Origin of the sequence: Hyphomonas atlantica corrig. (assembly GCF_000682715.1) — a bacterium.
GTDB lineage: Bacteria > Pseudomonadota > Alphaproteobacteria > Caulobacterales > Hyphomonadaceae > Hyphomonas > Hyphomonas atlantica.
This window is the reverse complement of record NZ_AWFH01000045.1, coordinates 56,717-249,506: the sequence shown is the minus strand read 5'-3', so window position 1 is coordinate 249,506 and position 192,790 is coordinate 56,717. Positions and strand designations below refer to the sequence as shown.

The following is a 192,790-nucleotide window of genomic DNA, read 5'->3' as shown; positions in this document are numbered from 1 at the left end:
AGACGCTCCGGAAAAGCCTGATGGCGTTTGAGCTTGCGTCCTGAACACTTCGCCTCTTGGAAACCCGGCCTCTTGCGCGTACATGCGCGCGCATGACTGACGAGACTCCAAAGCCAAAACGCTTCTATGAAACCGCCAAGGCCGTGCAGATGCCGGGCGGCTGGACCGTGGAACTCGATGGCCGCTCCATCAAGACGCCCGCCCGCGCGGCGCTGAGCCTGCCGACGGAGAAACTGGCCAAGGCCATCGCGGCCGAGTGGAACGCGCAAGATGAGCATATCGACCTTGCCGCCATGCATCTGACGCGCCTTGCCAATGTCGCGATCGACCGCGTGCCGGAGACCCGCTACGAGATGGCCGATGAACTGGCGCGCTATTGCGAGACGGACCTTGTCTGCCACATCGCGGAGGATTCCGAGGAATTGGCCGAGCTGGAAGAGGCCCATTGGGCGCCGCTGCGGACCTGGGCTGGCCAGGCGCTGGACGTGATCCTTGTGCCGGTCGAGGGGATCATCGCCTCGCCCCAGCCCGATGCCTCGCTGGAGGCGGCGCGGACCTATGCGCTTGGCCTGGATGATTTTGCCCTGACAGGCCTGCTCTATGGCTGCGGCCTGTTCGGCTCGGCCGTGCTGGCAATGGCCGTGGTCGAGGGCGAACTGACCGCGACGGACGCCTTTGAGGTCGCCCGGATCGATGAGGCGTGGCAGGCCCAGCAATGGGGCGAAGATGATGAGGCCAAGGCCGTCACCGCGCTGCGCCGGGTGGAGGCCAGGGCGCTGGAAACCTGGCTCGTCGGCCTCGGCTGACCTCCAGCGCGCCAACCCGCAACTTTCCCCCGCATGGCCGGTCGATCCCGCAACAGATTGCCCCTGACGCAGCGGAAGCTGACGCGACGCGCGGCAAGATACCGCCGGATTTGCCCTTGCCAATGAAAGTGGTGCGACTATCAAACAAACCAACGAAATTTGTGACAGTCTTTTGGCAAGGAGTCCGCGCGCATGCAGGATGTAATCGAAGCGCTAGAGCAGAAACGCGAACAGGCCCGCATGGGTGGTGGAGCCGCCCGGATTGAGCGGCAGCACGCCAAGGGCAAGCTGAGCGCCCGCGAGCGGATCGAGGTTCTGCTGGACGAAGGCAGCTTCGAGGAATGGGACATGTTCGTTGAGCATCAATGCTCTGATTTCGGCATGGACGAGCAGAAGATCCCCGGCGACGGCGTCGTCACCGGACAGGGCACCATCAATGGCCGCCTCGTCTATGTTTTCTCCAAGGATTTCACCGTGTTCGGTGGTTCCCTGTCGAAGACGCACGCTGCCAAGATCGTGAAGGTTCAGAAGGCTGCCGCCATGAATGGCGCGCCCGTGGTCGGCATCTTCGATGCGGGCGGCGCGCGCATCCAGGAAGGCGTCGATTCGCTGGCTGGCTATGCCGACATCTTCATGGAGAACGTACTCTCCTCCGGTGTCATCCCTCAGATCTCCGTCATCATGGGCCCCTGCGCCGGGGGCGATGTGTATTCGCCGGCGCTGACAGACTTCATCTTCATGGTGAAGGACACGTCCTACATGTACGTCACCGGGCCGGACGTGGTGAAAACCGTGACCAATGAAGAGGTCACCCACGAATCCCTCGGCGGGGCCTCCGTTCATGCGGCGAAGTCCGGCGTGGTGGATGGCGCGTTCGAGAATGACATCGAGGCGCTGGTCCAGATGCGCCGCCTGATCGATTTCCTGCCGGGCTCGAACCGTGAAGACCCGCCCGTCCGCACCGTCTATGATTCCGCGGACCGGGTTGAGGAAAGCCTCGACTCATTGATCCCGCCAAACCCGAACTCGCCTTACGACATGCGCGAACTGATCGAGAAAGTGGCTGATGAAGGCGACTTCTTCGAGATCAGCCCGAAATTCGGCGCCAACATCCTGTGCGGCTTTGGCCGCATCGAAGGCTCCACCGTGGGCTTCGTCGCCAACCAGCCGATGACGCTGGCCGGGGTTCTGGACATTGACGCCTCCCGCAAGGCGTCGCGCTTTGTCCGCTTCTGCGACTGTTTCAACATTCCGGTCGTCACCTTTGTGGACGTTCCGGGCTTCATGCCGGGCACGAAGCAGGAATATGGCGGCCTGATCAAGCATGGCGCGAAACTGCTGTTCGCCTATGCCGAGGCGACCGTGCCGAAGGTGACCGTCATCACCCGCAAGGCATATGGCGGCGCATATGACGTGATGAGCTCCAAGCATCTGCGCGGCGATGTGAACTATGCCTGGCCAACGGCAGAGATCGCCGTGATGGGCGCGAAGGGCGCGGTCGAGATCATCTTCCGCAAGGATATTGGCGACGAAGAGAAGATTGCCGAGCACACAAAGATGTATGAGGACAATTTCGCAAACCCCTACGTCGCCGCGCGCAAGGGCTATATCGACGACATCATCATGCCGCACTCAACCCGCCGCCGCGTCGCCAAAGCCCTCCGTAGCCTGCAGAACAAGCAGCTCGAAAACCCGTGGAAAAAGCACGACAATATTCCGCTTTAGGGGTAACGATTGTTCGGTGGGGTGGGGAAGTGACACCCACCATACAAAACCTATAATCCTGTCATCCCGGAATTTGCATAGCAAATATCCGGGAGCCATTATTTTGTTCTGTTTGCACACATTAGATTCGCGAAGGTCTATTCCGTGCGAGCGCACCTCATGGGCCGCGAATGCCGATTTGCTTTTGAATCGTGGCGTAAAGTTCATGTGGATCAACGACGACAGGAAACCCTTCTTTCGTCGTCTTTGAGTGGCGTTGTCCCACGTAGAAAACAAAAGGTATGTTAACGGCAAGATCACGAACTTGTTCGGGCAGAGCGGCTCCATCCTCTCCGTTTTCGCGTCCAATGTCTGAGATTACGAGATGGAAAAACGTAGTTCTCAAGCACTCAACCGCTTCAGCGTTGCTCCGAGCGAGTTGGAATGAGAAGCCTATTGCGGATAAGGCTTCCATCTCGTGCCGGTTGTTCTCAGGGTGATCATCAACCCAAAGAACTTTCCAGCGGCCTGACAGCGTCTCTAGCGTTTTTAAAATTTTTCCTCGAGAAGGCGGAATCTCACCACGCTGTTTGTAAGCATTTCGAGTTTCTCTCGCGGCAAATTGGAAATTTATTCCGCCCACTTCTATAGCGCTCAGTCTACGGCCGGTTATTTTCGCCACCAACAGAAGTAATAGAATAGTGAGAGTCGAGGTAAAAACGGCACTCAGCGCCGCATCACGAAACCCGAGCGCAATGAAGTCCCAAGAATCCCTAGCGAATGACAAGAAAGTCTGCACAGTTGAAATGATACCTTAGGGTGAGTTTGGCTGCTTTTTTAAGTGGATAGCGTGAGTGCTCAACATTGCCAAGATCGGAGCACTAGCTGATTGCGTGAATTGTCGTTGTTCCAACTTGCCCTACAAGCCTCCCAATCCTGTCATCCCGGAATTTGCGCAGCAAATATCCGGGACCCGGATTGCATAGCCCGCGCACATGCTTCGACTTCGCTCAGCATGAGCGCTCACAGATGGCGACATGAGACGACACTGGGCGACACATGGTGACACGGGGCGACGAAGGGCGACCTGATCCTGACGGGAGCCCGTTCTCGTGACGGCCGGGATCGGGGCAGGGCGCTTATCCCCCCTCAAACCCGCCCCATCCTGCCGCGATCATTGCGCGGGAAATAAACTTATCCAACCCCTCCGCCGCCTGACATATACTGGCAGGCGATGGAGTGTTCGCTTTTCTCCCCTGTGAAGACCTTGCCGTGGTATCTGTGGCCCGTCTGGCCACTGATCTTTTGGCGCATTCAGCGCTTGCAGGCATGGTTCCGGCGTGAAGCCCCGCCGGGGGCGCAGATGCTGTGGGGCATTGCGGGTTGGGGCGAAGTGGTTGTCCTGGCCCTGTCAGATGATTTCACCGGGCGGCGGCGCACGCCCTTGCCGGGGGCAGAGCCATCGCCCGCCCTGTGCGCCGCGCTGGATGGCGAAGATGATCACAGACGTCATGTGCCGCTGGTCGGGTTGAGCACCGCACCGCGCGGGCTCGATTTCGGGCCGTGCGGCGCGGCGCATGACCATTTTGCCGACAGGCTCGGCGTGCCTCTGCCCCTGCCGGACACCTGACGCGGCGGCCATTTCCTGACAATCCGGATTCCAAGCTCAAGCGCCTTCACGGGCGTCGCCTGTGCAACTGGCAGTGCGCGGGCCACTTATGGGTGTATTTGTTGAAACTCCCGCTATACTGGCGCGAAAAGACACTGGACACATATCTATGGAAGCGGCGGCCCACCCGAACCAGGCTCTCCGGCTGGAGACTCTTCGGAAATACGACATCCTGGACACAGAGCGCGAGCCGGAATTCGACGAAGTTGTCGAGCTGGCCTCGCGAATTTGCAATGTGCCGATTTCGGTGGTGAATCTGATCGATAAGGAGCGCCAATGGTTCAAGGCGGAAGTCGGCATCGGCGCCCGCGAAACGCCGCTCGCCACCTCGATCTGCTCTCACGTCATCCTGAGTGAGGATTACGTCGAGATCCACGACACCCAACTGGACCCGCGCACGGCCGACAATGAACTCTGCACCCCGGCAGACGGGTTGAGGTTCTATGCGGGCGCGTTGCTCAAAGCGCCAAACGGCCTGCCCATCGGAACGCTCTGCGTGCTCGACAACAAGCCGAACGCGCTGGACGATTTTCAGAAAAGCACGTTGCTCACGCTCGCCCGGCAGGTGATGCGGGAACTGGATCTGCGCCTCGCCTTGAAGAACCAGAAAATCCTGCGCAATGAAATGGACCATCGGGTCAAGAATTCGCTCCAGTCGGTCGCCTCGCTGGTGCGCGTCTACAAGAGCCGCGCTAGGCCGGGCGTGGACATGACCGAAGCCTTCGATGCGATCGGGCGGCGAATTGAGGCGACAGCTGCGCTTCACGAATTGCTGCATGACTCGCCGCTGGAGAATGCGGTGAGCCTCGATGCCTTCCTGGGCCATATCGCCCAATTGCTGGAGGATTCCGCGCCGCCGGGGGTTCGCGTGCATTGCGAGGCAGGGGCCGTCGATATTCCCACCTCCACGGCCAGCGCCATCGCCGTAATCGTGAGTGAGTTCGTCGCCAATTCCATCAAGCACGCCTTCAGCGACGGCCAGCCGGGCGAAATTTGGATCAAGGGCTCTGGACAGGTTGAAGGCGGGCTAGAAATCCTCTGCGAAGACAATGGCGGCGCCGCCAAGCGGCCGGAACCCGCGCCAGGATCAGTCTCCGGTCTCGGCAAGCGCATCATGGCGGCCTCAGCGGCGCAAATCGGCGCGCATCTGGAAAACGGGCCGACGGAAACCGGTTACCGGATGAGGGTGTCCCTGCCAGCCTAAGGCCGGGTTTCCTGAATATTTTCGCAGTTCCCATCCCTCCGAACTGCGTTTTGTGCCAGCGGCAATCGCTTGCCGTTCAGGGTGACGGGTTTGAACTGTAGTATTTACTACAGATGGCGCTGCATCGGGCTCGCGAGCGGTTGAGTGCCCCTTAGGGGGTAGGCGCCCGCGGCGCTGACTTGTTCCCGCATTTCTGGTGAGGTTGTGTCCTGTAGTAATTATTGCAGGTTTGAGGAATTTTGTGACTCACGCTGCTTGGCACGGGCAACCCGCCCGCTGCTGACACGTATTATTGTTCTTAACCCTTGATTATGCATTTCTGAAGAACAGGTGATCAGGGTTACGAGGCCTGCAATGTGTTGGCCAGCAAAGATGGCCAATTAAAGGGGATACGGGCAGGATGCTCTCTGACTTGATTTCTTCAGAACTACCCTATCTGCGGCGCTATGCGCGCGGATTGATGGGGGAGCAGACGAACGGCGACGAAGCCGTCGAAGACATGATCGAGTCGCTCATATTCCGAATCTCCGTTGCCCCGGATCTGAAGTTCAACAAGGCCGACCTGTTTGCCGAACTCGACAAGTCGATCAGCAAGCGCGTCAGCAAGCTGTCCGCAGACAGTGGCATCGGCAAGATCCTGAGCACGATGACGACCATTCAGCGCCGCGCATTGCTGCTGACTGTCGTCGAGGGATTTTCCGTTCAGGAAGCGGCTCGGATACTCACCGTGAACGATACCGATGTCGAGGAAATGCTGAGACAGGCGGAAACCACGATCGCCAACGAAGTCAGCACGTCCGTTCTCATCATCGAAGACGAATCCCTGATTTCCTATCAATTGTCCCAGATCGTGACCGAAGCGGGCCACTCAGTTGTGGGGATTGCAACCACCCACAAGGAAGCCGTCGACCTCGCCGCTGAGACAGAGTTCGGGTTGATCCTGTCAGACATTCGCTTGGCTGACGGATCCATTGGAATTGATGCTGTAAGAGACATCCTCGGCGCGATGGAAAACCCGGTCCCAGTAATCTTCATAACCGCCTATCCGGAAATGTTGTTGCAGGGGCAGGACGAGGAACCGTCCTACCTGATCCCGAAACCCTTTGAACCTGTGCATGTTCGGACAGTCGTCGATCAGGCGATTCTCTCGGCCTATCTGGGCCAGCCAACAGCCTGACCCACACGAATCGTGCAGGTCAGGCCACGCCTGTTGGTTAGAACGCGACGCGAATTCCGACGCGAATGTTTCGGCCCGGTGCCGGCACCGAATCCTTCAGGACCGATGTGGAATAGCGGACTTCCTCATCCGTCAGATTCCGGCCTTCCACGAAGAATTGCGTGCCTTCCTTGCCAAAGCCAAGCTCTGACAGATTCACAGCACCGCGCAGGCCGGTCATGATATATCCGTCTGTTGGCAGAATTCTGGTGCCCGGATCATCCTGATCGGCAGCGGCGGTGACGTTGACCCCGGCGGACCAGAGGCCCCAATCGCCATCAAGCGCCGCGTGGAATGTCATCGGCGGCAGGTAAGGCACATTGCCCCCGTCATCCAGTTCGCCATCGACCAGGTCGAGGCTGGCAGAGGTGACCCAGTTTGCGCCCAGCAATCCCTCGGGGAAGCGGGCTTCGGCTTCGATCTCTGCGCCTGTGAAGCTCGCGCCCTGTTGCTGGAACAGGAAGACCGGAAGTTCATCCAGTTCATCCACTTCAACGCCATCCTCCAGAACCACGCCGGGTGTCAGGTAGATAAAGCCGTCAAAGTCAGCATGGAAGATGTTCCCGCTGATGCTGAAACGGTCATTCTCCCAGCGGAGCGAGGCTTCGATATTCGTGCCTTTCTCCTTGCTCAGTGAAGCGTTGCCAACCTCATACTGACTGGTCGCGAGGTGCGGACCATCTGCGAACAGCTCGCTTTCGTTTGGCGCACGCTCGGTATAGCTGACCAGGCCGCCGATCCACCAGCCGGACTCCAGATGCTTGTGCGCGCCCGCTGATGCGCTGAACAGGTCGAAGCTGCGCTCGCCCTGAATGTCATTGTCGAGCTCGGTATTGTCGAAGCGGAGACCACCTTCCAGTACGGAATGATCTGCAAATTGCAGGGTTTCAAACAGGAAGGCCCCAAAGGTCTTGGTGGATGTTGGTGTCAGGAAGGCTTCGTCGCCGTCTGCGCTGAAATCCTTGTCCAGGAATTGAACGCCAGCCGCGCCGACAAATTCGCCGAATGCATGACCAAGCTCAAGGCGGCCCTCAGTTCCCTCAGTGGTAAACACGGTGCCCGGCTCACCTGCGCCTTCGAACTCGATATGCTCATAGTCCGCATAGGACAGGTTGCCGGCAATGTGCGTAAGCGGACCGGCATTCAGCTTGGCGCCACCGCGAATGTCATAACGGGTCTGCTCCAGATCAATGAACGGGGATTCTTCCTCGTGCTCGTGATCTTCGTCGTCATGATCTTCATCGTCGTGATCATCCTCGTCATTATGATCATCGTGCTCTTCTTCTTCATGATGATGCTCGTGGCCTGGCAACCCGTAGCTGGACGTCTGCTGGCGGATGGCAAAGCCCAGGAACGCGTCATCACCAACCCAAGAGAAGCCGGCTGAATAGGTTTCGGACTGGAGGAAGGAATTCTCCATCGTGTCACGAATTTCTTCATCCTCGTGCTCGTCGTGATCATGGTCCTCGTCGTCATGATCTTCATCGTCATGATCATCGTGCTCGTCTTCTTCCATTGCTCTCAGCAGAGATGACTCTGCAAAGCCCGGAATGTCATAATCGCCAAAATCGCGTGCGGATGCTGACAGTGTCAGAACGAATGGGCCGGTCGCGAAGCGCGCCTTGCCGCGCAGCTCCGAGCCTTCATTTGCACTGTTGGTGGCGGCAAAGCCGTCAAAGGAGACCGGTTCATCGGGCAGGCTTTCAACGATCAGGCCATCGATCACATTGACCACACCGCCGATCGCCTGACCGCCATAGGCCAGAGCAGCTGGTCCGCGAACGATCTCGATCTTTTCGGCGTCGATGCCGTCGGTGGCGACCTGGTGGTCCGGCGACGCGGCGGAGGCATCAATGGTGCCGATCCCATTTGCGAGAACGAGAACGCGTTCCGCGCCAAGCCCCCTCAGGACCGGGCGGCTGGCCCCCTGACCGAAGAAGGTGGTCGAGACACCCGCTTCCGTGGACAGCGTATCACCGAGCGTGCCGGAGAGTTTTTGAACCAGTTCACCGCGGTCGATGGCGGTGACATTGCCGACCATTTCATCTGATGTGCGCTGTGGGCCAACGCCGGTGACGATAATGGTATCGAGGGTTTCAGGCGCTTCTTCCTGGGCGAAGGCAAAGGGACTTGCGCTTAACAGGAGCGACGTCGCGATGACGCGACGAGAGACGGGGAATTTCATGATTGGAGGGTCCTTCAGACAATAGACGTGCCGCCCGAAGGCGGGAACAAATGGTTTCTATTGCTGAAGGGATGGAGGACTTCGCGGAGGCGGCGCGCGCCCCGGCGGACGGGTCCAGTTCGCGGCAGAAATACAGGGCTCAGTCGCGCCGGGCGCAGGCGGCAAGACGAATGGCTCGCTTGGCGCCGCGGGCAACAGGATCTGATCTGTGGCAATCACACTGAGTTCGCATGCTGCGCCGTAATGGTCATGCGGTTCATCTCCATGCTCCGCCGCATGGCTGAGTGCGTGCGCCTGCACGAAAACGAACAGCGCTGCCAGAAGGGCCAGATAGAGGGTCCGATGGCGATGAAAGCTCATGGTTACGCTGTTACATTTTCGAAATGAACGCCGCAAGCATGAAGCTGTGCCAATTACATTACGATACGCATTAACCGCGCCGGTTTTCACGCTTCAGTAACCAAGGCAGCCCATCTTCGCGAAAGTTAATGAAACGCGGTGTGTTGTTAAGAGGATGTAGCATGTCAAAGAAAGCTGTGCGCTGGGGCGCAGACGTTGGATGCCAGACAAAGGTGAAGCCGCTGGAGATTCGCAACGACCTTTCTGATCATGGTCTGAAGGGCAAGCGCGCCCAGGGATATCTCGGGTTGAGTCGCCAGATCACCAAGGTGACCGCAAAGAAGGACGGGCGTGATGGCCTGCCCATGTCTGAGGCTGCGACCCCTGATGAGTGGAGCGAATGCGAACAGCAGATTGCTGAACGCGCAGAAGACGTTCGCCGGGGCCTCGGCACATGGCTGACCACGACGGCTGCGTCTGTCCGCAACTATATTGCTGACTACACGCCCATCGACATTTATCCCGACCAATTGCGTGAGGCGATCAAGACGGAAGAAAACGAATATCGCCACTACGAACTGGATGATGTGAACGAGGCGAAGGAAACTCATTCGGCCGCGATCATCGAGCTCCAGCAGTTCAAGCTGCGCCACGGTGATCGAATCGGCGACCGGACGCCGGACATCAAGAAGAATGTCGAGCAGGCCGTCGCGATCTTGATTTTCATCATGATCCTTGAAGGCGGTTTCAACGCGCTGTTGTTCAAGGACGCTCAGGCAAATGGCCTGATGGGCGGCCTGATGATCGCGTTCGGTGTGTCTGCTGTGAACGTCGTGTTTGGCGTGATCGCGGGCTTCTTCGGCTTGCGTTATCTCAATCACCCGGCGCTGCCAGCGAAGATCATGGGCGGTGCCATTGCGATGATCTTCATTCTCGCCGGCATTTTCCTGAACTTCTTCGTTGCCCATTTCAGGGACGCCGTGGAACTTGGCCTGCTCGCCGCCACCGAAGCCGGAACGCTGGGCTCATTCTCGATGTTCTCTATCGCGCCGGGCGAAGTCATCTCGTCAATGTTCCCCAACATCTTCGCGCTGGAGAGCTTCCTGGCCCTTGGCCTGCTTTTCATGGGGCTCGCCGTGTTCGGCCTGGCCATATATGAGGGCTATGATCGTATCTCCGATCGTTATCCGGGGTATGGCCGCGTCTGGCGGAAAGAACGCCGCGCCTATGAGCGTCGTCAGGAGGTCCGCAATGGCGTTCGCGATGACCTGTCTGACTATTTCTCGAATTGCCGTCTCTGGTTCGAGACTCAGCAATCGCGTCACGTTGCGGCGAAACGCGAGATCGAAAAAGCGATGAATTTGCTGGAAACGCGCCGTGATTACGCATCCGCCATCGCGGCCCGCGCAGCTGATCAGGAGCGCAGCCTGAAAGTGGCATACCGTCAGGCTCACCGCCGCGCCCGCAATGCCAATCGGGACCGGCTGGGCGATCAGGCGCCTTGCCCGGAATACTTTAGCGAAATCGTCACACCGCAACTGCCGCCCTTCGATTATTCAAAGGAACGCGAGCAGGCCAACAAGGCGATTGCGGCGATCGACAATAACATCAAGGCCCTGAACCAGACCAGGGAATGGCTTGAACAGCACATCCAGCAAGTCCAGAAGGGCTTGTCTTCCATCGAGAAGAAAGTTGCTGACGAAATCAGCAAGGTCCGCGACGCCAAAGGGGCAACACATGTCCCCGTTGATCAGGCTCGCCGCGCCTAGGAGGAGTAGACAGGGATGCCACGTCGCAGAAGTGACCGAGGCCCATGGTTCTGGCGCGGAATGATCGCGCTGATGCTTGGGGTTGTCTTTGCATTGTTCGCCCTGGTGGCGTTCAACCAGCCGCCCACGCTGATGGCGGAGACCAGTTGCCGGGTTGACCGGAATGATCCGGCCCACACGATCATCCTGATCGATCAATCGGACCCCTTCAATCCAAATGATCTGGATTGGGTTTATGAATTCGTCGACGCCGAGGCGCGTGCCTTGCCGAAATATGGCCGGCTCACCGTCATGATCCCGAATGCGGTCAGCCCCTACGATCCCAAAGTGGTGCATTATGCCTGCTCGCCGGGGAGCGCGTCCGAGGCAAATCCGATCTTCCAGAATCCGAAAATGGTAGAGCAGACTTGGCAGGGGCAGTTCTATGCGCCTCTGCTGGAGAGCGTGGAAGCGGCCCTCATGGACACGCGTCAGCCCAGCTCACCTCTGATCGAAGCTGTTTATTCTGTTGCAGATCGCGCTGACTTTCAGCCAGGCGAACGCGGCCGCAGAGTGGTTCTGGTGTCAGACCTGATGCAGCACTCTGACGGGTTCAGCTTCTACCGGGCCGGGGCAGATTACGAAGCGTATCTGGATAGCGAACTGGCCGAACTGAAACCGAGACTGGATGAGGCTGAGGTCGTCGCGCGGATCGTTCCCCGCCAGATTTATGACCTGCCCGTCGCGGACGTGAAAGCCTTCTGGCGGGCCTATTTCGATGAGGCGGGCGCCGAGTACGGTTCGGTAAATTAGCGGGAATAGACGGTTGGATCTTCGCTGAGTGGTCCTGAAATTGCATGGTAGAGTTCAAAATCATGCAGAAATTGGACTCAACCGATGGTCTCGCTCAAGAATGTTTCTTTCGCCTCATTGGCTTCAGCGCTGTTATTGGCAGGGTGCGCAACCGCGCCACAGGATGATGGTGCAAGCGCAGCTGCCGCGCAAATTTCGGCTCGCCAGCAGGAATATCTCAACGCATTCAATGCGCCGCGTAATCCTGTGCGAGCCACCCAGACCGGCATTCGGCCTGGCTACACTTTTGTCGGTATTGCTGAAACGGATATTGCCGAACCGCTGAACTGGCGAATTCTCGCGCCCAACGGGGCCGTTGCCGCCGAAGGCATGACAATTCCTCAAGGCTTCCATGAGGGCTCCAATGCCAACATTCAGCTGGTCATCACAGATGCTCTGAGGACCCCGGCGACCCAGCTGGTTCTCGACGTCGAAGGTGTCGGCAAGAGCCACCCTTTCGATGTCTCTGAGAACGTCTTCAACAAGCTGAAATACGATACGCTCCGTTATTTCTATCACAATCGCGTCGCTGTTCCGATTGAAGCGGAATATGCGGGCGGCCAGCAATGGGCGCGCCCTGCCGGCCATGAACGAGAATTGCTGACCTGCTTTTCCGGCACGGACAAATATGACGTCAAATGGCCGGGATGTGACTACAAGCTGGATGTCAGTGGCGGATGGTATGATGCCGGCGACCACAGCAAATATGTCGTGAATGGTGGTGTCAGCGTGTGGGCGCTGCTGAACGCCTATGAGCGCGGCACGAAAGGGTTTGAAGACGGCGCAGCCAATCTTCCGGAATCCGGGAACGGCCTGAATGACCTGCTGGATGAGGCACGGGTCAACATCGACTATATGCTGAGCATGCAGGCAAAGCCGGGTATGGAAGCCCCCATTCTTCGGGGAAACATGTCCGGCCAATGGGAAACCGCTGAGCCCGAACTCACCGATGTGTCGGGCATGGTGCATCACAAGTCCGGCGATACGAGCTGGCCGGACTTTCCCGTCATGCCACATGAGAGCAATCGTGCGCGTGCGCTGGCGCCTCCATCAACGGCGGCGACCCTTCATGTTGCCGCGGTGGGCGCGCAGTGCGCCCGTGTTTTCCAGGGAATCGATGATGCCTATGCGAACAAATGTCTGTCCGCAGCAAAGCGCGCCTACAAGGCAGCTCAACGCCTGCCGGATGTTTACGCGTACGACAACATTCCCGGAAGCGGACCGTACGGGTCCACGGATGTGCGGGAAGAGTTCTATTGGGCAGCTGCTGAACTGTACGCCACAACAGGCGCGGCCAAGTATGCAGACGATCTGAAGCGATACCAGTCGGAGCTGGATCAGTGGCCGATCAGTGAGTATCAGCAACCTTCCTGGAGCGCGACATCAGGCTATGGAATTCTCACCCTGTCCCGGTTTGCACCGGACGAGGATATTCGGGCCGAAGCTCAGGCTGCGCTATTGAACACCACAAACGGATATGTCCAGCAGACCAGGTTTGAAGGCTATCAGATCCCGATGAGCCGCGGTGTCTGGCCGTGGGGCTCGATGGGCTTGCTGGGCAATCGCGGCGTCATGCTTGGCACCGCGTATGATTTGACTGGAGACACGCGGTATCGTGATGGCGCTCTGGACCTGCTGGACTACGTTCTCGGTCGGAATCCCCGCGACCTCTCATACGTTGCCGGTCATGGCGAAAACGCCTTCAAGGCGCCGCATCACCGCCATTGGGCCGGAGCTCAGTATGAAGGTTATCCGCTACCGCCACCCGGCGCTGTCGCGGGCGGTCCGAACAATACCGATCCTGCCGGACCTGTTGCGCGCGTGATCTTCGATCAGTGCCACGCCCAGACCTGCTACGCCGATCATGTCGATGCGTACTCCCTGAACGAAGTTGCCATCAACTGGCAGGCAGTGACCTTCTGGCTTGCGGCCTGGGCCGATGACATCGACCGCGCCGAATAAGGCCTAGTCTTCAAACGTGCCAATCACGGGCACATGGTCGGATGGCTTCTCAAGTTCCCGGGCCTTGCGATAGATCTCCACCGACTGGAGCCTGTCGCAAGCCTGTGGAGAGCAGAGCAGGTGGTCGATTCGGATCCCGTGATCCTTCTTGAAGGCGCCGCCCTGATAGTCCCAAAACGTGTATTGATGCGCCCGGTTGTCGGTTAACTCAAACGCGTCGGCGAGGCCGAGATATTTCAGTTTCCGGAATTCGGCCCGCGTCTGGGGCAGGGCGAGCGCGTCATCCTGCCAGACGGTTTCATCCCAGCAGTCTTCCGGCGTAGGAATGCAATTGTAGTCGCCGCACAGGACAAAGGCTTCGTCCTGTTTCAGCAGGGCGCGCGCATGCTGTTCAAGCGCGTCCATCCATTCCATCTTGTAGTCGTATTTCTGGCCGGGCGCCGGATTGCCGTTTGGCAGATAGAGCCCGCCAACCCGGATCGGGCGGTCGGCGAGGATCAGCGCCTCGATATAGCGCGCCTGTTCGTCCTCGATGGTCGGCAGACCCTTGGTGACGTCCTCGATCTCGTGCTTCGAGAGCAGGGCAACGCCATTATAGCTCTTCTGGCCGAGCACTTCACAGTTCCAGCCCCGCTCCTCCAGCTCCATATACGGAAACGCATTCGTCTCGCATTTGATTTCCTGAAGGCAGACGACATCACAATTGATGGCGTCCAGCACTTCCAACACTGTGGGAAGGCGGGCCTTGATCGAGTTGACATTCCATGTGGCGATACGCATGGCTGTTCTTTAGCAGCTCCGGGCCATTGTTCCAGCGTGGGCTGCTGTATATATGTCGGGAAATCTTCGAGGAGAGACGCATGTCGCCAAGCTGGATTCAATTGCTGATCGTTGTGGTCGTCGCGCTTCTCCTGTTCGGTGGTCGGGGCCGGATTTCGTCCATCATGGGTGATATGGCCAAGGGCATTGGCGCTTTCCGCAAGGGCCTGAAGGACGAAGAAGAGACCAAATCCGTCGAGAAGGACGAGATGGTCGACGTCACCCCAAAAAAGGACGAGACGAAGGCCTCGTCATAAGCTGCCGACTGGAGGGCGCTTAATATGCTGCCCGGAATCGGGTTTTCCGAGCTTTTGCTGTTGGGCCTTGCGGCGCTGATCATTGTCGGCCCGAAGGACCTGCCGATGATGATGCGCCGAATCGGCCAGTTCGTCGGCAAGGGCCGCGCAATGGCGCGGGAATTCCAGGCCGCGTTCGAAGACATTGCCCGCCAGAGTGAGCTGGACGAACTCCGCAAGGAGATCGAAGACCTCAAGCGCGAGAACACGATGAAAGAGGCGCAGGACGATCTTGCCGCGTTCGAGGCGGATGTGAATTCCGCCGTTATGGAAAAGACCTCCGCGCCAGAGCCTGAAGCTGGGAGCGACGCGCCTGACACCGCACCGAAAACCGGGGGGGATGCCACGTGAACACCGTCCCGCCGAAAGACGAACAGCCTGAGATCCTTGATGATGAAGTCGAAGCAAGCCGCGCGCCCCTGCTGGAGCATCTGACAGAGCTGCGCTCGCGCCTGATCAAGTCTCTTGTGGCGCTGATGGTCGGCACAATTGCCTGCTTCTTCTTTGCGCAGGAAATCTTCGAGCTGCTGCTCGCGCCCTTCGCGCTGATGGCGGAATCGATCCGCGGGTCGAAGCTGGAATTTGTCTACACCGCGCCGATGGAATTCTTCTTCGCCAAGCTGAAGCTGGCCTTGTTCGGCGGCATCTTTCTGGCGTTTCCATTCATGGCCTGGCAGCTCTACAAATTCGTGGCGCCGGGGCTCTACAAGAATGAGCGGGGGGCGTTCTGGCCTTATCTCGTCTTCGCGCCTGTCTTGTTCGTAGCGGGGGCCACTTTCGTCTATTTCCTGATGTTGCCCATGCTGGCGCGTTTCACGGTCGGGATGGAGATTCCAGACAGCGACATCGCCAACATCACCATGTTGCCGAAAGTCGCGGATTATCTGTCTCTCGTCATGGCGCTGATGCTGGCCTTCGGCATTTCGTTCCAGTTGCCGGTTGTTCTGACCCTTCTGGGCAAGATTGGCGTTGTGTCGTCTGACGCCCTCTCCAAGGGACGGAAATATGCGATTGTCGCCATCCTGGCATTTTCAGCCTTCTTCACCCCGCCAGACATGATCTCGCAGGTCTTGCTGACCATTCCGGTCTATTGCCTGTATGAGATTTCGATCTGGTGCGTGAAGATGATCGAGAAGAAGCAGGCCGAGGCAGACGCCGACGCCGCCTAATCAGGCAGGCTGCTAAGCATATCCCACGGTTGCAGGCTGGCGCGGTGCGGATTAGAGCATTGCCCGACTGACCAGACAGGACGACAGCCATGTTCGATATCCGCGCCATCCGAGACAATCCCGACGCGTTCCGCGCCGCCTGGAACCGGAAGAAGCCGGGCCTTGGCGACTCCGTGGACGAGATCCTGGCGCATGACGGCGCTGTGCGTACGGCGGTGACCGACAAGCAGGAAGCCGAAAAGGCTCGTAACGAAACCTCCAAACTGATCGGCAAGGCGAAGGCCTCGGGTGATGAGGCAGAGTTTGAACGCCTGCGCAAGGTCGTGGCCGACGCCAAGGACACGATTGAAGCGGCAGGCGAACAGGAAGAGGCCGCCCGCAAACTGCTCGACGATCTGCTCTATGGCTTGCCGAACATCCCGCTGGACGAAGTGCCGGAAGGGCAGGACGAAGACGGCAATGTGGAGCAAGCCCGCTGGGGCGAGCCGAAATCCTTTGCCTTCGATGTGAAAGACCATGCCGATCTCGGCGAAGCGCTCGGCATGATGGATTTCGAGACCGCTGCCAAGATGAGCGGCGCGCGCTTTGTGTTGCTGAAGGGCAAGCTTGCGCGCTTCGAACGCGCCCTCGCCGCCTTCATGCTGGACGTGCAGACCGAAGAGCATGGGTACACGGAATGCTCGCCGCCGCTGCTGGTGAAAGATCAAGCCTTGGTTGGGACGGGGCAGCTTCCGAAGTTTGAAGAAGACCTATTCAAGACTGAAAATCCCAACATTCGAGAAGAGTTTGTCGAAGGCATGAAGTCTTCGATGATTGCATTCATGAATGCATTCCAAGGCAATGCAAACACTCCGCTCGAAAAGCATCTTGTTGAACAGCTTGATGAGGCAGGGTACGAACAAGCTACGAGGTTGGAGCGCGCTGGCGAGATTGCCAAGGCTCTCCAAAGAGAGGATCTAAGTTTGAAACCAGAGTGGGTTGACCGCGACACTTCTCACTACCTCATCCCCACCGCCGAAGTTCCGCTAACCAACATTGTCCGCGAGACCATCCTCGAACCCGGAGAGCTGCCCAAACGCTTCACCGCGCACACGCCTTGCTTCCGTTCGGAAGCGGGCAGTGCAGGACGCGACACGAAGGGCATGATCCGGCTGCACCAGTTCAACAAGGTCGAGATGGTCTCTGTCGTCGCGAACCAGGATGAGGGGCTGAAGGAACTGGAGCGCATGACGGAATGCGCCGAGGCAATCCTGAAAAAGCTCGACCTGCCGTTCCGCCGGATGCTGCTCTGCGCGGGCGATATGGGGGCAGGGGCGCGCAAGACCTATGACCTCGAAGTCTGGTTGCCGAGTCAGGACACCTATCGCGAGATCAGTTCGTGCTCGTACTGTGGTGACTATCAGGCCCGCCGCATGAATGCCCGCTATCGCCCGGAAGCGGGCGCGAAGCCTGAATTCGTCCACACGCTGAACGGCTCCGGCCTCGCCGTCGGTCGCACACTCGTGGCGATCCTCGAAAACTATCAGAATGAAGACGGCTCCATTACCGTCCCGGAAGCCCTGCGCGGATACATGGGCGGCCTTGAGGTGATTTCGGCCTAAGCCCCCTCCTACCCGCTGGCGCGGCCCACCTCCCCCGCAAGCGGGGGAGGATGAAACGGTACGCGCGGCATGATATCCTCCCCCGTTCACGGGGGAGGTGCCCGACAGGGCGGAGGGGGAAATGCGGGACAACGAAAAGCTCACCATCAAGCAGGCGCGCCGGTTACGCCGGACTATGACCCGGGCAGAAGTTATTCTGTGGCAGCACCTACGTCGGCGTCAGCTGGCAGGGTATCGGTTTCGGCGTCAGGTTCCGGTCGGGCCGTTCATCGCGGATTTCGCATGCGTTGATGCAAGGCTGCTGGTGGAAGTGGATGGAGACACCCATTCTGAAGACCACCAAATCGCTCATGATATGCGGCGAACTGCCTTCCTGCAGGCGAAGGGGTGGCATGTTCACCGGGTCTGGAATAACGACGTGTATGACAATCTTGAAGGCGTGTTGGACGGTGTGCTTCTTCAGTTGCGGAATCAAAACGTAACCGAAGAATGAGTGCCCCCTCCGCCCTTCGGGCACCTCCCCCGCAAGCGGGGGGAGGATTGAACGCGGAGCAAGGCAAGTATGAGAATCCTCCTGACCAATGATGATGGCATCAACGCGCCGGGGCTGGCCGTGCTGGAAGATATTGCGCGGGAGATTTCCGATGATGTCTGGATCGCCGCGCCGGAGGAGGAACAATCCGGCAAGGGCCGCGCGATCTCGCTGACCCATCCTGTGCGCACGCGCGAGGTGGGCGAGAAGGCCTGGGCTGTGGCAGGCACACCGTCAGACTGCGTGTTGCTGGCAACTCAGAATCTGATGCCGGAGAAGCCAGACCTCGTGCTGTCCGGCGTCAATCGCGGTCAGAACATCGCAGAAGACACCAGCTTTTCCGGCACCATCGCGGCCGCCCTGTTCGGTATGCAATTGGGCATTCCATCCATTGCGCTCAGCCAGTCGCAGAGCTTTCGTGAGCGCGGCTCCCTGCCTTGGGATACGGCCCGCGCCTGGGGCAGCCGGGCGATCAAACCGCTGATAGACATGCGCTGGCCGGATGATGTCGTGATGAATGTGAACTTCCCGGATGTGGAGCCCGATGATGTGAAGGGCATCCAGATCACCCGTCAGGGTTTCCGCGACGAATCCATCATTCATACAGATCGCCGCGAAGATTTGCGCGGCAATGATTATTACTGGATCGGCTACAAGGGAAAGCTATCCAAGCCGGATGAGGGCACCGATTTGCGGGCGATCTATGATGGCTATGTCTCGATCTCACCGCTTCATGTGGACTTGACGCACGACGCGTTCCTCCAGACGCTGTGGGAGTCATGGAAGAACTGACCGTCGACCCGTTCCGCGCCGCCCGCCTCGTCCTGCGTCTCCGCCAGGAAGGGGTAACGGATGACGCGGTCCTCGGCGCGATGGAGACGATTGACCGCGGCGCCTTCGTTGATGATCCGGAGCTGAAACAGCTCGCCTTTGCCGATTGCGCGCTGCCCATACCGTGCGGCCAGACCATTCCGAGACCGGCGGCCATCGGCCAGCTGCTACAGGCGCTCGCGCTGGGGCGTCAGAAAGAGGCGCGCGTCCTGCTGATCGGTGTCGGCTCTGGCTATATCGCCGCTTTGGCCGGGTATCTCGCAGCGGATGTGTTCGGCGTGGAGCGTTACAATCGCCTGACAGATCATGCCCGCCAGCGGATTGTGAAGCTCGGGCTCGACAATCTGGCCGTGCGGCATGGGGACGGACTGGAAGGCTGGGCCGAGCGCGGGCCGTATGATCGCATCCTGTTCACCTCCGTGATCCAGCATGTGCCGCAGACCCTGTTCGACCAGTTGAATCCGGAGGGATTCGTGGTCGCGCCGATGGTAAAGGATGGCCGCCAGCAGATCGCGAGAATTACGCCAGATGGCACGGAAAAGTGGTCTGGCCTTGCCCACGACCTGCCCATGCTTGTGGAGGGGCGTTCCCGCGCCCTTTGATGTCGGTTGTTTCATCTGCAGGGCTTGTTTGCCAATGCAACTGCCCACAGCTATAGGAGCAACACATTTTCAGGGGTCTACGGGAGAACACCACATGCTGACCAGACTTGCCACGCTGACTGCAGTTGCCGCTGCTGCAACCCTGCCAGCTTTCGCTCAGGCCGCTCCAAGCGCCGCAGGCCCCAGCATCATGAGCCAGGTTCTGCTGTTCCTGCCTCTGATCCTGATCTTCTACTTCCTGCTGATCCGCCCACAGCAACAGCGCGCGAAAAAGCACAAGGCGCTGATCGAGGGCATCAAGAAAGGCGATACAATCGTCACTTCAGGTGGCCTCGTCGGCAAGGTGACCAAGCCGGGCGATGATGAAATCACCGTTGAGCTGGCCGATGGCGTGCGCGTGCAGATCATCAAGCAGATGGTGATTGATGTGCGCGGCAAGAATCAGCCGGTTGCCGCCAACGACTAAGCGCTTGCAGGGCCGAAAGTCGGCCCGCTGCATGACAAGGATTCCCGCATGCTTCAGTTTCCACCGTGGAAAGTCGCTCTCGTTCTCCTGACACTGGCATGGGGCGTCGTGATGGCCCTGCCAAACGTTGCCAATATGGACAACGCGCCGGGCTTCATGCCGAAGAAGGGCGTCAATCTCGGCCTCGACCTTCAGGGCGGTGTCTATCTGATGATGGAGATCAACCCGGATGAGGTGATTGCGAACCGGCTGGAAGTGTTTGCAGGCGATGTGCGCAGCGCGCTCAGCAATGTTGCGCCGTCCGAGCGTATTGGACACCTGCCGGAGATCAGCGGTCGCCAGCTGGAAATCAAACTGACGCGCCCGGACGCCGAAGGTAATTTCCCGATGGATGAAGCCCTGAGCCGCATCCGCAAACTGAACAGCAATGTCGAAGGTGCCATCGGCGGCGCCAAGACATATGAAATCGAAGCATTGGGGACGGACCGCATTCTCGTGACCGTGCCTGCAGCGTCCGAAGAGGCGCTGATGAAGGACGCGCTTGGCAAGACGATGACAATCGTCCGCCGCCGGGTCGATCCGGATGGCGTTTCGGAAATCGCAATCACTCCACAGGGCAATGACCGGATCATCCTGGAAGCGCCGGGCGAACCTGACCCGCAGCGCCTGAAAGACCTGCTCAGCCGCGACGGAAAGATGACCTTCAATCTGGTCGACAACAGCCCGTCGGCCATTACGTCGGCTCAAGCCGGGGTGCCTCGGGCGGGGTATCGGCTGCTGGAAGGCCCGACCACCGGGCCACTGCTGGTGCGCAACATTCCCGAAGTCACCGGCGCAGACATTGCCAATGCTGCCCAGGGTTTTGATGAGGGCAATCGACCTCAGATTAATTTCCGCCTCAACAGCAATGGCGCGCGGAAATTCTACGACACGACCCGCAACAATTCCGGCAAGTTGTTTGCCATTGTCCTGGACGATGTGATCATGTCGGCCCCTCGCATCAATGAGCCAATTCCAGGCGGCAATGTTCGCATCACCGGCGACTTCACGCAGGAAGAAGCGCAAGATCTGGCGGCCATCATCGAAGCGGGTGAAATGCCGGCCAAGGTACAGTTCCTCGATCAGCGCACGGTCAGCGCCACGCTGGGCCATGACTCGATCCGTGCAGGTACACGCGCCTCCATGATCGGCCTCGCGCTTGTCGCGATCTTCATGATTATCGCCTACGGTCTGATGGGCGGTTTCGCCGTTGGGTCCCTGGCGGCAAACATCGTTCTGATCCTTGGGGCGCTCTCTGGGCTTGGCGCGACGCTGACCCTGCCGGGTATCGCAGGCATCATCCTGACCATCGGTATGGCGGTCGACGCCAACGTGCTGGTGTTTGAACGTATCCGCGAAGAACAACGCAATGGGCGTTCGCCCCTGACAGCCGTTCAGGCCGGCTATGAGCGCGCCTTTTCGACCATTCTCGATGCGAACGTCACAACCCTGATCGCGGCCATCATACTTTACCTTCTCGGTTCGGGACCGGTGAAAGGCTTCGCCGTCACCCTGGCCATCGGTATCGTGACCTCGGTGTTCACGGCCTTCGTCGTCACTCGCTGGTTCACGGTGATGTGGCTGAAGACGTTCCGTCCCAAGAAGCTCGCGGTTTAGGCCCGGAGGAGACACGACATGCTACTCAAACTCTGGCCTCAGCAGACGAATGTAAGCTTCATGAGCGCGCGCCTGATCGGCGCGGTGATCTCATCCTTGTTGATTGCGTCATCTGTCTTCTTCCTCGCGACGCGCGGTCTCAATTTCGGTGTCGACTTTGCTGGCGGCACGGTGATGGAGCTGGAGCAGACCGACACCATCACCGTCGAAGCGGTGCGGTCGGCCATGCCGCTCAACGCAGATGTGAACAGCGCCGTCGGCACAGATGCGCGCAGCATCGTGGTTGTGAAATATGGTGAAGCTGACGCGTCTGTGCTCGGAGACGAATTTCAGGCGCTCCCGCCAGCAGAGCAGGCCGAACGTGCCACCGGCGCGACCAATGAACTGGTCACCAGCACGCTGAAGGATGCGCTGGGCATTACCGATGAGCAGATCCTGCGGAATGACTCGGTCGGCCCGAAAGTGTCTCAAGAGCTGTTCCGCGACGGGATCACGGCGCTGGTCGCCGCCCTTGTCCTGATGCTGATCTATATCTGGTTCCGCTTCGAATGGCAGTTTTCTGTCGGTGCCGTCGCGGCGCTGGCGCACGATGTGATCATCACGCTTGGTGTGTTTGCTTTCCTGCAGATGGAGTTCAACCTGACGACCATCGCCGCGCTTCTGACAATCATCGGTTATTCGATGAACGACACGGTGGTTGTGTTTGACCGGGTCCGCGAGGAGAAGCGCAAATACAAGAAGATGCCGGACAAGGAGGTCATCAACCTCGCCCTGAACGGCACGCTGTCGCGTACCTTGCTGACCTCCGGCACCACACTCCTGGCGCTGTTGGCCATCTTCTTCCTTGGCGGGCCAGTCCTGCGCGGCATGAGCTTCGCACTGATCTGGGGCGTCCTGATCGGGACGTATTCGTCCATCTTCATCGCCTCGACCATCGTTCTGGCCTTGGGCATGGATCTGACGAAGAAGCCGGTTGAGGACGTTCCGGGCTTCCAGGGGTAGAGACTACTCTCCGAGGACGATGACCTTGTCCATCAGCGCCTGAATGGCATCCTGCGGCGTGTCGCTGTGAACCAGTGCCGCGCGGAAGGATGCCGGCGTGAACTTGCCGTCGATGATGTGTTCCATCAGTTCGAAGAAGGGTGACCAGAATCCGTCTTCGTCCAGGAAGGCCATTGGCTTTGCGTGCAGGCCGAGACGGGCCCAGGACAAGATCTCCACAGCCTCTTCCAGCGTTCCGATGCCGCCCGGCAACACGATGAAAGCGTCGGACTCGTCAAACATCATCTGCTTGCGCGTGTGCATGTCGTCGACGATGCGGTGCTCGACTTCCTCATAGATGCGCTCCTTGCTGAGCAGGAAGCGCGGCATGATCCCGAGCACATCGCCGGCCGATTCGTGCGCGGCGCGGGCGCACGCGCCCATCAGGCCCACACCGCCGCCGCCATAAACCATGCGGATGTCCCGCTTTGCCAGTTCCCGGCCGAGTTCCTCCGCCAGTTTGATATAGCTGGGCTGAACATCATCGGATGCTCCGCAGTACACGCAGATGGACTTGATGTTCGTCATGCATAGGGCCTTTCAATCGGTGCGTCTCGTGGATCATGGATGTCCCACTGAAACCACGGTTCAGCGTATTAGCGACAATTTCAGAACGTTTCGCGACATAGCGCAACACAGGAGGGTTTGCTCGCCTGCCTTTTTGTTCCCATATGCGGCGAATGACGAATCCCCATACCGCCGCCGACCCCGACAAGATTGAAAGTGCCGATGGCGGGATTGGAGTTTCCATCCTGCGCATCCTGAAGCTGCTCGCCCGGCCGGAATTGTCGAAATGGCGTCCGATCATGGTGATTGCGATTTTGGTGACGCTGGCGGCCTCAGTGCTGGAAGTGGTTTCGCCGCTCTTGTTGGGGCACGCCATCAACAAGGCCGTCCCGGAGGGCGGAGAGGCCGCGGCCTTTGGCGCAGCTGCCGTGTGGCTGGCAATTGGCATCGGAGTGCGGTTTCTGGCGGCTGCTCTGCCCCAAGCGCGAGACTGGCTGTTCTCGCCGGTCAGTCAGGATGCCCAGCGTGTTGCCAGCGTGGATGCGTTCGGACATGCGCAATCCCTGTCGCTCAACTTTCACCAGACCCGTCGCACCGGCGCGCTCAATCGTGTGATCGAGCGCGGCGCAAGCGCGATTGACTATCTAATCCGCTTTCTTGCTTTCAACATCGGCCCGACTTTTGTGAGGCTGATCCTCGCGTCCATCGCACTTGGCGTTGCGTATGATTACAGGCTCTCGCTGATCGCGGTTTTCACGATCATCATCTACGTCATCGCCACAGTGATCATCACTGAATGGCGTGTCCGCCAGCGTCGGCGCATGAATGAGGCCGATACGCATTTCCGCGCGACATCTGTCGACATTCTGACCAATTTCGAAACGGTGAAGTCCTTTGCGGCGGAGCGGCGCGAAACTGGTCGCTTCAATGACGCGATGCGCACCTATAATCTGCGCTATGTCGACGCCGTGCGGTCCATGTATCTGCTGAACGCGACGCAGGCGCTGATCATGAATGGCGGCTTGCTGGCTGTGCTCGTCTTGTCTGCCTGGAACGTCATTCAGGGCACCATGCTGGTCGGCGATCTTACCGCTGTCATGCTGATGCTTCTGTCGCTCTATGCGCCGCTCAACATTCTCGGTTGGGCATGGCGAGAGATCAAACAGGGCGCCGTCGATCTCGAAAAACTCTATGGCCTCCTTGCGATGAAAACAGAGGTGGCAGATGCGCCCGACGCAATGCCTCTGTCCAAACCGGAGGGACACGTCGAATTCCGGGATGTGGCATTCCACCATGAGGGACGCGCGGTGGGCGTGCAGGGGGTTAGCTTTGATCTCTTGCCGGGACGAAAGATCGCCTTTGTCGGGACATCGGGCGCAGGCAAATCGACATTGCTGAAGCTTCTGTTCCGCTTCTACGATGTTGATGACGGGCGGGTTCTGGTCGACGGACAGGATGTGCGGTCGCTAACACAGGAATCGCTGCGCAAGGCGTTGGGGCTGGTCCCACAGGATGTGGTGCTTTTTAACGATACGGTCCGCGCGAACATCGCCTATGCGCGCCCCGATGCGTCAGACGAGGATCTTCGGGACGCGGCACGGCGGGCACAGCTTCTCGACTTCATCGAATCCTTGCCGGAAGGCTGGAATACCCGTGTCGGCGAGCGGGGACTGAAGCTGTCAGGCGGCGAGAAGCAGCGTGTAGGTATCGCGCGGGTGATCTTGGCGGATCCCTCAATTCTGGTGCTGGATGAAGCAACCTCGGCGCTCGACAGCGCGACGGAAGCCGCCGTGCAGGATGCGCTTGATGAGGCCGCAGAGGGGCGCACCACACTGATGGTGGCTCACAGATTGTCGACCGTGAAATCCGCAGATGAGATCCTGGTTCTTGATGCCGGACGGGTCATCGAGCGCGGGACACATGCAGACCTGCTGTCAAAAGGCGGCAAATATGCTGATATGTGGGAACGGCAGGCCAAGAGCGCGGAAATCGCGCTGACGACAGGATAGAGAAGGCAAGCGAGCATGAGCGAAGACCTCGAGCGCAAGACCACACCCTGGTTCACAGGCGGGTTTGATTGGGAAGGCGTTGCCGCGGCTCTGGCACTGTTGCTGGTAGCGCTCTTGCTTGGATGGCTATGGGATCCGCTCTTCTGGGTCGGATTTGCCGCGATGATCTCAGCGCTTCTGGCCGCGCGCTGGTCCAATCGGACGGCGCCCGACCTCGCAGACGGTATTATCGCGCCGTGTGATGGCATCGTCGTCTCCGTGACGCGAACAGATGCCCCGGGAGAATTGCGCATGTCGGGGGCAGAAACGACCCGCATCCGGATATCCTCATCGCCTGCATCGACCAACCGGCTCTACGCGCCTATCGCGGGAAGTCTGGAAAGCCTGATTACGGAAGAGGGTGAAAATTCGACACCCATTGCCATGCGCCCCGATGCCGATGGTCTGGCGGTATCATACCTCATGTTCGAGAGCCGCACTCAGCAAGTTGGCGTGCGTATCGCGACGGGCGGACTGGGGCCCCGGCAGGAAATCGAAGTTGAAACCGGCGACATTCTGCGTCTTGGCCGCGTGTTCGGCAAACGGCGACTGGGCGGTTGGTGCGATATCTATGTTCCTGCCAGTGTCGGGCAATTGATATGGCCGGGGCAGACCCTCATCGGCGGCGAAACCGTGCTGGGGCGTTTGAGATCGGACACTGACGAAGAAGATTTTGATGTCTCGGGCGAAGCCGGTGAATTGCCGCTTGGTGCGATTGAGGATGATACATTCGACGAGGATGATTATCCGGAGCCCGATGAGGCGGATACGCCGGACGATCCGGCTGTTTTGCTGGCGCGATTGAAGGAAGCGACTAAAAACAAGCCGGAAGACTAGTCTTCCTGGGTCGGCGCGTTGCGGTTCATCCAGGCGAAGATCGGCTTGAACGGGATGATCCAGCCAATTCCGGCAAACACGTAAAACAGCAGTTCGGCCCATTTCGGCCAGGCTGAGACCATCGGTCCAACCGTGCCGACCATGATGATCCAGCAGACCATGAAGCCGAGCAGGATCAGGCTCGCGACAATTTTTCGGGTCTGATAGCTCATCAATTGCTCTTTCTGCTGCACATGCGACTTTCCCGCCCCTTGCACGGGCGTCTGCTTGGATCATGTATCGCGCATGAGCGAAACGTCAAAAACCAGTTCTTCTGCCGCTTGGATCCGCCGCTGGCTCGTGCTGGTCGGGCTGATGGTCTACGCAATGATTCTGATCGGCGGCGCGACGCGCCTGACGGACTCCGGCCTGTCCATTACGGAATGGAACCCGGTCAGCGGCGCTTTGCCCCCAATGTCTCCTGAAGCCTGGGAGATGGAGTTTGCGAAATATCGCGAAACGACCGAGTACCAATTGGTCAACAAGGGCATGTCCATGGCCGAGTTCCAGAAGATATTCTGGTGGGAATGGGGCCATCGCTTCTTCGGGCGCATGATTGGGTTGGTGGCGGTGGGCGGCTTTGTCGTCTTTGCGGTGCGAGGCTGGCTTACAAAGCGCCTGACCTGGCACCTGGTCGCGCTGATCGGGCTTGGCGGACTTCAGGGGGCCATTGGCTGGTGGATGGTGGCGAGTGGCATCGGTGAGACTACCCGCGTTGATGTCGCGCCCTATCGTCTGATGACGCATTTCATGTTGGCCCTGTTGATTATTGCCTACGTGTCCTGGCTATGGCTGGACCTTGGCGGAAAGGCGCGTTCAGTCGCATCGCAATCAATAAAGCTCGTCTCGTTGGCGCTTCTGGTCGCTATATTCCTGCAAATGGCGGCGGGCGCGCTGGTTGCTGGTCTGGATGCTGGGCGCTCGTATAATGATTGGCCGCTAATGGCAGGAGAACTGGTGCCTTCGCACTATCTCGAGAATGGGCTTGGCATTCGCAGCCTGTTTGAAGGCCGCGCCGCAACCCAGTTCAACCACCGTTTGTTGGCATACCTGATCTGGGCTGGCGCGCTGGCAAGCGCATGGGCGTATCGGAAGACTGAGTTTCGCACTGGTTTCGTTTGGCTCGCCGGCCTTGTCAGCCTGCAGGCCGTTTGGGGCATCGTCACCCTTGTCCATGCCGCCCCGATGAACCTGGCATTGGTCCATCAGGGGCTTGGCGTCATCGTCACACTTGCAGCTGTGCGACTGGTCTGGCGGTCTACTGGTCGTCTTCCAGTGTCAGCAGGCTAGGGTCAACGAACACGGCCTGATGTTGATTTGGGCCGGTTTCGCCCGCCAGCACAATCACTCCGCCAGGGTATCCACCTGTCATCATCGTGCCCATCGCGGCCATAGCGTCCGGCGCGTCCGGTGCGGTCACTGTGATTCCGTCCCGAACCGATATTTCAGTGTTGGTCATGCCGAAATCAGTCGACACCTGCAGTCCTGCACCGTCTTCGATTGACAGGAGTGCATCGAAATCACCGCGAGCGAGCGATGCGGCGCTTGTCGCCCGAGGCGAAGCGACCAGCGTGTCGCTCGTATAGGCGCAAGACGTGATTCCGAAATCGGTGAAGGTCGATTCGCCTGCATCCCAGCTGAACTCACCATTTTCTTCGCGGACGACGCCGGTTTGGAGAATGCGGTCGTTCGTGGAGGTCCAATAGGCGAGACGCATGATTCCGTCTGTGCTGATCGGGCCGGAGCATACGCCCTCAATGAAGCTGGTATCCGGTACGGGCAGGTCGACCTGAGCAGGGGCCAGAAGGCCTTCGCCGTAGAGGTATGCCTTGAGTTGTCCTTCGCGGGTGATTCCCGGGAAAATCGTAACCGTGCTGCCGCCCAGTGTGGCACTTTGACCGCTGGCGATGTCTGTCAGCCTGAAATTGGCCGGTTCGCCGAGAATTTCGCCGTTCATATTGAACAATTGAAGCCCGCCACGCTCATAGGCGATAGCGAGAAGGCCGCCGAGGCCACCAGACAGGGCTACGGCGCTGACTTTCCCTTCCAATGGGCGCGTTGCCCAAACGGCCGGGAGTTCCACTCCCGTAGCAATTTGGGGGCTTTCAACCTGTTCCTCCGGGGCTTCAGCTTCCTTTGAGCAACCAACTGCTGTAAAAAGCAGGGCTAGGCCAAGCCCTGCGTTGACAACCGGGGAAGTGGCGCTTAAACGCCAGCGCTTGAATTGCATTCCATGAACTCCGAAAGCGAGAGGCTCTTAGTAGAGCGATGAAAACCTATAACGCACCAGCCAACGTAGAGCACAACTGGGTCGTGATCGACGCGACCGATGTCGTCGTCGGACGCCTTGCTTCATATGTTGCCAAGCGCCTTCGCGGCAAGCACCGCGCTGACTTTACACCTCATATTGATACGGGCGATCACGTCGTCATCATCAACGCTGACAAGGTGAAATTCACCGGTCGCAAGATGACGGACAAGACCTACTACCGTCACACCGGTTATCCGGGCGGTATCAAGTCCACGACGCCTGAGAAAATTCTCAACGGCCGTTTCCCTGAGCGCGCGATCGAACTCGCCGTGAAGCGCATGATGCCGAAAGAAAGCCCGCTGGCGCGCAAGCAGTTCTCGAAACTGCACGTATATGGCGGCGCGGAGCACCCACACGAGGCCCAGAAGCCCGACGCTGTCGACTTCAAAGCCATGAACCGCAAGAACACCAAGGCGGCCTGATCAACATGACTGACACTGCAAACTCCCTCCAGGAACTTGGCGCCATGTCCGGCGCAACGGAAGCTGAAGCTCCGGCAGCCCCGGTTGAGCCGAAGATCGACGCTCAAGGCCGCGCTTACGGCACCGGTCGCCGGAAAGAGGCTGTCGCACGCGTATGGATCAAGCCGGGCACCGGCAAGGTCACGATCAATGGTCGCGATCAGGAGCAATACTTTGCGCGCCCTGTGCTGCGCATGGTGATTGCCCAGCCGCTGGTTGAAGCTGGCCGCGAAGGTGAGTTTGACGTGATCGCGACTGTGAAGGGTTCCGGCCTTTCCGGTCAGGCTGGCGCAGTGCGTCACGGCCTGTCGCGCGCTCTGGTCAACTATGAGCCCGGCCTTCGCAAGGTTCTGAAACCGTTCGGCTTCATGACCCGCGACCCGCGCGTTGTCGAACGCAAGAAGTACGGCCGCGCGAAAGCTCGCCGCAGCTTCCAGTTCTCGAAGCGCTAGACCGCACACCGAATACATATATTCAGGCGGGCGCTTCGGAGACGGAGCGCCCGTTTTATTTTGTCCAGAATTGGGGATGAACCCGCCATGCTGCCTAAAGTATTCATTGATGGCGAAGCCGGAACAACGGGACTCCAGATTGCCGAGCGCCTTCGCGCGCGAAGCGATATCGAGCTCGTTTCCATCGACCCCGCAAAACGCAAGGACAATGACGAGCGCGCGCGTCTGATGAATGGGTCCGATACCGTGATCCTGTGCTTGCCGGATGACGCGGCGCGGCTTGCGGTATCGCTGGTAACCAATCCCAACACAGTGATCATTGACGCTTCGACAGCGCACCGTGTCGCGAGTGGCTGGACCTATGGCTTTGCCGAGATGGACAAAGGCCAGCGCGCTGCCATTCAGGCATCTCGTCGGATCTCCAATCCGGGCTGCTATCCAACCGGCGTGATCGCTCTGGTAAGGCCCTTGGTATCGGCGGGGCTGCTTCCGTCATCCTGGCCAGTCGTGGTTTCTGCTGTGTCCGGCTATTCGGGTGGCGGCAAGGCGATGATTACCGAATTCGAGGATGCCCAGTCTGAGGATTATACCGAAGACAATCACCGGATCTATGCATTGGGTCAGGCACACAAGCATCCGCCGGAGATGAAGAAGTTCTCAAAGCTGGCAAACAAGCCCGTCTTCATGCCGTCCGTTGGCCGCTATGCGCAGGGCATGATTGTCGAGATCGGTCTGCCGCTCTGGGCGTTGCCGGGCAAACCCACCCGCGCCCAGGTCCACAGTGCGCTGACAGCCGCTTATGCTGGCGAGCGTTTTGTCAATGTTCCCGCAATTGCAGACTGCGACGCGCTGAAGGGGGTCGAGCCAGAGGCTTGCAATGGCACAAACCGGATCGATCTTTTCGTATTCGGTTCAGATGAAGAAGCGCGGCTCGTTGCCCGGTTCGACAATCTCGGTAAAGGCGCTTCCGGCGCGGCTGTTCAAAACCTCAACATCGCTTTGGGACTGGATGAGGACGCCGGCCTCTCGGCCTGAGCCAACTAACCCAGCTTGATGTCTTCGAGGCGCACTCTGGCATATGTGCCAGGCGCGCTGCCAAGGCCCATGTCCTTTGGCTGCTTCGCCACCACTTTGCGGCCTGACTTCGGTCGAAGCCAATTCCACCAGGTCGGCCACCAGGAACCGGCATGCTCCTCCGCACCGTCGAGCCATTCCGCTCCGGTATCGGGGAGGGCGGAATCGTTCGTCCAGTGGCAGTACTTGCCGGAGTCCGGATGGTTCACCACGCCAGCGATATGGCCGGAGGCAGCCAGAATAAACTGTGTCTTGCCGCCGAACACTTTGGCCGTGCGATACACGCTTTCCATCGGGCAGATGTGATCGTCGCGGCTGGCCTGAACCATGATCGGGATCTCTACCTGTTTGAGGTCGACCGTCTCGCCCAGAACCTTGAATTTGCCGCGCGCCAGCTTGTTTTTGGCGTAGCAATCCTTGAGGTACTTTCGGTGCACCTTGCCAGGAATGTTTGTCTGGTCTGCGTTCCAGTAGAGCAGGTCAAACGGGCGCGGTTCCTTGCCGAGCATGTATTGGTCAATGACGTATCGCCAGACCAGATCGATTGGGCGCAGCCAGTTGAAGGTCTCATACATCATGGAGCCTGGCATGATGCCATTATGCTCTTCTATGATTGAGTCGATGTAGCCGCGGCCATTGTCGTCCGTGAATACCTTGAGGTCTCCCGCAAGGCTGAAGTCGGACTGGGAGGCAAAGAACGTCGCTGACTTGATCCGGTCGTCGCCTGTTTTCGCCATATGGCCAAGGGCGGAGGACAGGAGCGTGCCGCCGATGCAATAGCCGACCGTGTTCAATCCTTTTTGTCCGGTTGCCTGAAGCGTGGCTTCGACCGCAGCGTAGATGCCGTTCTTGACGTAGTCATTCCAGGTGTAGTCGCGCGTGACGTCGTCGGCAGAGCGCCATGAGACGACAAAAACCGACAATCCCTTGTCGAGAAGCCACCGGATCATCGAGTTCTCTTCGCGCAGGTCGAGAATATAGAATTTGTTGATCCAGGGCGGGAAGATCAGCAGCGGACGCGCATAAGTCTGTTCCCCTGTTGGCTTGTACTGGATCAACTCGATCAGATCATTCCGAAAGACGACTTCGCCGGGTGCGGTGGCAATATTGTCGCCAAGCTTGAAGGGGGTTTCGTCGGTCTGGGTGATGTAGAGCTTGCCATTGCCCTTCTTGACGTCTTCGCGCGCCATACGAATGCCGGCGAGGATGCTGTCACCGCCACTTTCAATGAAGCGCCGGAGAGCTTGTGGGTTGCTGCCGAGGTGATTGGTCGGGGCAAGACTGTCAGCGAGTTGCTGGCTGAAGAATTTGGCGCGGAGATGAATATTGTCCGGTATCTCGTCCTTCACGTGATCCGCGAGGCCCATCAGCCATTTGGCATTCAGGTCGTAAGCCTTTCGGATAAACTTGAAACCGGGATTGCGTTCCCATTCAGGGTCCGAGAAGCGCTTGTCGCGTGCCGGCTTGCTTGACCCGGTCATGCCTTCCAGCGCCATTTCCTGCCAAAGCTCCATCCAGCCTTGCATGAGCTGCATGTTGGCTGTCATGAGAGCGGCGGGGTTGCGGGCAAATCCCTGGCCGACAGCCCGGAAAGCCTCGCCCACGCCCATCGGGTCACCGTTGGAAACGGTGCCGAGCGGACCTGAGCCTGAAAGAACATCTAGCAGCAGCGCATGAGACTCGGTATTCGCCAGCGCCAGCGTGGTCAGCAGGGTTTGCATCTGCGCGGGATCTTGCTGGCTCAGAATCTCTGTGAGCAGGGGCTGACTGTCTTTATTGTCCTTGCGGTCGACCATTCGTCCCAATATCGCCTTGTTTAGCCACCTGTAAGTATTCTACTGAATGATTGTGATTTAATGAGTTTAACCATGAAAAACACGGCGATTCCCCTGATAGGCGTGTGCTGTCTGCTTTTGGCAGGGTGCACGGGCTCGTTCGCGAAGGTGCGGACGGCCATCGATCAGGCACCGGAATGGTATGATGCCCGCCGTGTTGAAATTCGTGGTGAAGGCTACCCGAAAATCATTGATGTCCCGGTTATTGCCGAAAATCAGGCGCCGGGACTAACTCTTGAAGCATCAAAAGCCCGCGGCGCAGAATTGCGAGCGGTCTTTGCGGAAAATGCGCGAGCGGTTGAGCCCGCGAATACCGCTGCCGAGATCGAGGACCTTCGGGAAACCGTCCGGCGCGGATTTGCGGGCGCTCAGGCCAACTCTGAATTCCTGACGGATGAAGAGATCGAGGCCATCCGATCCGCTTTCGATGTTCCACGAGTTACGAGGGGCCTCCGGGCCGCCAAGAGATGAATACAGACTTCCACAAGATCCGCAGACTTCCGCCTTACGTCTTTGAACAGGTAAACCGCACCAAGGCGTCGCTTCGCGCGCAGGGCGCGGATATCATTGATCTCGGCATGGGCAATCCAGACATGCCGACGCCTGAGCATATCGTCGACAAATTGTGCGAGACAGCGCGCCGTCCGGACGTAAATGGCTATTCCGCCTCGCGCGGGATCAAGGGCCTGCGACGCGCTGTTACAAACTACTATCAGCGCCGCTTCGACGTTTCGCTTGATATGGATCGCGAAGTGATCGTCACGCTCGGCTCCAAGGAGGGCTTTGCAAACCTCGCTCAGGCGATTTCTGCGCCGGGTGATGTGATCCTGTCGCCGGATCCGTCCTATCCGTTGCATTCGTTCGGCTTTATCATTGCGGGGGCATCCATCCGCAGTGTACCGGCGCATACGCCGGAACAATATCTGTCCAATCTCAGCAAGGCTGTGAAGTATTGTGTGCCGCCTCCGACGGCGATGGTGTTGTGTTTCCCGTCGAACCCGACCGCTGAAGTTTGTGATCTGGACTTCTACAAGGAGGCGGTAAAGTTCGCGCGAAAGCATGACCTGATCGTCTTGTCCGATCTTGCCTATAACGAGATCTACTTCGATGAACCCACGCCCTCGATCCTGCAGGTCGACGGTGCAAAGGACATCGCCGTAGAGTTCACGACCATGTCGAAGACCTATTCAATGGCCGGTTGGCGGATCGGTTTCGTGGCGGGCAATGAAAAGCTTGTCGGTGCTCTTGCGCGGGTAAAGTCCTATCTCGATTACGGCGCATATACGCCCATTCAGGTTGCCGCGGCTGCCGCTCTGGATGGTCCGCAGGATTGTGTCGATGAGTTTCGCCAGATCTATCGCGCACGTCGTGACGTTCTGGTCGAAAGCTTCACGCGGGCCGGTTGGCCGATACCTTCACCCAAAGCGTCAATGTTTGCCTGGGCGCCCATACCCGAACAGTTACGCGATATGGGCAGTCTGGAGTTCTCGCTCCAACTCATTAATGAGGCACATGTGGCCGTGGCGCCAGGTGCCGGATTTGGTGAGCAGGGGGATGGACATGTCCGCATTGCACTGGTGGAAAACGAACAACGTATTCGCCAGGCAGCGCGCAACATTCGCAAGTTCCTGCAAGCGCGCGGCATCAAGGATATCCAGCCTGCCGCGGCAGAGTAGCGCGCACCCTCGACGCATTCGCCCAAACCCGCTATGCGCTGCCCCTGACGTAACTCTGAAAGAGGAAGGGGCACTTACGTGGCGCCATTGAGGATAGGTATCGCAGGGCTCGGTCATGTCGGCTGTGGTCTCATTGAACTGGTTGAGCGGCAGGAGCGTCTGCGCATTCCAGGTCAGATTGAGATTACAGGCGTCAGTGCGCGCAGCCAGTCGCGCAACCGTCCAGTCGACACCAGCAAGTATCGCTGGTTCGATGACGCCGCCACGCTCGCGGAAGATCCGGAAGTCGACGTGTTTGTCGAACTGATTGGTGGATCTGACGGCCCCGCGAAATTCGCGGTTGAAGAGGCTTTGAAGGCTGGCAAGCCTGTCGTTACGGCCAACAAGGCGCTGATCGCCAAGCATGGCATGGCGCTCGCCAAGCTGGCCGAAGAGAAGCAGGTTGACCTGTTGTTCGAGGCAGCGGTGGCAGGTGGCATTCCAGTGGTGCGCGTGCTGCGCGATAGCCTGGCAGGCGTCGAAATCAAGCGCGTGGCAGGCATTCTGAACGGCACCTGTAATTTCCTGACGACGGAAATGCTGGCGACCGGACGCGCCTATGACGAAGTGCTGGCCGAAGCGCAAAAGCTCGGCTACGCCGAGGCTGATCCGACCCTTGACGTGTCCGGCATGGACGCAGCCCACAAGGCCGCCATTCTTTCCGCGATCGCGTTCTCCGCCGATCTCGATTTCTCGAAAGTCGAAGTGTCTGGCGTGGACAATGTGGAGCTGCTGGATCTGCGCCTTGCAGACCGGCTGGGCCTGCGCATCAAGCTGATCGCAGAGGGCGTGCTGACCGACGAAGGAGTTGTGTGCCGTGTTGAGCCAATGGCGCTGCCTGTCGCGCATCCATTGGCAAGAGTTGATGGATCGCTGAATACGGTGCGTATCGAAGGTGACCCTGTTGGCGCTGTGACGCTTACGGGGCCGGGGGCTGGTGCGGGACCAACAGCAAGCGCCGTAATGGGTGATGTCGCCAAACTGTTCCGCCCTGCTATCCGTCCCGCTTTTGGACGAGCCGAGCATCACGTTGCCCGGCCTTTTGCAAGCGGCAGCAAAAACGAAGTTGCGCCCTTCTTCCTGCGAGTGAGGCTGGCTGACAAGCCGGGAGCCCTGGCAGCGCTGTCCGAGTCGCTGGCAGCGGAAGGCGTGTCTGTGGACAAACTGCTGCAGGACTCAGCGGATGAGAGTGGTGCCAGCCCGATTGCGATCGTCACACATCGGTGCGAGCGTTCAAATATGGACGCGGCATTGGCGCGACTGGAAAAATTTGCAATTGCTGTCGATCCGCCGCGCCTGATCAGGGTCGAGTCGGCAAGCTAATTGCTTTAATCAGGCGTAGAGCCCTTATGTTTTGCGCGTTCGGAGAATTGAGAATTCATGAAAAATAGCGTTCTGACGCCCAGCCTCGCAGATTCCATGGTCCGTGTGACGGAATGTGCCGCAATTGCTGCCGCCAAGCTGGTCGGCCGCGGAGATGAGAAAAAAGCCGACGCCGCCGCCGTCGATGCAATGCGCACCGCGTTCAATGAAGTGGATTTTCAAGGCCGCGTCGTGATTGGCGAAGGCGAGAGGGACGAAGCGCCAATGCTATACATTGGTGAAGAAGTCGGCACCGGCAAAGGCGCCGAGATCGACATTGCGCTCGACCCACTGGAAGGCACGACACTGACCGCCAAGGCCATGTCGAATGCACTTGCGGTTCTGGCCATAGCGCCACGCGGCGGCCTGCTTTACGCGCCAGACACCTATATGGACAAGATCGCAGTTGGGCCGGGATATCCTGAAGGTATCATCAGCCTGGATGCCACGCCTGCAGAGAATATTCAGGCTCTGGCCAAGCATAAGGGCGTGGACGTCACCGAGATGACGGCTTGCGTCCTGGATCGCCCGCGCCATGAAGGCATTATTGAAAGCCTTCGCTCAGTTGGTGCCCGTGTTGCGTTGATCACCGATGGCGACGTTGCTGGCGTGATCGCGACGACGAATTCGCACACGGGTATCGATCTCTATGTCGGTCAGGGCGGCGCGCCGGAAGGCGTACTTGCTGCAGCGGCGCTCAAGTGTGTTGGCGGTCAGATGTACGGTCGTCTCGTGTTCCGCAACGATGATGAGCGCAAGCGCGCCGAGCGGACAGGCATCAAAGATTTCGACCGGACCTATTCCCTCAATGAGCTCGCCTCTGGTGACACAGTATTCTGTGCGACAGGCGTTACGGATGGATCCATGCTGACAGGTGTGAAGTCTGCCGGTGGCCGCGTCCACACCCATACGCTCGTCATGACGTCCACCGACGGCATGGTGCGCTATGTGCGTTCGGATCATCGCGCCTGATCCCTGCATTTCCAGGCCGGGCTGAGATGCGTTAGAATCTCCGGGAAGCGATTCCCGGAGACATCATGGCCGATCCTGCCCTGAAGCAAGACAATATGCTGTTCGACGTTCAGAGTTCGGCCACGCGCCGTTTCTGGACGTTGGCTTCCGTTGATGAAGCGCTCGTGCGCCGTTTGCAGCCGAGCGTCGGTGGATCTGATCTTCTGGCACGTCTTCTCGCTGCGCGCGATGTCACGCCCGAAGACGCTGCGGGTTATCTTTCTCCTACGCTACGCGACACATTTCCCAATCCGTCCAGCTTCGCCGACATGGACAAGGCCGCAGGGATCGTCCTCGACGCCATCCTTGAGAAGAAACGCGTTACGGTCTTCGCAGACTATGATGTTGATGGCGGCACCAGTTCAGCGATCCTGACTCGTTATTTCCGCGCTTGGGGCGAGGAGCTTGGCCTCTATGTCCCAGACCGGCTGGAAGAGGGCTATGGTCCATCGCCAGAGGCTTTCAGGCATCTCAAGGATAAAGGCGCTGAACTTGTGATCACGGTGGACTGCGGTGCAGCCGCCGTCAGCGCGCTTGAAGAGGCAGAGCAGATCGGCCTGCCGATTGTCGTCATTGATCACCATTTGATGGCGGGTCATCACCCGCCTGCGGCGGCGCTGGTCAATCCCAACCGTCCAGACTGTACGTCAGAGTGCGGACATTTGGCGGCAGCGGGTGTTGTGTTTGTGTTCGTTGCTGCACTTAACCGGCTTGCGCGCGAGAGAGGCGTTGCGCCGCCTGAGGGGCTGCCGGACATCATGGCGTTTCTGGACCTCGCTGCACTGGGTACGCTTTGCGATATGTCCCCATTGCGGGGAGTTAATCGCGCGTTCGTGCGGCAAGGTCTCAACATTCTCTCCCGAGCGCAGAATGAAGGTCTGCGCGCGTTGGCTGAGGTGTCCGGGATCAGCAAGGTCGACAGCGTCTATCATGCAACCTTTATGCTAGGGCCCCGCCTGAATGCTGGTGGGCGAGTGGGGGATCCCTGGCTCGCGGCAAAACTTCTGGCCACGGATGATCGTGCGGAGGCGATAGCGCTGGCCGAGCGGTTGCATGCGCTGAACGACGAACGCAAGGCCGTCGAGGCGGCTATTCTGGACCAGGCAACGGCGCAGGCGGAGCAGGCCCTGGAGAAAAATCCGGACCGTGGAATTCTGATCGCCAGCGGGGAGGGCTGGCATCCGGGCGTGATCGGCATCGTGGCCGGCCGGTTGAAAGAGCGCTTTCATTTGCCGAGTATTGTCATTGGCTGGGGGCAGGGGCTCGGGCCTGTTGCGAAAGGATCTGGCCGGTCCGTTACCGGGGTGAACATTGGAGACGCCATTTCGGCTGCGGCCCGCGAGGGTGTGATCCTTTCTGGCGGAGGGCACGCCATGGCAGGCGGACTGAGCCTTGAGCCGGACCAGATCTCGGCTTTCGATGACTGGATGGTGTCTCACATGGCTCAGTTTACAGCGGAGCGCGCCGCCGCTTTGGAGCTGCCCGTGGATGCGGTGCTCTCCCCGGGCGCGGCCTCGCCAGATCTGGTGGACCAGATTGCAGGTATCGGTCCGTTTGGCGTGGGCTCACCAGAGCCCGTGTTCGCACTTCAGTCTGTACATGTGACGGGAGTCCGCCAGGTTGGGGCCAATCATCTGAAGTTCACCGCAGAGGACGCCAGCGGGCGTCTGGATTGCATTGCCTGGCGCAGCGCAGACCAGCCTCTGGGCGAAGTTATCCGGCCAAATGCACGGCTACATCTGGTCGGTAAATTGAAGGCGGATGAGTGGAATGGTCGTCGCCGGGTGCAGCTTGATGTCAGCGATGCAGCGGAAGTATGATTTATCTGCAGAAACCCGTCCCAAAGCGCTTTACGAGTCAGAATTGAGCAGCTATATCGCCTGTCTTCGAGCCGATGCGGTCCCTTCGTCTATCGGTTAGGACGCCAGGTTTTCAACCTGGAAAGAGGGGTTCGATTCCCCTAGGGACTGCCACCTTCTCTCCACATTGACGGGCTATGCCTTTTGCAGGACTGCTTAATGCCGTGCGCAGGTGTGAAGATCGCGTGACAAGTGTGTTAACACATTTTAGGTTGCGTGAGTGGGGAATATGGGTTGATGACGAATTTTGCCGCCAAACAAGAATCAGAAGATTCGCCGATGGAACAGGTCGTGCGAGTCATCGGTCGTGTCAAATGGTTCGATAGCGCCAAGGGCTATGGATTCATCGTGGCGGAGTCGACGTCCGATGCTGGCCTGACGGGTGATGTCATGCTGCATGTCACGTGCCTGCGGGGGTATGGCGAGAGCTTTGCCGACGAAGGCGCGCGCATCGTTTGTGATGCTGTGAAGGGCGAGCGTGGCTGGCAAACCGCAAACATTATCGAAATGGAACGCCCACGCGCGTCAGTTGCCAAGGAGCAGGGACTGGAGCGTGCGTATGAGTCAGTCACATTGAAATGGTTCAATCGCACGCGCGGATACGGGTTTGTCCAGCGCGACGGCGACGATACCGATATCTTTGTGCACGCCGTGGTCCTGCGGAAAGCGGGATACGAGGACGTCGAGCCTGGAACAATACTGGAAGTCTGCATCGACACCGGTTCCAAGGGCGAGCATGTCAGCCATATTAAACGCGCGTAAGCAGCAGCCAACAGCGCTTGCCGCGTCGCTGGCAGCCGTCTAAACACAGCGCATGCTACGTTTCTTTGCTTCTGCGATCGCATCGCTCATTCTCTTCCTGCCGGCGGCGTTCGCCCAGCTGGAGACCGGCCCGCTTTCCATCCAGTCGGGTGACGAGGTTCACACCTTCACGGTCGAATTGGCCAACGATCCTGAAGAGATCACGACAGGCCTGATGGACCGCACCGAACTTGCGGCGGACGCAGGCATGCTGTTCGATTTTGGTCAGCCCCGCGAAGCAAACATGTGGATGAAGAATACGCTTATCTCACTCGACATGCTGTTCCTTGATACGGATGGGGAAGTGTTGGCGATCGCGCGCGACACCGTGCCGGGCTCGCTCCGCCGCATCAATCCGGGAGTCCCGGTGAAGGGCGTATTGGAGCTTGCGGGTGGGCGGGCTGCTGAACTCGGTATCGAGCCGGGTGACGTGGTCCAGCATGAAATCTTCGGAAATCTGAGTGAGTGAAACGGCTGAGCCGCTGAGACCTCCGCCGCCGGGATTTGCGCCTACGCCCTCCCGCGGGAAATTCACCCTGCATAACGGTCCCACCTTCCGCGCTTCTGCGGAGGATGATTTGCGCACAGGCATGTGGGTGCTCGACCGTCACTGCAATGGCATGGGCTTTCTACATGGCGGGATGACGTGTTCATTTTCGGACAGCGCGCTGGCATGGGCCGTGTGGAGTGTAACAGGGAAAATGTCCGTCACGCTGAAGCTCACCATGGAGTTCATGGACATTGTCCGCGAAGGAACCTGGCTGGAGGCACACCCCGAGGTGACGCTGGTCGATGGTGATATGGTTCATGTGACGGCGCAACTGATCAAGGCGGATGGTGGGATAGCTGCCCGTGCCGACGCGATCTTCAGGACGCTCCGCCGCAAATCCTGAACGTCATTGTGTCGCTGCGTCAGACCGGCGCGCGTCAGCTCGACAGCTTGGAGATTTCGACGAAGTAATTTAGAGAACGCTCATATACCAGACGGAGCAGGTTCATGGAATTTGACGCACTCTTGTTATCGCGACTTCAGTTCGCATTTGTCGTCGCGTTTCACATTCTCTTTCCAGCCTTCACGATCGGGCTCGCTGCGTTCCTTGCTGTTTGTGAGGGCCTTTGGCTTAAAACGGGTAAGGAAGTCTTCAAGCGGCTTTACCTGCACTGGGTAAAGATCTTCGCCCTGGCCTTTGCCATGGGTGTCGTGTCCGGCGTGGTGATGAGTTACCAGTTCGGAACGAATTGGAGCCTGTTTTCGGAGATCACCGGCAGTGTCATGGGGCCTATGCTGGCCTATGAAGTGCTGACAGCGTTCTTTCTGGAGGCAACATTTCTCGGCGTCATGTTGTTCGGTTGGCAGAAGGTCGGTCGAAAGTTGCATTTTGTCGCCACGCTTGCCGTTGCGATTGGTACGACGATTTCGGCCTTCTGGATTCTGGCAGCCAATAGCTGGATGCAGACGCCTGCAGGGTTTGCGATTGATCCGGAGACCGGCAATTTTTACGCGACCAGCTGGATTGAGGCGATCTTCAATCCAAGCCTGCCCAGCCGCTTCGCTCACATGTTGCTTGCCGCCTATACGACCACTGCGGCAGTAATCCTCGCGGCGGGTGCCTGGCAGGTCATCAAGGGTCGTATCACCGAGCCGACCAAATGGCAGATCCGCATGGCCTCGGGGACGCTGGCTGTACTATTGCCCATTCAGATCATGGTGGGCCACTGGTCTGGCGAGGTCGCGCATAAGCATCAGCCCGCGAAGATTGCCGTCGTTGAAGGCTGGTGCGAGACGAAGGAAGTACAGGGCACTGTGCTTATTGCCTGGCCGGACGATTCCGAATGCGGGCATGCGGGTATCACTGTGCCGGGCACTAGCCCTTTCCTTTTCCCAGGTCTCGAAGAGGGCGAAGAATTGCACGGTATGGATCATTTCCCGGAGTCGGAGCGTCCTCCGCTCTGGCTGGTGTTCTACGCATTCCGCATCATGGTCGCGGCCGGACTTGGCATGCTGGCGATGGGCCTGTGGGGGAGCTTCCTCTGGTGGCGCAAGAAGATCGACCAGCCTGGCTTGTTTCATATTGCAGCGGTTCCGGCAGGGGCGCTCGGGTTTATCGCTGTGGTGACAGGATGGATCACGGCTGAGGTGGGGCGCCAGCCTTACACTGTCTACGGTCACTTGCGGACGGTTGATAGTTTGTCGCCAGTTTCCGCCGGGCAGGTGGCAACGTCGCTGCTCGTATTCATGATTGTCTATGCGATCATCTTCACGGCTGGCGTCGTCTACATGGCGCGCATTGCCACGCGAGGCTTCGACGATACCCCGCCCGATCCCGCGCGCCGGGAGCGTCGCCCGCCTGGATCGCCGATGGGCGCGGTCGACGACAAGGCAGAAACATCCGACGATATCGTTGCGGCGGAATAGGAGGCAGACATGGCTATAGACCTTCCCCTTATCTGGGCCCTGATCCTTGCGGTAGGTGTCATGATGTACGTGCTGCTGGATGGATTTGACCTTGGCGTCGGCATGTTCACGGCGGTCGCGGAGTCTGAAGAAGAACGCAATATGATGACGGCGACGGTTGAGCCTGTCTGGGACGGCAATGAAACCTGGCTGATCATTGGAGGTGGCGGTCTCTTCGCGGCCTTCCCGACTGCGTATGCCATCATCATGCCTGCTTTTTATTTGCCGGTATTGATCATGCTTGCGGCCTTGATCTTCCGCGGAGTCGCCTTTGAGTTTCGGCACAAGGCGGTTCGGCGACCTACGCGACTGTTCTGGAATGGAGCTTTCTATGGCGGCTCGTTCACCGCTGCGTTCTCTCAAGGCATCATGCTGGGCGGAATGGTTCAGGGCATTCAGGTCGAAGGTGGCGCGTTCGCTGGCGGTGCATTCGACTGGCTGACTCCGTTTTCCCTGCTCACGGGCATATCGGTTGTGATCGGCTATATGCTGCTGGGGGCCTGCTGGCTCGTGCTCAAAACTGAAGGCGCGCTGCAGGCCAAAGCCCGCAAATGGGGGCGGATGGCGCTCGCCGGTGTGGCGATCTGTTTTCTCGCGGTGAGTTTTGCAACATTGTCCGTAGACCCGTCGATCGGAGACCGCTGGGGCTTTTCCATGACGGAAATCAACCCGGCGCGCTTCTTGCCGCTGGCTCCGGTGCCACTGGCAGGAATGGCTTTGGTGCTGTGGTTGTGGCGGGACCTGTCCATGAAGCAGAACAAGGTGGGCGGTGCGCCGGATTGGCGGCCGTTCTTGCTGGCTGCGGGCATTTTCCTGAGCGGCTATATCGGGTTGGGCGTCAGCCTCTATCCGTTTATTGTGCCTTACGAGGTGTCGATCTGGGAGGCAGCGGCCCGCAACAATGCGCTGATGCTCATGCTTGTTGGCGCTTTGGTAATGTTACCCATAATTTTGGCGTACACGGCATATGTTTACAGCCTTTTTTGGGGCAAGGTGAAACCAGGGGACGGGTATCATGCGCATTGAGCCTGTTCGTCCGGAAGAAAACGGAGAGGAGCCGCCTCTTGCGAAGCGGCTCCTCTGGTTCGTAGGTATCGCCTTTGTGTCCATGCTCGTCGTGGCGGTCGTGGCCTACACGCTGAGAGGTTTTCTGCTCATTGGCTGACGCCAAGCTGGGCGAGGGCATACGCCTTGATGGATTTATAGTCTGCCTTGCCGTTTGGTGCGCGTCCCAGATCATCCTTGAACAGAATAGACTTTGGCGCCTTGTAACGCGCGATGCGACTTTGCACGAATTCACGCAACTCATCCTCGCTGACGTCCGCGTCTGTAGCGACGACGGCCGTGACGGCGTTGCCCCATTTGTCGTCGGGTATGCCCACGACGAGTGCGTCTTTCACCGCTTTGTGCTCTTTCAGGGCCTCCTCGACCTCTTCGGGATACACTTTCTCGCCTGCGGTGTTGATGCAATTCGACCCCCGACCGAGCAGTGTGATCGTGCCATCTGCCTCCACGGTGCACCAGTCACCCGGAATGGCGTAGCGCACGCCATTGATCGTCTTGAACGTCCTGGCGGTCTTTTCTTCGTCCTTGTAATAGCCGAGCGGCACGGCACCACCGCGCGCGATAATGCCGGCTTCTCCGCTGCCGGGGACGACTTCTCGATCATCTTCGGAGAACACTTTGCAGTTCGGGCCAATTTCGAATTTCGATGTTTGCGTGCCGCCTTCGGCTGTAGTCGTAGAGGATCCGAACCCAACAGCTTCCGATGAGCCGAAACTGTCCATCATTGCGGCCTGAGGCATGTGCTTGAGCAGGCCCTGCTTGACTTCAGCGCTCCACATCACGCCCGATGAAACAATGGTCTGTACGGAGCTGACATCCCAACGCTGCGGATTTTCATCGAGAGCTTTCAGCATTGGCTTGCCAAACGCGTCGCCCACGATGGCCATGCTGGTGACGCCATGTTCGTCGACCGTGTCCCAGAGGTTCTCGGGGGCAAAGCTGGTATTCTGTTCCAGTGTAATGATGGCACCGCCAGCCAGGAACGCTCCCATCGCGGTAAAGAGGCCCGTCCCATGCATCAGAGGACAGGCGGGAACCTGGCGGGCGGTGCGCCCCATCAATTCGACCGCCATCTTGAATTCGTCCAGTGTCGACGGGTAGGGGAGTCCCGCCTTTTCCGCGCCTTCCCTGGCGGCTTGCCTCCAAACCGATTGTGACCACATCACGCCTTTGGGCATGCCGGTCGTGCCGCCGGTATAAAGGAAGAAGAGGTCGTCAGCAGACCTCTCAATGTCGAGCGGCGAGGGATCGCCCTCCGTAGCGAGACGTTCGTAATCCTCAGCCCAATCCGGGATGTCCCCGTCGCCGATCTGAACCCAGACTTTCACCTTCGGAAGACGCCCGCGGACGAGCTCGACTTGGTCAAGAAACTGAGCGTCGTAGAAAACGACGGCAGAGTCTGAATTGTCGAAAATGTAGAAAAGTTCGTCAGCGAGGTAGCGGTAGTTGACGTTTACATGGGTAAAGCGCGCCTTGAAGCTCGCGGCGAGGGCTTCGGTGTATTCTGGCTGGTTGCGCAGATAGAAGCCAGCCTTGTCCCCGGTTTCCACACCTATTGCACGTAGATTGCGCGCCAGTCGATTGGAGCGCGCCGTGAATTCCGGCCAGTAGATACGGCGGCTTCCATGCGCCAGGGCCAGGTCTTCCGGGCCGAGGAGATCCCCAACCACGTCAAGCATGTCTCCGAAATTCAGTTCCTCTGCAGCCGTCACGGCGTTTTCTCCCAGTTTGTTTTTTTGCAAGTCTAGGAGGTTGCCGCGGGGGCAGAGAAGTTAAATCGGCGTGCGTTCAAGATCTCGGGTTCAAAAAAAGAGGCAGCACCGAAGTGCTGCCTCTCGCAATTTGGCTGGGACAGTTGGGCTTAGAAGCCCATGCCACCCATTCCGCCCATGCCGCCGCCCATGTCGGGCATGCCGCCGCCAGCGGATTCTTTCTTCGGTGCTTCTGCGATCGAGGCTTCGGTGGTGATCAGCAGGCCAGCGACAGATGCTGCGTTCTGCAGGGCAGAGCGAACAACTTTCACCGGATCGATCACACCCATGCCGACCAGGTCGCCATATTCTTCGGTCTGGGCGTTGAAGCCGAAGCCTTTGCCCTTGCCGCGGCGGATCTGATCAACAACGACCGAACCTTCGACACCGGCGTTCTCGGCGATCTGGCGAACCGGAGCTTCCAGAGCCTTGCGAACGATGTCGATACCGGCTTGCTCGTCATCATTGGCGCCTTTGACGTCAATGTTGCCAGCAGCGGACAGGAGTGCCGTGCCGCCGCCTGGGACGATGCCTTCTTCAACAGCAGCGCGTGTTGCGTTCAGCGCGTCGTCGACGCGGTCCTTACGCTCTTTCACTTCTACTTCGGTTGCACCGCCAACCTTGATGACAGCAACGCCGCCAGCCAGTTTCGCCAGACGCTCCTGGAGCTTCTCACGATCGTAGTCGGACGAGGTGTCTTCGATCTGCTTGCGGATCTGGGAAACGCGAGCTTCAAGGTCTTTCTTCGCGCCAGCGCCATCAACGATGGTCGTGTCGTCCTTGGAGATCGAAACGCGCTTTGCGGTGCCGAGCATGTCCATGGAGACGTTCTCGAGCTTGATGCCCAGGTCTTCGGAGATGACCTGACCGCCGGTGAGAACTGCGATGTCTTGCAGCATGGCTTTGCGGCGATCGCCGAAGCCAGGTGCTTTGACTGCTGCGATTTTCAGGCCGCCACGCAGCTTGTTGACCACCAGGGTTGCCAATGCTTCGCCATCGACGTCTTCGGCGATGATGAGCAGCGGCTTCTGGCTCTGAACAACGCTTTCCAGGATCGGCAGCATTGGCTGCAGAGAGGACAGTTTGCTCTCGTGAAGCAGGATGAACGGATCTTCGAGTTCCGCGATCATCTTGTCAGGGTTCGTGATGAAGTACGGGGACAGGTAGCCGCGGTCGAACTGCATGCCTTCAACGACATCCAGTTCGGTTTCCAACGACTTGGCTTCTTCAACTGTGATGACGCCTTCATTGCCGACTTTCGCCATGGCTTCAGCGATCATGCCACCGACTTCGGTGTCGCCGTTCGCGGAGATCGTGCCAACTTGGGCGATCTCGTCGTTGGACTTCACTTTCTTGGAGTGGTGAGCCAGGTCGCTGAGGACTTCCGTCACGGCCTTGTCGATACCGCGCTTCAGATCCATTGGGTTCATGCCGGCGGCAACGCGCTTCATACCTTCGCGAACGATGGCCTGAGCAAGAACGGTTGCAGTCGTTGTACCGTCACCAGCAACGTCGTTTGCCTTGGAAGCGACTTCGCGCAGCATTTGCGCGCCCATGTTCTCCAGCTTGTCTTCAAGCTCGATCTCTTTTGCCACGGTGACGCCGTCCTTCGTGGTGCGCGGAGCGCCGAAGGATTTTTCGATAACGACGTTACGGCCTTTCGGGCCGAGCGTTACCTTCACAGCATTGGCAAGCGTATCTACGCCTTTCAGCATGCGCTCGCGTGCTTCTGCGCCGAAAACTACGTGTTTGGCTGACATTGTTGATTACCTCTTTGAGAATTCTGTCTGATGAAATGCGACGGGCGCGAGCTTAGCTCTCCAGCACACCCATGATGTCGCTTTCTTTCATGATGAGCAGCTCTTCGCCGTCGACGGTCACTTCCGTGCCGGACCATTTGCCGAAGAGAACGCGATCGCCGACTTTGACGTCGAGTGCAACGCGCTCGTTGTCGTCGCCAATGGCACCGTTGCCGACAGCAACGATTTCGCCTTCCTGCGGCTTTTCCTTGGCGGTGTCAGGAATGATGATCCCGCCTTTGGTTTTCTCTTCTTCCTTGACGCGGCGCACGACGACACGGTCGTGCAGGGGACGAAGTTTCATTGGATTTAGCCCTCTTGTCTCTTTGACGAGTTCAATTGAATTTAGCTCGCGAGCAGGAACATTCAGGGAGGTTTAGCACTCACCCCTACTGACTGCTAACGATGGTGGGCAGTTAAGAGGGCGCTGGGGCAGCGTCAAGTTCGTCATTGCGAAATTTTTGTAAGGATCGCACGCTTCGTGCAAAGCGGCTTATGAGATTGGTAAGATAGCTTCTTTCCAAAATATGAATGGCAATGCCAGAAAATATCTCGGCAGATTGACGGTAAAATATAACTCCTGTGCGACAACATCCCCATAACCGGGAGACAGGATGTGCAGGGTAAACTAGAGGATCTGGTCGAATCGCTGACCTTTTTCGCCTTTGTGGCGATCACGGCGCTTTGCCTCTGTTTCACGTTTTCCGTGATTGTTTATTCGATGGGCTTTCCGACCGATCCTCATAAATTTATCGTGGCAAATCTGTTCATTGCGGCCTGCGTGGCGGTCCCAACTGCAGCAATTGCAGCACAACACGAATACAAGATGCGCATCTACCAGCGAACCCTCGAAGACATGGCGTCTACAGACGCTCTCACCGGTTTGCTGAACCGAAAATTCTTCAAACAGTTCGCTTGCGAGGAAATGGCCCGTATGGGGCGGACAGAAATGACCGCAGCCGTTGCGTTGTTTGACATTGATTACTTCAAGGCGGTCAACGATCGGCACGGGCACGCCGCTGGGGACAGGGTTCTCCGCGAGATTGCCGCGGTGGCATATTCCGAACTGCGCGGTCCTTTCGACAAGCTTGGACGCTGGGGAGGTGAGGAATTCGTCATCCTGCTAAGTAATGTCGACGCTGAGCAGGCTCATAGCGTTTGTGAGCGTCTTCGGTCCTCGATTGAAAACCATGTGATGATCGTTGATGGGCAGCCGGTTAGTGTGACGGCCAGTTTCGGCCTGACCATTCTGCCGCCAAATTCGGACTTTGACGAAATGCTCGAACTGGCCGATTCAGCCTTGTATAAATCCAAGGCCAATGGGCGAAATTGCGTGACAGCCTCGCGAGAGTTGACGCTGGCCGCCTGATGGCATCCCGGACGGGACCGGGGTCGATCAGATTAGGGGGAGCGGCATGTCGGGGTTCAATCCACAAAAGCTGAGTGATGCTTTGGTAGGCGCACCGTCTTTGGAGGTGTTGTCTGCAAAGCGGCCTGAGTTCGCCCATGTGCCGAAAGTCTGGTCAGATGTCTTGAGGCCGGAGCTCGCGCGCCGCGAGTCTGATCGCAAGGAAGCCATTCGAACTGCGATCACGCGGTCGTGTATCGGCGCGGGATTGCCGATTTTTGTCGCCATTCTTCTCGCCATTTCTTCCCTGATGTCATTCAACATGATGTTTCCGGGCATCATGTTTGTGATCATCCTGTTCGCGGCGGTCGTGTCCGGTCCCGCCTGGATCAGGGTTTTCACGATGAAGTCCCAGACCAAGCAATTGGTTCTCGCTGCCGCATGTGAACCGTTTGGCTTCTCTTACGATACTTTGCATCCAGATCTTTCAGGCGTTGAAGACTTTCGGTCTCTGATGCAGCGCGCGACGGAGCTGAGTGCGGCCTATTCCGCCGGTTCGGGAAAGACTGTCCCAACGCCATTCGGCATGATCTCCACGGGGTCCGGCAATGGCATCGAGGCGCCCACCCCAGCCTACGAAGTTCTCAAGGCAGCAAAACTGCTACCTAGCCATTCGCGGCGCAAGTTCGAGGATATGATTTCAGGGGAAAGGGCCGGCGCGAAGTTCGTGCTGGTTGAGGCTCGCCTCGAAACCGGCGGGAAAAACAGCACGACCGTTTTTCAGGGCATTCTGGCTCATGTGGAGTATCCGGAGCGTTTTCTGGGGCGGACTGTGATGGCACGGTCCGGTTGGTGGAAGCGCGGTCGCGATGCGGGTGACCTGAAGCGTGTGGATCTGATTTCCAGGGAATTGGAAGACGCATTCACCGTCTATTCCACAGACCAGGTTGAGGCGCGGGCACTCTTGTCACCTGATCGCATGGAGCGCCTGATTGCCCTGGAGCGGCACTTCTCAGGCGGAAAGCTGCGCGGCGTTTTCGAGGATGGGCATATGACGCTCGCGCTTGAAGCGGACGATCAGTTTGAAGCGGGTTCAATCTTCCAGACGTTGGTGGATCCGCGCCGGTATGCATCTGCATTGGTCGAGTTGGGTCTGGTATGTGATCTGATAGATGGCTTCCTGACCCGGGACTGGGTTCGCGGGCGGCTTTAAGCCCATCACCGCGTATCGAACTTGTCGGTCTTGCGGTCCCCGAAGATCATGCGCTGTTCGAGCCGTCGTCTCAGCGCAGCGTAGTACGCTTCAAGAAAGGCGATGTCTGTTTCGCCGGGCTGAGCGCGCCAGCCGATCTTCGCGCGGATACGCAGCGCGACTTGTGCTTTGACGTCCTGCGTCGACTGGCGAAGCACATCCTCCAGAACATGTAGTTCGTGGATACCGTACGCATCCGCCTGTTGCGGTGTGAAGGCAAACCGATCCTGAGTTGTCGTAGCAGCGGACGATGAGATGTCGCCCATCAATTTTGTTTTTGGCGAGCGAATGACCCACGTTCCCGCGATCAGGTCACCCACTCTCATCTTGTCTTTGTTGAAGATGGGAAACAGGAGGAAAATGCCGGACCAGACAAGTCCCAGCAACGCCATCCAGCCGCTAACACGGTCACCCCCCATCATCAGGAACTGAAATGGCAAGCCGACCTCGATTTCGCGGATGAAGTTTCTTGCGAGGACTGAGTTGGCGGTCAGTCGTCCTCCGCTTCGAGACGTTACTCGAATACCCAGCGCGCGTTTGCCCGGCGTCGCGGCTTTCGCGCCGAGTTCGAAGAAGATGTAGTAAAAGTTGCGTACGAAGAAATAGAAGACGAGCCATACCGCCCAGGCCACATTTGCACTGCCGGAATCCATGGCCATCATCGCGAAGCTCAGCCCCAGGGCAGTGGCAATAACGATCGCCCACTGAATTGCGACGTCAATCATGAACGCGCCGGCGCGTTCGGAAGCGGTTGCCAGCTTCAGATGTATCGCTGCGCCTTCAGGTGTGACGAGCCGTCGTTCCAGCTTTGACCGACGAATTTGCTCCTGCAGTCTGGCGCGCCGCAATCGAGCGGCATTCACGTCTGCCGCGCTGACCTTGCCATGTGTGTGGGGGACCGTGGAGTTCATGCAGTTTCCACCTTTCGCGGCAGGTAGAAATACGAGAACCACAGGCCAAGTATGCTGAACGCAACAATGTAACGGATCACGTCACTGTTGATCAATTGGCGACCAAACCCTTCAAGCAAGGCAGCAATGATCAGCATGATGACGCAGCCCATCGCCATCGTCGCGGCCTTCTGTCCTGCCCGCCGGGCGGAGTTCAGGCGAGTGAGTTGTCCGGGAAACGCGACAGCGCCGCCAATCACAAATCCGGCTGCGCCCGCAAGGACGATGGCAAACAGTTCTGTTGTGCCGTGGATCATCAGCCAGCCGGTAAATTCATAGCCAAGGCCCTTCTGCCAGAAGACAGCATGCAGCGATCCCATCATCACGCCATTGTAGACAAGGAGCCATGCTGTCGGGATGCCGAACGCGAATCCCAAGGCGAAGGCGAACAGGGCAATCTGGGCATTGTTGTTGAAGAGGTAGCTGGAGAAAGATGTCAGTTGACCATCATTGATCTCTCCTTCCTCCGTATAAATAGTTGATCGCAGATATTCGACGGTCGCGTCCGGATTTCGGCCGTCGAAGAAGCTTTGGCCGTGAAAGGTCCAAAACCATTCCATGTCTTGCATACAGAGAAAGAATGCCAGCGCCCAACCTCCAAACAGGAACAGGGCAGCCAGAAGTGTAGGGCCAACAGCGGAGGCCACGCAGCTTGGCCAGTCCCGCCTTAGAAAATCCATCATGCGTTCGCCGATGGAAGTGCGGGCGCCGTATACAAAGAAGTAGGCCCGTGTGCAGAGGCTTTCGAGATAGGCCGTCACATTCTGATCCAGGGATATGGATCGCGCGACAGACAGCGAAGAGACCGCCTGACGATACAGCCGTGGCAGCGCGGTCATTTCGTCATCCGTCAGCGCCTTTACGCCGGAATTCTCTGCGCGTGTTAGAATCAGGTCGAGCTTGCGCCAGTCCGCTTCACGTTCTTCGCGGAACCGATACGATTTGAGAAGGTCACTCATAGCATGTCCCTCTGCTTGATCTGCAGGTAGCGCGAGATGAGCTCCGGTCCAAAGGCTTCGGGCTTGCTCTCTATGACCTGAACACCCATTCGCTGAAGTCGAAGCAGCACCGTATCCCGTTCGGCCATCAGTGTGTCGGCGATCACTGCGCGGGTCACATCATTGATCGTGTTGGGAGGTGCATCCACCATATCGGACAGGGCTTGATCTTCGAATGTCGCAAAGACAACGAGGTGCCGGTCGGTCAGGCGCCGGATGTTTTCCAGCATGAGTTCGGCGGAGATGGTGTCGACAAAATCCGAGAAGATGATGATCAGGCTGCGCCGTTCGAGTTTGCTGGCGAGGGAAGAGAGCGCGAGGGTGAAGTTGGCTTCCTCGGTCGAGTAGTCCAGTTGAGCGGTCAGGTCCTGGGCTTTGGTAAAACTCCGCTGGCCTGTCATGAAACCACTCATAAGTCCGGGCTTGGCATCAAATCCGTACACCATCGTCCGGTCGCCATTTCGCAATGAAACGAATGAGAGCAGCAAACCGGCATTTATGGCGCGATCAATCTTTGGAACCCCGCCGAGCGGTTCGCTCATCAGGCGCCCGGTATCAAAGGCGAAGACAATGTTGTGATTTCGTTCCGTCCTGAACTCCTTGGCCAGAAGATGCCTGTGTCGCGCGGAATGCTTCCAGTCTATCGCTCGGCGGTCCATGCCGGTGGTAAATTCGCGAAGGGCGTCAAACTCACTCCCGTCGCCGCGTTCAAACTGTGTCTTGATCCCAAATTCAGCGTCCCGCGAATAAATCCGGATGGCTTCATCCTTTACCCAGCGGATGTTGGGCGTAATGGGGATATCCCGTTCAAGGGGATGAACATGCCGTTTCTGGATCAGGCCTAGTGGGCCTGTCCATCGGCTCCAGAGTTTGACGAGCTGTGCCATTCCTCGCCGCGTCGGTGTCAAGGGCAGGGAGTATGCGCGGGTTCGCCCCTGCCATCCGCGTAACCCGGCAGGCGGAATGGTCTGGAGAAACTCGTTTACCTCCAGCAGGACTTCGATCCGCCTTGGCAGTGCGCCACTCTCGAACGTCAGCGAAAGATCGGCAGGGTCACTCCCGCCAACATAAAGGAGCGGTGGCGACTCGATCTCGACCCGGAATGCACGCAAGGAAGCTGACATGACGGCGTCGATCAGCATCAGGCCGGAGATAGCGCCGATCCATCCAGCGCAGACGATCCACCATTCCGGGCGCAACAGGGCAATTGCCACCAAAAGGGGCGCGCCGAGCAACATCAGAAAGATGGCGCGGGGAGTTGGTGAAATCACCGTGGAGCTGCCGTCTGCTCGATAATGGCTGACAAGGTCTCATCGGTCGTCTTGCCCTCGATTTCGGCGGCCGGTGACAACAATACGCGGTGGCGCAAGGCTGGCAGTGCCAAGAGCTTCACATCGTCTGGAATAACGAAATCCCGACCGTCCAGCGCAGCCCTGGCGCGCGCTGCTGTGGCGAGCGCGGCTGCCGCGCGTGGCGAAGCCCCGGTTTCCAGGGCGGGTGACGTGCGGGTCGCGCGTATGATGTCGACAATGTAGGAAATGATATCATCCTGAAGGCGCGCTTCTGAAACGGAACTGACGGCTTCGGTGAGCTCCTCAGCAGAGACAACAGCTTCAATGCCGAACGCGGCAGGTGTCTTCATGCCCGTACGAGTGCCGTGCTGGCCGACGATTGCGATCTCTTCCTCGCGGCTCGGATAGTCCAGCGTGTGCTTGAACAGGAATCGGTCAAGCTGGGCTTCGGGCAGGGGGTAAGTGCCCTGCTGCTCGATCGGGTTCTGGGTGGCGATCACCGTGAAACGGTCATTGAGTCTGTAGCTGTCGCCATCAATTGTGACCTTTCGCTCTTGCATCGCTTCCAGGAGGGCAGCCTGGGTCTTGGGCGGTGTTCTGTTAATCTCGTCAGCAAGCAGAAGGTCGGTAAAAATCGGCCCTTTTGTGAGGGCGAATTCATTTGTCTGGAAGTTGAACAAATTCGTGCCCAGAACATCGCCTGGCATCAGGTCTGGAGTGAACTGTATCCGCCCGAAGCCCAGTGATATTGAGCGCGCGAAGCATTGGGCAAGCAAGGTTTTCGCGGTTCCCGGAGGGCCTTCGAGCAGGACGTGACCCGACGAGAAGATTGCCGTCAGGAGAATATCCACCGTTGTGTCCTGGCCGACGACGGCCTTGCGCACTTCACCGCGAATGCGATCTGCCAGCGCCTTGATGTCATTTACGTTCATTCATGGATCTCCCGATAATTCCCTGGCGCCAGCGAAAGAGTTCGCGGGTCTTGTTCATGAGGTCGTCGCGATTGTCAGCGGGGCCGTTCAACCCGGCGGCAAAATCCGTAAAGCGTTTGCCGGAAATTTCATCCTCTCCGAGGCGGTCCAGCAAGGCCGCGAGTTGGTCGCCGGTCAGAGACTTGGGCGCTCCGATATCGCGTTGGACGCGCCGCCTGATCAGATCCAGATAGCGCGGCGCGAGTCGTGTCTCGCGGCGGGCCATGGTAATCAGACCGGCCGAATTGTCGGCGAGTGCCTGCTTCCCGAGCGCAATCGCGCGTGCTTCCTGGACCGGTGGGCCGAACCGGACAAGCGCAGCCCAGCCAAGCAGGAGGGCGGCCATCAGCGCCGTCAACGTCGCGCCAATGAATGGGATGTCGAACATCATTTGCAGCAAGTTCTCAGATCGAACAAAGCCGTGAAGCGTTGCGTCGAATATGATCGGTTCATCCGCGTCGTATCGCATGAAATCCACCATCTTTACGGCGAACTCCGCGTTGTCGAACTCAGACAGTCCGAACGTGTTTATCAGGTCCGGGTCCGAGAGCACGTAGATGCCAGCATCGGGAGCGTAGGCCAGCAGCATGTGTTCGTCTGCTGTGACAATGGGGTCCAGGGCTTCGCTGTCCAGCACCTGCATTTTGACGTCTGGCTTGGGAGACAGTGTTCCGAATGCGCCGTCCACAGTAGCGGGCACTTCGATACGGCCTATTGTGGCGTCGAGGTTCAGGTCGTCCAGCAGGTCGTTCAGAACGCGTGCGTTCTTGAAACGCGTATCATGCTGTTTCGTTCGGTCCAGCGCATCCGGAATGCCATCCCATTTCGGCAATACGAGCAGCGTCGTGCGTGATGAGTCGAAATCTTCGAGCGCGTCGTTTCCGCCCCAGAGTGGTAGGGTCAGGATCAACAGTCCCCAGTCGCTTTCTTCAAGCGTTCGCTCAAGCCGTGATATTTCTACGGGGTAGCCTTGCGCTTCGAGGAGGCGAACAAAGCCCTGATATCCGAGGGCTGATGTTGAGTAGGGATGAGACCCTGCCACATCCTTGTCGCGCAGTTCAGGCGCCCACCCGGCCAGCACCATGATGGCTCCAAATGAGAAGAGCGCGACCGCGACGAGAATGCCGACGACTTTCGCGCTGAACGGCGAGTCAGATTGCGGACGAGGGCTCATGCCCACTCTCCACCGAAGGCAAAATCCTCATAAGACGCGCGGGCCGATTGCCATCCCGTTTCGTCTACATCACGGCCACCAAAGAAGCTGCGTTCGACAATCGCGATAATTGGGCCGAGCGCTGAGCGGGCCCTGTCTGGCAGATAACCGAGTCTGCCAATCTCTCGCGCTGTCATGGAGCGGGGAACGCCCATCTCGACGCGCGACTGAATGTCTTCAATGGAGCGAAACAGCAGAAGATGAACCGCTTCGGCAAAACGACCTTCACGTGCGAGAGCGTCGGCTTCCTCAAGCAACGACCGGGCCGTGGCTTGGTCGGGGCGGAAGTCCGGCACAATATCGTCCTCGTCCCCCTCTGACTTGTCTTTCTTCCCGCCAAACCGAATGCGCATGGCTTCGCCGAAGAGAAAATACAGAACGCCTGCCACCACCAGCACGATGCAGGCGTAAAAAACGAACTTGAGCAGGGGCCCCAGGTGGCCGAGAAGCTTTACAAGGCTGGAAAGCCAGCCGGGTGGTTCCGATGGCTCGAACTCAATCGGGTCGGCCTCTGGCCGTTCCAATTGCAGATCGGACATGGCGATGAGCTCGGCATGGGCGGCTTCGAGCGCATTCAGGTCTGTTTCCAGGCCAACTCCGCCATCCCACTCTTCATTTATTTCGGGTCCAGCAGGAACATTATCCAGATCGTAGTCCGACTGGGCCCAAATCGGGGCGGACAGGATTGCGGCCATCAGCAACGCAATGCTCAGGCGTCCGGTCCGGCCCACAAACAGTCTCCCCTCATGGCGGTGGTCGTCTCCAGCGCCTTGACTCTCCCTGACTATTTCAGAGGTTTCCAGCGGCATCAACGGCCTATTGCGAAGTGAACTCATCCACCCGATATAGCCCGCCCAAGGCAGAGATGAGGCAGAACATGGACAAGGCGGCAAGATACCGGGAGCTGAAGGCGGAAATCGAGAGCGTCGTCTCTGGCGAGACGTCCATTACTGCGCGGTACGCAACGGCGTCCTGTATTCTGTCGCAGGCTTTCGCCCCGCGTTTCTTCTGGACGGGGTTCTACGTCGTAGACCCGTTGAAGGATGCTGAACTGGTTGTCGGCCCCTATCAGGGCACGCTGGGGTGCCTGCGTATCCCGTTCGGTAAAGGTGTTTGCGGGCATGTCGCCTCGAGTCGCGAGCCCGTTATCGTGCCAGACGTACATGCATTTCCAGGTCACATCGCGTGCGACTCGGCCAGCAACTCCGAGATTGTGGTTCCGGTGTTTGATGCGAATGGAGAGCTCGCGGCGGTGTTGGATGTGGATTCGACTGAACTGGACGCCTTCGATCAGGTGGATCAGGAGGGCCTAGTCGCTATTTGCGATACGCTCCTCACCGCCTAGGCCTGCTGCTGTTGAAAGCAGCGCGGTGTTTTCGATCAGCTCAAGCGGCGTCTTCGACTGCTTGATCGCATCGATCCTGTGATTCAGATTGCTTTCAAAGATGTCCAGCTTTCGGGCGCGTAGTCTGCTGATGCGCTTGATCTCGTGATCGAGTTCCAGCCAGATATCATCATCAGGTGTATAAGCGGGCCACTCAGGTAGCCCGTCTCCATTCGGATTGCCGGTCTTGGCAAAATTCGTCCAGTAAGACGTCATTCTTTCCGTCAGGATGTCGTCATCGCCAGACAATGGCAGGAAGCCACTATGACTGTTGAAGACAAACGGAATTTCGGCCGCGTGGTGCGCGCCGAGCGTCTGTGACTTGCCCGGAGGCGTGCGGCTGAAATGGTAGAGCCAGGTCGGCTGGTCCGCCGCAACGTTTGCCTTTGCAAGAAATCGCGTGTGGACGCCAAACCAGTCGTCACCGAGCATTTTCTCTGCGCCCCGGTCCCACGATTCAAGACTGGTCATGCCATACAGGGCCTGCAAGGCCTTGGCCGAGTTTACGCCGAAGACGCCTTCCAGCATTGCTTCTCGTTGAGCCATTGAGCCGGAAATCGTGTCGCTAAGGGCAGTGGGTGATTTGCGATCAGGGTAGAAGATCGTGCCTTCATCGGCATTGTACCCGGCCAGAAGGGGAACGCGCTTTGCGCCGCCATCGCGAATGGCTTCACCTATGGGCAGCGGCAAGATTTGTCCGTCCACGGTTGGCAGGAAGTATTTGGTGAGATCTTGCCGTACAAGCACGCGATCAATGATTGCGCCAGAGGGTATTGCGCGCAAACCATCCGCTGTTGCAGTGTCGTTCGCAAGGGTCGACAGGAATTCGACGCCGACCTCCTCAGAGCTTTGAATGTTGGGAAGGGCTGAGTGGTCCAGGTGCAGAGCGTTATAGCTGCTGACGCCACTTTGTAGAATGGCCTTGTCATACAGATTGTCAGCCAGCGGAGTAGACATGAGTTCGCTGACTGACTGAGCGCCTGCGCTTTCGCCGAATATCGTCACATTGTTCGGGTCGCCGCCGAAACGACTGATGTTTGACTGTACCCAACGAAGGGCTGCAACCTGATCGAGCAGGCCATAATTGCCAGATGTTCCAGACTCCTCGGAAAGGGCAGGGTGAGCCATGTATCCAAACGGGCCGAGGCGGTAATTGAACGTGACGAGTACAACGCCTTTTTCGACAAGCCCATTTGCCTGATAAAATGCAGATGATCCCGCCCCGGTCTGGTGTGAACCACCGTGAATCCAAACCATAACCGGCAGCTTTTTGATGCCGTGTCGATTTGCGGTGCGCACATTCAGGAAGAGGCAGTCTTCTGCTTGAAGCGGTTCTGGCTGAGCGGCGATAAGACGTTTAGCGAGTGTGCGCTTCCACCAGGGAAGGCCATTGCCATCGATGATCCGTTCTACGACCTGATCCATATGCCCGCGAGGCTGCAGGCATTCCGGTCCGAAGTCGCGTGCATCACGCGTGATTGCGCCCCATTGCGGCGGAGCTGTCGGCGCCGACCACCGACGTGCGCTGGCGTAGGGGATGCCTTTAAAGACTTCCACTTCCGGATTGTCAGGATCAACACCACCCCGAATTTCGCCTTGGTCTATACGAAGCGCTTCGGTCAATGCCATAGGCGGTTCGGGCTGGTTAATGCGTAACCACCCCCAGACGCCCAAACCAAGCAAGGCAAAAAACAGAACTATACTCAAACGCTTCATCAAACGAGACCCCTGCCCGTTAGAGGCAAACGCTATACCACTTCGTCCGCGAAGTCACTTTTATACGACTATTCGGACCCCAATTCTCGTAAAGCATTTTCCGTTGCGTTTACAAGGTCTTCAGTGGGTTCAATGCCGCAGGCCAAACGAATGAATCCATCTGTGACCTTATCGCCCCACCTGATACGGCATTCAGCAGAGGTGTGAGCACCCCCAAAACTGGTCGCGGGCACGGCTAACTCGTTGTTATTGATAAATTTTTCTGCGAACTGTCGATCCTGCAGCGTGAAGCTGACGATTGGTCCGTACTCGCGCATTTGACGAGACGCGACGGCATGGCTCGCGTCATGGGGGAGGCCTGGATAGCGTGTAGACTGAACAAGGGGGTGCGAATTCAGCATTTTAGCCACCGCAAGCGCATTCTGGTTTGCCCGAGAAACGCGCAATTCCAGCGTCTCAAGCCCGCGATGAAGCAGATACGCATCAAACGGACTGACAATCGCGCCTGCCAATCTTCGATAGGTTCGAACCTTGTTCATCAAGGAAGTGTCCCGGCTTGCGACATGTCCGCAGAGCACATCAGAGTGCCCGGCCATGGCTTTCGTATCAGCCATCAACACAATGTCGGCCCCAAGATCGAGTGGCTGCTGGCAGAGCGGGGTGGCTGTCGTGTTATCCGCAACGAGGATCGCGCCAGCAGATTTCGCCCGGTCCGCAATCGCAGCAATGTCACAAACATCCAGTCCCGGATTCGACGGCGTTTCGATCATCACCAGCCGACATTCCGTCAAGTCAGCGTCCGCCATGTCTACCGTCGCGCAGGCTTCGACGATTACACCACGTGGTTCGAAATGCTCGCTTAATAAAGCGCGGACATTGTAATAGCCATCCGCGTGGACAAGCACCTTGTCGCCCGGGCGAAGCAGGGTGTGGAACACGGCTGAAATCGCGGCCATGCCTGACGGAAAGAGAACCGTTTCAGCATTCTCGAGAATGCCGATTTCCGCTTCGACCGTTTCTATCGTGGGGTTGCCATTGCGGCCGTAGAAATGACTTCCATCCGGGTCACCCGGCAGCATGAAGGTCGTGCTGGCCATGATGGGCAAAGATATCGGCTCGCCTTTCGACAGGCCTCGCGCCCGATGGTGTAGCAGATCAGATATGGCGGACAGCTTCTTCGTCACTTACGGACTCCTCGATTGATTGACCGTGGGAGTTTGAGGCGATCCTGGCAGAATGGAAACCACCAAAAGGAGGCGGTTTGCGCTGGCGAGCAGTTTAATGTCTAGCTGCCCGCCATCAGGATGCGGCTGCCGGGGCCGATCATGGACGATAGCGCATCTTGGTCGTCAGCGCTCAGGTCACTCCAATCCGAGCGCAGCGATTGCAGACATTTAGCCTGATACTTGAAGACGCCTTGCTCGTACGGCCGGCCCTCTATCTCAAGTGAGAAAGTGTCCAAGCCGCGCTCAAGCGCGTCCGCGTTTGCCTTCAGAAAAGGCAAATATGTATCGCCGGCAATGCGCAGAAGGTTCTCCACAATGGGCGCAATGCCTTCCGCCCAGTCGCCATCGATTCCGCTGGCATCATCGGCATGGTCCAGCCATCGATAAAGATAGGGTGTTTCCTTGCGCAGCCACAGCATCGGAGTGGGATCAACACTCATGACTTTCAATTGGCCGTAGAAGCCGAGATCGGCGAGCGAGATGCGATCTCCAAACAGGAAGCGGGTCGGGCTCGTGGCCAGAGTTTCCAACTCGCTGCAAATCCGTTTCCAGCTTGCTTCGATCAAGGGGCCGGTCTGGGGCGTACAGCCCACAAGGGCCATCCGGCTAATCTGCCGTTCACGGATGGTACTTGCGGCTGCCTCAACCGAGTCTTGGCCCGCATTCGGCAATGAGTCGAACATCAGCCAATTCGCGCACCATTCGGCATCGTCTTCATAAGCCCAGCGATAATGAAACATTGCTTTCATGAACCATTCGTCCGCCATGTCTTCCAAAAGCAGGCATGCGAAGCGCGCAACCGGGGAGGGCGGCAGCAAATCACGCCCCTCTCCTTCAAGCGACAAGAGGAAGGGCGTGGAATCATTCGTCCATTGGCCATCCGGTTTCCGGATCACGGGAATTACCGGCGCGCGCACATTCGGCATAACGGATTGCCGGTCTTCGGCCGTCATCCCAGTCCACGTATGGACCAAACGTTTTGCGCGCATCGCCGCCCGCACTTTCATGGAATACGGAGACCCAAGCGCACCATAAACATCGTAACGGCTCATAGCTTGTCTCCACTCAGCCAGATCGGGCGGGTGACGAGCAACTCCTGACACAAGAGACCAGCGTCCCTATGGCGAGACATGGATTTGTATTCAGCGTGGTTCAGTGTCGCGATGAAGGCCTGTCGATTGGGAAAATGATTGACCAGAACGCCATCCCAGTCTCCCTGACCGATGAAATAGCGTTCCGTGGTCGCCAGAAGTGTCGTCGAGCCGCCGACTTCAGCGGCAGCTTTGGTGAACGCTTCGGAATAGCGGATGTAGGCTGTCTGACCGTCAATTTCCTCACCAAATTCTGGATCTTCCGGTTTGTACTCAGCCTTAATTCTAAACTTCAGCAGGTTTACCTGGGCGACGGGGCCATCGTGCGGGTCATCCCGAAAGGCACGAAATTGGTCGGCAGTTGGTTGAAAGGCAGGCATGGCATCTCCTCACGGTCGTTTTTCCGGATGCTTGCCGAAATACCGCTCGGTGTAAAATAGTGCCGCCGCGTGATGAGCGTGCTGCGCATCAAATTTCTCATACGAAAGAAACTCCTGATAGGGCATCTCCAGAACTTCGATCTCTTCGTTCGGGTCAAGAGATTGAACATCTGTCTTTCGGCACCCGCTCGCGAGAAAGAAGTGGAGGCGGTTGTTTTGGACCGCAGGGTTCGGATGGCACGTCCCGACAGGAACGAAATCCCGCGCCGAATATCCCGTTTCTTCCCCCAATTCCCGCTGCGCAGCGATTTTTGGATCAGTTTCACCGGCATCCATAACGCCTCCGGGAAGACCGAGCAGCACGACCTCGCCCGCATGACGATACTCCCGGATCAGCACGATATTGCCGGAATCCGTGATGGGGATGATTGTCGCCCAGTCTGTGAACTCAAGCACGTGGTACTGGTCAATGATGTGACCATCGTCCCTTTGACAAACATCGGTTCGGACAGAGAGAAATCGGTCTTTGAAGGTCTGTCGGCTCTCGAGAATGGACCAGGGCTTGATCATGTGTTCGTCGCTCCAACGTGATTTTGGGCCAGCTTACATGCTTGCGTCGATCCGTTGATCCTGCAATTGCAGCAACAGAAGACAGATGATGTTTTGCGGCAAGGTATAAAACCTCTGATTGTGGGCATCTGGCGAAGTTGACCTCCAAAAGTGTGTTTGTTTCAAGCCATTGAGGTTGCTGCGAGAAGGCGCCGCCAAGTCCCGGAGTGATCCCACGTACACCCGAGTGCATGAGGCAGAACATTGCCGCGAAATTGGCGTTCTGCATCTGGAATTGTGCCACTTACCTCTAAACGTGCATGCAGAGGAATGAGATTCCAAAAAAATCAAATATTCCAATTGGGTTACACGCGAAGCGCCCATTCAACTTTCTGAGCTCGCAACTGACAAAATCACTTTTCAGCGAGCCGATATTGCATATCGTGTGGGGCATGGCGGACGGGGATGTTTTGTTCGAACAAGCTTTGGCTTTGCTACTTGATGGCGAAGGGGGCGAAAGCTTGATGAAGTCAGCCGCGTTGATGCGTCGCGCTGCAGACTCAGGCCATGCTGCTGCTGCAAACAATTTTGGCGCGATGCTGCACCACGGTCGGGGTGTGCATCAGGATTTCGCCGCCGCTCGCGCGTATTACGCACAAGCTGCCGAGGCGGGACTTGCGCCTGCAATGTTCAATCTCGGCTTCATGAAGCTTCGTGCCCTCGGGGGTGAGCGCAACGAGGTTGAGGCCCGCGCGTTGTTTGAGAAGGCTGCGCATCTCGGTGAAGTGAATGCCATTACGTTCCTGGGCGTCATGATGATGACCGGCGAGGGTGGTCCCAAGCAATTTGCGGAGGCACAAGCCTGGTGGGACAAGGGCGCGGAGTTGGGTGACAATCGTTGTGCGTTCAACCTCGGTATGGCGCATGCGGGTGGACATGGAAAGGAACAGCCAGACTTTGTTGAAGCCTGGCGCTGGTTCAGCCGCGCCCACGATATGGGCAATCACAGTGCGGGGCCCGAACTCGAGCGGCTGGCAAGCGTTCTGACAGAAGATGAGCGTAGGCAGATCGAGGGTTAGGGTCTCTTAGGGCTCAGGAACCAGATAACCGGGATCGGTTGTGCTTGCCCGCTTGATTTTCGCGCGTTCCCGCGTAACTGAGGCGACGTATTTCCCCCATTCTTCAGGAGACGCATTTCATGGCCGGTCCCCAATATGTTTATCACATGCAAGGTCTGTCCAAGACCTATCCCGGTGGCAAGAAGGTGTTCGAGAACATTCACCTCAGCTTCCTTCCGGATGCGAAGATCGGTGTCGTCGGTGTCAACGGTGCCGGTAAGTCGACTCTCCTGCGCATCATGGCCGGCCAAGATAAGGAATTTAATGGCGAAGCCTGGTCGGCTGACGGCGTTAAAGTCGGCTATCTGCCTCAGGAGCCAAAGCTGGACGAATCGAAGTCGGTCTTTGAGAACATCGCCGCGTCATGTCCTGAAAAGCAGATGTTGGACAAGTTCAACGAGATCTCCGGCAAGCTCGGAGAGGACTATTCCGACGAGTTGATGGAAGAAATGACCGCGCTTCAGGAGAAGATCGACGCGGCAGACGCCTGGGATATCGATTCAAAGATCCAGATGGCAATGGAAGCCCTGCGCTGCCCGCCTGACGATGCAGACGTTTCGAAGCTTTCTGGTGGTGAAGTCCGCCGCGTTGCGATTTGTGCGCTGTTGCTCTCCAAGCCTGACATGATTTTGATGGACGAACCGACCAACCATCTCGACGCAGAGACGGTGGCCTGGCTTCAGAACTACCTCATCAATTTCAAGGGCTGTGTGATCCTCGTTACCCACGACCGCTACTTCCTTGATGATATCACGACCTGGATTCTCGAACTCGATCGTGGACGCGGCATTCCGTACCAAGGCAACTACTCTGATTGGTTGGAACAGAAAGCCAAGCGGATGGAGCAAGAGGCGCGCGAAGAGCGTGGCAAGCAGCGCTCGCTGGCCAAGGAACTCGAATGGGTTCGCTCCAGTCCGAAAGCGCGGCAAGCCAAGTCGAAGGCTCGTATCCAATCCTACGAACAGAAGGCAGCGGAGGCTGAGAAGGAGAAGGTCTCAACCGCTCAGATCCGCATTCCCCCTGGTCCAAGGCTCGGCAATGTGGTGCTCGAGGCTGAAAACCTTCGGAAGGGCTTTGGCGACAATTTGCTGATCGAAGATCTCGACTTCAAACTGCCGCCCGGCGGTATCGTGGGCGTCATCGGCCCGAACGGTGCAGGTAAATCGACCCTGTTCAAGATGATTCTGGGGCAGGAAGAGCCGGATGCTGGTTCACTTCGCGTCGGCGACACGGTCAAGTTTGGCTACGTCGACCAGAGCCGGAACAAACTCGATGATAGCAAGAATGTCTGGGAAGAGATTTCGGGCGGCACAGATGTCATCGACCTCGGCGGCATCGAAGTGAACTCTCGCGCCTATGTCGGCGCGTTCAACTTCAAAGGCTCTGACCAGCAGAAGAAAGTTGGCCTGTTGTCAGGCGGTGAGCGTAACCGCGTGCATCTGGCCAAGATGTTGAAGCAGAGCTCCAACGTGCTGCTGCTCGACGAGCCGACCAACGATCTGGACGTCGAAACGCTTCAGGCGCTGGAAGAGGGGCTCGATGCCTTTCCTGGATGCGCCGTGATTATCTCTCACGATCGTTGGTTCCTGGACCGAATGGCGACGCACATTCTGGCGTTCGAGGGTGACTCGCATGTCGAATGGTTTGAGGGCGACTTCTCATCCTATCTTGAGGACAAGAAACGACGCCTTGGCGAAGATGCCGTCAATCCGAAGCGCCTGAAATTCAAGAAATTTGCCCGCTGACCAATTTAGTACAAATTTACTCGCACAAACTTTCGTTCGATGCACGAATTGTTTGTTCGCGTTTCAACTGATAGGTTATTGCGATGCCCAATAATTGGAAAATGCGGAATTTAACCATTGTTTTTAAGGGTTTGTGGTTGATTCTTTGAATCTCATCGATCATGTTTCGTTCCGTCGTCAGCATTGCGGTTTGTCGGCAGACAGTTTGCTGCTTCGGAGAGGGAATTGATGGCGATGGGCACTTGCGAGATGAGGCCGCTGGAAAGCGACATAGCGCCCGATGCGATTGTAATTGGGGCAATGCGCGCCGGTACAACTTCCCTGTACCACCTGTTTCGTCAGTCGGGGCAGGCGTCCGTTCCGGAGTCCAAAGAAACAGACTTCTTTCTTACGCCGGTCAACATGGAGGTCGGAGCGAGTTGGTATTCGCGTCAGTTCGGAAAGAGTAATCTTCCGAAGATCGACTTTTGTCCGAATTATACGAAGCGAGACGTGTTTCCGGATACGTGGCGCCTGATCAAAAAGCACGCGGGCAATGCGAAGTTGGTTTTCGTTGCGCGTGATCCGGTGAAGCGGGTTGTTTCGCAATACAAACACTCCATTTTATTCGGAGAGGACTTGCCATCACCTTCGGAATGGCTGGACACAAAGAACGCGGCCCACGCCATCAACGTCAGTCGCTATGCTTACCAGATGCAGCCGTTTTTCGATCATTGGGATCGAGACGATATTCTTATCGTTGATTTTGCAGACATGTTGAAAGAGCCGAAATCTCTGGTTCGAGTAGGACAGCATGTTGGAATTTCTGATCCCGAAGCGCTCCAAACCGTCGAACTCCCTTCAAAGAACTCGGCGGCAGATCTGAATGCGTTGCCAAACTGGTGGCACAGAATGAGGTCAACTCGGCTAGGGCACATGGTGCGTCAGCACGCGCCCCGTAGCCTGGTTGAAAACGCTCGTAACGCAATACGCTCTAAATCTCAGAAAAATGTCCTGCCGGATTTCGATGCAAGCGTGATTAAAAGCCTTCAAGATCAACTGTCTCCAGACGCGGAAGCCTTTCGGAAGGCCACGAACATGCGTTTCGAGCACTGGTGCGTTTAATCAGGCATAAAGCTAGCCGCGAGTGCTCGCTTCCAGGTTCCGCTTCATACTCTCGATCTTTTCAATCAGCGCATCGGCGGATCCGTTCGAGCGGTCGAGCAGGGCGAGGAATTGTGCCCGTTGTTCAATGGCCAGCCAAATCAGATTTCCGTCCAGGTTCAGTGCCACATCAACGACTTGATATTTTCCGTCTCGCGTCAGCACACGCCAGCGGACATCCATGTCCTTGCCGTCCTGCCGTTTGATGACCGTGTTGACGATGGAGTCAGTTTCCGACCGATCAACAGAATCCTTCACGACCACCGCTTCGCCGCGATAGGCGTCGAGTTCGTTTTCGTAGACAGCGAGTGCGTATTCGCGAAACACTTTGCGGTAGCGAGCTAGCTCATCGTCGTTAAAGCGACGGGCATACTTGCCGATGGCGAAATTGGACACGGCGACCATGTCCGTGAACTCGTCCATATAGGCGTTGAATTTTTCAGTGCGCTCTTCTGCGTTCAAGGATGGGTCATTCAGGGATGCCAGCACTTCGCTGGCGTTTTCCTGAACGTAGGCTTCCGTCTTGGCGTCTGCGAATGCGTTGGAGGAAAACATCAGCATCGCGGTGGCCGCCAATGCCAAATGTCTGATTTCGCGTTTCACTTTCTTGCTCCTGTTTGTGGTCGTGCCACTCGCTTATTATTCAAATTCGTCAAAATCAGGGAGATCGTCGTACGCTTCTTCCTCATTTATGCGACCGTTACGGATTTCAGCCTGACGCTGAGATGAATAAATCCGGCGCAGGGCCACATAAGGTTCCGGTTGAGCGTTTAATTGTTCGATCTGATCGTCCAGGGCGACGCGGGCGTTTAGGCCGCCGAGCACACTCCTGCCAATTGCGATGTGATCGTCCAGGTCGGGATTGTCTGCGAATTCGGTCCAGTTCAGTGGGTCCAGCGCCCGGTCTATGCCGCCGCCAAACAAATCACGCGGCGTTGTCGGGCCCATCAATGGCAGCACGAGATATGGACCGCTTTCGACGCCCCAAACCGCCAAGGTTTGTCCGAAGTCCTCACTGTGCTTTTCGATGCCATTGTACCCGGCGACATCCCAAAGACCGGCCACGCCGATCGTGGAATTGATCAGGAAACGCCCAAGTGTATCGCCTGCGCGGTCGCCTTCGCCTTGCAGCACATCGTTGATGAATATGACGGGGGACTTCAAATTGTGCAGGAAGTCGCCAACGCGATCTCGCGCAAATTCGGGTGTTACTGTTTCGTACGCGCCAGCGGCAGGGCCCAGCGCATATTTGTCGACTTCACTGTTGAAGGCGAACATCTGACGGTTGAAACCCTCATAGGGGTCGCTGACTGTGCCAGTCTCGACGCTCTGGGTGGACGCGCAGGCTCCCAGGCCCATGGCAAGTATGGCGGCGAAGACTCGCTGTGTCATGTATCGATAACCCCGTGTTTCGAACTCGGTAAATGGTGGCAAACCCTGTGGGCTTCAACACTCGGTGGCACACAAGCATGCATAGGTGATATTTCTGTAAAGCCGGGTTGCTAAAACATATAAATCGATGTTTATGTCGTTAAATGATTTTGGCAAGTTCTCCCATGATCGATTGCTTGCGCGCGGCGGGTGAGCCAACCCGGCTGCGCGTGCTGTCGCTGTTGCGTCAGAGGGATCTGTCGGTGGGCGAACTCGTGCAGGTCTTGGAGCAATCCCAACCGAGATTGTCACATCATCTCAAGGCATTGACCGCGGCAGGGCTCGTTGAGCGTTTGCCGGAAGGGTCCTTTGTTTTTTATCGTGCGGCCACGAGAGGTGCGGGAAAAACATTTCTGGACGCGTTGTTTGCTCAACTCGATCATGAGGAAGCGGATTTTGTCCGTGACCGCCAGCATCTCGAAGAGGTCAGCGCCACGCGCGCAGATACGGCGGAAGCGTATTTCTCAAGTATCGCTGAAAACTGGGACAGGTTGCGCTCACTACATTATCCGAACGACCTTATTGAGTCGGCGCTTCTGGAGCTGGCTGGCCAGGGGCCCTTCGGGCGCGTGCTGGACTTTGGAACCGGTACCGGAAGAATGCTCAGCCTCTTCGCGCCGCGCGCCGAGAGCGCCGAAGGCATTGATCTCAGCCATCACATGCTGACGGTCGCGCGCGCCAACCTCGAGCGTTTGGGTATTGATGGCGCGCGAGTGCGTCAGGGCAATGTCACCGCCGTGCCGTTTGAATCGAACAGCGCTGATCTCGTGATCATCCATCAAGTGCTGCACTATATGGACACACCCAATCGTGCGATATCGGAAGCGGCCCGTGTTCTGCGGCCTGGCGGCCAATTGCTTGTGGTAGATTTTGCGCCTCACGATCTTGAGTTTTTGCGCGCTGAGCATGGCCACCACCGGCTCGGGTTGTCGCACGATGCCATGCAGGCATGGACCAGCGATGTCGGATTGAATGTGTCCGAACCAAAATCTTTTGCGCCACCGGCTGATGCAGCAGATGGACTGACCGTAAACATATGGAAGGCGGTCAAATCCGCCACGTCCACGGAGTAAACCAAATGAGTCCGCTTTCTTCACTTCAATCCAGCGACGCACCATCCGTCTCATTTGAGTTTTTCCCACCGAAAACTGAAGCCATGGCTGCGCGGCTATGGGAAACGGTTGAGCGGTTGGAGCCCATGGCGCCGAACTTCGTGTCTGTGACCTATGGTGCGGGCGGTTCTACGCGGGAGCGGACCCATGACACCGTTCGGCGGATCGCGCAGGACACCCATTTGCGCCCTGCTGGGCATTTGACTTGCGTTGGTGCGACGAAAGAAGAAGTCCTGTCCGTCGCCGAAGACTACTGGCAGGCTGGCGTGAAGCACATCGTGGCGCTGCGCGGCGACCCGCCTGCGGGCATGGGCGAGAAGTTTGAACAGCATCCGGGAGGGTTTCGCGACTCGATTGATCTGATCGAGGGCATCCGCGAACATCGGCCAGACCTTGGGCGCTGCTTTGAAATATCCGTCTCGTGCTATCCTGAGCTTCATCCCGAAAGCCGCGGTTGGGATGCCGAGATAGCCTTTCTCAAGGCCAAACAGGATGCGGGGGCGGATCGCGCGATAACGCAATTTTTCTTTGAGCCCGAAATCTATCTGAACTTCCTTGAAAAGGCCCGCGCGGGAGGCGTCACCATGCCAATCGTGCCGGGAATCATGCTGCAGCCAAACTTCAAAGGGCTGAAGCGCATTTCCGGCCTGTGCGGGTCATCGCTGCCAGGCTGGCTGCATGAGCTTTACGATGGCCTTGACGAGGATACGGAAACCCGGGAGCTCGTCACCGCGAACGTAGCGGCGGACCTCTGCCGGAAACTCTCGGATGAAGGCGTTCGCGATTTCCACTTCTACACATTGAACCGCGCAGGCCTCGCACTGTCCACGTGCCGCTTGCTTGGCCTGAAACCCAATTCTGCTGAGGCGGCCTGACCGATGAACAGACAAGATCGTATTGACGCCCTGAAAGCGGCCGCGAAAGAACGTATCCTGATCCTGGATGGGGCATGGGGCGCGATGATTCAGCGGCGCGGCCTGGAGGAGTCCGACTATCGCGGAGATCGCTTCCCTGAAGACAAGTATCCCGGGCAGATGAAGGGAAACAATGACATCCTCTGCCTGACCCGTCCTGACATCGTGACGGATCTTCACAACGCCTACTATGGCGCAGGCGCGGACATTTCTGAGACCAACACATTCAGCTCAACCGTGATTGCGCAGGACGACTACAAGCTGGACGAGCAGTCGGTCTGGGACATCAACATGGAAGGCGCGAAGCTTGGCCGGGCTGCGGCGGATGCCTGGACTGCGAAGACCCCTGACAAACCTCGTTTCCTCGCCGGGTCCATCGGACCGCTCAACAAGATGTTGTCCATGTCATCAGATGTGAACGATCCCGGCGCGCGTTCCGTGACGTTTGACGAAGTTTATAATGCCTATCGCCAGCAGATCCGTGCCCTGAACGAAGGTGGTGTCGATTTGTACCTGATTGAGACGATCACGGACACGCTGAACTGCAAGGCGGCGATCAAGGCGATCATGGACCTCGAAGATGAAGGCATGGACAAGTTGCCGATCTGGATTTCGGGAACGATTACCGACCGTTCAGGCCGCACACTGTCTGGCCAAACAGTTGAAGCATTCTGGAACTCGGTTCGTCATGCGAAGCCGTTCGCCATAGGGTTCAATTGTGCACTCGGCGCCGATCTGATGCGTCCGCACATCGCCGCGCTGTCCCGTGTCGCGGACACGCTGGTGGCGGCCTATCCGAACGCTGGCCTGCCGAATGAAATGGGCGAATATGACGAACAGCCCGAGCAGACGTCCGGCGCTGTGGGTGGATGGGCGAAGGATGGACTTGTGAACATTCTCGGCGGGTGCTGTGGCACGACGCCGGACCACATCGCGGCAATTGCCGAGGCGGTGGACGGTGTAAAGCCGCGCGACCCAGTTCCCGGCAAGCACACCATGCGTCTGTCTGGTCTCGAACCGTTTGAGGTGGGCGCGTGATGCAGGCGGAAGTCAGGGCTGGCGACCTTTTTGTGTTCTACGGCCTCTTGAAGCAGGGCGCCGCAGGACAGCCGGCGGACCTTCCGCTCGCGACGGCGGGCGCCTTTGGTGCGCCATGCAGATTCCGTGGTCGGATGGTTGATCTGGGTGGCTTTCCTGGCGTGGTGGACGGAGACACGCTATGCTATGGCGTCCGCTGGCAGATCAGCGATCCAGCGATCATGCCTGCGATGGATGCGTTCGAGGATGTCACCGACGACCCGGAGACAAGCCTCTATCTGCGCACACAGATTCCCTTGCTCGACAACGCAGCAAAAGAGACTGGCGAAATGGCCTGGATCTACTGGTACAATAAATCTATCGAGGGCTTCCCGCCCGTAGCCGATGGCAACTGGCCGCTTGATGCCGGGAAAACAAGAAAATGACCAACTCAGCTTCACAAAATTTCGTAAACGTTGGTGAGCGCACGAACGTCACCGGTTCCGCGCGCTTCCGCAAGATGGTCACGGAAGGCCGCTATGCCGACGCCGTTGAGGTTGCGCGCCAGCAGGTCGAGAATGGCGCGCAGGTCATCGACGTGAACATGGACGAAGGCATGCTTGATGGCGCCGAGGCTATGCGGACCTTCCTGAACCTGATTGCGGCCGAGCCGGACATCGCACGGGTGCCGTTGATGATCGACTCCTCCAAATGGGAGGTCATCGAGGCTGGTCTGAAATGCGTTCAGGGCAAGGCCATCGTGAACTCCATTTCCATGAAGGAAGGTGAGGAGATTTTCCGGAAGCAGGCGCGCGCGTGCCTTGCGTATGGCGCTGCGGTTGTTGTCATGGCATTCGACGAGGTCGGGCAGGCCGATACAAAAGACCGCAAGGTCGAGATCTGCCAGCGTGCCTTCCGTATTCTGACTGAGGATGTCGGCTTCCCTGCCGAAGACATCATCTTTGACCCCAATGTTTTTGCTGTGGCGACGGGCATCGAAGAGCACAACAATTACGCCGTAGACTTCATTGAGGCTGCGCGCGTGATCCGAGAGACCTGCCCCGGCTGCCACATTTCGGGTGGACTCTCGAACGTGTCCTTCAGCTTCCGGGGAAATGAGCCTGTGCGCCGGGCCATGCACTCTGTATTCCTGTATCACGCCATTCCAGCCGGCATGGATATGGGGATCGTCAATGCAGGCCAGCTCGATATCTATGACGATATCGAACCAGAATTGCGTGAACGCGTAGAGGACGTGATCCTGAACCGGCGCGACGATGCGACTGAGCGCCTGATCGAGATTGCCGAAGGCTTCAAGGGCCAGAAGGGCAAGACCGCAGAGAAGGATTTGTCCTGGCGGGAAGCTCCGGTCGCCAAACGTCTTGAGTACGCTCTGGTCCACGGCATAACGGAATTCATTGATGCCGATACGGAAGAGGCGCGTCTGGCATCAGAGCGCCCGCTGCATGTTATCGAAGGGCCACTTATGGACGGCATGAATGTCGTCGGAGACCTGTTCGGATCTGGCAAGATGTTCCTGCCGCAAGTGGTGAAATCCGCGCGTGTGATGAAACAGGCGGTGGCGTGGCTTGAGCCGTTCATGGAAGAGGAAAAGCAGCGTCTTGGCACGGTCGACGTTTCCAATGGCAAGGTTCTGATGGCCACGGTGAAAGGGGACGTACACGATATCGGCAAGAACATCGTCGGCGTTGTGCTGGCGTGTAATGGCTATGAAATTCTTGACCTAGGCGTCATGGTGCCTGCTGAAACCATTCTGGATACGGCCATAAAGGAAAATGTTGATGTGATCGGCCTGTCTGGTCTCATCACGCCAAGCCTTGATGAAATGGTCTATGTGGCAGCCGAAATGGAACGTCGCGGCATGGTGCAGCCCCTCCTGATTGGCGGCGCGACCACCAGCCCGGCGCATACGGCCGTAAAGATTGATCCGGTCATCCGCTGTGCGCCCGTGGTTCATGTTTCTGACGCCAGCCGCGCTGTCGGCGTTGTCAGCACACTGCTCAGCGAAGACGACAAGCCCGGCTTTGTGACTCAGACCAAGGCCCGCTACGAACGCATGCGCGAAGCGAGATCCGGCGGCCCGCCCAAGCCGCGCCTGCCGATCGAACAGGCAAGAGAGGCGCGCCTGAAACTGGACTGGGACAGCTACACGCCCCCTGCGCCAAGTTTCGAGGGTGTCAGGACTTTCGAAGACATCGATCTGGCAACGCTTGCCCGGTACATTGACTGGACGCCGTATTTCTCCGCGTGGGATCTTGCCGGACAGTTCCCGCAAATTCTCGAAGACAAGATTGTGGGCGAAGCGGCGACAAGCTTGTGGAATGATACACAAGGCATGATGCAGCAGCTGGTCGGTGAGGCGTGGCTCAAGCCGAAGGCGGTTGTCGGCTTCTGGAAGGCCAATTCAGTTGGCGACGACATTCACCTTCAATCGGGCGAGGTGTTTCATACGTTGCGGCAGCAAATGGTGAAAGACAATACGCGTCCGAACTTTGCGATGTCAGACTTTGTTGCGCCAGAGGGCGATGACTGGATTGGTGGCTTCTGTGTAACTGCCGGTCCGCAGGCGGAGGAAATTGCCAAGGAATTCATAGAGAAGCGGGACGACTATTCCTCCATCATGGTCAAGGCGTTGGCTGACCGGTTTGCTGAGGCGATGGCGGAATACATGCACGAGCGTGTTCGCAAGGAGCTTTGGGGATATGCGCCTGATGAAGACCTCGGCAACGCTGAGCTGATCAAGGAGAAGTATCGGGGGATTCGTCCCGCGCCGGGCTATCCGAGCCAGCCGGAACACTCCGAGAAGGAAACCCTGTTCAAATTGCTGGAAGCCGAAGACCGTATCGGTGTTGAGCTCACCTCAAGCTTCGCAATGACTCCTGCGGCCAGCGTGTCCGGCCTGTATTTCGCACATCCGGAAAGCGTGTACTTCGCCGTCGGCCGTATCGAGAAAGATCAGGTTGAGGATTACGCCCAGCGCAAGGGGTGGGATACCCGCAAGGCCGAGCGGTGGTTGGCGCCGATCCTGAATTATGATCCGTTTGCTGTGGACTAGTCGACCAGATAGGGGTTCGGTTCGACCAGGGCAAAGCCAGGCGTTTCTTCGGCAAAGTGGCGGAGCCAGTAATTGTGACCTGATCCGTAGATGACCAGGATCCGGTCACCGGGCTGTGAGATTTCTGCGATGTTGGCAAAGATTTCTGCGTTGCGGGCATACCAGCCATAATTGAGCGCGGCGCCGGCATTGTCCTCGGCGTCGGTCATGTTGAGCAGGCCATAGTAAAATCCGGAATGCATCTCATCGATAAGGCCCGGCTCATTCTGCCAGGCAAGCATTTCCGCAATCGGAGTCGTTGCCTGGTCACGCATCATGGCTTCTGCCTGAGCCTTGATGGTCTCGATTTTTGAGGTGATCTCGTTCTGGCGATTGGTCCGTTCGGCAAACGCTTCAACCCGGTCAAAAGGGAAGTAGGAAATCTCTCCCTCTTGCGTATCCACAGCATAGACGCGGTCCAGGCCAGCCGCATGCGCCACGCGATAGCCGATTTGGACGCTCTCATTACGTTGGCGGGTCAGGTCATCAGGCGTGAAGTCAGGAAACCCTGGGTCAAGCGCATCATCTGTCCGGCGGATACTTTCGATCGCAATCGCTGTGGGATGAAACTCCAGCAAGCGGTCAGCCAGTGTTTCTAGTTCAGCCTGCCGCTTTGGCAGAAGCACATCGTCCGCCTCGGTGTTGACCAGATCAAGACCGGGGTTTCCGAAATGATAAGTGCCGAGCACCATTATCTGAACCGGGTTGTTTCTTGGCTCTGGGGCATCTTCTGCGACGGCGTTTGGAAGCGCAATCGCGATAAGGGCTGACAGGGCAATGATGGCTGATTTCATGAAAACTCCTCTTTTGAAGTCAGATGCACCGACTCGATCTATTGGATGCAACCAGTCGCATATTTTTTCCGAGCAGGCTTCGCGCAACGCTGACTGGCCAGTTCCGGCGGACTCGTATAGTAGCTGCGTCAACCTTGTCATCGGGAGGGCGGAATGACTGGTAAGACTCTGATTGGTGAGAATGCAAAGATCGTGGCGACCCTTGGGCCGGGCAGTCGCTCGCCCAAGGAAGTGCTGGCTTTGGCGTATGCCGGCGTTGACGTGTTTCGCCTGAACTTCAGTCATGGCGAACACAGCGCGCACAAGGCGGCGCTGGACGCGGTTCGCGCGGCAGAGAAAGAAACCGGGCGACCTTTGGCGACACTCGGCGACTTGCAGGGACCAAAAGTGAGAGTCGGTTCGCTGCCCGGCGGCGAACTGCGCCTGCGATACCAGAAAGAATACGCCGTTGTTGCTGCAGAAACGACAGATGCCGACGACACAATCCCTGTGCCTCACGCCGAGATCGTCGAAATACTGGAAGAGGGCGACGTTATCCTTGTGGATGATGGTAAGCTCATGTTCACCGTCACGCAGGCTGGCGATGCGCCCAGGGTTCGCGCGGAAGTGCCTGGAAAACTGACAGACAAGAAAGGCTTTACGGTGCGCGGCAAGGCGCTGCCTGTGCGCGCCCTGACGGAGAAAGACAGGGCTGATCTCGATTTCGCAATGGAAATCGGCGTGGATTTGGTCGCATTGTCATTTGTCCAAACTGTTGAAGACATTGAAGAAGTCAAAGCGATCATCAAGGGTCGCGCGCCCTTGGTTGCAAAGCTGGAGAAGCCTGCCGCGATCGATAATCTTGAGCCGATTGTCGCCGCGGCTGATGCCGTCATGGTCGCCCGGGGAGATCTGGGCGTCGAATACGCGCCCGAAGATGTCCCGGTGATCCAGCGCCGCATCGTTCGCTGCGCGCGTGGCTTGGGTCGGCCTGTCATCGTGGCAACGCAGATGCTGGAATCCATGATCGAGAACGCCGCGCCCACACGCGCAGAGGCGTCTGATGTCGCCACGGCGATCTATCAGGGCGCGGATGCGGTGATGCTGTCAGGGGAAACAGCGGTTGGGCGACACCCGGCGACAACTGTCGCCATCATGTCGCGGATCATTCGTGCAACCGAGAGCGCCGAAGACTATCGTCGTTCCCTGGAGCAATTCTCTGGGGACCAACCCGCACAAACGGCGATTGATGTTGTGGCAGAGACATCACAGGGCATGGCAGAGGCCGAAGGTGCAACTGCGCTGGCCCTGAGAACGGGAGCCTTCGACCGTCTGGCCCGGTTCGCGCGTGTGCGTGGCAAGGCACCGATCCTGTATGGTTCATTGGACGATCAGAGGCTTCGCACTGCTTGCCTGCTATGGGGCGTTCACCCGCAAAGGCTGAATGCAGGCGCTGTTTACTGGTATCGGGATCTGATGGACGCAGCAGGCCTTGAGGGGCGCGTAGCCTATGCCCGTTGGGCTGGCGATGAGGAACGATTCGCCTGGGAGATCGGCGTTGGCAAAGGCCGCAACGGTGCGCTGATTACCGGCGTATGATCAGCTGGCTTTGCTTGAATTCATACGAGTAAAGTTCGCCAAGAAAGGTCATGCCCAGCAGCGACTGTTCCAGCCCGTCTTTCAGGATCATTGCACCCACCTGTTCAATCTCAACCTGTCCGATGCGAATGCTGTCCAGCGTTACAGCGGCGCCGTGCGTAATGCCGCCAGCGGTCCGGATTTCCCAGCGATAGTCGAGGGTTTCAGGATTAAGGCCCAGGCGCTGGGCATCCCGATACGTGAGGGCCACCGTGCTGGCGCCGGTATCCACCATGAATTTGACCGCGGTGCCGTGGACTTCTGCGCGCGTCCAGTAGTGTCCATCATCTTCGCGATCGATGATTGCGGCATTGGCGAAGCGAACCGACGTTCGCTTTTCGGTGGGGGCAGGCGCGGCCTCCGGTGTCATCGTTGCAAGCTCAGTGCGATGCTGCTCCATTTTTGGGGCAATGATAAAACTGACGATGGCCGAAAGCGCCACAGCGATGCCGAAACCGGCCAGTATGGTTTTCTGTGGTGACATCGTGCCGGCTCCTAACGCTTGCCGAGGGACTCGAGGCGGGAGATCCGCGCAGGCAGATCCGCAAGCACCTGCTCACGTCCTTCTTCCCCCATTTTTACCCATCCCCCAATTTCCTTGAGCGTTCGCGCGCACCCGAGACAGAGTCCTGTAGAGGCGTCTACAGCACAAACTTTGATACAGGGCGATTTGATGGCTTGAGCGGTCATGGATATAGGGTAATCAGCGATCGAGTGTGTGCAAGACAATCCCATGAATTCAGTAACAAAACCTTGTCGCCGATTGGGTTCGTTTTCTGTTATAAGAACAAGCAGTTTGAATATTAAGACGGAGCGTTTCCCTTGAGTGAGTCGACCCAGGAAATTTCACCTCTGGAAGACGCCCGTTCCCTGATCCGGAACGCGCCCGAACCCGATGCGGCACCCGCGCAGAAAGTGCGGGACGCACTTCTCGGCATGGGACGTGAGGGGGACTTTGGCCGCCTCGGCGAGGCGGCGGCCTGGCTGGCAAAATGGCAGGGCAGGTTTCCTCCCCGGATCGAAAAGCCTTTCCTGGCTGTTTTTGCCAGTTCTCACGGCCTGGCATCAGAGGGCGTTTCCCTGTCCAGTCCAGACGACACGCGCGCACACGTCGATGCTCTGCGGGAAGGCAAGGCGCCCTTGTCGGCCATCGCGACCCAATCTGGTGCGAATATTCGCGTTTATGACCTCGCAATTGACAAGCCTACGCAAAGCATTGCCGAGAGCCCGGCCATGTCGGAGCGAGAGTGCGCTGCGACGATCGCCTACGGGTTCGAAACCGCGGAAGACAAGCCGGACCTGCTGGCGCTAGCGGTTTCTGGCGCGGGTGTGGGCACCGCTGCTGCCGCTGTGGCTTGCGCCCTGTATGGCGGCGCGCCGGACTATTGGGTCCGTCCAAGCAATCAGACGACCGCTGAACTGGTGGAGCGGCGCGTAGATGTTGTCGCCCGCGCGCTCGCATTGCATCGCGGGCATTTATCCGATCCGTTGCAGGCTTTGCGGCATGTGGGGGGGCGTGAACTGGCGGCGTGCGTCGGCGCGATCATCGCCGCGCGCCATCAGGGTATCCCGGTGGTGCTGGATGGATTCGCCACCACAATTGCGGCGGCGGTTGTGCACGCGATTGAGCCGAAGGCGATCAGTCACTGTATCGCGTCTCACGTCACGAGGCGGCCTGCCCACGAGGCAGCGATGGAGCGACTTGGCTTGCAGCCCTTGCTTCAGCTTGAGTTCCAGACTGGTGGTGGTCTCGGGTCGGCCACGGCGATTGGTCTTCTTAAAACAGCGTGTGCCCCCTTCATCGCTGAGCCCGAGGGAGCAAGTGCGACCTGACGCGACGAGAACCTGACGTTTACGCTCACGTCACCTTGCCTTTGTTCCAAAATGGCGGAAATAGAGGGGGCAAGAATGATGCGCAGTCAGCGCACAGTGAGGAGCCGTCATGAATCTCGATTTTACGCCGGAAGAAATTGCCTTCCGTAATGAAGTCCGCGAATTCATTCGCGATAATTATCCAAAGGAACTGGATGGAATTGGAACGCGTGAAGATCTCACGCGCGAGGAATTCCTAGCCTGGCACAAGGTGCTCGGCAAAAAAGGCTGGTCTGCGCCGGCTTGGCCAGAAAAGTATGGCGGCACAGGTTGGACATCGACCCAGCGCTACATCTGGTCAGAAGAAAATGCGCGCGTTGATGCGCTGATGCCGCTACCATTCGGTGTCTCGATGGTTGGGCCGGTGATCTACACATTCGGAAACGAAGAGCAGAAAGAGCGCCACCTGCCGGGTATCCTGTCCGGCGATGTCTGGTGGTGTCAGGGCTATTCCGAGCCGGGCGCTGGTTCCGACCTCGCCAGCCTGAAGACCACGGCCGTCCGCGATGGCGATCATTACGTGATCAATGGCCAGAAAACCTGGACCACTCTGGCGCAGCATGCCGATTGGGGCTTCTTCCTGTGCCGCACTGACCCTGACGCGAAAAAGCCGCAGGAAGGCATCAGCTTCATTCTCGTCGATATGAATACGCCGGGCATTGAAGTGAAACCAATCAAGCTGATCGACGGCACCCACGAGGTGAATGAGACCTGGCTGACGGATGTCCGCGTGCCAGTCGAAAATCTTGTTGGCAAGGAAAACGAAGGTTGGACCTACGCTAAATTCCTGCTCGCACATGAACGGTCCGGTATTGCCGGTGTCGCCCGCTCGAAGCGCGGCGTTGAGCGTCTGCGCAACATTGCTTCCGAAGAAACGGTTGACGGCACACCACTGATTGAAACCCAGGATTTTGCTCGCAAGATCAGCCAGCTGGAAATCGATCTGACCGCGCTTGAGTTCACAGAGCTGCGCACGCTGGCATCAGAAGCTGCAGGCAAGGGGCCGGGACCTGAAAGCTCGATCCTGAAAGTTAAAGGGACCGAGATTCAACAGCGTCTGACTGAGCTTACGCTTGAAGCGGTTGGCTATTATGGCGCGCCTTATGGGTACGGCATGGAAGCGACTGGCAACGAAGGTTTTGGCGTTGGTCCAGACCACGCCAACTTCGCAGCTGAGTCATATTTCAATATGCGCAAGACATCGATCTATGGTGGATCGAATGAAATTCAGCGCAACATTATTTCGAAGATGATCCTCGGCCTGTAAGGCGTACGAGGCAGGGAGGATACAAGATGGACTTCAATTTCACCGAAGAGCAAACCATGATCCGCGACAGCCTTTCCAGGCTGATCCGGGAACAATACGACTTCGAAACCCGTCGCAAGGTCGTTCAGTCCGAGTCTGGCTGGCGTCCGGAAATGTGGGCGCAGTTCGCTGAGCTCGGCTTGCTGATGGCTCCTTTCAGCGAAGAAGATGGCGGCCTTGGCGGCGGCCCGATCGATGCGATGGTTGTCATGGAAGAGTTCGGCAAAGGGCTCGTCGTCGAGCCATACGTGCCAAGCGTTGTTTGTGGCGGCGGTTTCCTGAAGCGCGGCAGTGACGCACAAAAGGAGGAATATCTCTCCGGCGTGATGTCTGGCGAGAACATCTTTGCCTTCGCATATGCAGAGCCGCGTGGTCGCTACAACCTGGCAGATCTTGAAACAACCGCGAAGAAAGACGGTGCCGGCTTTGTCCTAAACGGGCACAAGGCTGTCGTTGTCGGTGCGCCTTGGGCCACCCACTTCATCGTAACGGCGCGTACGTCCGGCGACCGTCGTGACAGCAACGGCGTTACAGTATTCGTGGTTGCGAAGGACGCCCAAGGCATCAGCACACGCGACTATCCGACCGTGGATGGCCGCCGGGCATCCGAAGTTTACTTCGAAAATGTCGCCGTTGGTGCGGAAGCCGTGATCGGCGAAGTCGACAACGGACTGCCACTGATTGAGACGGTGACCGATGAGGCCATTGCGGCAATCTGTGCAGAAGCGTGTGGCGCCATGAAGGTGGCTCACGCCATGACAGTGGATTATTCCCGTCAGCGTAAGCAGTTTGGTGTGGCCATCGGCAAGTTCCAAGTGCTGCAGCATCGCATGGTCGACATGTTCATGGAACACGAGCAGTCAATCTCCATGACTTACATGGCGACTTTGAAGCTCGATGAGGACGAGGTGACTCGCAAGAAAGCCGCGTCAGCTGCGAAAGTGCGCATCGGCCAAGCGGGTCGCTTTGTCGGCCAAGAAGCTGTGCAAATTCATGGCGGTATGGGCATGACGGACGAGTTGGCAGTTGGGCACTACTTCAAGCGCCTCACCATGATTGATGCCGAATTCGGTAATGTTGATCACCATTTGAAGCGCTACACCGCCCTTTCTGAAATGGATCTACCTGCAGCAGCGGAGTAAGGCAGATAGCGAACACGGCTTCGGCTAACCTTCAGACGAAGCTGTGCAATAATTAACTTCTGCCATAACGATTGTTACAACTTAGCCCGGGGTGCCGTTTCTTGCGCTCCGGGCTTTCTGCATTCTGCATAAAATACTGCAGAACACAGGTGTAGGAGAGGCCGAACGCAGTCGCCGTCCACGATCGGCCTCCCTGTAATCGATCGAATTTGTTCTAGTTTAATTACCTGATCCTCACCGTACTTCGCTAAGGATGGCTCACCAAAGGCAATAAAAGTGGTATGGGTCTTGCTTCATTGTTTTGGTAAACATTCCGGTAGGATGAACCGGAGATCGAGTTCCAGGGAAGAGGTGGAAATGTTGGAAATCAAGCGTGCGGGCCTTGCAGGTGTCGCAACAGGAGCGTTGGTGTTGGCCGCTACGGGTGTCGCACATGCGCAGTCTGGCGACTATTATAGCCGCGATAAGTATGAATCGGTCACCGACCGTAACCAGCCGGAGTTTGACCCGGAGCCCATCCGGCTTGGAGCCTTTACTGTAAACTCCAATGCCCATGCTGGACTCGGATACACGAGCAACGCGCTTGGCACGAGCACAGATGAGGAGTCTGATACGATTGCTGAAGTAGGCGCAAACCTCTCTGCGCGTACAAATTGGAGCGTACACGAGGTTGGTGTGGACGTCTCAGCGGTCCATCAGGAGTATCAAGACTACGGCGATCAATCGTTCACTAATCTGAATGGTCGTCTTCGTGGTCGCATCGATGTGACGCGGGAGTTTTCCTTCGGGGGCGCAGCCTTCTACCAGAAATCAACGGATCGGTATTCTGATCCTTCGAACACGTCCGGATTGGGCGAGCCGATTGAATTCACGCGGACTGGCTTTGATGTGAATGCGAACTACTCGAACGACCGGATCCGTTGGGCCAATGTGCTTACGATTGCGGAAGTCGATTATGATGATGCATCCACGATCACAGGTGTGCCGATTGACCAGGATTTCCGTGATCGCACCGACAACCGGTTCTATTCCCGGCTTAGCTACGCGCTTACGCCGAACCTTGCCATCTTTGGACAGGGCGTTCTGGATCAGCGCGAGTATGATAACAACGTCATTGTTGATGGTGTCGCGCGTTCACGCGACTCCGATACATATACGCTGTCCGGTGGTGTCGACTTCGAGCTGAACTCTCTGGTCCGCGGAGACATCGCGATCGGTTTTCTCTCGCAAGAGATGGACGACGCTTTCTTTGAGGACAATGACGGTCTTGCTGTCGACGCCAATGTCGAGTGGTTCCCGACCCGCCTGACGACAGTGTCGTTCAATGGCGGTCGCCGAACGGTTGATAGTGGTGTTGTGAATACCGCCAGTTCGGTCCAGACCAATTTCGGCGTTCGTGTTGATCATGAGTTGTATCGGAACATCATTCTTTCCGGATACGGAAACATCGAGAACTACGAATATGATGAAGTCGACCGTGATGAAGACGTTACTGATTTTGGCGTGATTGGCACGTACAAGATGAATAAACGTGTGCATCTGAATGCATTCGCGCGACACGTGGAGCGTGAGCGCGATGGTTCCGCGGTTGTCGGCAATCAGGATTATAGTGCAGATTTGCTCGGCATTTCTGTCCGCGTGTTCCCTTAATCCAAAATGGAGCGGCCTGAACCTTGGGCCGCTCCAAATTCAGCGTCAACTCCAACTTTCGGTATAGTATCTTGACCAAGACTTTCAGCTTTGAGCTTCCGACCCAGGTACCCGCAGAAGCGGATTCCGATGGCAACACCATGCCTACGGACCTCAAGTCCCTATTGGCTGCGGTCTATCGCCGATTCTGGCTGATTGCGCTGAGCTTTCTGGCGGTATTTTCGCTGGTCGCCTACATGACATTCAATCAGGTGCCGCTCTACAAGGCGAGCTCAATCGTTCAGCTTGATACGGAGCAGCAGAACGTCATTGATCTTGGAAGCGTGCTTAGTGGGTTGGCTGTAAGTACGGCAGTGATCGATACCGAAGTCATGATCATGAAGTCCAAATCTTTGCTCACCAAGGTGGCGGTGAAGCAAAAGCTGGTCGAAGATCCAGAGTTCAATTGGACGCTCAGAGAACCGGAAACGAGTGTGCTCGGTAGTCTGTCGGATAGCTTTCTTGGCTTTCTGGGGGTCGACACGACAGAAGAAGATCCGTTTGAAGGGATGAGTGTCGATGAGCGGGAAAATGCACTTCTCGAAAGTGCTGTAGCCAAACTCATGGGTAGCGTAGGCGTATCTCGAGTAGGTACGACTTACCTGATCAATGTGGAGGTTACGAGCGAGTCGCCTGAAACAGCCGCACGACTGGCAAATGCCATCGCAGATCAATACCGTGTCCAACAGCTTGAAACCAAACTAGATGCCACGCGGCGCGCTACCGAGTGGTTGTCTGACCGGGTATTCGCACTTCGGGAAGAGGTTGAAGAAAAAGAAAATCGAGTTGCTAAATTTATCGCTGACAACGACATGGAAACGGCGATGGGCAACACGCTCACTGAGCAGAATATCGCCTATTTAACCACGCAGAAAACCCAGGCCGAAGTTGAGCTGAATCGTGTTCGGTCTCGATATGACAGCATGCGTCGCCAAATTGATGGGGGTGCAGGTGTGGATGGTATTTCCGAAGTTCTGGAATCTCCACTGATCACCAGCCTCAAACAACAACTCTCTACTGTGCGTGGTCGCGTTGGAGACCTTGAGACTCGTCTCGGTCCGCAGCACCCAGAATTGATTGGTGCGCGTGCAGAACAAGCCGATATCGAACGCCAGATCGAGAATGAAATGAACCGCATTGCGACGAATCTGGAAAACGAAGTTCGGGTTCGCCGGGATCAGGTCGGACGTCTCCAGTCGCAGATCAATAATTCAAACGCGAAGTTGCGCGGCAACAGCCTGGCCATGGTGCGCCTGCGTGAGTTGGAGCGCGATGCGGAGACCAGCCGCGTCCTGTATGAGGAGTTCATTTCACGCTCCAAGGAAACGCGAGAGCAGGATGGCCTGGTTCAACCTGATGCGGTGATCCTGTCGCAAGCTTCGGTTCCAAAACACCCAAGTTCGCCTCGCACGAAATTGAACCTGTTGATTGGTGCAATTCTTGGCGGAATGCTGGGCGCAGGACTGGCACTTCTGGCTGAGCTGCTGGATATGAAAATTTCCTCCACCGAGGACATCGAGAAAAAGCTGCGCCAGAATGCGATCGGATCGGTGCCACTCATTCGTACCACCAACGCGCTCGGCTTTACGCAAACCAACCCGGCTGAGTATCTAATAGAGAACCCGCTATCTGCCTTTGCCGAGAGTGTGAGGTATTTGCGTGCAGCCATCGCGTTCTCTGACCTTGATAGCGAAACAAAAACGGTAGCGATTACGTCTTCGCTGCCGGATGAAGGTAAAACCAGTTTGACGCTCGCGCTTGGTCGGATGTCAGCAATGTCCGGGGCTCGCACACTGGTTATTGATGGCGACTTCCGTCGCCGTCAGTTGACCGAAGCCGCCGGTCTCAAGCCCGAAGTCGGATTTATTGAGTATCTATTCGGAGCTGGTCAGCTGTCTGATGCAATTGCAAAAGATCCGAAGAGCATGCTCGACATCCTACCCCTGTCGTTGACTGGGCACACGCCGCATGATGTGTTCGGTACGCGAGCGTTCGACGACTTGTTGGTTCGTCTGCGGTCAATGTACGATCTTATTCTGATTGACACAGGCCCGCTATTGTTGATGGCAGAGGCTCGTGTTGTGGCCGGGAAAACCGATAAAACGATCTTGGTTGTCCGTTGGAGGCATACGACACGTGCCGCGGCACGTCAGTCTCTCGCATTGTTGAAATCGTTCCAAGCAGACCTGCTCGGCGTAACTTTGAACATGGTCAATCTGAATCGTCGTCGTCATTACAGTGATCCGGGTGCTAGCTACGATGCATACCGGAAGTACTATCAGATGGAGAGCAAACCTTCTCTCTTCTCCTTTATGCGCGGCGGTTCCAAGAAGTCGAAGAGTGGGAAAATTCAGCCCACGGCCATTCAAACGCCTCCGAGTCTTGCCGACCATAAAACCGGCGCTGCCGAAAAGGTCGACGCGAACTGAGGTGCGGTGTGGGGGCTTTGGCCTCTGGCGAGAATTGGATTTTGTAATGACCAGGATTGCCTTCTTCGGACACGACGCGGCCGATGCGGCCGTGCGTCGCCGGGTCAAATCCTTTGTCGGAGACGGTCTGGAAGTTACGGGTTTCATGATGCGCCGCCGAGATAGCGACCCCGAATGGGAGAATGTCGATCTTGGCAAAACTCGCGATGGCGCTTTTCTTCAACGGATTGCACAGGTGTTCAAAGGGGCGAGAAAGGCTGCTGCCCACAGGGAAAAGCTCGCGGATGCTGACCTGATCTACGCTCGTAATCTGGACATGTTGGCTTGTGCATTTCTAGCGAAGCGCTACGCAAAATTGGACACACCGGTCATTTATGAGAGCCTTGATGTGCACCGATTGCTGGTTCGCAAAGACATTGTCGGACGGACAGTGCGATTTTTGGAAAGATCTTTGCTGAAACGTAGCCGAGCGCTGGTGGTTAGTTCTCCCGGTTTTATCAAGAACCATTTTGAGCGGTACTATGCTGGTCAGTACAAGGCTTACCTTGTTGAAAACCGGCTCAGCGCGGATGCTGACTTTGGACCTCGTCCGTGCGGTGACGTATGTTCAGAAAGCGCAGCATCAAAAAAAATCACCCTTGGTTGGGTCGGCAATTTGAGATGCCAACGATCATTCAATCTTCTATGCGCATTGGCCGATGCTTTCCCTCACGCAGTAGAGGTTCATCTCCACGGGCTGCCGGCCCGAACAGAAATTCCAGTGTTTGAACCTGAAATTGATGCGCGCCAGAACGTGCGATATTTCGGCAGCTATCAATCGCCTGAAGACTTGTCGGGAATTTATGCCTCGCTGGACGTCGTCTGGGCAGGTGATTTCATGGAAGCGGGATACAACTCGGTCTGGTTGCTACCAAACCGCATATATGAAGGCGGCTACTACGCAACGCCCTCCATCGCGCCTGCGGGCACTGAGACTGCGGCGTGGCTGCAACGGCATGGCTGCGGTTTTGTGGTCGAGGAACCACTGGAGACGGAGTTACCCAAACTGATCGAAAAACTCGTTTCTGATCGAAGTGAGATAACCCGATATGTGAATGTCTTGAATGCGTTACCCGAGGACATTTTTATTCAGCCAGCTGGCTTCATGCGTGATGTCGTAAGGACGAGCCTTGGGGGGGAGAGCGCGACATGAACATCGTAAGTCGTATTCCTGCTGATGACCGCGATGCGCTTGTCTTGGCTACTGTATATGAAGAGCCGCGCAAGATTCCTTTTTGGGAGCAAGCGCTTCTTTCTATATGGTTCCTAAATGCGTTCGTTCCGCTGCCAATGGAGACGCCCCTAAGATATTTGATCGTCTTGTGGTTTGTCGCACAGCTGTTCCTTTACAAGGATGAAATTATCCCGGTCATGCTCAAGGCGTGGCCACTTTTTCCGATTCAGCTGTTCGGTCTGATGTCAGTGGCATGGTCTCCCTTTACAGGAGATGCCTTGCGCACGGCTTTGCTGTTCCTGCTCACGCCAATTGTAGCCTTAATCACGATCGCGCGGTTTGATATCTCGACTATCTTGCGCTGCATGTTTTTCGCTGGAGTTGCCGCACTTGTTGTCTGTGCGCCTTATTACGACACCATGCATGCAGGCGGCCCGTATCCTCAGAAAAACTATTTCGCACAGCAAATGCTCCTTGTGGCTTTGCTCAGCCTAACGACGTTGTTGAACGACAAATCTTGGCCTTGGACGCGCATGCTCGCAGCTGTCGCGTTTCCCGTCGCACTTCTGTTCATGTTGCGGGCGCCGTCGGCCACTGCCTTGGTGTTCGCCGCGATAGGTATTGCTGGCCTTATGGGTGTTAAGTTTCTTTGGGTCTCGATCAGCCGTATTCGCCACCTTCGGTCGCTTCTGGTTTTGACGGCTTTTTCAGCCATTTTGTTGGGTGCGATGTTCGTGCTCAACCAGACGCATCAATCCTACCTGCAGGACTTCCTCGCTGCGCTGGGCAAGGATTCTACATTCACAGGCCGAACCGCTATCTGGGCCGCGGGTGAAGTTGCCGCAGCTGAACATCCCTGGATCGGGCATGGCCATTCGGGCTTCTGGCACATCTCAAACGGTGCAGCGCAGTCTATCAACGAGACAGACTTCAAGCCCTACGGAACCCAACTGACGTTCCACAACGCGTATCTCGAGGTTCGCGTGCATCTGGGGTTTATCGGATTGGCTCTCTACCTGTTGATGTGGGCGTGGTGCGGCTACAGGCTTCTGCTACAGTTTTTCCAGCAAACTTCTCTTGAGATGTCGGCTTGGCTTGTTTTCGGAGGCATCGTGTTCGTTTCGACGTTCACAGAATCTACTGCTTGGTCCAGCTTCAATACGGCCTTGAATCTTTTGTATATCGGCGCAGCTGCTACACTATCTCCCGTACGCAGGAAGCGCGTAGGAGAAATGCCGGTATTTATCACGGGAAACAGAAGCGCCGCTTAGTGGACTGGCGGGTAGGTGAGAGAACTAGAGGATTGCTGCAACGCCAGCAATGATACCTGTCCAAAGCGCTGAGCTGAGGCTAACGATCACCAGGATGCGCAGCCAAACTGGCCATTTGTTCACACCATGCGTGTCCGTTTTCGGCTGATCCCGATAAGTCCCGATAACGCTGGTTTGAGTCGCCAAATTCATCATGGAGCGTGTCCTAGCAAGAGACGGGTTCACCTCATTCATGAACGTATATAGACCGGTCATTCCTTAAAGCGCCTTTAAGACGCGATTCTCAATTCACCTGTCATGGTAAGCCATCTTGCGGATGAATCCGGCGAGAATTGGATTATTCTGTGATGCTGCGGGCTGGCAGCAGCTTTCTGAGGACTTGCTTCATGATTGTGCCCAGAAGATTCAGGGACGCATCTACTGAAAAGCTAAATGCAGACAGCGTCAATGAAATGTCGCGTTGTCGGACACCGTCCATCCACGCCCAGATTGCGGCTTCGCGCTGCGAGTAAGCGGCATGAGCCTTCAGTGCTGATTTCGCATCTGGCGAGATCCCCGGCCTTTTCGACATGCGTGCTGAAATTGCGGCAAGCCTGCGATGGTCACGCCCAGCTTGCGAGTGAGATGCTGATCCTGCTCGTTGGACGAGATAGTAGCCGCAAGGGTCAATCAACCAGGCTTTGGTACCGTCCAGGAGAAGGCGTGTGTAAAGTTCAAAGTCTTCGCCAAATCGTAGTTCGTTAAGATAAGGCGAGTCGCCATCTTTCATGGCTAACCGATTGAAGAGAGGTTTGATAAAACCGAGTTCGGATCGAGGCGTTTCGACTTCAAATGATCGCTCTACAAAGAACTCGGCTGTAAGCGGAATCGGACCGTCGGGCTTTTCTGGCCAAAGGTTGCGTTCTATCGATTGTGGGGACGCTTCCTGCGAAATGAGAAGATTGTCTGCCACCCAATCAAGATTGTTTTCGATTGCAGTGGCCAGAAGTTTCGACAGGCGGTCTGGCAAAACAATGTCATCGCTGTCCTGCGGCGTGAACCAGCCAGCATCTGTTTGAGACAATGCGAGATTTCGCGCAGCGGATGGGCCCTGATTAATTGATTGCTTCAACACTCTCAGGTTGGGGTGAACATCTTCCAGACTTTTCGCAATCTCATAACCAGAATCCGTCGAACAGTCATCGACGACAATGACCTCGAGAGAGATGCCACTGGGGCACTCTTGCTTAAGCGCACTGAGAATTGCGCGTTCGATATGTGGTTCGTCATTGTACAGTGGAATGACAATGGCGACTTTGGAGGGATCAAGATTTTGCCGCATCTGAAACCTCAGGGGCAAAGTTGGACGACTCGTCATTGTCTGGCGAATTCATCATTGTCTGTAGGGCGCGCTCCTTCTTCCCGGCGAAGAGTAGGACCAGTGCCCTGATACGACGAAGGGTGGTGCGAGGTGAAACGATTAGCAACACCAGCGGATAAGTCAGCGCGCCCAGCACAACCAAAAGTAATAATTTTGCTATGTCATCCACGTGCTCGGGAATTCGAGCCGACGTAAGAATGACAGCGCCCGCCATGATGATCGATGCGAGCAAGGCGGATGCCCCAGCGAAAACTTGCTGTTTGATGGAAAATCCAACCACACGCTGAACGGCGAGCGCACCGAGTACCCAGCCAATCATCTTCTGTGCCCAGATTAGCCACATGATCGCTTCAAGACCATATGGCGCAACATATGGGAGGGCAATCATCGTTGCCAGACAGATCAGCGCGATCTTCAATACCAGATCCGGGCGACCGACGCCTTTTAGCACGCCCGCGTCGAATGTAGATGTCGGGCGGCGAATCCCGATCAGCAACGAGATCTGAATTGCGCCAATTGCGCCGATCCACTGCTCTCCAAAGACGATTGGTACAGCGACGGGCGCGATAGCAACTGCACCGAGAAATGCGGGGTAGGCGACAAAAGTTGCAACCGTTATTGCACCGCGCAACAGCTTGTGGAGCAATTCGCGGTTGGCTTGGGATTTCGATGCAAAGGGCAGGGCAATCGCGCCGAAAGGAGAGATCAGGGCGGTCCCGGCTTGCTCTTGAACGCGCATTGCAAGATTGAACATTCCGAGTGCTGCAGGACCGAGAAACATGCCAATAACAGCCTGGGGAATGCTTTTCTCAAGCACGGTGATAAGGCGAAGGCTTACGGAGGCGAAGTTGAAAGCCGCAAGATCCTTCAAGTTAGAGATGGAGAAGGAGAGAGAAGGCATCCACCGGTCGAACCACCAAAAAGCCAGCATTCGAACGATTCGACGCGACAACTCCATAATAAGCAGCGCCCAAGCGTTCTGGAGCAGTATCGCGAGTACAATGCCCACAATCGCTGCTACGAGGGTGCCCACCACGTCGACGAGGGCAATTTGCTTGAATGCGAGACGTCGCTGGAGATGGCCGGCCGGGACTGCAGTGAAAGCTCCCACAAAGAGACCTGCGGACATAACCCACAGGAATGGGGTCAAGCCCTCCTGTCCGAAAAATGCCTCGATCATCGGAGCGGAAACCGCGATGATCACAAAGAACAGCGCTGCGAAAAAGAACGACAAGCCAAAGACGGAGTTTGAGTGCCCCCTAGTCAACTCTTGCCGTTGAATAAGCGATTCATTCAGGCTGTTGCAGGCGATCGCTTCGGGAATGGCCAACGTCACCAGCACAAACCCGTATATGCCAAAGTCGGTAGGAGCCAATAGGCGCGCCAATACGACCAGCGACAGCATGCTGCCAACCAGTCCGGCCCAGCTCCCCACGGCGCTCCACGCGGCGGCCTTTCCTGCTGAGCTCATCAGTCCTTTGGACATGCATGGGTACCTTTCGGGAGGAGGGGCGAAACGTGGATTCTACAAACTGGTATCGAATGCGCCATGAACATTAGCAGATTGTCGTGACGGGACGGCCTGAGCGCGCAAATTGTGCCATATCAGGATTGCTGGAAGTCAGCTCTTGCCCATCAACTGCTCAGGTGCCCATGGGGCATCGCCTTTCTCCCAAAGGCCTTCAAGGTAGTTCCTGTCTCTGAGCGTATCCATCGGCTGCCAGAAGCCGAAGTGACGGTAGGCGTTGAGCTTGTTGTCAGAGACCAGGCGTTCGAGTGGGTCTCGTTCCCAAATTGTGTCCGGACCATCAATATAGTCGAAAACCTCGGGCTCGCAGACGAAAAAGCCGCCATTGATGACGTTTCCATCTTCTGCGGCCTTCTCGCGGAACGACCGAACCGCACCGGTCTGGGAATCCAGGCTGAGGCCACCGAAACGACCGGGCTGAACCACCGCTGTCAGCGTCGCGTAGGCATTCGATGCTTTGTGCTTTTCGATGAGATTCGTGATGTTCACATTCGAAACGCCGTCACCATAGGTCACGCAGAACGGTTCGTCGCCGATGTAGCGCCGCGCTGCCTTGATGCGGCCGCCTGTCATCGTATTCAGGCCTGTGTCGACCACCGTAACATTCCAGTCTTCAGCTTCGGTTTCATGAAACTCTACCTGGCCGGACCGCAAGTTCATTGTGAAGTCTGAGCGGGTGTTGCGATAGTTCAGAAAGTAATTTCTAATATAATCAGACTTGTAGCCTGCGCAGATGACGAAATCCTTGAGGCCGTGGGCGGCGTACTGGCGCATAATATGCCACAAGATCGGGTTTCCGCCGATTTCAACCATCGGCTTTGGCCGAATGCTGGTTTCTTCACTGATGCGTGTGCCGAAGCCGCCTGCGAGCAATACAACTTTCATGGATGTCGTCCCGATCCGCTAATGTTCATTTGCGCATATCTTAGCAAGAAACAAGCCAGCCCATCAGGCAAGCTGATGGTTGCCTATCGCGCTCGTCTCAGAGCCAGCATGAAGCGAGAATACAAGAATGCGCGGGTTATCTTTCCCTTAAACAGCGCCTCTCGAATCCGCCATCTAAGCCCGTTCGAAAGCGATCTACAGATCTCAGGTCCAAGGGGTGCCGATGCGAATATCTGTTTGTATTCAGCGATTGGAAACGAGCCATCGAAGATCTCTTCGCAGCCGTATTTCGATGAAAATGCGCGTGAAAGAGTGAGCGTCTCGGCATCGCTCAAAGGGGCGTCCCCTAGTGATGCTGCATCGGAGAAGTCCTGGATTGCTAGGTCCCAAAGCTTCTTGCGGCCCATGATTACGCCTCTTTGAAGCAGTGCGCGGCGTTTGTCGGTTGGAGATTGGATCTGTTCGCCAGACGGCAGGAACTCGCTTAAATCCATATCGTCTCTCAGCGCGCGAAAAATCTTCTGGTCGTATTCCATCCATTTCTTGTCGCGTTCTGTCGCAGAGAAGCTGTTTTCCTTCGTGCCACGGAGTCCATCGTGTTGACGCTGGAAGAAAATAACGTCTTGCGTTCCAACTCCTGAGGCAACACGAGCCAGTCGGATCAGGAAATCGTAGTCTTGAGAGCGAACGAGATTTTCGTTCAAGGGTCCAGATTGGTCGACGAGCGCACGCTTAAAGATCATGCCCGGCTGGTGAACGAAGAAATCCTCCATTGTGCGGACCAGAAACTCCTCAGACGCGCATTCAGTCCAGTAACCTGTGTCCCATTCCTGGCGGTTTCCGGCATTGTCGATCGAAAAACGGACGTGGCGGCCATGGGCAAAGCCGGCTTCTGGATTGTGTTGCAATAAATTTGTGAGGGTCTGCAGAGCGTCCGGATGCATCAGGTCGTCATCATCAACGATCCAGACAAGCGGATGCTGGCACTCTGAAAGTGCCAGATTGATCGAATGGGCTTTTCCTTGATTGCTTTGCTTGGTTATCAGTCGCAATTTGTCGCCATACGTCGCTAGCATCTCAACTGTGTCGTCAGGCGAGCAGTCATCAACCACAATGATTTCGGCAGGCTGTAGGGATTGCGCGAGCACAGACTCCAGGGTTTCCTGAAGCAGGGTACACCGGTTGTAGGTTGGAAGTATTACAGAAACGCCATCCGACATACGGATCCTCACTCAGTGCTTTGGGGCGGGACGCCCGAATCGGTGAGCGCGCGCTTACACAATTCTTCGAGTTGATCATTGAGCTTGGTCGAATTGAATTTTTCTTCAATCACTTCGCGCGCATTTCGAGTGAGAGTGACAGCCAATTCCGGGTTCCTGGCCAAGGTCAGAATGTGATCCGCTATCTGATCACAGTTCTTTTCCTGTGCCAGAAGGCCCGATACACCATTTTCAATGAGTTCCGGGATGCCACTATGATAGGTGGAGATGACGCCAACGCCACTGGCCATGGCCTCCATCAGCGAAAGCGGAATCCCTTCCATATCTCCGTCTTCAGAGACCACACTTGGCAGGACCAGCGCGTCAGACCGGGCTAGCGCGTGTGCAACTTCCTTGTGTGGCAAAGCGCCTGAGAAGCTCACCAATTCTGAAATGCCAAGGTCGCGAACAAGTGCTTTGAGAGATGCTTCGAGCGGACCGGAGCCTATGAGTTCAAACCGCATTGTCAGATCGGGCGCTTGGCTCACGGCTTTTGCAAACCCACGAATTGCGTACTCCAACCCCTTCTTTTCAACAAAACGACATACGGTGACAAGTTTGAATGGATCGGTATTGGATCGAGTTTTCGGTGCATATTTGAAGTTCTCGGTCTTCACGCCCATTCGGTGAACGAAAATGTCTTCTTCGCGTGCACCGAATTGCTGAAGTCGTTCAGACCAGAAGTCACTGACCGGCAATAGCATCTGTCTCTGATCAAACAGGTCTGAATACAGATTGCCTCCATTGGCAAGCAAGCTTCTCGACATATCGTCGCCGTGGAAGATCGTGAGAATTTTTGGTGCCGGAGACAGCGAGTTGGCGCTTTCCAGTACTTGAGCGCCAAACCAGCCAAAGTTGCAGATAATAACATCATTGGCTGTGCAGAACTTGCGCTCGCGCGAGGCGGTAAGCGCTCTGCGGAGACGGTAAGGCAGTCGATCTTGTAGTCCGGACAAGAGAGGATTGTCTGAGCGAACATAGGAGAGGTCGTGCAATCCTTCAGGCGATACAGCCTTTTCCTGTGGCTTGGCCCGGTCGTTTGCCAGAATGGAAACTTGATGTCCGCGGGCGATCATTCCTTCAATCTGGTCCAGAATGAAGGTCTCCGACAGCTTTGGAAACGTGCCAACGCGAAAGCCGATTTTCATCGGTTCATTAATCGGGTGAAGAGGTCCAGAATTCATCGTCCGTTCTCTAGCGCTCAGGATGGCCAGCCGGACCAGTATTTCCGGACACCAACCTTGATCATCAGCCAATCAAACCACGCGTCGGCATAGGTGGCAAAAGTTGTTGGGCCGCGCTGCTTCTCCAGCGCGGCGAAATGACGTTCGGTTGCCTCGGCGCCGTACTCTTTCTTCCAACGCAGGGCACGCCGGAAATAGTGTCTGCAATACCGACGTGTAACGCGTTTGAACTCCCGTTCCGTAAGAACATCCGGTCCGTGTTCATACAAAGAGTTTAGCCAGTCTACAAAATGCGTATTCTTTTTGACAATCGTCGCGGCGGTTTGTGAGCCATCATGAATGCGGACCCATCCGAGGCGTTCGTGCACCATGCCAAATTTTCCGCGTTTCAGGATAGCCAGCACGGATTCGAAGTCAGCACCCGTAAAGCGATCATCATAAATCGGATCGCGCCAGTCCATGACATCCCGGCGCATCAACATATGAACAGCGAAAAAGCCGATCTGATTCAAGAAGAAGCGTCGCACGACTTCCTTGCCGTCCATAACAGTCTGGTCTTCCGGCCAGACAAATGGGACCGGCTCATCATTCTTGGATACGTTCGTTCCGACCAGCAGGATATCATCATCAGTCTCGGCGACTTCCACCATTTTTCGCGTGCAGTTCGAAGACATTGTGTCATCCGCACAAAGAAGCCTTACATATTTTGCGTCTGCTGGAGCATGGCTCATCGCCGTATTCCAGTTGGAGTACAGTGGGAGCAATTGCGTGTTCTTGTGAACAATCACAGGAAAATTTTTAGGCTCAAAGGCTTCCAAAATGTCAGCTGTGCCATCGGTGCTACAATTATCCAGCACGATATGGACCAGGTTTGGATAGTCCTGGGCCTGCACATTTTCGAGTGTTTCCAAAAGGAAATCCGCACCGTTGTAGACTGGGGTGATGATAGCAACTTTTGGAAGTGTCGTGTCGGGTTTGAGAGTGGTCATTCGTCGGAAACCGGATGTTAGAAATTATCTTTGGAAAGGACTTTGAAGAAGAGTGAAGGCGATCAATCCCGAGCGCTGCGTGTACTTAATTTTGATGCGAACAGAGGCGCGTCCCGAAGTAATTTTTTGAGACGCCGATAAACGGGCATTTCAAAGTATTTTTGGGTGAGGTGGGCCAGAACCAGTACGACCGGTACAATCAGAAGAATTTTTACGGCCAATGGCGTGTCTTCCGGTAGGATCAGGTAGGCGATCTTCTGTATTGGACGGTGTATGAGATACAGGGAAAATGAAATGGTGCCCAGATGATGGATCTTCATCGCGAGCTTTGCGCTTGATCCGACCTCGAACGCGCCGATCAGCACGACTGCGAGGAATAGCGGCAGCATGATAAAATCTATCCACAGATGGATGTATGGCAGCCAAAGACAGATCGCGAACAGTCCAAGTAGTATTGGCGTTGCCATCCCAAATGCACGCTGAAGCGCTGGGTTGGGGGCCGCGTCCAGATGCGTGTACAGCTTGTAGATCAGGATGCCCGCCATGAATGAGGCCATCCCACGGACCATTCCTGCGCTGACGGCCGGCGCCAATGTCTGAATGTGTCCGTCCAGATGCCCGAGCGTTATGAACAGCGTCACATAACACGCGATTGAAACTACGATCATCAGGCCGTTGACGATTGATGATTTGATCGAGCCCAGGATTCTGGTCCCGAATGCCAAGGCGAGTGCGACCAGAATATTTACCCAGAATTCGACAGAGATCGACCAGGATGGAGAATTGAACCAGAATTTGTCAGGTCCCAACCCAACATGATGGATCATCAATCCGTGTAGCGCCAATGTGGATTTGTCGATGTATTCGTTCGTTGCGATATATATCAGAACAGAGACGATCAGAGTGACCAGGTGCAATGGGTACAGACGCGCAAATCTGGCTTGTGCAAATGAAACGAGCGAGAATTCTGGGTTGCGAAAGTATGCGTGCATCAACACAAAGCCAGACAAAATGAGAAAGAAGTCTACAGCCAGATAGGTGTTGAGAGATCCATTTATCTCAGGAAAATGCAGGATCATGATCGCGAAGGCGGCATAGCCGCGCAAGCTGTCGAGCAGAACGAACCGCTTGGACGCTACTTTGCTTTGAGTAGGTGTTTCTATTGACACGAGACGTCCCCATCCAGTCTCGGAATACCGCTTCTGTCACATGACAGTGAGCTACATACAACGATTATTCCAAGTGATTCAGCATACGATTTCTGTTCTACCTCGCCCACCTCATGGGCGACTGGCGCCGATTTTTCCGCCAGCCCGCCCTGAGGCGTTCGCTAAAGATCGGACGATGACCAGTACAAGTCGTCTGTCAGCAGTCCATCGGCCTTGTACTTCATCAACATTTTCAGGCGCGTATACGGATTTGCCTGGAAGATTTCTGGTGTCATATTGATGGCTTTGAACACCTTGTGAAGCTGCGCGGCGCCTTTTTCTGCGGTCCATTCACATTTGAAGTCCGGCATCAATTTCTGAATCTTGTCGAAATTCACCCGGTAGGACCGGTTGTCGGCAGACGGCTCTCCGACCGACAGTGTGCAATCCGGGAACTCGTCTGCAACGATTTTGGCAATGTCGATGACCCGATAGTTCTGATCGGTGGAACCTACATTCATACGCTGTCCGGCGATCTTGTCCTGATCCGCATTCAGTGCGCAGTAAATCGCCTGACACATGTCCAGAGCGTGGACGAGAGGCCGCCACGGTTTGCCGTCTGACAACAGCTTGATTTCTTTCGTGGTCCAGGCAAGGCCACACAGATCGTTGAGCACGATATCGAAGCGCTGGCGCGGGCTGGCACCATAGGCGGTTGCGTTGCGCATGAAGCAGGTCGTGAAGTTTGCATCGTTCATTGGCGTGAGGTCGTTCTCAACGCGAACCTTGCATTCGGCATAGGCCGTTTGCGGATTGACTTCGCTCGTCTCGTCCAGAACGCCGTCATCCTTGCCGACGCCATAAACGGAGCAGGAGGACATATATACGAAGCGCTTCACTCCAGCCTTGCGGGCTTCATTCGCCAAACGAACCGAGCCTTGGTGGTTGATCTGGAAGGTCAGTTCCGGATTTTGCTGGCCAAGCGGATCGTTCGAAAGTTCTGCAAGGTGTGCGACGGCATCGAAGCCTTGCAGATCCTCAGCCGTAATGTCGCGAATGTCTTTGGTGACAATCTGTGGGCGCGGCCCGCTCATGGGGTAGAGCCAGCCTTCGCGATAGTATCCGGTATCAAGACCGACGGCATCAATACCGCGCTCAAGCAGATAAGGCCCCAACAGAGCCCCGATATATCCATCAGCCCCAGTGAAAAGTACGCGCATGAGAGTGTCCCCTTGGATTGCATGGTGTCTCAAAGTGACGGCGACTGTGCTGTTTTAGTTCAATGCGCAGATCATGCCGATTTCGAGACAGGATTGTCTGCCAAGTAGCAAGAACCGGGCCGTGACAGAACCAAAATTCGAATTAGCGTGTCCGATATTTTTGTTCTAATTACCGCTCATGGATACAGGGTACGAAATAGAGTGCGTCGTCATTGGTGCAGGCGTTGTCGGGCTGGCGTGTGCCAGGGCGCTGGCTAAAGGTGGGCGTGATGTCTTGGTCATCGAGCGCGGTGCCGATATCGGCATGGAAACCAGTTCGCGGAACTCTGAAGTCATCCATGCGGGCATTTACTATCCGAAAGGTTCACTGAAAGCTGAATGCTGTGTGTCCGGTCGTGAAAAACTCTATGAATATCTGCAGTCGCGGTCACTCCCGTATCGCCAATGCGGGAAACTGATCGTTGCGACAAACGACATTCAGGCTGAGGAATTAGAGCGCATTGCATCGCACGCTTGGGACAACGGCGTGGATGATTTGACGATCATCGATGCTGCAGAGGCCCAGCTATTGGAGCCAGCGCTTCATGCTACCCGCGCTTTGCTGTCGCCCTCCACCGGAATACTGGACAGTCATTCCTACATGGTCAGTCTCCAGGGAGAAGCTGAAGATCATGGAGGTGTGATCGCATTCAAGACGGAAGTTGTTTCGGGCGAAGTCTTGCCAGATGGAAGGACCCGATTGGTCTGTTCAGGCGATGAAGCTGCGACGATTACGGCCAACATGGTTGTGAACGCTGCAGGTCTGACTGCTCCAGCTTTGGCTGGACGTATTGAGGGTGTGCCATCTGAGCACGTGCCCGAATTCTACTACGCCAAGGGCAATTATTTCTCACTGAGTGGCTCTACACCGTTCAGCAAATTGATTTATCCCGTGCCGGAGCCAGGCGGGTTGGGTGTGCATCTGACGCTCGATATGGGCGGGCAGGCGCGTTTTGGCCCGGATGTCCAATGGGTTGAAACACTCGACTATGAAGTTGATCCCGCACGCGGCAACTCATTCTACGAGGCGATCCGGCGCTATTGGCCGGGGCTGCCAGATGACTCGCTTGTTGCCGGATACTCCGGCATTCGCCCGAAAATATCCGGACCGGGGCAGCCGAATGCAGATTTCCGGATTGCCGGTCCTGAGGATCATGGGGTGCCCGGTCAGGTCCATCTGTTTGGCATAGAAAGCCCTGGACTCACGTCCAGCCTGGCGATTGCTGACCGGGTTGCGTCACTTCTGAACTAGGCTTCAGCGCCGTAATTCATGACCATGTTTGCGGCGCGTTCACCTGAGATGAAGCTTTCATCTGTCCAGATATACGCCCAATCGCCATACCGGCCGCAATAGGCGACACCAACTTCCTTCAGATAGTCATGTACCAGTTTGAGGCATTTGGGGCGGTCGTGGTCGAAGATGACATTGCCCCACGGGGCGTAGAGGGTCGAAGTGTGGATGATTTCTTCCCGGTCCTGAATGTAGCCGATCTTCATCAGGCTCTGGATGGTCGGTTCGATCCAGTCTTCCAGCGTACCGGTCATCGGCTTCCATTTATCTGAAAAATAGATCTCTGCCTGAATTGCGCCGCAGCCTTCCGGGGCGACGTGCGGGGAAAACATGTGAGGGAAGGACAAGCGCGAGAACGGAATGTCTGCGTCGTAGAAATAGGTCCAGTGACAATCCGAAACGTTCGCCCGATTTACCCCGATATTGATTAGTACGACCTGACTGCATGACAGGAGCGCAGCGGCCTCCTGAACATCCTTGGGGGCATCCTTGATGAGTGGGATCAGCGCCGGCAGCGGGATCGAGGAGATCAGTTTCTCATAGGATGCTTGTCCCCCATGAGAGAAGGTAAGCATCTTTTCCCTTGTGTCGATTTCGGTCACGCGATGATCGAGGTGAACCTCAGACTTCTTTGCGAACATGTCGAGGTAGGAGACGAAGCCGCCATTTGTCGGATAGCGGAAGTCCGGAATGTAGTGGACGTCCTGAGTATCCTTGTCGAGCGCGCCGTGGAGGACCTCTTCGAGATCCGGTTGGTACAGGCGCGGTCCAAGCCAATCCGTGGTCAGGTTCTTGGCTTCTGTCGTGTGGTACTTCTTGGTGTACTCGCCCGGGAACGTGTCGCCGAAGGTTGGGCCGAAGGCCGCGTGAAGCCAATCCTGATAATTGCGGATTTCGCCATACTCATTGTTTTGCGCGTGGACAAAATCCTTGATGCAATCAACGATCAATTGTCTCGGAAGACCCGCCAAATTCACCTGAGCCGGATGCTTGATCCAATGGCCTTGCCAGTAATTGTTTACGCGGGACGGGAAGGCTTGGAAGTCCTGCTCCACGCTTTCAGCAAAGAGTGTCTTGATCCGCTCATTCTTTGTAAAAGAGATATGCGGCCCTTCGTCGAAAATGAAGCCGTCCTTATAGTCGAAGCTGGCGGTATGCCCGCCAATGTGATCTCGCGCTTCGTAGATGACAGGCTTGACCCCTTGTGAGTGCAGTTGATGAGCTGCACCGAAGCCTGCGCACCCCGCGCCGAGAATGCGCACACCGCTTTCGGTCAGATTGCCGTCATTCATAGAAGTCTCCGTAAGTTCGCCATGTCCCACGCTTGCACGGCTTGTTTGGTCACGATCGCCCGTAAACCATAGAAGTTTCGATACGATGAAATGACAGCGAAAAGATTGTTAATCTCGGAATGTGATTTGCAACTTCTATAGGCTAATCCAATTTCCGGACATCACTTCAGGGGACTGACATGAAATTTGTCGAAACGCCGCTCAGCGGTGCGTTCATCGTTGAGCAGGAGCCATTCTCGGATGCGCGCGGCTATTTTGCGCGAGCTTACTGCAAGGACGAACTTGCCACGGTTGGTGCGAACTATGAATTCGTCCAAGCGAATATGTCCGGCAACGTTTCGGCCGGGACGTTGCGCGGATTGCATTATCAGAACGAAACAGCGCCGGAGGCAAAATTCTTTCGCTGTATCAATGGCGCCGTTTTCGACGTCATCGTCGATATGCGGCCAGATTCGCCGACGCGATACCAATGGTTCGGCGTCGAACTGACAGCTGAAAACCGGAAGGCGCTGATTGTTCCGCCTCTATTCGCGCACGCATACCTGTCACTGACGGACGGTGCTGAAGTGTTTTACCAGACCTCGCATGCCTACGCGCCGGGAACGGAGCGCGGTGTTCGCTGGGACGATCCGGGTATTGGAATCAAATGGCCTGCCCCGGTTACCGATATCTCCGATAAGGACCGCAACTGGCCCGATCTCGACATCTGACAAGCAGCTGCACACGCGGAAAATCAATCAATGACACAGACCATTATTGTTACAGGCGGTACCGGCTTCATCGGGTTCCATGCCGTCACGGAACTGGTTGCCCGCGGGCACAAGGTTATCGTTCCAACAAGCCGCCCGATTTCCGAGAGCGTCTCTGGAGCGCATTATGTCGCTTGCGATTTGACAGATCCAGCGGCTCGGCAAAAACTGATCTCCGAGGCTGGGGCCGATACGCTGCTCCATATCGCATGGCGTGCTGCGGTCAGCGGGCTTTGGGGAGCGCCAGAAAATACTGACTGGCTTCAGGCAAGCCTCGCCTTGGGACGGGACTTTCTTGATGCTGGTGGCAAACGCATCGCTTTGTGTGGGTCCTGTGGCGAATATGACTGGACGTCCGGAATTTGCATCGAAGATGTCACGCCATTGCGCCCGAACACGATTTACGGAACCGCGAAAGTGTCAGTTCTGCACGGCCTCTCAGCCATGTGTCAGGTGGCCGGGGCCTCATTCGTGGCAGGTCGCCCATTCTTCATTTATGGCCCTCGTGAGCACGAAAGCCGCCTGACGGCTTATGTGATCAACTCATTGCTGGCGGGAGACGAAGCGGCGTGTTCTCACGGCATGCAGCTGCGCGACTACAGTCATGTGGCGGACGTCGGCCGCGGCATGGCAGCGCTTGCCGCCAGTGATCTGACCGGCGAGTACAATATCGGAACTGGCCAGGCGGTCCGCGTCAAAGACGTCATTCTTGAAATCGCCAGCGCTGTTGGCCGGAATGATCTGGTCAAGCTTGGAGCGAGGGAAGCGCCTGCGTTCGAGCCACCTCTTATTGTCGCTGATATGTCAAAGACACGCGCATCTGGTCTCGATTGGGCGCCGCGCTTTTCGCTTGAGACCGGGGTAGCGGATACGATCGACTGGTTTCGGGCACAACTTTAACGTCAACTGACACCTGAACATTGGGCAAGGAAAAGCCGGACGAGATCGTTCATCTCGTCCGGCTTTTTAATGCGCCTTGGAATGCCGAGCTTTTATTCTCGACCTTTGGAATCAGCGTGCGCCGCGGGAGTTGAAGACCGCTGGAACCGTCAGAAAAAGGATCTTGAGATCAGACAGGAAGGAATGCTCACGAACATATTCGACATCCATCTCTACGCGGGTCTCATACGTCGTATCGCTGCGACCGCGAACCTGCCAAAGACCTGTCAGACCAGGACGGACGGCGCAATAGTCTTTGAAGTTGTCGCCATACTTCGAAACTTCGCTTTCAACGATTGGGCGTGGACCTACGAGGGACATGTCCCCACGAATGACATTGATAAGCTGGGGCAGTTCATCGATTGAGCTTTTCCGAAGGAAGTGGCCAAAAGGTGTGATGCGGGGATCGTGTGTGAGTTTCTGTGTGTCTGCCCATTCGCGGCGAGCTTCCGGGTCAGCGGCGAGTAATTCCTGCAGGCGGATATCCGCGTCAGCGACCATGGAGCGTAGCTTATAGCATTTGAATGGCACACCGTCTTTTCCGAGACGGGACTGGCGGAACAGGGCCGGTGCGCCATCCTGCAAGCGCACAATAATCGCGACTGCAAGAATAAGAGGAGCAGTGAACAACAGGATGGCGGAAGCGACGACGACATCAAATGCGCGTTTCGCCGATAGCTCAGTTCCCGGACGAACGGGCCGGCTCCTGAGGGTCGTATATGTCGAAATCTCCACTTCGCGCGACTCTTTCGAAAGTCTCAATCCCATTTTCGTCCCCTACAATCTACACACAATGTGCCGGGTTACCTGCCACACCCAACGCATTTGCTAACGAGTAGTTAACTCGGAAGATTGATTGGATGTTTATTTCTTTCAGGGAGGTTTGCAATGTTTGTACCGCCAATTTTGAAAATAATTAGCGGATGGACGCAAATTTCGCGTGTCAGGGGAAAGTAAAGGGTAAGTATTCGGCAAAACACTACGAAATTTGGGCGTTCTGGGGGTATTTCTTGCTCGTTTGAAAATGAGTGACCGATTCTAGGACAGTCGCGTGCCAAGCTGGGAATCGGGAAACAAAAAAAGCGACGCCCAGAAAGCGCCGCCTTTGCAATTTTTGAATGGTTAAGTCGCGCTAGAAAATGCGCTCACCGATCCGGATCGTGTCGCCGGGTTTAACCGCTGTATTGGTGTCGAGCGTGTAGCTTTGTTCTTCTGCGCCATCTACGCTTTTGATGAACACAACCTTCTTGTTGGCCCGATAGGTAAATCCACCCGCAGCCGCCACGGCATTCAGAACGGTGAGGCCGGATGTGTAGGGATATTCGCCGGGTGAGCCTACTTCGCCGAGAATGTAGAAAGGACGATAGTTGATCACTTCCGCACTTACGCGTGGGTTCAGGATGTAATCACCATCAAGCGTTTCGACGATACGAGCTTCGAGTTCTGGTGTGGTGAGGCCGAGCGCGTCGAGCTGGCCGATCAGTGGCAATGAAATTGCGCCGGAGCCGTCAACATCGAACTCGCCGGACAGGTCCGGGTGGCCGAACACAGTTACACGAAGGCGGTCGCCATTACCCAGGACGTACGCCGGAGCAGTGCGCTGGTCGGTCGCAACATCGGTCGCGTCTGAGCGCTGTGTGACGGTGCCGGACTGGCAGGCAGAAACGAGCAGGAATGTACCTGCCGCAAGCGCCAACAAAATAGCACGAAATATGGTCATGTCCCCAAATTCTCCCTGATTGGACGGCACCCGCCGCCAAGCTATGATTAGTCTTTAACTCGGACTTGTTTCCAGAAAGCTGACATCAGTGCCAAAAAGTCTGGCAGCCGATAAGCGTCCACTAATGAAGGCTCCGGTATCGAGGCCGATTCTACGATTATCGCGGAAGACGTCATCTGCTGGCGTGTGGCCGTGCACGATGACGTGCTCGAATTCTGCTGCATCATCCAGGAATTCATCTCTGATCCACAGCATGTCCCGGTCAGATTGCTGATCCAGAGGAACATCAGGACGCACACCTGCATGTACGAAGAGATAGTCGCCCGCGATGTGATGGGTCTTGAGGGATGCGTAGAATTCAAGGTGCTCTTTCGGCAGCCGATCGCGAAATCCGGTCCAGACCTGGTCCCAGGCTTTCTTCGCCGCTTGCATCGCTTCGTGTGACGTCAGGCTGGAGCGCGTGTTCGGTGGTTGAAAGCCATAAGAGTAAAGTGTTTCCCCGCCGCCATATCGGACCCATTGTTTTCCGAAACTGGCATCATGGTAGAAACGCAGAAGCGCCTCCTCATGGTTTCCCATCAGGAAGACTGTTTCAAAACTATCAAGGCGGTCGCTGATTAGGAAATCGATGACACTGCGGGACTGCAGCCCCCGATCAATGTAGTCCCCGAGAAAGACGATCGTGCACTTGGTGCCTTCAGGCAGCGTTTGCCGATCTTGCTTGATTTGATCGATGAGGCGTTCCAACAGATCGTGCCGACCGTGAATGTCGCCAATAGCATACAGGCATTCGCCGTCCGGCGCTGCAGATACGCGAGTCAGCGCCTGAGCAGGAGCTGGTTCGGCCTCTGCCTCGGTTGGCGTCGAGAACGCTTCGAACCGTTGCCGCATCCGCGCGCGCAAAGACGTGGTCGAGCGGGTCAGTTGCCCGAGGCGCTCGATAAACGACTTTTGAATTTGCTGCGTCAGCTTTGCCATGGATGCTCAATGATTAATGAATTGTTTATAGTGGTTTTTGGGTGGAAACCAAAGGCGAGGCGGTGCCGGAACGCTTTGGAAGTATGGTTTCGCGCAAGAAACCGGCGGCCCAACTCATATGAATGGCGAACGACACAACGCCCGCGTAAAGCCCGCAGATTGATCTCTTGCTTATCGCGATGACCAGCGAAGCTGCGCCAAGAACCAAAAGGTACATGATTGGCAGAAGAAGAGTCCACCAAATGAACGGTGCGGCTATCAGGCTCATCAGATTTGCAAGCAACGCCACAATTGGCAGCGCTTGTCGTAATTTCAGCACTTCCTGGTGTTTGCGAATGGTGCGGGCGCGCCCTTTGCCATAATTGAAGTATTGCCTGGCCAAGGCGGTGGCGCTGCTGCGAGGTACATACTGAATGCGGATGTCTGCATTGAGAAAAATGCGTCCTCCTTGTTGCGCGACGCGCGCATCGTATTCGGCATCTTCATTGTGAGAAAACGTATCGTCGTATCCGCCAACTTTCTTGAAGACCCTCAAATCGAAGCCAGCGTGATGACCATGATCGACATAACCGGACTTCCGCCCCGCCTTGTGAGCAGATCCGCCTGATCCAAGTATTGTGTTTGAGACCCATGCATTGGCCTTCTCGAAGCAGGATTGGCCAATGGCGTCCATCGGTACGACGACAGATGCGGCTTGGGTGGACTTCAATGAATCGACGACATCCAGAATGAAATTTGGCGGATAGATCGAATGTGCATCGCAACGCACCATATAATCGGTGTGGTCTGAGCCAAATGCCTCGACGGCCAGATTGATTGCTGCAGCCTGTAGCCGTTTGGGGTTTTTCAGGACGATCAAATTTGTGAACTCGCCTTTGAGACCCTCGACAATCTCAACAGTACGGTCGTGACTTCCACCGTCCGCGATGACGAGTGGAATTTCCTGTAGCGCTTTGTCGCCCACCAATAGGGAGCGAATGCACGCCTCGATGTGAGCTTCCTCGTTCAAGGTCGGAATCACGGCCATTGCGTTCGACTGCGATGCATATGTCGACTTCGGCATAGTGTTTCTTTCCATAACATCGGAAGGCATTGAGGGTCCTGAACGTCTGCTTCTGTTTAGGAACAGCAAAATTCATTCCAAAAGCTAAGGCCCATGTCGAGAGGCTGGCAAAACAACGCTTCAACCGACCAAAACCTGATCGCTCCCTCCCTTACGTTAGCCTTGCCGTCGGCGCCGAACATCCTAAGGATAGACGCATATATCAGGAGGAAATCGACATGATTGGTGTGGTTGTGAACCTGTCCATTCAAGAGGGCAAGGAAGCGGAATTTGAACAGGTCGCAAGGGACCTGATGGCGAAGGTCAAGGCCAGCGAGCCGGGCTGTCTCACATACCAGCTCTATAAATCCAAAGACGGCTCCTACGTTTTCCTCGAAGAGTATGCCAGCCAGGACGATCTGGATGCGCATGGCAAGACCGAGCATTACACCGCAGCTGCGCCAAAGCTGGGCGCATGCCTCGCTGGCGCGCCACAAATTACCTACCTCACAAGCGTGGATTGATCCGAGACAATTATGGACCTCTCATTTACCAAGGAAGACCTTGAGTTCCAAAAAGAAGTCAGGGATTGGATTGCCGAGGCGTATACGCCTGAGCTGCGTGCGAAAATGGCCATGTCGAAGAACGGGTATCTCGACAAGGACGGCCAGGTGGAGTGGCAAAAGCGCCTTTATGAAAAGGGCTGGGTCGCGCCCAACTGGCCGGAAAAATATGGTGGCCCCGGTCTGTCACCATCCGAGCGCTACATCCTGAACATGGAGCTTTCCGCTGCCGGTACTCCCACGGTCAGTCCGATGGGGATATCGATGGTCGCGCCAGTTCTGATGGAATTCGGTTCAGACGAGCAAAAAGAAAAGTACCTTCCGCCGATCCTCCGGTCTGATGTCTGGTGGTGCCAAGGGTATTCAGAGCCGGGCGCTGGATCTGATCTCGCTTCACTACAGATGAGCGCGGTGCGCGACGGTGACGACTACGTTCTCAACGGTTCGAAGATCTGGACCACGCACGCGCAGTGGGCCGACATGATCTTCTGTCTGGTCAGAACTTCCAAAGAGGGTAAGCCTCAGGAGGGGATCAGCTTTATCGTGTTTCCGATGACTCTGCCGGGTATCACTGTTTCCGCACTTCCTACGCTGGATGGACCACTGGAAGGGCAGCAGGAGATCAACCAGGTCTTCTTCGAGAATGTCCGTGTGCCAGTGGCTGAAGCGCTTGTAGGCGAAGAGAACAAGGGCTGGACCTACGCGAAATACTTGCTCCAGTTCGAGCGTGGCAATGCGTATGCCCCGGGTCTTCGGAACATGCTGAGAAAGGCGCGAAAGATAGCCAGTCTGGAGCAATCTGAAGGTGAGGCGCTTATCCGTGATCGGGATTTCTCTCGCAAGCTGGCGAACATGGAAATCAAGATCGACAGTCTGGATGCAACTGAGCAGAGGATTTTTTCGGCCTTGTCGGCGGGGCAGGCAGTTGGCCCTGAGAGCTCCATGCTCAAATGCGAAGGGTCGGATACCCAGCAGGCGATCACGGAATTGATCCTGGAAGCGACCGGCGCCTATGCTGCACCATTTGTTCAGGACAGTTTCGCTGTCGCGCGGGATGGCGCAAATGCTGACCTGCCAATGCCGCAATATGCCGTGCCTGTTGCGCCGAGTTACTTCAACTATCGCAAGACGTCGATCTACGCTGGTTCAAATGAGATCCAGCGCAACATCATGGCCAAGATGGTGCTCGGCCTTTGACCTTTACGGCAGCGCCCACGCCAGTCGTACGCAAGCCGGGCTTCCTGACCAGGATTGCTTATGGCGTGGGCGGTGCCGCGAGCGGGGTCAAGAATAACGGCTTCGAATATTTTCTGCTGCTCTACTATAGTCAGGTCCTGGGCATCTCTGCGTCGCTTGTTGCTGGCGCGTTGTTCCTGGCTCTTGTCGTTGACGCTGTGTCGGATCCGATTGTCGGGTATTGGTCGGATAATGTCCGCACACGCTTCGGGCGTCGGCACCCCTTCATGTACGCAGCCATGTTGCCCCTTGGCGTTGCATATTTCCTGACCTGGAATCCTCCGGAGGGACTGGATAGCCAAGGATTGTTTGTCTGGTTGGTTGCGATCACGATCACCGTGCGGCTGTGCTTTACGTTTTACGAAGTGCCAAGCCTCGCACTCGCCGCAGAACTCACGCAGGATTACGACGCCCGAACCAGCCTCATGTCATTCAGGTATTTCTTTGCCTGGATCGGCGGCTTGGCCATTCAGGTTGCCTTGCTGACTTTGCTATTGCGGCCAACCGAAACGGTGAAGATGGGATTCTTCAATCTGGATGGATGGCACACCTATGGGTTCTGGGCAGCGGTCACGATCGTCGGTGCCATTTTTATCTGCAGTGTCGGCACCCATCGTTATATCCCACACCTCAAGGCAGCGCCGCCTGCTCGCAACCTCACCATCGGCAAAGTGTTCAGTGAGATATTCGAGACCGTTTCGAATCCGTCATTCCGGGCGCTATTTCTGGCGACACTTTTCGGTCTGTTCGCGAGTGGAATATCAGCGGCATTGAATCAGTACATCAATGGCTTCTTCTGGGGCTTTGACACCGATCAGATTGCAGGGCTAACCATGGGCGTATTCCTGTCGGCTGGCATGGCGCTGGTGCTGGCACCGCTCATCGGGAAATCGCTGGGCAAGAAGCGCGGGGCGATCATCATCGGCTTGTTCGCCTTTACAATTGCGCCAGCCCCCGTTCTGGCGCGGCTGTTCGGGCTCATGCCTGCCAACGGGACTGACGCGCTGTATTATATCGTGCTCGTGATCACTGTGGTCGATGTGGCGTTGATCATTGTGACGCAAATGCTGATGGCGGCGATGGTTGCGGACATTGTTGAAGAAAGCGAACTTGCCACAGGGCGCCGTTCCGAAGGCATCTTCTTTGCGGGTATCAGCTTCATTCGGAAGCTTTCGCAGGGGGCGGGAATTTTGACGGCTGCCGTCGTATTGTCGGTGGCAGAGCTACGGCCGGGCATGCAGCCGGGTGAGGTGGCGGATGCTTCGCTGGACCGTCTCGGATGGGGGTATGCTGTGTCGCTGCTCGTAATCTGGATGCTCATGATTTTCTGTCTGAGCTTTTATCGTATCAGCAGGGAAAGCCATGCAGCCAATCTGGCTGCACTCGCAGCCAGGGATGAGCCGGGCACAACTCCCTGAAAAAACTCACTGATTTGTCATGAAGTGAGGAATTGCCACCTGCTTCACGCCGCAATAGAGCCATAGTCATGATGCATACACTCCGCATGACGAAACACGTTTCGAAGTTCCTGGTCGTTGCCGGGCTTTCGGTTCTGGCCCTTCTTGTCCTGGCTTTGTTGCCACTGTTCGCAAGCGCGCAGCGACTGCCGCAGTCACAAACCGAAATTGATCTCAGCTTTGCGCCGCTTGTCAGGGAAGCGTCGCCGGCTGTCGTCAACGTGTTCACCGAACGTATGGTGTCCAATCGCGTATCGCCAATGGAGCAAATGTTCTTTGGCAATGCCATTCCCAAGCAGCGTCGCCAGAATTCGCTTGGGTCCGGTGTGATTGTCGGATCAGACGGTGTGATTGTAACGAACAATCATGTGATCGAAGGTGCGGATACGTACCGTGTCGTGCTGAGTGATCGCAGGGAGTATCCGGCTGAATTGGTGCTCGCGGACGAGCGGACTGACCTTGCTGTGCTGAAGATCGACACTGAGGGCGCGGTGTTGCCGGTATTGCCATATGCAGACACGCGTGCGGCGCAAGTCGGCGATCTTGTGCTGGCCATTGGAAACCCGTTCGGCGTTGGCCAGACTGTCACCAGCGGCATTATCTCTGCGACGGCGCGAACAGATGTCGGAATCTCTGACTATGCCTTTTTCCTGCAGACCGATGCGGCGGTGAATCCAGGGAATTCAGGCGGCGCTCTGGTCAATACCAAGGGCGAACTCGTTGGCGTGAATACGGCGATCTTTTCTCGCTCCGGCGGTTCGAACGGGATCGGGTTTGCCATTCCGGCAGAGATGGTGAAGCGCGTGGTTGACGCGGCCATGAATGAAGGCACGTTTGTACGCCCTTGGCTCGGTCTCGCCGCGCAATCCGTCAGCTATGACATTGCAAAAGCTCAAGGTCTCGATCGGCCGGTCGGCGTGATGGTTACCGAGGTCTATGATGATGGTCCCGCTGATGAAGCCGGACTGCGCCGCGGCGATCTGATCACCGCCATCGATGGACGTGAAGTCTTCGATGAGAAGGGTCTGAAATTCCTGGCGGCCGTGCGGAGCCCCGGTGAGGAAGCGTCGCTGACAGTGCTTCGCGGCGGCAAGACCCAGAACATGGGTGTGACCGTGGCCCCGCCACCCGGTGCCAGCGAGGCTGACGTTGTATTGCTGGAAGGACGGACCGCATTCTCAGGTGCGCGCGTGGTTGAGCTCTCTCCTCGTTTGGCTGAGGAAAACGGGCTGGATCCTTTCCAGAAAGGATCAGGCATCTATGTCTATTCAGTCATGCGCCGCTCTATTGCGCGGAATTTCTTCCGCCCCGGAGACATTGTGCGCTCGGTGAACGGCGTTCAAACGAAGACGGTTGATGAGCTCAAATCGGCGCTCAACGAGGGAGCCAGTAGCTGGGATATTGAGATAGAGCGCAACGGCCGGGTCGTGCGCGGCACAGTCCGGCTTTAGGCGGGATGTCTCACTCGGCCGCGACTTTTGATGCAGTCTGGTCTGAAAACATATCCAGCATCAACCCATAGGCGTGCTCCAGTGGCAGTTTGTCGACATGTCGCTTTGCTGATCCGTCGACGCTTTGCACCCAAAACGCTCCATCGCGGCAATGCTTAGAATTGTTCACTTGGCCTACCAGCATGAACAGCTCCTCAAATGAGGTGCTTTCTCCATTTTTGGCGTTTGTCACTTCAAACCCGGGTCCGGTCTTCGATATCAGACCACACCAGAACATGATCCGATTTGCAGTGCGGCGCCATTCCATGATGGTCTTTCCGTTCGACTGAAGCGCGGCGAGCGTTGCTTCTGCTTCGATGGCGGCTGCTTCAGACTGGAATGTGGCCCAAGCCTGATGTGTCATGACCGGTTCGAAACTAACAGGTTGCGGTCCACCAGCCCATTGAAACAGGTCTTTGAAGCTGTGAGGGCGATACACGAATTTGCCGCCAATATGTTCATATTGGGTATTGGCTTGCTGGCTTAGAGCTGTCGCCAAAACGATCCGACCGGTTGGGCCAACCAGATCAAAGGCCTTGCCAACGATCCGGTCCATGTGACGATACGAATCCTCGATTGCCGAACCGTAGTTCCGCACGTCTTCTTCAGAAGGTTTCACCTGGTAGGAGTCCGGATCCATCTGACGCCAGTATCGGTGCTGAAGAAACGCTGTCGAATTGGCGAAAAACGTCGCGAACTGTGGACGGCGCTTTTTCCACGTCTTTGCGAATACGTCCCACATCATCCAATCGAGGACGAGCGCGCGCCCCCATTTGCGATCGCCAGATGCGGTCTTCTCGCCGGCGATCTGGCTCATGGCCGTTGTAACCGTATTCAATGAAAGCCCATGACCAAGCATGAACTTCATAAAATTCATGGCGTCAGCGGAAGTTGGCTTGGCATTTGGGTTGGTATGCTCGGCAACATGAAAGCTGATGAATTTGTGAAAGGCCTCATAAGAGGCGTCGCTTGGCGTGACATTGGCAGACCACGGGTCCGGCACCAGGAAGACGCGGTCTTTGCGCTTTGCGTCTGCGTTCATTGAACCGAAGACCACGCTCTCCACACCGGATTCCGCCAGAGTGTCCCAGACACGAGCTGGCTTGATGAGATGTCCTTCGTCCAACTCGGCGGCGCCGTGAACGCTCTCGGGCTGACCAGTGTGAAACGTGGGCCACTGTACCCAAGGTTCCAGCGTTGGGTCATCCGTGTGAGTTACGAAAACTTCTGAACTGTCGCGAAGCTTCTTGAAATTCGGAAGTTGATCCGCGGCGATCATGCGCTCCAGAATTGGTGGGCACAACTCGTTCAATTCAAGAACGAGTACCGACCCGGTCTTCAAATCAGCCTTCATAACAAACACGGTCCCCTTAAACGCCAACGCTTTCTGCGATCGCATTTTTTATGCATGAATTGGGCCAAGTGTCGATTACATCGCTTCGAAATTCAACCAGACTGGTGGAACGCGTCAGGCAGTCGCCTTTGGATGCAAAATCACAGGCAGTTTTTCGTAACCAAGCACGAAATTGGACAATACCCTTGTCGGTTCTCCCGTGACTTCCACGCGGTCAAAGCGGCGCAGGATTTCCTCCCAGAGAATACGCAGTTGCATTTCTGCGACGCGATTTCCCATGCATCGGTGAATCCCGAACCCGAATGAAAGGTGGCGCCGGGCATTTGCGCGATCAATCCGGAATGTATCGGCGTCGTCGATTACCTCTTCGTCCCGGTTGCCGGAAACGTACCACATGACCACTTTGTCGCCTTTGCGGATTTTCTGGCCGCCGAGTTCGGTATCTTCTGTCGCCACGCGTCGCATATGTGCAAGCGGCGTTTGATAGCGAATGATTTCTGAGACCATATTCGGGATCAGCGAGGGATCGGCGCGTAGCTTATCGTATTCTTCGGGAAACTTGTTCAGGAAGTAGACGCCCCCTGAAATCGAGTTTCGCGTCGTGTCGTTCCCACCCACGATCAGCAGCATGAGATTGCCGAGCAGTTCGATTGGATTGTCGACCATGTGCTTGGTGTCGTCGCTGTGAGCGAGCAGGGAGATGAAATCAAACTTTCGGGGCTCTGCCGCCCTTTGGCGCCACAGCTGAGTGAAATAGGCGACGCATTCATTCAGATGCTTCATCCGCCATTCCATATCTGTGCCGACGATGCCAACAGCGTCGCTCGTTGTCGCAACGTCTGACCAGAAGGGCAGCTTGTGACGATCTTCGAACGGAAAGTCGAACAGTGTCGCCAGCATTTGTGTTGTCAGTTCGATGGAAACCTTGTCGACCCAGTTGAATTCTTCACCGACTGGCAGGCTGTCCAGAATTGTGCTGACGCGCTGTCGGATAAGGTCCTCGAGTTCTGACAATTGGGTCGGCGCGACCGCAGGCTGCGCCACCTTCCGCTGAATGTCATGGAGCGGAGGGTCCATGGCGATAAACATCGGTGGCTGGAAATTGTCGCTGGGATCGCCAATCACGATGCTCGGCTCAGACGAGAATGTCTTGTGATTGGAGTCGACGGCGATGATGTCGTGATACTTGGTCACCGACCAATATGCGCCTACGGAGCTTTCCGGGCAGTAGTGTACGGGCGCTTCCTGTCGCAAACGCCGGAAATACTCGCCTTGCATGTCGTTCTGAAATATCTCCGCCTTGGACACGTCAAATGTCTCAAGCGGCAGTGTCCAGGGGTCTGGAATTGCGCTCGCAGCCCCATACTCGGTATCGGCCATGTGTTCCTCCCGTTTTTTTCTTTTCAAAGTACGCCTGAAACGGGCAGGAGGCCAGCGCTCAGGTAGCGCCAATTGTTGTGCGGTGCAGCAGGCGGGCATGACCAGGATAGCCGCCGGTCGCCATGTGAAGCAGGCAGCGATTGTCCCACATGACCAGCATGTTCTCTCGCCATTTGTGTCGATACTGGAACTCCTGCCGGGTTTGCCAGCGGTAGAGCTCTGTCAGGAGAGCCCAGCCTTCGTCGTCCGTCATGTCTTCGAAACCCGTAATGTAACCGGCGGCGCCAAAAAGCGTCTCCCGGCCGGTTTCGGGATGTGTACGAATGACATCATGAGTTTGTGTCGCCTCCGCATCGGAAGAGGCGATTATGGTCATGCTCCTGCCGTTTTCCTTGTCCGCTTCACCATACATGCCGCCCGGCGCGTAGGCATTGCGGGCGGAGTGGACGGCTTTTCGTCCTTCCAGCCGACTGCGTAACTCTGACGGCATGTGTTCCAGAGCCAGATACTGGTTTGAGAACAAGGTGTCGCCACCCGATGGGGGGATGGTGATTCCGAACAGGCACGTTCCGCTTGGGGGTGATTCCTGAAAGCTCCAATCCGTGTGCCAGCTCTCAGCGAAGATCGGAGCTGTCTCGTCCGCGGCGCGCTGAACCGCGATAATGTGTTCGTGTCCGTCGATGGGTGCGATAAACGGGTCATCTCCGAAGGGGCCAAAATAGAGCGTGAAGCGTTCAAGATCTTCGTCGCTCATTTCCTGGTCCGGGAACACGAGAACCAGGTGGTCCAGCCACGCCGACCGGATTTCATCTACGGTCTCTTTGGCGAGTGGTTGGGTCAGGTCAACGCCGCGAACAACAGCGCCGCACGCTTCCCCCGTTGGTGCAATCTTCAATGTCATTATATGTCTCCTCCACCTTCCACCTTATCACGGCATTCAAACCCGCCTAGAACGAGCTCATGACCGACCTTTTCTCTGCATCCGGCCTCTCGGAAGGCGCGCCGCAACCATTGGCGGACCGCTTGCGCCCAAAGTCTCTTTCGGAGGTCGTTGGACAGGACCATTTGTTGGGGGCGGACGGCCCACTACGGCGTATGCTCGACGCCGGGCGTTTATCCTCCATTGTTTTCTGGGGCCCGCCCGGGGTCGGGAAGACTACTATCGCCCGTCTGTTGGCGAGCGAGACGGATCTCGAATTCGAGGCCATAAGCGCGATTTTTTCCGGCGTGAAGGATTTGCGCGCAGCGTTCGAGCGTGCTGAGGCCCGCCGTTCGACCGGCAAGGGAACCTTGCTGTTCGTTGATGAGATCCACCGGTTCAACAAAGCGCAGCAGGATGGGTTCCTGCCCTTTGTCGAAGGGGGGACCGTGACGCTGGTTGGGGCAACAACCGAGAATCCAAGCTTTGAAATCAATGGCGCTTTGCTGTCGCGGTGCCAGGTCATGGTGTTGAAGCGATTGGACGAGACCGGGCTTGGTCAACTCATTCAGCGTGCTGAAACCCTGGAGGGGAGGGCGCTGCCGGTAGCACCTGCCGCACGCGCGGTTCTGATGGAAATGGCGGACGGCGACGGGCGCTATCTGCTTAACCTGGTCGAGCAGGTCTATACGTTCGCCGGCAAAGGCGATGTCCTCTCAGTTGAGGCGATGTCTACTGCGCTTCAGAAACGTGCGCCTGCCTACGACAAATCCGGCGACGGGCATTACAATTTGATCTCGGCGCTTCACAAATCCGTTCGCGGATCAGATCCGGATGCGGCGATGTACTGGTTCGCGCGTATGCTGGAAGGCGGAGAAGATCCTCGCTTCATCGCGCGCCGACTTGTCGTGATGGCGAGCGAGGATATTGGTCTCGCGGATCCGACGGCGATGATGGTAGCTGGCGAGGCAGCCAGAGCCTTCGAGCGGTTGGGAGATCCGGAAGGGCTTATTCCGTTGGCGCATTGCGTTGTTCATCTGGCGACTGCCCCGAAATCGAACGCTGCCTATATGTCCCTGCACAAGGCTCGGGCAGCCGCGAGAGAGACTGGCAGCTTGATGCCGCCCAAAACCATTCTGAATGCACCAACCAGCATGATGAAAGATCAGGGCTATGGGGACGGCTACATATACGATCATGATACGGAGGAGGGCGTGTCTGGTCAGAACTATTTTCCGAAAGAAATGGGGCGCCCCGTGTTTTATGAACCGACCGGACGTGGGCGAGAACGCGCAGTGCTTGAGCGCATGAACTATGTTGCCGAAATTCGTAAACGCTATCGGGGTGACTCATGAGAAATCGCCCGTTGCCGTCTCTGAGGGAGGCGGATCGTGCTTATGTGAGCAGTATTTTGCTCCATGAAGACAGCCAAGTGATCGTTTTCGACAAGCCGTCGGGATTGGCTGTGCAGGGCGGCGGGGGTGTTGAGCAGTCGCTGGACGACCTGCTCGTGGCTTTTGCCAAGTCAAATGGGAAGAGGCCGCGGCTGGTTCATCGTCTTGATCGGGGGACGTCAGGCGTTATCATCGTCGCACGGACAAAGCCTGCTGCAGCGTTTTTGTCTAAGGAATTCTCTTCACGCCGTGCACGGAAGACGTATGTTGCTGTCGTTGAGGGAAAAATCCCTGATGGCGACGAGGGCGTGTTCGACCAGCCACTTGTGAAAGTCGAAGAGGGTGGTCGCCCGCGCATGTTGATCGCCAAGCCGGACCGCAAGGGGAAACTGTCCGCCGCAACCGCTTGGCGAGTTGTATCTCGTACTGGCAATCACGCCGTGTTGGAGCTCTCACCGGAAACTGGGCGCATGCATCAAATACGGGCTCACCTGATGGGGGCGGGCTGTCCAATTCTCGGAGATCACCTTTACGGCACTGGCCAGCGATCAGCGGATCGACTCATGTTGCACGCGCAGTCACTTGAGATCACGCATCCTGATGGAGAGAGGCGGACATTTAGTGCCCCGGTTCCCAGTGAGTTTGAGCGGGTCGCGACAAGGCTCGGTTTAGCCCTTGAGTACGGCACATAAAAAAAGCCCTCCATTTCGGGAGGGCTTTTGTCAGGAATGAGTGATTGCCTATCTCTCTCTGAAGCGTGGCATCACGATCTGGGCCTGTCCGGAATTGACGGCTTCCATCGTTGCCATTTGCTCGATCAGTGCTTGGACATTCTTATCGTCGGTCAGGCGGTTGAGCATGATGGCGGCCTCGGCGCCTTCGGCGGACACGCCGAACAGAGCTTCAAGAGCTTCCAATCCGGTCGGACGGTGCGGGTAGTAGACCAGACGTGGAGTCACATCCGCTTCGATATCGGCCAGTTCCTTTGCCTTTTCGACAGCGTCCATGAAGGTCCCGAGTTCATCGACCAGACCTACTTCCAGAGCGTCGGCACCTGTCCAGACGCGGCCACGAGCCACTTCATGCACTTCGTCATACGTCATGCCGCGACCATCTGCGACGATATTCAGGAACCGGTCATAGCCGCGCTTGAGCATGTCCTTTACGGCGGCTTCCTGCGTATCGGTGAACGTTGACGTGCCATAAGCACCCGCAAACTCGCCGCCGACAGTGACCCGGTCGAAAGTGATGCCGAGTTTGTTCAGGCCACCTTCAATGGCGAACTTGCCACCAAAGATTCCAATTGAGCCAGTCAGTGTTGCACGGTTTGCAAGAATATAGTCAGCGCCGGCAGAGACGTAATATCCTCCGGATGCCGCGAGCGACCCCATCGAAACGATTACCGGCTTTCCGTCTGCCTGTACCGTTTCAATTGCATTCCAGATCTGGTCCGCCGCAATCGGGGATCCGCCAGGGCTGTCGACGCGGAAAATAATGGCTTTCACTTTGTCGTTCGCCCCAGCGTCCAGAATGGCGCGCGCGATGTTGTCCGACGCGAAGCCAGGCGGAGACGCGAATGGAGAGTCTGATTCAGAGCCTCCCGTGACGACTGCGCCTTCACCGCCAACAACCGCGATTTGCGGGGCGCGCAATCCGGGGGCAGGGGCCTGATAGGATACGAGGTCGACCAATTGCGCCCCCTTGCCACCCTGTTCCAAGGCAGCTTCGGACGCTTCTTCAGGGTATCCGGTCTTATCGAGCAATTTCAGTTCAACGGCTTTCTCCGCTGGGATCATGCCCCCTTCGAGCGTTGCTTTCAGGGATGACACGGACAAGCCACGGTCCTCAGCGATGTCGCCAAGACCTGTTTCCCAGAGCGATTCAGCCAGTGCCCTCATCGCTTCCCGGTGCGGCTCTGTGTAGGAGGTTTCGTTGTAGGAGTTTGGCGCGTTCTTGTATTCATAGAACGGATACACTTCAGGTGTGACGTCAATTTTTTCGAACAGACCTTTGAAGAATTCCGTTTCGAACGTCAGTCCGGGAACAACCAGGTCTGCGCCGGGCTGCATCCAGATTTCATCCGCCGCCGAGATGGACCAGTAGGCAGAGGGGCCGCCAACGCCCAGCGTACCTTGTGAATGCGCGATGACGAATTTGCCTGAATCGCGGAAGCTGTGGATGGCTTGGCGAAGTTCTTCAGCTCTTGAGCTGCCCGTGCCAATGAATGCGCCGCGGATAAACAGGCCTTTGACAGACTCATCATCTTCTGCCGCCTTGAGGCGTGTAAGGAGGTCGATGAAGCCGGGCGAACCAGACAATGCGGCGAAGCCACCGGATGGAGCTTGGTCTGACAGCTCCATGTTGAGGTCCATGGAAAGGACCACAGCATCAGGGCGCTCAGGTTTTGAGCTTGATGCTCCAATTATGAGCATCATGAAAAATGAGAAGATCAGAAAAATAAAAATGAACATGGCGGCAAGGGCGCCTGCCATGGAAAGGAAAAACGTCTTCATCTAGTTGGGGTCTCCATCGGCACGGTCTGGGAGTCTATGGTTTTCTGTAAAACGATATTGCCGATTATCGATAAAAAGTAAAGGTGGGCATAGCATCCGTATTAAAATTAGGGCGGATCGACGCATTACCTGCACAAATCCACTGCAAAGGATGAGATCGGGTGTTGCCAGCCACCGCAAGAGTGGCTATTTCGGCGCCTTCGTTGGGGTGTCGCCAAGTGGTAAGGCACCGGTTTTTGGTATCGGCATTCCCAGGTTCGAATCCTGGCACCCCAGCCACTTCTTCGCAGTTGCCACACAAGTGGTATGATAGCGAACGACAAATATTTTGAGATACTGTATCACGCCGGTTGCGTTCGGGCGTGTGCCCGATATTTTCCTAACTGAATCGTAAACCCGCTTGTTGATCCCCGAATTCAGGGTTGTTAGCCTTGGAGATCAAAAGTAAGGGCGTTGCGTACCCGGCGTCTGAGTGGCAAAGGGTATAGATAGAGAGCGGCCCACGCTCCAAAGCTCAGGGGAGAGGTCGGGCGTCTCTGCGCCTTTCGGCTTCCGACAATACCTACCAGGCCAATTGTGTGTGTGGTCATGGCATTGAAACCGGGACGTCCTCATGAGCAGGGCGCCTGACTGTCGAATTTTTACGCGCAATTCCTGCGCGACCGTTTGGAGAGTGAGAGGCAAACCTCATGAAGAAACTTCTGTCACCAGCTCGCGGCGTTCTTGCCGCTGCGCTGATTGCAGGCCTGGCCGTCCCGGCGCAGGCCCAGCTGCGCGATGCGCTCAATACCGGTGAGCAAGCCACCCGGCGTGCCGAACAGGTTCAAGAGCAAATCAACCAGCTTGACGATGAGCGCACGGATATGGTGCGGGAGTACCGCACATTGCTGCAGCGTCGCGACGCCGCTGAGCTTTATGCCAAGCAGCAGGCTCTGGTTGTTGAGAGCCAGGAGCAGGAGATTGAATCCCTGACCGAGCAGCTCGGCTCAATCGATGATATCACGGCTCAAACAGTTCCAATGCTACTGAGCATGATCGAAGACCTGAAGGCCTTCGTTGCTGCAGACCTTCCGTTCAAAATGGAAGAGCGTCAGGTTCGCCTCGACGGTCTGGATGCTGTCATGGAAACGCCGAACGTTACGCCAGCTGAACAGTATCGCCTCATCATGGACGCCTATCAGGCTGAAATGGAATACGGCCGCACGATCAGCACCTGGCAGGAAGAGATCAACATCGATGGCAACCCGGTGACCGTCGACATGTTCCTCTACGGCCGTGTTGCGCTCGTTTATGCGACGCCGAATGGCAAGACAGCTCGCTACAACCGCGCCACGGGTGAGTGGGAAGCACTGAAAGGCAGCTACGCTGCAGATATCGACAAGGCGATCCGTGTTGCTCAGGCGAAAGCCCAGCAAGACGTGCTGTTCGCTCCGGTTCAGAAGTTCTCCGTCCAGTAGTCGGCAGGCACCAGGGATTAAAGAGGTAATACAATGTTGAAGTTCAATTCCTCGCTGAAGGCTCTCGGTGCAGCTACGCTGCTCGGCCTCGGCTCTATCGCGGTGTCCGCTCCGGCCTCCGCACAATCACTTCAGGATGTTCTCGCCAAAGTGCGTCAGGACTCCAACCAGATGTCCGCTGAAGACCAGCAGCGTCTGCGTGAATTCCAGGCAGATACCGCTGCCCAGGAACAGAAAATGTCTGAAGCTCGCGGCGCACTTGCTGCAGCTGAAGGTCGTGGCCGTGCGCTGAGCGCACAGTTCGACGCAAACGAAGCGACTCTTGCGGATCTGGAATCTCAGGTTTCCGAGCAAGCCGGTGACTTCCAGGAGCTGCTGGGTCAGTTCCGTACGGCCGCTGGTGAAACCATGCCGGAAATCTCCAACTCCTTCGCGAACTTTGATTACCAGGGCCGCGTCGAGGGCATTGCCGAAATCGCTGAAGCGCGTACGCTTCCGAACCGCGCTCAGCTCGAGCGTCTTCCAAAAGCGATGCTTCAGGAAATGATTGCTCAGTCCGAAGTGAAGTCTTTCACCACAACTGTTGATGGTATCGGTCCTGATTCCTCAAACGCTGAAGCAGAAGTGATGCGCGTTGGCGTGTTCACTGCCGCGACGGTTGACGGCACGAAGTTTGTTGAGGTCCGCAAGAAGGACGACGGCGAAACCTTCCTGCAGGCTTTTGAAAAGCAGCCTTCCGGCGCCTTTGCATCTTCCATGCGCAGCCTGATCAATGCTGGTCCGGACCAAGTTGTCCGCGCCCCGGTCGACCCATCCAAGGGTAACCTGTTCGGCATTCTGGGTGACCTTCCAGAGCTTGGCGACCGTGTGAAGCAAGGTGGTCCGGTTGGTGCCGTGATCATGTTCCTGCTGGCTGTTGGCCTGCTGCTTGGTCTCTACAAGATCTTCACCCTGTTCACGATGGGTAGCGCAATGCGCAAGACGGCGAAAACCCGTCAGGCTGGTGACGGCAACCCGCTGGCTCGCGTGTTCGAAGCTTACGAGCAGAACAAGCAGAACGATATCGAGACGCTGGAACTCAAGCTGGACGAACAGATCCTTCGCGAGAGCCCGCGCATTGAGCGCTTCAACGACATCATCAAGGTTCTTGCTGCTGTTGCACCGCTGCTCGGTCTGCTCGGTACCGTTATCGGTATGATCATCACCTTTACGTCGATCACCATCTACGGTGCTGGTGATCCGAAGCTGATGGCTGGCGGTATCTCCGTTGCGCTTATGACCACCGTGTTCGGTCTGGTCGCAGCTATCCCGCTTCTTCTGGTTCATGCAGTCGTGTCCGCAATGGCGCGCGGCAACCAGCAGATGCTTGACGAACAGGCTGCTGGCCTGGTCGCCGAGAAAGCGGAATCCACGCGCGGGGCGGTGGCGTAAGCCACCTCCCTCGTTCACCCGAGGAGTAACCCGATATGGGTTTTGCAGACTTACAGGCTTTCCTCGATCGTGGCGGACCAGTGTTGCTGGTTATTATGCTCGCAACATTCTTTATGTGGGGCCTGATTTTGGAACGCGTGTTCTATTTCAGGTTCGCACATAAGCAGGTCGCTGCCGATGCGATTGCGGAGTGGCGTTCGCGCTCCGACCGGAAATCCACACTCGCGCACTGGGTAAAAGACAAGCTGGTCTCTGAAGTCCGCATGAAAGCGGAACAGAATGTCCAGCTGACCAAGGCCATGGTGGCGCTCGCGCCGCTGCTTGGTCTGCTTGGCACCGTGACCGGCATGGTTGCAGTGTTTGACATCATGGCGATCACCAGCGGTGCGGATGCCAAGGCCATGTCGGCCGGTGTGTCCCGCGCTACGATCCCGACGATGGCAGGCATGGTCGCTTCGCTCTCAGGCATTCTGTTCACCTCCGGCATGGACCGCCGGGTTAACCGCTCGGTCCAGCAGGTCGAAGATGCGATGGAGATTAGCTGATGCGAGGACGTACCCACAGAGCCCCTGAAGAGGCAAATGTTGACCTTACGCCCATGCTGGACGTTGTCTTCATCCTGCTCATCTTCTTCATCGTGACATCGACCTTCGCCCAGGAAGAGACGATTGGCCTCGAGCCGCCGCCGCCGCCTGCACCGCAGGATCAGCAGCAGCAGCAAGTTCCGGCCATTCTGATCTATGTTGATGAGTCCAACCTGATCACGGTCAATGGCCGTGTCACCGATGTCGGAGCCGTCCGCGCAAACATTGAGCGTGTGCGTGCCGAGAACCCGGAAAGCCAGGTTGTGATTCAGGCGCATCCTAAATCGAAGAACGGTGTCATCGTCCTTATTCGGGACGCCGCCTATAGTGCTGGCTACACGACAGGGGTGAACCTTGTCTTGTCCCAGGCAGAATAGAGGAGCAGCACATGGCACGTAGAAAACGCCAGAGCATGGCCGGTGGCGGTGGTGCGGAAGACGACGTCAACCTCACCCCAATGCTGGATGTGGTCTTCATCCTGCTCATCTTCTTCATCGTGACGGCACAGTTCATCAAAGAGCCGGGCGTGGATATCGTCCGTCCTGACGTGGATAACAAAGCGACTGCCAAGCCGCTTGCCATTCTGGTCGCGATTGATGCGGAAAGCCGTGTCTTTATCGACAAGAAGGAAGTGGCAGCAGACGAGGTCGCCTTTACCATCAAACAGATGCGTGAAGACAATCCTCGTGGTAAGATCGTCGTTCAGGCCGATGTTGCTTCCGAAGCTGAAGTGCTGGTCGATCTGATGGAAACCATCAACAAGCTTGATGGTGCCACCGTGATCGACGTGTCGGCGAAGAGAGAATAGGAGACAGCCACATGCTAAATAATCCCCTTCTTCGCCTGGTGATTGCGCTCGGGATCGCGGTTCCGATCGTCTACGCTCTCTTCATGCTGATGAACTACCTGATCAGCGTCAAAGAAGTGAGGCTTGACGAGAGCGAGCAGCGTGTTCTGTCGGCGATTACGCCACAACAGCAGGACTCCGACGTTCGCGTTCGTCAGCGGTCAAAGCCGAAGCGCATCGACTCTGCGCAGAAGCCACCACCGCCGCCGAAAGTCTCGGCAACGAAGTCCCAGATCGATTTGCCAACCCCACGTATTGAGGGTGCCGCACCGACCGATCTGAACCTTGGCCGCATGGACTCACTGGCGATCGATCCGGTTGCGATTTCTGACCGCGACGCACAGCCAATTCGTCCACCGACCCCGTCTTATCCGCAGCGTGCTGCTGAACGGGGCACGGAAGGAAGCTGTGAAGTTCGCTTCGACGTGGACACCCGTGGACGCCCGTACAACATTACCGCAACCTGCACAGACAATGTGTTCAAGCGGGAAGCCGAGCGGGCTGTCAGCAAGGTGGAGTTTGCTCCGAAGATTATCCGGGGTCAGGCAGCTGAGCGTAAAAACGTGGTTTACCCACTGGAGTTCAAGCTGGCTGACTAAGTCCGGCAGACACATCGCGAATTTGAAGAAGGGCGCTCCATGGGGCGCCCTTTTTTGGTTAAAGCTCCCATAAAGGCGCGGGGTTGCCGCTACGTAAAGGTTATGACATAATATTACAATAAGAAAACGATAATTGGAGGAAGTCTGATGAGTTATACCCTTGCCGGCGCAGTCGACACTGCAGCTCCAACCCTTTCCATCGGGCGGCGTTCTATTCTGTCGTCTGGTTGGAGGCGATCGCTCGCGGCGCTCGCGCCAGCCGCGATGATCACGGCAGGTCTCTTCTATATTATGGACGGTCTCATCAGCGTCGAAGACGTCACACTTGACCCTTCGCCACAGCGAATTCTCGAATCCATCGTATATAGCCACCACGACCCTCATACGGCGATTTTCGTTCGGCCAAGGCCTGAAATGATTGACGTGCAAACGCCGCCTCCACCACCGCAGAGGTCGCCAATTGACACAGATGTGGGGCTGCCGCCGATAACGCATGTTGGAGGGGTGCCGTCCAGGACGCCGACTGCTGATGTCAGCACTTTGATGACAGATGCGAGCCCGATCATTGATCGTATCGCGACGCCTGTCAGGCGACCTCTTCCTGTTTATCCGAGAGCGATGGCATCTCGCGGTCAGGAGGGGGGAGTGCCTGGTCCGGTTTAGTCTCACCGCGCGAGGCGTGCCCTTCAATGTGGTCGCGGACTGCTCGCACCGCGGGTTCGAATCAGAGGCGCGCCGTTCTGTCGAAAAGGCAGAGTTTTTGCCGGGAATTTTGAAGGGTCAGCCCGCTGAATCGCACGGATTTTCATACCCGCTTCAATTTCGCCTTAGTGAGGAGTGATAATCATTAAAACCCTGTAGTACATCGTTGACGCGCCGTGTCGCTTGCACCCATATTCGGCACGAACCGTAATAGATTTACACTTGGATTACGCACGCGCATAAAAAGCCTCACAAAGCGCGCGGAAGTCCTTGATCCGGCCGGGCAATTCCGGTTGATAGAGCTGAACCCGCGGTCCCTGCGGACAGGAGAGGAATTATGGGATTTAAAGCAACCCTGAAAGGTGCCGTTCTGGCCGGCATGATGGCAGCCTTTGGCGCTGGTGCTGCAATGGCGCAAGCCGCTTGTGAAGAGACGCAGTTCTCCTCGAAGACGGGCGAGATCTACTTGAAGGCCGAACAGTCTGCCATGACAGACAAGGACTTCAATGCTGCGTCGCAATTCATGAACCAGCTGAAGTCTCAGGAACTGAATTGCTACGAAGAAGGTGCGGTTCTCAAACTGTCCGCTTATATCAATATTGAACGTGGCGACCGTCAGGGCGCTATTCGCGACCTGCAGTCCGCACTCGATAAGGGCTACATTCCAGCCAAGGACGCAGCGCAGACTTATTACAATATCGCACAGATCTATCTTCAGGGTGAGAACGTCGAGAAGGCGCTTGAATTCATGAAGAAGTGGCAGCAGGCCGGTGGCCAGCCGGATCGCCAACAAAAGTGGCAGCTGGCAGTTCTCTATCAGCGCGTTGACGATTTCCAGACAGCCATCAAATGGGCTGAAGAGGTCAAGCGCGACGACGGGAGCAACTACAAGCAGGAAGTTTATGACCTGCTGATCTATCTCTACAACTCGGTCGACGACAAAGCGAAGCTCGCTTCCATTCTGGAAGAAGTGCTGGTTCGCAACCCAACTGAGCGGAAGTATTGGGATGCGATCGCAGGTAACTACTTCGCTGCGAATGAAGAACGCAGAGCCTTTGAAGTTCAGAAGGCAATGTATCTCGCCGGGCTTCTGACCAAGGAAGACGAATTGATGCGGGTTGTGAACTTCTACAACCGCTTCAACGCGCCTTACCATGCTGCTCAGATTCTCGAGAAAGAGATGAATGCTGGTCGCATCAGCAAGTCACTCAAGAATCTGGAATTGCTGGCCAACCTCTATCAGGTCGCTCGTGAGCACGAGAAAGCCATTCCTGTGATCAAGCAAGCTGCTGCTGCTGGCGGCGGCGGTGCCATGCTCGAGCGTCTTGGCCGCTCTTATGCTGACCTGCAGATGTGGGAAGAGACAGAAGAAGCGCTGACTGATGCACTGAACGCTGGCGGCGTGAAAGATCGCGGCACGGCTTATGTGATGATCGGTCAATCGCGCTACGAGCGCAATGATCGCGCTGGCGCGCGTGAGGCATTCCGTCAGGCCAACAATCGCGGTGGACGCGGCTGGCTGCAGTTCATGGACTCTGAAGAGGCCACGGCTGACGCATTGGTCTGCTTCGAGGTTCAGTCAGCTTATCTCAACATCGAGAACGAAGCGAAAATCTGTAAGCGTCTTGAAGTTCTTGGTGAAGAGAACGTTCCGGAAAGCTGCAAGACTGTCCCAGAGCGTCTCAAGGCAGCGGAAGAAAAGTTCAACAACACCCCAGAGTGCCGCGCGCAGCGCTCGTAAAGAAATGGGTAGTTGAGATTGAGAGAGCCCCGGCATTTGCCGGGGCTTTTTCGATTCAGGCGTAAGCGCTGAGCACGTCGTCGACCGCTCGCTCAAGATCCTTGAGTGTGGAGACCTGGCTCATGGAAGAGCAGTAGGGGCGGTAGCGCGGAATTTCACTATCCCCCGTGCCCCATGCTGGCTGTGGCTCCGGGTTCAGCCAGATTGTACGCTTTGCGCGGGCAGCAAAGCTCCGGAACAAATCCGTGCGCGGGTTGCCATGATTGGATCGACCGTCGCCGAGAACGATGATCGTCGTGCGCCGGTCAATGAGTTGTTCGTGGCCAGATTTCAGATTGGTCCAGGCTTCGCCATAATCGGTAGACCCCATGCCTGCGACGCGAAGGATTTGGTCCATGGCGTCTTCGAATTTGTTCTTCTCGAGGATGTCATCAACATCGACTAACTTGTTCGAGAACGCGAAGGCGTGCAGGTCCGGCACGACATCCTTCATGGACCAAAGGAGCAAAAGCAGAAACCGGACGTAGCGAGCGACTGATCCGGATACGTCGCAAATCACGACAATCTTTGGTTTCTCCCTTCGCTTCTGGCGCCAGACGACGTTGAAGGGAACACCATCAACTCCGGCATTCGCACGCATTGTGCGTCGTACGTCCAGCTGGCCTCGGTTCTTTTTTCTGCGTCTTCGAGAGTGCTTCACTGCGAGGCGCTTTGCGATACGCGCGACCAGAACTTTCATGCGTGCCATATCACTTAGTTCAATGGCTGAGAGTTTCTTGTTCTCAGCGAACTCATTTCGGAACTGCTCGGTCTCGCCCTTGCCGAAGATGTCATAGCTGCGCTGCACGCGTTCCCGCGCCCGCATTGTCAAGTCTCGTCTTAGGTCGATTAGCCGCTCTGCTTCAGTATCGCCCTCTTCGCTGCGCTGCTGAAACGCCTGCATGAGACGTTCCTGTATTCGTTCGCCGCCCATTTCACGCACCATTTGTTGGGCATAGTAAGCAATCTGAGTAGAGAATCTAATATCGTCCGCATCAACGGCATTCGCCGCGCGCTCCAGTGCAGACGCAATCGCGGCTTCGTCGCCCGACTCCATCAGGTCCACCGGGTCAATCTCCGAAGAAGCATCACTCTGCTCGGAGTTTTGATTGTCTTGGTCTTGAGATGAGGAGTTCAGGCTGCGTGGGGCGAAATACGCATCAAACAATTCGTCAAATGTGACGGCTTCTTCTGGTGATTTGGCCAGCGTGCACCGCAAGGCATCCTTCAGGAAGGCTCGGTCTGAATAGCCCGCCACGGAAACAGCGCGGGTGGCATCAATGGCCTCACCCGTGGAAACGCGAACGTCAGATGCGCGAAGGGCTCGAATGAAGCTGGTGATCTGACGTTCCATGCCTTTTCCAGCCTAGCGCGTAAATTGCCCTGGATACATGGGTTTGCCGCTGGTCGCTTCGCGCACCAGTTTTGGAATATCTGAGGTCACTGCCTCAATGTCGCTTTCATGTTTCAGGAGTACGTTGAGTGTGTCCCGGACAAATGCTTCATCAAGTGCGCTCGCATGCAGCAGAAGCAGCGTTTTGGCCCAATCAACAGTTTCCGCGATAGACGGTTGTTTCTTGATATCTAGTTCGCGTACGGACTGAACAAAGCTGATCAACTGTTCCAGCAGATCCTCAGACACTCCCTCAACCCTGGCCTGCACGATGCGTTGTTCGCGCTTATGATCCGGAAATCCTATGTGCAAGTGAAGGCAGCGGCGTTTCAAGGCATCGCCGAGCTCACGCACATTGTTCGACGTCAGAATAACGATCGGCGGCACGTTCGCCTTGATCGTTCCGATCTCCGGCACCGTGACCTGGTAGTCGGAAAGAACTTCCAGGAGAAACGCTTCAAATTCCTCATCAGACTTGTCGATCTCGTCGACCAGCAAAACGCTGCCAGCTGATTGGCGCATTGCCGTCAGCAAGGGGCGCGCTTCAAGGAACTGTTCCGAGAAGAACAGGTCTTCGAACGACCCAAGCTTTTGGAGGGAAGATTCAAGCGTCTTTTCGTCGCCTACGACTTCGTTCAGTTTTTCCTTCAGCAGCTGAGTATAGAGAAGCTGTTTACCGTACTTCCATTCGTACAGCGCTTTGCCCTCGTCCAGGCCTTCATAACATTGCAGTCGAAGAAGGGGCACATCAAGCCAACGCGAAAGCGAGGCTGCGAGGTCGGTTTTGCCGACACCTGCGGGTCCTTCGATCAGGATGGGCTTTCGCAAACCAAGAGCGAGAAAAACGGCCGTCGAGATCTGTTGCGTGGATATATATCCAACAGATTCAAGGCCGGACGTAATGGCCTCGATTGAGGTCATGGGCTCGTAGCCGGTGAGGGAGGTCTGTGTCATCGGTCCAATGGGTAGGTCTCGGGAGGGAAACTGGCAAGCGGTATCGCTGGGGTAGGGGTAGTCTTACGTAGTTCCCCGAATTGGGGTGATTGTCTGATGTCTGCTACGATCAGGCCAGTTCGTGGGAGAAGAGAGATGAGCGATCAGGATGTGACAATGGTCCGTGAAGCTGTTGGTGTGTTCGACACTGAAGATGCCTTGCAGGCAGCGGTTGACGACCTCTTGTCTCATGGATTTGACCGGGCCGAGATTTCCCTTCTTGCCGCGACAGACAGCGTTGAGCGCGCGCTTGGACATGCCTATCGCAAGGTTTCCGAGATTGAGGATGATTTCCTGGCCCCACGCATTGCCTACGTTGCAGAAGAGGATGTCGGTGCGGCGGAAGGCGCCGTGATCGGAGGACTGATTTATGTTGGGGCGCTTGCTGGATTGGTGCCGGTGGTTGCATCCGGTGGTGCATTGGCGGCCGCATTAGCAGGCATGGCCGTCGGCGGCGGTGGAGGTGCTGCACTAGGCGCCGTTCTCGCGCGGCTAATAGGCAAGGAACATGGTGACTATGTTTCCGACCAGATTGCACATGGTGGGCTAGCCTTATGGGTGCGGACCTGGAATGCGGGTGATGAGCGGCGCGCGGTTCAGATATTGAAAACGCATTCCGGGAAAGATGTGCATCTGCACGGAATTCCTGACCATGCTTACGCGCCAAACCAGCCGATCATGTCCGTCAGCGCGGAAACGTCGAGTTCTGGCGAGATCATTAGCGAAGAAGGAGGGGTATTCTACGCGGCCGGCAAGATGTTCACGGACAGGGAGACGGCTGAAGCCTATCTGGAGCGGCAGAATTTTCTCGACAGGCTCTACCAGGCTGGCCGATCATTGGATGTTGATCTGGATGCCGCCTTGCTCGATCCGGCCGACGCGTTCAAAACAGTTCATCAACTCATGTCCAGCAGGTGTGAAGACAGTTTGAAGCTCGAACTGCTTCGGCGTTGGGAGTATGATATTAAGGCGCTTGAAGTTGCAGATGATGAGGGCATGACGGGCTCGAGTGAGGCGGCGCTCATGCAAGACATCGAGCTGGCCATCCAGCAATTGGAACGTGTGTAGGTTCGTTGTAGTGCCAGTCAAAATTGTCAGGTGACCGAAAGGTTCGACAGGTCAGAAGCGTCAGGGTAGGGATTCGCTCATGCCCATCGCTCGGATTCTCTTTCCCCTGCCTCTGCCGGAACCGTTCGACTATGCGGTGCCCGAGGGACTGGACGTTCAGGAGGGAGCGTACGTCGCTGCACCACTCGGCAAGTATGAGCGACTTGGGGTCGTTCAGGAGATGTTGCCCGACAGCGCAGGTGACGGGCGAAAGCTGAAGTTCGTATCCGAACTCTATCCGACGCCGCCCATGTCCCGTCCGATGCGGGAATTCATTCAATGGGCTGCGCGATATACCGTGTCTCATCCCGGTCACGTCCTTGGCATGGCGCTCCGCTCTCGTGGGGGATTGGTGCCGTCGCCGACTGAGACTGTGTATTCGCTCACAGGGGCCACGCCGGCAAGAGTTACCGAGGCCCGGACCAAGTTGATCGACGCCGCCAGAGAGCTTGGTCCGCAAAGCGCATCCGTGCTGTCAGAAGCGGCGGGCGTCTCGTCAGGAGTGGTGAAAGGATTGGCGGATGCTGGCGTTCTGCGCGCAGAATCAATCGCAACAGATCTGCCATTTGAGTCGCCATTGGCCGATTTGCCCGGCGCGACCTTGACCGATGAACAGGCCGAAGCCGCGCAAGCGCTCAAATCTGCGGTAGCCACCCGGGCCTTCGAGACATTCCTGCTCGACGGGGTGACGGGCTCCGGCAAGACAGAAGTCTATTTCGAGGCCATCGCTGAAGCGCTGAAGACTGATGCCGATGCTCAAATTCTCGTCCTCTTGCCCGAAATCGCGCTGACCCAGGCGATTCTGTCCCGGTTCGAGTCGCGTTTCGGAGCGAAGCCGGCGCCATGGCATTCGGGTCTTTCTGACAAGGAGCGTCGCCGGACATGGCGGGAGGTGGCGCATGGGCGAGCCCGAATCGTCATTGGCGCGCGTTCGGCGCTCTTCCTTCCATATCGGCAGTTGAAGCTGATCATCATCGATGAGGAGCACGACGGCAGCTACAAGCAGGAAGACGGCGTTACATACCATGCGCGCGACATGGCGGTCATGAGGGCGAAGCTGGAAGAGGCCGTTGTTGTGCTGGCCTCCGCGACGCCGGCGCTGGAAACGATGGTGAACGCAGAATCCGGGCGTTATCAGAGGCTGAAACTCTCTGCGCGACCGGGCGCGTCGCGACTGCCGGATGTTGATCTCGTTGATCTTCGCCGCGCGCCGCCGGAGCGCAATCACTGGCTGTCGCCACATCTGATCCATGCAATGCAGGAAACCTTCGCGGCGGGCGAGCAAACGCTTCTGTTTCTGAACCGCCGGGGCTACGCGCCACTTGTGATTTGCAAGAGTTGTGGTGAACGACTGAAGACACCCGGAACTGAAAACTGGCTAACCGAACACCGTTATACTGGGCGGCTCGTCTGCCATGTCACCGGTTACTCGATTCCCAAGCCCAAGACATGTCCGCATTGCGGCGCCGCTGATTCCCTTATGGGTGTCGGGCCCGGTGTAGAGCGTGTGGCTGAAGAAGTGCGCACATTGATGCCCGAGGCGCGGATTGAGATCTTCTCGTCGGACACGGCGCAAGGGGGCGAGGCGACGCGCGGAATTGTGGACAGGATGGAGCAGGGCGAGATCGACGTCCTCATCGGGACGCAAATCGTCGCCAAGGGTCATAATTTCCCGAATCTTACACTCGTCGGCGTTGTCGACGCGGACAGCGGCATGAAGGGCGGAGACCTCCGCGCAGGTGAGCGCACATACCAGCTGCTCAGCCAGGTTGCAGGCCGTGCGGGCCGGGCAGAGCGACCGGGCCGGGCATTGGTGCAAACCTACGCGCCGGACAACCCGGCGATGCTGGCATTGGCGGATAACAACCGAGACGGATTTCTCCAGATCGAACGGGATGTTCGTGCTGAACTCGGTCTTCCGCCGTTTGGGCGACTGGCGGCGATGATTCTGTCTGCACCTTCGGCTCAGATGGTTGATGAAATTGCGCTGCAGATCGTACAGCAGGCGCCTAACGGCGAAGGGATAGAGGTGTTTGGGCCTGCGCCGGCCCCAATTGCTGTGCTGAGAGGCCGTCACCGACGGCGGTTTCTCGTCAAATCACCCAAAAACATTGATCTTTCAGCCTATATGGCCGCCTGGATAGCTCGTTTGAAGTTGCCAAACCCGGTGCGGATGTCGGTGGATATCGATCCATACTCATTCCTGTAGCCCTGTGGTTTTGCAGTGAATGCCATTTCGCCGCATAGATAGCTTCTTTGGCTGTGTTGTCAGGCTGAAAGACTGATGCTAAGCGGCGCACAGTTTTTATGGGCACGTACCGCAAGGTGCGTTGTCCTGCTTTGTTTTTCAGGTCGATTTGACCGACTCAATCACGGACGACAGAACCTTGGCTGCATCTAAAGTGACAAAAGCGAGTGAAGCTGCCCGGCGCTATGCCAGCGCGCTCTTCGATCTTGCTCAGGACAAGGGCGCTCTCGCCGAAGTCCACAAGGATTTTCAGGCGTTTGTAGAACTGCCGAAGGAATCCAAGGATCTGGCCATTCTGCTCGGATCGCCAGCCTTTTCGGCGGATGAGAAAGTGGGTGCCTTGACCGAAGTCATGAAGAAGGCTGGTTTCTCTGGTCTGCTGTCGAATTTCGTAGGCGTCATGGCCCGCAACGGTCGCTCTCAGGATATTCTGGGCGCGCAGATCGCTTTTGACGAATTGTACGCGAAGCAGCGCGGTGTGAAGCGCGCCGTTGTTCGCACCGCAAAGGAAATGACTGGTGCAGAGCGCCAGCGTATCGAATCAATCCTCGCCAAGGCCGTTGGCGGCGAGGTCGAATTGTCCAGCGAGGTTGATGCCTCGCTGATCGGCGGCATTCAGCTGCGCATCGGGTCCCAACTCGTTGACGCCAGCCTGGCCGCCAAACTGGATCGCATGAACACCGCCATGAAGGGAGCATGAGTAGCTCGATGGACATCTCACCAGCAGAAATTTCGGGCATCCTGAAATCGCAGATCGAAAACTTTGGCGTTGAAGCTGAAGTTTCCGATGTCGGTCAGGTTCTGTCAGTTGGCGACGGTATCGCCCGCATCTATGGTCTCGACAGCGTTCAGGCTGGCGAGATGGTCGAATTCGACGGCGGCATCAAAGGCATGGCGCTCAACCTTGAAAACGACAATGTCGGCGTCGTGATCTTCGGTGACGACCGTTCGATCAAGGAAGGCGACACAGTCAAGCGTCTCGACGAGATCGTTGCTGCGCCGGTTGGCAAAGGCCTGCTGGGCCGCGTTGTGAACCCGCTCGGTGAACCGATCGACGGCAAAGGCCCGATCACCGATATTGCTGAGCGTGCCCGTGTGGACGTCAAGGCTCCTGGCATCATTCCGCGGAAATCCGTGCATGAGCCAATGATGACCGGCATCAAGGCTATCGACGGCATGATCCCGGTTGGCCGCGGCCAGCGTGAGCTTGTGATTGGTGACCGTCAGACCGGCAAGACCGCTGTCTGTGTCGACACCATCCTAAACCAGAAGCCGACAAATGACGCGGCAAAGAACGACAGCGAGAAGCTGTTCTGCGTTTACGTCGCGATTGGTCAGAAGCGTTCCACTGTTGCGCAGGTCGTCAAGACGCTCGAAGAGCGCGGCGCACTGGATTACACGATTGTTGTATCCGCAACTGCTTCCGAGCCGGCTCCGATGCAATACCTCGCACCGTTCACCGGTTGCGCGATGGGTGAGTGGTTCCGTGACAACGGCATGCACGCCCTGATCATCTATGATGACCTTTCCAAGCAGGCTGTTGCGTACCGCCAGATGTCGCTGCTGTTGCGCCGTCCTCCGGGCCGCGAAGCTTATCCGGGTGACGTATTCTATCTCCACAGCCGCCTGCTTGAGCGCGCTGCGAAGATGGGTGACGCGGCTGGCAATGGCTCCCTGACGGCCCTGCCGATCATTGAAACGCAGGCCAACGACGTGTCGGCCTACATCCCGACGAATGTGATTTCCATCACAGACGGCCAGATCTTCCTTGAAACCGATTTGTTCTACCAGGGTATTCGCCCGGCTGTGAACGTCGGCCTCTCGGTGTCTCGTGTGGGCTCCGCTGCCCAGACGAAGGCCATGAAGAAGGTTGCCGGTTCCATGAAGGGTGAGCTGGCTCAGTATCGCGAGATGGCTGCATTCGCTAAGTTTGGTTCCGACCTCGACGCCGCGACACAGCGCCTGCTGAACCGTGGTGCCCGTCTGACGGAGCTCCTCAAGCAGCCACAATACTCTCCGCTTCTGATGGAAGAGCAGGTCATCGTGATTTATGCCGGTACGCGCGGCTATCTCGACGGCGTCGATCTGAAGGATGTCACCCGCTACGAGAAGGAGCTTTTGGCTCACGTTCGTGGCGCGAAGGCTGATCTGTTGAAGAAAATCCGTGAGGAGAAAGCCCTCACGGACGACATCGAAGCCGAGATCAAGAAAACACTCGACGATTTCACGGCGAAGTTCGCCTGATTTCGCCCGCAGTTTGAGAACGAAGAACCAGAAGGCCTGACATGCCCAGCTTGAAGGACCTCAAGAACCGGATCGGAAGCGTGAAATCCACGCGGAAGATCACCAAGGCCATGCAGATGGTCGCGGCCGCGAAGCTGAAGCGGGCGCAAGACGCTGCGACGGCTGCGCGTCCATACGCCGAGCGTCTGGCGTCCGTGCTGGCAAACCTGTCGGCATCAGCTGGCGCTGGTGGGCCAAAGCTTCTGACCGGCACCGGTGAAGATAAGATACACCTTGTTGTCGTGCTGACAGCGGAGCGTGGCCTGGCGGGTGGCTTTAACACTTATGTGGTGAAGCTGGCCAAGCAGAAAATCGACGAGCTTCGCGCCGAGGGCAAGGAGGTGAAAATCCTCACCGTCGGCAAGAAGGGACGTGAACAGCTTTCCCGCGAATATGGCGATCTGTTCGTTGGCCATGTCGACCTCTCTGGCGTCAAGGGCGGTGATTTCTCGGAATCCGCGATTGGCCTCGGCAAGAAGCTGACGCTCGAATTCGACCAGGGCGACTTCGACGTGGCTACACTCGTCTATTCGCAGTTCAAGAACGTGTTGAGCCAGGTTCCGACTGCACAGCAACTCATCCCGGCATCAGCTCCGGAAGATTCCGAAACGGTCGATCTTGGAAACGCGCTCTACATTTATGAGCCATCTGAGGAAGCCATTCTGGAAACGCTGCTGCCGCGCTATATCAATACCCAGATATTGTCTGCCATGCTGGAAAGCGCAGCAGGCGAGCAGGCCAGCCGCATGACGGCCATGGACAACGCGACCAACAATGCCGGCGAAATGATTGACTCGCTGTCACTGCAATACAACCGCGCACGCCAGGCCCAGATCACCAAGGAGCTGATCGAGATCATCTCCGGTGCTGAGGCACTCTAAATGGCCAAGACTGAATCTATATACCCGCTCCAAAGGAGACGACCCGCATGAGCACTCCCGCAAACGCAAACGGCCGCGTGTCCCAGGTGATCGGTGCTGTTGTCGACGTCGAATTCGACGGCGACCTGCCCGCTATTCTGAACGCGCTTGAAACAGACAACAACGGCAACCGCCTTCTGCTTGAGGTCGCGCAGCACCTTGGCGAGAGCACGGTTCGTACGATCGCCATGGACTCTACCGAAGGTCTGGTGCGTGGTCAGTCGGTCGCTGATACGGGCGCTCCGATTACGGTTCCGGTTGGTCCGGCAACGCTTGGCCGCATCATGAACGTCATCGGTGAGCCGATTGACGAGCGCGGCCCGGTCGATACCGAAATGCGTCGGCCAATTCACGCCGAAGCCCCTGAATTCGTCGATCAGTCGACCGAATCCGAAGTGCTGGTCACGGGCATCAAGGTTGTCGACCTGCTTTGCCCATACGTGAAAGGCGGCAAGATCGGCCTGTTCGGCGGTGCTGGTGTTGGCAAGACCGTTCTGATCATGGAACTGATCAACAACATCGCGAAGCTGTTCGGTGGTTACTCTGTGTTCGCCGGCGTGGGTGAGCGTACCCGCGAAGGGAACGATCTCTATCACGAGATGATCGAATCCAAGGTTATCGACCTGGAAGGCGAGAGCCGCATTGCCTTGGTCTACGGCCAGATGAACGAGCCTCCGGGCGCACGTGCACGTGTTGCTCTGACCGGTCTGGCCCAGGCTGAGTACTTCCGTGATGAAGAAGGCAAAGACGTTCTGTTCTTCGTCGACAACATCTTCCGCTTCACGCAGGCAGGTGCTGAGGTGTCCGCACTTCTCGGTCGTATTCCTTCAGCTGTGGGTTATCAGCCGACACTGGCAACCGACATGGGTGGCCTGCAGGAGCGTATTACGTCCACAACCAAGGGATCGATCACATCGGTTCAGGCTGTCTACGTTCCAGCTGACGACCTTACCGACCCGGCTCCGGCAACCTCGTTTGCCCACCTTGACGCAACGACGGTTCTAAACCGTTCAATCGCTGAGAAAGGCATCTATCCTGCCGTGGACCCGCTGGACTCTACCAGCCGTATTCTCGACCCGATGATTGTCGGTGATGATCACTACAACGTGGCTCGTGGTGTTCAGGAAATCCTGCAGCGCTACAAGGAACTTCAGGACATCATCGCCATCCTCGGCATGGACGAACTTTCGGAAGAAGACAAACTGGCCGTGGCACGCGCCCGTAAGGTTGAGCGCTTCCTGTCCCAGCCGTTCGACGTTGCTGAGGTCTTCACCGGTTCGCCAGGCGTTCAGGTCAAGCTCGAAGACACGATCAAGGGCTTCCAGGGCCTGATCGCGGGTGAGTACGACCATCTTCCAGAGCAGGCCTTCTACATGGTCGGCAACATGGAAGAGGCGAAAGCCAAAGCCGAGAAAATGCTGGCTGACGCCTAAGCGATTACGGACAAGGAAGTATGGCCAACAAACTCCACTTCTCACTCGTCTCGCCTGCCAGAGAGCTTTTCTCTGGCGAGGTGGACCATGTGATCGCCCCCGGCTCGGAAGGTGAGTTCGGCGTGCTGGCAAACCATGCTCCGTTCATGACGACACTGAAGAACGGTGTCGTTCGTGTTCTGGAAGGCAACGACGTCAAGATGCGCATTTTTGTGCGTGGCGGCTTTGCGGACGTCACGCCTGAAGGCCTGACCATTCTTGCCGAGGAAGCTCGCATGCTGGACAAGCTCAAGGTTGAGGATGTCCAGAAAGAGCTCGAAGAGACCCATCTGAAGATACAGTCGCTCGATAAGGAAGACAGCACTCGGCTGACCTTGCAGGAGCACTATGATTATCTTGAAAGCCTCAAGGCTGCGATGGTCAATTAAGGCGCTCGCCTCTCTATCTCATAAAAAAACGCCGCTCCCTTTGGAGCGGCGTTTTTTATTGATCTATCGTTCAGTGATGCTGCCCACTACAGGCCACACTCGTTTGACAGAAAGTCCTCGATTGCCTTCAGGCTTTGTCGTTGCTGCTCCGGCGTCCAAGGTAAGCTGTGCGGCATGTCCGGAATGTTGACGTATTTCGCCACCGTATGATCTTTGATGGCGTTATAGAAAGCTTTGCCATACTCATCTGGGACCCTGACGTCGCGATCGCCGTGAAAAACCAGGATTGGAATTTCCGCGTTAGCTACATCTTCGATGATGTCTCGCCCTGACAAACCTTCGGCGTAGGCCATTCTTCCGAAACGGCTCTGGTCCACATTGACATTGATTTTTGCGGATTCAGCGTAGCCAGCCCCGGCGATAGAACATTGATAAGGACTGTTCGGTCTAGTCGCTGCTGCCATTGCAGCATAGCCACCATAGGAATAGCCAAACATGGCGATTTTGTCTTCAGCGGCATAACCTTCATTCACCAGCCAAGCGGCACCATCATCCTTGTCATCTTGAACGACGCCGCCAAACTTGCCATCCCCAGCAGTCCAGAGATCTAGTCCCCAGCCTTCGCTGCCTCGATATTGGGGTTGGAGAACGGTGAATCCCCGGGAGGTCAAGAAGGGAACCCAAGCGCTGGCGTCCCAACCTCCATAGTCGCGTGCCCACGGTCCCCCATGAGGTAGGATTATTGCCTTGCCTGGTGCGTCGTTTGGTTTCCACCCCGCGCGAGTGGTTAGGATGGCTGGCAATTTCATACCATCTCGCGCGGTATAATAAACGAGCTTGCTTTGGCCAATGTCTTGGGGGTTGATCCACGGGCGCTCATTGCCGATAGCCGTAAGCTGCGCTTGGTCTTCGAGTATGAAATAGCGGGGCGGCTGATTGGATGCTTCGGTTGCGAAAACAATTCGGTTCAAATCATTTGAGATATGAATGGCTCTCACGTCTTGCCCGGAAAAGGCCTGCTCCAAGCCGAGCATAATTGCACCCACCTCTGGATCAACCCACTCCACTTTTCTGACTTCAGCAGAGTATGCGAATCCCAACACTCGTCCAAATCGGCTAGGAGCGGAAGAAACTATGACCCCGGAGGCATCGAAATCCGGATGCGCAAAAACAGGTTCGTCGCTGAATTTCCGGCTCACGGGATCGTAGGTGTAGATGTTAGCTTTGTCTGAAAATTTGTTCGTTACAATGAAGTAGCGACCGCTTTCTTCGTCCCATGCGTCGACCACCAATTCTTGACGCTTGACCAAGTCAACCGACAATTCCTCATGCAGTTCAAGCGGGGCTCCTTTATGAGCGCGAACATACGTATCCAGCTGAAATGTGTTTCCCTCTTCGTCCAAACCCGAAGCGGACATAACTTCACCGTCGCGGTCATCAATATATCCGGCAGATCTGCTCGACGTGTTCTTGAATACATTAGACGTTTCTCCGGATTGGAGATCGTAGTATGCAATCTCCGTGCTGAATGTACGAGGGTCCAGTCGGGAAATAACCACTCTTTCTGGGTCCAATGGCAATCTGGACACGACGCTGCCTCGTCCTTCCATGCGCATGCAAGTCTCAGTCGACTTGCTAACTCCGCGCATGCTTCTTTCATCGAGAAACGGCTCGTCAAACTCATCGAAATTTTGATCTGTAATGAAGAGCTTTCGAACCCAGGTACGCGTGGACCCCGTCATTTTCCCTTCTGAGCAACCGCGAAGTGATCCCGTGTAAGGTTGGCGCACAACCGTCATTGCATACCCGTCCTTCAGTGCCCTCACGGCAACGAATTCCGAGTCGTCTCCATCTGGAGCCGCGAGAACAGGGGGACGGGTAAGGTCTGTTAAATCCCATGATGCGAGGACGGCACGGTCTTGATCGTCACCTTCAGAGGGGCCGATTAGCGCAAACATTGATTGCCCATCGATAGAAACGGACACGCTCGTCATGGCTGGGATTCTTGCCAAGTCCTCGATAGGAACAGGTTCGCCGTGTGAGACTTGACCAAGTGAGACTGCGGCTAAGGTCAGGCCAGCAGTGAGCCAAGCTTTTCTATTCATTTGAAGTTCCTCAATTCTGGTTTCTGGTGAGGTGACTTCATTAAGGTGAGCGTTGTCAAGATGAGCTCCGCACGGCCTTGTAACTCAGAAAACGATGAAAATTGTTTCTCATCATCGCGGTATTGTCGGGCTATACTGTGCTGATCCGGCAAAAAATTGGCAGAAATGTCACAGATGACAAAATGAACAGCAAAAAATGATCCGGCTTATTGATTTTAATATTACAGGTCTGCAATCCTCTCTGTAGAGGGGCGGTAAATTTAGTTCTTGGACTTCAAAGATATGGAGTCTGATTTGCCGACACTCGAACCTAGGTGAGCTTCGAGAGGATCGAGATAAATGAATAGAACGAAACGGAATGATTTTTTGTTCCGCACAGTCGCGCTAGGAGCGCTGTGTAGTGGACTGGCTTTTGGTGCAGTTGCGCAAGATGCTTCTGACGAAGCGGACGATGCCATCATATCTACCCCGACAGCGGCAGAAGATGACAGCGAAGCGCTGACCCAAGAAACGATTCGCGTAACGGGATCCCGACTGGCGAATGAATTCACGAGCATCGCGCCGCTCGACATCATTTCTGCTGACTCCGGCGCGCTCAAAGGGATCGCTGATGTCGGTACCCTACTGCAGACTGCCACGGTAGCCGCCGGTTCGCCACAGGTGACGGCAGCGACGTCGTCGGCCTTCGTTCAGAATGGCGGCATCGGTACGGAAACCATCTCCCTGCGCGGACTTGGAGCCAACCGGACGCTGGTCCTGCTCAACGGCCGCCGGGCTGGCCCTGCCGGTACGCGCGGTGGCGTGTCGTCATTTGACCTCAATGCGATCCCGCTGTCTGCAGTTCAGAACGTCGAAATCCTGAAGGATGGTGCATCCTCCATCTACGGTTCGGACGCGGTCGCAGGTGTCGTGAACATCATCACCAAGAAAGACGACGTTTCCGAAATCGATTTCTTCTACAGTGCACCTGAAGAGGCTGGCGGTGAGCAACTACGCTTGAGCGGCAGCTATGGCAAGGCGCTGGACCGTGGCAATTTCCTCGTGTCTCTGGATTACTCCAAGCGCGAAGAGCTAGCTCAAGGTGACCGGGATTATTTCTCCTGCGGACAGCCGTACGTCTTCAATCGTGATGGCAGCCGGGCTGATGTCGTCGATCCGCGCACGGGCGACTATGCCTGTCAGGATCTGCCATGGGGACACGTTTGGTTGTACAACTATCTGGACGCTGGCTTGACGGGACGCCCGTGGCAGTCTCGTCCACAGCTTCTGCAGTATGATTATGATGGTTCGCTGGCTGCCAACGGTCTTGCGCCATGGGGCCCGAACGATTTCGGCCTTGACGCACCTGCCGGTTGGTTCCCGGTTGGCTTGGGCGAATTACTTCTGCCGGGCGCCACGTTTGATCCAGTCTATTCGCCAACGGCGCTACTGTCCGAAGGCCTGACGAACAACGACCATCCGTTCCAGGATCAAACTACGATGATCCCGGAAGTCGAGCGGATTACGCTCTACGGAAACGGCGACTTTGAACTTACAGATTCTGCCACGCTTTATGGCGAGTTCCTGCTGAATCGTCGTGAGACCAAAGTGAATGGTTATCGTCAGTTCTGGCAATATGACTACATGTACAATTACCTGGGGACCATCTTCACCAACAATCCCAACCTTGAGGCCAACGGATTTGGTGCGGCGGCTGGGGAGTTCAGCTATATTGGTCTGAGCCCTACTGCCATCACCGATCATTCCGATGACAACATCACAGTAGACTATATGAATGCGGTGATCGGTCTCGAAGGATCAATGAACTCACTGATCCCTGATTGGCACTACAACACATTCTTCCAGTTTTCCCGCTCTGACGGCGACTACACGTCTGACTTGATCTATGATGACGCCATTACGCCGTATCAGTATTTCAGAACTGGAAGCTGTGCAGCCGATGCAGACGGTGTCACGGATGTGCGTGGTGTTCCGTGTATCACTCCTGATTGGTACAACCCAGAATTCCTCGCAGGGAACATTTCTGCTGAAGATCGGGCATTCCTGTTCGGCACAGAAACCGGTAATACGGTCTACGAGCAGGCTCAGTTTGAAGCCTTCATCGATGGTCCAGTCTTCGAGTTGCCAGCAGGCACTGTAAATCTTGGACTTGGTGTCAGCTTTATTGATGAGCGTATCAACGACACGCCAGCCGAAGCCTTCCGGATCGGCAACGCTTGGGGCTCCAGTACTGCTGGAATCACAAAAGGATCCAAAGAAACGACCGCAGTGTTTGGCGAGATCGCCATACCTCTATTGAAGGACAAGCCATTGGCGGAAGCGGTCGACCTGTCCTTGTCGGCTCGCTGGACAGATGTTGACGTTTATGGATCCGACACGACCTACAAGGCCGGTCTGGGCTGGCAAATCACACCATCCATTCGCGCTCGTACAACTTATGGTACGTCCTTCCGCGCGCCTGCACTGTTCGAACTCTACCTCGCTTCGCAAACCAGCTTTGCTCAGCAGCGTACAATAGATCCGTGTATCAACTGGGCAGCAAACCTTGCGAATGGTGACATTTCGCAACGTCTTGCAGACAATTGTAATGCTGGTGGCGTACCGGGTAACCATAATGGTTCTGGCTCCAGTGCGACCGTGTTTGCCAGCGGAAACGCCGGCATTCTTGAGGCTGAAACCTCTGACGCGTTCAATGTGGGTCTGATCTGGGCGCCGGAGTTTGCGGACTTCCGCGTTTCCGTCGATTATTTCGAGATCAATATCGAAGACCAGATCACCCAGCTTGGGGCGAACAATATCCTGCTTGGCTGTTACAATTCTGATAATTTCGCGACAGAGCCGCTGTGTGACCTGTTCGAACGGAATGACAACTTCTTGGTCTCTGAAGTCACGAACAACTTTATCAACGTGGCTGATCAGACCAATTCCGGTCTTGATGTTGCTGCAGAGTACAGCCGTGACTTCTCGTTTGGTTCACTGACGCTGACCACTCAGCACACGTTCCAATTCGAGGACGAGCTGACATTGTTCGAGAACAGCGAACCGATCGACACCAATACCGAAGCTGGCAATCCGGAATGGGTCGGTGAGATCAGCGCGACGCTTGATCGTGGGCCTTGGTCCTACTTCTGGGGTGTGGACTTCATCGGGTCGACGTCGAACGTGGAGAGCTATGGCGGCACGACCGGTACATATTTCGGCACGCCTGTCTTCTTCAAGCTTGAGACTGAAGCGACGACCTATCACAACATGTCGATCAGCCGGGAGTTGCCACATGGCGTGGATGTCCGCGTTGGTGTATCGAACATCTTTGATGAGCATCCGCCAGCAGTCACCACGCTGGGATTGGGTGAATACAACACCGTCGGAACATCGGCCTTCTACTCCCAGTATGATTGGCTTGGCCGTCGGTTCTTCCTAAACGTAAGCAAGGAATTCTAGGCTACGTTAAGCCAATAAACTCGAAAGCGGCGGAGCGTATCCGCCGCTTTTTTTATTTTGTTCCATAGATTAAAGTGTCCGGGTACCAGAAGGAGAAATCGGTTTGCCGCAGATAACGATGCAGAAAGACAATCTGGATGAGCGAAACTTAGAGTTTTCTCATCAGCCGCTCACTGCGCCCGTCTTCTTAAACTCGGTGCCGAAAAGTGGAACGCATTTGATGCGCAACATCATGCGTATGTTTGTAGCCAATGAGCAGCAATACCACGATACTTTCATTCAGATCCCGATTATGCACAATCATGCTCGGGCCTTTGATCCTGCCCAACCATTTCTCAGCTGGGGGCATCTGCTTTTCTCGGACGAGTCCATGTTCGCGACGCGATTGACGCGGCACATTCTCCTAGTCCGCGATCCCTATACTTGGGTGTTGGCGCGAGCGCGGTTCTTTATATCTGAGAATTTTGAAGCCTCGCTGGACCATCTCAAAAGTGAAGCGTTTTCTCCTGAATCGTTGTTGAATATGATGATATTCGGCATTCATGGCAAAGCGCCTCCAATGAATGACATTTATACGTTCAACGCTACAGCATGGTTGGGCACTGGTGTTCATCTGTACCGGTACGAAGACATTGTTGAGAACCTCAGGGACATAGATTCGAAGCGGGCTCGTGACTATTTCGGGGCGCTGCTCGAAACGTGCGGCATTGCGGTTCCTGACGATTGGAAGCAGCGCATCCTGATCGGAAGCGATAAGAAGCAAAGCGGTACTGCTCGTGAAAATCTTGTTGTCAACAACAACCGATTGCCCTCGCAGTTGCCTGAAATGCAAAGAAGGCTCGTCGAAGTTGCCGTACCTGGATTGCGTGAGTTGCTAGGGTACAAATCCTAGATCGGTCATTCAGAGGATTTGTACCTAACTTCCCGCAGGACGCTCTTCTGGAAGGCGGGCGGCTGCGTCCTTCAGGAAGCGGGCCAGCTTTTCAGCGGTCTCAGCGCCCTGAACGGCGACGCGGCGATTGGCGATATAGGTTGGAACACCGCTGATGCCCATTTGCTGGAACAGAGCTTCTTCCTGCCGGACATTGTCTACGTCGGCGTCGGTCGGAAGAAGCTCGGCAACAATGCTCGAATCCAGATCGATCTCCCGGGCGATGTCGACCAGCACATCAGTTTCACCGATGTCGCGGCCGTCGGAGAAATAGGCCTTGAACAAGGCTTCCTTTGCGAGGGCACCTTTCTGCTGGCCTTGCGCCCAGCGAACCAGCCGGTGTGCGTTGAAGCTGTTCGGGCGGCGGGTGATCTTGTCGAAATTGTACGGGATGCCCTCCGCGTGGCCGTAATCGATCAGCGCCTGACGCATGGTATTGGCGCGATCCTTGCCCGCATCAGAGCCGAACTTCTCTTTCATGTGCGCCTTGTAGTCGACGCCAGCAGCCGGGATCGTCGGGTCCAGCTCGAACGGGCGGAATATCAACTCCACATCCAGTTCCGGGACCAGTTTGATTGCTTCATCCATCCTGCGTTTGCCGAGCCAACACCACGGGCAAACCAGGTCCGATACCATTTCGATTACGAGTGTCATGCCCTTTACCTAGGTGCGGTTGCGTCGGGACGCAAATAAACCGTCAGTGAGATTGGGTGAGGTCTGCGCCAATCCTGCGAACTTCCCCGACCAACACGTCCAGGTCCGATTGTGCCGTTCGGTGATTTGTAATGTTCACGCGAATGGCTGTCTTGCCGTCAATCCGTGTGGTGGATGGTGCCGCGATGCCGGACATTTGAAGCTGAATAACGATGTCTTCGTTGAGGGAGTTCAGGTCCACGTCACTCGCTGACGCCGGAACGTAGCGGAAGCAGCAGATCTGCATGGAGACTGGTAGAAGCAGCTCCAGATCGCTTGCCGCTTCAACGAGCTCCCCAAGGTACGCGGCTTGTTCGCAGTTCCGCGAGATCATCCGGCCCAGTTTCTCTTCACCATGCTCCGCGATCTGGGCCCAGACTTTCAAGGCACGAAAGCCGCGTGATAGCTCGGGCCCCAGTTCGACCGGCCAGGTTCCACCAGCGGCGAGGCCATGCTCCGCGGATTTGAGGTAATCTGGCCTGTCGGAAAAGGATTTCAGGTGTGTGTCCCCTGAGCGGATCAGGATGCAGCCAGCATCGTAATTGACATGAAGCCATTTATGGAAGTCGAAGGCGATAGAGTCTGCGCGTTCCAGATCGGCGAGGCGGTGTCGCAATCTGTCGCTCAGCATTCCAAGCGCACCAAAGGCACCATCAATGTGGAACCAGAGCTGCTCTGTCTCAGATATGTCTGACAGAGCCATGAGGTCGTCAATCGTGCCAGCATTTACAGATCCACACGTCCCGGCGATCAGAAACGGTTCAAATCCGCCCTCGCGGTCATTATGGATTTGCTTCTTCAGTAGTTCGATATCGATTTGGTGGTCAGCCGTTACGGGGATCCGCCGCAGGGCGTCTGTGCCGAGGCCGACCATGTCGAATGCGCGGGCAATGCAGGCATGCGCCTCGGTCGAGGTATATCCTACGAGTTTGTGGCCTCCGAGGCCTTCCTGGCGGCTTTTGAAGTCAAGGCGCGCATCGCGGGCTGCCTTGATCGCCACGATCGTCGCCATGGATGTGCCGGACATGACCAGCCCGCTCGCCTCATCAGGAAATGAGAAAAGCCCCTTGCACCATTCGATCACCAGCCGCTCAACTTCGATCGCGGCATGGTTTCGTCCACCGGTATTGGCATTCATTGTCGCTGCGGCGATTTCTGCCACGAGGTTTGACGGTGTGCCTGACCCGTGAACCCAGCCGAAGAAGCGGGGGTGTGTGTTTCCCACACCGTAAGGCAACAGCTTTTGGAGCGTTGTATCGACTTGTTCGGAAGACTGGCCTGTCTGGGACAGATCAAAAAGGGATTTGATCTCGTCTGGAAATGGCGTCCAGACCCGTCCTTCATGCGACCGCTCCATCTGGTCGACCGCAATGTCTATCATGCGATGCAGACGCATGCGGAAATCTTCCCAATCCTCTGGATCGAGGCTTTCTGTATCGGGCACGTTCGGTATGTCGGGATTGGCCATGTTTTACCGATCCAGCCTTTTTTGTGTGGAGACAACGGATTCGGGCGTGGGCGAGCGCATGGGTCGCACCCTGCCTGCGTCATGAACATTCCTGCGATGAGGTTGTTCCAATTCAGCGAATGGCAGGGTGGGCATCGGTGTCGGGGCCGATCACACCCTCATGCCTCAAGGTTCGCAAGGCCTCGCTGGCAAACCATGTCTCGCCGGGGTCGGCCGGGGAGGGACGAGCGCGTTTCACCTCAAACCCGAAAGGCAAGCTCATGGTGGAAGGAGGGCCTTCCGGTACGATTTCATGATCGGCAAAGAGAGATGTTTGCTTCGGTTCCGGAGCCATGGCGGACAGCGCAAATCCAAATGCAACGACTGCGCCTGCCCACACATTCGATTTGAAGACTGGCAGCGCATCGCGTTCGCGGCTCGATTTGATGCGCGCGGATTGCCAAGCGCCATGACCCAGGAAGACCAAGGCCGTTACCGCCCCGATGCGCCCGGCTTCGTTGAGCGCGGCAGCCAGAGCGATCAGGGCCGCAGCCCCCAGATGAAAACAGAAGCTGATCAGCACGGCGCGTTGACCGAACAAGCGTGCCGTGGACCGCACCCCTATCAATGCGTCGTCCTCACGATCCTGAAGGGCGTAGATCGTGTCGTAGGCGATTGTCCACAGGATCAGGCCCGCATACAGGATCAGGACGGGAAGGCTGATTGTGGAAGCGACGGCGGCGCCAACCAGCGCGCCCCAATTGAACGTCATGCCAAGCCAGGCTTGAGGCCACCAAGTCACGCGCTTCATGAAAGGATAGGCGCCCACGAGTGGGATCGACAATAGCGCAACCAGCTTCGCGTCCAGCGGCAGGAAGAGCCAAACTAGCAGGCCGATCAGCAACTGCGCCGCCAGAAATATGTAAGCCTGCTTCAGTGTGACGGCGCCGGACGGCAGCGGCCTTAATGCCGTGCGACTGACGCTTGCGTCGATATCGCGGTCCGTAATGTCGTTCCAGGTGCATCCAGCTCCGCGCATGGCTACCGCGCCGAGCAGGAAAAGTGCGGCCCAAACCAGATCGAACACGTAGACGCCGGTGATCAGCCTCTGAAAAGACAGACCGATGAGGCAGGGTATGTAGAGCAGCCAGATACCAACGGGCCGATCCCAGCGGGCGAGCATGGCATAGGGGCGCCATGCCTCAGGCAGGCTTGCCAGCCAGCCGGGCAGGGCGCTGTCAGCCGGTATCTTGCGCGCGTCGTTCATCGCCGGGGCTTATACCGAATTTCTGCGTTTCCAACAGCCGCGCACACCTATTGGGTGAACTCTGTCGGTAAACGCAGCGTGTGCGGATGCCTGAAAACGCTAGGCGAAATATACGGTTTTACGGTTAACGAAGGCCTTGATCCCATCGGCTGCCAGCTCGCGACCATAGCCGGACTGCTTGATTCCGCCGAACGGCAGGCGCGGATCAGACGCAACCATGGCATTCACGAAGGTTGCTCCGGCTTCTAGCTCGTTGATGGCCTGGTCCATTTCTGACTGGTCTTGAGTGAAGATCACAGAACCGAGGCCGAAGACCGAATCATTTGCGCGGGCAATCGCTTCGTCGAGGCTTTCGATTTTCCACAGGTTTGCCACGGGTCCGAACATTTCCTCGTCTGCCGAAGGGCTTCCTTTTGGCGCACCACTGACGATGCAGGGATCAAACCAGTTACCCTCGTCCGGCAGCGTATTACCCGGTTTGAAGACCGACGCGCCAGCTGCAACCGATTTCTCGACTTGCTCCACGAGTTCGTCGCGAATGGATGCGGTTGCGATCGGTCCGATATTGGTGGTCTCGTCCATAGGGTCGCCAACCTTCAGCGATTTGAAGCGGGCCTCGAAGCCAGCCTTGAATGCGTCGTAGACGTCTGCGTGAACAAAGAATCGTTTGGCAGCGATACAGGACTGACCATTATTCTGGGTGCGAGCTGTCAGTGCGGTGTCTAGGGCTTTCTCAAGATCGGCGGATGGCATCACGATAAAGGCGTCGGATCCGCCGAGTTCCAGAAGGGATGGCTTGATCTGGGAGCCAGCCGTGGCAGCAACAGCGCCGCCAGCCGGCCCAGAACCAGTCAGTGAAACGGCTCTGACGCGCTCATCCTTGATAACGCTCTCGACGTGTTTTGAACCAATCAGCAGAGTCTTGAACGCACCTTCCGGGAAGCCCGCTTCAGTGAAGACTTCTTCGATATTCAGCGCGGACCGGAACACATTTGAGGCGTGCTTCAACAGGCCCGTATTCCCAGCCATCAGGATTGGCGCTGCAAAGCGAAAAACCTGCCAGAAGGGATAATTCCAAGGCATGACGGCAAGCAGCACGCCCAGTGGGAGATGGCGAACATAGGCCTTGCTGCCATTGCTCTCCATGATCTCGTCGGCAAGGTAGCCTTCGGCCTGTTCGGCATAATGGCGGCAGACCCACGCGCATTTATTGACTTCAGCTTTTGCCTGGGTGAGCGGCTTGCCCATTTCAGCGGTCATGTCCGCAGCATAACGATCAGCATTGGCTTCGAGCACATCCGCCGCCTTCATCAGGAGTTTTGCGCGATGCTCGAAGCTGGTCTTGCGCCAGTCGGTAAAGCAGGCTTCCGACTGGTTGATGATCGCTGTCACTTCTGCGGGGGTGTGGGGTGTAAATTCCTCAATGACTGTGCCATTCGCCGGATTTACGGATTTGATTGTTTGGTCAGTCATGTTCACCTCTTGCTGATTTCACTTTTGCTGAAAGGTATATCACCCGAATGAGTTCCATCCCGCGACTGTTCGTACCATCAGCTTTGTCCATGTCTGTACCTGTTCGATTGGACGTTGAGGCCTCAAGATATATCATTAGAGTTATGCGTTTATCGATAGGTGATCGCGTGCGTGTCTTTAATGGGACCGACGGGGAGTGGGTGTGCGAGCTTGCGGAGCCTGACGGCAAGACTGCGATCATTGTGCCGACCGAGCAAATCCGCGCCCAGCAAACAACCGATTGTCCCGAACTCACTTTGATGTTTGCGCCCGTGAAGAAGTCGGAAACGGACTTTATTGTTGAAAAGGCGACAGAGTTGGGGGTTCGACGAATTCGGCCCGTCATAACGCAGTTCACTCAAACCCGAACAGTGCGACTGGACCGGTTCAACAAGATTGCGCTGGAAGCGGCGGAACAGACTGAGCGGCTTGATCTGCCTGAGATTTCGGATCTGGTCTCTCTCGATGCCGCATTGTCCGCCCTGCCTGATGAGACCGTCTTGATCTTCTGTGATGAAGCCGGTGAGGACGATTCAAAGCCTTGGGGCGGAGAACAGGGTCGGGCCCGCGCCGCGCTCGCAGCACTTGGCGATCTCAAGGCTCGTGACGCGGCCATTCTCATCGGCCCGGAAGGCGGCTTCAGTCCGGATGAACGACAATTCCTTCGTTCTCGCGCAGGTACAGTGCCGATCAGTCTGGGACCGCGAATCTTGCGAGCTGAAACGGCCGTCGTTGCCGCACTGAGCCTTTGGCAAGCGGTGTGTGGGGACTGGATCTAGAAAGGCCAGCGTTTCAGCGGCTGAGGGACAGGCCCTTCCCACCGGCGCTGCCAGTCCAGCGATACGCCAATCCGGTGCTCCAGCTTTCCGTCCCAGTGAACTTTCAGGCCAACGGATTTGAGCGTGTCCACAATCTCCTGACCAACTTCAAGGATCACACCATCGGCGGTGTTGCGCGACGCGCCATAGCTCAAATAGAGATGACCGGTTTCGATAGCGCTTTCGGTGTCTTGCTGGTGAAAGAACACATAGCCCCGTGCCGGTCGGCCATACGCTTCGAACTCTTCGATCTCGATCCCGATTTCGGTTGCGCCACATGAGCCGCAACACGTGAAGTTCTGGCGCGCGACAATGTCCTTGTCTTCCAGCATGTCGAAAGCCAGTTCGAGCCTGTCGAAGTCCGTGAGGACTGACCACTCAGCCTGTTCGCTGCGAAGGGCCTCGATTTCCTGAATCACCGCAGACCGGATTTCGGACTGGCGATCACGCTCTGAAATTCTCGAGTCGAATTCTTCTGTCAGGTCGAGCAGGATATCTTCAATTTCGTCGATCGGCTCATAGCCTCCACGCACATGAATTCGCGCCCAGACTTTGAGGTCGTCGCGCTCTGCTGTCGTAAATCGCGTCATTGCTTTCACCTGCAGTAATAAACGAACTTGTGAGAATAACCCGGTTGGCGCTTCAGAGAAACATCCCTATGTGCACACAGATCAAGAGATTGAGGGGAGGCCTCCAAAGTGACCACGCCGACGTCGGATATCGACGAAAACTCCCGCCGTATCTCGGATAAGTCAGAGCTGATCGAATATTTCGAGGCTGGCAACAAGCCTCGTTCGGAATGGCGTGTCGGGACTGAACACGAAAAATTTGGCTTCATTCGCGATGGATTGCGCTCGCTGCCTTATGAGGGTGAAGCGTCGGTGCTGTCGATTTTGGAAGGCTTGCGCGACAAGTTCAGTTGGGAGCCAATTTCCGAAAGTGGAAAGCTGATCGGCCTGAAAAAGGATGGTGCCAGCGTCTCATTAGAGCCGGGCGGCCAGTTTGAACTGTCCGGCGCGCCGCTTCGCACGATGCATGAAACGTGCAATGAAGTTGGCAGCCATTTGCGCGAAGTGCAGGAAATTGCCGATCCGCTGGGGGTGGCCTTCATGGGGCTGGGTGCCAGCCCGATCTGGAGCATGGCGGAGACGCCGATCATGCCCAAGGGTCGCTACAAGATCATGATGGAGTATATGGACAAGGTGGGGCGACTGGGCCGTCAGATGATGTTCAGAACCTGTACTGTCCAATCCAATCTCGATTTCGAATCCGAAGCCGACATGGTGAAGAAGTTTCGCGTGTCGCTGGCGCTGCAGCCGCTGGGCACGGCGCTGTTTGCCAATTCGCCCTTTATTGACGGGCGCCCGAACGGGTTCCTGTCCTATCGCTCGCAAATTTGGACCGATACGGACCCTGACCGGACGGGCATGTTGCCCTTTGTGTTCGAGGATGGCTTTGGTTTTGAGCGCTATGTTGATTACGCGCTGGACGTGCCGATGTACTTCGTGCGTCGCGGCGGGAAATATCTCGACGCCAGCGGCCTGTCGTTCCGAGACTTCCTTGACGGCAAACTGCCAATTCTGCCGGGCGAGAAACCGGCCATGGACGATTTCGCCGACCATCTGTCGACGATTTTTCCGGAAGTCCGACTGAAGCAATTTCTGGAAATGCGTGGCTCCGATGGCGGGCCGTGGAGCCATTTGTGTGCATTCTCCGCGTTCTGGACCGGGTTGCTGTATTGTTCAGACAGTCTCGAAGCGTGCTGGGATCTGGTGAAGGATTGGACAGCGGCTGAGCGGGAGGTGATGCGCCAAGGCGTCCGTACGCTGGGCCTCAAAACACCCGTGCCGGGTGGCCGGTCCATGCAGGATCTTGCCGTCGACGTATTGGATATTGCGCGCGCGGGCCTGAAGCGCCGGGCGAACCTGTCAGTATCTGGTGATGACGAAACGGGCTATTTGTCTGAACTTGACCAAATCGCACGATCCGGGTTCACCCCGGCCGAGCGGCTTCTTGAGAAGTATCATGGTGAGTGGCAGCGCGATCTAAGTCACATTTTTGCTGATCAGGCCTATTAGGGGCAAGAAACGCCCTTTGTCCGGCGTTGGATTTGGCACAAGCTGCCTTGAGACAATTGCGTTTGCGTGATCAAAGTACCGGTTCGTAAGAATTTCCGGGGAGTTGAACGCGTGACGGACATCACTGCGACGGGTGAAGCGGGCAAGCCTCGCGATACCTCATTTTTTGGTCATCCAAAGGGACTGGCCATCCTGTTCTTTACAGAGATGTGGGAGCGCTTTTCCTATTACGGGATGCGCGGCCTGCTGGTGCTTTATCTGACCCAGCATTTCCTGTTCTCTGACGAGAAATCATCCATCATGTACGGCGCCTACACGGCGCTTGTTTACGTCATGACCATTATCGGCGGCACGCTGGCCGACCGGTATCTGGGCCAGCGCAAGGCCGTCACTTTCGGGGCGATCCTGCTCTGCCTCGGCCATTTCGGTATGGCCTTTGAGGGCTCCGGCTCGAAAGAATATGTCGTCTCAAATGGGACCGAGATCGAAATCCTGCATGAAGGTCGCGGTGACAATCGCCAGCTCTTCGTCGACCTGGACGGCGAAACCCGACGCGTCGTGTTCGAGCAAGGCTCAGGTGATCTCCAGATCCTCGAGAGCGCGGACGATGCAGACGAGCCAACTGCGCCCGTCTATCAGGAGTTCGCCAAAGGTGAATACACCACCCGCGTGGAACAGCAGGAGCTCTATACCAACATCCTGTTCCTCTCGCTCGCCTTCATCATTGCTGGTGTTGGTTATCTGAAGGCCAACATCTCGACCATTGTCGGCGCGATCTATGAGTTTGACGACCCTCGCCGGGATTCAGGCTTCAGCTTGTTCTATATGGGCATCAATCTTGGCTCGCTCTTGTCCTCGCTGACCTGCGGTATCATCGGTATCGTATGGGGTTGGAAATACGGGTTTGGCCTGGCAGGCATCGGCATGTTTGCGGGCCTTGCGGTGTTCCTGTGGGGACAGAAATTCCTGGAAGGAAAGGCTGAGCCGCCAAATCCGGAAACGCTGAAGAAATCCTTCCTCGGCCCAATCAATGTTGAAATGGCCTGCTATCTGGCTGGCGCGCTTGTCATCGCTGTGGCCATGTTGTTCGTGATGAACGCGGAAGTCATTCCAGACTGGTTCGTCGGGTCCCTCGGCATCGCCATCTTTATCGGCCTTGTCGGATATGCCTTTGTCAAACTTCAGGGAACAGAGCGCAATCGGATGTTCGCAGCGATCTATTTCGTGCTCGCGCAAATCCCGTTCTGGGCGCTGTTCGAACAGGCTGGCTCGTCGCTGACCCTGTTCACAGACCGTCTGGTCGACAAGGAAATGTTCGGTATGAACGTGCCGACGCCGGTCTTCCAGTTCTTGAATGCGGGCTACATTGTCATATTCGCCCCGATCTTTGCCTGGATGTGGATTGCCCTGTCCAAGCGGAAAATGGAACCATCGACGCCTGTGAAGTTCGCCATCGGCGTCTTCCTGGCAGGGCTTGGCTTCCTATCGCTTGTGGGGGGCATTGGCATGTCCGGCGCGGGCATGACAGCGGTTGGCTTCATCTTCCTGATCTACTGGGTGCACACGATGGGCGAACTGATGGTGTCGCCAGTCGGCCTGTCGGCGGTGACCAAGCTTGCCCCGGCCCGCGTGGTTGGGATGACAATGGGCGCTTGGTTCCTCTATTCCGGACTGTCCAACTATCTGGCAGGCGTGATCGCGCGCACAACCGGTGCGGAAACAATCGGTGGTCAGATCACGGACGTTGCAGCTGCGAAAGCCACCTATGTCAGCGTGTATTCAAATGTTGGCTACGTCGCCATGGGTATCGGCGTCCTGATGCTGATCATCTCACCAATCATCAAGCACTGGATGAAGGGAAGCGATGAGCTGCCGCCGGAATCCTCGATGGTGTCAGACGAGATGTTCTGATCTCTGATCAAATCGAAACTAAGAAAGGCGGCTCCTGGGGGGGCGCTTTTTTGAGTCTGGATGTGTGCGCTCAATAGTCCGGTGGCAGAAACTGGTCGGTTGGCAAACCGCGCTTTATCCAGCCGTCGCCAACGCCTTCCAAACCAACCATGCCCTCAGCGATCTCATAAATTTCGGCGAAGCCTGCAGCCTCGAGGCGCGCTGCTGCTTCGGTGGAGCGATTCCCCGCACGGCAGATCACTGCGATTGGATATTCAAGATCGCCCAAGACCGCGCCGCGGGCCTGAGCAAGAAAATCAACGTCCTGCAAATTCGCTCCGACACTGTCACGCGGCATTCCGGTCATGGCCCATTCGGAGGGGGTACGCACATCCAGCAGGATCAATTCGCCGCGTTGGACCAGTGTGTGCGCAGAGTCGGCAGACAAGGTCTGGATGTCCGCTGATGCAGGTAAGACAGCGCTGACGACAATCGCCGTTGCAGCGATGAGGGGCGATAGAAAACGGACCATGAGAACACTCAACTTGAATAAAGCCGCAACGAGTCGATGACCAATTGCGGCAACAAAGTGTCAAAGTGAGTGGTCCGCCGCAACCCTGGTTCCCCAAGGTGACAGCAAATTTAGCCAGCGCCGCCTACAGTCAGCGCACCAACTTTGAGAGTTGGCTGGCCAACGCCCACCGGCACAGATTGACCGGCCTTGCCGCACACACCTACACCGTCATCCATCGCGAAGTCGTTTCCGATCATGGTCACATCCTGCAGCACGGTAGGGCCGTGGCCGATCAGGGTGGCGTTCTTCACGGGAGCAACGACTTTGCCGTTTTCCACCAGATAGGCCTCGGTGCACTGGAACACGAAATTGCCAGACGTGATGTCGACCTGGCCGCCACCGAAATCAACGGCCCACAGGCCACGCTTGATCGATCCAACGATTTCGTCGGGATCCTTGTCGCCGCCCAGCATGACCGTGTTGGTCATCCGGGGCATTGTGGCCGCTTCATAGCTTTCCCGGCGGCCATTGCCGGTCGGGGCCTGGCCCATCAAGCGTGCGTTCATGCGGTCCTGCATGTAGCCTTTCAAAATGCCGTCTTCGATCAGCACGGTACGCTGCGTCGGCGTGCCTTCGTCGTCGAAGGAGAGCGAGCCGCGGCGACGCTCGATGCTGCCATCGTCTATGACGGTCACGCCTTTCGCGGCGACCTGTTCTCCGATTCGGCCAGCATAAACACTTGTGCCCTTGCGGTTGAAGTCGCCTTCAAGTCCATGCCCGACCGCCTCGTGCAGTAGAACGGCAGGCCAGCCCGGCCCGAGGACGACTTCCATCTGGCCGGCTGGGGTGGGGATGGACTGAAGATTTACCGAAGCCTTCTTCACGGCGCGCTTCACCATCGCTTGCCAGCGATCCGGTTGGATCCAGTCTTCATAGGCAGCGCGCCCGCCTGCGCCAGCACCAGCCGATTCGCGCCGACCATTCTCTTCGAGCGTGACGGAAACGTTCAAGCGTACAAGAGGACGAACCTCCGAAAAGACCGCGCCGTCCGGCCGGACGATATCCACTTCCTTGTGGCTGCCAGCCAGCGATACGGAAACCTGCACCACGCGGGGGTCGAAGGCGCGCGCCCAGGCGTCGATCTCGGCCAGCAGCCCGGTTTTCATGGTGAAATCGGGCGCAGACGTAGGATCAATTGGCTCATACAGGCGACGATTGGTTGGGGTCGGCCCCGTTGCGAGATGGCCTGAATAGCCGCGCTTTGCTTGAGCAGCTGTTTCCGCCGCTCTCTGAATGGCTTCAAGCGAAAGTTCGGATGCATAGCCGGAGCCAGTTGTTTCACCGGCGACAACCCGCAGGCCAAATCCCTGATCGGTGTCGAATGCTGCCGATTTCAAACGTCCATCGTCAAACACAAAGCTCTCCGAGCGCGAGCGTTCTACGAAGAGGTCGCCGTCATCCGCGCCCTTGGCGGCGTTGGACAGGATTTCGGATGCTTTGGTCAGGTCGAAGGGAAGGGAGGTCTGTGTCATCCAGAATAGATGCGCGACACCCTGCCGACCCGCAAGGGCGCAGGCGCAGAAATCAGTTGGTTGTGACTTCGAACCGCGAAAGCTGCCATTGCGCCAGCTCCCAATCCGGCTTCAGTTCCAAGGCGGTCTTGAAGTCGAAATAAGCGCCTTCGATATCCGCCAGCTTTTCCTTTGCCAGCGCGCGATTGTAATAGGCGGCATACAAGTCACTCGAATTGAGTGCGATGGCCTTGTCCAGCGAAGCAAGCGCGCTTGAATAGTCTTCAAGGAAGATAAATGCTGCGCCTTCATTCAGGTAGGTTTCTCCTGTTTCGGGGCGTATCTTCTTGGCTTTCTCGTAGTCGGACAGGGCTTTCTGATAGAGGCCCGCCCGCATGTGCAGTACGCCGCGATTCGTATAGGTTGCAGCGCGATTGCTGGGGGTCATGGCCTCGTGTTCGATGGCGCGTGTGCAGGTTTCTGCACCTTCCCGCGGTGAAACCGTCTCGAATTTTGCGGCTTCATAACAATCCTTGGCAATTCCGCCGCCCAGAACAACGACCTGAGCAAGGGCAGGGCTGGCTCCGAATCCAAGAAGGAGGGCTGCAGCACATATGGCGTTTCTCATCTGGTCGACCTTTCTCTTCAATGTCCGGGCGTGTGGCCAAAAGTACCACAGATGCCGTCTGGCGGCGACAACCTGCGACAATATTGAGCGCGTAAAGTGGTAGGTTGCGGCTAGTACGTATTGTAGATAGAGGAGCAGAGATTCCAATGAGACGAGGATAACTTCGTGCGACACCTTATTGCCGCCATGTGCGCCGCCATTATGGCCGGACCAGCACTGGCTTTCGAACCGACCGACGGTGCGCTGGGCTTCCAGCCGGCCGCGACCCGCATTGCGGAGCGCATTCACACCTTCCATGACTTCGTGCTCGTGATCATTGTGTTGATCACGCTGCTCGTCCTCGGGCTGCTGCTGTGGATCATTGTTCGCCACAATCGCAAGGCCAATCCGGTGCCCAAGAAGTTCAGCCATAACACGCTGATCGAAGTTATCTGGACCGTCGTTCCGGCGCTGATCCTGGTGGCAATTGCCAGCCAGTCCTTCCCGAACCTCTACTATCAGGACGTTGTTCCAAACCTGCAGCAAATTACTGACAAGTCTGAGAAGCTGTTGGCGGATGGAAAAGACAGCCAGCATGAGCGCTTCACGAAGGATTACTTCCCGGAAGCTGCTGAAAAGGGGTTTGTGAACGTCAAGGCGCAGGGCAACCAGTGGAACTGGACCTACACCTATCCAGATCTGGTGGACGATTCAGGCTACCCCCTCGAATTCGTTTCGAACCCGGTGCACGTCGGTGTTTCGACGGATGGTGCCAATTATGCGGATGCAACCGGTCGTTCTGATTATGCGTCCAAGCCGCGTAACCTCGCCGTCGACTATCCCATGGTTGTCCCTCAAAACCGTTACATCCGTTACTACACGGCAGCCGCTGACGTGATCCATTCGTGGACCGTTCCAGCTTTCGGCGTCAAAACCGATGCTGTGCCGGGACGCCTGAATGAGGGTTGGTTCCTGGTGGAGCAGCCGGGCATTTATTACGGCCAGTGTTCTGAGCTGTGTGGCGTCAACCACGCCTACATGCCGATCGAGGTTCGCGTGGTCAGCCAGGAACAGTTTGACGCATGGGCTGAGCAAATGCTCGCCGGAGACTACGAGGCGGCCTATGCTTCTGTAGATGTGTTTGCATCCAACGAGCAGGCGACCCAGTTCGCCGCCCAGCAATAGACAAGAGAGAGTGAATCGCCATGCCAATGGATGAAGTCGCCATCGACCATCATGACGCGCACGATCACAAGCCGGGCTTTTTCACGCGCTGGCTGTTTTCGACGAACCACAAAGACATCGGTACGCTGTACCTGATCTTCGCCCTGATTGCCGGTATTATCGGGTACACGCTTTCCGGCTTGATCCGCTGGGAGCTCGCTGAGCCGGGCGTTAGCGTCCTGACGCAATTTGTCGCCGGTGAAGGCGATGTTGCAATCCAGAACGCCAAGCATTTCTACAATACCGTGATTACCTATCACGGCCTGATCATGATCTTCTTCATGGTCATGCCAGCGCTGATCGGCGGTTTCGGCAACTGGTTTGTGCCGCTCATGATCGGCGCGCCGGACATGGCCTTCCCGCGCATGAACAATATTTCGCTCTGGCTCACCGTCGCAGCGTTTGTTCTGGCTTGTATTTCCATGGTTGTGCCAGGCGGGCCGGGTAATGGCTTCGGCGGTGGTTGGGTTCTCTACCCGCCGCTTTCTTCGACAACCGGGCACGCTGGCCCCGCGATGGACGTTCTCATCCTGTCGCTGCACACAGCTGGTATCGCGTCCATTCTGGGTGCCATCAACTTCATCGTGACCATTCTGAACATGCGCGCTCCAGGCATGACGCTGCACAAGATGCCGCTGTTCGCATGGGGCGTTCTGATCACGGCTGTCCTGTTGCTGCTCTCGCTGCCGGTTCTGGCTGCTGCGCTGACCATGCTGCTGACTGACCGTAACTTCGGCTCGCAATTCTTCGTGCCGGGTGGCGGTGGCGACCCGATCATGTTCCAGCACCTGTTCTGGTTCTTCGGTCACCCTGAAGTGTACATCATGATCCTGCCGGCATTCGGCATCATCAGTCACATCGTGTCGACCTTCTCGAAAAAGCCGATTTTCGGCTACCTTGGAATGGCCTACGCCATGGTCTCCATCGGTGTCATCGGCTTCGTTGTGTGGGCTCACCACATGTACACGGTCGGTATGGATGTTGACCTGAAGGCTTACTTCGTCGCGGCGACGATGGTGATCGCGGTGCCGACCGGCATCAAGATCTTCTCCTGGATCGCGACCATGTGGGGCGGCTCGATTGAATTCAAGGTTCCGATGCTCTGGGCGATTGGTTTCATCTTCCTGTTCACCGTTGGCGGTGTGACGGGTGTCGTTCTGGCGAACGCCGGTATCGACCACGCCCTGCACGACACATACTATGTTGTGGCGCACTTCCACTATGTGCTGTCGCTCGGTGCTGTGTTTGGCCTCTTCGCCGGCTGGTACTACTGGTTCGAGAAGATGTTCGGCATCAAGTACAACGGCTTCATCGGTGGTCTTCATTTCTGGCTGATGTTCATCGGGTCGAACGTCCTGTTCTTCCCTCAGCACTTCCTGGGCCTGCAAGGCATGCCGCGTCGCTACATTGACTACGCAGATGGCTTCGCCACCTGGCATATGTGGTCATCCATCGGCTACGCGATCACGCTGGTTGCCACGACCGTCTTCTTCATTGGTCTGGTCGAAGCTATGATCCGCCGCCGCAAGGGTGCAGCCAATCCGTGGGGCGAAGGTGCGACGACGCTGGAATGGACGCTTCCATCGCCACCACCATTCCACCAGTTCAACGAACTGCCGCACGTTACCAACAAAGGCGGCCACTAACAGGCAAGGGAAGGGCTCGGCCTTCCAGACAGTCTGAAACCGAGGCGGCCCGGCGCGACATGCGCTTGGGCCGTTTCGCTTAAGAGGACCAGATCGAGACAATGACCGACATGAGTGCGACATCAGAGAAACGTTACGCGACAGCGGGCGACTATGTGCAGCTTCTTAAGCCGCGCATCATGATGCTGGTTGTATTCACAGCCATCGCGGGTCTCGTGGCGGCTGTCGGCGTGACTGGTGTCTCGATCAACCCGATCATGGCGGCCATTGCCACGTTGGCCATCGCGCTCGGTTCGGGCGCGGCCGGCGCGATCAATATGTGGTATGACGCAGACATCGACCAGATCATGAGCCGGACTTCCACGCGCCCAATTCCTTCCGGCGCCGTGCCGAAAGAGGAGGCTCTCGCGATGGGCCTCATCATGAGCGGTGTATCTGTCATGCTGATGTGGCTGGCGTCGAATTGGCTCGCTGCCGCGCTACTTGCGTTTTCGATTTTCTATTATGGCGTGATCTATACGATGTGGCTGAAGCGCTCGACGCCGCAGAACATCGTGATCGGTGGCGGCGCAGGGGCGTTCCCGCCGGTGATCGGTTGGGCCGCTGTAACGGGCAACACGCCGGTTGATGCGTGGATTCTTTTCGCCATCATCTTCTTCTGGACCCCACCACATTTCTGGGCGCTTAGCCTCTTGGCGCATGGCGAATATGAGAAGGCAGGCGTGCCCATGCTGCCGGTAACACACGGGGCGAAGGTGACGCGTAACCAGATCCTGTTCTACACAATCCTGCTGGTCCCATTGGCCTTGTTGCCTGTGCTCACTGGTTTGGGCGGCTGGATATATGGCGCGACAGCGTTGGCGCTCGGGCTTGTATTCCTTGGCTATGCTGTTCGCGTCTGGCGGTCGAACGCTGGCGATGCCGAAGCTAGCGGAGCAGATATGAAGCTTGCACGAGGAATGTTCTTTTTCTCCATCCTCTATCTGTTCCTGGTTTTCGCTGCTCTCATTCTTGAGCACGCGGCAGGCCTTCATTTCGTGATTGGAGGCGTCTGAAGATGACAAATGAGCAAGACAAGTATCAGGGCCAGTTTGCAGATGCGCCTGCGGTGAGTCAGGAAGAGCTTCGCGCTCGAAACAGCCGCAATCGCTGGCTCGGCATCGCGCTTGCCGTGTTCGTCATCCTCGTTGGCGTGATTACCTTCATTCGTCTCTCGTCTTCCGACCTGAGCGAGAGCGGCTTCTATTACAATATGGATGACCGTGGCGAACGTGTGCAGGAATTGCCTACCGGCATGACCCCGGAACAGGCTGCGCCGCCGCCAAACTTGACCCCAGCAGATGAAACACCGAGTGAGGAAGACCCTTCATGAGGCTGTCGAACACAAAAGTTGCGTTGATTTCCCTGGGAGTTTTCAGCGGTATGCTGGGACTGGGCTTCGCTGCGGACCCACTCTACGACACCTTTTGCAAGGTCACGGGCTTTGGGGGAACAACCCGCATTGCGACTGCGGCGCCGGAGATGGTTGTCGATCAGACAATTGACGTTCGGTTCGATGCAAATGTTGCTGACGTGCCTCTGCTGTTTCGCCCGCTTCAGACCGAGCAAGAGTTGAAGCTTGGCCAACACGGACTGGCGTTTTACGAAGTCACAAACCCGACCGATCGGGAAGTGCGCGTCATTGCGAGTTACAATGTGACGCCGCATTATGCAGGGCTCTATTTCAACAAGCTGGAGTGTTTCTGCTTCGAGGAGCGGGTTATCGCGCCGGGAGAAACGAAGAAGCTCCCCATTGTCTATTTCGTATCGGCGGACATGCTCGAGGATCGTGTAGCGAAATCGCTGGAGACGATTACGCTCAGCTACACGTTCTTTGACAGTTCAAGCTATTCAGGCGAGGAAAAAGCCGCACAAAAGGGTGCGGCGAATTCAGCCAATGCCGGCTGATACAGTTGCAAATACAAGCCGGAGCGGTCTAAACAGCGCTCTGATTCATGTGATTTTTTAGAGGGGTCAAAAGGGCCATGGCTCACGACGAAGTCAAACACGATTTCCATCTCGTAAACCCGTCACCCTGGCCGCTGCTGGGGTCGATTGCGGTTGTTGTCACTGCCCTGGGCGGCGTGACCTACATGAAAGGCCTGTTTGGCCTCGAAGCAGGTACCTGGTGGCTGCTTGCACTGGGGCTGGCCATGGTCATGTGGGTGATGTTCGGCTGGTGGCGCGAAGTCATCAAGGAAGGCAATGTCGGTGACCACACGCCTGTTGTTCAGATCGGTCTTCGCTATGGCATGATCCTGTTCATCGCGTCAGAAGTCATGTTCTTCGCGGGATGGTTCTGGAGCTTCTTTGAGTTCGCAATTTTCGAAAGCGCACGCGTCGGCGAAACCTGGGATTCCACGAACGCACTCTACGCAGATGGTCTCGCTCGCTTCAACGATTGGCCTCCTGTCGGTGTTGAGACGTTCGATCCTTTCCATTTGCCACTGATCAACACGTTGATCCTTCTGCTGTCCGGTACAACTGTAACCTGGGCTCACCACGCCCTTCAGCATGGCGACCGTGCCGGCGCACGCAACGGCCTGATCCTTACGGTTATCCTCGGCTTCGTGTTCACGCTGTTGCAGGCTTACGAATATAGCCACGCCCAGTTCACATTCGATGGGACGCTGTATGGTTCCGCCTTCTTCATGGCGACCGGCTTCCACGGTGCGCACGTCGTAATCGGTACGATCTTCCTGGCGATCTGCCTGATCCGCCTTCTGATGGGCGGCATGAGCGCTGAGAAGCATCTCGGCTTCGAATTTGCTGCCTGGTACTGGCACTTCGTTGACGTCGTCTGGCTCTTCCTGTTTGCGTTCGTTTACGTGGTGCCACACCTCGTTTACGGCGGGTAGACTGCCGCTGGCATAGACTGAACAATCGACAGGCCCGCCGGCGCACATGCCTGGCGGGCCTTTTTTCAGGTACACTTTGAGGCCTCATGACCTTTCGCCCATTTCCCATTCTCACCTTGTTCACCATCGCGTCGCTGATCATTCTGGTGATGCTGGGGAATTGGCAGTACGGGCGGTTCAGCGAAAAGATGGCACTCGATGAGACCGAGCCGAACTGGCAAACCCTGTCGGGTCGGGTTGTGCCGGGCAGTGAAGCGATGGTCTACGCCTATGCGGATGGCGCGGCTTCATGGCGGCGCGTCGTCGCCGTCGATGCGGGCGACAATGTGGTCTTCACCACGATTGAATTGCTTTACCAGGTAGAGCCCCCAGTTCCGTGTCAGGGGCCAGATTGCGGTGCAAACCTGAACTTCACCGCGCAGGGGATCTACAAGACGCCCGGCAACCGGAATGTCTTTGCCAGCCCGGACAAGCCTGCAGCTGGCGTATTTTACGCCTACAGTATCAAAGATCTCTCGAATATTCTTCCAAGCACGATGGCGGACCGTGTGTCGCCTGAGGCATTTGAGCCGCAAACGCTTCGCTTGGTTGAGAATGGCCGTGCAATGGCTGGTCGCAATCCGTTTGCGCGCCTTCGCATGGATGATGACCTGCCGCCTCAACGGCATTTTGGTTACGCAATTACGTGGTGGGGGCTCGCCTTGGCGCTTCTGGGTGTGTATCTCGCCTTTCACTATCAAAAAGGCCGCTTGCGGTTTCGCGGAAGGGACGCGGAATGAAGTATATTTCCACTCGGGGACAGTCTGAGCCTGTCGATTTTCTTGGCGCTTGCCTCGCAGGACTTGCGCCCGATGGCGGCCTGTATATTCCCGAGGCTTACCCACAGATCGACCCCGCGAAACCGGGCGAACCTTATGCGCACGTGGCCGCCCGTGTGATCTCGGCCTTCGCTGGAGACGCGCTGACATGGGACGAGGTGCTCGGACTTTGCGAGCGGGCCTATTCCAGCTTCGCGCATCAATCCGTGACACCTTTGACCCAATCCGGCCCAGCAAACTGGCTGCTTGAACTTCACCATGGTCCGACCTTGGCGTTCAAGGATGTGGCGATGCAGTTGATTGGTCAGCTCTACGACCTCGTACTCGGCAAGACAGGCCAGCGCATGACGATCATGTGTGCAACGTCAGGCGACACAGGCGGAGCTGCTGCGGCGGCGTTTGCCGGGGCAAAGCATGCCGACCTCGTAATCCTTCACCCGTTTGAACGCGTTTCTCCCATCCAACGCCTTTTCATGACGACAACAGGCGCAGACAATGTGCTCAATCTGGCACTCGAAACTGATTTCGACGAATGCCAGACCATTGTGAAATCGCTCTTTGCAGACCGTGACTTTGCAGATCGGGTAAGCCTGTCCGGCGTGAATTCCATCAACTGGGCCCGTATTGCCGCGCAGACAGTCTACTACGCAACCTCACAAGCTGCGCTGGCGGGGCAGCAAATTCGTTTCATCGTGCCGAGTGGCAATATGGGCGATGCGCTTGCCGGATATGTCGCCGCACGTTGCGGAATGTTGCCGGGCGGTCTGGATATTGTCTGCGCGGTGAATGAGAACGACGCGTTGTTGCGCCTGTTCGAGGCCGGCAAGATGACGAAGGCGCAAACTGTCGAAACTCCAAGCCCGGCCATGGACATCTCCATTCCTTCAAACTTCGAACGCATCCTGTTCGAACTGTCCGGACGCGACAGTGACGCTGTGCGCGGTGTTTACGAACGGTTCAAACAGGCAGGTGAGGCGGATCTTCCTGAAACAGCGAAGGGGCGTATGAGCTGTTCCGGTATTCGCGTTCAAAGTGTCAGCAATGCAGACACTCTGGAAGAAATGAAGCAGTTCGAATCCGAGACAGGTTGGCTGATCTGCCCTCACACAGCGGTTGGAACGCGTGTGGCGCGGCTGTCACCAAAAGCGGATGTCGCGACGGTCGTTCTGGCGACAGCATCACCCGCGAAATTCCCTGAGACCGTGAAGCAGGCAACTGGGCGCGAGGCGGGGCTTCCGGATTTCGCCACCGGCGTTACCGAGAATGAAGAAGTATTCGAACGCGTGGAACCGACGCTGGCCGCGGTGCGCGCCCGAGTCGAGCAGTTGGCCCGCTAAGCAATGGCGATCAGCCGGAAGGAAACCGTTATTGTCTCGGATCGGCTGGTTATCGAGCCGCCGAGGAAGCGGGACTTCAAGGATTGGTCCCATCTGCGCAAGCGTAGTCGGAAGCATTTGCAGCCCTGGGAGCCAAGTTGGCCTGAAGACGCCAACTCCCGTGCCGACTGGTCCAGGCGGCTTCAGGCGTGGAAATCAGGCTGGCAGTCTGGCCGAGCCTACGTATTTCTTATCCGCAGGCTGGAAGACAACGAACTTGTTGGCGGTGTATCCCTCACCAATGTCCGCGGTTGGCCCGCCGATAGTGCCAGTCTGGGATACTGGCTGGGCATCAACTTTCAGGGGCAGGGCCTGATGCAGGAAGGCGTGCGGGCAGTTTGCGACTGGGCGTTCAACAATCTGCACCTTCATCGCATTGAGGCAGGAATACTGGCATCAAACCTGCGTTCCCGGAAAGTCTTGGAATCAAACGGCTTTCGGGAAGAGGGACATGCAGAGAAATACCTTGAGATTGCGGGTGTCAGACGCGATCATGTCCTTTTCGCCCTCGTCAGGCGAGACGTTCAACACTAGGCTGATCGAGATGAGATCTGACCAAGCGACGCAAGCCCAAGGCAGTTGGCACTGGAATGCCGAAACCAGGCAGCTTCTGATTGAAGCGCCGAAGGGAACCGAATTGTCGGTTCTGGCTGGCCAATGGTCGCTCAACGCGATTGAGCAGTTGTTTGAAGGGCTTAGCCGAGGCCGGCTTGCAGAAGCATTCAAGGTTCCCGAAGGGCCGGTGCGATGCAGCCTGCGTTTGTCAGAGGGCGACGATATTCATCTGGTGGGCGCATTTGTCGGTCAAGACGAAGCGCTGGGCATGTTGTTGGCTGATAGCGAATTTTCGGAATTTGATCCCTCAGACCTTCAGCCTGGTCCAGATTTGTACCCCGTATTCCAACCGATCATCTCTCTGGGAAACGGGCACATAGCTGGGTTTGAGGCACTGGCGCGCTGGGATGGTGGCGACGCAAAGAACCCGCCGAACCGGTATGAAGACGAAGCGCTCGCTTCAAACATGCTGATCAGGTCAGCGGAAACGCTGGCCAAGATGCGGGCGCAATCCGGACGATCAGATCTGTTCATGCATGTGAATTTGACCGCGAGGGACCTGTCTCGGAGTGCTCTGCCTGCTTTGGTCGAAGCATTGATGAACGGGTACGACCTGCCGGAGAGATCGTTGAGGATCGAACTGACGGAGCAGGCGGCCTTGCGGGATGAGAGCCATGCGCTTGCAGCAGTGTTGGCGCTGAAAGCTGTCGGTGCAGGTCTGGTGCTCGATGATTTCGGCACCGGGCATTCCTCTTTTGCCTGGCTTGCAGACTTTCCTGCGGACAGTTTGAAGGTCGACCATGGTCTTACCCGCCGTCTGGGGCAATACCGTACAGATACAATACTTGGCACACTCACCCTGCTTGCCGAACGCTTGGGCATGACAACGACGGCTGAGGGGGTTGAAAACAAGGAAGACGCTACCCGCCTGCGGAGTCTCGGCTTCGATTATGCACAAGGATTCGCGTTTGCACGCCCCATGGAAGAGACCGATGCCCTGGCGTTCCTGAAAGGATAATCAGGCCGTTCCGGGATGGATCTGAAGGCGTCCGCTGTCGATCCCGAGTTCGTTTAGCGCGGCGTCCCATTTCCCATCATGGCTCTCACCGAAAACAAGCTCCGCATTAGGCGTACCCACCAGCCAGGCATTTTCGGCGAGTTCGTATTCCAGCTGGCCAGCACCCCAGCCTGAATAGCCGAGCGCAAGCACGGAGCGCCGCGGGCCACGTCGCGTGCCCATCGCGAGTAATATATCTCGCGTCGCCGTCATGCAGAACTCGCCATCAATTTCGAGCGTCGCGCCTTCGCTGATCACATCATCCGTATGCAGCACGAAACCTCGATCGCTGCTCACTGGGCCACCATCCAGCACCAGTTCATCAGGAATGTCGATTTCCAACGGGATGTCGAGCTGCTCCAGAAGTTGAGGCAACGTGAGTCCCGTCATGGGTTTGTTCAGGACGATGCCCATCGCAAACTCAGGTGAGTGGGCACAGACGAGAATAACCGATCGTGAGAAACGCGGATCGCCAATGCCGGGTAGGGCGATCAACAGCTTTCCGGTCAGGTCGGTGTCCATCACGATTTCCTTTCGTCCCCAAGGCTGAGGGAAATGATGCGCTTTGGCAAGGGATGCCACGCTTGTAGCCGCACCTTTGACGTTCTATCTGAGCAGGACAGCATCAAGGAGAACAGCTGATGAGCATTCAAGTCGGAGACAAGCTTCCCGAAGCAACCTTCATGGAAATGACCGCCGATGGGCCGCAACCGCGTACGACCGAGCAAGTTTTCGGCGGGAAGACTGTTGCGCTGTTTGCCGTTCCTGGCGCCTACACGCCGACATGTTCCGCACGTCACCTGCCGGGTTTCGTGGACAAGTCCGGTGACCTGAAGGCGAAAGGCGTGGACGAGATCATTTGTACATCCGTCAATGATGTCTTCGTCATGGGCGCATGGGGCAAGGATGCCGGCGCTGGCGAAACCGTACGCATGCTCGCCGATGGCAATGGTGCATTTGCAAAGGCAATCGGCCTGGAGCTGGATGCAAGCGGTTTTGGAATGGGGCAGCGCTCGCAGCGTTATTCCATGATCGTCAAGGACGGTACCGTATCTGAGCTGAATGTCGAAGACGGCGGAGAATTCAAAGTATCAAGCGCGGATTACATGCTTAATCAGCTTTAATCCCGACAAGCTTTTTTAAGCAAATCGTGAGATGAACGGCGCGTCTGGTGGGGCTGGGCGCGCCGTTTTTCATTAAAGTATTATTGAAAAACGGAAAACCTCTCCCACATTAATTCTGGGTAACAGAAGGAGAGGAATACATGGATCCGTTTTTTGCTGTCGTCATTTTGATCGCGGTTGTCGGTTTGATTGGTCTGACGTCCGCGTTCAAATTCGTGCCGCAGGGCTACAATTATACCGTTGAGCGGTTTGGGCGATACACGCGCACGCTCAATCCAGGCATGTCGATCATCACTCCCTTCTTCGACCGGGTCGGTCGGAAAATGAACATGATGGAGACCGTGTTGGATGTTCCGCAGCAGGAAGTCATCACTAAGGACAACGCGATGGTGTCCTGCGACGCTGTTGTCTTCATCCAGGTAGTGGACGCTGTGGCGGCCGCCTATGAGGTCAACAATCTCCACCACGCCATCACGAACCTCGCCCTGACCAATATCCGGACCGTGGTAGGCTCGATGGACCTCGACGAAGTCCTGTCCAATCGCGACGACATCAACGCCCGCCTATTGACCGTGATCGATGCGGCCACCAATCCATGGGGTGTAAAGGTCACGCGGATCGAGATTGCCGATCTCAGCCCGCCGGCCGACATCACAGAGGCCATGGCGCGCCAGATGAAGGCTGAGCGGTTGAAGCGTGCTGAGATTCTGACAGCTGAGGGCGACAAGCAGTCTGCAATTCTGAAAGCCGAAGGTCAGAAGCAGGCCCAAATTTTGGAAGCTGAAGGCCGCCGTGAAGCTGCGTTCCGCGACGCTGAGGCCCGCGAGCGCGAAGCCGAGGCCGAAGCCAAGGCTACCACATTGGTCAGCGAAGCGATTGCCGCCGGTGACGTGAACGCGATCAACTACTTCCTCGGCCAGGCATATGTCGATGCCTTCTCCAAATTGGCTTCGTCCGAGCAGCAGAAGACGGTCATCATTCCGGCAGAATTCTCGAGCATCATCGGCACCATTGAGGGCATCAAGGGGCTGACCGACAAGAAAGGAAGCTGATCAGATGGAACAGGTTTTTTCTGAACTCACATTCTGGCACTGGTTGGCACTCGGTCTGATCCTGTTTGGCATCGAGATGATGAGCGGTACTTTTGACCTGCTAATGGTCGCCATTGCCGCGTGGTTGACCGCTGGATTTGCCTACTTCGCTCCAGATGCCTGGACGGTCTGGCAGGGTCAGATGATCGTGTTTGGCGTGGCATCGACAGCGCTCGTGGTTTTCGGCCGAACCGTTCTGTCTGGTGTGCGAAAGAGCTCGCCAGAACACCCAACCCTGAATCGGCGCATGCAAGCCCTTGTGGGTGAGCGTGGGCTCGCCGTCGGAGACTTTGTGTCGGGCACCGGTCAGATCAGTGTTGGGGATACAGTGTGGCGCGCAGAAGCCATCGAAGGCGAGACTATCCACGGCGGCGACACGATCATTGTTGATGGCGCCAAGATGACGACTGCGATGGTTCGCAAAGCTGCTCCCTGAAAGTTATCAGATCCAATTGCAAAAGGCCGCCCCGGATAGGAGCGGCCTTTATTGTGTCTGATAATATCGTCAGCGGTATCAGGACGCTGTCGGGGAAATTCCGTATGAGGCAGACGGGCCTTGAGAGGCCAGAGGCTGCTTTGACTCGTTGGAAACGCTCGCTGCCGCCTTTGGGGCAGTGTCTTTCAGCGGATCTTCCGCGTGCTTCACTTGGCCTTCAAATACGGCGTTCGACTGGATCTGAAGCGAAGAATGCACGATGTCGCCTTTGACGTGAGCACCGGTTTCAAGCTCCACCTTGCGGGCGCGGATCGAACCCTTGATGCGTCCTTTGACGCGAACAACTTCGGCCTTCACTTCACCGGTAATGTGGCCACTGGCACCGATGGTGATGTCAGTAGCGGATACGTCTCCGTCCACCGTGCCGTCGATCTGCAGTGCGCCCTCGGACGTTACAGATCCATTGATCTTCATGTCTGCACAGATGATCGATGCGGCGCGAGCGGCTGGCTTGGAGGACGCTCCGCGAATGGCATCCTGAGCAGGAGCAACTTTCGTTTGTTCAATTGGAGTGGGGGTGTCACTGGATTTGTTATTCTTCGTGAACATGGCGGCCTGCTTTCAAAAACTTTACTGGATCATATGCTTTACCGTTGAACAGCACCTCGAAATGGAGGTGATATCCGGTACTTCTTCCGGTTGTGCCCATCTTCCCCACAAGATCGCCCGCTTTAACCGTATCACCCTTGGACACGGAAATCGACCGCAAGTGACCATAACGGGACTTGAAGCCGTATCCATGGTCAATCTCGACAATTCGTCCATACCCCGAACGGGCACCGGCGAAGCTTACAGTGCCCGGACCTGATGCCACGATGGGAGCCCCACCATAAGCGGCGACATCAATACCATTGTGCCAGCGCGGGCGTTTGAAGAAAGGATCTACCCGGATTCCGTACGGACTTGTGTGACGGAAGGGAACGCCGACAGGCGGGCCCAGAGGTAGGCTTTCCACGATTTGTTCGTAGTACTGCATTTCGGCGACACGAGCCTGTGTTTCGGTCAGCCGATTGTAGAAATTGATATCTTGCTGCGACAGGACGCTGCCGTCACCTGCGGTCAGGTTAGCCAGAGAGACGAGCGGGCCGCCCATCTCAGCACTTTCCATGATGCGGTCGCTGCCAATCGTGGTCAGCTGAATGACGCTGCGGGCACGTTCGGCTCGTTCAATGGCTAGGTCTTCCGCCTCATCAAGCATCCGTTCCTGATTATATTTCAGTTTCTTCACGCTGACGCGATTGCCGCTGGCATCAAGCGTCGCCGTCATCCGGAAGCTGTCGCGTGATTGCCGATCGTCAGCTTCTTCGATTGAGGCCTGAACCAAGAGATCAGCGCCGTCGCCCTTGAGGGCCGAGACTTCCAGGTCCTCATCGCCCTTTAGCTGTTCGAACAATTCTTCGAGTGCTTTCTGGCGATCTTCCCACTCAGCCGTCTCGCGCTGGAACGCGTCGGTGCGTTCTTCAAGCAGTGACCGGGAAAGCGCGTCTTTCGCCCGCAAGTCCTGAACCCAGCGCTCATATTTGGCGAGTTCACGATCGTCCGAGTTGCCGGCGATCGACGTTGTCGAGCCGCCTAGAGCAAACGAGCCGGTCAGGAAAATTGTCCAGCCAGCAAGCGCAGTTGCGCCAATTGCAAAAATCGCTTGCTGCCAGGGAGAAATGGAAATGTAGCGAACCGTGCCGCCACTACGATGATATATTTGCCGTTCGGGAAATGCGCGATCAAACGTCGCTTTGAGATTCGCACTCCATTTCGCCATTCACGCCACCCGTCGCTGGAATCACACCGCCTACTGCAACCACACCTACAGTAAGTTCCCAAACCCGTAGATTTATAAATACCGAAAACGCAAAGGGACGAAACCCCCTGCCAGCATAATTCATGATATTATTCGCGTATTAGGGTAAATCTCTCGTTAATCATTGGGGCGAGTGCCTTAAACCTTGTCATGCAAAGGTTTTGTTTACTCTGGAAGCGCCTCCAGAACCTCCTGCGCGTGGCCTTTCACCCGCACTTTTTTCCAAAGTTTAATGATCTTGCCGGTTGGATCTATCAAGAAGGTCTCGCGGGCGACTCCCATATGGGTTTTGCCATACATGTTCTTCTCGACCCAGGTGCCGTAGGATTCGGTCGTCTTGCCGTCCTCATCGCTCGCAAGAATGACTCTCAGGTCCTGCTTGGCCTTGAAGTTCTCGTGCTTGGTCATGGAGTCGCGCGACACGCCGACAATTTTTGCATTACGTGCGCCGAACTCGTCTACCAGTGCAGTGAAGTCCTTCGCTTCTGTGGTGCAGCCGGGTGTGTTGTCCCGCGGATAGAAGTAGAGGACCAGATAGCTGCCCTCAAAGTCTTTCAGGCTGATGTCGCCTTCTGTGGACGGCATCGAAAAATTCGGAGCCTTGTCTCCGGCCTGCAATGGATTCGCCATGTATTCCTCCTATGGTGCGGGCGCCTTCGTGTGCATATATCATTATGGAACGTAATTTTTAGCCGATTTCCGGAGTCTTCGAATTGGTCCGTCAGCCAGCCGCGCTTATCATACTAGAGATACTGGGTGGATTGATTCTGGTCGTCCTGCTTCTGGCAGCGTTGCTGGTGTTTCGTTTATCGAGTGGCCCCATTGAGCTGGAAATGTTCCGAGACGACATCGAACGCGGATTGAGCAATTCGCGCAATGGTCGGCCAGTGACCGTGGATGATGTTTACCTGGAGTGGTCTGCCGAAGACCGACGTGTGCTCGTGACGGGCTATGATATTCGTCTGCTTGACGATCAGGGCAATGTGTCAGCCGAGGCGGATAGCGCGCGCATCGTACTTGCAGGCTCGGCTCTTGTGCTTGGTGACGTTGAAGTACTGGGTCTCGATTTGCGAGACGGCTGGATCGATGTTCGGCAATCCACAGACGGCATTTGGCACATTGCCGGTGATCCGCTTCCGGAAATCCCCGTTGGGCAAATGCCTCAGAATCCGAGCGAGTGGCTCGAACGGATCAACACCGTGCTGCCTATGGTCCTGACAGCTCTTGGTGAAGCCCAGCAGGATTTCAGTCTAGAGCGGCTTTCATTCGACCAATTCGAAATGCGGGTCGTTGGTGCTGATGGCGCGCAAATGTTCAAGCTCGCAGATTCGCGCGGTGCCTTGTTGTCGGAAGAGGACGGACTGTCACTGGCGATTTCTGGCAGCGGTGTTGGGACCGGGCTGCCCGGTGGCATCGCAATTGATGTCGAGACCTCCGAAATGAACGCCCGCATGAATGCATCGGTTGCAGTTGCAGAATGGTCGCTCGCAGATCTGGCAGCCCGCTTCGGAGCTGAAAGTGAAACACTGGCAGGCGTACCAGCCGACATTACGCTCGAATTCGACACATCCTCCCTTAATGGTGTCGAGGAGATCAAATTGCTTGCGACGCTCGAGGGAGGTGAACTCCCCTTCGGTGATGACGGGCTTGAGGTGTCGGATCTCGATCTTGAGGTCGCATACCTTGCAACGGAAGACAAACTGAGGATCGATTGGGTATCGTCAAAATTCGGACCTGTTTCGGGGGAACTCGATATTACGGTGTCAGATGCTCTCAAAAGCGTGGGAGATCGCGCTTTCACTCTGGCCAGTGACAGGCTTGCTCTCGACATCACGCCAACACTTGCTGCGCCAGTGTCGCTGGCTGACCTTAATATGCTGGGTGTCGCCGATTTTACCGGGCGGGCTTTCAAGAATACGAAGCTCAGTTTCAAGACAAATGATACCCGGTTCAATTTTCTATTGGATGTTGCCTTGCTTGCAGATCGCGAGGGCATGGAGCCTCCCTTCGTCGGCACGATCGAGCTTGAAACGGAAGGTAGTGTGGCGAAAGAGTCTGTTCTGGCTTTCTGGCCAGTAACACTTGGTACAGGCGCTCGCTCTTTCACCGACAAGCGCATCACCAACACCGACGTGACGAATCTTGAGGCGCAGCTGACGCTGAAGCGGGACAGCTTCGAACAGGGATATCTGAGAGACGAGGATTTGAATCTCACCTTCGATATCAACTCCGCCAACGTGAAGTTCCTGGACGATCTGCCTGCCGCCGAAAATGCCGTAGGTACGGGACGACTGACCGGGAACAGCTTCCGCGTCATTGTTGATCGTGCTGACTATGGCGGTTGGAACGTCGATGAAGGTCTTGTGGATTTCCCTGCTTTTAATCCGAAGGGGGAGGATTTCAGGGTATTTGCAAGAGGTCACGGCCCGGCAGACCTTGTAATCAAGACTCTCAACGAATCCCGATTGGAACTGGATTTTGAACAATCTCGAGTAAGTGGGAAAGCTGAGGCGACTTTTGAATTGTTCCGTCCGGCACTCGACAATGTTCCGGATGAAGACGTGCGCTACACCGCGATCGGAACCCTGTCAGATGGCGGGCTGAAGGGTGCGGCGCTTGGGCTGGATCTGTCCAAGGCAACGGCCGAGATCAAGGTGGACCAGGAGGGAATGACGATTTCCGGGTTTGGTGACCTGGGGCCGGCACCTGTTCAGTTTACATGGCGAGACGGCTTTACCGATGGCGATGCGCCTTCTGCTTTGTCTGCCACGGCAATTGTGTCCCCGGACGTACTCAATCGATTTGGTCTGCCCGGCCGCGCTTACTTGTCAGGTGAAGTGCCAGCGGAGATACAGGCCACAATCGATGGCGAAGAAGTCTCGGTTGCCAATGTCGCGATGGATTTGACTGAGGCGCGATTGGACTTGTCGGAAATCGGCTGGGTCAAGCGGGCAGGGCAAGACGGTAAAGTCTCAGTCCATTACGAGCGTGAAGGTGATGGCTTTTCATCTGACGTGCTGTTCCGCAGTGATGATGCCTATCTTGATGGTCAATTCACCCTGGGACCGGATTCGCGGTTGGTATCCGCGGATCTACGCCGCGCCTATCTTGCTGATACGGCGGATGTGAACGGACAAATCACACGCGATGAGAATGACAATCTCGAAGTGGCACTTGTAGGTAGCTATCTCGATTTGTCAGGTGCGCTTCCCGGAATCGGCGCGCTGGGAAGTGCGAACGAGTCGAACGGTACGCCTCTCAATGTGACGGCTGATGTGGATACGCTTGCCATGGGCGGCGGGCTGTTTGTGCGGAATGCAGATGTCACTTGGAATTCCACTGTGAACGGAATGCAGAAGCTGTCTGCAACTGGCAACACCGACGATGGCTCTGCATTTGATATTGATCTTGATGGGTCATCGCCGGAAGGAACGAAGATTCGGGTGATCAGCAGCGACGCAGGCTTTATTGCCAGCGCGTTTCTAGATCTCGATTTTCTGGAAAGCGGTCGTCTTGATCTTCAGGGCACATTGGCCCGCGACGGATCACCGTCACAATTTGATATTGTCATCACGGATGGCCGATTGAGAAACGCTCCATTTCTTACGCAGATACTTTCCCTCGCTTCGCTCCGTGGATTGGCAGACACGCTGGGTGGTGATGGCGTGCTGTTCTCCCGGATCGATATTCCGTTGACGGTTGCGGGGGACCGCTATGTCGTAACGGGTGGAAAGGCTCAAGGGCCAGCGCTGGGGTTGACTGTGAACGGGTATCTCAACGCCGACAGCGATATAAGTGTCGATGGTGTATTGGTTCCGAGTTTTGGGATGAACTCAGCGCTCGGAGGAATTCCTATTATCGGTGACCTGGTCGTTGGACGGGATGGTGAGGGCGTGTTCTCGCTGACCTACAGTGTGCGCGGAAGTCTGGAAAAGGCGAATGTATCGGTGAATCCGCTTTCTGCGCTCGCACCAGGCGTTATCCGCCGGATCTTTGAAAACCCGGCGGATACAGAGATCCCTGAAGCTCAGGCGCGTCCAGATGATGAGCCTATTCCGTCAGAGCTGCCACCCATTCCGGAAGAAGAATTCTAGATTGGCTTCACCAGGGCGTGGCGTTTCTTGCCTGCTGACAGTTTGATCGCGCCGTCGATAATATCAGCAGCCGAGATGGATGCGTTTTGATCAGACACAGGGGCATCATTCACCTTCGCCGCACCTTGCTTGATCAAACGGCGGGCTTCGCCATTCGATTCTGTCAGTCCTGCCGCTGCAAACGCCGCGGCCACAAGCATACCTGCTTCTAGCTCAGAGGTCGGAATTTCGACCGTCGGCAAAGCTTCCGCAGATCCGCCTGCGGCAAAGACAGCCGAAGCTGCGGCTTCCGCTTCCTTCGCGGCTGCTTCACCATGCAGCATGCGGGTGGTCTCGTTCGCCAACACAATTTTCGCTGTGTTTATGTCGGCACCTTCAAGCGCTTCAAGTCGGGCGATTTCTTCCAGCGGTAATTCGGTAAACAGGCGCAGGAAGCGGCCAACATCGGCGTCCTCCGTGTTCCGCCAGAATTGCCAGTACTCGTATGGGCTCTTGCGGTCGGCATTCAGCCAGACAGCTCCATCTGCCGTCTTTCCCATCTTGCCACCAGAAGACGTAGTGATCAGGTGCGCCGTCAGGCCATAGGCTTCGCCACCAACCGATTTGTGAATCAGGTCGACACCGCCAACAATATTGCCCCATTGATCAGAGCCGCCGATCTGCATGCGGCAGTTCTGACGCCGGAACAGTTCGAGGAAATCATAGGACTGCATCAGCAGGTAGTTGAACTCAAGAAAGGTATAAGGCTGCTCGGCCGCGAGGCGGCGGGCAACCGTATCCTGTTTCACCATTGTGTTGATTGTGAAGTAGGTTCCGACATTGCGCAGCATTTCGATGTAGCCCAGCTTGCCGAGCCAATCATCATTGTTGACCATAATGGCATCGGTCGGGCCATCGCCGAACGTAAGGAATGGCAAGAAGGCTTTCTTGATGCCTTCCATGTTTTCCGCAATTTGCGCGTCCGTCAGCAACGGTCGAGATTTTTCCTTATCGGTCGGATCGCCGACTTTCGTCGTGCCCCCGCCAATCAAGACGATCGGCTTGCCGCCTGCTTTCTGCAGGTGTCGCAGCATCATGATCTGCATCAGATGGCCTACGTGCAGGCTGTCAGCTGTCGCGTCGTAGCCGATATAGGCTGTCGGAATGCCGGTCTGGCAATAGGTATCCATTTCGGCTGGATGTGTGACCTGCTTGATGAAACCTCTGTCTGACAGGGTTTTCAGGAATTCCGACTTGTAATCGCTCATCTTCTCGTGTCTCCGTGAAGCGCCCGCGCGTAACATGGAAAGCTGAACTCTTGAACTCCATCAGTGAAAATTCTGAGCCTAAATGGGTGGCTGGCTTCATGTCCGGCACGTCGCTGGATGCTGTGGATGCGGCGTTGATCCTGACGGATGGCGAGCAAGTTTTCGATTTTGGCGCAACGGCTGAGCGGAAATACACAAACGAAGAGCGCGCCATTTTGCAGGGCGCAACAGACGCCGCACGCGCATGGAATTGGACGGGTGAGGAGCCCAATGTCGCGTTTGACGCGGCTCGCCGGGTCATCACAAGCACTCACCAGGCAGCCTGGGGGCAACTTTTGTCGGCGTGGAAAGGTCCGCAACCTGTGCTGGCGGGGGTGCATGGTCAGACGGTGTTGCACCGCGCCCCAAACGCCGACGTCGAGGGCGCGACGCTACAACTGATAGACGCACCATCAATGCGAGCCGTCCTTGGCGTTCCGCTCGCTTTTGACTTCCGCTCGGACGACGTCGCGGCGGGCGGACAAGGCGCTCCTTTGGCACCCGCCTATCACGTCGCACTGCTTGATCGCCTTGGCGATGAGGCGGCCTGCGTCCTTAATTTGGGGGGCGTCGCAAACATCACCGCGCGTATGAGCGATGGTGCCTTAGTCGCCTTCGACACAGGCCCCGCAAATGGGCCGATTGATGAGTGGGTGGAAGGACATGCACGCGGCACTCATGATGTCGGCGGTCGCCTCGCGGCGGCCGGACGGGCGCATGAGGGGCTGCTCGTGCAATTGCTTGATCATGACTGGTTTGATCAGGCGCCGCCAAAATCTCTCGACCGTTATGATTTCAACGCGAGCATGGTGCGCGGGTTGTCAGTAGAGGATGGCGCGGCGACGCTGACGGCATTTGCCGCGCGAGCGGTGGCGCGGGCACTTGCGTTGCTGCCGGAATATCCGGCGCGCATGATTGTTTGTGGAGGTGGCCGACACAATCCGGTGCTGATGGAGGCTTTGGCCGGGGCGACAAATTGCGACGTGCTGGCTGCTGAATCGGTCGGGTGGCGAGGCGATTCAATCGAGGCGGAGGCATTTGCCTTTCTGGCGGCAAGGACAGCGCGTAGCTTGCCGATCAGTTGGCCATCAACAACAGGCGTTCCCGCCCCCATGGGAGGCGGGAAATTGTTGGCCTAGTCTTCCTCGGCTTCCAGGCGCAGCTTTTCTTCCGCGTCGGACAGGCGCTGCAGCAGGTAATCTTCGCAAAGGCCGATCAGCTCATCGCGCTTGTCTTGATAGAAGTGGTTGGCGCCTTTGACTGTGGCGCGGTCAATTTGTTCGCCCTTCTGGACGCGAACCTTGGTCAGCGCGCGTTCGACATCCTCAGGGGAGGAGATCGAATCTGAGTCGCCGGACACGATCAGGCCAGAGGCCGGGCAGGGTGCCAGGAATGACAGATCGTAGTGGTTCGCAGGCGGCGAGATTGCAAGGAAGCCGTCAATCTCCGGGCGGCGCATCAGCAGCTGAAGCGTGATCCACGCCCCGAAGCTGTAGCCGGCACACCAGACATAACGCGGGCTTTCTGCGAGATTTTCGACATAGTCGAGCACGAAAGCGGCGTCTTCCAGTTCACCGATGCCTTGATCGTACTGGCCCTGGCTGCGTCCAACGCCGCGTGAATTGTAGCGCAGGACGCCAAATCCATGACGCTCAAACATCTGGTACAGCAGGATAGAGATCGGATCTTGCATCGTGCCGCCCGCCTTGGGGTGCGGGTGCAGGATAAGCGCGATCGGCGCGCCGGGAACCGGTGGCTCTGTGTAACGGGCTTCGATACGGCCCTGAGGGCCCGGAATAATCAGTTCTGCCATGTCATACTCGCTGGTCACGGGGAAAGGGCGCGGTCATAAGCCATTTGAGCTGTAAAAAGCAAATTTTTCTGCACCTGCAAAAACGCTTGGAAGTCTGTATATCACCACCATGATCTATGCCGATTACAATGCAACCTCACCGCTAAGGCCGGAAGCGCGCAAGGCAATGGTGGATGTGTGGGACATGGGCGCGACCAATCCGTCTTCTGTGCACGCATCCGGACGTGCTGCCCGGGGCGTGCTGGAGCGTGCGCGCACGGCGATTGGCGGCGCTATTGGCAGTCGGGCCGAAGACATTGTCCTGACCGGTGGCGGAACCGAGGCGGACAATCTGGCGATTCACGGTGTCGTTGCGGCCCTGAACGGAAACTGCACTTTCCTCGTCTCTGCCATCGAGCATGAGGCAATTACAAAAGCGGCAGCGCATTCGGGGGCGCGAGTTCAAACAGCGTATGTAACGCCTAATGGCGCGGTGGATCTCGACCACTTGTCGGATCAGGTTGCAGACTGGGACCACGAGACGTTTGGCACGCCGGTGCTGTGCCTGATGCTGGCCAACAATGAGACCGGCGTGATCCAGCCCGTCGCCGACGCGGCGCGTATCGTACGTGAGGCCGGCGGACTGACGATTTGCGATGCGGTACAGGGGCTTGGCAAGATTCCAGTCAATGTCGGCCTGCTCGGCGTCGATTATCTCAGCCTGTCGGCGCACAAGATTGGCGGCCCGCAGGGCGCCGGAGCCTTATGGCACCGGGCTGGCGCTCCGTTGAAGGCTGTCATGCATGGCGGTGGACAAGAGCGTGGGCTGCGATCTGGCACAGAGAATGTCGCCGCGCAGGCGGGCTTTGGCGCTGCGATCGAAGCCTCCGTGAAGGATCTGCCAAAATATGCTATGTTGTCTTCGTATCGAAATGATATGGAAGCGCAATTGGAACGCGAAGCAGGCGTGACGATCATGGGCAAGACCGCCGAGCGGCTGGCCGGGACGTCAAACTTTGCCAAGCCGGGCTTTGCGGCGGAAACGCAGGTCATGGCGATGGATCTGGCGGGTGTGTGTATTTCAGCCGGGTCTGCATGTTCGTCTGGCAAGGTGAAGCGGTCGCTCGTATTGCTGGCGATGGGCGCATCTGACGCCCTTGCGGAATCCGCAATCCGCACCAGCTTTGGATGGAACAGCACGCCGGAAGACTTTATCGGCGTGGCAGCCGCCTGGCTCGACGCAGCCCGGCGCACGGTATTGAAGGAAACGGCTTGATGGATTGCTGTGGCGGCATCGACGATCACGATGATGACTGCACCGACGTAAAGGTGAAGGACAGCATCGACCAGGAAACGGTCGAGGCCGCGAAGGCGCTCGAGTCCGAAAACTATTCCGCAGGCTTCGTCACGGACATTGAAATGGACATGGCGCCGAAGGGGCTGTCCGAAGATACGATCCGTTTCATTTCGGCCAAGAAGGAAGAGCCGGAATGGCTGCTCGAATGGCGCCTGGCGGCATACAAGCGCTGGCTGACCATGGAAGAGCCAACTTGGGCGATGGTCGATTATCCAACCATTGACTATCAGGACTACTATTACTACGCCGCGCCCAAAACCGGCGCGAAGTACGAGTCCATCGACGACGTTCCGAAGGAAATTCTGGAAACTTACGAGAAGCTCGGCATTCCGCTCCGCGAAGCCGAGGTGTTGCTCGGTGTTGAGGGCGCGGCCGAGAGCGCCGCTGCTGCGCGAGAGACCCCACGAGTCGCCGTGGATGCGGTGTTCGACTCCGTTTCCGTTGCGACGACCTTCCGCAAGGAGCTCGAAAAGGCCGGCGTGATCTTCATGTCAATCTCCGAAGCCGTGCACGAGTATCCGGAGCTGGTGAAGAAATACCTCGGCACCGTGGTGCCTCAATCCGATAATTTCTTTGCGACGCTGAACAGCGCGGTCTTCTCTGACGGGACGTTCGTTTATGTGCCCAAGGGCGTGCGCTGCCCGATGGAATTGTCTACCTATTTTCGGATGAATGCCGAGAATACAGGCCAGTTCGAGCGCACGCTCATCGTGTGTGATGAAGGCGCTTATGTTTCCTACCTCGAAGGCTGTACCGCGCCTATGCGCGACGAGAACCAGCTTCACGCCGCCGTGGTCGAACTGGTCGCGCTGGAAGATGCCGAGATCAAGTATTCTACCGTCCAGAACTGGTGGCCGGGTGACGAAAACGGCAAGGGCGGCATTTACAACTTCGTGACCAAGCGCGGCGACTGCCGTGGTGACCGCTCCAAGATCAGCTGGACGCAGGTGGAAACCGGCTCGGCCGTGACCTGGAAATATCCAAGCTGCATCCTGCGCGGTGATGACAGTGTCGGCGAGTTCTACTCCATCGCTGTCACCAATGGCCGCCAGCAGGCCGATACCGGTACGAAGATGATCCATCTGGGCAAGCGCACACGCAGCCGGATCATCTCCAAAGGCATTTCGGCAGGCAAGTCGAACAACACTTATCGCGGCCTCGTCTCAATCAATCGCAAGGCCGACAAGGCGCGCAATTTCACCCAGTGCGACAGTTTGCTGATCGGCGATCGCTGCGGTGCGCACACCGTGCCCTATGTGGAGAACCGCCGGGCCGATGCGCAGCTCGAACATGAGGCGACGACCACCAAACTGTCGGACGATCAGATGTTCTACGTTCGTCAGCGTGGCATCGGAGAGGAAGAGGCCGTGGCCCTTCTTGTGAACGGTTTCGTGCGTGAAGTGCTGCAGGAACTGCCGATGGAGTTTGCAGTTGAGGCGCAAAGCCTCCTCAAAGTCAGTTTGGAGGGCAGCGTTGGCTAGTGCTGACGCCTTTGACGCTTGGCTCGACGCTTATGCCAGAGCCCACGACGGCGGCGACGTTGCGTTGCTGAAATCCCTGTTTGGCGAGACTGCAGAATTTTTCGAGACGCCGTTCAATGCTCCCGCGAAAGGCGCGGAGGTCATTTCAACCTACTTCGCTGATATTTGGGCTCGCACGGCGGATAGCGTTTTCGAAATTGAAAAAATCGCCGAAGGTTGGGCGCACTGGACAATGGGCGGCACCATCGTAGCGTTAGATGAACCGTACCGCGCGAACGGCATTCTCAAAGTTGAGTTGGACGCTGATGGCCGGTGTCACTCGCTGACCTTGTGGACTGAACGGCTATCCGTGCGCGAATCCGATATGCTGTCGCAGAGAGACGCGTAAGTCGCCACCAGGTGCGGCAAATGATGAGATTTCACCTTTCTGACCTGTTTCAGGAGGTTCTGCGCGCCATTTCCTGCATCCGGGGCTTTTCCCAACGATCCAGCGGGCTTACATGCGCACCATGTTGAAGATTGAGAACCTGACCGCCACTGTCGGCGACGAAGACGATGCGAAGACCATCATCAATGGTCTGACCCTTGAGGTGCCGAAAGGCGAGGTCCACGCGATCATGGGGCCGAACGGCGCTGGCAAGTCGACGTTGTCTTATGTGCTGACTGGCCGGGACGGCTATGAGGTTACTGGCGGTTCAGCGACGTTGAATGGCGACGATATCCTGGACATGGATCCGGAAGAGCGCGCCGCCAAAGGGCTATTTCTGTCATTCCAGTACCCAGTCGAGATTCCCGGTGTGCCGGTGATGACATTCGTTCGCGCCGCGATGAATGCCCAGCGCAAGACGCGCGGCGAGGACGAGATTTCCGCACCGGATTTTATCAAGAAGTCGCGTGAAGTGGGTAAGGCTCTCAAACTGGATGCCGAAATGCTGAAGCGCGCGCTCAATGTCGGGTTTTCCGGCGGCGAGAAAAAGCGCCTCGAAATCTACCAGATGATGATGCTGGAGCCGAACTTCCTGATTCTGGACGAGACTGACTCCGGTCTGGACATCGACGCGTTGAAGACAGTTTCTGACGGTGTGAATGCCATGCGCTCGCCGGATCGTGGCATGCTTGTGATCACCCACTATCAGCGCTTGCTGGACCACATTAAGCCGGACAAGGTTCATGTTCTTTCGAAGGGCCGGATTGTGGCGACTGGCGGCCCGGAGCTGGCGCTACGACTTGAAAAAGAAGGATATGAAGGCATCCTCGGGGAGGTGGCGTGACCACAGCCCTGCGGGATCTGATTGCCAATCCGAATGCGGCGGAGCTGGAGCTCGTTGCGCGCTACGGCATGCAGCCTGAAGATGTGCGTCGCGAACGCCTGTTTGGTGCTTTCGCGCAATCTGGTTTGCCGAACCGCAGGATGGAAGCGTGGAAGTGGACTGACTTCAAGGCCGCATTGACGACGTTGGATCGCCCGTCGACTGCATCCGTGGAAGATCCGATTCCGTATGACGGCGCGCTTGTGTTCAAGTTCACGCCAACTGGTTTCGAGGCACCGGCAGATTTGCCGAACGGATTGAGCGTGTTCGAGAAGGGCGAGGCGCAAGCGCTGGGTGCCGCCGAAGACGTGCCGATGGGCGCGTTGGCTGCGTCACTTGCAGGCGAAAAATCGCGACCGGCGACAGTGCTTCTTGAGGTCACTTCTTCAGACCTGCCACGTCTGCACTTCCAGTTCAGCGGCGCAGGCGAAGCAAGTTTTGCACGCATTGTGATCGTCGTGCGTCCGGGGATGGCTGTAACAGTTTCTGAAAGTCATCTGGGCGGAGCAGGGCTTGAAGCGTCTGTGATCGAGTTTGGCTTGCAGAAGAATGCCTCTGCGGTGCGGACCATATATCAACGAGGCTCTCGCGAAGAGGCGGTGGCATCCACGGCCTTGGTGCATCTTGACGCTGAAGCGCAATATACACAGACCACGCTTTCGTTTGGCGCAAAGCTGGCGAGACTTGAAACGCGGGTCACCCACCAGGAGCCAAGCGCAAGCGTAACACTGAACGCCGCGTACCTTGTGGGAAAAGGTCTCCATACGGATATCACGACGCATGTGCGCCACGGCGCGAATTCATGCGTGACACGTCAATTGACCAAAGGAGCAGTTCTGGACGGAGGTACAGGCGTTTTCCAGGGCAAGTTCTTTGTGCCGCGTACGGCAGGGCAATACACGGATGCGGATATGCAGCACAAGGCGTTGCTTCTGGAAGATGGCGCCGTCGTTTTCGCAAAGCCTGAACTAGAGATTTACGCGGATGATGTTGAGTGTGCGCACGGCAATACCTGCGGCGCCCTGGATGACAATCAGCTCTTCTACATGCGCCAGCGAGGTATTCCGGAAAAAACTGCGCGTGCACTTTTGACTCAGGCATTTGTGGCTGAAGCCCTGGAAGAAGCTGGCGAGTTGGAGGAGTTGCTGCGGGGCGAGGCTGAGGCCTGGCTGGGTGCAGCATGAGCAGGGCATTTGATCTCGAGGCTATCCGCGCAGAGTTTCCAATCCTGTCGCGTGAGGTGAACGGCAAGCCGCTGGTGTATTTCGACAATGCTGCCAGCGCCCAAAAGCCGAATGCTGTCATTGATCGCATAGCAAATCAGTCGCGTACGGCTTATGCGAATGTCCACCGCGGCATCCATACCTTGTCGAATGAAACGACAGAGGCGTACGAGGCTGCGCGGGAAAAAGCCCGTGCGTTTCTGAATGCGCCGGCTACGGAAAATGTTGTTTTCACCAAGGGATCGACAGAGGGTATCAACCTCGTTGCTTCTGCGCTGGCCGGACGAATTCAGCCGGGCGATGAAATCGTGTTGTCGATCATGGAGCACCATTCGAACATTGTTCCGTGGCACTTTCTAAGGGAGCGTCATGGCGCAGTGCTAAAGTGGGTGGGCCTGAATGCCGACGGCTCTCTGGACATGGATGAGTACGCGCAAGCTATCGGGCCCAAGACCCGTATGGTTGCCATCACGCATATGAGCAATGTGTTGGGCTCCGTAACAGACATGGCCGAGATCTGCCGGTTGGCGCATGATGTCGGTGCGGAAGTTCTGGCTGATGGCAGCCAGGCGGCGGTTCACATGAAAGTCGACGTTCAGGCGCTCGGGTGCGACTGGTACGTGATGACGGGTCACAAACTTTACGGCCCAACTGGCATCGGCGTGTTGTACGGAACTGACGAAGCGCTGGATCGCGCACGCCCTTATCAGGGGGGCGGTGAGATGATCGAAATCGTGAGTCGCGACCGCGTGACCTACAATACTGCGCCGCACAAGTTCGAAGCTGGCACACCGCCAATACTTGAAGCGATTGGTCTCGGAGCTGCACTGGATTGGATGACTGCGTTCAATCATGACGACGTGATCGCGCACGAGAACGCCTTGTATGACCGTGCTTATGAGGGCATTCGAGGCGTCAATGGATTGACCATTCATGGCGAGGCACCGGGCAAGGGAGCTGTCCTGTCGTTCAGCCTGCAAGGGGCGCATCCACACGATCTCGCGCAGATCCTCGACCGGTACGGCATTGCGATCCGGGCCGGACATCATTGTGCACAACCGCTGATGGAGCACCTTGGCGTTAGCGCAACTGCGCGTGCAAGTTTCGCTGTTTACAATACGCCTGCAGAGGTTGACGTGTTCATTGAAGCGCTCGCCAAGGCGCGCGAAATGCTGGTATAGGTGACGCATGGCAGATGATATGACATCTCACGACATGGTCGATGTGTCAGGCGCTGAGCCGGGGGCAAACATCCCTCAGGCTGAGCTCAACCGTCTCACTGATGATCTGATCGCCGCGTTCAAGACCGTGTTCGACCCGGAAATTCCTGTAGATATCTACGAATTGGGACTGATTTACAAAGTAGATATCGATGATGACTACAAGGTCGACATCGATATGACTTTGACAGCGCCAGGATGCCCTGTAGCCGGCGACATGCCGGGGTGGGTGGAAACGGCTGCGCGAACCGTCGACGGCGTCAAGGATGTTGAGGTGCGCCTCACTTTTGATCCGCCTTGGGACCCTTCGCGCATGTCGGACGAAGCCCGCCTTGCATTGAACATGCTTTAATTGAAGCGGAACGTATTCGTTCCTATGTAATTGCCATGGCCAGACGACCCAGACCCAAACCCGTGAAACTTTCTGACGCTGCGGCAGAGCGCGTTAAGGAGATCATGGAAGAAAAAGGCGCCGGATACCTTCGGGTCGGCGTGAAGAATGGCGGCTGTGCGGGCATGGAATATGTCATGGACTATGCCGAAGCGCCCGAGCCTCTAGACGAAGTCGTCGAGGACAACGGCGTAACCATCGTGATCGATGCCAAAGCGGTGCTGTTCTTGTTGGGCAGTGAGGTGGACTATGAAGTCACCCCACTGCACGAGAAGTTCGTCTTCAGGAATCCAAATCAGACCGACGCCTGCGGCTGCGGCGAAAGCGTAACGATTGTCCCCGCGACCGCCTGATTTGGTGGTGGGCAACACGCGATACATCCAGAGTTTTCAGCCCCTTGCCGGACCGGGCGCGAAGATTCTGATTCTCGGAAGTATGCCCGGCATCGCCTCTTTGGAAGCTGGGCAGTATTATGCCCATTCTCGCAACGCGTTCTGGCCTATCATGGGCGATGTGTTTGGAGCGCAGCCAAGTTTGCCATACGAGGCGCGGCGCTCCATTCTCATCAATCACGGCGTTGCAGTTTGGGATGTGCTAAAACTCTGTCGCCGGGAAGGCAGTCTCGATTCAAACATTCGGGACGAGGTTCCGAACGATTTCGCGAAATTCTTCGAGATGTTTCCGCGCATCTCACGCGTTCTGCTGAATGGCGGAACGGCGGCGAGAAGCTATGGCAAATATGTTCAGCCACTCGTTCCGGAGTTGCGCGCTTTAGCTGTCCCATCAACAAGTCCGGCATACGCAGCGATGCGGTATGGGGAGAAGCTTGACCGTTGGCGGTGTGCGTTAGACTAGTGTCTTGATCGTGCATATGTATGCACCGGCTTATAAGAGTTGTTGAGGGTGAACTACTTCGAGTCTTCGTTAGGGGCCTCCGAAGGCCGCGATATCATCTCCTCCGGGCCTGGCTTCCATTCCTTTGGGAGGGTCAGGAACTAAAACACTGTCAGCTTCCGGAGTCCCGGTCGCTTCGGCGACCAGCTTGGAAGTTTGACTTTCCACTACATCGGTCAGCTTGGCCAGAAATTCCTGCTTCGGCATATCTGGATTGATCGGCGGCAGGAACTCGATCACTGCCGTGCCAGGCGTTTTGTGACGTTCCTGTTGGCGCCAGAACAGGCCAATATTGGTCGCAACCGGAATTACTGGAACATTCATCGCCTGGGCCATATGCCAGACGCCGGCCTTGTAGCGGAAATGGTACCCGACAGGCGCAAGATGGCCTTCTGGATAGATCAGGACGCGGCGTCCTTCCTGCTTTGCGCGCTGCATACCTTCCTTGAGAGAGGCGGCCTTGCGGTCTCCGCCGCCACATGTGTCGATGACGATCGCGCCAAGTTTCCGCAATATGCCACCAACGAGCGGGAATTTCTCAAGATGGTCGCCTGTCACGAAGGCCAGATTTCTGACTTCGGGATAAATCAGGAAGCCATCCCCCCAGCTCTGGTGTTTGGCTGCGATCACAAACGGGCCGTCTGGCAGATTTTCCCGCCCGCGCACCTCTTTGCGAATCCCGGCGACAAATCGCAAATTCAGATTCATCGCGCGTGTATAGCTTCTGATGATGGCGCGTACGGGCGTATGCCCTGGCAGGATCAGAAACGGCAGCGATGCCAACACGTAAAGGGCGGACAGCAGATAATAGACGAGCGTAAAAACAATGCCGCGCATGTGTCCCACTCCTTCTTGAGAATAGCCTACGATTTCAGTACGCACATGACCGCGCGGGACATGGCGTCGGCATGTTGTGAGAATGGGCCTGGAAGGCGATTGTAAATCTTGTTCTGACCAGATTGCATGACGACGCCGAGTGCCATCGCAGCTTTGAGGGCGGGATCGCCTTTTGGAATATGCCCTTCGCTCATCAGACCGGCGATGATCTTTTCGGTGATCGACACCGGGTCGTCGTCGCGGCGTTTGTCGTAGGGCAGAAAGCGGTTGAGTGACACAAGGTGAAACGAGAAGAGCAGGAAGTCTTCATCGGCAAGTTCGCAGTACGCCTTTACCGCCGCATGTACCTTTTCTTCGAGCGACCCGTCGCCAGTCAACGCCTCTGCCATCATCGCACCAAGGCGGTTATGTGTCTCCATAAACAGGGAGAGCGCGAGCTCGTCCTTGCCTTTGTAGTGCCGATAAAGCGCGCCCTCCGACACTCCGGCCTTTTCGGCGATTTCGCGCGTCGTGGCGGCATCGATGCCTTCATGGATGAACAGCTTGAGCGCGGCGCGTTCGATCTTTGGCCGGGCGTTGCGGGCGCGTGGCTTGGTTTTCGCTTGCTCGGTGCTTGACGCTTTCGCCATCTGGCCCTCCATATTTGTGCAGGACAATTTAGTATCGCGCAGCATGCAATGCAAGTGAATACTTGCTCACATCGCTGATCTGCCTCGGCCGAAAGGATATCTTCGCAGTGATATCAATGTAGTGGGGGGCTGGATTGGCTAGGCGAATTCGACGCGGTAGCTCTCAATTACCGTGTTTGCGAGAAGCTTTTCGCACATTTCTTTCACCCGCGCTTCTGCAGCATCAGATGACAGGCCGTCTTCCAGGTCCAGTTCAATGACTTTGCCTATTCGTGCAGCTTCGACTTCCTTGTAACCCATGCGCGCAAGTGTATCCGCGACAGCCTTGCCTTGCGGGTCCAGAACACCATTCTTCAGTGCGACGTGAACGATGGCTTTCATGCGAAGGTCTCCTGAGGAAGTCTGAGTCGAGCCCACTTACCCCGATTTAGTGCCTATTGGAACAAGCTTACCGCTGTAGCGAGAGCGATAAGTACGATTGCGGTAGAGATCACAGGCACAAGCTTCGAGTTACGAGTAGCCGAAGCTGTTGACTTGGTTTGAGCAGACGATGGCATAAACCGAAATTCCTATATGACCGTGTAAACCAGCAGATTGCTATTTGCCGCCATTAAAGCTGACGACATTGTCCGTTTCGCCTGACTCTTTCAGAATGCCGAGACGTCTGGCGACTTCCGCATATGCCTCCGTGACACCGCCAAGGTCGCGGCGGAACCGGTCCTTGTCCAGCTTGTCGCCGGTTTCGAAGTCCCAAAGCCGACAGCTGTCGGGGCTGATTTCATCGGCGAGCAGAATGCGTGGAATTTCGTTGTCGCCCTCATAGTAGCGGCCGAATTCCAGTTTGAAATCGACAAGACGAATGCCTACCGCCGCGAACAGGCCGGACATGAAGTCATTCACGCGCAGCGAGAGCGAAATGAGATCTTCATATTCCTGTGCCGTCGCCCAACCAAATGCGGCGATGTGTTCTTCAGTGACAAGCGGATCGCCGAGTGCATCGTCCTTGAGGTAGAACTCAACCATTGGACGGGGCAGGACCTGGCCTTCTTCGATGCCGAGACGCTTGGACAACGTACCAGCGGCGACATTCCGCACGACGACTTCCAGCGGGATGATGTCCACTTTCTTCACCAATTGCTCGCGCATATTGAGTCGGCGGATGAAGTGCGTCGGAATACCGACCGCGGAAAGGCGGGTCATCATGAACTCGCTGATGCGATTGTTCAGAACGCCCTTGCCGTCCAGAACCGCACGCTTCTGGGCGTTGAAGGCCGTCGCATCATCCTTGAAATACTGGATGAGCGTGCCTGGCTCTGGACCCTCATAGAGGATCTTTGCCTTGCCCTCATAGATTATGCGCTTCTTGCTCATGCGGCCGGGCCTCCTGCTGAATGCCGGGTAGCTGTAACAGGAATCGTTTTCAGCCGCCCCCGGAAAGCGAACCTGTTACGCCAATCTGCTCAAAGAAACAATTATTGCGCACACCTCATCTGAGCGCCTATATGCACGACTCACAGACCACCGTTCAGAAAGGCCATTTCAGATGAGCACATTTGACGATCGCGAGCGCGCAGAGGAAGCCCGTTACGCTTTGGATCAGGAAACCCAGTTCAAGGTCATGGCCCGCCGAAATAAGCTTCTTGGCTTCTGGGCGGCAGACCTCATGGGTCTTACGGGATCAGACGCTGAAGCGTATGCGAAAACTGTTGTGTTGTCCGACTTGGAAGAGCCGGGCGATGATGATGTGTTCCGCAAGGTACGGGCCGACTTCGACGCGGCCGGTATCGACCGTACCGACGCCCGTATTCGGGAGCAAATGGCAGAATTGCTGCCGGTTGCGCGCGAGCAGATCCTCAAGGATGCGCAATAAGCCCCGCATAGGTTAGCCGTTCGCCAATCTGATTCGGATCGAACGTGTCAGCACAGGAGGGCGCATCTTCGCCAAGCGGCGTGAAAGATGCGCAACTCACTTTCGTTGCCTCGCCTGACGCAAATTTGGGCTTCCCGTGCCATTGCGCCATCGCGGGCACACCCGTCCAGTGGCTGAAATACATGCGGCCAGCGTGCGTCGGTATTTTTGTATCGCCGGGTTTGGTCGAGTAAAATGGTTCACCATCAACAAACCAGGTGATCTGATCAGGTGTCCACTCGAACGCGTACAGATGCGGCGCTTCTGATGCATCGAATGGAAGATCGAAAACGGCATGTGCACCCTTTTGGCCGCTGCGCCAGTAATTGAATTCGATCTTGGTGGTGTCCTTTCCAAGGAATTCGATATCGATTTCGTCATGCGGCGTGTTGGCGTAGGGGCCCGTATACATGAAGAAGGCTGAGACCAGCCCGGATCCTTTGCCAATTTGCAAAACGGCTTCGTATCGGCCGTATCCATACTCTTTTCGTGATCGGAACTCGGCCATTGAGAAGGGAGATGCGGGCGTTGGTTCATGCTGAACCTGAAGCTCTAATCCGTCATCGGTCGTCTTGATGTTCTCGGCTGCCCAGCGGCCTCCATAGAAATCGTGCCCACGCTCGGTGTTGGACGCCCAGAATGATGTCTCCAGGCTATCCCGTTTGAGGTCTGCTAGCATGGCGGCGCCGGAGTTCGCCTGCAGTTTGACTGCGGGTTTGACGGGCACAGGCTTGGCAGGAGCGATTTCCAGCGGTTCAAGCTCCGTGCGGCCTCTCAAGTCCGGGGTGGCACGATTTACCGGGTAGTATTGGGCTGCTGGAGGCTGAACACTTTGGGAGGCGCGTTCAGGACCACCATTGGAATACACCATGATACCCGTGGCGACCGCCATGATAACGCTACCAATCAATGTGATGTGTTGAAATGGAGCAGGTGCCTTGGGGGAAGATGTTCGAATTTGACCAAAACGGGGCATGTTTTCACCTTGCGTTTACCGTGAAGATCACGTTCGCAAGAGACAAGCCGGTTTTAGCTGCTGGAACTGCGTTCGTCCGATTCCGCCAGACTTTTCAGGTTCCGCATCATGAATAGCGGCACCGACCCAATTGGCGTCACTGCCCAATCAAGTGGTTGATCGTGCGGTTCGGCGGGAACGGTCTCTATCTGTTGTGCAGCGTAGGCAACCGCACAAGCGAATGCTCTGCCGTCTTCTCTCAGCCGCTCAAGAGCCTTGTCATAATGCCCCTTGCCATATCCGAGGCGGTTTCCCATTCCGTCAAACGCCAGAAGCGGTGTCAGAATCAGTGTGGGTTGACCCAGCGGTGCGTCGGCGGAAGGTTCCGACAAGCCAAACGGTCGCCGCTCTAGGGGTTCTCCGAAGTTCCAGGACCGCCAAGTCAGTTCGCCAGAATCTTCAATCCGCGGCAGGCACAGCTCCGCACCAGCCTTGGCGAGTTTTTGCATCAGGGGCGAAGGGTCGAGTTCCTCATTGATGGCAACATAGCCGGCCACCACAGGGCCGTAGCGCTCAAGGAGTTTCATGGGAAACTTGTCCGCCAGGGTTTCGGCCGCGTCGGGATCTCGTGCGGCCGCCTCTGCGCGTAGGGTCCGCATGCGGTGTCGAAGGTCTGTCTTGTCCATCGAGGCGTCCCTATTTGGCCAGTTGGTTAAACACAAGTCACGGAAACTTGTTCGAGCGCATGAGAACCACGAACGCCGCGGGGCATATTCACTCCCGTCAACCTAGATACTAGGTGGGCGCCGGGTGAGCCCGGACCACGGTCCGGACCAGAATGCCAGCTCCCTGACGGAAATTAAGGTCGCCGGAGATCAGTCCGTCGCAAACGTCGCAGCCCTCATGCTGATTCAGGATGTAATCCGCTGCCCCGATGATTGTAAGGGGGCCCGCTGTCGCCTTTTGTCGATAACCGTCAATGAGCTTCGCCGATGAGGTCGAAAGCAAACAACAGTGTTCGCTGCTGGTCGGAAAAATTGTTGTCAGAAACTAGCCAGAGCCGATGTGTGCCGTCGTTCAACGTCTCTGCGGAAATGCCTTCGAAATTGTCCACATTCATGGGTGGCTTCAATTCAAACAACGCTCGACGACTTGCGCCTCCGGCATCCTCATACGCGGCTTCGACGGTCAATCGGTTGCCGAACACCGGATTGTAGGATCTTCGGAGACTGTAGACGACGGACCCGGCAGTGGCCGCGTCGCCCAGCATGATTGTGTTCGTCATGCCAACAAGCGGACCGTTATAATCACGCTTCGCCGGGGCAAGCAGTTCTGTGCTTGATCCCCCCTTCGAGACGGATACGAGAGGTGAGTATCCATCGATAAGCTGCTCGTATCCCGCAATCATGACCTTGCCGGCAGACAGAGCTTCTGCGCCGGAATTTTCCTTGATTCTGATTCCTGAGAGTTCGCTGGGCAATTCAGTGAACGGGGCTGCGCGAGCAGACGCGCCGCAAGTTTCCAGGTCGAACGCAGCCACGCGATGGCGCCGTTCAAAGCTCACAAAAGCAAGTCCGTCTGCCAAGGCCAACCCCTCGGAATCGCCATCGCGCTTGCCCCTCAGGATCTGGCCGTTGGGACCCTTCATGTAGGAAATCTCGCCAGTCCCATCCGGAGCGCCATTTGCCATCCCGATCCAGATAAAGGCCCCCACGTCAGATACAGTGAGTAGCCTGCCATCCGGCAGAATCTCGATTCCTGACAATCCGCCGAACTCGGCGTGTGGGGAGGTCAGGGACCAGCCACCGGCGAACCGTACACCGGGCGGCAATGCCGCCTGACTTGGCCTGTTCGCAAGCGGGACGGGCTCAGACCGGATCGTGAATTTGTTTGGAGACGCATATGTTGTGCCTGCCGGGCAAGACTGTCGATGTAGTTCAATTGAGGACGGTAGGGTGTGTGACTGTTGTGTAGCAGGGAGGCTAGCCGAACCATGATCCTGCGGCGCGGCGCAGGATATCAAAGCGCCGAGGAGGCCTGTCAGGACAGAAGTGCGAAGGAAGTGCATGGGCGGCCTCATTGTTTGCCAGAACATGAGTTTTTGACCGAAAATTTAAGGCAGGAATAGGGAATTGATCTGGATTTAGAATGCGAACCTATACAAAACAGGCGCATGTCTCAGATTCCGCTCGCCCGCCGTTCACCGGTTCCGCCGGACACCTGCAATCTCGCAAAGGCCATCGACCTGATAGGCGATCGCTGGACCCTGCTGATTCTGCGGGCGGCGCTTTATGGGGTCCGTCGATTTGACGATTTTCAGTCTGAACTCGGGTGTCCACGCACAGTGCTGTCGGGTCGGTTGAAGAAATTGGTCGACGCAGGACTGCTGACAAAAAAGGCATACAAAGCACCAGGGAAGCGCGCGCGCCCTGAATATGTCCTTTCAGCAACCGGATTGTCGTTGCGACCGATCCTGATCGGCTTGACCCAATGGGGCGATGCCTGGCTTGGTCAGGGAGAGGCGCCGCCGATCAGCTTTACAAAGGCCGGGTCGAAAAGCGCTATACGTGCAGCATTCGTGGACGTGGAAGGACGGGAAGTGCGGCCCGACCAGATCCGTCCGGTGCTTCGCGGTTAGGTTTCCACAGCTGTCTCAAGCCCAACCATCAAATTGTGCAGTTTCGCGGATTTTCCGTCTTGCATTGCCCGGTCTGATGCGCTTTATCACGCCTCTCGGCGGAGACGTCGTGAATACCCCAATAAGGATGCGGGCGTAGCTCAGGGGTAGAGCACAACCTTGCCAAGGTTGGGGTCGTGAGTTCGAATCTCATCGCCCGCTCCAATTTCTCGATACTATTGAATATCACCGCTCTTGCGGTTCCCCAGCGTTGCTGGCTTGACCGTAACCGTGCGCGCAGAGACAAGACCATTGCCGCGAGATGTGTACACCTTACCTCAATATCAACAGATGAGGCATCAAGGTGAGGCCGGTAAGGATGAAAGCAGCGACTATGAGTGAACCGAGCCATACAGACCCAGTTGCCGCGTCTCTTCGCCAGCGCTTTCTGGAAGGGATGAGCCTCGTTGCGGCAACGGTGAATGTCATCACGACAGATGGCAAAGCTGGTCGGGCAGGTACCACGGCAACTGCAATGTCGTCAGTGAGTGCCGATACGCCGAACCCCACACTTCTGGTCTGCATCAATGAGTCGTCATCCTTGACGCCGGTCCTGCTGGGCAATGGCACGTTCTGCGTCAATGTGCTGAAGGACGATCAATCTCTTGTCGCCGACGTATTTGCGGGCATGCAGCGGGACACATTTGCGGACAAGTTTGATTGCACCCAGTGGCAATCCGGCAAGTTCGGCCAGCCGGTTATTGCCGGTTCTCTGGTCGCCTTTGAATGCAAACTGGTTTCCCATAATCAGGTCGGGACGCACCATGTCTGCATTGGCGAAGTGATCGATACGGTGTTGGGAGACACGGGAAATTCGCTGATCTATGCCAGCCGTGAGTATCGCACCACTGTGAAGCCTGATTAGACGTCGTTCGTATTGCCCGGCACTCCGTAGAAAGCACGGTACCAGTCAACAAAACGCCCGACACCTTCGCGCACTGATGTGGTCGGGTTGTAGTTCACTGCGGACTTCAGCAGCGACACGTCGGCATGGGTGCGTTTCACATCTCCCGGCTGCATGGGTAAAAGGTCACGTATCGCTTTCTTGCCGAGTACGTCTTCCAGGGCGTCGATGAAGTCCAGCAATGGTACCGGTTCGTTGTTTCCGATATTGAGTATTCGGAACGGTGCGCTTGATGTCGCTGGGTCTGGAGATCTCGCATCCCATTCGGGATTTGGCTTTGCCACATCAGCCGCTACACGCAGGACGCCTTCGACGATATCGTCGACATAAGTGAAGTCGCGCTCCAGCTGCCCCTCATTGTAGATAGGGATCGGCTCGCCTTTCAGGATCTTTTCTGTGAAGAGGAAGAGTGCCATGTCCGGGCGGCCCCAGGGGCCATACACCGTAAAGAAGCGCAGCGCTGTCGTCGGTATATTATAGAGATGGCTGTAGGCATGCGCCATCAGTTCATTGGCTCGTTTGGTGGCGGCATACAGCTGGAGTGGATGATCCGCGCCCCTGTGTTCTGAGTAGGGCGTGTCGTCATTCGCGCCATAGACGCTAGACGTTGACGCATACACCAGATGCGGTGTCTTCGCATTCCGGCATGCTTCGAGAATGTTGGCAAATCCGACGAGGTTAGATGAGACGTACTCATCAGGCGCCTCGATCGAGTGCCTCACGCCAGCTTGCGCGGCCAGATGGATGACGCGGCTGAAATGGTGCGAGTTGAAACAGGCATCGACGGCGGACTTGTCTGCGAGATCGGCTTTCACAAAGTCAAACCGTGTCCCGGTGCGGCTGGATACGCGCGCAATCTCGTCGAGCCGTGCCTGTTTCAGGGCCGGGTCATAGTAATCGTTCAGATTGTCCAAGCCGACGACTTCAATGCCCTGTTCCAGAAGGCGGCAAGTCGCATGGAACCCGATAAACCCGGCGGCACCGGTGACGAGATATGTACCGGTCTTGGCGGACGGGTTCTCTTCAGTTTGATCAACTGCTGACATGCGCCTGTTGCTCGTCTCCCACGCACTGGTTCGCAAGCCAGTGGTATTCTGTTCTGTTGCAGACCCTATCTCATTGGTCTGTCCAAAGTACCAGAGCGAGTCCCACTCAGACGCGCAGCCGCCAGGTTGGTGCGTCGGCTCCACATCTGCGCTCAGATGAATTAATCCAACCGTGCGAAGTCATTAGACCAGGTTTGGCGAGACGGGTAGGGACCGTGCTGTAGAAGTTGGATGTATATTCCAACAGCTCAGCGGGCCGTCATGGCGCCATCGACAACATGTTCCTGGCCGCTGATATAGCTCGATGCGTCTGACGCCAGGAACAGGATGAGTTCGGCAACCTCCTCCGGACGGCCTGCGCGCCCCATTGGGCTCGACTGCGAGGCGATTGCTTCGACGTCCATCTGGTTTGCCCCGGAATGCGCGGTAAGGGCGGATATGCGCTCTTCATCCATGACTTCAGTCATCCGCGTGATCGATTTCTGCCAGATGGGTGTATCGATGATGCCGGGGTGCACCGAATTCACGCGAATCCCTGTGCCCATCTGAGCGCATTCAACAGCGGCGGCTTTTGTAAACAAGCGAACAGCCCCTTTTGACGTGCAATAGGCGCTGGCCCCAGCCGCACCGCGCAAGCCGGCGACCGACGAGATGTTGATGATGGAGCCGCCACTGCTCATGGCGTTCATGGCGGCGCGCGTGCCGAGAAACACACTGTCTACGTTTACCGCCATTTGTCGCCGCCAGTCGTCCAGCGTGAAATCAGTGATGCCGCCTGCGATGGCAATGCCGGCATTGTTGACGAGCACCGAGGGCGTTCCGAACTTTTCTGTGGCCTCGGTGAAAACGTCCTCCCAGACAGCCTCGTCTGTCACATCCTGAGTAAGCGTAAGAATCTTGCCACCAGCGTCGGAAACCAGCTTTTCCGTGTCACGCAGGCCCTCGCTGTCCACATCCGTAGCGACGACGCACGCGCCCTCCCGAGCGAGCACGATTGCGCACGCTCTGCCGATCCCACTTGCCGCGCCAGTGATAATAGCGACCTTGCCTTCAATTTGAGCCATGTTTTCCTCCCGCTTTTTGCGGAATGTGTAGCAGCGGTGTGGCTTGACCTGCCAGTGGTTTTCGGGTTTACCCGCCGCCTGATAACGGGATGGTGCAGAGCCGCCGTTGAAATCGTGGGTGCGAATGAGCGTCGCCCACCGGCCTGCGTCGACAATGAGGTACTACCATGTCACGTCGCCATAGCGCGAAGTACAAAATCGACCGTCGCGTCGGTGAAAACATCTGGGGCCGTCCGAAGTCCCCCGTCAACAAGCGCAACTACAAGCCAGGTCAGCACGGTCAGAACCGTCGCAGCAAGACGTCTGACTTTGGTCTGCAGCTGATGGCCAAGCAGAAGCTGAAAGGCTACTACGGCGACATCACGGAAAAGCAGTTCCTTCGCATTTACGAAGAGGCCAACCGCCTGAAAGGCAACACGTCCGAAAACCTGATTGGTCTTCTGGAATCCCGCCTCGATGCCATCGTTTACCGCGCGAAATTCGTGCCGACGATCTTCGCAGCGCGCCAGTTCGTCAATCACGGCCACGTTCTGGTCAATGGTCGTCGTTGCAACATCGGTTCTGCGCGCCTGAAGCCAGGCGATGTGGTTCAGATCCGCGAGAAGTCCCGCAATATGGCTCTGGTTCTGGAAGCTCTCGGCAGTGCCGAACGCGACATTCCCGAGTATGTTGACGTTGACCCGAAAGCGATGACGGCAACCTTCGTTCGCGTGCCTGAACTGTCTGATGTGCCATATCCGGTGCAGATGGAACCTGCTCAGGTCGTCGAATTCTACTCCTCGTAAGAGGGCTGAATTCCTTGAAGAATTCAAAAGGCCGCGCCAGACTGGTGCGGCCTTTTTCATTGGAGAACCAAAATTCATGAACATTCCCGATATCGATGATGTCCGTCAGCATCTGATCGCGAAGCCGGGCCAGTCCTTTTCACTGGCTGCCAGACCGACCCGCGACCCAATCCTGTTCGATGACAAGGAAGATGCGAAGACAAGTCTGAAAAAGGACGCCGCGGTCATCAACGAACTGAAAGACATGCTCTATGCGCACAAGAAGCAGTCGGTGCTCGTGGTGCTGCAGGGAATGGATACGGCTGGCAAATCGGGAACCATCCGCAGCGTGTTCGCAGACACCACGCCTCTGGGCATGGAAGTGAAGGCGTTCAAAGCGCCCAGCAAGAACGAACTTGCGCGGGATTATTTGTGGCGCGTCCACAATGCGGTTCCGAAGAAAGGAAATATCGGCATCTTTGATCGTTCGCATTATGAAGATGTGCTGGTCGTCAAAGTTCGCAATTTTGCAAGCGCGAAAGACGTCGA

The 192,790-nt window shown here is 56.7% G+C and carries 183 protein-coding genes, 3 tRNA genes and 1 other RNA gene (1 of these 187 only partly in view); 115 read left to right on the top strand and 72 right to left on the bottom strand.

What is annotated here, in order from left to right; genetic code table 11:
* Positions 1–92 precede the first annotated feature (92 nt).
* Complete coding sequence (locus tag HY36_RS13885) at positions 93–806, top strand: ATP12 family chaperone protein (protein ID WP_035553974.1); 714 nt, start codon at positions 93–95, stop codon at positions 804–806.
* Positions 807–998: 192 nt separating this feature from the next.
* Entirely contained in the window at positions 999–2,531 is a 1,533-nt protein-coding gene (locus HY36_RS13880; RefSeq protein ID WP_035553971.1) for an acyl-CoA carboxylase subunit beta, read from the top strand.
* Between the two features lie 157 nt (positions 2,532–2,688).
* Here HY36_RS13880 and HY36_RS17900 read toward each other — a convergent pair whose 3' ends face one another.
* On the bottom strand, positions 2,689–3,192 hold the full coding sequence (locus tag HY36_RS17900) for a response regulator (RefSeq protein ID WP_162176002.1): 504 nt from the start codon (positions 3,190–3,192) through the stop codon (positions 2,689–2,691).
* A gap of 552 nt (positions 3,193–3,744) precedes the next feature.
* Between HY36_RS17900 and HY36_RS13870 the strand changes: the two genes are divergently transcribed.
* From HY36_RS13870 to HY36_RS13860, 3 genes are all read left to right on the top strand, one after another.
* Entirely contained in the window at positions 3,745–4,140 is a 396-nt protein-coding gene (locus HY36_RS13870; protein WP_035553969.1) for a hypothetical protein, read from the top strand.
* Between the two features lie 148 nt (positions 4,141–4,288).
* A complete protein-coding gene (locus tag HY36_RS13865) occupies positions 4,289–5,383 on the top strand; it encodes a histidine kinase dimerization/phosphoacceptor domain -containing protein (protein ID WP_035553967.1) in 1,095 nt (364 codons plus the stop codon).
* Between the two features lie 400 nt (positions 5,384–5,783).
* Positions 5,784–6,560, top strand: coding sequence for a PhyR family response regulator anti-anti-sigma factor (locus HY36_RS13860; RefSeq protein WP_035553964.1), 777 nt, complete (start codon positions 5,784–5,786; stop codon positions 6,558–6,560).
* A gap of 37 nt (positions 6,561–6,597) precedes the next feature.
* On the opposite strand, the gene HY36_RS13855 is transcribed toward HY36_RS13860, so the two are convergent.
* Both HY36_RS13855 and HY36_RS13850 read right to left on the bottom strand, forming a co-directional pair.
* Positions 6,598–8,784 (bottom strand): TonB-dependent receptor, encoded by a 2,187-nt coding sequence (locus HY36_RS13855; protein ID WP_035553961.1) that lies wholly within the window; start codon positions 8,782–8,784, stop codon positions 6,598–6,600.
* A gap of 57 nt (positions 8,785–8,841) precedes the next feature.
* Positions 8,842–9,144 carry a hypothetical protein gene (locus tag HY36_RS13850; protein WP_035553958.1) on the bottom strand — a complete coding sequence of 101 codons (303 nt, stop codon included), beginning with the start codon at positions 9,142–9,144 and terminating at the stop codon, positions 8,842–8,844.
* A 161-nt stretch (positions 9,145–9,305) separates the two neighbouring features.
* On the opposite strand from HY36_RS13850, the gene HY36_RS13845 reads away from it, so the two are divergent.
* The 3 genes from HY36_RS13845 (at position 9,306) to HY36_RS13835 (ending at position 13,685) form a co-directional block, all read left to right on the top strand.
* The gene (locus tag HY36_RS13845) at positions 9,306–10,892 is read left to right on the top strand and encodes an MFS transporter (protein WP_035553956.1); all 1,587 of its coding nucleotides are present in this window, start codon (positions 9,306–9,308) and stop codon (positions 10,890–10,892) included.
* 15 nt (positions 10,893–10,907) lie between these two features.
* Positions 10,908–11,684 carry a hypothetical protein gene (locus tag HY36_RS13840; RefSeq protein WP_155841936.1) on the top strand — a complete coding sequence of 259 codons (777 nt, stop codon included), beginning with the start codon at positions 10,908–10,910 and terminating at the stop codon, positions 11,682–11,684.
* Between the two features lie 84 nt (positions 11,685–11,768).
* Positions 11,769–13,685 (top strand): glycoside hydrolase family 9 protein, encoded by a 1,917-nt coding sequence (locus HY36_RS13835; protein ID WP_051602809.1) that lies wholly within the window; start codon positions 11,769–11,771, stop codon positions 13,683–13,685.
* A 3-nt stretch (positions 13,686–13,688) separates the two neighbouring features.
* Here the strand turns inward: HY36_RS13835 and xth are convergent, their stop codons facing one another.
* Positions 13,689–14,465, bottom strand: coding sequence for an exodeoxyribonuclease III (xth, locus tag HY36_RS13830; protein ID WP_035553951.1), 777 nt, complete (start codon positions 14,463–14,465; stop codon positions 13,689–13,691).
* Between the two features lie 80 nt (positions 14,466–14,545).
* On the opposite strand from xth, the gene tatA reads away from it, so the two are divergent.
* The 10 genes from tatA to secF all read left to right on the top strand — a co-directional run bounded on the left by tatA (position 14,546) and on the right by secF (position 22,659).
* Positions 14,546–14,761 (top strand): twin-arginine translocase TatA/TatE family subunit, encoded by a 216-nt coding sequence (gene tatA, locus HY36_RS13825; protein WP_035553949.1) that lies wholly within the window; start codon positions 14,546–14,548, stop codon positions 14,759–14,761.
* Between the two features lie 24 nt (positions 14,762–14,785).
* On the top strand, positions 14,786–15,151 hold the full coding sequence (tatB, locus tag HY36_RS13820) for a Sec-independent protein translocase protein TatB (protein WP_035553947.1): 366 nt from the start codon (positions 14,786–14,788) through the stop codon (positions 15,149–15,151).
* Positions 15,148–15,969, top strand: coding sequence for a twin-arginine translocase subunit TatC (tatC, locus tag HY36_RS13815; protein WP_206741203.1), 822 nt, complete (start codon positions 15,148–15,150; stop codon positions 15,967–15,969). Before tatB ends, tatC begins: the two co-directional genes overlap by 4 nt.
* 89 nt (positions 15,970–16,058) lie before the next feature.
* Complete coding sequence (gene serS, locus HY36_RS18755) at positions 16,059–17,570, top strand: serine--tRNA ligase (protein WP_035553944.1); 1,512 nt, start codon at positions 16,059–16,061, stop codon at positions 17,568–17,570.
* Positions 17,571–17,691: 121 nt separating this feature from the next.
* The gene (locus HY36_RS13805) at positions 17,692–18,063 is read left to right on the top strand and encodes an endonuclease domain-containing protein (protein WP_035553942.1); all 372 of its coding nucleotides are present in this window, start codon (positions 17,692–17,694) and stop codon (positions 18,061–18,063) included.
* A 69-nt stretch (positions 18,064–18,132) separates the two neighbouring features.
* Positions 18,133–18,894: a 5'/3'-nucleotidase SurE gene (surE, locus tag HY36_RS13800; protein ID WP_035553939.1), complete on the top strand. Its 762-nt coding sequence runs from the start codon at positions 18,133–18,135 to the stop codon at positions 18,892–18,894.
* Positions 18,882–19,535 (top strand): methyltransferase domain-containing protein, encoded by a 654-nt coding sequence (locus tag HY36_RS13795; RefSeq protein ID WP_035553936.1) that lies wholly within the window; start codon positions 18,882–18,884, stop codon positions 19,533–19,535. Before surE ends, HY36_RS13795 begins: the two co-directional genes overlap by 13 nt.
* 94 nt (positions 19,536–19,629) lie before the next feature.
* Positions 19,630–20,001, top strand: a complete 372-nt coding sequence (gene yajC, locus HY36_RS13790; protein WP_051602808.1) for a preprotein translocase subunit YajC — start codon at positions 19,630–19,632, stop codon at positions 19,999–20,001.
* Positions 20,002–20,049: 48 nt separating this feature from the next.
* On the top strand, positions 20,050–21,657 hold the full coding sequence (secD, locus tag HY36_RS13785) for a protein translocase subunit SecD (protein ID WP_035553934.1): 1,608 nt from the start codon (positions 20,050–20,052) through the stop codon (positions 21,655–21,657).
* An 18-nt stretch (positions 21,658–21,675) separates the two neighbouring features.
* On the top strand, positions 21,676–22,659 hold the full coding sequence (gene secF / locus HY36_RS13780) for a protein translocase subunit SecF (RefSeq protein ID WP_035553931.1): 984 nt from the start codon (positions 21,676–21,678) through the stop codon (positions 22,657–22,659).
* Positions 22,660–22,662: 3 nt separating this feature from the next.
* Here the strand turns inward: secF and HY36_RS13775 are convergent, their stop codons facing one another.
* Complete coding sequence (locus tag HY36_RS13775; RefSeq protein ID WP_035553929.1) at positions 22,663–23,226, bottom strand: TIGR00730 family Rossman fold protein; 564 nt, start codon at positions 23,224–23,226, stop codon at positions 22,663–22,665.
* A 152-nt stretch (positions 23,227–23,378) separates the two neighbouring features.
* Here HY36_RS13775 and HY36_RS13770 point away from each other — a divergent pair, with 152 nt between their 5' ends.
* Entirely contained in the window at positions 23,379–25,214 is a 1,836-nt protein-coding gene (locus HY36_RS13770) for an ABCB family ABC transporter ATP-binding protein/permease (protein ID WP_241764214.1), read from the top strand.
* A gap of 15 nt (positions 25,215–25,229) precedes the next feature.
* Positions 25,230–26,090 carry a phosphatidylserine decarboxylase gene (locus HY36_RS13765; RefSeq protein ID WP_035553924.1) on the top strand — a complete coding sequence of 287 codons (861 nt, stop codon included), beginning with the start codon at positions 25,230–25,232 and terminating at the stop codon, positions 26,088–26,090.
* On the opposite strand, the gene HY36_RS13760 is transcribed toward HY36_RS13765, so the two are convergent.
* Positions 26,087–26,302 carry a DUF2842 domain-containing protein gene (locus HY36_RS13760; protein ID WP_035553921.1) on the bottom strand — a complete coding sequence of 72 codons (216 nt, stop codon included), beginning with the start codon at positions 26,300–26,302 and terminating at the stop codon, positions 26,087–26,089. The genes HY36_RS13765 and HY36_RS13760 overlap by 4 nt on opposite strands.
* A 73-nt stretch (positions 26,303–26,375) precedes the next feature.
* Between HY36_RS13760 and HY36_RS13755 the strand changes: the two genes are divergently transcribed.
* On the top strand, positions 26,376–27,419 hold the full coding sequence (locus tag HY36_RS13755; RefSeq protein WP_035553918.1) for a COX15/CtaA family protein: 1,044 nt from the start codon (positions 26,376–26,378) through the stop codon (positions 27,417–27,419).
* Here the strand turns inward: HY36_RS13755 and HY36_RS13750 are convergent.
* The gene (locus tag HY36_RS13750; RefSeq protein ID WP_155841934.1) at positions 27,388–28,212 is read right to left on the bottom strand and encodes a hypothetical protein; all 825 of its coding nucleotides are present in this window, start codon (positions 28,210–28,212) and stop codon (positions 27,388–27,390) included. The genes HY36_RS13755 and HY36_RS13750 overlap by 32 nt on opposite strands.
* A 185-nt stretch (positions 28,213–28,397) precedes the next feature.
* Between HY36_RS13750 and rplM the strand changes: the two genes are divergently transcribed.
* The 3 genes from rplM (at position 28,398) to argC (ending at position 30,388) form a co-directional block, all read left to right on the top strand.
* Positions 28,398–28,862, top strand: a complete 465-nt coding sequence (rplM, locus tag HY36_RS13745; RefSeq protein ID WP_035553914.1) for a 50S ribosomal protein L13 — start codon at positions 28,398–28,400, stop codon at positions 28,860–28,862.
* Between the two features lie 44 nt (positions 28,863–28,906).
* A complete protein-coding gene (gene rpsI / locus HY36_RS13740; protein ID WP_241764215.1) occupies positions 28,907–29,353 on the top strand; it encodes a 30S ribosomal protein S9 in 447 nt (148 codons plus the stop codon).
* A gap of 87 nt (positions 29,354–29,440) precedes the next feature.
* On the top strand, positions 29,441–30,388 hold the full coding sequence (gene argC / locus HY36_RS13735; RefSeq protein WP_035553909.1) for an N-acetyl-gamma-glutamyl-phosphate reductase: 948 nt from the start codon (positions 29,441–29,443) through the stop codon (positions 30,386–30,388).
* A 5-nt stretch (positions 30,389–30,393) separates the two neighbouring features.
* Here argC and HY36_RS13730 read toward each other — a convergent pair whose 3' ends face one another.
* A complete protein-coding gene (locus HY36_RS13730; RefSeq protein ID WP_035553907.1) occupies positions 30,394–32,223 on the bottom strand; it encodes a PHA/PHB synthase family protein in 1,830 nt (609 codons plus the stop codon).
* Positions 32,224–32,295: 72 nt separating this feature from the next.
* On the opposite strand from HY36_RS13730, the gene HY36_RS13725 reads away from it, so the two are divergent.
* The 12 genes from HY36_RS13725 (at position 32,296) to HY36_RS18440 (ending at position 42,630) form a co-directional block, all read left to right on the top strand.
* The gene (locus HY36_RS13725) at positions 32,296–32,733 is read left to right on the top strand and encodes a hypothetical protein (RefSeq protein WP_035553905.1); all 438 of its coding nucleotides are present in this window, start codon (positions 32,296–32,298) and stop codon (positions 32,731–32,733) included.
* Positions 32,730–33,938, top strand: coding sequence for an LL-diaminopimelate aminotransferase (locus HY36_RS13720; protein WP_035553903.1), 1,209 nt, complete (start codon positions 32,730–32,732; stop codon positions 33,936–33,938). Before HY36_RS13725 ends, HY36_RS13720 begins: the two co-directional genes overlap by 4 nt.
* Positions 33,939–34,016: 78 nt before the next feature.
* Positions 34,017–35,300: a homoserine dehydrogenase gene (locus HY36_RS13715; RefSeq protein WP_035553901.1), complete on the top strand. Its 1,284-nt coding sequence runs from the start codon at positions 34,017–34,019 to the stop codon at positions 35,298–35,300.
* Positions 35,301–35,357: 57 nt separating this feature from the next.
* On the top strand, positions 35,358–36,311 hold the full coding sequence (glpX, locus tag HY36_RS13710) for a class II fructose-bisphosphatase (protein ID WP_035553899.1): 954 nt from the start codon (positions 35,358–35,360) through the stop codon (positions 36,309–36,311).
* Positions 36,312–36,376: 65 nt separating this feature from the next.
* Positions 36,377–38,170, top strand: coding sequence for a single-stranded-DNA-specific exonuclease RecJ (gene recJ / locus HY36_RS13705; RefSeq protein WP_035553896.1), 1,794 nt, complete (start codon positions 36,377–36,379; stop codon positions 38,168–38,170).
* Between the two features lie 78 nt (positions 38,171–38,248).
* A tRNA-Glu gene (locus HY36_RS13700) sits at positions 38,249–38,323 on the top strand.
* A 123-nt stretch (positions 38,324–38,446) separates the two neighbouring features.
* Positions 38,447–38,971 (top strand): cold-shock protein, encoded by a 525-nt coding sequence (locus HY36_RS13695; protein ID WP_051602807.1) that lies wholly within the window; start codon positions 38,447–38,449, stop codon positions 38,969–38,971.
* A 52-nt stretch (positions 38,972–39,023) separates the two neighbouring features.
* A complete protein-coding gene (locus HY36_RS13690) occupies positions 39,024–39,479 on the top strand; it encodes a DUF192 domain-containing protein (RefSeq protein ID WP_035553891.1) in 456 nt (151 codons plus the stop codon).
* Positions 39,480–39,588: 109 nt separating this feature from the next.
* Entirely contained in the window at positions 39,589–39,903 is a 315-nt protein-coding gene (locus HY36_RS13685) for a PaaI family thioesterase (RefSeq protein WP_241764213.1), read from the top strand.
* Between the two features lie 104 nt (positions 39,904–40,007).
* A complete protein-coding gene (locus HY36_RS13680) occupies positions 40,008–41,426 on the top strand; it encodes a cytochrome ubiquinol oxidase subunit I (protein WP_035553885.1) in 1,419 nt (472 codons plus the stop codon).
* 9 nt (positions 41,427–41,435) lie between these two features.
* The gene (gene cydB / locus HY36_RS13675; RefSeq protein WP_035553882.1) at positions 41,436–42,491 is read left to right on the top strand and encodes a cytochrome d ubiquinol oxidase subunit II; all 1,056 of its coding nucleotides are present in this window, start codon (positions 41,436–41,438) and stop codon (positions 42,489–42,491) included.
* Positions 42,481–42,630, top strand: coding sequence for a DUF2474 domain-containing protein (locus tag HY36_RS18440; protein WP_155841932.1), 150 nt, complete (start codon positions 42,481–42,483; stop codon positions 42,628–42,630). The genes cydB and HY36_RS18440 overlap by 11 nt, the downstream gene beginning before the upstream one ends.
* Here HY36_RS18440 and HY36_RS13670 read toward each other — a convergent pair.
* The 3 genes from HY36_RS13670 to groES all read right to left on the bottom strand — a co-directional run bounded on the left by HY36_RS13670 (position 42,620) and on the right by groES (position 46,384).
* Positions 42,620–44,209: an acyl-CoA synthetase gene (locus HY36_RS13670; protein ID WP_035554087.1), complete on the bottom strand. Its 1,590-nt coding sequence runs from the start codon at positions 44,207–44,209 to the stop codon at positions 42,620–42,622. The two genes, HY36_RS18440 and HY36_RS13670, sit on opposite strands and share 11 nt — an antisense overlap.
* A 182-nt stretch (positions 44,210–44,391) precedes the next feature.
* On the bottom strand, positions 44,392–46,041 hold the full coding sequence (gene groL, locus HY36_RS13665) for a chaperonin GroEL (RefSeq protein ID WP_035553880.1): 1,650 nt from the start codon (positions 46,039–46,041) through the stop codon (positions 44,392–44,394).
* A gap of 52 nt (positions 46,042–46,093) precedes the next feature.
* Entirely contained in the window at positions 46,094–46,384 is a 291-nt protein-coding gene (gene groES, locus HY36_RS13660) for a co-chaperone GroES (RefSeq protein ID WP_035553878.1), read from the bottom strand.
* A gap of 312 nt (positions 46,385–46,696) precedes the next feature.
* On the opposite strand from groES, the gene HY36_RS13655 reads away from it, so the two are divergent.
* Positions 46,697–47,449: a GGDEF domain-containing protein gene (locus HY36_RS13655; protein ID WP_051602806.1), complete on the top strand. Its 753-nt coding sequence runs from the start codon at positions 46,697–46,699 to the stop codon at positions 47,447–47,449.
* A 46-nt stretch (positions 47,450–47,495) separates the two neighbouring features.
* Positions 47,496–48,641, top strand: a complete 1,146-nt coding sequence (locus HY36_RS13650) for a DUF3137 domain-containing protein (RefSeq protein WP_035553876.1) — start codon at positions 47,496–47,498, stop codon at positions 48,639–48,641.
* A gap of 5 nt (positions 48,642–48,646) precedes the next feature.
* Here HY36_RS13650 and HY36_RS13645 read toward each other — a convergent pair whose 3' ends face one another.
* From HY36_RS13645 to HY36_RS13620, 6 genes are read right to left on the bottom strand one after another with little or no spacing between them, the layout of a single operon-like run.
* Entirely contained in the window at positions 48,647–49,591 is a 945-nt protein-coding gene (locus HY36_RS13645) for an RDD family protein (protein WP_164473918.1), read from the bottom strand.
* On the bottom strand, positions 49,588–50,589 hold the full coding sequence (locus tag HY36_RS13640; RefSeq protein WP_035553874.1) for a stage II sporulation protein M: 1,002 nt from the start codon (positions 50,587–50,589) through the stop codon (positions 49,588–49,590). The genes HY36_RS13645 and HY36_RS13640 overlap by 4 nt, the downstream gene beginning before the upstream one ends.
* Positions 50,586–51,899, bottom strand: a complete 1,314-nt coding sequence (locus HY36_RS13635) for a DUF58 domain-containing protein (RefSeq protein WP_035553871.1) — start codon at positions 51,897–51,899, stop codon at positions 50,586–50,588. The genes HY36_RS13640 and HY36_RS13635 overlap by 4 nt, the downstream gene beginning before the upstream one ends.
* A complete protein-coding gene (locus HY36_RS13630; RefSeq protein ID WP_035553868.1) occupies positions 51,896–52,852 on the bottom strand; it encodes an AAA family ATPase in 957 nt (318 codons plus the stop codon). Before HY36_RS13630 ends, HY36_RS13635 begins: the two co-directional genes overlap by 4 nt.
* Positions 52,839–54,065 carry a DUF4350 domain-containing protein gene (locus HY36_RS13625; RefSeq protein WP_035553866.1) on the bottom strand — a complete coding sequence of 409 codons (1,227 nt, stop codon included), beginning with the start codon at positions 54,063–54,065 and terminating at the stop codon, positions 52,839–52,841. The genes HY36_RS13630 and HY36_RS13625 overlap by 14 nt, the downstream gene beginning before the upstream one ends.
* A complete protein-coding gene (locus tag HY36_RS13620; protein ID WP_051602805.1) occupies positions 54,062–54,835 on the bottom strand; it encodes a DUF4129 domain-containing protein in 774 nt (257 codons plus the stop codon). Before HY36_RS13620 ends, HY36_RS13625 begins: the two co-directional genes overlap by 4 nt.
* A gap of 146 nt (positions 54,836–54,981) precedes the next feature.
* On the opposite strand from HY36_RS13620, the gene HY36_RS13615 reads away from it, so the two are divergent.
* Positions 54,982–55,449, top strand: coding sequence for a GAF domain-containing protein (locus HY36_RS13615; protein WP_035553864.1), 468 nt, complete (start codon positions 54,982–54,984; stop codon positions 55,447–55,449).
* Here the strand turns inward: HY36_RS13615 and HY36_RS13610 are convergent.
* The 5 genes from HY36_RS13610 to HY36_RS13590 all read right to left on the bottom strand — a co-directional run bounded on the left by HY36_RS13610 (position 55,414) and on the right by HY36_RS13590 (position 60,471).
* A complete protein-coding gene (locus HY36_RS13610) occupies positions 55,414–57,204 on the bottom strand; it encodes a carboxylesterase/lipase family protein (protein WP_081806199.1) in 1,791 nt (596 codons plus the stop codon). The genes HY36_RS13615 and HY36_RS13610 overlap by 36 nt on opposite strands.
* A gap of 68 nt (positions 57,205–57,272) precedes the next feature.
* Positions 57,273–58,388 carry a cystathionine gamma-lyase gene (locus HY36_RS13605; RefSeq protein ID WP_035553858.1) on the bottom strand — a complete coding sequence of 372 codons (1,116 nt, stop codon included), beginning with the start codon at positions 58,386–58,388 and terminating at the stop codon, positions 57,273–57,275.
* A 101-nt stretch (positions 58,389–58,489) separates the two neighbouring features.
* Positions 58,490–59,482 carry a glutathione S-transferase N-terminal domain-containing protein gene (locus HY36_RS13600; protein ID WP_035553856.1) on the bottom strand — a complete coding sequence of 331 codons (993 nt, stop codon included), beginning with the start codon at positions 59,480–59,482 and terminating at the stop codon, positions 58,490–58,492.
* Positions 59,479–59,901, bottom strand: coding sequence for a DUF1330 domain-containing protein (locus tag HY36_RS13595; protein WP_035553852.1), 423 nt, complete (start codon positions 59,899–59,901; stop codon positions 59,479–59,481). The genes HY36_RS13600 and HY36_RS13595 overlap by 4 nt, the downstream gene beginning before the upstream one ends.
* A 9-nt stretch (positions 59,902–59,910) precedes the next feature.
* Complete coding sequence (locus HY36_RS13590) at positions 59,911–60,471, bottom strand: NUDIX hydrolase (RefSeq protein WP_051602804.1); 561 nt, start codon at positions 60,469–60,471, stop codon at positions 59,911–59,913.
* 431 nt (positions 60,472–60,902) lie between these two features.
* Between HY36_RS13590 and HY36_RS13585 the strand changes: the two genes are divergently transcribed.
* From HY36_RS13585 to HY36_RS13575, 3 genes are all read left to right on the top strand, one after another.
* Positions 60,903–61,529, top strand: coding sequence for a tetratricopeptide repeat protein (locus tag HY36_RS13585; RefSeq protein ID WP_162176001.1), 627 nt, complete (start codon positions 60,903–60,905; stop codon positions 61,527–61,529).
* A gap of 119 nt (positions 61,530–61,648) precedes the next feature.
* Positions 61,649–63,313 carry an energy-dependent translational throttle protein EttA gene (gene ettA / locus HY36_RS13580; RefSeq protein WP_035553848.1) on the top strand — a complete coding sequence of 555 codons (1,665 nt, stop codon included), beginning with the start codon at positions 61,649–61,651 and terminating at the stop codon, positions 63,311–63,313.
* 228 nt (positions 63,314–63,541) lie between these two features.
* A complete protein-coding gene (locus tag HY36_RS13575; RefSeq protein WP_035553846.1) occupies positions 63,542–64,417 on the top strand; it encodes a sulfotransferase family protein in 876 nt (291 codons plus the stop codon).
* A 12-nt stretch (positions 64,418–64,429) separates the two neighbouring features.
* Here HY36_RS13575 and HY36_RS13570 read toward each other — a convergent pair whose 3' ends face one another.
* Positions 64,430–65,059, bottom strand: coding sequence for an MlaC/ttg2D family ABC transporter substrate-binding protein (locus tag HY36_RS13570; RefSeq protein ID WP_035553844.1), 630 nt, complete (start codon positions 65,057–65,059; stop codon positions 64,430–64,432).
* 36 nt (positions 65,060–65,095) lie between these two features.
* Complete coding sequence (locus tag HY36_RS13565) at positions 65,096–65,848, bottom strand: MlaA family lipoprotein (protein WP_035553842.1); 753 nt, start codon at positions 65,846–65,848, stop codon at positions 65,096–65,098.
* A gap of 143 nt (positions 65,849–65,991) precedes the next feature.
* Between HY36_RS13565 and HY36_RS13560 the strand changes: the two genes are divergently transcribed.
* From HY36_RS13560 to metH, 5 genes are read left to right on the top strand one after another with little or no spacing between them, the layout of a single operon-like run.
* The gene (locus HY36_RS13560; RefSeq protein ID WP_035553839.1) at positions 65,992–66,960 is read left to right on the top strand and encodes an ArsR/SmtB family transcription factor; all 969 of its coding nucleotides are present in this window, start codon (positions 65,992–65,994) and stop codon (positions 66,958–66,960) included.
* 5 nt (positions 66,961–66,965) lie between these two features.
* Positions 66,966–67,874, top strand: a complete 909-nt coding sequence (metF, locus tag HY36_RS13555) for a methylenetetrahydrofolate reductase [NAD(P)H] (RefSeq protein WP_035553837.1) — start codon at positions 66,966–66,968, stop codon at positions 67,872–67,874.
* A gap of 3 nt (positions 67,875–67,877) precedes the next feature.
* On the top strand, positions 67,878–68,951 hold the full coding sequence (locus HY36_RS13550; RefSeq protein WP_035553834.1) for a homocysteine S-methyltransferase family protein: 1,074 nt from the start codon (positions 67,878–67,880) through the stop codon (positions 68,949–68,951).
* A complete protein-coding gene (locus HY36_RS13545; protein ID WP_035553831.1) occupies positions 68,951–69,376 on the top strand; it encodes a gamma-glutamylcyclotransferase family protein in 426 nt (141 codons plus the stop codon). Before HY36_RS13550 ends, HY36_RS13545 begins: the two co-directional genes overlap by 1 nt.
* Complete coding sequence (gene metH, locus HY36_RS13540) at positions 69,373–72,006, top strand: methionine synthase (RefSeq protein ID WP_051602803.1); 2,634 nt, start codon at positions 69,373–69,375, stop codon at positions 72,004–72,006. Before HY36_RS13545 ends, metH begins: the two co-directional genes overlap by 4 nt.
* Here metH and HY36_RS13535 read toward each other — a convergent pair.
* Positions 72,003–72,839 (bottom strand): DUF5694 domain-containing protein, encoded by an 837-nt coding sequence (locus tag HY36_RS13535; protein ID WP_035553828.1) that lies wholly within the window; start codon positions 72,837–72,839, stop codon positions 72,003–72,005. The two genes, metH and HY36_RS13535, sit on opposite strands and share 4 nt — an antisense overlap.
* A 153-nt stretch (positions 72,840–72,992) precedes the next feature.
* Here HY36_RS13535 and pyk point away from each other — a divergent pair, with 153 nt between their 5' ends.
* Positions 72,993–74,417 (top strand): pyruvate kinase, encoded by a 1,425-nt coding sequence (gene pyk / locus HY36_RS13530; protein ID WP_035553826.1) that lies wholly within the window; start codon positions 72,993–72,995, stop codon positions 74,415–74,417.
* Here pyk and HY36_RS13525 read toward each other — a convergent pair.
* Positions 74,404–74,940 (bottom strand): retropepsin-like aspartic protease family protein, encoded by a 537-nt coding sequence (locus HY36_RS13525; protein ID WP_051602802.1) that lies wholly within the window; start codon positions 74,938–74,940, stop codon positions 74,404–74,406. The genes pyk and HY36_RS13525 overlap by 14 nt on opposite strands.
* A gap of 11 nt (positions 74,941–74,951) precedes the next feature.
* A complete protein-coding gene (locus HY36_RS18210; protein WP_081806204.1) occupies positions 74,952–75,146 on the bottom strand; it encodes a DUF1289 domain-containing protein in 195 nt (64 codons plus the stop codon).
* 132 nt (positions 75,147–75,278) lie between these two features.
* Between HY36_RS18210 and HY36_RS13520 the strand changes: the two genes are divergently transcribed.
* From HY36_RS13520 to HY36_RS13490, 7 genes are all read left to right on the top strand, one after another.
* Complete coding sequence (locus tag HY36_RS13520) at positions 75,279–76,289, top strand: nicotinate-nucleotide--dimethylbenzimidazole phosphoribosyltransferase (protein WP_035553824.1); 1,011 nt, start codon at positions 75,279–75,281, stop codon at positions 76,287–76,289.
* 109 nt (positions 76,290–76,398) lie between these two features.
* On the top strand, positions 76,399–77,595 hold the full coding sequence (locus HY36_RS13515) for an acyl-CoA dehydrogenase family protein (protein WP_035553822.1): 1,197 nt from the start codon (positions 76,399–76,401) through the stop codon (positions 77,593–77,595).
* Between the two features lie 26 nt (positions 77,596–77,621).
* Complete coding sequence (locus HY36_RS13510; protein WP_035553819.1) at positions 77,622–78,776, top strand: acyl-CoA dehydrogenase family protein; 1,155 nt, start codon at positions 77,622–77,624, stop codon at positions 78,774–78,776.
* Positions 78,777–79,133: 357 nt separating this feature from the next.
* The gene (locus HY36_RS13505) at positions 79,134–80,426 is read left to right on the top strand and encodes an outer membrane beta-barrel protein (RefSeq protein WP_035553809.1); all 1,293 of its coding nucleotides are present in this window, start codon (positions 79,134–79,136) and stop codon (positions 80,424–80,426) included.
* 71 nt (positions 80,427–80,497) lie between these two features.
* Positions 80,498–82,894 (top strand): GumC family protein, encoded by a 2,397-nt coding sequence (locus HY36_RS13500; RefSeq protein WP_155841930.1) that lies wholly within the window; start codon positions 80,498–80,500, stop codon positions 82,892–82,894.
* Between the two features lie 46 nt (positions 82,895–82,940).
* A complete protein-coding gene (locus HY36_RS13495) occupies positions 82,941–84,086 on the top strand; it encodes a hypothetical protein (RefSeq protein ID WP_051602800.1) in 1,146 nt (381 codons plus the stop codon).
* On the top strand, positions 84,083–85,378 hold the full coding sequence (locus tag HY36_RS13490) for an O-antigen ligase family protein (RefSeq protein ID WP_035553806.1): 1,296 nt from the start codon (positions 84,083–84,085) through the stop codon (positions 85,376–85,378). Before HY36_RS13495 ends, HY36_RS13490 begins: the two co-directional genes overlap by 4 nt.
* A 24-nt stretch (positions 85,379–85,402) precedes the next feature.
* Here the strand turns inward: HY36_RS13490 and HY36_RS13485 are convergent, their stop codons facing one another.
* From HY36_RS13485 to HY36_RS13445, 9 genes are all read right to left on the bottom strand, one after another.
* On the bottom strand, positions 85,403–85,633 hold the full coding sequence (locus HY36_RS13485) for a hypothetical protein (protein WP_035553804.1): 231 nt from the start codon (positions 85,631–85,633) through the stop codon (positions 85,403–85,405).
* Positions 85,634–85,715: 82 nt separating this feature from the next.
* Positions 85,716–86,699: a glycosyltransferase family 2 protein gene (locus HY36_RS13480; RefSeq protein WP_035553801.1), complete on the bottom strand. Its 984-nt coding sequence runs from the start codon at positions 86,697–86,699 to the stop codon at positions 85,716–85,718.
* Positions 86,683–88,224 carry a lipopolysaccharide biosynthesis protein gene (locus HY36_RS13475; protein WP_035553798.1) on the bottom strand — a complete coding sequence of 514 codons (1,542 nt, stop codon included), beginning with the start codon at positions 88,222–88,224 and terminating at the stop codon, positions 86,683–86,685. Before HY36_RS13475 ends, HY36_RS13480 begins: the two co-directional genes overlap by 17 nt.
* A gap of 135 nt (positions 88,225–88,359) precedes the next feature.
* On the bottom strand, positions 88,360–89,151 hold the full coding sequence (gene rfbF, locus HY36_RS13470) for a glucose-1-phosphate cytidylyltransferase (RefSeq protein WP_035553795.1): 792 nt from the start codon (positions 89,149–89,151) through the stop codon (positions 88,360–88,362).
* 83 nt (positions 89,152–89,234) lie between these two features.
* Positions 89,235–90,371: a glycosyltransferase family 2 protein gene (locus HY36_RS13465; RefSeq protein ID WP_051602799.1), complete on the bottom strand. Its 1,137-nt coding sequence runs from the start codon at positions 90,369–90,371 to the stop codon at positions 89,235–89,237.
* Between the two features lie 8 nt (positions 90,372–90,379).
* Complete coding sequence (locus tag HY36_RS13460; protein WP_162176000.1) at positions 90,380–91,558, bottom strand: glycosyltransferase; 1,179 nt, start codon at positions 91,556–91,558, stop codon at positions 90,380–90,382.
* A 53-nt stretch (positions 91,559–91,611) separates the two neighbouring features.
* A complete protein-coding gene (locus HY36_RS13455; RefSeq protein WP_035553790.1) occupies positions 91,612–92,583 on the bottom strand; it encodes a glycosyltransferase family 2 protein in 972 nt (323 codons plus the stop codon).
* Between the two features lie 62 nt (positions 92,584–92,645).
* A complete protein-coding gene (locus HY36_RS13450) occupies positions 92,646–93,752 on the bottom strand; it encodes an acyltransferase family protein (RefSeq protein ID WP_035553787.1) in 1,107 nt (368 codons plus the stop codon).
* A gap of 161 nt (positions 93,753–93,913) precedes the next feature.
* Positions 93,914–94,951, bottom strand: a complete 1,038-nt coding sequence (locus HY36_RS13445; protein ID WP_035553785.1) for an NAD-dependent epimerase/dehydratase family protein — start codon at positions 94,949–94,951, stop codon at positions 93,914–93,916.
* Between the two features lie 178 nt (positions 94,952–95,129).
* Here HY36_RS13445 and HY36_RS13440 point away from each other — a divergent pair, with 178 nt between their 5' ends.
* Positions 95,130–96,242 (top strand): NAD(P)/FAD-dependent oxidoreductase, encoded by a 1,113-nt coding sequence (locus tag HY36_RS13440; RefSeq protein WP_035553783.1) that lies wholly within the window; start codon positions 95,130–95,132, stop codon positions 96,240–96,242.
* Here the strand turns inward: HY36_RS13440 and HY36_RS13435 are convergent.
* Complete coding sequence (locus HY36_RS13435; RefSeq protein WP_051602798.1) at positions 96,239–97,573, bottom strand: protoporphyrinogen/coproporphyrinogen oxidase; 1,335 nt, start codon at positions 97,571–97,573, stop codon at positions 96,239–96,241. The genes HY36_RS13440 and HY36_RS13435 overlap by 4 nt on opposite strands.
* 179 nt (positions 97,574–97,752) lie before the next feature.
* Here HY36_RS13435 and rfbC point away from each other — a divergent pair, with 179 nt between their 5' ends.
* Both rfbC and HY36_RS13425 read left to right on the top strand, forming a co-directional pair.
* Positions 97,753–98,283 (top strand): dTDP-4-dehydrorhamnose 3,5-epimerase, encoded by a 531-nt coding sequence (gene rfbC, locus HY36_RS13430; protein ID WP_035553780.1) that lies wholly within the window; start codon positions 97,753–97,755, stop codon positions 98,281–98,283.
* 30 nt (positions 98,284–98,313) lie between these two features.
* Positions 98,314–99,222 carry an NAD-dependent epimerase/dehydratase family protein gene (locus tag HY36_RS13425; RefSeq protein WP_035553777.1) on the top strand — a complete coding sequence of 303 codons (909 nt, stop codon included), beginning with the start codon at positions 98,314–98,316 and terminating at the stop codon, positions 99,220–99,222.
* Positions 99,223–99,333: 111 nt separating this feature from the next.
* On the opposite strand, the gene HY36_RS13420 is transcribed toward HY36_RS13425, so the two are convergent.
* The 4 genes from HY36_RS13420 to HY36_RS13405 all read right to left on the bottom strand — a co-directional run bounded on the left by HY36_RS13420 (position 99,334) and on the right by HY36_RS13405 (position 103,022).
* The gene (locus HY36_RS13420; RefSeq protein WP_081806196.1) at positions 99,334–100,029 is read right to left on the bottom strand and encodes a sugar transferase; all 696 of its coding nucleotides are present in this window, start codon (positions 100,027–100,029) and stop codon (positions 99,334–99,336) included.
* Positions 100,030–100,393: 364 nt separating this feature from the next.
* Positions 100,394–100,981 carry a polysaccharide biosynthesis/export family protein gene (locus HY36_RS13415; RefSeq protein ID WP_035553775.1) on the bottom strand — a complete coding sequence of 196 codons (588 nt, stop codon included), beginning with the start codon at positions 100,979–100,981 and terminating at the stop codon, positions 100,394–100,396.
* Positions 100,982–101,035: 54 nt separating this feature from the next.
* Positions 101,036–101,959, bottom strand: a complete 924-nt coding sequence (locus HY36_RS13410; protein ID WP_051602797.1) for a metallophosphoesterase family protein — start codon at positions 101,957–101,959, stop codon at positions 101,036–101,038.
* A gap of 25 nt (positions 101,960–101,984) precedes the next feature.
* Positions 101,985–103,022 (bottom strand): glycosyltransferase family 2 protein, encoded by a 1,038-nt coding sequence (locus tag HY36_RS13405; RefSeq protein WP_155841926.1) that lies wholly within the window; start codon positions 103,020–103,022, stop codon positions 101,985–101,987.
* A 218-nt stretch (positions 103,023–103,240) separates the two neighbouring features.
* On the opposite strand from HY36_RS13405, the gene HY36_RS13400 reads away from it, so the two are divergent.
* The 4 genes from HY36_RS13400 to HY36_RS13385 all read left to right on the top strand — a co-directional run bounded on the left by HY36_RS13400 (position 103,241) and on the right by HY36_RS13385 (position 107,708).
* Positions 103,241–103,525, top strand: a complete 285-nt coding sequence (locus HY36_RS13400) for a putative quinol monooxygenase (protein ID WP_035553773.1) — start codon at positions 103,241–103,243, stop codon at positions 103,523–103,525.
* A 12-nt stretch (positions 103,526–103,537) separates the two neighbouring features.
* Positions 103,538–104,761: an acyl-CoA dehydrogenase family protein gene (locus HY36_RS13395; protein ID WP_035553771.1), complete on the top strand. Its 1,224-nt coding sequence runs from the start codon at positions 103,538–103,540 to the stop codon at positions 104,759–104,761.
* Positions 104,758–106,218, top strand: a complete 1,461-nt coding sequence (locus HY36_RS13390; protein WP_051602795.1) for an MFS transporter — start codon at positions 104,758–104,760, stop codon at positions 106,216–106,218. Before HY36_RS13395 ends, HY36_RS13390 begins: the two co-directional genes overlap by 4 nt.
* A 71-nt stretch (positions 106,219–106,289) precedes the next feature.
* Complete coding sequence (locus tag HY36_RS13385) at positions 106,290–107,708, top strand: Do family serine endopeptidase (RefSeq protein ID WP_420537742.1); 1,419 nt, start codon at positions 106,290–106,292, stop codon at positions 107,706–107,708.
* A gap of 10 nt (positions 107,709–107,718) precedes the next feature.
* Here the strand turns inward: HY36_RS13385 and HY36_RS13380 are convergent, their stop codons facing one another.
* The 3 genes from HY36_RS13380 to HY36_RS13370 form a co-directional block, all read right to left on the bottom strand.
* Positions 107,719–109,101, bottom strand: coding sequence for an alkaline phosphatase family protein (locus tag HY36_RS13380; protein WP_035553766.1), 1,383 nt, complete (start codon positions 109,099–109,101; stop codon positions 107,719–107,721).
* 114 nt (positions 109,102–109,215) lie between these two features.
* Positions 109,216–110,481: a cytochrome P450 gene (locus HY36_RS13375; protein WP_035553764.1), complete on the bottom strand. Its 1,266-nt coding sequence runs from the start codon at positions 110,479–110,481 to the stop codon at positions 109,216–109,218.
* A 58-nt stretch (positions 110,482–110,539) separates the two neighbouring features.
* Entirely contained in the window at positions 110,540–111,382 is an 843-nt protein-coding gene (locus tag HY36_RS13370; RefSeq protein WP_035553760.1) for a TauD/TfdA dioxygenase family protein, read from the bottom strand.
* A 59-nt stretch (positions 111,383–111,441) separates the two neighbouring features.
* Here HY36_RS13370 and HY36_RS13365 point away from each other — a divergent pair, with 59 nt between their 5' ends.
* Both HY36_RS13365 and HY36_RS13360 read left to right on the top strand, forming a co-directional pair.
* Entirely contained in the window at positions 111,442–112,755 is a 1,314-nt protein-coding gene (locus tag HY36_RS13365) for a replication-associated recombination protein A (protein WP_035553758.1), read from the top strand.
* Between the two features lie 44 nt (positions 112,756–112,799).
* Complete coding sequence (locus tag HY36_RS13360) at positions 112,800–113,486, top strand: RluA family pseudouridine synthase (RefSeq protein ID WP_241764210.1); 687 nt, start codon at positions 112,800–112,802, stop codon at positions 113,484–113,486.
* 48 nt (positions 113,487–113,534) lie between these two features.
* Here the strand turns inward: HY36_RS13360 and sppA are convergent, their stop codons facing one another.
* On the bottom strand, positions 113,535–115,307 hold the full coding sequence (sppA, locus tag HY36_RS13355) for a signal peptide peptidase SppA (protein WP_035553753.1): 1,773 nt from the start codon (positions 115,305–115,307) through the stop codon (positions 113,535–113,537).
* A 204-nt stretch (positions 115,308–115,511) separates the two neighbouring features.
* Between sppA and HY36_RS13350 the strand changes: the two genes are divergently transcribed.
* The 9 genes from HY36_RS13350 to HY36_RS13310 all read left to right on the top strand — a co-directional run bounded on the left by HY36_RS13350 (position 115,512) and on the right by HY36_RS13310 (position 122,668).
* Positions 115,512–115,586, top strand: a tRNA-Gln gene (locus tag HY36_RS13350).
* Positions 115,587–115,996: 410 nt separating this feature from the next.
* Positions 115,997–116,764, top strand: a complete 768-nt coding sequence (locus HY36_RS13345; RefSeq protein WP_035553750.1) for a DUF3450 domain-containing protein — start codon at positions 115,997–115,999, stop codon at positions 116,762–116,764.
* 33 nt (positions 116,765–116,797) lie between these two features.
* Positions 116,798–118,195 (top strand): MotA/TolQ/ExbB proton channel family protein, encoded by a 1,398-nt coding sequence (locus tag HY36_RS13340; protein ID WP_035553747.1) that lies wholly within the window; start codon positions 116,798–116,800, stop codon positions 118,193–118,195.
* Between the two features lie 35 nt (positions 118,196–118,230).
* Positions 118,231–118,740, top strand: coding sequence for a MotA/TolQ/ExbB proton channel family protein (locus HY36_RS13335; protein ID WP_027838575.1), 510 nt, complete (start codon positions 118,231–118,233; stop codon positions 118,738–118,740).
* Positions 118,740–119,156, top strand: a complete 417-nt coding sequence (locus HY36_RS13330) for an ExbD/TolR family protein (protein WP_035553744.1) — start codon at positions 118,740–118,742, stop codon at positions 119,154–119,156. Before HY36_RS13335 ends, HY36_RS13330 begins: the two co-directional genes overlap by 1 nt.
* Before the next feature lie 11 nt (positions 119,157–119,167).
* Positions 119,168–119,587, top strand: coding sequence for an ExbD/TolR family protein (locus HY36_RS13325; protein WP_035553742.1), 420 nt, complete (start codon positions 119,168–119,170; stop codon positions 119,585–119,587).
* Positions 119,588–119,598: 11 nt separating this feature from the next.
* Positions 119,599–120,225 (top strand): energy transducer TonB, encoded by a 627-nt coding sequence (locus HY36_RS13320; RefSeq protein ID WP_035553739.1) that lies wholly within the window; start codon positions 119,599–119,601, stop codon positions 120,223–120,225.
* A gap of 147 nt (positions 120,226–120,372) precedes the next feature.
* Positions 120,373–120,888, top strand: a complete 516-nt coding sequence (locus tag HY36_RS18550; protein ID WP_162175999.1) for a hypothetical protein — start codon at positions 120,373–120,375, stop codon at positions 120,886–120,888.
* 376 nt (positions 120,889–121,264) lie between these two features.
* On the top strand, positions 121,265–122,668 hold the full coding sequence (locus HY36_RS13310) for a tetratricopeptide repeat protein (RefSeq protein WP_035553734.1): 1,404 nt from the start codon (positions 121,265–121,267) through the stop codon (positions 122,666–122,668).
* Positions 122,669–122,723: 55 nt separating this feature from the next.
* On the opposite strand, the gene HY36_RS13305 is transcribed toward HY36_RS13310, so the two are convergent.
* Positions 122,724–124,061: a vWA domain-containing protein gene (locus HY36_RS13305; RefSeq protein WP_035553732.1), complete on the bottom strand. Its 1,338-nt coding sequence runs from the start codon at positions 124,059–124,061 to the stop codon at positions 122,724–122,726.
* 12 nt (positions 124,062–124,073) lie between these two features.
* Positions 124,074–125,054, bottom strand: a complete 981-nt coding sequence (locus tag HY36_RS13300; protein WP_051602794.1) for an AAA family ATPase — start codon at positions 125,052–125,054, stop codon at positions 124,074–124,076.
* A 135-nt stretch (positions 125,055–125,189) separates the two neighbouring features.
* On the opposite strand from HY36_RS13300, the gene HY36_RS18670 reads away from it, so the two are divergent.
* From HY36_RS18670 to HY36_RS13265, 7 genes are all read left to right on the top strand, one after another.
* On the top strand, positions 125,190–126,161 hold the full coding sequence (locus tag HY36_RS18670; RefSeq protein ID WP_206741202.1) for a hypothetical protein: 972 nt from the start codon (positions 125,190–125,192) through the stop codon (positions 126,159–126,161).
* A 79-nt stretch (positions 126,162–126,240) separates the two neighbouring features.
* Entirely contained in the window at positions 126,241–128,409 is a 2,169-nt protein-coding gene (locus HY36_RS13290) for a primosomal protein N' (protein WP_035553729.1), read from the top strand.
* Positions 128,410–128,587: 178 nt separating this feature from the next.
* Entirely contained in the window at positions 128,588–129,148 is a 561-nt protein-coding gene (gene atpH / locus HY36_RS13285) for an ATP synthase F1 subunit delta (protein ID WP_035554044.1), read from the top strand.
* Positions 129,149–129,156: 8 nt separating this feature from the next.
* Complete coding sequence (gene atpA / locus HY36_RS13280) at positions 129,157–130,692, top strand: F0F1 ATP synthase subunit alpha (RefSeq protein ID WP_035553727.1); 1,536 nt, start codon at positions 129,157–129,159, stop codon at positions 130,690–130,692.
* Between the two features lie 41 nt (positions 130,693–130,733).
* Complete coding sequence (locus HY36_RS13275; RefSeq protein ID WP_035553724.1) at positions 130,734–131,612, top strand: F0F1 ATP synthase subunit gamma; 879 nt, start codon at positions 130,734–130,736, stop codon at positions 131,610–131,612.
* A gap of 47 nt (positions 131,613–131,659) precedes the next feature.
* Positions 131,660–133,084 (top strand): F0F1 ATP synthase subunit beta, encoded by a 1,425-nt coding sequence (atpD, locus tag HY36_RS13270; RefSeq protein WP_035553721.1) that lies wholly within the window; start codon positions 131,660–131,662, stop codon positions 133,082–133,084.
* 20 nt (positions 133,085–133,104) lie between these two features.
* Complete coding sequence (locus HY36_RS13265) at positions 133,105–133,512, top strand: F0F1 ATP synthase subunit epsilon (protein WP_035553719.1); 408 nt, start codon at positions 133,105–133,107, stop codon at positions 133,510–133,512.
* Positions 133,513–133,598: 86 nt separating this feature from the next.
* Here the strand turns inward: HY36_RS13265 and HY36_RS13260 are convergent, their stop codons facing one another.
* On the bottom strand, positions 133,599–135,506 hold the full coding sequence (locus HY36_RS13260) for an alpha/beta hydrolase family protein (RefSeq protein WP_051602793.1): 1,908 nt from the start codon (positions 135,504–135,506) through the stop codon (positions 133,599–133,601).
* Positions 135,507–135,956: 450 nt separating this feature from the next.
* Here HY36_RS13260 and HY36_RS13255 point away from each other — a divergent pair, with 450 nt between their 5' ends.
* Positions 135,957–139,058, top strand: coding sequence for a TonB-dependent receptor domain-containing protein (locus HY36_RS13255; protein ID WP_051602792.1), 3,102 nt, complete (start codon positions 135,957–135,959; stop codon positions 139,056–139,058).
* A 103-nt stretch (positions 139,059–139,161) separates the two neighbouring features.
* Entirely contained in the window at positions 139,162–139,950 is a 789-nt protein-coding gene (locus tag HY36_RS13250) for a hypothetical protein (RefSeq protein WP_035553715.1), read from the top strand.
* A gap of 24 nt (positions 139,951–139,974) precedes the next feature.
* Here HY36_RS13250 and HY36_RS13245 read toward each other — a convergent pair whose 3' ends face one another.
* The 4 genes from HY36_RS13245 to HY36_RS13230 all read right to left on the bottom strand — a co-directional run bounded on the left by HY36_RS13245 (position 139,975) and on the right by HY36_RS13230 (position 144,869).
* Positions 139,975–140,643, bottom strand: coding sequence for a DsbA family oxidoreductase (locus tag HY36_RS13245; RefSeq protein WP_035553711.1), 669 nt, complete (start codon positions 140,641–140,643; stop codon positions 139,975–139,977).
* A 43-nt stretch (positions 140,644–140,686) separates the two neighbouring features.
* The gene (locus HY36_RS13240) at positions 140,687–142,150 is read right to left on the bottom strand and encodes a pyridoxal phosphate-dependent decarboxylase family protein (protein WP_051602791.1); all 1,464 of its coding nucleotides are present in this window, start codon (positions 142,148–142,150) and stop codon (positions 140,687–140,689) included.
* Between the two features lie 112 nt (positions 142,151–142,262).
* Positions 142,263–143,396 carry a 4-hydroxybenzoate octaprenyltransferase gene (gene ubiA, locus HY36_RS13235; protein WP_051602790.1) on the bottom strand — a complete coding sequence of 378 codons (1,134 nt, stop codon included), beginning with the start codon at positions 143,394–143,396 and terminating at the stop codon, positions 142,263–142,265.
* 99 nt (positions 143,397–143,495) lie between these two features.
* Positions 143,496–144,869 carry an NAD-dependent succinate-semialdehyde dehydrogenase gene (locus HY36_RS13230; RefSeq protein WP_035553709.1) on the bottom strand — a complete coding sequence of 458 codons (1,374 nt, stop codon included), beginning with the start codon at positions 144,867–144,869 and terminating at the stop codon, positions 143,496–143,498.
* A 47-nt stretch (positions 144,870–144,916) separates the two neighbouring features.
* Here HY36_RS13230 and HY36_RS13225 point away from each other — a divergent pair, with 47 nt between their 5' ends.
* Positions 144,917–145,687 carry a 16S rRNA (uracil(1498)-N(3))-methyltransferase gene (locus HY36_RS13225; protein WP_035553707.1) on the top strand — a complete coding sequence of 257 codons (771 nt, stop codon included), beginning with the start codon at positions 144,917–144,919 and terminating at the stop codon, positions 145,685–145,687.
* Here HY36_RS13225 and HY36_RS13220 read toward each other — a convergent pair.
* Positions 145,684–146,316 carry a DUF6891 domain-containing protein gene (locus HY36_RS13220; RefSeq protein ID WP_051602789.1) on the bottom strand — a complete coding sequence of 211 codons (633 nt, stop codon included), beginning with the start codon at positions 146,314–146,316 and terminating at the stop codon, positions 145,684–145,686. The genes HY36_RS13225 and HY36_RS13220 overlap by 4 nt on opposite strands.
* A 108-nt stretch (positions 146,317–146,424) precedes the next feature.
* Between HY36_RS13220 and HY36_RS13215 the strand changes: the two genes are divergently transcribed.
* Positions 146,425–147,804 (top strand): glutamate--cysteine ligase, encoded by a 1,380-nt coding sequence (locus HY36_RS13215; RefSeq protein ID WP_051602788.1) that lies wholly within the window; start codon positions 146,425–146,427, stop codon positions 147,802–147,804.
* 111 nt (positions 147,805–147,915) lie between these two features.
* Positions 147,916–149,715 carry a peptide MFS transporter gene (locus HY36_RS13210; RefSeq protein WP_241764209.1) on the top strand — a complete coding sequence of 600 codons (1,800 nt, stop codon included), beginning with the start codon at positions 147,916–147,918 and terminating at the stop codon, positions 149,713–149,715.
* 70 nt (positions 149,716–149,785) lie between these two features.
* Here the strand turns inward: HY36_RS13210 and HY36_RS13205 are convergent, their stop codons facing one another.
* The 3 genes from HY36_RS13205 to HY36_RS13195 form a co-directional block, all read right to left on the bottom strand.
* A complete protein-coding gene (locus HY36_RS13205; RefSeq protein ID WP_035553705.1) occupies positions 149,786–150,226 on the bottom strand; it encodes a rhodanese-like domain-containing protein in 441 nt (146 codons plus the stop codon).
* 110 nt (positions 150,227–150,336) lie between these two features.
* Positions 150,337–151,740 carry a metalloprotease TldD gene (gene tldD, locus HY36_RS13200; protein ID WP_035553703.1) on the bottom strand — a complete coding sequence of 468 codons (1,404 nt, stop codon included), beginning with the start codon at positions 151,738–151,740 and terminating at the stop codon, positions 150,337–150,339.
* A 52-nt stretch (positions 151,741–151,792) separates the two neighbouring features.
* Positions 151,793–152,347 carry a tetratricopeptide repeat protein gene (locus HY36_RS13195; RefSeq protein WP_051602787.1) on the bottom strand — a complete coding sequence of 185 codons (555 nt, stop codon included), beginning with the start codon at positions 152,345–152,347 and terminating at the stop codon, positions 151,793–151,795.
* A gap of 165 nt (positions 152,348–152,512) precedes the next feature.
* Here HY36_RS13195 and coxB point away from each other — a divergent pair, with 165 nt between their 5' ends.
* The 10 genes from coxB to HY36_RS13145 all read left to right on the top strand — a co-directional run bounded on the left by coxB (position 152,513) and on the right by HY36_RS13145 (position 161,860).
* Positions 152,513–153,511: a cytochrome c oxidase subunit II gene (gene coxB, locus HY36_RS13190; RefSeq protein WP_035553700.1), complete on the top strand. Its 999-nt coding sequence runs from the start codon at positions 152,513–152,515 to the stop codon at positions 153,509–153,511.
* A 20-nt stretch (positions 153,512–153,531) separates the two neighbouring features.
* The gene (gene ctaD / locus HY36_RS13185; protein WP_206741201.1) at positions 153,532–155,196 is read left to right on the top strand and encodes a cytochrome c oxidase subunit I; all 1,665 of its coding nucleotides are present in this window, start codon (positions 153,532–153,534) and stop codon (positions 155,194–155,196) included.
* 101 nt (positions 155,197–155,297) lie between these two features.
* Positions 155,298–156,251, top strand: coding sequence for a heme o synthase (cyoE, locus tag HY36_RS13180; RefSeq protein ID WP_035553696.1), 954 nt, complete (start codon positions 155,298–155,300; stop codon positions 156,249–156,251).
* A 2-nt stretch (positions 156,252–156,253) separates the two neighbouring features.
* Complete coding sequence (locus HY36_RS13175; RefSeq protein WP_035553693.1) at positions 156,254–156,568, top strand: hypothetical protein; 315 nt, start codon at positions 156,254–156,256, stop codon at positions 156,566–156,568.
* Positions 156,565–157,143 carry a cytochrome c oxidase assembly protein gene (locus HY36_RS13170; protein WP_035553691.1) on the top strand — a complete coding sequence of 193 codons (579 nt, stop codon included), beginning with the start codon at positions 156,565–156,567 and terminating at the stop codon, positions 157,141–157,143. The genes HY36_RS13175 and HY36_RS13170 overlap by 4 nt, the downstream gene beginning before the upstream one ends.
* 77 nt (positions 157,144–157,220) lie before the next feature.
* Positions 157,221–158,093, top strand: coding sequence for a cytochrome c oxidase subunit 3 (locus tag HY36_RS13165; RefSeq protein WP_035553689.1), 873 nt, complete (start codon positions 157,221–157,223; stop codon positions 158,091–158,093).
* An 86-nt stretch (positions 158,094–158,179) separates the two neighbouring features.
* The gene (locus HY36_RS13160; protein ID WP_035553686.1) at positions 158,180–158,872 is read left to right on the top strand and encodes an SURF1 family cytochrome oxidase biogenesis protein; all 693 of its coding nucleotides are present in this window, start codon (positions 158,180–158,182) and stop codon (positions 158,870–158,872) included.
* Complete coding sequence (thrC, locus tag HY36_RS13155; RefSeq protein ID WP_035553683.1) at positions 158,869–160,248, top strand: threonine synthase; 1,380 nt, start codon at positions 158,869–158,871, stop codon at positions 160,246–160,248. The genes HY36_RS13160 and thrC overlap by 4 nt, the downstream gene beginning before the upstream one ends.
* A gap of 3 nt (positions 160,249–160,251) precedes the next feature.
* A complete protein-coding gene (locus tag HY36_RS13150; protein ID WP_035553680.1) occupies positions 160,252–160,821 on the top strand; it encodes a GNAT family N-acetyltransferase in 570 nt (189 codons plus the stop codon).
* Positions 160,781–161,860 (top strand): EAL domain-containing protein, encoded by a 1,080-nt coding sequence (locus HY36_RS13145; protein ID WP_162175998.1) that lies wholly within the window; start codon positions 160,781–160,783, stop codon positions 161,858–161,860. Before HY36_RS13150 ends, HY36_RS13145 begins: the two co-directional genes overlap by 41 nt.
* Here HY36_RS13145 and HY36_RS13140 read toward each other — a convergent pair whose 3' ends face one another.
* On the bottom strand, positions 161,861–162,421 hold the full coding sequence (locus tag HY36_RS13140) for a YqgE/AlgH family protein (protein WP_035553675.1): 561 nt from the start codon (positions 162,419–162,421) through the stop codon (positions 161,861–161,863). It abuts the gene before it with no gap.
* 119 nt (positions 162,422–162,540) lie between these two features.
* Here HY36_RS13140 and HY36_RS13135 point away from each other — a divergent pair, with 119 nt between their 5' ends.
* From HY36_RS13135 to HY36_RS13125, 3 genes are all read left to right on the top strand, one after another.
* Positions 162,541–163,023 carry a peroxiredoxin gene (locus HY36_RS13135; protein ID WP_035553674.1) on the top strand — a complete coding sequence of 161 codons (483 nt, stop codon included), beginning with the start codon at positions 162,541–162,543 and terminating at the stop codon, positions 163,021–163,023.
* Between the two features lie 140 nt (positions 163,024–163,163).
* Entirely contained in the window at positions 163,164–164,075 is a 912-nt protein-coding gene (locus HY36_RS13130) for an SPFH domain-containing protein (protein WP_035553670.1), read from the top strand.
* Positions 164,076–164,079: 4 nt separating this feature from the next.
* On the top strand, positions 164,080–164,550 hold the full coding sequence (locus HY36_RS13125) for an NfeD family protein (RefSeq protein ID WP_035553668.1): 471 nt from the start codon (positions 164,080–164,082) through the stop codon (positions 164,548–164,550).
* A 78-nt stretch (positions 164,551–164,628) separates the two neighbouring features.
* Here the strand turns inward: HY36_RS13125 and HY36_RS13120 are convergent, their stop codons facing one another.
* From HY36_RS13120 to HY36_RS13110, 3 genes are all read right to left on the bottom strand, one after another.
* Entirely contained in the window at positions 164,629–165,159 is a 531-nt protein-coding gene (locus tag HY36_RS13120) for a bactofilin family protein (protein WP_051602786.1), read from the bottom strand.
* Positions 165,143–166,369 carry a M23 family metallopeptidase gene (locus tag HY36_RS13115; protein WP_035553664.1) on the bottom strand — a complete coding sequence of 409 codons (1,227 nt, stop codon included), beginning with the start codon at positions 166,367–166,369 and terminating at the stop codon, positions 165,143–165,145. The genes HY36_RS13120 and HY36_RS13115 overlap by 17 nt, the downstream gene beginning before the upstream one ends.
* 204 nt (positions 166,370–166,573) lie before the next feature.
* Positions 166,574–167,038, bottom strand: coding sequence for a peroxiredoxin (locus HY36_RS13110; RefSeq protein WP_035553661.1), 465 nt, complete (start codon positions 167,036–167,038; stop codon positions 166,574–166,576).
* Positions 167,039–167,121: 83 nt separating this feature from the next.
* On the opposite strand from HY36_RS13110, the gene HY36_RS13105 reads away from it, so the two are divergent.
* The gene (locus HY36_RS13105; RefSeq protein ID WP_035553659.1) at positions 167,122–170,502 is read left to right on the top strand and encodes a DUF3971 domain-containing protein; all 3,381 of its coding nucleotides are present in this window, start codon (positions 167,122–167,124) and stop codon (positions 170,500–170,502) included.
* Here HY36_RS13105 and tyrS read toward each other — a convergent pair.
* Positions 170,499–171,749 carry a tyrosine--tRNA ligase gene (tyrS, locus tag HY36_RS13100; protein WP_035553657.1) on the bottom strand — a complete coding sequence of 417 codons (1,251 nt, stop codon included), beginning with the start codon at positions 171,747–171,749 and terminating at the stop codon, positions 170,499–170,501. The two genes, HY36_RS13105 and tyrS, sit on opposite strands and share 4 nt — an antisense overlap.
* A gap of 14 nt (positions 171,750–171,763) precedes the next feature.
* Here tyrS and HY36_RS13095 point away from each other — a divergent pair, with 14 nt between their 5' ends.
* Positions 171,764–172,927: an anhydro-N-acetylmuramic acid kinase gene (locus HY36_RS13095; RefSeq protein WP_081806193.1), complete on the top strand. Its 1,164-nt coding sequence runs from the start codon at positions 171,764–171,766 to the stop codon at positions 172,925–172,927.
* Here the strand turns inward: HY36_RS13095 and HY36_RS13090 are convergent.
* Positions 172,924–173,601, bottom strand: a complete 678-nt coding sequence (locus HY36_RS13090; protein ID WP_035553651.1) for an alpha/beta hydrolase — start codon at positions 173,599–173,601, stop codon at positions 172,924–172,926. The genes HY36_RS13095 and HY36_RS13090 overlap by 4 nt on opposite strands.
* A 109-nt stretch (positions 173,602–173,710) precedes the next feature.
* Between HY36_RS13090 and HY36_RS13085 the strand changes: the two genes are divergently transcribed.
* The 9 genes from HY36_RS13085 (at position 173,711) to HY36_RS13045 (ending at position 181,417) form a co-directional block, all read left to right on the top strand.
* Positions 173,711–174,856, top strand: a complete 1,146-nt coding sequence (locus HY36_RS13085) for a cysteine desulfurase family protein (RefSeq protein WP_035553648.1) — start codon at positions 173,711–173,713, stop codon at positions 174,854–174,856.
* Complete coding sequence (gene sufB / locus HY36_RS13080) at positions 174,856–176,418, top strand: Fe-S cluster assembly protein SufB (RefSeq protein ID WP_051602785.1); 1,563 nt, start codon at positions 174,856–174,858, stop codon at positions 176,416–176,418. The genes HY36_RS13085 and sufB overlap by 1 nt, the downstream gene beginning before the upstream one ends.
* Positions 176,411–176,806 (top strand): nuclear transport factor 2 family protein, encoded by a 396-nt coding sequence (locus HY36_RS13075; protein ID WP_035553647.1) that lies wholly within the window; start codon positions 176,411–176,413, stop codon positions 176,804–176,806. Before sufB ends, HY36_RS13075 begins: the two co-directional genes overlap by 8 nt.
* A gap of 121 nt (positions 176,807–176,927) precedes the next feature.
* Complete coding sequence (gene sufC, locus HY36_RS13070; RefSeq protein ID WP_035554019.1) at positions 176,928–177,689, top strand: Fe-S cluster assembly ATPase SufC; 762 nt, start codon at positions 176,928–176,930, stop codon at positions 177,687–177,689.
* Positions 177,686–178,912: a SufB/SufD family protein gene (locus tag HY36_RS13065; protein ID WP_035553644.1), complete on the top strand. Its 1,227-nt coding sequence runs from the start codon at positions 177,686–177,688 to the stop codon at positions 178,910–178,912. The genes sufC and HY36_RS13065 overlap by 4 nt, the downstream gene beginning before the upstream one ends.
* Positions 178,909–180,132 (top strand): aminotransferase class V-fold PLP-dependent enzyme, encoded by a 1,224-nt coding sequence (locus HY36_RS13060; protein WP_035553640.1) that lies wholly within the window; start codon positions 178,909–178,911, stop codon positions 180,130–180,132. Before HY36_RS13065 ends, HY36_RS13060 begins: the two co-directional genes overlap by 4 nt.
* 7 nt (positions 180,133–180,139) lie before the next feature.
* Entirely contained in the window at positions 180,140–180,523 is a 384-nt protein-coding gene (locus HY36_RS13055; RefSeq protein ID WP_035553638.1) for an SUF system Fe-S cluster assembly protein, read from the top strand.
* Positions 180,524–180,558: 35 nt separating this feature from the next.
* Positions 180,559–180,915: a HesB/IscA family protein gene (locus tag HY36_RS13050; RefSeq protein WP_035553636.1), complete on the top strand. Its 357-nt coding sequence runs from the start codon at positions 180,559–180,561 to the stop codon at positions 180,913–180,915.
* Between the two features lie 7 nt (positions 180,916–180,922).
* On the top strand, positions 180,923–181,417 hold the full coding sequence (locus tag HY36_RS13045) for a DNA-deoxyinosine glycosylase (protein ID WP_241764207.1): 495 nt from the start codon (positions 180,923–180,925) through the stop codon (positions 181,415–181,417).
* 69 nt (positions 181,418–181,486) lie between these two features.
* On the opposite strand, the gene HY36_RS13040 is transcribed toward HY36_RS13045, so the two are convergent.
* The 4 genes from HY36_RS13040 to purC all read right to left on the bottom strand — a co-directional run bounded on the left by HY36_RS13040 (position 181,487) and on the right by purC (position 184,293).
* Positions 181,487–182,293 (bottom strand): lysophospholipid acyltransferase family protein, encoded by an 807-nt coding sequence (locus HY36_RS13040; RefSeq protein WP_035553633.1) that lies wholly within the window; start codon positions 182,291–182,293, stop codon positions 181,487–181,489.
* Positions 182,294–182,319: 26 nt separating this feature from the next.
* On the bottom strand, positions 182,320–182,922 hold the full coding sequence (locus HY36_RS13035) for a TetR/AcrR family transcriptional regulator (RefSeq protein ID WP_051602812.1): 603 nt from the start codon (positions 182,920–182,922) through the stop codon (positions 182,320–182,322).
* 138 nt (positions 182,923–183,060) lie between these two features.
* On the bottom strand, positions 183,061–183,303 hold the full coding sequence (gene purS / locus HY36_RS13030; protein WP_035553630.1) for a phosphoribosylformylglycinamidine synthase subunit PurS: 243 nt from the start codon (positions 183,301–183,303) through the stop codon (positions 183,061–183,063).
* Positions 183,304–183,519: 216 nt separating this feature from the next.
* Complete coding sequence (purC, locus tag HY36_RS13025) at positions 183,520–184,293, bottom strand: phosphoribosylaminoimidazolesuccinocarboxamide synthase (protein WP_035553628.1); 774 nt, start codon at positions 184,291–184,293, stop codon at positions 183,520–183,522.
* Between the two features lie 172 nt (positions 184,294–184,465).
* Here purC and HY36_RS13020 point away from each other — a divergent pair, with 172 nt between their 5' ends.
* A complete protein-coding gene (locus HY36_RS13020) occupies positions 184,466–184,792 on the top strand; it encodes a DUF1476 domain-containing protein (protein ID WP_035553625.1) in 327 nt (108 codons plus the stop codon).
* Here the strand turns inward: HY36_RS13020 and HY36_RS17895 are convergent.
* The 4 genes from HY36_RS17895 to HY36_RS13005 form a co-directional block, all read right to left on the bottom strand.
* Complete coding sequence (locus tag HY36_RS17895; protein ID WP_162175997.1) at positions 184,776–185,723, bottom strand: family 16 glycosylhydrolase; 948 nt, start codon at positions 185,721–185,723, stop codon at positions 184,776–184,778. The genes HY36_RS13020 and HY36_RS17895 overlap by 17 nt on opposite strands.
* Before the next feature lie 137 nt (positions 185,724–185,860).
* Complete coding sequence (locus HY36_RS13010) at positions 185,861–186,472, bottom strand: 5-formyltetrahydrofolate cyclo-ligase (RefSeq protein WP_035553623.1); 612 nt, start codon at positions 186,470–186,472, stop codon at positions 185,861–185,863.
* Between the two features lie 59 nt (positions 186,473–186,531).
* Positions 186,532–186,690: non-coding RNA, 6S RNA (gene ssrS, locus HY36_RS18205), on the bottom strand.
* 72 nt (positions 186,691–186,762) lie between these two features.
* Positions 186,763–187,617 carry an esterase-like activity of phytase family protein gene (locus tag HY36_RS13005; RefSeq protein ID WP_035553621.1) on the bottom strand — a complete coding sequence of 285 codons (855 nt, stop codon included), beginning with the start codon at positions 187,615–187,617 and terminating at the stop codon, positions 186,763–186,765.
* Positions 187,618–187,959: 342 nt separating this feature from the next.
* On the opposite strand from HY36_RS13005, the gene HY36_RS13000 reads away from it, so the two are divergent.
* The 3 genes from HY36_RS13000 (at position 187,960) to HY36_RS12990 (ending at position 189,328) form a co-directional block, all read left to right on the top strand.
* Entirely contained in the window at positions 187,960–188,424 is a 465-nt protein-coding gene (locus tag HY36_RS13000) for a winged helix-turn-helix transcriptional regulator (RefSeq protein WP_035553618.1), read from the top strand.
* Between the two features lie 129 nt (positions 188,425–188,553).
* Positions 188,554–188,628 (top strand) — tRNA-Gly (locus HY36_RS12995).
* 169 nt (positions 188,629–188,797) lie between these two features.
* Positions 188,798–189,328, top strand: a complete 531-nt coding sequence (locus HY36_RS12990) for a flavin reductase (RefSeq protein WP_051602811.1) — start codon at positions 188,798–188,800, stop codon at positions 189,326–189,328.
* Here HY36_RS12990 and HY36_RS12985 read toward each other — a convergent pair.
* Positions 189,325–190,413 (bottom strand): NAD-dependent epimerase, encoded by a 1,089-nt coding sequence (locus tag HY36_RS12985; protein ID WP_051602783.1) that lies wholly within the window; start codon positions 190,411–190,413, stop codon positions 189,325–189,327. The two genes, HY36_RS12990 and HY36_RS12985, sit on opposite strands and share 4 nt — an antisense overlap.
* Positions 190,414–190,661: 248 nt before the next feature.
* Complete coding sequence (locus tag HY36_RS12980) at positions 190,662–191,477, bottom strand: SDR family NAD(P)-dependent oxidoreductase (RefSeq protein WP_035553616.1); 816 nt, start codon at positions 191,475–191,477, stop codon at positions 190,662–190,664.
* Between the two features lie 167 nt (positions 191,478–191,644).
* On the opposite strand from HY36_RS12980, the gene rpsD reads away from it, so the two are divergent.
* Entirely contained in the window at positions 191,645–192,262 is a 618-nt protein-coding gene (gene rpsD / locus HY36_RS12975; protein ID WP_035553614.1) for a 30S ribosomal protein S4, read from the top strand.
* 76 nt (positions 192,263–192,338) lie between these two features.
* Positions 192,339–192,790, top strand: partial view of a PPK2 family polyphosphate kinase gene (locus HY36_RS12970; RefSeq protein ID WP_035553612.1) — the 5' portion only. It continues 376 nt past the right edge of the window; 452 of the gene's 828 nt are visible here — the first part of the coding sequence; its start codon is at positions 192,339–192,341; the stop codon falls past the right edge of the window.

Coding starts and splice junctions, on each gene's coding strand:
- HY36_RS13410 (WP_051602797.1), bottom strand. CDS start 101,959: ATGGCAAAGCTGACGCAGCAAATTCAAAAGTCGTTTATCGAGCGCCTC.
- HY36_RS13010 (WP_035553623.1), bottom strand. CDS start 186,472: ATGGACAAGACAGACCTTCGACACCGCATGCGGACCCTACGCGCAGAG.
- HY36_RS13865 (WP_035553967.1), top strand. CDS start 4,289: ATGGAAGCGGCGGCCCACCCGAACCAGGCTCTCCGGCTGGAGACTCTT.
- groL (WP_035553880.1), bottom strand. CDS start 46,041: ATGTCAGCCAAACACGTAGTTTTCGGCGCAGAAGCACGCGAGCGCATG.
- HY36_RS13465 (WP_051602799.1), bottom strand. CDS start 90,371: ATGTCGGATGGCGTTTCTGTAATACTTCCAACCTACAACCGGTGTACC.
- HY36_RS13535 (WP_035553828.1), bottom strand. CDS start 72,839: ATGAAATCAGCCATCATTGCCCTGTCAGCCCTTATCGCGATTGCGCTT.
- rpsD (WP_035553614.1), top strand. CDS start 191,645: ATGTCACGTCGCCATAGCGCGAAGTACAAAATCGACCGTCGCGTCGGT.
- HY36_RS13495 (WP_051602800.1), top strand. CDS start 82,941: ATGACCAGGATTGCCTTCTTCGGACACGACGCGGCCGATGCGGCCGTG.
- HY36_RS13225 (WP_035553707.1), top strand. CDS start 144,917: ATGAGTTCCATCCCGCGACTGTTCGTACCATCAGCTTTGTCCATGTCT.
- HY36_RS13195 (WP_051602787.1), bottom strand. CDS start 152,347: ATGAGAAACGCCATATGTGCTGCAGCCCTCCTTCTTGGATTCGGAGCC.
- cydB (WP_035553882.1), top strand. CDS start 41,436: ATGGCTATAGACCTTCCCCTTATCTGGGCCCTGATCCTTGCGGTAGGT.
- HY36_RS13425 (WP_035553777.1), top strand. CDS start 98,314: ATGACACAGACCATTATTGTTACAGGCGGTACCGGCTTCATCGGGTTC.
- HY36_RS13175 (WP_035553693.1), top strand. CDS start 156,254: ATGACAAATGAGCAAGACAAGTATCAGGGCCAGTTTGCAGATGCGCCT.
- HY36_RS13505 (WP_035553809.1), top strand. CDS start 79,134: ATGTTGGAAATCAAGCGTGCGGGCCTTGCAGGTGTCGCAACAGGAGCG.
- HY36_RS13485 (WP_035553804.1), bottom strand. CDS start 85,633: ATGACCGGTCTATATACGTTCATGAATGAGGTGAACCCGTCTCTTGCT.
- HY36_RS13805 (WP_035553942.1), top strand. CDS start 17,692: ATGCGGGACAACGAAAAGCTCACCATCAAGCAGGCGCGCCGGTTACGC.
- HY36_RS13835 (WP_051602809.1), top strand. CDS start 11,769: ATGGTCTCGCTCAAGAATGTTTCTTTCGCCTCATTGGCTTCAGCGCTG.
- HY36_RS13160 (WP_035553686.1), top strand. CDS start 158,180: ATGACCTTTCGCCCATTTCCCATTCTCACCTTGTTCACCATCGCGTCG.
- HY36_RS13850 (WP_035553958.1), bottom strand. CDS start 9,144: ATGAGCTTTCATCGCCATCGGACCCTCTATCTGGCCCTTCTGGCAGCG.
- HY36_RS13490 (WP_035553806.1), top strand. CDS start 84,083: ATGAACATCGTAAGTCGTATTCCTGCTGATGACCGCGATGCGCTTGTC.
- HY36_RS13590 (WP_051602804.1), bottom strand. CDS start 60,471: ATGATCAAGCCCTGGTCCATTCTCGAGAGCCGACAGACCTTCAAAGAC.
- recJ (WP_035553896.1), top strand. CDS start 36,377: ATGGCCGATCCTGCCCTGAAGCAAGACAATATGCTGTTCGACGTTCAG.
- HY36_RS13770 (WP_241764214.1), top strand. CDS start 23,379: ATGACGAATCCCCATACCGCCGCCGACCCCGACAAGATTGAAAGTGCC.
- HY36_RS13600 (WP_035553856.1), bottom strand. CDS start 59,482: ATGAGCCGTTACGATGTTTATGGTGCGCTTGGGTCTCCGTATTCCATG.
- HY36_RS18670 (WP_206741202.1), top strand. CDS start 125,190: ATGAGCGATCAGGATGTGACAATGGTCCGTGAAGCTGTTGGTGTGTTC.
- cyoE (WP_035553696.1), top strand. CDS start 155,298: ATGACCGACATGAGTGCGACATCAGAGAAACGTTACGCGACAGCGGGC.
- HY36_RS18440 (WP_155841932.1), top strand. CDS start 42,481: ATGCGCATTGAGCCTGTTCGTCCGGAAGAAAACGGAGAGGAGCCGCCT.
- HY36_RS13255 (WP_051602792.1), top strand. CDS start 135,957: ATGAATAGAACGAAACGGAATGATTTTTTGTTCCGCACAGTCGCGCTA.
- HY36_RS13300 (WP_051602794.1), bottom strand. CDS start 125,054: ATGACACAGACCTCCCTCACCGGCTACGAGCCCATGACCTCAATCGAG.
- HY36_RS13240 (WP_051602791.1), bottom strand. CDS start 142,150: ATGGCCAATCCCGACATACCGAACGTGCCCGATACAGAAAGCCTCGAT.
- HY36_RS13085 (WP_035553648.1), top strand. CDS start 173,711: ATGATCTATGCCGATTACAATGCAACCTCACCGCTAAGGCCGGAAGCG.
- secD (WP_035553934.1), top strand. CDS start 20,050: ATGCTTCAGTTTCCACCGTGGAAAGTCGCTCTCGTTCTCCTGACACTG.
- argC (WP_035553909.1), top strand. CDS start 29,441: ATGCTGCCTAAAGTATTCATTGATGGCGAAGCCGGAACAACGGGACTC.
- HY36_RS13480 (WP_035553801.1), bottom strand. CDS start 86,699: ATGCGGCAAAATCTTGATCCCTCCAAAGTCGCCATTGTCATTCCACTG.
- thrC (WP_035553683.1), top strand. CDS start 158,869: ATGAAGTATATTTCCACTCGGGGACAGTCTGAGCCTGTCGATTTTCTT.
- HY36_RS13290 (WP_035553729.1), top strand. CDS start 126,241: ATGCCCATCGCTCGGATTCTCTTTCCCCTGCCTCTGCCGGAACCGTTC.
- rpsI (WP_241764215.1), top strand. CDS start 28,907: ATGTCCGGCGCAACGGAAGCTGAAGCTCCGGCAGCCCCGGTTGAGCCG.
- HY36_RS13630 (WP_035553868.1), bottom strand. CDS start 52,852: ATGAACGTAAATGACATCAAGGCGCTGGCAGATCGCATTCGCGGTGAA.
- HY36_RS13020 (WP_035553625.1), top strand. CDS start 184,466: ATGAGCACATTTGACGATCGCGAGCGCGCAGAGGAAGCCCGTTACGCT.
- HY36_RS13670 (WP_035554087.1), bottom strand. CDS start 44,209: ATGCTTGACGTGGTTGGGGATCTCCTCGGCCCGGAAGACCTGGCCCTG.
- HY36_RS13445 (WP_035553785.1), bottom strand. CDS start 94,951: ATGCGCGTACTTTTCACTGGGGCTGATGGATATATCGGGGCTCTGTTG.
- HY36_RS13645 (WP_164473918.1), bottom strand. CDS start 49,591: ATGAACTCCACGGTCCCCCACACACATGGCAAGGTCAGCGCGGCAGAC.
- HY36_RS13370 (WP_035553760.1), bottom strand. CDS start 111,382: ATGACATTGAAGATTGCACCAACGGGGGAAGCGTGCGGCGCTGTTGTT.
- HY36_RS18210 (WP_081806204.1), bottom strand. CDS start 75,146: ATGACCGCTCAAGCCATCAAATCGCCCTGTATCAAAGTTTGTGCTGTA.
- xth (WP_035553951.1), bottom strand. CDS start 14,465: ATGCGTATCGCCACATGGAATGTCAACTCGATCAAGGCCCGCCTTCCC.
- secF (WP_035553931.1), top strand. CDS start 21,676: ATGCTACTCAAACTCTGGCCTCAGCAGACGAATGTAAGCTTCATGAGC.
- HY36_RS13150 (WP_035553680.1), top strand. CDS start 160,252: ATGGCGATCAGCCGGAAGGAAACCGTTATTGTCTCGGATCGGCTGGTT.
- HY36_RS17895 (WP_162175997.1), bottom strand. CDS start 185,723: ATGGCGGTCGCCACGGGTATCATGGTGTATTCCAATGGTGGTCCTGAA.
- HY36_RS13680 (WP_035553885.1), top strand. CDS start 40,008: ATGGAATTTGACGCACTCTTGTTATCGCGACTTCAGTTCGCATTTGTC.
- HY36_RS13375 (WP_035553764.1), bottom strand. CDS start 110,481: ATGGCCGATACCGAGTATGGGGCTGCGAGCGCAATTCCAGACCCCTGG.
- HY36_RS13165 (WP_035553689.1), top strand. CDS start 157,221: ATGGCTCACGACGAAGTCAAACACGATTTCCATCTCGTAAACCCGTCA.
- HY36_RS13110 (WP_035553661.1), bottom strand. CDS start 167,038: ATGGCGAATCCATTGCAGGCCGGAGACAAGGCTCCGAATTTTTCGATG.
- pyk (WP_035553826.1), top strand. CDS start 72,993: ATGACTGGTAAGACTCTGATTGGTGAGAATGCAAAGATCGTGGCGACC.
- HY36_RS13610 (WP_081806199.1), bottom strand. CDS start 57,204: ATGAAGCGTTTGAGTATAGTTCTGTTTTTTGCCTTGCTTGGTTTGGGC.
- HY36_RS13775 (WP_035553929.1), bottom strand. CDS start 23,226: ATGACGAACATCAAGTCCATCTGCGTGTACTGCGGAGCATCCGATGAT.
- rplM (WP_035553914.1), top strand. CDS start 28,398: ATGAAAACCTATAACGCACCAGCCAACGTAGAGCACAACTGGGTCGTG.
- HY36_RS13420 (WP_081806196.1), bottom strand. CDS start 100,029: ATGGGATTGAGACTTTCGAAAGAGTCGCGCGAAGTGGAGATTTCGACA.
- HY36_RS13090 (WP_035553651.1), bottom strand. CDS start 173,601: ATGGCAGAACTGATTATTCCGGGCCCTCAGGGCCGTATCGAAGCCCGT.
- HY36_RS13385 (WP_420537742.1), top strand. CDS start 106,290: ATGCATACACTCCGCATGACGAAACACGTTTCGAAGTTCCTGGTCGTT.
- HY36_RS13400 (WP_035553773.1), top strand. CDS start 103,241: ATGATTGGTGTGGTTGTGAACCTGTCCATTCAAGAGGGCAAGGAAGCG.
- HY36_RS13690 (WP_035553891.1), top strand. CDS start 39,024: ATGCTACGTTTCTTTGCTTCTGCGATCGCATCGCTCATTCTCTTCCTG.
- HY36_RS13050 (WP_035553636.1), top strand. CDS start 180,559: ATGGCCAGACGACCCAGACCCAAACCCGTGAAACTTTCTGACGCTGCG.
- HY36_RS13880 (WP_035553971.1), top strand. CDS start 999: ATGCAGGATGTAATCGAAGCGCTAGAGCAGAAACGCGAACAGGCCCGC.
- HY36_RS13380 (WP_035553766.1), bottom strand. CDS start 109,101: ATGAAGGCTGATTTGAAGACCGGGTCGGTACTCGTTCTTGAATTGAAC.
- HY36_RS13475 (WP_035553798.1), bottom strand. CDS start 88,224: ATGTCCAAAGGACTGATGAGCTCAGCAGGAAAGGCCGCCGCGTGGAGC.
- ctaD (WP_206741201.1), top strand. CDS start 153,532: ATGCCAATGGATGAAGTCGCCATCGACCATCATGACGCGCACGATCAC.
- HY36_RS13130 (WP_035553670.1), top strand. CDS start 163,164: ATGGATCCGTTTTTTGCTGTCGTCATTTTGATCGCGGTTGTCGGTTTG.
- HY36_RS13330 (WP_035553744.1), top strand. CDS start 118,740: ATGCGAGGACGTACCCACAGAGCCCCTGAAGAGGCAAATGTTGACCTT.
- HY36_RS13265 (WP_035553719.1), top strand. CDS start 133,105: ATGGCCAACAAACTCCACTTCTCACTCGTCTCGCCTGCCAGAGAGCTT.
- atpD (WP_035553721.1), top strand. CDS start 131,660: ATGAGCACTCCCGCAAACGCAAACGGCCGCGTGTCCCAGGTGATCGGT.
- groES (WP_035553878.1), bottom strand. CDS start 46,384: ATGAAACTTCGTCCCCTGCACGACCGTGTCGTCGTGCGCCGCGTCAAG.
- rfbC (WP_035553780.1), top strand. CDS start 97,753: ATGAAATTTGTCGAAACGCCGCTCAGCGGTGCGTTCATCGTTGAGCAG.
- rfbF (WP_035553795.1), bottom strand. CDS start 89,151: ATGAAAGTTGTATTGCTCGCAGGCGGCTTCGGCACACGCATCAGTGAA.
- HY36_RS13870 (WP_035553969.1), top strand. CDS start 3,745: ATGGAGTGTTCGCTTTTCTCCCCTGTGAAGACCTTGCCGTGGTATCTG.
- HY36_RS13760 (WP_035553921.1), bottom strand. CDS start 26,302: ATGAGCTATCAGACCCGAAAAATTGTCGCGAGCCTGATCCTGCTCGGC.
- purS (WP_035553630.1), bottom strand. CDS start 183,303: ATGAAAGCCATCGTTCACGTCGCACTGAAGAATGGTGTTCTGGACCCG.
- HY36_RS13415 (WP_035553775.1), bottom strand. CDS start 100,981: ATGACCATATTTCGTGCTATTTTGTTGGCGCTTGCGGCAGGTACATTC.
- HY36_RS13640 (WP_035553874.1), bottom strand. CDS start 50,589: ATGAGTGACCTTCTCAAATCGTATCGGTTCCGCGAAGAACGTGAAGCG.
- HY36_RS13765 (WP_035553924.1), top strand. CDS start 25,230: ATGAGCGAAGACCTCGAGCGCAAGACCACACCCTGGTTCACAGGCGGG.
- HY36_RS13595 (WP_035553852.1), bottom strand. CDS start 59,901: ATGCCTGCCTTTCAACCAACTGCCGACCAATTTCGTGCCTTTCGGGAT.
- HY36_RS13140 (WP_035553675.1), bottom strand. CDS start 162,421: ATGGACACCGACCTGACCGGAAAGCTGTTGATCGCCCTACCCGGCATT.
- HY36_RS13625 (WP_035553866.1), bottom strand. CDS start 54,065: ATGAGCCCTCGTCCGCAATCTGACTCGCCGTTCAGCGCGAAAGTCGTC.
- HY36_RS13550 (WP_035553834.1), top strand. CDS start 67,878: ATGAACAGACAAGATCGTATTGACGCCCTGAAAGCGGCCGCGAAAGAA.
- HY36_RS13060 (WP_035553640.1), top strand. CDS start 178,909: ATGAGCAGGGCATTTGATCTCGAGGCTATCCGCGCAGAGTTTCCAATC.
- HY36_RS13695 (WP_051602807.1), top strand. CDS start 38,447: ATGACGAATTTTGCCGCCAAACAAGAATCAGAAGATTCGCCGATGGAA.
- HY36_RS13725 (WP_035553905.1), top strand. CDS start 32,296: ATGAAAAACACGGCGATTCCCCTGATAGGCGTGTGCTGTCTGCTTTTG.
- HY36_RS13135 (WP_035553674.1), top strand. CDS start 162,541: ATGAGCATTCAAGTCGGAGACAAGCTTCCCGAAGCAACCTTCATGGAA.
- HY36_RS13040 (WP_035553633.1), bottom strand. CDS start 182,293: ATGCGCGGCATTGTTTTTACGCTCGTCTATTATCTGCTGTCCGCCCTT.
- HY36_RS13365 (WP_035553758.1), top strand. CDS start 111,442: ATGACCGACCTTTTCTCTGCATCCGGCCTCTCGGAAGGCGCGCCGCAA.
- HY36_RS13055 (WP_035553638.1), top strand. CDS start 180,140: ATGGCAGATGATATGACATCTCACGACATGGTCGATGTGTCAGGCGCT.
- HY36_RS13220 (WP_051602789.1), bottom strand. CDS start 146,316: ATGACGCGATTTACGACAGCAGAGCGCGACGACCTCAAAGTCTGGGCG.
- atpA (WP_035553727.1), top strand. CDS start 129,157: ATGGACATCTCACCAGCAGAAATTTCGGGCATCCTGAAATCGCAGATC.
- tatB (WP_035553947.1), top strand. CDS start 14,786: ATGCTGCCCGGAATCGGGTTTTCCGAGCTTTTGCTGTTGGGCCTTGCG.
- HY36_RS13125 (WP_035553668.1), top strand. CDS start 164,080: ATGGAACAGGTTTTTTCTGAACTCACATTCTGGCACTGGTTGGCACTC.
- metF (WP_035553837.1), top strand. CDS start 66,966: ATGAGTCCGCTTTCTTCACTTCAATCCAGCGACGCACCATCCGTCTCA.
- HY36_RS13840 (WP_155841936.1), top strand. CDS start 10,908: ATGCCACGTCGCAGAAGTGACCGAGGCCCATGGTTCTGGCGCGGAATG.
- HY36_RS13565 (WP_035553842.1), bottom strand. CDS start 65,848: ATGACACAGCGAGTCTTCGCCGCCATACTTGCCATGGGCCTGGGAGCC.
- HY36_RS13145 (WP_162175998.1), top strand. CDS start 160,781: ATGTCCTTTTCGCCCTCGTCAGGCGAGACGTTCAACACTAGGCTGATC.
- HY36_RS13720 (WP_035553903.1), top strand. CDS start 32,730: ATGAATACAGACTTCCACAAGATCCGCAGACTTCCGCCTTACGTCTTT.
- HY36_RS13515 (WP_035553822.1), top strand. CDS start 76,399: ATGAATCTCGATTTTACGCCGGAAGAAATTGCCTTCCGTAATGAAGTC.
- HY36_RS13395 (WP_035553771.1), top strand. CDS start 103,538: ATGGACCTCTCATTTACCAAGGAAGACCTTGAGTTCCAAAAAGAAGTC.
- HY36_RS13320 (WP_035553739.1), top strand. CDS start 119,599: ATGCTAAATAATCCCCTTCTTCGCCTGGTGATTGCGCTCGGGATCGCG.
- HY36_RS13575 (WP_035553846.1), top strand. CDS start 63,542: ATGGCGATGGGCACTTGCGAGATGAGGCCGCTGGAAAGCGACATAGCG.
- HY36_RS13310 (WP_035553734.1), top strand. CDS start 121,265: ATGGGATTTAAAGCAACCCTGAAAGGTGCCGTTCTGGCCGGCATGATG.
- HY36_RS13345 (WP_035553750.1), top strand. CDS start 115,997: ATGAAGAAACTTCTGTCACCAGCTCGCGGCGTTCTTGCCGCTGCGCTG.
- HY36_RS13560 (WP_035553839.1), top strand. CDS start 65,992: ATGATTTTGGCAAGTTCTCCCATGATCGATTGCTTGCGCGCGGCGGGT.
- HY36_RS13855 (WP_035553961.1), bottom strand. CDS start 8,784: ATGAAATTCCCCGTCTCTCGTCGCGTCATCGCGACGTCGCTCCTGTTA.
- HY36_RS13525 (WP_051602802.1), bottom strand. CDS start 74,940: ATGTCACCACAGAAAACCATACTGGCCGGTTTCGGCATCGCTGTGGCG.
- HY36_RS13245 (WP_035553711.1), bottom strand. CDS start 140,643: ATGACACTCGTAATCGAAATGGTATCGGACCTGGTTTGCCCGTGGTGT.
- metH (WP_051602803.1), top strand. CDS start 69,373: ATGACCAACTCAGCTTCACAAAATTTCGTAAACGTTGGTGAGCGCACG.
- surE (WP_035553939.1), top strand. CDS start 18,133: ATGAGAATCCTCCTGACCAATGATGATGGCATCAACGCGCCGGGGCTG.
- HY36_RS13460 (WP_162176000.1), bottom strand. CDS start 91,558: ATGAAAATCGGCTTTCGCGTTGGCACGTTTCCAAAGCTGTCGGAGACC.
- HY36_RS13035 (WP_051602812.1), bottom strand. CDS start 182,922: ATGGCGAAAGCGTCAAGCACCGAGCAAGCGAAAACCAAGCCACGCGCC.
- HY36_RS13860 (WP_035553964.1), top strand. CDS start 5,784: ATGCTCTCTGACTTGATTTCTTCAGAACTACCCTATCTGCGGCGCTAT.
- HY36_RS18550 (WP_162175999.1), top strand. CDS start 120,373: ATGAGTTATACCCTTGCCGGCGCAGTCGACACTGCAGCTCCAACCCTT.
- tyrS (WP_035553657.1), bottom strand. CDS start 171,749: ATGAGCGATTACAAGTCGGAATTCCTGAAAACCCTGTCAGACAGAGGT.
- HY36_RS13585 (WP_162176001.1), top strand. CDS start 60,903: ATGGCGGACGGGGATGTTTTGTTCGAACAAGCTTTGGCTTTGCTACTT.
- sufB (WP_051602785.1), top strand. CDS start 174,856: ATGGATTGCTGTGGCGGCATCGACGATCACGATGATGACTGCACCGAC.
- HY36_RS12985 (WP_051602783.1), bottom strand. CDS start 190,413: ATGTCAGCAGTTGATCAAACTGAAGAGAACCCGTCCGCCAAGACCGGT.
- HY36_RS13305 (WP_035553732.1), bottom strand. CDS start 124,061: ATGGAACGTCAGATCACCAGCTTCATTCGAGCCCTTCGCGCATCTGAC.
- HY36_RS13000 (WP_035553618.1), top strand. CDS start 187,960: ATGTCTCAGATTCCGCTCGCCCGCCGTTCACCGGTTCCGCCGGACACC.
- sufC (WP_035554019.1), top strand. CDS start 176,928: ATGTTGAAGATTGAGAACCTGACCGCCACTGTCGGCGACGAAGACGAT.
- HY36_RS13755 (WP_035553918.1), top strand. CDS start 26,376: ATGAGCGAAACGTCAAAAACCAGTTCTTCTGCCGCTTGGATCCGCCGC.
- HY36_RS12980 (WP_035553616.1), bottom strand. CDS start 191,477: ATGGCTCAAATTGAAGGCAAGGTCGCTATTATCACTGGCGCGGCAAGT.
- HY36_RS13615 (WP_035553864.1), top strand. CDS start 54,982: ATGGACAAGGCGGCAAGATACCGGGAGCTGAAGGCGGAAATCGAGAGC.
- HY36_RS13115 (WP_035553664.1), bottom strand. CDS start 166,369: ATGGCGAAATGGAGTGCGAATCTCAAAGCGACGTTTGATCGCGCATTT.
- HY36_RS13325 (WP_035553742.1), top strand. CDS start 119,168: ATGGCACGTAGAAAACGCCAGAGCATGGCCGGTGGCGGTGGTGCGGAA.
- HY36_RS13230 (WP_035553709.1), bottom strand. CDS start 144,869: ATGACTGACCAAACAATCAAATCCGTAAATCCGGCGAATGGCACAGTC.
- HY36_RS13170 (WP_035553691.1), top strand. CDS start 156,565: ATGAGGCTGTCGAACACAAAAGTTGCGTTGATTTCCCTGGGAGTTTTC.
- HY36_RS13275 (WP_035553724.1), top strand. CDS start 130,734: ATGCCCAGCTTGAAGGACCTCAAGAACCGGATCGGAAGCGTGAAATCC.
- HY36_RS13405 (WP_155841926.1), bottom strand. CDS start 103,022: ATGCCGAAGTCGACATATGCATCGCAGTCGAACGCAATGGCCGTGATT.
- serS (WP_035553944.1), top strand. CDS start 16,059: ATGTTCGATATCCGCGCCATCCGAGACAATCCCGACGCGTTCCGCGCC.
- HY36_RS13335 (WP_027838575.1), top strand. CDS start 118,231: ATGGGTTTTGCAGACTTACAGGCTTTCCTCGATCGTGGCGGACCAGTG.
- purC (WP_035553628.1), bottom strand. CDS start 184,293: ATGAGCAAGAAGCGCATAATCTATGAGGGCAAGGCAAAGATCCTCTAT.
- HY36_RS13795 (WP_035553936.1), top strand. CDS start 18,882: ATGGAAGAACTGACCGTCGACCCGTTCCGCGCCGCCCGCCTCGTCCTG.
- glpX (WP_035553899.1), top strand. CDS start 35,358: ATGAAAAATAGCGTTCTGACGCCCAGCCTCGCAGATTCCATGGTCCGT.
- tatA (WP_035553949.1), top strand. CDS start 14,546: ATGTCGCCAAGCTGGATTCAATTGCTGATCGTTGTGGTCGTCGCGCTT.
- tldD (WP_035553703.1), bottom strand. CDS start 151,740: ATGACACAGACCTCCCTTCCCTTCGACCTGACCAAAGCATCCGAAATC.
- ubiA (WP_051602790.1), bottom strand. CDS start 143,396: ATGAACGACGCGCGCAAGATACCGGCTGACAGCGCCCTGCCCGGCTGG.
- HY36_RS13435 (WP_051602798.1), bottom strand. CDS start 97,573: ATGAATGACGGCAATCTGACCGAAAGCGGTGTGCGCATTCTCGGCGCG.
- sppA (WP_035553753.1), bottom strand. CDS start 115,307: ATGAAGACGTTTTTCCTTTCCATGGCAGGCGCCCTTGCCGCCATGTTC.
- HY36_RS13455 (WP_035553790.1), bottom strand. CDS start 92,583: ATGACCACTCTCAAACCCGACACGACACTTCCAAAAGTTGCTATCATC.
- ettA (WP_035553848.1), top strand. CDS start 61,649: ATGGCCGGTCCCCAATATGTTTATCACATGCAAGGTCTGTCCAAGACC.
- HY36_RS13730 (WP_035553907.1), bottom strand. CDS start 32,223: ATGGTCGACCGCAAGGACAATAAAGACAGTCAGCCCCTGCTCACAGAG.
- HY36_RS13510 (WP_035553819.1), top strand. CDS start 77,622: ATGGACTTCAATTTCACCGAAGAGCAAACCATGATCCGCGACAGCCTT.
- HY36_RS13120 (WP_051602786.1), bottom strand. CDS start 165,159: ATGTTCACGAAGAATAACAAATCCAGTGACACCCCCACTCCAATTGAA.
- HY36_RS13340 (WP_035553747.1), top strand. CDS start 116,798: ATGTTGAAGTTCAATTCCTCGCTGAAGGCTCTCGGTGCAGCTACGCTG.
- HY36_RS13845 (WP_035553956.1), top strand. CDS start 9,306: ATGTCAAAGAAAGCTGTGCGCTGGGGCGCAGACGTTGGATGCCAGACA.
- HY36_RS12990 (WP_051602811.1), top strand. CDS start 188,798: ATGAGTGAACCGAGCCATACAGACCCAGTTGCCGCGTCTCTTCGCCAG.
- HY36_RS13260 (WP_051602793.1), bottom strand. CDS start 135,506: ATGACGAGCGTGTCCGTTTCTATCGATGGGCAATCAATGTTTGCGCTA.
- HY36_RS13440 (WP_035553783.1), top strand. CDS start 95,130: ATGGATACAGGGTACGAAATAGAGTGCGTCGTCATTGGTGCAGGCGTT.
- HY36_RS13205 (WP_035553705.1), bottom strand. CDS start 150,226: ATGGTCCGTTTTCTATCGCCCCTCATCGCTGCAACGGCGATTGTCGTC.
- yajC (WP_051602808.1), top strand. CDS start 19,630: ATGCTGACCAGACTTGCCACGCTGACTGCAGTTGCCGCTGCTGCAACC.
- HY36_RS13650 (WP_035553876.1), top strand. CDS start 47,496: ATGTCGGGGTTCAATCCACAAAAGCTGAGTGATGCTTTGGTAGGCGCA.
- HY36_RS13545 (WP_035553831.1), top strand. CDS start 68,951: ATGCAGGCGGAAGTCAGGGCTGGCGACCTTTTTGTGTTCTACGGCCTC.
- HY36_RS13885 (WP_035553974.1), top strand. CDS start 93: ATGACTGACGAGACTCCAAAGCCAAAACGCTTCTATGAAACCGCCAAG.